Origin of the sequence: Proteiniphilum saccharofermentans, from assembly GCF_900095135.1 — a bacterium.
GTDB lineage: Bacteria > Bacteroidota > Bacteroidia > Bacteroidales > Dysgonomonadaceae > Proteiniphilum > Proteiniphilum saccharofermentans.
In genome coordinates this window covers 4152339-4383024 of record NZ_LT605205.1, presented here as the reverse complement: position 1 = coordinate 4383024, position 230686 = coordinate 4152339, and the positions used below count along the sequence as shown (strand labels likewise).

Sequence of the window (230686 nt, the reverse complement as noted above, 5' to 3'; positions counted from 1 at the left end):
GGCTCCAGCAGTTACAGGAGATAAAGAAAATTCTCTCGAAAGAGTTGGGAGAAAGAATTATACTAAAATATTAGACTAAGATGATAGTATGCTTCGCACGATATAGCTTTGCGATAATGGATTCGCCGATAGTTGTATTTCCGGTGATAGTTCGTTTCCCGTGGTAATTAGTAATTGGTAATTAAATTAAAATAGATGTATTTAGAAACCAGTAATGTAGTAAAGCAGTATGCCAATCATCTGGCGCTGGATAAAGTGAGTATTCAGGTTCCCCGTGCTACTGTTTTCGGATTGTTAGGACCGAATGGTGCGGGTAAAACTACGCTTATCCGTATCATTACCCGTATTACTGCCCCTGACAGTGGGGAAGTGATGATCGACGGTCGCCCCTCAAAAGCCGAAGATGTGTACAAAATCGGTTATCTGCCCGAAGAGCGCGGATTATACAAAAAAATGAAAGTAGGGGAGCAGGCTATGTATCTGGCGCAATTAAGGGGATTATCGAAAAAGGATGCCCATCGCGAATTGATGATATGGTTCAAGCGATTCGACATTATGGACTGGTACAATCGTAAGGTAGAGGAATTATCGAAGGGGATGCAGCAGAAAGTACAGTTTATCTCCACCGTAATCCATAATCCTGATCTGTTGATTTTCGACGAACCTTTCAGTGGTTTCGATCCCGTGAATGCGGATATCGTGAAGAGGGAAATGTTACGCCTCAAGGATGAAGGAAAGACCATCATTCTCTCTACACACAATATGGAGTCGGTAGAGGAGTTGTGCGATAATATTGCGCTCATTCATAAGTCGCAGGTAGTGTTGCAGGGAAAAGTGTTCGATATCCGCAAGGAACACCGCCCCAATATCTTCCGTTTCCGGCTGATGGGCAATGAATTCGACCTGGTACATCCTTCTTTCACCTTATTATCGAAGGAGCCTTACCATGAATTTATCGATCTGCGTATACAAAAAGAGGGTGATATCAGCAGTAACGAATTGGTGAAATTAATTCTCGACAGATACGAGGTGGTGAGTTACGATGAAGAACTGCCTACCATGAATGATGTATTCATCCGCACCGTAACAAAATAACAATAAAATATGAACAGATTAGGTTTAGTAATCCAACGAGAATATATCACCAGGGTAAGAAAAAAATCATTTATTATCCTTACGCTTCTTATGCCGGTGCTGATGGTGGCTCTGTCATTAGTCCCCCTGTGGCTTTCCACGCTCAACGACGGTAGTGTGAAGAATGTAGCCGTGATAGACAATACGGGCATCTATGCACCACTATTGAAATCAACTGACGCTTATCAGTTTCAGGTCATAGGTGAATCGGAACACCAGGATCCGGAATCGAGATTGGGAAAGGATCTGTTTGCCATTTTGCAGATTACCGCCGACCTGAACGAAAATCCCCGTTCGGTTTCGCTCACATCCCAGAAACAGGCGCCGCAGGAGTTGCAGTCGATGATCGTGAGGACACTGAATGAGAAGGTAACACAGCAAAAATTGGATGATCTTTCCTCTTCGGGTAATGTAGACAGGGAAGCCATTACGCAGGTGCGCTCCATCGTGGAAGAAGGGTCAAGGGTCTCTTTGCGGACATTACGCCTCGACAGCGGCGGAGGCGTCTCGGAATCCTCTACCGAACTGGCTACCATCATCGGAATGCTGTTCACCATCCTTATCTATATGTTTATATTGATGTATGGCAACATGGTGATGCAGGCGGTGCTGGAAGAGAAGAAAAGTCGGATTGTAGAGGTGATGGTCTCTTCCGTAAAACCGGTCAACCTGCTGGTGGGTAAAGTAGTGGGAATCGGATTGGTCGGAATAACCCAATTGATTATCTGGGGGATATTGATGGGACTCTTCTTCAGCGGACTCTCCTTTTTTATTGCCTCTCCCGGACAGATGGACACTACTATGCCGACCGAAATGGGCAACTTCGATATGGAAGGGATGCTAAATACGGTCATGACTGTCAACTGGTTAGAGATCGGCTTCTATTTCATCCTATTCTTTATCGGAGGCTACATCCTGTATGCTTCTATCTTCGCCATGTTTGCATCAGCTGTCGATAGTGAAGAGGACACAAGCCAGTTTATGACTCCTGTAACGCTCATTATCGTGTTTGCCTTCCTGGCCGGATTCTATAGCGTGAATAATCCCGACGGGCCCCTGGCTTTCTGGGCGTCACTGATTCCATTCAGTTCGCCCATTGTGATGATGGTACGTATTCCGTTTGGAATTCCATTGTGGGAAAAGTTGTTATCAATCGTGCTGCTCTACGGGACATTTATCCTTATCTCTATCCTTGCCGCCAAAATTTACAGGGTAGGTATTTTGATGTACGGTAAGAAGCCATCTATCAAAGAGATGATGAAATGGGTAAAATATAAATAAAACTTTTGATTATTTTTCACATGAAAATAAAACAAAAAGTTGTATTTTTGTCGAATAATCAGCAATTTTCTATTTGAATGGGTTGTTTTATGCGAAATCGTTCAAATATTTACTGAGGAGGATATAGTATTTTGTTTCAGTCGCGATAATGTAGTCCAGATAATAAAGCAGATTACATTTATTGCATATAATCTTAAAACACTTGCCTGATTCTATGGAATCACGCAGGTGTTTTTTGGGATAATAGGGCATCATTATTTCGGGATCCGGTGCCAAACCCTATTTTGATAGAGAATGTAACAAAGTTTCAATCGTATGAAGTTTGAAAAAATGCAAGCCGCAGGTAATGACTACATTTATGTCAACCTGTTCGAAGAACAAGTGGATGATCCTGAAGTATTATCCCGCCGGGTAAGTGATCGTCATTTTGGTGTCGGGAGTGATGGGCTTGTCCTTATCGGACCTGATGAAGAGGGTGATTTTTCGATGAAGATGTATAATGCCGATGGTAGTGAAGGTGCGATGTGCGGTAACGCGGCACGCTGCGTGGGCAAATATCTTTATGAAAGAGGATTGACTACAAAAAAAGAGATTGCCTTAAATACCAAATCGGGGATAAAATATCTTTTGTTGACGGTGAATCCTCAGAACAATAAGGTCGAAAGTGTCCGGATAAATATGGGAAAAGCGATTTTCTCCGATTCGAATTTGGTTACAATTCCTGAGATGGTGAATTATCCCCTGTCGGTGAATGGTAAAGAGTGTCCCATCACCTTTGTCTCAATGGGCAATCCGCATGTAGTCATCTTTATGGACGGTATTGATAAGCTGGATATTGAGAAAATTGGATCACTGATCGAACATCAACCTTTGTTCCCGCAACGGACCAATGTGGAATTTATTGAGGTGATTGACCAAAGCCATCTGAAGATGCGGGTATGGGAGAGAGGAAGTGGCGAGACACTTGCCTGCGGAACCGGAGCATGTGCTTCGTTGGTCGCAGGAGTGATCACAGGCAGGTGCGATACCAAAGCTTCTGTTCAACTCAAAGGAGGAGTACTTGAAATTGAATGGGATAGGGATGACAATCAGGTCTATCTTACCGGTGATGCCCATTTTGTATTCAAAGGCGAAATTTAATGTGCCAATCCCGATAAATCGGGACAAGTAGTGAATAATGTGCCAATTATAAGTGGAAAAAAGTGGAAAGATGTCCAGGTGGTTAGGTTTAACCAATCTTTTTCAATCTCATTCCATCAACAAATCGAATATATGTTTGAAATCAACGAGAACTATCTGCAACTAAATGAAAGTTACCTGTTCAGTACCATAGCTAAAAGAATAGAGAAATTCAGTGCTTCACATCCCGAAGCCGATATTATCCGGTTGGGGATCGGAGACGTGACACTGCCTCTGCCTCCATCTGTTCTCCAAGCCATGCATAATGCAGTGGATGAAATGGGTGTAAAGGAGACTTTTCGCGGCTATGGACCGGAACAGGGATATGCTTTTTTGCGGGAGAAGATCTCGGAGGTCGATTTCAGGCAGAGAGGGATTGATATCTCACCCGGTGAAATTTTTGTAGGTGACGGTTCGAAAAGCGATACGGGTAACATTGGTGATATCCTGGGAGAGGGTAATGTTGTGGCTATCACCAATCCTGTCTATCCTGTCTATCTTGACACCAATATCATGCGCCTTGGTAAATCCTCCCAAATTGTGTTGCTACCTTGTGGAGAGGAGAATGGTTTTCTGCCCGAGATACCTTCGCACCACCTGGACGTGATATACCTCTGTTATCCCAACAACCCTACAGGTACTGTGATGAACAGGGAACAACTCAAACAATGGGTGGATTATGCGTTGGAAAACAGGAGTCTTATTCTGTTTGATGCGGCCTATGAGGCTTTTATCCGGGACAATGAAATACCCCGGAGTATTTATGAAATTGAGGGAGCTGCAGCGTGTGCCATCGAGTTTCGTTCTTTCTCCAAAAATGCCGGATTTACCGGTTTGCGATGTAGCTATACGGTGGTGCCGAAAGTGCTGACAGCAAGATCCGCAGAAGGGAGCAATATATCGCTGAACGGCTTATGGAACCGCCGCCAGTCCACCAAATTCAATGGTACGCCCTATATTGTCCAAAAGGCAGCCGAAGCCGTTTATTCACCGGAGGGCCAACAGGAAGTACGCGAAATGGTTTCTTACTATATGCGTAACGCGGAGATGATCAGGGAAGGACTAACAGAAAAAGGATGGACTTTCTTTGGCGGCAAAGATTCTCCCTATATCTGGCTGAAATGTCCCGGTGGCATGGATTCATGGACATTTTTCGATCGCCTGCTCCAGGAGTGCCATATTGTAGGCACACCCGGCGTAGGATTCGGCTCCAAAGGCGAAGGCTATTTCCGGTTGACCGCCTTCAACAGCCATGAGAGGACTGCCGAGGCGGTACGAAGGATCAAACAATGGGAATATTGAAAATCTTTCCAAACTTAAAGTATTAAACAATACTTATTTCAGTATGGTGTTCATTGATACCCAAAAGAAACGCGGTTTATAAATAGATACATCACTATATAAATCGGGTATATTCTTTGCATTGACACAGTAACTTACTAATAAATTCTCATTCGGATCATATTGGGGATGAGCCATTGCATTATATGTAAATAATGTTGAATCTTCCCCCTCGGGTATAGTATAAATATGCTTTTTATTTGACCACGGTCCTTCAGGTGTATCGGCAGTAAAAGTATAAATTTCGGGCTTAAACCTGTCTTGTGTTAACAGGATGAATTTGTTATTGTGCCTGAAGACACTGAATTGTTCCGAAACAGGGATGTCAATACCCTGTAACGATTTGCTCTCTTTCACGTCGGTTACCCAGTTGTTACCGTCAAAATATTCCCAATCTTGTAACTTATCATTTACCAAGCGGGCCCGGGCTACATGTAAGCCTGCGGTGAAGTCTGCTTGGGGATTTGAACCATACACATAGTAAAGGCCATCGTGTTCGGTGATCCCAAACCCGAAGTGCGCGTCTGTCTGTTCTACAGTCAATAATTCCTGTTTGTCAATTACGGATAAATCCGAAAGACTTAACCGATAATACAGGGTTGAATGCCAGTAAAAATCCCAGGTTCCCGTCCCTGTCTGAACAATAGTGGACATAAATACATGTACGATATTGTTCTTTACAAAACCGTGCATAGGCCAAAGGATGGCCGGATATCCATTTACTTTTTCTGTTTTTAACAATGATTCCGGACTCATGGGGGTACCTCCGGTTATAGTCTGTACTGACTCTCCATCCAGTAGTTGCCATACATTCCCCATAATAAATGGGGATGATTCTGCCCTTTGGTTATCGATGACTTCACCTAAAAATGAATCACCCCATAACCAGAAACTTCTGGTATTATCTATTTGTATGGATATGGCTCCATCACCACCTGTAAGATTATTTTTTCCGGCAGGAAATAAAAATTCCACCATTTGGGTGTCAATAACTATTTCTCCATCATCAAGAGGGGAATCAGATACGTTTTCCTGCCTGTCGGATTGTTGACAGGAAAAAACAAATAGTAAACCGGATAATATAAATAATTGAAATCTCATTTTTGTAATGATTTATGTAACTCGAACAGAAATCCTGTTCCTGTTCGAGTCCTGTTAATTAATACCCTTCATTTTGGGTTAATCTCCCATTAGAAATAATTCTATCGTTATTAGGAATCGGAAATAGAAAGTTGGCTTCCCTTGGAACAACTCCCGGTTTCGCTGTGCCTACCAGCTCTTTTATTTCGTCCAATGTACACATACGCACGAGGTCATGCCAACGATGTCCTTCCATCGCAAATTCCATACGCCTTTCTTCTAAGACAGCTTTTTTAAAGTCTGCGTAATTATCGGCTGGAGTATCACCTAATCCTGCACGCTGACGAACTGCGTTTAATGCATCTTTAGCGGCCTGAGTCGGGTTTTGATTGATTTCATTCAATGCTTCCGCTTTTATCAGGTACATTTCAGCGGTACGCAGATAGGGGAGGGTGGCATTGGATTCATTTCCTTTGGGCTCGGCTATCCTGTCCCAATATTTGCAAAAATAGGGAGCGTCGAATGTTTCCGTGGAGCCGTCAGTATAAGTGAATGATTTGAACAACGTCACGTCACGTCGTTTATCCTCAGGATCAAAAGTACTATATAGATTCTCCGTTGCAGCAACCCATCCCCGGGCATTGTTAGGCCCTCCTTTTTCAGTATCCATCTGAGGCAATAAACGAACCAGAAATTGATTTCCTTTCCACCCCTGACTCAATGAGGCATTGAAATTTACTTCCCATATCCGCTCTCCTTTGAATCGGTTTTCTAATTTAAACAGATCTTCATAAGAGCCCATTGGAAAAGCAGGAATCACCGCATCGGCCTTTTCTACAGCGTTCTGGAGATAAGTGTTATTCTTCTCTTTCTGTCCCAGCGTCAAATATACTCTTGCCAATAAAGCAGAAGCTGATAATGCATATGGACGTCCATAGCCCAAACGATCTTCATACTTCAGGTTCTTTTCGGCAAAATCCAGATCCTCCAGTATTACAGGATAGATTTGGGCTACGGGTGTTCTTGGGATCTGACTCTCCGAAACACTTTCGGTTGGAACTGTATGTAAAGGGACATCTCCGAAGAAACGGGTCAATTCGAAATAGCACAATGCACGGAAGAATTTAGCCTCGGCGATCAACTGATTTTTCTTGATTTCATCCGTAAAGTGAATGGCAGGAACTTTTGCAATTACCGTATTACAGACATTGATGGTTGTATAAAAATCACGCCATAAACAGGCAACCCTGATACTATATGCATCTACTTGAAATTTATCAATAGATTGATAATCAGGGGATGACTGTTTGGATACTGCATTGTCGGACATTAACTCAGGGAGTTCCCAGAAGTCATTGTAAAATAATCCCCCAAAATGATCGCTCCACAAATTAAATGCATCCGCGTCAGAGATCAGGTAACTGTAAATTGCATCCGTAGCGGCAACGGCGTCGGATTCGGTTTTATAAAAATTCTTATCGACTTGGCTTCCTTTCGCTTCTTCATCAAGGAAATCGGAACAAGCAGAAAATATTCCTGTTGATAAAATCCAGATTGACAAGTATAAATATGTTTTTTTCATCGTGGTAGTCTTTAGAAATTCATTTTAAGTCCTAACATATATAATTTGGGTACAGGGTAAGAGCCGTAGTCAGCGCCCATACTCAGGTTGTTCTGTCCGAAGCGGCTTACTTCAGGATCATATCCCGAATATTTTGTAAATGTATGTGCGTTTTTTGCACTTATATACACTTGTAATGCATTACAGTTGAACTTTCTTGTCAGATTTACCGGAAAATCATAAGACAATGTAACATCTTTTATTCTCAGGTAGGAACCGTCTTCCACCTGATGATCAGAAAATACATTTGACATGGGCGAAGCATTTGCCCTCGGATAATCATTGGTGGGATTATCGGTTGTCCATCGTTTCAATGCGGCAACTGAATTATTCTTTTGGCCATCAAAACTTTCGAGTGAAAATAAATTGAAATTGGCAATCGAATTTCCTTGCACACCCTGTAGATAGAGGTTCAAATTGACAGCACCTTTGTTTTCTCCCAGTTTCAATGAGAAAGTGTTGTTCCATCCGTATGTGAAATCGGGATTGGCATTTCCCAATTCAAAAAGGTCATCCTCATTCAGCACGTCGCTGGTTCCTTCCCTATTCACATACTTTCTGTCACCATATGAGATGGTTCTTCCGGGGAAATGGACAATTTGGGAGAGATCTTCATCCAATTGTGCGATTCCGTCTGTTTTGTAGCCATATATGGTTCCGATGGCTTTGCCTTCCATAATTCTTGTCCAATAGTTGATCCCCATTATACTTATGCCGGAAATTCCATTTTCATTACCCGGCAAATTGGTCACCTTATTCCGGTTAAGTCCGAATGTTAAGTTCGACTCCCATCTGAACTTGCTATTATCTACCGGTATCGCATTGAATGTAAAATCAAATCCTTTATTTTCAAGATTACCTACATTTTGCATAGCCACATCATATCCGATATGTGATTCAGTAGGCACAGTTAGTAGCAAATCTTTTGTTTTTTTGATATAATAGTCAGCGGATAGGGAATATCGGCCATTATAAACACCAATATCGAAGCCAACATTCAATTGGGCCGTTGTTTCCCATTTCAGGTCCTGATTACCGAGAGTGTAAGGTGCCTGCCCTTTTATGATTTGGGATGTACCGATGTAGGCTTCCGTTCCTTGCAATAATCCCATGGAACTGTAGGGAGAGATGCCTTCATTTCCTACTAACCCGTAACTTACGCGTAATTTCAGGTTGTCGATAGTGGTTTGTTCTTTCATAAAAGCTTCTTCGGAAATACGCCATGCAAACGCAGTAGAAGGGAAAAATCCATATTTATTATTTGTACCGAACTTGGAAGAACCATCTACCCGACCGGTCAACGTCAGCAAATAACGACTGTCATACCCGTAATTTACACGAGCCAGATAAGACAACATTTGCCATGAGCTATACCCTGTATTTGCCAATTGAATTTTGGTCCCCTCCTGAATAGAATGATAACCCAATCGTCCATCTTCAATCCCCGATCTGGATACTATAAGCGGTGTACCTTCATATTGTTGGGCAGTAACACCGGCTACGGCATTTACTGAATGTTTTTCGGCAAATATGTTATTATAACTCAGTGTATTTTCCCAAACCCAGGTATAACCATCTGCTTGTCCCACAGAGGCAATACCCTCACTGGCCTCTCCCCGTTTAATATGAACAGGTGCAAAACTCAGGTCTTTTACGTTATAATAATCAATACCAATACTTGTTCTGAAGTTTAACCCTTTGACAATAAACAAATCGGCAAACATATTACCTGTCATTCGAAGTGTTTTGTTCAGTTGTTCATACGTATTGGCATCTTCGACCGGATTTCCAACAGCCGGATTCGATATATTGTTTTCATATACATATGTGCCATCCGGATTACGTACTGGTAATCCCGGGTTCATTTCCAAAGCCCATGATGTTATACTGGATGCAATAGCGCTTTCATAATTGGTCACCACACCGTTGGACTGACTGTAAGTGACATTCATTGTATTCCCGATTTTGATTCGCTCGCTCAATTCCTGGTCTAAATTAAAACGAAGGCTCCCTTTTTTATAGTCTGATCCGAGAATGATGCCGTCTTGAGAGAAAAAATTGGTCGACAGGAAATAGGCCGATTTGTCGCTTCCGCCTGAAAAAGCCAATTCATAATTCTGGATAGGGGCTAAGCGGAAAATTTCATTCTGCCAGTCCGTACTTCTTTTTCTCAGGTTGTTTAAGTCGGCAAATACCAGTTTTCGATCGATATTGGCATTGTCTGTAGCTTCATTCCCCAAAATTGCCAACTGTTCGGCATTTAGCATATCCATCTTTTTGGCGATACTCTGTATTCCGTAATATGCGTTTGCCGATGTCCGTACTTTACCTTTACTCCCTCGTTTTGTAGTTACCAAAATCACACCATTCGCTCCACGCGCTCCATAAATTGCTGTAGCAGAAGCATCTTTCAATACCTCGATCGATTCCACATCGTTTGGATTCATCAGTGCCATGGGATTCAAAGGAGGGGTGTTCATGGCTCCCGAACTCGCACCTCCATTAATTACAGGTATTCCGTCAATTACATACAACGGTTCATTTGTCCCCATTACGGAACTTGTACCACGGATACGAATGGAGGTGCCTGCACCCGGTTGGCCGGAGGTGTTGGTCACTACTACACCCGCAGCACGACCTTGAAGTCCCTGGTCAATAGATGTGATCGAAGTTTTTACTAAATCGTCCGATTTTACGGAAGCAATGGCGGCCGTCAGGTCGCTTTTTTTCATTTGTCCGTAACCGACAACAACCATTTCATTCAAATAGATGGATTCCTCGTTCATTGTTATTGAAAGGGTTTCATTATTTGTCAATGGTATTTCAACCGTTTCATAGCCGATATACGAAAAAACGAGGTAATCACCCGGCAATGCATGGATAGTAAATTTTCCGTCGATATCGGTTACTGTACCGTTAGTGGTGTTTTTTACCAGCACACTCACACCGATAAGCGGTGTGCCGTCATCTTCCGTTACAATACCTGAATAATCTTTGTGCTGTGCATATAGGTTACTCCATAGACAAAGATATAATAATAAACAACATAATTTTAAGGGTCTCATGTGCATCATTTTTAGATATATACTAAGTAAAAAATTATTTTTCTGTTCCCCAGCTCTTGTTTGGTGCTGAGTCCAACCAGATTTCCAAACATCCTCCGGCACCAAAATCTTTGTGATCGATCCAATATCGGTTGTAATCTTTCCCGTTCAGTTGAACTTTCTGAATGAAACAGTTCTTTTTTGAATTGTTGTATGTCCTGATCTTAAACTCGTCTCCTTTATAGTATGTAGGATTCAGTTGAATTGTAATTTCATCAAATACGGGACTTGTAATCTCATAGGAAGGATTTTGTGCGCTGGTTCCTTGTACGCTAAACAGTCCCAATGCCATCAAAGCGCTTACGCCTCCCATTTGCCCCTGATCTTCGTCATGGCCGCCATATCCCCGGTCGGGCGTAATTGCCCCGTAAGCCTGTGCCCCGACTTTTCTTACCCAATATTGGGAAAGCCATGGATGACCCGCCAAATTGAATACATGTGCATTTGAACATCCGGGCTGATTGGCATAGCTCACATATCCACTGCCGTATCCGAATATGAAATCATCTTTTTCTGACTGTTCAAAGGCATAATTCAATTTTTCGCATAACACATCATTTCCTCCCATCAACCGGGCCAATCCGGAAATATCGTGCGATACTCCCCAGGTAGCTTGCCATGCATTAGCCTCAACCCAGCCTCTATTATTTAATGGATCTAATGTTACCCACTCTCCCTTTTCATCTTTTGGAAAGAGTAATTTCTGTTCGGAGTTGAATAATTTTTTCCAGCCCTGAGAGCGTTTCAGATAATAGGCGGCATCTTTCTTTTTGCCCATCCTGGCAGCCATCCGAGACAGAGCCCAATCCTGAAATGCTGCTTCGATAGTAATTCCGGCATTACCGGGATAATATCCGTTTTTGATGTAAAAGTCAATTTCCTTTACCGAACCGATCATACCTCCCGGCTTATGGTTTCTCACCATTGCTTCGTATGCCTTCTCAGGTGTTGTCTTTGTCAGCATGTTCTTTTGATAGGCGCTTGTGATTAAATTGGTTGCCGGACAGCTTGTCATGATATAGGAATATCCTCCTGCATTGGGTCCACGGGGCAGTAATCCGCCGTTCTCGGCATACTGGACAAGACAGGCGGCGAAATCATCTAATACTTCCGGCCAGGCCAGTCCCCAAAGTATATTCAGGTTCCATTGCGTTAACCAGAATGCGTCGGAATTGTACATATGGAAACGAACCGTACCGTCAGGTTTTTTGGGTAATGTACGCACAATTAATCTGGCATTGACGGTGGCATTTCCTACCCGTTCTCCTTGCGTATAATCGGGATAATCGCCCGATACATCATCCAGTTTATGTCTTCCCAGCAATACATGCCACAGATCGGTATAGAATTTAATCTGTTGTTCGTGTGTTCCACCTTTTACATCGATTCGTCCGAGCCAATCATTCCATTCTTGTCGCGAATCTTCCCTGACAGCTTCGAAATCCCAGCCAAACTGATCGCTTTCCATGTTTTTGCGGGCATTCTCTATGCTTGTGTAAGAAATGGCAAATTTGACCTGAATTTCATCGCCGGCCTTTACATCATATATAGCACTGACACCGCAGGTGGGGGCATCGTAGTAACTCTCATTTGCATTCCGGGCTGTTTTTTCGTTTACCCCTTGATGTGAAGTAATATTTTTCAGGACTTCCTTATCATCCCACGCATCTAATTGCTGAAACGGTTTGTCAAATTCCATTACAAAGAATATTCTCACATTATCAGGGCCACCCCAGAACCGTCCGGTCGTATTGACCGAACCTTCAATTTGGGTATTGGTCACTTTGGTAACGCGGCAATCATTCATTGTGGTGGTTCCCAGATATCCGCCTAAATTGAGCAGTAAATTCGAAGTATTGTCTTTTGTATAACGAAGCTTGTAGTAGCTTACTCTGTCGGTTGTGGTTTGTTCCACCCAGATACCATAATCCTGTAAAAATACCCGATGATATCCGGGCTGTACAATTTCACCGTCATGTGAAAATGTAGATTTCCAGTGTTGCTCACCCAATACAGGATTGATATTACCGGTGGTCGGCATCAGGCTGATTCCCGATAACATCCAGCAGTGCACCTGGGGAAATCCGAGTATTTCAAGCGAATTGTAATTATATCCGCCCCCATACTGATTCTTATTACGGGTCATTGGAGCAGCGCTGATCATACCGAACGGACGGCTTCCTGTCACAAAAAAGAAATAACGTCCGCGGGCTGACTCCACATATGGATCCACTTTTGAAACATAATCGATGTAATCTTCAGGAGCCGGATACACTTCAATTTCAGACAACCCGATATTCAATCCGTCTCCATCGGTTGTTTCGAATTTTACCCATGTTATTTTTTTGGTCGGAAAGTCTACCGCTTTTGCCCTCCCGTCGTTAGGGATTTGATTGACGAAAATAGTGGTCCCATCGCTAAAGTGCAATGTCCCGCCCGCGATATGACTTTCTTGTATCGGCCGGTCATATAATATGATCCGGTGGATGTTTTGCGGTTTTTCCCATTCTAATTTAATCCACGGATAATCAATAGCACCCCATGAAGTTTGTCCGCTTGCCGAAACCCATTCTCCCCGGTTTTCGATACCTATCAGTCCATCCACCGCTTTTTGTGCCGAAAATTCGGCACTCTTTTCAGAAGAGGCTGTTATTTTGGCTAAGGGTGCGATATTGTCGGGCCCTGCAAACAGGCAAAAGCTGTACCCGACAAACATAAATATGATAAATATGTATTTGTACATAAGATCTGATTGTTTAGTAATTACCTGGAGTGCAAGATGCCCAACTGTAATTTGCAGGATCTTCGCCTCTGTAAGGAGTGAAGTTGGGCGATTTAGGAATTGCAACAAACTTTTCTACAACCGGAGTTTCCTCAGTATAAGGATCACCGAGCCACGATAAATCCATAAAGGTTTGTATCCATAGATTGGTATCATCCAGCCTTAAGACCTCATATTTATCAATCGTCGGTGTGGTGGATAAGAACCCGAATTTTATCAAATAAATAGAATCCGCTTTTAAGTCTGTCCCGATATATTTCCAGGCACAGTACTGGTTTAAGACATCAAATCCTGCTCCTGCCGGATCACCCCAGTCATATTCCCAGCTCAGATCACTATTTAATCGGTACACATTGTCTAACATGGCTTCTTCTGTGGTGTTCTCTCCGTTTGTTGTTTGTTCGGTCAATTTCCAGTCAAATTTTGACAACCGTCCAAAATCGGTCAATGTCACTGAAATAGCCAGATCTGAAGCATCAATCAATTTATCTTCCACCGAATACCCGCTAAATGTGTAGATCAATGTCCCCTCTTCATCACCTACTTCAATTTCCTGTTCGAATTCATACGAGTCGGAGATACTGTTTACGGGAACATTTATCTCATATCCGGGAACTTGTTCCCCATTTACCCATTTTGTGATTACCAATTTCTTTATATCGGAGCTTCCATATGTTACGGTAGCCCTGATCATATCGCCGGTATATCCTGAAAAAAGTAATTTATCGAGAATTACTTTAGCGTCACGATGAATACTTTCATTTTTCTCGCAAGAAAAGAACATAAGCAACATACATGAAATACATCCAATAATTTTACATACGTTTTTCATTGTTTTTGTTTTTTGAATTTATGTTTCTATGCGTTTTTTATAATGCTGTTTTAAATTATTGATTCAATCTTTCCTGCTGCTCATTTACATGCAGGAATATCAAATACTTCAGGATAGCTGGTTCAGTGCAAAATTATATGCCCCGATGGCAATGGCTTTGCTTGTTCCCAGCATGCTTGTCCATACACCGATCTTTTTTACCGAATGATATGTTGCGGTTTTGTTACTCTCGGGAATGGTTACGATTTCAGATTCATTATTCAGGAAGAGCGCTTTTTCGTTTTCATCTTCCAGATTATAGGCTTTCATTTGCAACCGGGGAAAAATATCCCCTTTGACAGTTTTTCTGACCCCGTTCATTTCTTTGATCATTGCGGGGAGTATATATTTATGCGCGTTCGCGATCCCTCCGCCAATGACAACTAATCCATCCACAATATTCAGCGATTCGGAAATGGTGAAGCCGGCAATTTCTCCGAGTCTTTCAAAACTTTTTATGGCGGCTTCCCTGTTGCCTGTTTTTGTTCCCTCGGCAATCTCAAATATTTCTTTAGGAGAAATATCTGATTCATCTCCCGACAATTCACGGTATTCCCGTTTCACAGCGCGGATACTTACACCCTCTTCGGCGAGAAGATGGTGATCGTATTTATTCGCCGATATCCAGACATCACCTCCGCAACCATTGTCTCCCGTTAAAAGCCTGTTATCTATTACCACACCGCCACCAAAGCCTGTACCAAGCGTCACGGCGAGCAGGTTACGGTATCGCTTGGGATTTCCGGCAGCTTCTAACTGTTTGTTGATCTCGGGTAATGCACCTGCAAGGGCTTCGCCATAGGCGAAGAGGTTACCGTCGTTATTGATAAAGACTGGCAATCCGAATTTTTCTTTCAAGTAGGGACCCAATGCGACACCTCCCCTGAAAGCCGGAAAATTGGGTAAATCTCCGATAATGCCGTTTTCGTAATCAGCTGGACCCGGAAATGCAAAACTAATAGCTATAGGATCACTCTTTAAGTGCTTTATTACTTCTTTGAATCCCGTAACAATAGAATTCAAACATTTATGCAAATCGTCTGGATATGCCGGAAAATCTACCGGATCGACGACCTCTTTATTATCTTTTATGGTCGAAAACACAAAATTGGTTCCTCCCGCGTCGAGTGTTAATACGGCTCCTTTCTCTCTATTGTACATTTTCTTTGAAAGTATTTGTAGAATATAAGATGCGCCTCGGGCAAGCTTAAGCAAGCTTAGCTTACCTCTCGGCTTTCATTATATTTGTGAGTAATAGATTTATAATCAAACAAAAAAGTAATACGGATAAGGCAGCCGATAATCCGAAGTTGTCATTTATCAACCCCTGGAGAGGTAAAATAACGGCTCCACCCGAAACACCCATGATCATAAGTGCCGAGATCTCGTTGGAACGTTGCTGATCTTTTTGCAACGCAAATGAGAAAACGATTGAAAAAACATTGGCACAAGTAAATCCTATAATGAATATAAGAATCAGTGAAAACCAAATATCTTGGACGAACATCAAAGCAATAAAAGCAACAATAGCCATAATGAGCGATAACCTTAAAAAACGAAGAGGTGGAAATTTTAAAAGGAGTAGGGTGCCGATGAAAGCGCCCGTAGTTTTTGCTGCAAAATATACACTACTACCCAGTCCTGCACGGCTTAGTTCCAACCCCATCCGCTTCATCAGTAATTCGGGAGCCGAAGTGTTTATTCCCACATCGAGGCCGACAATAAATAGAATGATTAGAAAACAGTACAAAATATATTTATCCTTCAAAAGAGTCAATACACTTTTAAAGCTACTCTGTCTGTTTTCGAATCCCTGTTCTTCTGTTTTTGAGAATAGCAACAGTAAAACTGAAAATAAAGAGGTAATGGAAAAGATAACGAAAGTCATTTTCCAATCGGAGAAATAGTTGGCAGCTACTCCTGCGATAATCGGTCCCGACAGAGAGGAGATGGCTTTAATAAACTGGCCGGCAGTCAGCACACTTGCAGTTTTCTCTTTTGTAAACATGGAAGCGACCAAAGGGTTAAGTGAAACCTGCAGAATGGTATTGCTGATACCAAGTAATGCAAAGGCTGTCAAAACGGTAGGGAAAGTGTAACTGATAAACGGTATGATCATTGCCACGGTAGTGAGGGCAAGCGAGAGTAACACCGCTTTTTTCTTGCCGATTCGTCCCATCAGTATCCCGGCCGGAATAGAAAAAACGGCAAACCACAGGAATACCATCATAGGAATGGTATTGGCAAGCGTACTTGATAAATTAAAATCGACCTTGACATAATTGGTGGCAATACCCACTATATCCACAAATCCCATGATAAAGAAACCAAAGAATACGGCTATTTTAGGGACCCACCCTGATTTTGCGTTGTCGTCATTCATCTTGTTATTATTTAAAATCTGACATTTGCTTTGATAGTTACGCATTTCTGACCTACCGATTTACCATGGGGCCTGATGGTATACTCTTCTACAGAAGCCGGAACGATAAATGTCTCGGCATAATGCACGATAAGAGGTTCAAAATTGTTATCCGGACTTTCCACGATAATCTCATCACCTTCTACCAGATTCAATACATTGACCGAATTGTTGGTCAAATGTCGCACTGATCCTGTAAAGGTGTGCCTCCTCGTTTCTATAAACTCGGTTGGATGCAAACCGGTTTTTTCTTCTACCCATCCGTCACCCCGTGCTACCTCCTTAAACTGATTTACCAATTGGGATGTAACGTAGTCGGCATCCCTGTCCCATTGAACGACCTGTTTTCCTCTTTCTATATTGATGGGTCTTGGTTTTCCATCCAACCCCAGTCTATCCCAATCCCATAGTTTGAAAGTGAACAGGTTAGGAGTAGCGCTGATCTCAAGTACTACCGAGTTTTTACCTGAACAGTGGATCGTTCCGGCGGGAATCAAAAAATGGTCATGTTTTTTTGCAGGAATGCTGTGGATGTACTTTTTATCATCGAAATTTAAATTGGAATCGCTATTCGCATTCTCCAGATCATTGATCATGGCCTTACTGTCAATTCCTGTTTTTACTCCCAGATAAACAACCGCGTCTTCTTTTGCGTCGATCATATAATAACTTTCGTCCTGCGTATAAGGCAATCCGAAATTATCTCTTACGAATTGGGTGGTAGGATGTACCTGAAGACTCAGGTTTCCTCCATCCATTGTATCAAGGAGATCAAAACGGATAGGAAAATCCTGACCGAACCTCGCTTCAACCGGCTCACCCAATAACTCTTTACTTTTCAAATATACAAGATTGACCGATGGCATTTCAAAAGTCTCACCGTTAATTTCTAATAGCAAACTGTTTTCTTCGGGAACACAATCGAAACACCAACCGAAATTAGTTACTGATTTGTCCAACCCGCAGACCTCTTTCATCCATTGTCCTCCCCATGGCGCGGGATCGAAGAATGGAACCACCCTGAATGGTTTATGTGCCGTTTTTTCAATACCTGCCAAAAATGTTTGTTTGTCGATAAGTTTTGGCTCTTTTCCGGTGGTATCCAGCCAGTAGTCTGCTTGCTGATACAATGTTTTTTTGTGCTTGTCCAATACCCGCCAATCATTGAAATAACCTCGTTTATATTGAAGAGAGAATGCCTCATTTTTATTATCGACTCCTAAGCCCGTAACCTCATTTTTTCGCATTCTTTGTTGTATTTCCCAGCGAGGCATATCGGCATAAACCAGAATATCTGCTTGTGCGATGCATGAGCTTCCATAGCCAAATAGAATAATATTTCCATTTTTTTGTGCGGATTTTATTTCCTGGTTAACAGCAGATATTTTCTTTTCATCAAAATAGTCATGGATAGATAGATTGCTCAGATAGCCGAACAGAATATCTTCTTTCGTGAAATTTTTTGTTATCTGAAGAATTTCACTTTCAGCTTTGAGAATTTGAGTGGTGTCCACAAATAATACGTGGGGAATATTTCTGAAATAAGAGATGAGTTGCTCATAATAAACCCCGGTATAGCATTCAATAGCAATTATATTGGCATTGACCTCCGGAGTGATTTGGTTCAGAATATTTTTCCAGCCTTTAATGAGGGTTCCATTTTTGATGGAAGTGGCAGGATATTTATCATACTGAGACTTGTTTTCTTGCATATGGTTGAACATGTTTTGTATTTGTTTGAACATATAGGTGCGGCAAATGTATAAAAGAAAATAAATAACACCAAATTATTTTGAATATGTATTAGCCCGTAATAACCGAGCACATTAATTGTATTTAATCTTTTTTATTACTTTTGTATCGGACAAGCTGATCCGATGGTGATATATTATACCGAAGGATTTATAGAAGGGGTGTTACTGTAAGTAATTGCCCCTTTTACCATTGCCTGAAGAGCTATTTCATTTCTTCGTGGCATTGAGCCACTTGAAATGAGGACAAGCTGAACCTCAGGATCCTTATTGCCCGATGGTATGTCATCATTTTCTTTTCGCTGGTTTTCAGCGTACTTTTCCCTGTATTCTACAGGTGAACAGTATTCCAGTCTATGAAGTATCCAATCCGTGTTGTAATCATTAATAAATTGATTAATACTGTTATAAGCTTCCTCAAAAGAAGAAAATGTTTCTGTTTGCAACACCTGTTCTTCCAGGGTGCGGTGAAACCGCTCTATTATCCCGTTGCATTGCGGTGACCGTACAAACGCTTTGGACATCTCCAATCCCAGGAATTTCATTTCATTCATAAAATCAGCAGAGTCATACTGCGAGCCATGGTCGCTTCTTAATTGCAACTTCATTCCTTTACACACATCCTTACCTACCGAACCGAAAGTCTTCCGTACAGCGGCCCTAACAGGCTCCATGGCGGCAAAACGGTTGCCTTTCCTTGCAATATGCCATGAGATAATCTCATCGTTAAAGTGATCGATCACACCAAAGAACCAATGCCAACCTGACCCATCAATCCAGAACTTCTTCCCATCAGTGGCCCACATGACATTGGGTGCATCCGTGATTATAGTACCATCATGTTCGCGCTTATTCGTCTCCCCGGGCCTTCTGTAGGGGCTCAGCAGGTTGTTTTCCCGCATGATGCGGTTCACACGTGCCTTGCCGGCTACCAGAGCGTTTATCTTCCTTTTACCCATGCGGTTTTTCACTTTCAGATAACCTTCAGCGTTGAATGTACTCTTCTTAATTTCTTCCTTAATCTCCTGTAAAACCTCTTCATCGCTATGCTTGGGTTTTCTGCCCCGTTTCCCTGTTTTGGGAGTAGGGTTTTCATACCAGGTGCTGCTGCTGTAGCCGACTACCTTGAATATCAAACGCTTCGGATATGGTTTCCCGGTTAATGGATAATGTTCCTCTATCAGCATGGAGATTATTTCCTTTTTAGTTTTGCTGCCAATTCGTTCTTTTTTTTTGTGAGTTCGAGCTCCATCTGCAGTTGCCCGATCTTACGCTCGGCAGCACCCAGCCTCGAATCGTCGGGTTTACGCTTGAACCCGTCGGTACCACTCTCGATAAATTGATCCCGCCAAAGGTTGATATCAGCCAGAGTAACTCCGTATTCACGGCTAAGCAGCTCCGGATCCTCTCCACGCAACAAGGATAAAACTATTTCAGCCTTGATTTTCGATGTAAAATTCTTCCTCTTTTCCATAGCAGTTGTAAAAATAACTTTTATTTTTTACTGCTCGGTTTTTTTGAGGGCTAATATAATTTTGAATATTTTTTTATTTTTCATTTCTTTGCCGGAAAAAAATGGGTTATAACAAACTACCTCTGCACAAACAAGCTGAGCTCTATCTCAGGAGATTAATAGAGCAGGATGAATTCAGGGACGGTAAACTGCTTCCTAACGAGGTTGAATTGTCTGAACAATTAGAAATGTCCAGAAATACTTTGCGACAAGCCATCAATACGCTTGTCAGTGAAGGGCTCCTTATTCGTAAAAGAGGTGTAGGTACAAGGGTTGCAGAGAAAAATATTTACAGTGAAGCGACTAATTGGTTAAGTTTTTCGCAGGAGATGAAAGTTTTAGGTGTAGAAATTGAAAATTTTGAACTCCATATAAGCAAGCAGATACCCAGTGAGGAAGCAAGATCCTTTTTCTCAATTCCGGAAAACATTAAAGTGTTGCGCATAGAGAGGCTGAGGGGAAAAGTCAATTTTCCGTTTGTCTATTTTGTCTCTGAATTCAATCCTGAAATCCCTTTAAACGGAACGGAAAATTTTAATAGGCCGCTTTATGAGATCCTAAGAAATGATTATAACATTATAGTAAAAACGTCAAAGGAAGAAATAAGTGCAGCGCCTGCCAATAATTTTATTGCGTCAAAATTAGAGATCGAGACCGGTGATCCCATATTAATCCGGAAAAGGGCAGTAAGTGATGCGAACGGACTGCCTATAGAGTATAATATTGGTTGGTATCGTGCAGATTCATTCACCTACAAAATAGAATCCGTCCGCAACAGTATATAATTTATTGATTATAATTTGAAGATTTTATTATTACGAAAATAACTGTAGACACCTTTTCGATCGACCTTAAATTTCTTCTTATCCTATATAATGGGTAGTAAAAGGGAGGTAAAAGATGAAATAATACTCATTTATTGCTATTGTAAGGAATAACGGCTGCTTGTACCTTTGTACCTTAATGAAGTCGGAAATCGGCTATTCATCGTTTTTCTATGGCAATCACGTTGTGGAATGTGGGTGTGTGCGATTTTATGCCGATAATATAAAGGAGGTTATTTGAGAACACTTATTCTTACGCTTGTTTTACTTGTGTGTGCGGTGGTATCCCTCTTCGTGGGGGTGGCAGATATCTCTGTTGCCGATATATTTCATTGGAATGCGGAGAAGTTAGCACTGATCTCTATCAGTCGTATTCCCCGCACGGCTGCACTGATACTCGCCGGAGTAGGAATGAGCATATCCGGTTTGATCATGCAGCAGATGACGCAGAATAAGTTTGTGGCTCCTACTACAGCCGGTACGCTCGAAGCAGCTAAAATGGGGTTGCTTATCTTTCTCATCTTTATTCCTACGGCAGGGTCGGCCATAAAAATGATATTGGCTTTCCTCTTTACGTTTGTTGCCAGCCTCATCTTTCTGGCTATTGTGCGGAAGATACGCTACCGCAACGTAGTGTTTGTACCGCTGGTGGGATTGATGTTCGGAGGGATCATTGGTTCGATATCCACCTTTTTCGCTGTAAGACTGAACATCGTGCAGGATACCAATGCCTGGATGATGGGTGATTTTTCGGGTATCCTGCAAGGGCGCTATGAACTGATCTATCTCAGCCTGCCTGCCATCATTATCACTTACCTCTACGCCAACAAGTTCACTGTCATAGGGATGGGAGAGGATTTTTCCCGGAATCTGGGATTGAATTATACAGCAATCATGAATATCGGTCTTTTCTGCGTATCACTCACTGTAAGTGCTGTGGTGATCACTGCGGGCGCCATTCCTTTTCTGGGACTGATCGTTCCCAATGTAGTGAGCCTTCTCTTTGGAGATAACCTGAAGAAAACATTGCCTCTGGTTGCCTTGTCGGGAGCTATTTTTCTCCTGTTATGCGATATTGCCGGTCGGGTGGTGATATACCCCTACGAAGTACCTATCGGGGTGACGGTAAGTATTATCGGAGCAATCATTTTTCTCATACTGATAATAAGGAAGAGATGAAGGGGATAAAAAAGAATTTTCTGATCACGATCCTGTTGTTGTTGGTAGCGGCTGCACTCTTCCTTTTCTATGATATGGGGAGTAATTGGGAGTTTTCCCTGCGTCTACGAGGTGTGAAAGTGGCGGCTATTCTGGTTGTCTCCTGCTGCGTGGCTTACTCTTCCGTTGCTTTCCAGACACTTACCAACAACCGGATACTCACGCCTTCCATCATGGGATTCGAGTCGGTCTACCTGCTGATACAGACCGTGATCGTCTTTGTCTATGGCGACCAGACATTCCGGGTACTCAGCAGTCTGGACAACTTCTTTTTGTCGGTTTTGGGTATGGTAGGGTTTGCCTTTCTGCTTTATATATTGATATACAAAAAAGGGAAGGACAATCTCTATTTATTACTGCTTGTCGGGATTATACTGGGTACCCTGTTCAATAGTCTTAGTTCGTTTATGCAGTTGCTGATTGACCCGAGCGATTATTTTATCGTACAGGGTAAGATGTTTGCTACTTTCAACAAGATCAACCGTGATCTGTTATGGCCCTCGGCGGGAGTATTAGTCGTGCTTCTGGTTGTCGGTTTTCGGACGACCAAATATCTGGATGTGTTGGCGTTGGGCAGGGATCAGGCAATTAACCTGGGACTGAATTATAACCGTACGGTACAACTCTTCCTGATAATTATTGCTATACTGGTGTCAGTTTCCACTGCTCTGGTCGGCCCTATCACTTTCCTGGGCCTGCTGGTGACCAATCTCACCTATGAGTTATTTAAGACACACCGGCATAGTGTAATTATTGCTGCCTGTTGTCTGGTTACTGCCGTCACCTTGTTGGGTGGGCAATTTGTAATGGAGCGGCTCTTTCATCTCTCCATCCCGGTGAGTGCCATTATTAATCTGATAGGAGGTTTATATTTCATGTATTTATTGTTACGAGTAAGAAAACTATGATTGAAGTAAAAAATATATCAAAACAATATGGCAGGAAGATTGTGTTGGATGGTGTCGACTTGCAGTTTCCCATAGGAAAGATTACCTCTTTAATCGGGAGTAACGGTGCAGGAAAAAGTACCCTGCTATCCATTGTAAGTCGTTTGCTGGCGCAAGACGGCGGTGTGGTGACGGTAGATGGAAAGAATGTGTCTGATTATAAGAATAAGGTATTGGCACAACGACTTTCTATTCTGAAACAATCCAACCATATACGGCTGAAGCTGACCGTGCGGGAGTTAGTATCGTTCGGCCGGTTTCCCTATTCGCAGGATAAGCTGACCGATGAAGACAATGAAAAAGTAGACAGGGCGATCCGTTTTTTGGATCTGAAAGATATTGAAAATGCCTATATCGATGAATTGAGTGGTGGACAAAAACAGAGAGCTTATATGGCGATGGTGGTGGCACAGGATACGGAGTATGTGTTACTCGACGAACCGTTGAACAACCTGGATATGAGACATTCGGTACAAACAATGAAGACTTTGCGCAGGCTGGCAGATGAATGGAATAAAACGATCATTATCGTGTTGCATGATATCAATTTTGCATCGCATTATTCCGATTATATTGTTGCCCTGAAAGATGGTAAAGTGAAATATTGTGATACTACTGACAACATTATCAATGAAAAAGTGTTGGAAGATGTGTTCGACATCGCGATCAATGTATCGGAGTTTAATCAGAAAAAAGTCTGTAATTATTTTATGTAAAATTTAAGACGTTGTAAACTAAAAACTAAAAGTGAAAAATTAAAATTTAAGATTCAAAATTCAAAAGAAATTGGTAATTAGTAATTGATAATTGGTAATTAATTACTTCTCTACTTCTTGAACTTCTTAGTTCTAATTTCTCAAACATTAAATTAATCAATCAATAAATCAAAGAGGTATGAAAACAAAAATATTCCTTTTCGCATTGGGTGTAATCATCGCCCTGTCCGGTTGTACCGGTAACCAGCAACAAAGAGAGAGAACAGGAGAGACTGTTACAGTAACTCATACTTTAGGGACGGTAGAGGTACCTGTGAATCCGGAACGGGTGATAGCTCTTGATTTTTCCGCTTTGGAGAATCTCGATTACCTGGGTATTAAACCTGTCGCAATCCCTAAATCAGGAGTACCAAGCCACTTAAGTAAGTACAAAGATGATCCTTCCATAGTAGATGTAGGAACCGTAGTAGAAGTCAATCTGGAGAAAATTAATGAACTGCAGCCTGATCTGATCATCATCGGAGGAAGGCTGGCCGATTTCTATAAAGACCTTTCTGCCATCGCTCCGGTGATGTATCCTACCGTAATGGGAACTACCGATTTCCTTGGCGCTTTTAAAGCCAATCTGGACGATCTCGGACGGGTATTTGGTAAACAGGATGAGTTAGACCGGGCGTTCGCGGAGATCGAAACAAAGGTTGGGCAAGTGAAAGCAAAAGTGGAAGCTTCGGATGACAGGGCACTTATCCTTCTGCATAACAGAGGTCGGTTCAGCGCTTATGGCAGCGGCTCACGTTTCGGTATCATCCATGATGTATTGGGTTTTCAGGAAGCAGAAAAAGGATTGGGAACACATGTCCACGGGACTCCCGTATCAAGTGAATTTGTCCAGAAAGCCAATCCTGATATTATTTTTATCGTCGATCGGAGCATGATCGTTGGAAATGCTGTTATGGATAAGGAAGAGGTGGAAAACAAGCTTGTGAAGCAGACCAATGCTGCCCAGAACGGGAGAATCTTCTACCTGAATCCGGAGGTATGGTATCTTGCCGGAGGCGGAATCGCATCTGTGAATATGATGATAGACGAGGTATCAAAGGCACTCTAAAATAAAAGACATGTGGTGGGTGTATGCTCTCCTTTCAGCTTTATTCGCTGCGCTTACAGCAATCTTTGCCAAGGTAGGCGTAGCGAATATCAATTCCAATCTCGCGACCGGGATCCGGACTATTGTTATCCTGATCATGATCTGGATTATCGTTTTCAGTCGGGGTGAAACGAAGGGGATCCATACCCTATCATGGCAGAATATTGTTTTTCTTGTTATATCGGGAGTAGCTACCGGCCTCTCGTGGATATTCTATTTCAAAGCGTTACAACTCGGTGATGTTACTCAGGTAGCCATGTTAGATAGACTTAGTATCGTTCTGACAATCTTGTTGGCTGCTATCTTTCTGGGAGAAACCATTACCTTGCGTACGGCTATTGCCGCGGTGTTGATCGTAGCCGGGACATTACTACTGGTGGTGAAGTAAAGTGCTGAGCTAACAATGGGCAGTGGATAGTTTGTTTGATCTAAAGGTCAGATGATTTGTAATCATTATCTTTGTACTAAATTGTCTTGATGCTCAATTCCAAAATTTAAGTTGATTATTGAATGAAACTGAAAATTGGCCTGATTCTTTGTTGCTGTGCTGTCTTACTTTCCGCACAGGAAAAACCGTCGCAGGAGTGGCTCGACCGTAAGTTCTCCATGTTTATTCATTTTGGATTGTATTCCGTGTACGGAGGTGTATATGAAGGTGAGCCCGTCACGCGGGGTTATAGTGAACAGATCCAATCGTTCGCAGGGATCTTCAGTGACTGGTATGGGAATACAGCCAACGAATTTGATCCTGTCAATTGGGATCCCGACAGTATTGTGTCGCTCGCAAAAGAGGCAGGAATGGGATCGATCGTCTTCACATCCAAGCATCACGACGGGTTTTGCATGTATCATTCTGCTCATACCGATTACAATATTGTGGATGCTACTCCTTACGGCAGGGATTTGATGAAAGAACTGGCCGAAGCCTGTGAACGGGGTGGGATTGCGTTTGGTGTCTATTTCTCGTTGATCGACTGGCACTTCCCTCAGGCTTATCCTATTTCAAGTCATAATGCTGACCCGCTGACACCGGAGCATTATGCGTTCAACCTGAAGCAGGTAGAGGAGATTATGACGAATTACGGGCCTCTCTCCGAAATCTGGTTTGATATGGGTTCGCTTACGCCTGAGCAAAGTAAGGGATTGTATGAACTGGTCAATCGGCTGCAGCCGCAATGTATGATCAGTGGCCGCCTGGGGAACGATTATGTGGATTTTTCGGTGATGGGAGATAATGAATATCCTGATTATCAAATCGGTGTACCCTGGCAGACGGCCGCTTCCATGTTCGATGAAACCTGGGGTTACCGTTCCTGGCAAGAAAGGGGTGAGGTACAACCGAAAGTAAGAGAAAAAATAGAAAGCCTTATCAAAGTGGTCAGCAGGGGAGGAAATTTCCTGCTCAATATCGGACCGAAAGGGGATGGCTCTGTGGTAGAGTTCGAACGTGAGGTCTTACTTGAAATTGGTAAATGGGTGAGATCCAATAATGAAGCTATCTATGGGACTCATGCCAACCCGTTCCATCAACCGTTCGCCTGGGGTGATATCACTACGAAAGAAGGGAATTTGTTTGCCTTTGTGGAAAGAATGCCGGCGTCCGGTAAGATCGAACTGTCCGGTTTCAATGGTAAAGTAAGCGGAGTGTGCCTGTTGTCATCGGGAGATCTGTTGTCTTACTCACAAAACAAAGAGCAGTTGGAGATCGATCTTTCTGCTGTTTCAGCCGGAGAAGCTGTTCCTGTATTGAAGATTACGTTTGAGGATGGCTATAGTGTTATTCCCCCATCAGTAGTCACTAACGGGATATTAACTCCCCGAAATGCTGTTTGCCTCTTTGGCCATTCCAGCCTTAACTATTATGCCGGCTACAAGAGTATAATAGGTTATGATTGGATGCTTCGTTCGCGCAAATCATCCGTCCCACCGCAAATTACTTTTACAGACAATGAGAAAGGAAGAAAAATCGAGTTGGAGATTGATGGCCGGAAACAATCGGTCACTTTGGAAGCAGATGCATCCGAAACGGCCAGACTTTCCCGGAACAGTGTGAAATGGGGTAATTTGTACAGAAAACCGGGTAGAGGCGTATTCGGTAATGTGGAGGAAGAGGGTATACCGTGGGTGGATGTAAATGCCGCCGGATCACGTTGGGTGGCAGTCGATGATTTTCTTTACGGTGAGAGCCATACCGAACGTACCCTTCCGCGTGCAAGTGTGGTCTTCCTGCAGGAATTGGAGTCGGTACGTGAACAAACTGCGGCCGTGAAGATCAAAAGCGGCAATGCTGTCTATATCCTGCTGAATGGTGAATACGTCACAGCTCATTTTTCTCCCGAGAGGATAAAGCAACAGGACGAGATCGTGCTTTTACCGCTAAAGAAAGGACAAAATCAACTAATAATTAAATATTATAACGGATTTGAGAAAGAACTTACTTATGGCATCACTCCGTTGAATGAGTGGACGGTATATACACAGAAACTTTCACCTGTCACATTGGGAAGAGGTGATGAACACCGGATTTCTATCCGCTCTGCCGATTCGTCTTCGAATGTTTCGCCGCTGCGTTTGAACAATATTAATCTGATCCTCCGTTAGATAGTTCCGCTTAACCTGTCTCTCCGGATAAGATTGACGGTTTTGTTGAGACCAGACTTTTTCGCCGTTGTGGCTATATTTTATTATTTACATCTCATTGATTATCTTTGTATATAGATTCAAGATTTAAGATTTTATATTTGGGATTTTCGATATGGGATTTGTGGCACGTTATCCACTGGTAATTAGTAATTGTTAATTGGTAATTAATTACTTTCCCTCTTCCCGAACTTCTAAATTCTTAGTTTTCAGTTCTAAATTCCCAGTTCTGACTGCTTAAAATAAGTCTTGATTCCTGGTTCTAAATAAAATAATAGAATGAAACCTCTTTTTTTACAATATCCCAAATGCGGCACTTGCCGTAAAGCCGCCAAATGGCTGGAAGAAAACAATGTGGATGTGACCTCAAGGCACATTGTAGAAGAGAATCCTACCCGCGAAGAACTTTCGCTGTGGATTGACAGAAGCGGTCTGCCTATCAGCCGTTTCTTCAATACATCGGGATTGGTTTACAAGGAGCAGAATTTGAAGGAAAAGGTAAAAACAGCCTCTCGTGATGAGTTACTCGGGATTCTGGCTTCCAATGGTATGGTAGTAAAACGTCCCATTATCGTGGCTGACGACTTTGTGCTGGTCGGCTTTAACGAAATAGAGTGGAAAGAAAAGTTAGGATGAAGATTGCTAATATAGAACTTCCGGATAATCCCGTTTTTCTCGCTCCTATGGAGGATGTGAGCGATATCGGGTTTCGGCTGCTGTGCAGGCAGTTTGGAGCCGATATGGTTTATACCGAGTTTATATCGAGTGATGCCCTTATCCGCGATATAAAGAAAACCAAGGAAAAAATCCTCTTTAGTGAAAAGGAGCGTCCTCTCGGGATACAGATTTATGGTAGTGATCCTGCAGCGATGGTGGAGGCCGCCAAAATCTGTGAGGATGCCGATCCTGATCTTATCGACATTAACTTTGGTTGTCCCGTAAAGAAGATAGCCGGTAAGGGAGCCGGTTCGGGGATGATGCGTACGCCTGATGTGATGCTTGATATCACCGCGAAGGTCGTCAAGGCGGTAAAGAAACCGGTATCGGTCAAAACCCGCTTAGGTTGGGATGACAATTCCAAAATTATTGTACAGTTAGCGGAACAGTTACAGGACTGTGGTATCGTGGCACTGACCATTCATGGGCGCACCCGCTCGCAGATGTATAAGGGCGATGCCGACTGGACATTGATCCGCGAGGTAAAGAATAACCCGCGTATGCATATTCCTATTATTGGTAATGGGGATGTGACTTCGGTAGAACAATGCCGGCAGCGGTTTGACGAGACCGGCGTGGATGCTGTGATGATTGGTCGCGGAAGCATTGGCGCACCCTGGATATTCAGGGAGTTAAAATATTATCTGCAGACCGGTAAACATCTCCCCAAAGAACCGTTCCGTTGGTACCTGGATATCCTGAAGAAACAGGTGCTTGAAAGTGTGGAACGGATCGACGAAACACGGGGAATCCTCCATATGCGCCGCCACCTGGCTGCTACGCCCCTTTTTAAAGGTATTCCCGATTTTAAAGCGACACGTATCGCTATGCTCCGTGCCAATACCCTCGCGGAGTTATTTTCTATCCTGGATGAGATCCCGGAAAAATTCGGATTAGCCAATGCTTGAATAACAGCATCTTTTGTTGTTAATCCAAAAATAGTGTATATATTTGTACCATATTGGTACGCATTTAAATTGATGGATTATGATTATCATTAGCAGCAGAGAATTCAGGGATAAGCAAAAAAATTACCTCGACAAAGTGGACGAGGGAGTGGAACTTCTTATCCGAAGGGGAAAAGACAGATCTTATCGGATTGTTCCTGTAAAGGAAGACGATACCCTGATGAGCAAGGAAGAATTTTTTGCCAAGATAGATCGTTCTCTTCAAGAAATAGAAGAAGGTAAATTTACGAGAATTTCAGGAAAAAAGGAATTGCAAGAATTTCTTGATAATTTATGATGTACGATCTTGTATTTTCACCGAAAGCGCAAAAAGGGCTTACATTTTTGAAAAAGCATGAACCTCAATCTTATAAAAAAGCAGTAGCGCTGTTGGACGAACTTCAGGAACATCCTACTACAGGAACCGGTCGTCCTAAACCTTTGGGACAGGACAGAGTCGGGCAGTGGTCCCGAAGAATTACCCAAAAACATCGCCTGGTATATAAAATTGAGGAAAAAGAAGTAATTGTTTTGGTCCTTTCCGCCTGGGGGCATTATGATGATAAGTGAGTGCTTCAATTCAATATCATGGATAAGATCCCGGAAAAGCTTCACGTTAATTTAAACAGTTTCCTCTTTTAATTGTCTTACCTGAAAATAGCATAGATATGAAACGATATTTAGTATTGGCCGTTTTATTGGCAATAGTAGCGAGTCTGTCAGCACGGCAACCGTCTATTATTGAAAATGTATTGGTAAGCAATGTGGAAGAGAAAGTCTCTTCCCTGCAGGAATTGATCGGCTTTGATGATGCGCAGGCTCAACGACTCCGTCAAATGGAACTGAATTTTTTATTGGAGGTCAATAAAGCCGAACGTTGCTTTTTGTGTAACAAGAAAAAACGTATCGAAAAACTGAAGGAAAAACGCGATACGGAATTGCAAAAAATTCTGGAACGCGACCAATATATCAAATACCAATCCCTGGAAAATGATCTGTTGAATAGAAATAACCGTTTGTGGTTGGAGAATGAAAAACAAAGGATCATGTAATACAACACAATCCTTTGTCTTTAAATAAGTAAGAAATTATATTTTTATTTGGCAGGGATTATCCCCGGAGCATCAATGATAACACCTCTTCTGAATGCCTCTTCAATGGGAGAATATAAACCGGCATCCTTAAACGGGGTAACTTCCAAACTTCGTACGGACGATGTATAGGGTGCGCCGGTTATCAATGATATCGCTTTGGCGAAAAGATAGTCGTCCACATCCCCGATTGGCTTCCAGGTTTCCGTATTACGTTCATTGCGATATGTTTCCGCAACAGGATGATTGGGTATCAACCCGTTAGTCGCGATGAAATCGTTATCGTTTTTGTCCGTGTATCGTCCTATAATAGGTTGCATACCCCAATCTTTCAGTATATTTTTTTCCGTTGCCGAGAGGCTCGACTCCCTGTATACGGGCTGCACTCTGCCTTCATAATTATTATAAGCATGTATGGTCCATGAGGCGGTGTACTTCCCACTTGTCTTTTCTCCTATATGTTCTACTTTGTTCATCATAAAAGGGGCTAAACAGAATGTAAGCATTTCTGATGCAGATGCTGAACTACTCGTGGTTATGATATACACTTTGTCTAAATCAAGATTGGCTGACAACGGATTGGGATCCCCTTCCCTGTATTCGCCCAAGTAGCTTTTTCTATCTACTTTCTGGCTATCAAACGCATTATTGACATAAGAATTATAACTCATAACAGAAAATGTCTCTTTATTCCTGACAGCCGACTCAGGAGCAATCAGTGAAGCGAGGTAAATTGCGGCATCTACTCCTCCGCCAGGATTATATCGTAAATCTAACACCAAATCGGTGATACCGGCCGCTTTGAATTCTGAAAAAACTCTATGGAGGCTCTCGTTGTAGCGACCAATGAAACCGGTATAGAATAAGTATCCTATTTTATGGTTGTCAATTTCATATACACGTGAATAAAGTACGGGATCGGTATTGATTTCTGAAGGAACAACTGTAACTTCCCTTTGATTTTCAAAATTTTGATCTAAGACCGTGAAAGTTGTCGGAGTGTTTGCACCGAACATTCCCCTATAATTATTTCCTGTAATTATTTGGTCGTTTATTCTGATGATAACTTCCCCTCTTTTCAATCCGGCGGCTTCGGCAGGGGTTCCCGGGTAAACGTAGCGGATAAAACCAATAACGGTAGTTTCGCTTTCATCTAAATACAATGCTAATGGCTGAAATCCGAAAGCATCCGTTGATTCTCCTTCAAAACCGGATAATAACGAATTGATATCATCTGTGATCCACGACCAACTATGTTGTGTATCAGTAGAGTTCAGGATACTATAAAAATACTTCTCCGGATCATGATCGGCAGCAGTCGGCTTTTTCTTTTTCACCTCATCCGCCCATAAATAATAGGTCGACATACCGTCATATACAAATTGAGATATGATAGAGGTATCCTTATCTGACGGAGCATCTGGATCTACCCTTTCACAGGAGGTATAGATAATGCCAATTATCGGAACCAATATCAGTAGGATGTATATTCGTTTCATACAGTTATTTTTTATATATTATTTACTGTTAAGTCGGTTGGTGGTGTTACCCGCTGTTCCTACTGATTGCGAAAATAGAAAAGAATTGAATGCTATTTAGAAAATTTTAGAAATTTAACGTCCCCTTACCCTGCCGGATGATCTCCGGTTCACCAGAAGTGCAATCTACCACCGTAGAAGGTTCAACTCCTCCAAAACCACCGTCGATCACGATATCGGCGATCTCTCCCCATTTTTCGTGGATCAATTCGGGGTCGGTAGTATATTCCATCTCATCATTATCGTCTTTTACGGATGTACTCAATACCGGGTTGCCAAGTTGTGCCACGATCTCCCTGACGATATTGTTGTCGGGGATACGGATGCCGACAGTCTTTTTGTTCTTGTAGATTTTGGGCAATGACGATGTTGTTGGCAGAATGAATGTGAATGGTCCGGGTAGGTTTCGTTTCATCAGCTTAAAGACGGGCGTGCTCACTTTAGCATATTCACTGATAATGCTCAAGTCATTACAGATGATCGATAAATTACTTTTTTGTGGATTGATCCCTTTCAGGTCGCATATCTTCTCCACCGCACGCACGTTAAGGGCATCACACCCCATACCGTAAAGGGTATCGGTAGGGTAGATCACGATACCTCCGTCACGAAGTACTGAGACCACTTTTTCAATTTCCCGCGGATTGGGGTTTTCATTATATAATTTCACTATCATAACCTGCAAATGTATAAAAAAATAGCTTCAACCTTATCGATCGAAGCTAATTTATTTATAATTAGTGGAATATTATCCGTAGATCACATTTCCCTCTTCGTCGCGATTTTCATCCAGCCCATTGCTATATTGTTTCATTGCACGGAGACTCATACCCATACTGGAGAATCCTCCGTCGTTATAGAGATTCTGCATGGTTACCTTACGCGTGAGGTCGGAGAACATCACGATACAGTAATCGGCGCAATCGTCGGCATCGGCATTTCCGATGGGAGCCATCCGTTCAGAGAAATCCATCAGGTCGGTCATCCCTTTTACACCGCTTCCGGCAGTAGTCATTGTCGGCGACTGCGAAATGGTATTTACACGTACCCCTTTGTCGCGGCCGAGGATATATCCAAAACTGCGGGTGATGGATTCCAACAGTGCTTTGGCATCGGCCATGTCGTTATAACCATAAAAGACACGTTGTGCAGCTACATAAGTGAGCGCGAGCATTGAGCCGCCTCTTTCAATAGCGTCTAATTTACGGGCTACTTGCAGCATCTTGTGAAAGGAGATGGCTGAGATATCAAGAGTCTTGGCAAGCATATCATAATCCAAGTCATCATATGTCCGTTTTTTACGGACATTGGGTGACATACCGATGGAATGGAGAACGAAATCAATTTTTCCACCCAATATCTCCACCGATTTGGAAAAAACCATTTCAAGATCTTCCACATTGGTGGCATCTGCCGGAAGGATCTCGGCGTTAAGCTTCTCTCCCAGTTTGGCCGTATCTCCCATACGGACTGCAACGGGAGTATTCGACAATGTAATGATGGCACCCTCTTCAACAGCCCTTTCGGCCACTTTCCAGGCGATGGACTGATCGTTCAACGCACCGAAGATAATACCTCTTTTACCTTTTAATAAATTGTAACTCATAATTTTTTCAATTTTGATTCTCCAAGTAAAAGTTCAATTATTACCAGAACTTTTATTTGAATTTTGCCGTGATTCATTTCGAAAAACTGCGCAAATTTACAAAAAATGTGCAATAACTAAACGTTTAGCGTGGAAATAAGTTCTCGATACCCACAAAAAAGGGAGTGGACCGATAGATCCACTCCCTTTCTTCTAAATTTTCAGATACCTGAATTATGCAGCTTCCATTGCATCATTCTCTACTGTAATCCCTTTCCAGACAATGGCAGCTATCGCAGCACCGAGCAACGGAGCTACAATGAACAACCAAAGTTGTCCTAATGCCGCACCTCCTTCGAAAAGGGCTGGTCCTATACTGCGGGCCGGATTCACTGAAGTTCCCGTGATGGGGATACAGACAATGTGTACCAGTACCAATGCCAGACCGATAGCCAGTCCGGCAAATTTATTCAGGCCATTCTTAGCGGTCACTCCCAGTACAACCAGTACAAATATGAAAGTGAACACCGTTTCTGCTACAAAGGCAATTGACAACTGTCCGTCTGTAAAACCATTTGCCCCGGTAAGGGTGGTAGTAGAACCTGAATCTTTTGCAAGGAACCAGAGGATGGAAGAACCTAAAATGGCACCGACCACCTGAAAGATCATATACATGCCGGCATCTTTACCGCTCATCCTGCCCGAGAGGAATACCCCCAGTGTGATAGCCGGATTGATATGACATCCCGAAATACTACCGATGGCATAAGCCATTGCCACTACTGAAAGGCCGAATGCAAATGCAACACCTAACGTACCCACAGAATCAAAAGGCTGTCCTGCCCCTGCGAACACGGCTGCACCACAGCCCATTAATACCAGTACCATCGTACCGATCATTTCTGCCAAATACTTCTTCATGATTTTTTGATATTTTAGTAAAACATATACTATTCTGCAAAGAAAGAAATTAATTTGTAATAATTTACGAACCAAATTGAAAATTGTGGAGGGAATCCACATATTTTTTAGAAACAAATTCACAGATCCACTGTGGTTTCCTGTTTTAATGTTTTTATCAATTTTTATATGAAACCAATTGAACATTTGTCCGGTCAGTTGTTATTAATAGTAAGTATTTCAGTTATGAAAATCACCTATATATATCACAGTTGCTATCTGATTGAATTTGAAGGGTTCTCGATCCTCTTCGACTATTATAAAGATACACCCCGTGAAGATGGTTCTGGCTGGGTGAAAGATTACCTGCTCAATAAGGAGGAGGAGCTTTATGTCTTATGCTCGCATTCGCATTATGATCATTTTAATCCGGAAATTCTTTCCTGGGGTGAATGGAAAAAGAATATCCACTATATTTTCTCTAAGGAGTTATTAAAAAGTGGAGTATCCAAAACTGGAGATGCACTTTATCTCGAAAAAGAAGAGGTGTATCGAGACCATCGACTGACAATAAAAGCGTTCGGATCGACTGACGCCGGAGGTTCTTTTCTGGTGGGGTACAATAACCGGCATTTTTTTCATGCCGGGGATTTGAATAACTGGCACTGGAGTGAAGAGGTCAGTACCGAAGAGGCTCTTTCCTATGAAAATTATTTTCTATGTGAGCTGGAGCTGTTGGCAGAAGAGACCAATCGTCTCTATCTGGCAATGTTTCCTGTTGATCCCCGGCTGGGAAAAGATTTTATGCGGGGTGCGGAACAATTTGTATCACGTATAAAAACCGATCTCTTCCTGCCGATGCATTTTGGAGAGAATTATGATAAAGCAAACCGGTTTGGAGAGATTGCTGCCTGGTATGATTGCCAATATCTGCCGTTATCACATCGGGGACAATCATTTGGATTTGGGATGTAAGATGTAGGATATGAGGTTTTAGAGTTCACTAATTTTCAATTTTAACTCCATTGATTTTCTGTCGTCATTCGGCATAGTACAAGCAAGCTTGCCTCTGCCCTCATTCCGAAGAAAATTCAACTGTCAATTATCAATTATCAAAAGAATATGGAAATAAAAGCAAGATTTGACCATTATAATATTAATGTGTTCGATCTACAAAAGAGTATTGAGTTTTATGACAAGGCATTGGGGCTGAAGGAAGTGCGCAGGAAGGAAGCACTGGACGGATCTTATGTATTAGTTTTTCTGGGAGATGGTGTCACCGGTTTTTCACTCGAACTCACATGGCTTCGCGATTGGGACAGGCCATATAATATGGGTGACAACGAGCAGCATCTGTGCCTCCGTGTAGAAGGAGATTATGATGAGGTAAGAGCATTTCATAAGGAAATGGGTTGTGTATGTTACGAAAATCACAAAATGGGGCTTTATTTTATCATTGATCCCGACGGATATTGGATAGAAGTATTACCTTTGAAGAAATAAATAGTGAAATATGGATTTTTTCAATTACAAACGCCGTCCTACTGTTGACGTACATGTGGGGAATATCATCATGGGCGGAAATTATCCGGTTGTCGTGCAGACGATGACCAATACCAATACGCTCGATACCGAGGGTAGTGTTGCCCAATGTGAGCGCATCATTGCTGCCGGTGCTGACCTGATCCGTCTGACGACACAGGGTGTACGTGAAGCCAATAACTTACGGGAAATACACCAAGAGTTAAGGGATAAGGGATATGCCACTCCCCTGTCGGCTGATATTCATTTTAATCCCCGTGCGGCAGAGGTGGCAGCCACTATCGCGGAGAAAGTGCGTATCAATCCGGGTAATTTTGTGGATAAACAAAAGACTTTTGCCGAGTTGATATATACCGATGAGGAGTATGCACAGGAACTGGAGAAAATACGTTCCAAAGTAGTTCCTTTTCTTCGTATCTGCAAAGAACATGGCACTGCCGTACGTATCGGTGTGAACCACGGTTCACTGTCGGACCGTATCATGAGTCGCTACGGCGATACTCCCGAAGGGATGGTAGAATCCTGTATGGAGTACTTGCGAATTGCCATAGATGAAAATTTTACCGATATTGTGATTTCGATGAAAGCTTCCAATACATTGTTGATGACCAAAGCGGTTCGTTTATTGGTAGCGACCATGGACAAGGAGAATATCCATTTTCCGCTCCATCTGGGAGTGACCGAAGCCGGAGACGGAGAGGATGGTCGAATGAAGTCGGCTGTAGGTATCGGTGCTTTGTTGAGCGACGGGTTAGGCGATACCATTCGTGTTTCATTGAGTGAAGATCCTGAAGTGGAAGTACCTGTAGCCAGAAAATTGGTGGATTATGTAAACCTGAGAAAAGGGCATGCATCCATAGAGGGCAAAATTTATCCCGGCTTTTCCCCTTACTCTACAGACCGGCGTGAAACGGATCCGGTCTGGAATATCGGAGGGGAACATTTGCCTGTGGTAATTTCCGATAGGAGTAAGATTGATGATATGTCGGTCAACCCGCATTTCATCCCCGATTATATTTATATAGGAAGCCGTATGCCGGTTAATTTCCCGAAAGGAATGAAGTCTATTGTCGATTATCCCTATTGGGAAGAGAAAATAGATAATTTTCCGCTCTTTACGGTCGATTCTTTGGATAAAATAAGAGATTGCCATGCAGAAGTAAAGTTCCTGCGACTCTCTTATCCCGAACTCTCGGACGAAGTGATGGCTTTTCTGAAAGAGACGCCCAAAATAGCGGTGATCCTTACTACTGCTCATCAGAATGGGGTAGGAGAGCAGAGGGCATTCTTTCATGCATTGTTGAACGCGGACTGCCGGGTACCGGTAATTCTTCAGCGGAATTATGCCGAAGATGAAGCCGAAGATATTCAGATCAAAGGCGGTGTGGATTTCGGTACTGTTCTCCTTGATGGGTTTGGTAACGGAATTATGATAAGTAACCAGGGGCAAATAGATATAACCAATCTCGATGCTTATGCTTTCGGTCTTCTGCAGGCAGCACGGGTGCGGACAAGCAAGACCGAATTTATCTCCTGTCCCAGTTGTGGAAGGACCTTATTCGACCTGCAGACTACGGTAGCGTTGATCAAACAGCATTTCTCCCATCTCAAGCATCTGAAAATAGGGGTGATGGGCTGTATTGTGAATGGCCCCGGTGAGATGGCTGATGCAGATTACGGATATGTAGGTGCTGAGCACGGCAAGATATCACTCTATCGCAAGAAAGAGTTGATAGAGAAAAATATCCCTCAGGCTGAGGCTGTGGAGCGTCTGATACAACTGATCAAAGATCATGGCGACTGGATTGAGCCGGAGAAAAATTGATCCGTGGAGTCTGACATAAAAATAAAAATGCCAATAATCACTTAGAAGATAAAAAACAGAGGATTATTGGTATTTATTTTGGTAATTTCCGAAAAAAGCAGTAATATTGCACCCGCTTTCAGTGAAACTAAAAGCTGAAGGAGAGGTCCCATAGCTCAGTTGGTTAGAGCACCTGACTCATAATCAGGGAGTCACTGGTTCAAGCCCAGTTGGGACCACTTTTTTTGAAAAAAGAGTTACTTTTCAGGGTAGCTCTTTTTTCATTATTATAAGGTTGTTATTCTCCTCTCTGGCTTAGAAAAACACAGTTTTTTGATTTAGTCTTTAAAACCCGAAATCTTGTATACCCAGGCATGTTGCGACGGATATTCATTGATAGCCAAAACGGGTGGTGTAATGGTTAACCGGCCGTTTTGAAATGATACATCAACCTTTCCCCCATATCCCAGTAATTCTACTTTTGCTGCCTGCTCCAATCCCGGAATAGTGATTGGAGCCTGTTGCCATTCTTTGAGGATGAGATACAGGTTATCTTCCCTTTGTGTGAAAGCGATCTGTTCGTTCTCGGATTTATTGGCGTTTCGCCACGGACGGGAAGAATAAATGGCCTCACCATTAATCTTCAGCCATTTCCCCATATCGAGCAGCCGCTCTTGCATGACTACCGGTATCATTCCTGTGGCATCGGGGCCCACATTTAACAGAAAATTGCCCCCGTTGGAAACTTTATCAATCAGGATATGGATCAGTTGCTTCGACGAGAGATAATGTGCGGAAGTCTCAAACCTGTTGTAGCCGTACGATGTCCCTATGCCACGGCTCTCTTCCCAGGGATGGTCGGCTTTGTCACCGATACCTTCATTATTATGTACCAGGTCATACTCCGTAGTGTAATAATCGCCATGTTTACTGCGTGTTTCCTTACCCCAGCGGTCGTTTGCCACTACCGAATCTTTTACCGGGGACTCGTTATATAGCCATGCCAGGAACTGTTCACTTTTGAGCGTCTTGCTATCGTAATCCCATTCTCCGTCAGAGAAAATTATTTCGGGTTTGTAAGTGTTTACCAACTCTTTCATCTGTGGGATCATATGGGTATCCACCCATTTTTCGATAGTGGATTGTGTGTACAACGGGTGTCCCCATTCGAGCAACGAGTAATATAGTCCGAAACGCAATCCCGCATCGCGTACAGCGGTCGAGAGTGTATCTATAATATCCATATGAGGTCCCATCACAACACTGTTCCAATGGGGTGTTTGACTACTTGGCCACAGGCAGAATCCATCGTGGTGTTTCGATGTCAGTACCACATATTTTGCTCCTGCTTCTTTGAAAAGGTCTGCCCATTTGGCTGGATTAAAATATTCCACCCTGAACATGGGGGCAAAATCGGCATATTTAAAATTCTCACCATAGTGCTTGTTGTGAAAATCGGTAAACAGTTTATTTCCGGCCAGTAAGCGGTTGTAATAATGTTCGGCATACTTTTCGTAGATTCCTTTTACTTCATCCACAGGAGCATACGCCGGTACGGAATATAATCCCCAATGAATGAAAATTCCAAATTTGGCATCCGCCCACCAGGAAGGTATTTCGCGTTTGTCGAGTGATTGCCAGTCGGCCTTATACTGTGCCTGTGCGGAAGAGAACGCAAAGACAAGAAGAATGATTATCAACTTTTTCATCGTATTTAAAAATATTAGTTATTTTCCAAAGTTATATTCCCCAAAGTTAATGAATTACTTTACATTATCCTTCAATTTTTCCTGTTCATTATATGGAATGCGATAAAAAGAAAGAGGATATCCCAAATATGTAGATATCCACTTCTTCATATAATAATTACTGCATGAAATTACATATCAGTAATTGGTTTGTATTTGGGAACAAGTGATTTCATGATTGTCCATCCGATCAGGTAGGCAAAAGCACAAATACAGAAGATAATGAAATAACCTGCAGGTTTACCTTCAAATCCCATAAATGTCATATTGGTTTCGCCCGCAAAATGAAATAAATTACCTGCACCTTTCTGTAAAATCATTGATCCTACCCCTCCGGCCATTCCTCCAATACCTGTTACAGTGGCGATAGCGCCCTGCGGCAACATATCACCAATAGTTGAAAAGAGGTTAGCGCTCCATGCCTGGTGTGCGGCACATCCGATAGATATCAGCAGGACAGGAATCCAGGCGGCATTTTTACCTAAATAGGCGAATTCTACGCCCAAGGGTTGTGCAAGCAGTACTACCAATGGGAAAAATGCAAAAATCAACATTGCCTTCATTCTTGCAGCATACGGATTCTGGCCGCTTTTGTTAATGAAAATTGTGGGTAGTTTTCCACCATAAATGGATAATACGGTAACAATCAGATAAAGTGTAAAGATCAACGCCATACCTAATCCTTCAGAAGTTCTGATCCCAAATTGTGTATTCAGGTAAGAAGGAGTCCAGAACAGGAAGAACCACCAAACACCGTCTGTCATAAACTTTCCGGCTACGAATGCCCATGTTTGCCTGTAGGAAAAACATTTTTTCAATGATACTTTTGCTACACCTGGTTTCTTCTCGGCTTCGCCCAATTCATGTTTATCCTGCTCAATATAATCCAACTCAAGTTGGTTGACCCTTTTACTTTCGGCCGGTTTGTCGTACAAGAAAACCCAGAATCCCATCCAGAGAAAACCTAAGGCCCCGATAATGATAAATGCCATCTCCCAGCCGAATATTTTAGCTAAAGGGGGAATAGTCAAAGGAGCAAACAATGCACCGATGGATGCCCCGGCGTTAAAAATAGAAGTGGCATAAGCACGGTCTTTTTTGGGGAAAAATTCGGCTGTCGCCTTGATGGCTGCAGGGAAGTTACCCGCCTCACCAAGTGCGAGTACACCACGTGCCACTAAAAAGCTCCACATGCTGACAGTGGCAATCACCACTGCCACATCTCCTGTTGCTGCAATCAACTCGGCCTTGCTACTCAAACCAACATAGGCTTCAGTGACAATACCGCACACAGCATGTAAACAGGCGCCAACACTCCAAACGCCGATTGCCCAAAGGAATCCTTTCTTAGTTCCCATCCACTCTACAAAACGGCCTGCAAAGAGCATGCTGATGGCATAAAAAATGGAGAAAAATGAAGTAATTGTTCCGTAGTGCGACTCGTTCCAGTGAAACTCGGGTTTGATAAATTCATCCCATGTGAGTGATAACACCTGTCTGTCCAGATAGTTGATGGTTGTTGCGAAGAATAACATTGCGACCACTGTCCACCGGAAATTGGTCATTTTTGCATTTCCTACTTCTTGTAATTTACTCATGATTTTTATAATTTGGATTATTTTTGTCCTGTGTTTATCAATATCTCTGTTTTACTGATATTTCTTGACAATTGACAAGCTCACCCTACATAATTCGGTGATTTTATGCCATTCTCCGTTCTTTAGCACCTCTTTTGGAAATAGATTGGAACCCATACCGACTGCTGTTACACCTGCACGAAACCATGCCGAGAGATTTTCTTCGGTAGGCTCTACCCCGCCTGTGACCATAATCCTGGACCAGGGCATAGGTCCTTTGATGTTTTTCACGAATGACGGCCCACCTACATTACCACCCGGAAATACTTTTACGATCTCGGCACCCAGCTCTTGGGCCAGACCAATCTCGGATACAGTGGCACAACCGGGTGAATAGGCTATCTGCCTGCGGTTACATACTTTAAATACTTCCGGATTCAGCAACGGGCCTACTACAAAGTTTGCCCCCAATTGAATATAGAGTGCCGCGGTAGGTGCATCTACTACGGATCCGATACCCAATATCATCTCCGGGCATTCTTTGTCTGCCCACTTCACCAGTTCGGCAAACACCTCATGCGCAAAATCACCCCTGTTGGTAAATTCGAACGCCCTGATACCTCCTTCATAGCATGCTTTCAACACTTTTTTTGCCACTTCGGTATCGGAATGGTAAAATACAGGTACAATACCCGTATCTACTATGGTCTGATAGACTTGTAGTCTTGTAAATTTAGCCATTTTTTTAATTTTAGATTTTGGATTTAGGATGTAAGATTTGACTACGTCGATTTCCAATTGAGATGTAGGATGTTGGATTTGAATATTGGGAATCGTGTCAGACTGATCCATTGGTAATTAGTAATTGGTAATTGGTAATTAAAATCACCTTCCCTCTGTTTCCGTTCCCCCCAATCTCCCGATCCCCCGGTCTTCAACGTACCACTCTTCCTGATCCGTCGCCTTTCATCAGTGTTTCCACTTCCTTTACGGTAACCAGGTTGAAATCGCCATAGATGGTATGCTTTAAGCAGGAAGCTGCTACGGCGAAGTCGAGCGCCTTTTGGTCGTCACCGGTATAAGTCAGTAATCCGTAAATGAGTCCTCCCATGAAAGAGTCGCCTCCACCCACTCTATCCACGATATGGGTAATATCATATCTTCTGGATTGATAGAGTTTATCTGAATAGAGGCATCCGCCCCAGGTATTGTGATTGGCATTGATAGAACCGCGCAACGTAATGATCACTTTCTTCGCACGCGGGAATTTCTGCATAAGCTGTTGGCAAACCGATTCGAATTCCGCTGCATCTACCTCTCCTGACGTATGCTCTACCTCGAACCCCTCCGGTTTGATGCCGAACACTTTCTCTGCATCTTCTTCATTCCCAAGGATAATATCGCATCCCTTTACCAGTTCAGGCATGATTTCGGATGCCTTTTTTCCGTATTTCCAGAGATTCTTCCGATAGTTGAGGTCACATGAAACGGTTACTCCCAGTTCATTGGCTGTCCGGATCGCTTCAAGGCAGGCATCGGCAGCTCCCTGTGAGAGTGCGGGAGTGATACCTGTCCAGTGGAACCATGATGCATCTTTGAGTATCTCTTTCCAGTTGAACATCCCTTTTTCCACTTCCGCGATGGAGGAATGGGCCCTGTCGTAGACTACTTTTGAGGGACGTGCCACGGCACCGGTCTCAAGGAAATAAATCCCTACCCGTTCTCCGCCGTGCAGGATATGCTGTGTTCCGACATTCATTTTCCTGAGGTCGGAGATACACCATGCTGCAATATCGTTTTCGGGCAGGCGGGTGACAAACTCCACGGGGATACCGTAGTTTGCCAGGGAAACAGCTACGTTGGCTTCGCCACCGCCAAAGGTGGCCGTAAGATGATCCGACTGGATGAATCTTTTATAATCAGGTGTGGCAAGACGCAACATGATCTCGCCGAAAGTTACCACTTTCTGCATTTTATTTTATCTGAATGGTTAAAGGTTGATCTATTTTTTCTTTCTCCAGTTTTACAAACTGGACCCAGGAATCAAAGCTGTCGAATCCGGCTTTGCTCCATCCTCCACCAGCGTAGTAGGTATAGGATGTGCCGGATTTATAATTGTTCAATCCCAGGTAATGTCCGTTTGCCACTTTGATATCAGTGAATCCGTTGGGGTGGATAGCAGCGGTATAAATGGTCCCGTTGACGTTATCGGCAGGGGTTTCGTAAGCAATAATGCCGGAGTTGTCGCCAAAGGTTATTTCCGGTTTACCTTTTTCCATTACAATTCCGGTAGCAACAGTCAGTCCATCGGCTTCTACCTCGAAAATATTGGTCACCTTGTTGAAGAGTTCATATGCATCCAGGGAGATGACGCGGGTTTCCGTTATTGTCTTGTCTCCTGCTTGGTAAGGATCGTAAGTGAGTTTAAAAGTAATACGAAGCGGTCCGTTATCGAGGATCTCTGCTGTTACGAAATTGTCGCCTAAGCATAATGTATCGTTATCAACAGGAGCAGTCATTCCAAGGCCAAGGGTCCTTCCTACCTTGTAAAAATCCAGTCCTTCCCCATGATCCTCATGGTATGAGGCCACACCTGCCAGATCGTCTTTATACCACTTGTCGATGATCAATGATCCCGTTTTCTTGGCCCAGAAGTCCATCCCATTACTGATTTCACCGGTTGCCTTTAGCGCTGGACCGTATACCCGAAATGCGGTACGGTTATTTTCCCATGTGAAGTCGTCTTTCCGTTCGGGTACCAGGCGTCCGTATACAAGAGGTGTAAATGTTTCTGGTTTGCCTACTGCAATCTGAAAAGAGGCTGTTTGTCCTGCCTGCAGGGAGACCGGGAAGATGAGAGTTTCCTTGTTTCCCGTTCCATTGGTTACAAGTTGATAGGGGAGTTGTTTCCCGTCGTCACCGTTTATGATGATCGTTTCCTCTGCAGAAAGCGATAGTTTTTGCTGTATCGTTTCCCAGGTGAGCTCTACCATCTCATTTTCTCTATCTATTGCTCCCGGGTTGCTTACCTCCACTGTCAACGCTTGTTTTGAGGGGCCACATCCGATAAAGATTGTTGCTGCCAGAATTAGCACGAAAAATTTTGTTTGCATTACCAACTATTTTGATTTGTTGATTTTTATTCGCTAAGAGATTGAATGAGATTGAGAAAGATTGAATGAGATTGAATGAGATTGATGGGAGATTGATGGGAGATTGAATGAGATTGCCCCAGTCTCCTTGCTTCCCCAGTCTCCAAACCACTTATCCACCTTCCTACTTATGGTTGTTTTCCGATATAAGCCAGAATACCCCCGTCAACGTACAGTATATGTCCGTTCACAAAATTAGATGCTTCCGAAGCAAGGAAGACGGCAGGCCCTGCCAGGTCTTCAGGTGTTCCCCACCGTGCTGCGGGTGTCTTGGCGATGATAAAGGAATCGAATGGATGGCGTGATCCATCGGGTTGTCTTTCCCTTAGGGGAGCGGTCTGCGGTGTGGCGATGTACCCCGGACCGATACCGTTGCACTGGATGTTATGTTCCCCGTACTCGGAACAGATATTTTTCGTCAACATCTTCAATCCGCCTTTTGCGGCCGCATAGGCAGAAACGGTTTCACGTCCCAGTTCGCTCATCATGGAGCAGATATTGATGATTTTTCCGTGCCCTTTTTTGATCATGTGGGGAATGACCGCCTTTGAAACGATAAACGGCCCGTTCAGGTCGATATCGATCACCTGGCGGAATTCGGCGGCGCTCATCTCGTGCATCGGTATACGTTTAATGATACCGGCATTATTCACCAGGATATCTATGACCCCAACTTCTTCCGTTACCCGGGCAATGAATTGGTTCACCGCTCCTTCATTTGTAACGTCACATACATAACCGTGGGCTTCTATCCCTTTCTCCTTATAAGCCGCAAGGCCCTTGTCCACTAAATCCTGATTGATATCGTTAAATACGATTTTTGCTCCTGCTTCTGCAAAAGCAGAGGCCATGGAAAACCCGATACCGTAAGATGCACCTGTTACCAGTGCTATTTTTCCTTCTAATGAAAAATTAACCATATTATTTCTTTCTTAATTTATAGTCCCGAGATTTTTCACATCATATCCGTGTAGTTCCGGGCTGTTATTTTTATCGTAGATCTGTTATTTTTGAAAAATCCTGATCGCCATAGTCGAGATTCTCGCCCGCCATACCCCAGATGAAAGTATAGTTGCTGGTGGCTGCACCGGAGTGGATCGACCATTCGGGAGAGAGTACCGCCTGGTCATTATGCATCCAGATATGACGTGTCTCGTCGGGTTCACCCATAAAATGGCATACCGCCTGGTCTTCGGGCACTTCAAAATAGAAGTAGGCCTCCATCCGGCGGGAGTGGATATGTGCCGGCATGGTATTCCATACGCTTCCGGGATCCAGTTCTGTCATCCCCATCTGCAACTGGCAGGTAGGTAGTACCTGGTTCACGATCATCTTATTGATATTCCTTCGGTTGGAGGTTTCCAACGCACCCATTTCAGCGACTACCGCATCGGCTTTGGTTACTTTCTTGTCGGGGTAGTTACGGTGGGCCGTAGCCGAATTGAAATAGAATTTTGCCGGTTTGGCTGCGTCGTCGCTCTCAAAATAAACCTCACGTTCACCGGAACCCAGATAGAGCGCCTCCTTATAATCGAGATCGAAAACAGTTTCTCCTACCTTTACTCTTCCCTTGCCACCTACATTAAAGATACCCAGTTCCCTGCGGCATAAAAAAATAGGTTGCTTCAGCGGGTCTATCGCTTCCAGGTGTAACGGTTCGTTTACCGGCATCGCTCCCCCTACAATCATACGGTCGTACATCGAATAAACCATATTCACTTCATCCGGAGCAAATATTTTTTCTATGAGAAAATCTCTTCGCAAACGCTGCGTGTCATAAGATTTTGCATCTTCGGGATGTGCTGCATAACGTAATTGATAATTTGTCTTCATATATGTTTGTTTTTTGATAATCTGTTGTTTGCGATGGAGAACACCCTCTACAATAGAGCCCGTGTACACGCACAAAGTTACTATTTATTCTAATTATATCAAAAAAATCATCACTTTGATGAATAAAATAAAATATCAGTTTTCTGAAAATACACTTCTATGCCTTTTTCTCCATGGGCTGGATGGATGTAAGATCTTTGATCATCACCGGCTCTTTCGAGGCGATACTTTTTCTGGCAGCGATTCCCACCAGGCAGGCCAGTGCTCCGTCTCTCACTCCTGCAGCCTGTTTTAGCGGATCGGACGTTCCGGGGATGAATATCTGATCCTGTAGCAGTTTGTCACCACCCCCATGTCCTACTCCCTGCGGTATGTGGATATACTCCCTTCTTTGGAAATTCTTGTAGACAACGATCTCATCGTAATTTCCATCCGTCGTGGGGTTTGACTCCTGTATCCATGCATCCATTCTTCCTTTGGTTCCATTAAAGGCAATTCTGTATCCTTCGTAAGGAGAATAGGTGGTCAGTGAGTAAGATACCTGTACACCGTTTTTGTATTTGATGGTGGCCGCCATCTTATCGAAGATATTGACATCGTTTCTAAAGACGCATCCGTCGCGGTGGTAACCGTCGTACTTTTCATTCTCGACATAGAGTTCCATCATTCTCTTGTGTTGGGTTATATCGAAAAAGAAGTTACATTCTTTGGTGTGGGAGCATTTCCTGCAGTTCTCCGCCCTGTATGGTCCGTTTTTTCCATAGAATTCTAAATCGCCCAGCGCATATACGCTTTCGGGATCACTTTCAATCCACCAGTTGAGCAGGTCGAAATGGTGGCTGGCCTTATGAACCCACAGTGAACCCCCTTTTTCCACCAGCCGGTGCCATCTTCTGAAGTAATCGGCGCCGTGGGAGGTGTCGAGGTACCAATGGAAATCAACCGATGTGAGTTCTCCGATCTCACCCGAACGGAGGACTTCCCACATTTTTGCGCGATGGGGTGAGTAGCGGTAGTTGAAGGTGACCCTGCACTCTTTGCCTGTCCTCTTTTCTGCGTCGATGATCTTCTGAATTTTTTTTTCGTCGATGGCCATCGGCTTTTCGCAGATGATGTTTGCCCCCATTTCCATCCCCTTCTCGATAAAATAGTCGTGTGTATTATCGTCGGTAGTTACGATAAGTACGTCGGGTTTGGTTTCACGCATCATCAGTTCAAAATCAGTAAAACCGGGGCAATCCGCTCCAACCAGCCGTTTTCCCGTTTCCAGCCTTCCCGGGTTATGGTCGCATAGCCCTACAAATTCCACATAATCTGAATAATTCCTGATGACACTACTTCCCCACATACCTGTACCCCTGCTGCCGAGTCCGACGAGTGCGACCTTCGACTTTCCACTCTGTTGCATGTTGGTCACATTTGCTGCAAAAATGTTCGATTTGGGATCCATGATAGTTGTTCCGGCGATAGCTCCGGAAACTGCCAGAAATTTTCTTCTCGACATTGAATGCTCTTTGTTATTCATTTTATTACAATTTAAAGGGTGAATAATTTATTGTTTGTTGAAACGATACATTAGATTATTGATTTCCTCGTCGCTCAAATCGCCACCTATCACCAGTTTGTGTCTGAAAGAGATAGACTCTCCCGATTCTAATCGGATTTCGATTGGATCGGCACTCTTGTCCATTCCGTCACCGCCCAGGTTGTTCATCGAAAATAATCCGTACCCGCGTGCATGTGGCCATCCCGGATAATTGGGGTTTTGCTCGTGATCTAAAATAACGAGGGTAATGATCTCTCCCTCTTTTTGGGCACGCAATGCAACCCAGGGTGTTCTTTTACCCCATACTTCGGCTTCGCCGGTTAATCCCTCACGGTTCCGGTACACACCATTGACACCCTCATTATATATAAACGGTTCTTCAGCCAGTTTCGTTGACACATCCAATCTTTTTACCGGCTTATCCTCAGGAGTCTCAAACGCCCTGTCTACCCGTAAGCCGAAAAATCCCTCCTTATTGCTCCTGAATGTAACTTCCTGCTCGGCCGTCAACTGCGATGTTCTTTCGATAAACCGGTACTCGTTGCCAACTCCGCTGAAGATATAGGTTGTCTTCTCTGAGAGCAGCTTTTCTTCCTGGTAGTCGACCCATGACGAGAGGGTTGTCAGTTTACCCTTTTGGGAATTTAATTCTATGATGGAGTCGAGCCTGATGGAGCCATATTCTTTTTTTCTTTCCGGTGCAATGGCAGATGAATTATTCCAAAAGTCGAGTCCGTTCACATTGCCGAAGTTAAACCATAATCCCACATGATGGGGGTGGTCAACCCTCTCATAAGGTCTCGGATCCAGGGGATACCCTCTTGTAATAAATTTTCCTGACGGTGTGAGAATGGGATAAAGACACGGTTTCTTAAGTGTCTCTGGATAAATAAATGAGGTGAAAAAGAGATTATTGATGAAAACATCTATTTTTTCACCGGTTCTATCCTCCTTGAATTCTACCTCCGCTTTCTCATTTTCACTCCGCGTACAAAAAGGGAATACCTTTGAATTTCCACCCATCAGATGGTTGACCAGGCTGTTGAGATATATCTCGAGATAGGTATATCCACTACTGTGTAGTTCATTGGACTTTTTTCCGGGATAATTTTTCTCGAGCCATCCGTCAGGAATACCGTCATTGTCAGAATCGGTATAGCTGTTGTAAGTCTTATATTCAGGCCATCCACCCACATCGGTATGGCTGTCGATCAGCCCGTGGGTGCTTCCTGCCGACCCTTCGAATGAGTAGGAGCGGTTTTTTACGTTATCCACATACCGTAGATCATGCACATCCCTTACCAGAGCACATCCTCCATATTCCAGCACTTTTTCATAGGCTTCTTCCGCCTTGTCCGTAGTGACCGGTAAGAATGAAAATTCTTCCCTGGCTATAATATCTTTCAACGTGACATCCGGGGCAAACTTTGTGAATGTACTACCCATTTCAATTCCCATGCTGTTGTCTGCAGTTATTTCCGGGCTCCCGTCCAGATAGTTGCCTGTGAGAAAAAAACGACCATAGGTGCCGGCCGGTTGTTTGTTTTCACCATTGTCCGCATCCGGATTTATAAGGCGTTTTTTGGAACGGTTATTGGAAGCAGGCCCATATTTATAATAGTTATTGATAACATTATAACTGCCCCCTTCGGCCGCGTAAATATTGTTCGAACCCCAGTTGTAGATCACATTATTCCTGAAATCCACCCTTTCCTGATCAGATTGGTTGGAATAACGGCTGCCGCAGAAACGCGGATTCCGGCTATCGTTGTGTGCAAAGAGATTGTGGTGAAAAGAAGCGTTGTGACCTCCCCAAATACCTCCGTAGCCATGTTTGCCTTTTCCATGTACAGAGTTTTTCAGGCTTTCGGTGATGAAACACCACTGCATAGTGAAGTTTTTATTATCGTAGAAAGAGGATAACTCGTCGATAGCCCAGCTCATGCTGCAGTGGTCTATGATGATATTCTCGTTTCTGTATCCCGAAAGGGCATCCACAGCCCGTTTCGTTTCATCACCGAGGCGGAAGCGGAGAAAACGGATGATCACATTATCAGCGCTGACGATTGTTTCATAGTCGCTGATACAGATACCGTCGCCGGGAGCAGACTGGCCGGCAATGGTGAGATAGCCGTTATTGATTCTCAGGGGGCTTTTCAGGCGAATCTGCCCGGATACTTGAAAAAGAATAGTCCGTGTACCTTTCTGTGCAACAGCCCACCGTAATGTGCCAGGCTCGTTAGAATCTTCCAGGGAGGTGACGTACAATACCTTGCCTCCTCTGCCGCCGATAGTGTATTTACCGGCACCTTCTGCACCGGGGAAGGCAGGAACCTGTGCTGATACTCCGGCTGAAATAAGCAGAAGCATCAGCACTAGTGTGATTGTGGATGATTGTAAGTTCATCGTTGAATTTTTTACCTGTCCAGCAGTATGCTTGTCATGATAAACGGGCCTACTGCTTTGGGATCGTCATCTCTTACCGGCTCTGAAATATAGTATTCGAAACTGCCGTCGCGGTACACCTTCTCTCCGCCTAATCCGGCCACAGAGCATACGCTGGTGACGGAAATGGTGCCATTGCTGTTCTCACGGATAAATTGTTTCAGGAACTGGTTGTAAGCGGTTGCACCTTTTTCGGCAAATTCCTTCGGCAAATGACCTTTTTGAGCCCCTTTCACCCATGTATAGATAAACATGATGGAACCGGAAGACTCCGGATAGTTCCCTTCTCTGTCGGGCAGGTTTGTTACCTGATACCACATACCGGTTTCGGGATCGCGATATTGATCAATCGTAGAAGATAGTTTGTTCAGTTTATCAATAATATCATTTCTTTTCGGATGATTTTCCGGCATAAAATCAAGTACATCTACCAACGCCATCATGTACCACCCGATACTCCTCGACCAGAAGTTAGGCGATTTTCCCGTTACGGGATCGGCCCAACGCTGTTCACGGCTTTCATCCCATCCGTGGTACAACAGTCCGGTCTCTTCGTCGATCAGGTCTTCCCAGGCAGTGGTTAGCTGCAGTGCTACCTCATCAAATAGGGCTGGTTCGTTAAATGTTTGTCCGTATTCGGCAAGAAAGGGACATGCCATATACAATCCGTCCAGCCATACCTGGTGTGGGTAAATCTGTTTATGCCAATAACCTCCGTTGGAAATGCGCGGATGTGTTTCCATCTGGCTTCTGAGCAATTGCAACGCTTTCAGATACTTGGCATTTCCTGTTCTTTTATACACAGGGAATAATATTTTCCCGGGGTTGATGTGATCGATATTGTATCGCTCCAGGTTATATGTCTTGATGGTACCGTCTTCATTGACCATGGTGTCTGCATAATTTTCGACATAGTTAAAATATTTTTCGTCGCTGGTCTTTTCCCATACCTGGAGGATAGACTGTAATTCCAGGCCGTGTGTATAGTTCCATTTGATGGTTTTCACAAAGTCAATCATCCAGCTTTCCGGATTCCTTTGCATTTCCGAGTCGGCCATTCTCACATAGTAGGGATCGGCCGGTGTTTCTTTCCCGCCGTTACAATTTATCATGAAAATGGGAATAAGCATTAAAAGCAGTACTGACGTTTTCTTCATACTTATTTTTATTTTTAATCGATTAAATTAATTCGTCCTTGTTTTTCGATTTAGTGAATCGACAGTTTAGATCTACAGTTTGCAATATTACTATTTATTTATAAATGAATGATGGTATAAATTGGTTTTATAGGGTGGACAGATTGTTTTATCGATTACAGATTAATAAAAAATCTGTAGCTTTGCCGGCATAAACAAGCTTATATTTATTTATAGATTGTTGGGTTATTGATATGAAGTGTTAAATAATACTGATTATCGGGCTTTTATAATGTTTTTTCGAAACGTAATTCACGTAAGATAATTATTCAATATAATATATTTAAAACAATCAAATGAAAGAACTCAACAAAACAACTGTGCAGAAACCCGTATACCGGTAAGAATCCTTCAATTTGGTGAAGGAAACTTCTTGAGGGCCTTTGTGGACTGGATGATCAACAAGGCCAATGATGAGGGGATTATGAATCATGGCATTGCTGTGGTGCAGCCTATTCCTGAGGGAGAGACCATCAAAAGACTGTTTGAAGAGCAGGATTGTATGTACCATGTGTATCTCGAAGGAATTAAAAATAAACAGGCAGTGAAAGAAGTTTCGTTGGTACGTTGTATTGATAGTATCGTGAACCCCTATTGCTATCTTTAAGACAGATGTTACGCTGTGATACGATCTGAATACCTGATAAATCAAAATACCACCCTTTAAAAAACAATCTGTCGCCCTCTGTCTTGTGGTTTATTATTTAATTTGCCATAAGTTAAAAAAGTAAATATGATATTTATGAAATGTAATATCTCTTAATCTGATGCGGAGAGTTAGATTAACAGAATAGTAGGGTCGGGTAAAAGTTTACGCTCTTCCAAGTGATGATCCGGCGAGATTGAAAATCGTACAAAACGATATTGTTGATAAGATGAATTATTGTTAGAGAGTTAATACTATTGATAAATTGATTTACTAAACGTGAATAAACATGAACAAGAAAAATGAATTTAAGATGAGGCTGAGATTTTCAGTCGGATTGCTACTGCTGTTTTTTTGTTCCCTGAGTGTTTTTGCTCAGGATAGAACAATCAGTGGTGTAGTGAGAGATACACAGGGCGAACCTATTATTGGTGCCAATGTGATGGTAAAGGGTACCGGTATCGGTTCAGCTACTGATATCAACGGAAATTACACACTCTCCGTGCCGGGCCCGGCCGATGTACTGCAGGTATCTTACATCGGTATGAAGGATATTGAAGTACCTGTTACCGGTAGTGTTGTGAATATTACAATGGAAGAAGATGTTGCCAGCCTCGAAGAAGTGGTGGTTGTAGGGTATGGTACAATGAAAAAGAGTGACCTGACGGGTTCCATCAGTTCTGTTTCCTCTGACAGGATTACTTCGATAGGAACAAGTTCTGTAATGGGCGCTTTACAAGGAGCTTCAGCCGGTGTGGATATTATTACCAATTCTACCAGACCGGGAGCTTCGTTCAACATTCAGATTCGTGGACAAAACTCATTACAGGGAGGCAACCCGTTGTATGTCGTCGACGGGGTTATAGTGGGAGATATCGACTTTCTTAATCCCTCGGATATAGAAAAGATCGATGTGCTTAAAGATGCTTCATCTACAGCGATTTATGGTTCGCGTGGCTCCAACGGTGTGGTCATTGTCCAGACAAAAGGCAGTGCTGCGCAGGTTACCAGAACTACCGTTTCCTACGACGGATATTATGGAGTAAGGAATATTGCCAGGATTCCCGACTTTATGGATGGAAGGGAATGGATAGATTTTCGTACTTCAAGGTATTATACATGGGACGGCACCAATAATAAATATATTCTTACCGCCTCAGATAGAAATGCTGTTACACAGAACTCCAAGATAGTCAACACAGCCCTTTATAATGAAGATTATACCGATTGGCTTTCTTTAGGGACCAAGAGCGGATCGCAGCAGAACCATTATTTAAATATAATGGGAATGGGAGGAAATATCACCTATAATATAGGTATGGGATTTCAAAATGAAGTCGGAAACTTCCTCCTGGAACAGATGGATAAGTACTCCCTTAACGGATCTATAAACCATGAGATAAATGATAAATTTTCTGCCGGTGCCAATTTCATCCTTTCACATCAAATAGTGAATACCGGTTCCCAGTATGGTTACAGGGATTTGTTACGCTTGCCCAATGTGTTGAAAGCCTATGATGATGAAGGGAAATTGATCGAACAACCGGGAATTGCAGCAGAGATACAGGGAGACGGTAATTTTACCTCATCGGCCAACCCGCTCATCGAGATTGAGTCAGGTTCTAATGAGACCCGTCGTTTTGATGTGCTGGCAAGTACATTTCTGGAGTTCAGGCCAATAAAGGACCTCTCGTTCAGAACCACTCTTTCACCCCGTTTCAACCGCACCCGGATTGGTTACTACAGGGAAGCCAATGCTAATCGTACAAGAAACCAGGCTGCCAATGACAACAGGGAATATTTTGACTGGACATGGGACAATGTGGTGAATTATCAAAAGAGTTTTGCCGGCTTGCATAATTTGAATCTTACACTGATCAGTTCTATGTATAAAACTCAGTATGAGAGGCTCAACGTGTATGCCGAAGATTTCCCCTACAACTCGGAATGGTATAATATCTTTAACGGTACGGTGCAGTATGGAAACAGTAACAGTTCCTACTCACAAACCTCTTTGCTGTCGTATGCCGCCAGGGCAAATTATGATTTTGCAGGTAAATACATGTTGACAGGTACAGTTCGCTATGATGGAAGTTCAAAGCTGGCGAACAAGTGGGCGGCATTCCCGTCGGTGGCTGCGGCCTGGAGGATTTCTGAGGAGTCGTTCCTGCAACAGCAAAGCTGGTTAGACAACCTGAAACTGCGTTTGAGTTATGGATTTTCAGGGAATAATAACGGGGTTTCGGCGTATGGTACGCAGGCAGCTCCTAATACAGGCAATACTGTTTATTATGATTTCAACGGGAATATTGTTTCCGGTTTTGGTACCGGAGCGCCGGTGAATACAAACCTGACCTGGGAAAAGACCAGAGAACTTAACTTTGGGATCGACTTTGCTTTTTTTAATAGCAGGGTTAACGGGACTATCGACTTGTATGATAAACTGTCAGACGGATTACTAATGAACAGAACGCTCACGATTGAGTCAGGAGTATCGAGCATGGTGGATAACATAGGTTCTGTAAATAACAGAGGTTTTGAAGTTACCTTGAATACCCTCAACGTAAAGACAAAAGATTGGGACTGGAGAACCACACTTGTTTTTGCAATGAATAAAAATGCTATCCGGAGCTTATACGGTAGAAAGGAAGATGTGGTCAATGAAGCCCGATTTATTGGTAAACCGATCAATGTGATATACGATTATTTGGTAGATGGTGTATACAGTCATGCTGAATGGAGTGCGATGAGCGCACAGCAGCGTACCGATATGGGAGCTCTCCAACCCGGTTATGCCAGGGCGATAGATACCAATGGCGATGGTAAAATGACAACCGAAGACAGGATTATTCTGGGACAGGTTGATCCGAAATGGACCGGTAGTATCAACTCAAGCCTGACTTACAAGAACTTCGATTTCGGATTTAATATATATACCCGACAGGGAGTCTTTCTTGACGATAATTTTCTGGCTGAGTTCAGTCCTGCAGGTAATAATCAACGGGGACGCCCCAAAGTGAATATGGATTATTATATTCCGGGCGATGTACCCCGTTTCGATTGGAGTATGCCATTCACCATCGATGAGAACGGCCAGGCATGGGCGCCATGGGGAACTTCCACTGAAACGCCGAATGCCAAATACCCCATAAACGGGTTTACAGGTAATTTTTATGGTGGCAACGGAAGATACCAGGATGCTTCATTCGTGAAAGTAAGAAATATTACGCTGGGTTACTCACTCCCCGCAAGTCTGCTTCACAGATCCGGTATTTCATATGCCCGTGTTTATGTGAACGTGTTGAATCCTTTTACTTTTACCGATTATATAGGTTGGGATCCGGAATATGCAACGACCTCTCTCCAAAACGGGAACGGGCCTTCCACTATCACATATCAAGTAGGTATTAATTTAAAATTCTAATCAAAATGAAACCAATAATTTATTCAATTATCTTAGTAATCTCATTCTATAGCTGTAGCGGATTCCTTGATGAAGATAATAAAGCGGGTATTTCAAATACTGATTTATACTCAACGGCAGAGGGATACCAAACGCTGAGAGTGAATGTGTACAGCAGCCTGAGAAATATTTACAGGGAAGCACCGTTGGTTTTATTGGCCGGTACCGACCTTTACCAAATGCCGAGAGGTATGACGGAGAACGGAATTTATGACTATGTGCGTTTATATGATACCAATGGCGATGTAAGCAGTTTCTATTCGAATTGTTATAATGTTTTGCAACAGGTAAATACTGCCGAACATTATCTCTCTATAGCCGATATCAGCGAAGCCGATAAAAATCTGTATCAGGCAGAATATGATTTCCTTAAGGGATTTCTGCATTTTCTATTAATTGAACAGTTTGGAGGTATCGTGGTCAATGATGAATATACACAATCCCCCCGGATGGATATGCCGAGAATGTCTTTAGAGGCTTCCTACGATTATGTGATTGGTAAGCTGGAAAGTTCCCTGGCCGGTCCTCTGCCTCAAACGAAAACAGACGGACAGATATGCAAAGATGCTGTCAATCATTATCTGGCAAAAGTTTATCTGACCCGTGGATGGGATTTAAAGAACCAGAGTGACTTTACGAAAGCAAAAGAATATGCATCAAGTGTGATCTCGAGCAGAGGAGGATTGAAATACAGCATGGAAGAACTGTGGAGCCCTTCGAATGAGAATAACGAAGAATTTATCTTTTCCATACAATACGATGCTGAATCCATAACAAGTACCACTAACGGTAACAACCAGGAGTCCGTATTTGGTCCTTATCTGGGGGGTAACGAAAGAGGTCACAAATACATGGCTGGCAGCCTATATCCCAGTTGGGCCTTAAATTCATGGTTTGGCAAGAATGATGCACGTTATGAAGCCACTTTCATGTTATCAATCTGGGAATATTACTATGACTACTATCAGGGTAAAAATATTCCCGGGGTAAATGCTATTACCGCTATTTACCCGCGTGCCTGGGACAGATCGGCAGAGATGTTCGAAGATTATATCCAGCTGACCAATGGCGTATCGAATGGCCAGTTTAACGATGTGACCATGACAGATAACAACAATAATCTGATCCCCGGTGCGAAGGAATTCTTACAGAAATGGTGCCCCGAGTATGCGAACGTGCCTCCTGTGAATGCATTGAACCCGAACGGGGGTAATTATTTGAGGATATATCCCTTTTTCGAACATTTTCCAACCCAAAAAGAGAATGAGACCTACTGGCGTTCAGGATTCAATAATGACTTTAGTCAGCCGGGGATTAAGAAGTTCGATATGGACCGGTTAGTGGTCTTTAGTCAGACTCAGAGCTACAGGGATATTGTACTTGCTTCCCTCTCCGAAACAATGTTATTATATGCTGAAGCGTGCATCGGCGAAGAAAATTATTCGGAAGCACAAACATATATCAACAGCGTGCTTGCCCGTCCGGGTAATTCCAAAGATGGTACTCCTTTAACCGTTCAGTTGCCTACTTCGCAGAAAGGTGCGTTGGAAGCGTACCTGAAAGAGTCCGGAAAAGAACTGGCCGGCCAGTATTCCGGACGTTGGCCCGAACTGCGACGTACAGGCATGCTGAAAGATATGTTCTATACCTACAACTATGACTATCTTTCCGGCAACCTGGGATCAGATCCTATCGGTGAGAAACTTTACAGACCGATTCCCCAGTCGGCTATTGATATCAATGAAGGTTTGAGTTCCGAAGATCAGAATCCAGGATATTAATAGTGTCTCTTTAGAGTAACTTTCCACAAAAAAATCTACTTGCCTATTTGTTGAATGGGCAAGTAGATTTTTTTAATTTCTGACCTTAGCATTAACACCGATATTTCAGTGATAAGTCAATCTGTCTGCCTTATAAAACCAATTTATACTCTACTTTATTACTCAATAAATTATAGTTTTGTGAATATAGAACTAAAGAGTCTTTTTGATTACTAATTATTAACTCAGATAGATATTATGCAGAAAATTAATTTCCTTGTATTGTTTGCACTTCTGTTGACATATGGCTGCAATGCACAGCAGTCACAAAACTACAAATATGCCTACCTATACGAGGATCTTCCTTTTGAAATGCCTTACGTGCATGTACCGGTATTTCCCGATAATCAGGTGAATGTAGCCGATTTCGGTGGAAATCCCAATGGTATAGCGCTGAATACCGAAGCGTTTGAGAAAGCGATGGAGGCACTTTCACAAAAAGGCGGAGGTACGCTGGTCGTCCCTAAAGGAGTCTGGTTTTCCGGTCCTATTGTCTTTCGATCCAATATAAATATGCATTTGGAAAAAGGGGCTTTGATCCTTTTCTCGCCCGATTTCGATCTTTACCCCCTGGTAGAAACCATATTCGAAGGATTGGATACACGCCGTTGCCAGTCGCCTATTTCAGGAAGGAACTTAGAGAATATCGCTATTACGGGCCAGGGTTCCATCAACGGATACGGCGAAGCATGGCGCCCGCTGAAAAAAGAAAAAGTAACCGAAAGGCAGTGGAAACAGGTGGTTACCTCCGGAGGTTTTGTGCATAACGGAAATTATTGGTTCCCAACCGAAGGGTCGTTGAAAGGGTACCTGATGAGCGATATGAATGTGCCGCGCCAGGATATGACTGAAGAACAATGGCTTGAGATAAAGGATTTTCTGCGTCCGGTGATGGTCAGTTTTATTGAATGTAAAAATGTCTACCTTCAGGGCGTGCTGTTTGAGAATTCCCCGGCATGGAATATTCACCCGTTGATGTGCGAAAATGTGATCATCGATGGTGTATATGTGAAAAATCCCAACTATTCCCAAAATGGAGACGGCATTGACCTGGAGTCATGCATCAATTCAATTATTGTGAATAGCATATTCGATGTGGGGGATGATGCTATTTGTATCAAATCGGGGAAGGACGAAGATGGTCGCCGTCGCGCCCGTCCCACTGAAAACCTGATCGTGGACAATTGTAAAGTATTCCATGGACATGGCGGTTTTATCGTCGGCAGTGAAATGTCGGGAGGAGTAAAAAATATCTCTGTGAAAAATTGCCAGTTCCTCGGTACTGATGTCGGGCTCAGGTTCAAGAGTACCCGTGGACGGGGTGGTGTTGTGGAGAATATATACATCTCAGATATATATATGTATAACATCGTAACCGAGTCGTTTTTGTTCGACCTTTATTACGGCGGTAAATCGGCATCCGAATCGTTGGCTGATGGCGATACAACACCTACCGGTGGACAGGCTTTCCCGGTCAACGAAGAAACTCCCGTATTCAGGAATATTTATGTGAAAAATCTCGTGTCGAGGAATGCCCGCAGGGCGATGTTCTTCAACGGGCTTCCCGAGATGAATATAGAGAACATCAATCTTGAAAATGCATTTATTACCGCACGTTACGGCGCTGAGTTTTCAGAATCAAAAGACATCACTTTCAAGGATGTGACAGTAATTCCGGAAGAGGGGTCTGCCTACTTATTCAACAATGTGAAGAATTTCAGAAGTGAGAATCTCGTTTTTGAACTCAATGAATCGGGTAAGGTAGCCCGGATAACCGGTAGCAAGAACGCCGGCATATATCTCTCCGGTCTGCCGGAAAACCGGATTGAAATAGCATCTGAAGTGGATAAATCGGAGATAAAATATCAGTAATTACCCTATTTGGATCGTTTACTCAATTGAATGCTTGCGATAAGCGAGTACAGATGAAAAACTTGTTTTTACTATGTCGGGCGCAGCAAACATCTACTTTTGCAAAGTAAATTTGAATAATAATTAAACAACAACTGAAAATAATGAGAAATAGTGCTTTGGTATTTATTCTGTGCTGTTTGGTGATGTCATCATACGGTCAGCAGGATATATCGAAATCCTGGGTAGCCGATTTAGGGGATGGAACCTATAACAATCCCATTCTGTTTGCCGATTATTCTGATCCCGACGTATGTCGTGTCGGAGATGATTATTATATGACCGCATCGAGTTTTAATGCTGTTCCGGGGCTACCCATACTGCATTCGAAGGATATGGTGAACTGGAAAATCATAGGCCATGCCATAGACCGGTTGAAACCGGATTCCGTTTTTTCCCTTCCTCAGCATGGGAATGGGGTGTGGGCACCGTCGATCCGTCACCATAACGGTGAGTTTTATATCTATTATGGTGATCCCGATTACGGAATTTATATGCTTAAGACGAAAAATCCTGCGGGTCCGTGGAGTGATCCGGTATTGGTAAAGGCCGGAAAAGGATTGATCGACTCATGCCCGCTGTGGGACGATGACGGGAACGCTTATCTGGTATATGCCTATGCAGGAAGCCGGGCAGGGATAAAGAGTGTACTCTCTATTGCGGAGATGAACAGCGAAGGAACCAAGGCTGTTTCTCCCGGCAGGATCATTTATGATGGACATGAAAATGATCCTACTGTGGAAGGGCCTAAATTCCATAAACGGAATGGTTATTATTATATTTTTGCTCCTGCGGGCGGTGTCGCGACCGGCTGGCAGATTGTATTGCGTTCAAAGAATGTATTTGGCCCGTATGAGCGTAAGGTGGTCATGGCACAAGGAAATACCGATGTCAACGGCCCACATCAGGGTGCCTGGGTAGATACGCCTCTGGGGGAAGATTGGTTCTACCATTTTCAGGATGCCGGTGCGGTCGGGCGTATTGTCCATTTGCAACCCATGGTCTGGAAAAATGACTGGCCGGTCATCGGGATCGATAGAGATAACAAGGGTTGGGGAGAGCCCGTTGGCACTTATCGTAAGCCGCGTGTGGGCGGAAACCATCCAATCGTAACACCTGCCGAGAGCGATCAATTCGACTCAGGCATGTTGGGATTGCAATGGCAATGGCATGCCAATCCTATGGACTGGTGGCATTTCGCAGATGCCGGTACCGGGACGTTGCAGTTGTATTCCGTTCCTGTACCCGATGATTATGTCAGTCTCTGGGATATTCCTAACCTGTTGTTGCAAAAATTCCCTTCGAACCGGTTTACAGCCACCGCCAGGGTAACGTTCCGTCCGTCGGTCTCGATCAGCGGTGAGAGATTCGGCTTTGTAGTGATGGGGATGGATTATGCTCTGTTGTCCTTCGAGAAAACGGAACAAGGATTTGTCCTTTCCCAGAATGAATGCTTAAAGGCCGATAGAGGAGGTAAGGAAACGGTGAACGAACAGGTGTCGTTGAATGATTCTACCCTGTTTTTCAGGGTTAGTGTGACGCCCGACGCACTGTGCCTGTTTAGCTACAGTACTGATGGCAGATCCTTCCATGCGCTCGGGAAACCGTTCACTGCGAAAGAAGGCAAATGGATAGGGGCAAAAATGGGATTTGTCTGTTCGCGTCCTGTAAAGAATAACGATGGCGGAAGAGCCATTATCGATTGGTTTGAGGTAGAGTAATAGAAGTATATGAAGATAATCCGGATACTGTTTTTCGTTGTTTTCAGCACTTTGCCCCTCACTGCTCAGACAGTAGTGATAAACGGGCTGCCACGTGACACGGGCTACACCCTTCAAAGTTCGTATCAAAAAGAGGTGAAACGGTTTCCCTTTATCCGGATAGCGGAGGCAAAGAGTACCCACGAAATGGTTGTCTATCCGGATATCATTTACAAGACTATCCGGGATACGAAATATGGCGACCGGGAATTGCGGTTGTCGGTGTATCGCCCTGCAGATGAGCATAATTATCCGGTAGTACTGATGATTCATGGTGGTGGATGGAACTCCGGTTCTCCCGATATGCAGGAGGCATTGGCTATACATCTGTCACAAAAAGGATTTGCAACGGTTACGGTAGAATACCGACTTTCGCCGGAGCAGCTCTATCCCGCTGCTGTGGATGATCTGAACGATGCCGTTTCATGGATAAGCCGCAATGCCGAAGAGTATGGTTTCGATGCCGGTAAAATTGCGGTATCGGGATGTTCTGCCGGAGGACAACTGGCAGCGCTGATAGGTACAAAGAACAGGGATAATCTTATCAAAGCCATCATTAATATCGATGGTATCTCTACATTTATTGAAAAAGAAACCGTCGTCAGGGCGGAAAAGGTAAAAAGCGAAGGAAATAAGGTGCCGGCAGATGCATTATGGTTAAACGGGACATACAGCGAAAAACCGGAAGCCTGGAAAGATGCTTCGGCACTCTATTGGGTAGGCAGCCATTCCGCACCGGTCTGTTTTATCAATAGTTCCATCCCCCGGTTCCACAACGGGCGTGATGAGCATATTCGCCGTCTGGACAGCCTTGGCATCTATTCCGAGAAACATACTTTCGAAGATACGCCCCACACATTCTGGCTTTTTCACCCGTGGCATCTCTCTACTGTCAACCTGATGGCCAACTTTTTGTGGAAGCTCTTTGACGAACCGGCTGTCATCTACAGGTCCGATTATGATATCGTTGTAGCCCGGGATGGGACAGGTGACTTCAGGACGGTACAGGAGGCGGTCAATGCCGTTCCTGATTTCCGGAAACGGCCTACCCGCATTTTTATCCGCAATGGCATCTATCGCGAAAAGATCATTATTCCCGATACGAAGCAGGATCTTACCCTTGTTGGAGAGAACAGGTACAGAACCATTCTGTCGTATAATAACTATGCATCGAAGAAGAGTCCTTTCGGCGATGAAATAGGCACGTCGGGTTCGGCAAGCGTGTATGTTTGTCCCGATCTCTTCAGGGCGGAAAATATAACATTCGAAAATGCCGCGGGACCCGTCGGACAGGCAGTAGCGATTATCGTCCGAAGTGACCGGGCACGTTTTCACAATTGCCGATTTCTCGGTTTTCAGGATACGCTTTATACACATAAAGCGTTCAGCCGTCAGTACTATTCCAATTGTTACATAGAGGGGACGGTTGACTTTATTTTCGGTGCTTCTACAGCCTGGTTCGAAGAGTGTGAAATTGTATGTAAGGGGAACGGATATGTGACAGCTGCCTCCACACCGCAAAATGCTCCTTTTGGATATGTTTTCCATAAATGCAGGGTAACCGGAGAGCAGGCAAATTCATTCTATCTCGGTCGTCCGTGGCGGCCTTATGCCCATGTGGCTTTTATAGAATGTGAACTTGGCAATGTCATTAAACCCGAAGGGTGGAATAACTGGAATAACGAGGAGAATGAATCCACAGCCCGTTTTGTGGAATATGGCAATCGCGGGGAAGGTGCTCCTACGGGGGCACGGGTAAAGTGGTCACATCAACTCACAGATACAAAAACTCAAAATTATTCCAAGGAAAAAGTGTTAGGTTCCGATTTTTGGGAGTAAGGTGTCTATACTTTAACGAGTTTTTAACCCATCCTAACATGGGTTTGCTATTATTTTCGCTACATTTGAAGAATATAAGATGCGCCTCGGAAAACTTAAGCAAGTTTAGTTTTTCTCTCGGCTTTCACTATTTTGGAGAATATAAGATGCGTCTCGGAAAATTGAATCAGTTGTTGTTAATCCTTGTGATTCTGGCAATAGAATGAAAACAAAGTTGAAAATAGTATTCCTCTTTTTATCAATATTCCTTCTCGGTACAGGAACCGTCATGTCCCAACCCCCTGCCTACTTCGTGCATTACGGCTCTGAGGACGGACTTCCCCAACATACCGTCACTGATATCCTGCAGGATTGTAAAGGTTTTATGTGGTTCAGTACCTGGGATGGATTGAGTAAATTTGACGGTTACACATTTACCACATACCATTTACCATCGGGTCAATTCGAATCGCGAAGCAGCAGGGTCGACAGATTGTATGAAGATAAATACAACAATATATGGGTTCTCTCTTATGATAACCGGGCATACCGGTTTAATGTAGATACGGAATCTTTTATGGGGACAAACTCCATAGAAGCCTATAAAGATAAAAACTATTACGTATCCCAGATTATTCCTACCGAAAGCGGAAAGGTCTGGCTTTTATCGGAAAAAGAAGGATGTATTTCAATCATGGATTCCCTGTTCAATGCAGAGGTATATAGTATCCGGGATCGTAATCTCAGCGGAGATTTTGTGCATACCATCTATGAAGATATGCACCAGAACTCGTGGATCCTCACCGATAAAGGATTGACCTGTCTACCTGCAGATGGTGCCGGCTCCCTCTTTTATTTCCATTCATTGTCCGATGGCAGCTTGAAAGAGGAGACTCCCTTTTTCAGTGTAATGGAATTCGGCGATGAACTCTGGTTCGGTTCAAGAGAAGGAGTTGTATGGGTATATGACCAAAAACGGGGTACATTTGAGGAACTTCCCACCGAACTGACATCCGATATTATTTCCATACAGGAGCTCTCTTCCGAGAAGATCCTTATCCTCTCCAACCACAGCGGCTTTGTTATATACACTACTCACGACGGCAGAATGGATGTGTACAATAGCAGAACTTTTCCGGCAATGCAATTCGATGAAATAATGACAGCCTATGTCGATAGTTCAAAAAATATCTGGTTGGAGACCGATAGGCTGGGTGTTTCAAAATTCAATCCCTATACCGGAAAATATTTTCATTACACACCTTATGTGGAAAGCGCTGTTTCCTCTGTTTTCCTGCCTAATTTTTTTATCTTCGAAGACAGGGAAAACCGTTTATGGGTTCATCCCAGAGGAGGGGGATTCTCCCTGTATGACAAAACGGAAGAGAAGCTTATCCCCTTCTATAATGAACCCTCTTCTCCCCGATCTCTGTTTTCCAATATGTTGCATTCTGCCTATTCCGACAGGCAGGGCAATTTGTGGATGTGCACCCGCTCACCCGGCTTGGAGAAAGTGATCTTCTATGATGATTCCAGCTTCAAAGCCTTATCAATCAGTGATAACGATAATTCGACAATCAGTAACGAAGTCCGTCCCATCTTTGAAGACTCTTACGGGAATATCTGGGCAGCCACGAAAGATGGTAAGATACATGTCTATGATGCCGGATTGAATGAGAAAGGTATTCTCACGCAACAGGGAGAAATTGGGAGAGGTACGCCCCTGAACGGAATAGCTTATTGTATTACTGAAGACTCGGAGCAAAATATATGGATTGGCACAAAAGGGGAGGGTGTCTATAAGCTTATCCGCAGAAATGGAGGGAACAGTTTTGAAGTACACCATTTCTGTAATGATCCTTCCGACAGATACTCATTGAACAGCAATGATGTATATTCCATCTTCGAAGATAAAAACAAAAATATATGGATAGGCACTTACGGGGGAGGGCTTAATCTGATCCTCTCTTCCGGTGAAGGGCGGGTTATCAACCATCTCAACGATCTTACCCGGTTTCCCTTCAACCATGCTGACCGGGTAAGGATCATATCGGAAGACAAACATGGAAATATCTGCGTGGGTACTACATTCGGGTTTATCATGTTCGATGCCGATTTTAAAAGGCCTCAGGATATAGATTTTAAAATATATACGAGAAATAACAGCGATTCGAACAGTATCGGAGCCAATGATATCATGGATATCTGTACTACACAATCGGGCGAGACTTTTATCGGGACTTTCGGCGGTGGGATTACCCGGATTGATAGTACGGACCACAAAGGATTTCCGGTCGCTTTTGAAATCTATAGCACCATCGACGGATTGCCTTCAGACATCATCTTGTCCATTCAGGAAGATAACAATGGCAATTTATGGATCGGCAGTGAAGGCGGGCTCACTAAATTTAACAGGGATAAGCAAACATTTGAAAATTTCAGCGAGATCAAGCGCTTAATGAAGCGATCCAATTTCTCCGAAAATTCAAGGTGGCGCTTACAGGATGGAAGAATGATCTTCGGTTCTCTTAATGGAATGGTGGTGTTTGATCCCCGGGAAGTGAAAAACAATACTTTCAATCCCTATCTTGCGTTAGTACAATTCAAGCTGTTCAACCGGAATGTTCCGGTTTCCCCTGACGGGCTTCTCAAACAAAATATCGACGAGTCGGATAATCTTGTCCTTAAACATAACCAGAATTTTATCAGTATTGATTTCGCTGCATTGGACTATACTGATCCTGAAAATATACTCTATATGTACAAAATGGAAGGATTCGACAAAGAGTGGATCTTTTCCGGCAATCAACGGACTGCCAATTACACTAACCTCTCGCGGGGAAAATACCTGTTCCGTGTGAAGTCGACCAACAGTGACGGGGTATGGGCCGACAACGAGAGGATGCTCTCCATTGAGGTATTACCCCCGTTTTGGGCCACCGGATGGGCTTATCTTATTTACACTTTGGTGATAATCCTGCTTTTATATGTCACGTTCAAAATACTCTACACATTTTATAAAATGCGGAACAAGATCGTGCTGGAGAAGCAGGAGTCGGAGATCAAAACACGCTTCTTTACCAATATTTCGCACGAGATACGCACTCCGTTGACAATGATCGTCTCCCCTATCGAAAACCTGTTACAAAGTAAAACCACACCGCAACCGGTAAAAGATCAACTTTCGCTTGTGTCGAAAAACACCAATAGGTTGCTGAAAATGGTGAACCAGATCCTCGACTTCCAAAAGATGGAACAATCGCCGCTAAAGGTGAGCAAAGTGGAAATAGCCTCTTTTGTGGAAAATATATATGGCAATTATATCAAAAATGCAGAGATAAAAGGAATCGATTATAGTTTCGAAAACAGAGCCGGTATTCAAACGGTATGGATTGATACGGAGGCAGTGGAAAAGATTATTGTCAACCTGCTTTCCAATGCTTTTAAATATACTCCTTCCGGAAGAACCATCCGGGTATCTGTATACAATGAAAACAGTGAGGTCGCCATACGGATAAAAGATACGGGGATCGGTATTTCGAAAGATAAACAGGAGCGGCTGTTCAGAAGATTTGAGTCCTTTAATGAAGATCCAAGTAAACCCAGTACCGGGATAGGGTTGTCTATCGTGAAAGAGATGGCCGATAAACACCGGGCCAGGATAGTAGTGGAGAGTGATGAGCAGAAGGGGAGCACTTTTACCATTTTGTTTAAAACAGGCACTTCCCATTTTGGAGCCGATGTGATCATTGACGAGACTTCCGGTTCCATGTTGTCAGACGAAACCAAAGGTTTGCAGGTAGTTGCTGATGAATTCACGCAAGTCCACGAAGAGATCAGTGATACCCCCTGCGTACTGCTCGTGGAAGATGATGAGGATCTCCGGCAATTTATCCGGTCCATCCTCGAAGATGAATACGAAGTACATGAAGCCTCGAATGGAAAAGAGGGTTTTGAAAAAGCATTGGAGCTTATCCCTGATTTTATTGTAAGTGATATTATGATGCCTGAAATTAATGGTATCGAGTTCCTGGGGAATATACGGAAAAATGTCCTGACAAGCCATGTGCTCTTCCTGCTCCTAACAGCAAAAACTACATTGGACAGTAAACTGGATGGATTTGAACATGGTGCAGATGAGTACATTACCAAGCCTTTCAGCGTCTCTTATTTCAAAGTGAGGGTGAAAAACCTGTTGCAACGGAGATACGAGTTACAGAAATATTACAGGAACAGGGCCAATGTAACATCCCAAATTCCGTTAAGGAAAGAAAACGTCGCCAATACGCCTGTCAATGAGAAAGATATTGACTTTATCCGATCTGTCAACTCTTTTATTGAGAAACATTTGGGTGACAATGATTTTGTAATAGAAGATATGGCTGTGGAAATGGGTATGAGCCGTACGGTATTCTTTAAGAAACTAAAAGGGCTTACAGGGTTGGCACCTATCGAATATGTACGGGACTTTTTGATGCAACATGCGGCAGAACTTCTCCAAAACGGGGACTATACCATAAAGGAGGTTGCCTACAAAGTTGGTATGAATGACGCCAAATATTTCACCAAATGCTTTAAAAAGAAATTTAATATGACACCCAGCGAATACAAAAAGTCATATATGCTAAATGACATTTTTAAAAAAGATATGTAGACTTTTGCTTAGGTCGAACTAACGTAAAGAGGATGCTCCTCATAAAGAAGAGCAAAGTGCGAACATTTGCGTCAGCACTTTGCTCTTTAACTCATGTATTTGGGATAAGTTGCTGATTAAATGTATATTATCTTATATCCCTTTGCTAATTATAACCTTCATTTTGTTTGAACTCGCCGGGATTTGTGATTGCATCCATTTGTATTTGTGGTATCGGCCTATATACATGGAAATTTGCAATGTTGTCGGCAGCCAGTTTGTTGCGTGCTTTTACGTATTCGACTAGTTTGCCGGTGCGTTTCAGGTCGAACCATCGTTGTTGTTCACCGCAGAGTTCGATGGCGCGTTCCTCCAGGATATCGTCAATGGTCAAAGTGCCTTTACGGCTGTTGTCCTTGCCTTCAATGGCTCGAACGGCACGAAGCTGATTAATTGTACTCAGGGCGTTTCCTCCTGTAGCCAGTTCGCACTCGGCTTTGATGAGATACATTTCCGCCAAACGGATGACCACGGCATCGCGATAGGAAATATCATGTGTGAGGTAATCCACGTCAGCGTCTTTTGTATCAAACCAATCCAGAAATTTTTTAATGCCCGGATATGATGTTTTTCCCCCGATTTTTGTATTGTTATAACGGTCATCGTTATAGACACTTGAGGTAGGGACTGCCGCGGATGTAGGAATTGCCGATGCGGGGTCTCCCGACGAATAGACCGGGATTTCCCCGCCGTATGCGAACTGCAGGCGGTACCTGTTCTTTGCCCATTCCTGTAATGCCCGCCCTTCAGGCGAATCTCCATTCAAAGGGCTGTAGTAAATAGCCGTATCGGTCATTTGCTTGTAATACTTGGACTTACCTTCAAGACCGGGAACGATGGTATAAGCTGAGAGCAGGGTGGCGTCGGTACGTTGGTCGGTAGCACGGTATTTTTCGAGGGTCTGCCACAGGTAGAGCGAAGGAAGGTAGCGTGTGAAACCACGGCCATAGCGTGAATACCAGGAGATATCCACCCCGCTTATTACATTATTACTTCCATCCTGTTTCGTCACACGTTTGAAGATATCGCTGGAGATATCGGGACATCCATTATTCCAGAGAGAGACGAACATCAGCAACATGGCACTACCGCCACGTGAATAACCTGTGCGGGTAAGTTGTTCGGCATAATCCATCGCGTTGCCGTCGGAATCGGTGCGGTAACGTTTGGGAATGCAGTTCACAGAGGTTTTAAGGTCCGAGGAGTAGGTAATGCCGAAGATGGCTTCCTTGTTCAAGGACACGTCTTCGTTTTCCATATACCATGTTTCTGCGTAGTCATCGTAAAAAGAGAAGTTGCCACTATTGATGACATCTTCCGCATCTTGTTTGGCCAATGCGTAAGAGGCATTGTCTTTCAGCCATGATGCCTTGTAAAGCAATACGCGCGCGCGGAATGCTTTGGCTGCCCAATAATCGGCCTTTCCTTCTTTTTTCTTGTAATCAGCCGTTTCAAATGCCGCAATGGAGAGTCCCAAATCCGCCAGTATCTTGTCGTAAATTACGGTTTCGTCTTCTCGCGTGGGGGCAGTGGTTGTTTCTTCGATGGCTGCGTCATTGTAAGGCGCGTCTCCCCATATATTCACGATGTGGAAATTATAAAACGCTTTGAGGAAATACGCTTCTCCCATCAACTGTTGCTTGTATCTGTCGTCGATCGCCGGACATAAGGGGATATACTTCAGTGCGTTGTTGCAGGCGTCCACGCCGGTGTAAAACAGTTCCCAATACTGGTCGAGGCAAGGATTGTTTGCTTTTGACGAAGCCAGCGACGGTTCAAAGGTTTCAGGGGTAAGCAGGTAGTTTACCAATGAGGTTTGTTTGTTGTCCTGACCGGGATAAAAGAGGTCGGTACCTCCCTCCGTAAATCCCACACCTGCTTCTTTACCGTAAAATCCGCGAGCGAAAGTGTAACATGAGTTCAACAAACCCTCGATCCCTGATTTGGTGGAATAGGTCAGGTCCGCTGTCTGCCCGGTCTTATTATCCTCTTCCAGAAAATCGGAACAGGAAAGCATCGTGAGCGCACTGGTAAGTGCAACGATTATCATAAAGATAGCAAATTTATTTTTCATAATTATTTTCATTTTATTAGATGATCAGAATTGGATATTTAATCCGATAACAGCCTGTTTGGCCAACGGGAAAGAGGTGGATCCTCCACGTTCGGAATCGTAACCGTCACCCACTTTGCTCCACGTCAGATAGTTCTTCAATTGCCCATAGATCCGCACATTGTCGATATGCAGATTGCTGATCCATGTTTTGGGCAAGTTGTATGTCAGTGTGATATCTTTTATCTTGAAGAAATCAGCCTTTTCGTAGAGCAGCGCGGAGGCATAAGTTGTATTGACACTCTTGTAAGGGTCTGTGGTTGCGCCAGGATTCGGAAAGCGGTGGCTTTTGCCATCAGGAATCCAGTAATCCAAATCGCCCCAGTTTTGCCATTGCGGTTCGAAGTACATCTGTCCGTTCAGTCCGTAACTCATATATCCGCCGAGGCGTGCATACAGTTGCACCGAAAGCGAGAGATTCTTATAGGTAACTGTATTGTTCATGCCAAAGATATGTTTAGGAGAACGGTTGTACACGATCTTGTCATTGTCGTCAATTTTACCGTTGTCGTCGAGATCGGCCACTTTGATAGTCCCGGGCGTGCCGTAACCATTCATGTATTCCATTGATTCGCCCGGATGGCGTGCTTCCCAAGCGGTTTGGTATTCTTCCCATTCGCCTACGTTCCATGTACCCTCGGCTTTGTAATTATAAAAAATATTGACAGGTTCTCCTACAATTTGCCCGCCTGTGCCCACAATATTGCGGTTAAGTCCATCAGTCAGGTAAACTACTTCGTCGGTACTGGTTGAATAAGAGAAATTAGCGTTCCATGTAAAATTTTTTGTCAGCACAGGGGTGGTATTTATGGCGATCTCCAGCCCGCTACCCTTGGTGGATCCCACGTTTGACATTACCGATGGGAATACGGAAGATGCCGGTGCGGTCTTCAGATAAATCAAATCGTCGGTATGCGTAATATAGTAGTCTACGCTTCCCGAAATGCGGTTTTTCAGGAATCCGAAATCGAGACCGAAGTTGGAAGCTTTGGTCGTTTCCCATTTCAAATTCGGGTTTCCCATTTTAGAAGGCAGATAGCCTGCTTTGCTGTCGGAGCCGCCGTAATAATAATAGAGGGCTTGACTGCTCAGATTTGGCAAGGTTCCGTAAGCATCCACTGCCGGGTTACCACTGATACCCCATGTTGCCCGTATTTTCAGGTTTGACATCCAATCCTTTGTCCCTTCCATAAAATGTTCCTCATTGATGCGCCAGTTTGCCCCGACGGAGGGGAAATTTCCCCATTTGTTGTTACCCGCAGAGAGTGTTGAATTACCGTCGCGGCGCATGGTCGCCATCAAGGTGTATTTGTCCGCGTAAGTATAAACGGCACGCCCGAAGAACGATAACTGTGACGTTTTGGTATAGCTACTGGAGGGTGTTACCATCCCGACTTTCGAAATGTCGTAGAAGGAACTGGCGTAGTAGTGTTCAATCCCTGCCTGTCCCGACGCGCTCATGCCTTCGCTTATGCTTTGTTGCGCACTTGTGCCAACCATGGCCGTAATCTCGTGCATGTCGATTTTTGTGTTATATGTCAACGTGTTATCCCATACATAGCTGGTATTCATGCTGTATTCCAAAGACATGGTTGTTTTGGGTGACTGGTAGTTTGCCACACTCATGTAGTCGTTGTAATTGCCTACACGGCCGTTGCGTCTGCTGAGATTGATCATGGTTCTGAACAGTAATCCTTTGACTGGACTGACTTCACCATAAACGTTGCCGAAGAACCTTGTACTTTGGTTGTTCTTACTCCAAACACCCTCTACATCATCTGCTAACGGCGAAACGTGCGCTTTATAGAGTGCGTTGGGTGTATAGACCAGTGACCCGTCTTCATTGTAAGCGCGTGAAACCGAGGTCATCTTCAATGCCTGTCCGAATACGCTTGAATTGCGTGAATCCTGACTGCGCAGGGCATACATGATATTGGCTCCTACCTTCACATATTTGTTGATGGCATGGTCAAGGGTGATTTTACCGTTGTAACGGGTCATCTCATCTCCTTTCAGTAATCCTTGCTCGTTCATCATGCCCAACGAAAGGCTGAAATTGGTTTTTTCTGATCCCCCCGAAACGGAGATATCGTAATTTTGTGTCAGTCCACCTTGAAGGATGTGGTCGAGCCAGTCTACATAGTTCCCCGATGCATAAATGTCGCCGGTAGTGAATTGCTGGCCATCTGGCAAATTATCCGGAATCTGGTTCATGGCGTCGAGATCGGTCGGCTGTAGATTCGACGTGCCCCAATTTCCCGATGCCAGGTCTTTTGCGTAGTTTTCCTTATCTACCCATGCTTGTACCTCTTTTACGCCAAACAAGGGTTTTGCGTAACTCGTGGCGATATTTGAAGAAAGGTAAGAATTGAAATTAACACGCGTTTTACCTTTTTCTCCCCGCTTGGTCGTAATGATGATAACCCCGTTGGCCCCTTTTGTCCCATAAATTGCTGTTGAAGCGGCATCTTTGAGTACATCAATGGATACAATGTCCGAGGCGTTGATATCGATGGTGGAACCGTATTCAACGCCGTCAACTAAAACCAAAGGACTGTTACTTGCCGAAATGGAGCGGGTTCCTCGTACCGTCATTGAAAGTGCTGAACCCGCCTGCCCGTCGTTTTGGGTAATGTCTAGCCCGGGCACTTGTGCTTGTAGCGCCTGCATCGCATTGCTTGACGCAACTTTTTCAATGTCGGCGGCTTTCACTGAAGATACGGCTCCTGTCAAGTCGCGGCGTTTCATAACCCCATACCCCACAACCACGACCTCGTCCAGCGTCTGGAGGTCTTCTTCTAAAACCACATTAATCTCCCTGAGGTTTCCGACCTCAATGCTTTGGGATATATATCCCACATAGGAAAATTGCAAAAACGCATCCGGGGACACATTTATAATATAGGAGCCATTGACATCCGTAATCGTTCCTTCGGAGGACCCTTGCACCAGAACGGTTACCCCGATCAGCGCTTCCCCGGAGGTGTCCGATACAGTGCCTCTTACTGTGACATTCTGGGCAGATGCACATACGGATATTGTCCATATCAATAAAGACAACCATCTTTTCATTAGATTTAGAAAATTCTTTTTCATCTCATTTTTCAATTTGTTTAGATTAAATACTAATTCATTTCAAATTTGGATATTTCCTGATTTGCTTTGATTCCTTAGGTTTAATGTGTTGTTCTTGTGTAATGTAAGTTTAGTTATTTTAATACAATCGTTAGTTTTATATATCCTTAAAACCAAATAATAATTACCTCACTTCCTTGTCCCTTGTCGTTCGAGTGCCATGGAACTTAATCCGACAGCAATTTTAATCAAATCTTACCAAATGGTGGGTGACGAATTGGTTTTTAAAGGGTGTTAAATTGTTTTTAATTATAAAAACCTTCCTTTTTACCCCATAAAAAAGCTATATTTGTGAGTAGTTAATGAGCGCTCTCGTACATGAATAAAATGCCGGAAATACAATCCTTTCTTCTCTCATTGTTTTTTACGGCGGGTTGATTGATGCCGGGTCTCCGGCCTACTTTAAGCATTTTGATTTTATCCGGTCTGTCGACTCTTTTATTGAGAAACATTTGGATGACAATGATTTTGTAATAGATACATATAGATCGAATTATTGACATTTTTCAAAGAAATAATAAATAGAATAGTATGCAAGTAATATCATTTTTGGGAAATCGCTTATTCCCGGCAGTGTTTTTCTTTCTGTTCGCAGTACAAGGCTACGGACAAAGTATAATTGTGGAGAACAGATCGGTAGAAGAGATACGCCACTATACCGTGGAGATACCGGTGGAAGAACTTTCATTGCCTTACGGCCAATATATGATGGTGGCTGAAGGTGGTGAAGAACTTCCCCTGGAGGTCGTAACCGATATCAATGGTAATCACAAAGCAATCTTTCCGGTGGCCTGCCTCGAAGGTAACAGTAAAAAGGTTTTTCAGGTGAAGAAGGGGGCCGCCGATAAGTATCCCAAACGTGCCTATGCTGAATTGGCCCATAAGATCGGAGGAAAATTCGTCGGGCCGAAGTACGAAGGGGGCTATTCATGGGTAAAGCCTAACCGTCTTACGGTCGACGGTACTTTCCGAGACCACGCCTACTATATTAAATATGAAGGCCCTGGTTGGGAAAGTGATATAGTCGGGTTCCGGTTTTACCTTGATCAACGAAATGCGGTAGATGTCTTCGGGAAGAAGACATCCGGGATCGTGCTGCCTTTTGTTGGGGTGGACGGATATGACAGTTATCATGAGATGGCTGAATGGGGAATGGACAATATGAAAGTGGGAAATACCCTTGGTTTGGGTTCCATTGCAGTATGGGACGGAACCAAAGCTGTGAGGATAGAAAAACGGGACAGTGTGACTTGCTATATCCCTGCCGATGGGAAAATCCGTGCGCAGGTGATGACTACCTATTACGGTTGGGATGCAAACGGTGTCAAATGTAATCTGGAGTCTCTTATATCGATCGATGCCGGGAACCGTGCTTCTCACATGGAATTGAAAGTAGATCGTCCGATTGATAATATTGCCACAGGCATTATTAAGAGTAAAGATGCTGAACTCATTATGCCCGCTAAAGAAAATAATAGTAAGACAGGATGGTCCTATATCGCTACTTTCGGCAAACAAAGTCTGAATAACGATATGATGGGGCTTGCTGTTTTTTATAGGAATGACCAGTTGAAAGAGATCACCGAAGATGCGCTGAATCATCTGGTGGTGCTCTCTCCCCAAAACGGATGTGTGGAATATTATTTTATGCCTACCTGGGAACTTGACTGGCAACCCGTAAAAAATGAAAAAGAATTTCGGAAATGTCTGGATGAGATGGTAAGAAAATTAAATCATTCTGTATCGGTAATTATCAAATAAAAATATATAACTTTGGGGACTTGTATGGATTGTGTACGACAACAGTGAGTCCTAGCGCGGAAAATATCCATTTTTAAAATAGTTTTAGTATGAAACGAGCATGATAACTGTTCTCACACAAGAACATTTTCGATAAGCGAGTTCCATACGATACATTAGAAAATAAATAATTTTAATCGTATGAAAAGTTTTATTCATGAAGATTTTTTGCTTCAGACGGATGCAGCGAAAGAGTTGTATCATGAACATGCAAAAATGCAACCTATTATTGACTACCATTGTCACCTGAACCCTGAGTATATCGCCAAGGATCATGCTTTCGATAATCTGGGTCAGATATGGCTCGAAGGAGACCACTATAAGTGGCGTGCCATGCGTACCAATGGAGTGGAAGAGAGGTACTGCACCGGAAAAGATACCTCCGATTGGGAAAAATTTGAGAAATGGGCCGAAACGGTACCCTACACCATGCGGAACCCATTGTATCATTGGACTCACCTGGAATTAAAGACTGCTTTTGGTGTGGACAAGCTTCTGAAACCTGAAACGGCGAAAGAGATATTCGACAAATGTACAGAGCAGTTGCGTACTCCTGAATTTTCTGCCCGGGGATTGATGAAAAAATTTAAAGTGGAGGTGGTCTGTACCACCGATGATCCTGCCGATAGTTTAGAGCATCATCTGGCGCTTAAAGAGGAGCAATTTGAGATCAAAGTCCTGCCGACCTGGCGTCCCGATAAAGCGATGGCGGTGGAGAATCCGCAAGAGTACCGTGCATACCTGGAAAAACTTTCTGATGTGTCGGGAGTGGCCATCAACCGGTTCAGCGACCTGATCGAAGCACTTCGTAAGCGACACGACTTCTTTGCCGGTGTGGGTTGTAAACTTTCCGACCACGGTATCGAGGAGTTCTATGCCGAACCCTATACACAGGCCGAAATTGAACAGATCTTCAATAAAGTGTATGGTGGAAAAGAACTGGTAAGAGAGGAGATACTGAAATTCAAATCGGCCATGCTTTATGAAGGTGCCATAATGGATTGGGAAAAAGGATGGACACAACAATTCCATTATGGAGCTATCCGTAACAACAATACCCGCTTGTTCAAACAACTCGGTCCTGATACCGGTTTCGATTCTATCGGTGATTTTAATGTAGCAAAAGCGATGAGCCGTTTCTTCGATCAACTGGACAAAGACAACCGGTTGGCCAAGACCATCATTTATAACCTGAACCCCAGGGATAACGATCTCATCGCTACTATGATCGGCAACTTCCAGGATGGATCAGTGGCAGGAAAGATACAGTTTGGTTCAGGATGGTGGTTTCTTGATCAGAAGACAGGGATGGAGGCGCAGATGAACTCTCTCTCTAATCTGGGACTGCTGAGTCGCTTTGTAGGAATGTTGACCGATTCACGCAGTTTCCTCTCTTATCCGCGTCACGAATATTTCCGGCGGATATTATGTAATCTCATTGGGAATGACGTCGAGCAGGGGCTGTTGCCTGCTTCCGAAATGAAATTCCTTGGGGAGATGGTAGAGAATATATCTTATAACAATGCAAGAGAGTTTTTTAGATTTTAGAAATTACTATCCATTTATTTACAAGTAAACAACAAGAAAAATAATAATCATATGCAATTAGGAAAATACAGTATAGGAGTAGGAGATAGGTTCACTCATCAGGGAAAAGCGCAGCTGCGTGCTATCATGAAGGCGAATGAAAAAGGAGGATTGGATATCAGTCCGGTATGGAATAAATCTAACAGGGAACATATTTATGTTGGTACACAACCGGCAGATACCCGCAGGGAGGCTGACGAGGCTGTCAATGCCCTGGATTTCAAAGGGCTCTATTTTGTGGATGCCGATCATATCAATCTCAGCACGGTTGCTAAATATGTAGAGGTATCTGACTTCTTCACGTTGGATGTAGCTGCATTTATCGGTAATGAGAGCAGTCCGGAAGAAGTAGCCGCTTTTGTAGCTTCCTGTCAGAAATATATGGGCAGGTTGCAAATTCCCGGTATGGAGGAGCCTTTGAATGTAACTGAAGAGTTATTGCGTGATATCGCAGCCAAGTTCCTTGCCGCCACACAACATGCATCGGAAATCTATGCCTATCTGAGAAAAGAAAAGGGTGAAGGTAACTTCATCACGGAAGTTTCTATGGACGAAGTAGAGTCTCCTCAGACTCCGGTCGAGTTGCTTTTTATTTTGAAAATGCTTGCCGACAAGGGTGTACCTGCCCAGACAATTGCTCCTAAGTTTACAGGCCGCTTTAATAAGGGCGTCGATTACGTAGGCGATCTGGTACAGTTTGCCAAAGAGTTTGAAGAAGATGTGCTTGTGATCGATTTTGCAGTGAAAGAATTTGGACTGCCTGAAGAGTTGAAGCTGAGCGTTCACTCGGGGAGTGATAAATTCTCCATTTACCCGATCATGGCAGACATTATCGCAAGACACGACAAGGGGCTCCATCTGAAAACCGCCGGTACCACCTGGCTCGAGGAGGTGATCGGCCTGGCCGTAGCTGGCGGAGAAGGGCTTGAGCTGGCAAAAAAGATTTATGAGAATTCATATAACAGGCAGGAGGAACTGTGCGCTCCCTATGCCGATGTGATCAATATAGATGGCTCACAACTCCCTTCCGTGGAGGAGGTCAATAGCTGGACGGGGGAGAAGTTTGCCAATACGCTCCGGCATATCCCGGGACATCCCGACTACAATCCCAATTTCCGTCAACTCATTCATGTGGCGTATAAAGTAGCTGCGGAAATGGGAAGCGAATATACCGACCTGCTCGTCAAATATGCCGACGTAATCGGTAGATGTGTGGAAGAGAATATCTACGACAGGCATCTCAGGAGACTGTTTAATATATAGAGTAAGCTAGTTTTAATGAAGAAGATTTTACGGGAAATAAGGTTGAAAAATAAAACAGGTAGCCTATTTTTGCCGGATCATTAAATCAATAAATTATGTACGAATTATTTGATATTAAAGGAAAAGTGATTGTTATCACGGGTGGAACCGGAGTATTGGGTTCTTCAATGGTAGAGTATCTGGCCGCACACGGTGCAAAAGTGGCAGTACTGGCGCGAAACAAGGAAAAAGGCGACGAACTGATACAAAAAGTAAAAGCTGCCGGAGGAGATGCCATGTTCCTTCAAACTGATGTGACTGATGAGGTAGTGCTGAAGAGAAATGCTGAAGAAATCGCTGCCAAATACGGCAAGATAGATGTGCTGATCAATGGTGCCGGTGGAAATATGCCGGGTGCGACTATCGGTCCCGATAATACTATCTTCGATTTGAAAGCTGACGATTTCCGGAAGGTGGTCGATCTGAATCTGATGGGAACGGTTATCCCCATACTGGTTTTTGCTGAATATATGGTCAGAGAGAAGAAGGGTAATATCGTAAATATCTCTTCTGCATCGGCTTTGCGTCCGCTAACGCGTGTCGCAGGATATGGCGCAGCCAAAGCGGCAGTTACTAACTTCACCAAATATATGGCAGGAGAGCTGGCTATTAAATTCGGTGAAGATTTTCGAGTGAATGCGTTATGTCCCGGTTTTTTCATTACAGAGCAGAACAGGGCATTACTCACTAATCCCGATGGATCCTATTCCGCACGGGGAAATACCATTATTGCACACACCCCTTTCCGCCGATTCGGGAATCCTGAAGACTTGTTGGGAACGCTCCATTATCTGGTAAGCGATGCTTCGAAATTTGTGACGGGAACGGTAGCCATCGTTGACGGAGGCTTCGATTCGTTCAGTATTTGATTGGATTTCAGATTCAAAATTCAAAATTTAAAATATGGGATGTGGTTAACTGTCAATCGTCAATTCTCAATCGCCACATCATCAAATTAATAAATTATCACATCAATCAAAATGTCTTTAGTATTAAGAAAAGAATTCAAATATTCATTGGTGGTACCTACCAGTATGGGGGTACGCATTACGCCGGTAGATGCACAGCCGGTGCAGAGTACCAATATGTTTCGGATGCAGGCAACCAGCGCAGAGACCAATGTGGCAAGTATCTCCTCTTATCTCGGTCTCCCTGTAAAGGTACTCACAACTTTTGTGAAAGATAGCCCGATCGCTGCTTTTATCAAGGCTGACCTGAAGGCACGCAATATGGAGTATGAGGGGCCTGAGGTGCCTCAGGGCGATCCCTGGGGATATCGGCATCAATTCAATATTGCCGACAGCGGTTTTGGATTGCGTGGTCCGCGGGTACAGAACGACCGGGCAGGTGAAGTGGGAAAAACGCTGAATGTAAAAGATTTTGATCTGGAACGGATCTTCGGTAAGGAAGGCGTACAAGTGGTACACCTTTCCGGCCTTATTGCGGCACTTTCTCCTGACACAAGCAACTTCTGTCTCGAAATAGCGCGTTATGCCAAAAAGCATGATACCCTAATTTCTTTCGACCTGAATCACCGCGCGACTTTTTGGAAGGGTCGGGAAAAGGAGTTGAAAGAAGCATTTACGGAGATTGTTTCTCTTTCCGATATAGTTATAGGTAATGAAGAAGATTTTCAGCTTTGCCTCGGTATTGAAGGTCCGAAAGCAGGAGGTGAAAATATTGGTGGAACGCTGGATGCTTTCAAAGGGATGATCCTGAATGCGCATAAAGCGTTTCCTCATGTTTCGGTTTTTGCCAATACGCTGCGTGAGGTGATTAGCGCCAATGAGCATCTCTGGGGTGCTATTGTGTATGAAAATGGGAACTGGTACGAAGCTCCATTACGGAGGATCAACGTGATGGATCGGATTGGTGGTGGTGACGGTTTTGTGGGGGGATTGCTCTATAGCATCCTGAAAGGGATGGAACCCGAAAAATGGGTGCAGTTTGCCTGGGCGAGTGGTGCACTGGCTACTACCTTCCTGACAGATTATGCCCAGCCGGCCGATGAGGAAGTGATATGGAGCATCTGGAAAGGTAACGCGAGAGTGGTCCGTTGAAGACCGGGGAGACGAGGAAAGTAGGAAGACTGAGGAGATCGGGAGACTGGGGAGAACGGGAACAGAGGGAAGGTGATTTTAATTACCAATTACTAATTACCAATGGATCAGTCTGAAACGATTCCTAATATCCAAATCCAACATCCCAAATCTGAATTGAAACAACGTTCGACGTAGTCAATTAACAATCGCCGTAAGACAAATCTTGAATCTTGAATTTTGAATATGGAATATAATAATATAGAAATGAATAAAAAAGCAGATATCGGATTGATCGGATTGGCCGTGATGGGTGAAAATCTGGTCTTAAATATGGAAAGTAAGGGCTATACGGTAGCCGTGTTCAACCGTACGGTTGACAAAGTAGATGCGTTTGTCAACGGACGGGGAAAAGGGAAAAATTTTATCGGTGCACACTCCCTGCAGGAGTTGGTAGAATCCTTAGAGCGGCCACGCAAAGTGATGATGCTGGTAAAAGCGGGTAAGCCTGTGGACGATTTTATCGAACAACTCATCCCGCTGCTTGAACCGGGTGATATTATTATCGACGGCGGGAACAGCCATTTCCCCGACACCATCCGCAGAACGAAATATGTAGAGAGTAAAGGATTGCTCTATATCGGTACTGGCGTTTCCGGTGGTGAAGAGGGAGCCCTCAAAGGGCCTTCCATGATGCCGGGCGGATCGCCGGAAGCGTGGCCTCATGTGAAAGAGATCTTTCAGGCGGTTGCTGCTAAAGTCGATGGGGGTGTTCCCTGCTGCGACTGGGTGGGAGAGAACGGTGCCGGCCACTTCGTGAAGATGGTCCACAACGGCATCGAGTACGGCGATATGCAGATTATCAACGAAGCATATCACCTGATGAAAGAACTGCTCGGCATGGATGCTTTTGAGCAGCATGAAGTATTCAAAAGGTGGAACAGCGGCGTGCTGGATTCCTACCTGATCGAGATCACCACAGATATCATGGCGTATAAGGATGAGGATGGAAGTCCATTGGTAGAAAAAATCCTTGATACCGCAGGCCAGAAAGGTACCGGTAAATGGACTGCTGTGACAGCGCTCGATCTGGGTATTCCGCTTACACTGATCGGCGAGTCGGTCTTTTCGCGTTGTCTCTCGGCTCAAAAAGATCTGAGGGTAAAAGCTTCGGAAGTCATCTCCGGAAAAAAATCCGGTTTCAAAGGAGATAAACAGCAATTCGTCAATGACCTGGAGAAAGCGCTTTATGGCGCCAAAATTATCTCCTATGCACAGGGTTACGACCTGATGATGGAAGCAGCCAAAGAATATGACTGGAACCTTAATTACGGGGGGATCGCCCTGATGTGGCGCGGTGGATGTATTATCCGCTCCCGTTTCCTGGGTGATATCAAGAAAGCGTTTGATAACAACCCCTTATTGGAAAATCTCTTGCTTGACGACTTCTTCAAAGGAGCAGTGTTATCAGCAGAAGAGAGCTGGCGCAGAGTTTGTGCAACAGCTTTACAGAATGGAATTCCTGTACCGGCACTTACTTCAGCTTTGTGCTATTTCGATGGTTTCAGAAGCGCACGACTCCCGGCTAACCTGTTGCAGGCGCAGCGTGACTATTTCGGTGCCCATCAGTATGAAAGGGTGGACAAAGCACGTGGCGAGTTCTTCCATACCGATTGGACCGGACGTGGCGGAAACACTGCCTCTACGACGTATGATGTTTGATATTTGGTGTAAAAAGGTGGAAAGACCGGGGACTAGGGAGAGTGAAAAGTCTGGAAGTTCCCACATCCGATATCCCCAATTTTTCATTATTAATTATTCACTTTTCACTTAAAAAGGATGATTTATTACGAAAATGGTTCTCCCACGACCGCTCTCTCTCATGAGGATATGAGGAGGGGATTGTATGAAGCATTGGATAAATTGGGCGAACGGCAAAAAGTTCTTGCCGTTCCGCCTGATTATACCCGCCTGCCCAGCCGTGCCGGTGAACTTACCGAAATCACATGGGAATATTACGGTGACAAACTGACTGATATTCTCCCGGCATTGGGGACACATACCCCCATGACTGAAGGGCAGATCGACCATATGTTTGGAAAGACGCCTAAAACACTTTTTCGCGACCATGACTGGAGGAATGATGTAATTACGTTGGGTGAGGTGCCGGCTGAGTACATTCGTGATATCTCGGAAGGTAAAGTGGATTTCGCCTGGCCGGCACAAGTAAATAAATTATTGGTAGAAGGCGGTTTCGACCTTATCCTCTCCATCGGACAGGTAGTTCCTCATGAAGTAGTGGGGATGGCCAACTACAACAAGAATATCCTGGTTGGTACCGGTGGAAGCGAAGGGATCAATAAGAGTCATTATATAGGAGCCGTTTACGGTATGGAACGGATGATGGGAAAATCTGATACTCCGGTCAGGCGTGTATTTAACTATGCTACCGAAAACTATTTAAAAGAGCTGCCTATCGTTTATGTCCTGACTGTGGTAGGGGTAAATTCCGAAGGAGTGCAGCAGACCTACGGTCTGTTTGTGGGGGACGACTTAGAGGTATTCGACCGTGCAGCCCGGCTCTCTTTGCAGGTCAACTTCGTGATGGTGGAAAAACCATTGAAGAAGGTGATTGTATGGCTCGATCCTACCGAATTTAAAAGCACATGGTTAGGGAATAAATCGATCTACCGCACACGGATGGCTATTGCCGACCGAGGTGAACTGATCGTACTGGCTCCGGCATTGAAAGAATTCGGAGAAGACAAAGCTATTGATTTGCTGATCCGTAAATATGGCTATTTCGGAACGGATTATACTTTGAAAGCGGTATCCGAAAACCAGGAACTCAGGAATAATCTGGGTGCAGCAGCACATCTTATTCACGGATCTTCTGAAGGGCGTTTTTCTGTCACCTACTGTCCCGGTAAAGAGGCCTGGAATCTTACGCGGGAAGAGATAGAGAGCGTCGGGTTCCATTGGGGCGATATCGATGAGATTATGCAGAAGTATGATCCCTTGCGCCTCAAAGAGGGCTTTAACAGGCTTGACGATGGAGAGGAGGTCTACTATATCTCGAGTCCTGCTCTTGGTTTATGGGCACATAAAGACCGGTTTGCTTAATTTTTCCTGAGAGTAGGTATCAGTCGGCACGAATAAATACTATATTTTTAAATTTCAATATAAACTCCATATATATCATGACAACGAGAAGAGAATTTATCAAAAACACAGCTCTGGCGTCAGCAGGGTTGGCCATGGGCGGTATATCTACCAAAATGAATGCTGCCAGTTACAGTAGGGTTGCAGGTGCCAATAAAAAGGTGAATCTGGCCCATATCGGTATTGGAAACAGGGGATGGGAAATCATCAACGATTTCGACAAGACGGGATTAGCCAACGTAGTTGCCCTTTGTGATGTTGATTTGGGAGCTGAACATACAAAGAAGGCACTCGACAAGTTTCCCAATGCAAAACGGTTCAAAGATTTCAGGGAAATGTTTGACAAAATGGGTAACGAGATTGAGGCAGTGGCTATTGCTACTCCCGACTTTGCTCACTTCCCGGCGGTAATGATGTCGATGGCCGAAGGCAAACATGTTTACGTGGAAAAACCCTTGACACGTACTTTTCATGAATCGGAACTGCTCCTGAAAGCGGCAAAGAAGTATCCGAATGTAGTCACTCAGATGGGTAACCAGGGCCATTCGGAGGCCAACTATTTCCAGTTTAAAGCCTGGAAAGAGGCAGGTATTATCAAAGATGTGACGGCTGTCACGGCGCATATGAACAACCCGCGTCGCTGGCACGGATGGGATCCCAATATCAAAAAATTCCCCGCTGCCGAACCTATCCCCGAAACGCTGGATTGGGACATATGGTTGATGGCACAGCGATACCATGACTACAACAAAGATTTCCATTACGGGCAGTGGCGCTGCTGGTACGATTTTGGAATGGGTGCCTTGGGCGACTGGGGTGCACATATTATCGACACGGTGCACGAATTCCTCGATCTGGGTCTACCGGAAGAAGTCACTCCATTGAAACTGAAAGATCATAACGATTATTTCTTCCCGATGTCGAGCACCATAGAATTCAAATTTCCGGCACGGGGCAACATGCCGCCGCTGGTTATCACCTGGTATGATGGTCTGGACAATATTCCGTCAGTTCCCCAAGGATACGGTGTTTCGGAACTTGACCCTAATATTCCATCTGTGGGAGGTGGACAGATACAGCCGGCCAAACTGAATCCCGGGAAAGAGATTTATAGCAAGGAACTTACCTTCAAGGGAGGATCGCATGGTAGTACACTGAGCATTATCCCTGAAGAGAAGGCAAAAGCGATGGAGAAAGACCTTCCCGAAGTGCCGAAGAGTCCATCCGACCATTTTGCAAACTTCCTGTTGGCTTGCCAGGGCAAGGAGAAAACACGTTCTCCGTTTGAAATATCCGCTCCTCTGAGTCAGGTGTTCTGCCTGGGTGTAGCTGCACAGCGGCTAAACCGCAAGATTGTGTTCGACCGCAATACCAAACGGGTTACCAACGATACCTTTGCGAATGCATATCTCACCGGGGAGCCTCCGAGAAAAGGATGGGAAGATTTTTATAAGATATAACTTCTATATTAAAAACAAGAAAAAATGATGAAAAAAATAGTAATAACAGCTATGGCAGCGATAGTAACCATTTCTGCATGGGCACAGGAACCGAAATGGGAAAATCTGTTCAATGGTCGTAACTTGCGGGGATGGGAAAAACTGAACGGTACTGCGGAATACAAAATAGAGGACAACGCCATCGTCGGTATTTCAAAAATGAATACCCCCAATACATTCCTTGCCACAAAAAAAATGTATAGTGATTTTATCCTGGAATTTGAATTCAAGGTCGACGATGGTCTGAATTCCGGTGTCCAATTCCGGAGTAATAGTCTGAAAGATTATATGAATGGCCGTGTGCATGGTTATCAGTTCGAAATTGATCCATCTTCAAGGGCATGGACCGGAGGTATCTACGACGAAGCTCGTCGGGGATGGCTCTATCCGATGAACTACAATCCCGAGGGGCAGAAAGCATTTAAAAATGGAGAGTGGAACAAAGCCCGTATCGAAGCAATCGGAAGCACTATCCGTACATGGGTGAACGGTGTTCCGTGCGCCGACCTGCTGGATAACACCACCATGTCGGGTTTCATCGCTTTGCAGGTACATTCTATCGGCAAAGCCGAACTGGAAGGAAAGACAGTTGCCTGGCGTAATATCAGGATACTTACGCAAGATCTGGGACAATTCAAAACCCCGGAGGATAATAAAGTGAAACAGATCAATGCAATTGCCAATACCATTTCCGGACGTGAAGCGGCAGAGGGCTGGAAATTGTTGTGGGACGGCAAGACTACTAACGGATGGCGTGGAGCTAAACTGGATAATTTCCCCGAAAAAGGATGGTCTTTTGAAAATGGTATTCTGAAAGTACATAAGAGTGGCGGAGGCGAATCCACCAACGGTGGCGATATTGTCACTACCCGCCCCTACAAGAACTTTATCCTGAAGGTAGATTTCAGGATTACCGAAGGTGCTAACAGCGGCATCAAATATTTTGTGGATACCAACCTGAATAAAGGGGAAGGATCGGCTATCGGTTGTGAATTCCAGATACTGGACGACAGGCGGCACCCCGACGCGAAGCTGGGCGTTGAGGGGAACCGGACATTGGGTTCGCTCTACGACCTGATACCGGCACCCAAAGACAAACCTTTCCGTGGCGGATTCTTCAATACCGCCATGGTAGTTGTCAAGGGGAATCATGTGGAGCATTGGCTGAATGGTGTTAAGATCATTGAATACCAACGTAACAACCAGATGTGGGAAGCACTGGTAAACTACAGTAAATATAAGGACTGGCCTAATTTTGGCAATGCAGAGGAGGGATTGATTCTCCTGCAGGACCATGGTGATGAAGTCTGGTTCCAGAATATCAAGATTAAAGAACTGGAATAAAAGAACGGTTTATACCTTTTTTATTATCCCAAATGCGTAAGATGCTGGAAAAGGAGTACATGCTCTTCTTCGGAAGAAAAGGTTCTCCTTTTTTCAATTCTCGTAAGTTACATGTATGTAGCTAAAGTTTCCGATTGACAATATTTTATGACCTATAATAGTTCAGAAGAACACCAATTCTACTGCTGTGATATTTTGCAAAGGGGAGGAAGATATATTGATCTAGGAAAGAGATATCATATATTGATATAAATCGACATCGGCAGGAATACCCAATTTCTTTCTTAACCGGCTCTTCCGGGTTTGCACCGAACGGTGTGTAATGAAGGCGTATTGGGCAATCTCTTTCGAGGAGAAATTTAAATAAACCATCGCGCAGAGCCACAGCTCAGACTCAATTAATTGAGGATGTGCCTTGAGCAAGTTATTGATGAATTCGGGATATATCATTCTAAACCGTGCAAGAAAGGAGGGATCATTTTCTCTGGCCAATTCTATCACCTCATCAAAGGCATCGTTCAGTTTGTCTTGCAATACGGATACTTCTCGCTCTGTTGCTTCCAGTATTGCTTTTTTCCTTTTTCTCCATTGTTGCCAGAATAGATAGATACCCAACAACGTGGCGATTATGGAATAAACGATGATGGAGAGTGTCTTGTTGAATCTCATCTGCGCATATTTACGTTCCTCTTCTAAAAGGAGTTGCATGGCTTTCTCCGTGGCTCCTTCTCTTGAGGTGGAGAGCTCATCTGAGATTTCTTGGTACATGTTTTGATAAAAGCGCGCGGAGTCTTCCATTCCATTTTTGGAATAGATAGTCGTTATTTTTTGATATAATCCTGGTAATTCATTTCTGAGATTTGTCCTTTTTGCACATTCCAATCCTTTTTTGACGCAATTGAGGGCAGCGTCGGGTTCTCCCTTCATTAAATGGAGGTCACTCCAATGTGCGCAGAGCCATGAGGAGTAAGGATAATCATATTTGGTAATGAGTGAGTTTGCCTGATTGTACCATACGGTTGCAGAGTCGAACACCTCTTTATCCCTATAATAATTACCAATAAGGGTGTAAAGGTTGATTTTGTTTCTGAATGTAAGGTTTTCGTCCGTTTTGTCGAGTAGCTCCTTATTCTTTCTATAAAAATAAAAGGCTGAGTCAGGCTTATTTCTCACTGCTGTATATGCTATGCCGAGATTTTCATAAGCCAAGCTCACATAGCGGTCACGTTCTTTTTTTTCTTTAATCCGTATTGCGTATTCGTAAGCCTTTTGGAATTCACGAAATGAAGCTTCCTTTAATCCCAAATAGAAAAATACTTGTCCCTTGATCCTGCAGATCTCTGATTTTATGATATCATTTTTCGATGTGTATTTTTCTTTTTGAGAGAGTTGTAGGTATTCCAGCGATTTTTCATAATCTCCCATATAAATAAGGACCTGTCCGATATAAAAAGAAGACATTGCCTTTCCTCTTGAGTAATTGATTTCCCTGCTTAATGTTAAAGCTTTGGTTGCAGATTCAATTACCCCTATTGGATTCACGTTAGAGACTTCAGCTGATGCAACCGTTAATAAGCTATCTACTTTTTTGACTTTTTCCGGTACAATATCCTGACCATATATGCTGGATCCAATTATCAATAATACAAATGCAAAGAAGATTAATTTCATAATTGTTTTTTTAGTTTCTTCAAACTCCTTTTTGTTTTTAATAAATGTGTAATATCTATTATCTATTATATATGATAGTGATAGGGGTTTTTTACGATTCAGCGATTATCAAGAAACAGGAATCTGTTATTTTTTATGGAATTTCCTTTATAAAATAAAAGATTTTCACCCTTCCGGAAAAAAACTATTGCGAAATTAAATATTTTTTTTAACAATTCTGGCAATATGATATTTAAGACATGAATAAATTTGTATACTGTGGATTTTTTCCACAGTATATTTTTTGCAGGTTGTCTTTTAATATTCATATATACAGATAATTAAATTATATGTTGTATCTATGTAGTATCTTCTTTTTATTTTTCGATATGTCTTTTTTTTGATATTAGTGGCTAAAATATGACTTTTGTGGTGCTTTAAAAATCGATATTGATTTATTAGAATTGTGTAAAAGATAAGATGTTGTTTTATAATATCTTGGGGTCTTTTTTGTCAGCAAATTATTATGAAAGAAGATAGTCTTATTAGAAATAAGAGATAGCGCTTATTTTTTTCTTAGTTAATGCTTACCTAATAATTGATAATGACCACTGCGATGCCACCATTGTCATATGATGATAAAGATTGGCATCAAATATAAATTTTGAAGCCAAACCATAACTCGTTTAAGCACAGTCATAAGGTCGTTAGCAATTAAGATATCATTAGGAGTATCGATGTTAAAGCATTTTTAAAGAGGTTAGTTAAATAAGTAAATAGGTAATAGAAAGATATACACGGCTTTGTTATTTAAAACTATTTGGAAACAAAAGAGATGGATAAATCAAAACAATTAATTATCGCTATTGTGATGTTGTTCAGTTTTAACGGCATATCGGCACAAAAAGCCGCCATTAAGACAAATATAATGGCAGATGCCACCACCACGATGAGTTTGGCGGCGGAGATAGGGACAGCTCCCAAAAATACGCTGGAGCTTTATATGCACTGGAACCCATGGGAGTTGAGTGACGGCAAATTGATCAAACATTTGTATTTGCAACCCGAGTACCGATTTTGGTTCTGTGAGAAATTCTCCGGTTCATTCTTAGGGGTTCATCTGCATGGAGGGCTCTTTAATCTGGCGGGAATTAAGCTTCCTTTCGGAATGTATCCCGGCCTCAAGACACACCGATATGAGGGTGAGTTTATTGGAGGTGGTGTTTCTTATGGTTATCAATGGGTGCTGTCAAAACATTGGAACCTTGAGGCAACTCTTGGAGCAGGATATGCTTACATTAATTACGACAGGTATCAGTGCGGCGACTGTGGAAAGCGTCTCGACAAGGACAAGGATAAACACTATTTCGGTCCTACTAAAGCGGCACTAAGTATTGTTTATGTATTCTAAAATAAAGATCAAATGAGAAATATATTCATAATCACGCTCTTTTTCTTGAGTTTCGTCACATTACGGGGACAGTCGTCTTCCGACAATCCGGTACGGGTGGAAAACCTCTCCGTACAGTTGTCTGACGATCGTATCTTGTCTGTCGACATGGATATCATCTTGCCGGAAAATTTCAAGGTTTCATCTAACAGGATGGTTACATTCACTCCTATTATAAAAGGAAATGATAATCAGAATGTATTGCCGTCGGTTCATGTGTATGGCAGGAAACGTCAGATTATATCTGAACGGAATAATCTTTTACCTGATGATTCAGAACAGTTATTCCGAAGAGCAAGCGGTGAAGAACAGGTTATCGCATATACTGCATCTCTTCCTTCCGAGGATTGGATGGATAAGGCGGAATTGGTGTTAGAACAAGACTTTTGCGGATGCGGGAATCAATCGGAAGAGATCGATTTCCTTGCACTTACCCATATCGACGTGCCTCAGCCGGTGGTGCTGCCCAACATTCTTTACCGCGCCCCCGAACCGGAACCGGTGAAGCGTCGCATACTCAAAGGTCAGGCGTATATCGATTTTCCCATCAACCAAATCGTGATTTATCCCGATTATATGCGTAACCCAATTGAGTTGGCTAAGATCGACAGTACCTTGAAGGGCTTCGCCCCCAGCGATATTCAAAGTATCAAGTTGCATGGTTTTGCTTCGCCCGAAGGGGTTTACAGACATAATGTGTACTTGGCCGACGGACGTACCAAGGCGTTGAAGGAGTATATCATCAAGAAATTCAACCTTCCCGAAAAGATTATTCAAACCAATTTCACTCCCGAAAATTGGGAAGGATTTATCCGTTTGGCTGAAAATTCTCAGCTACAACAGAAGGCACGTATCCTTGAGATTGCCAAGAGCGACATGGCGCCCGATGCGAAAGAGGCTGAACTGAAACAGATGACGGAGGCTTTCCGGCATATGACGCGTAACTGGTTTCCGGTATTACGTCATACCAACTACGAGATTGAATATATCGTTCGCGATTACGCGGCCCAAGAAGCCCGTGATATGGTGAAAAAAGATCCTTCTCAATTGAGTTTGAGGGAGATGTTCGATGCCGCTTTGTTGAGCGGGAAAGGGTCGGATGAGTACTACCGGTTGATAGATACGGCTGTGAAGACTTACCCCGACAATCCCGACGCAAACCTCAACGCCGCGGCGGCGGCATTGGAACGGGGCGATTTGGAGTCTGCCGAAAAATATATGGAAAAAGCGGATCTCTCTACACCCGAAGGAAAAAATAACATGGAATATATCAAAATATTGAAAGAAAAGCAATGATGAAAAATATCTGTAAAATAGCAAGCGTCTCCCTGCTTTTACTTTTGGCATCTTGCATTAAGTCGGATTACGACACGGAAAACTGTCCGGGATTATACACCATCACTCCTATCGTACCGGTGGAATTGCAACAGAAAAAGAATGAGTTTCTGCCCAATACGAATACCTCTGTGATGTATCCCGGTGGAGAATGGCGCAAGACCGAAGTAGGGCCGGATAATATCCTGGAACTGACCAAAGGACAATACAGAGCCTTTTCCCTGAAAGGAGAGAACGAGCAGGTAGGATTACACTTCGGAACGGTGGTATCTGTTAGTTCCACCGATGGAGCTGCCGGCGATCCGGGTGACTTTGTAGGAGGCTATATCGATTTTAATGTCGATGGTGGATTAGAGGATTGGGGTATCATCAATTACGATGTTCCTACTTATATCCAAACTCGCATACTTACGCTAAAGGTGAAGATTGAAGGGCAAAATGCCGATTTGGTGGAATCTGTGACAGCCACTGTAGACGGTATCACCCTCTCCCGTGAACTGCTCAACGCCTTTACCGAAGGGGGAGAGAAGGACCGTTACCCCGCATTGACTACCGGTTATATGTCTTATGACTTGGCGGAAAAAGATGCCGATGGTTATTATACCGACTCGCACCGCCTGTTGGGATTGGATGGCAACGCGGATCAGAATCTGGTGTTGACCATTCACTATAAGGATGGTTTCACGAGGAATTTCAACTATGAGATCACTTCCGACCTTGATGGGTTCCTCACCGAAGCGGTGACAGCCCCTTGGATTATCCGTATTGTACTTCGTGCCGGAGCCGACTTCACGGCTGATATAGAGGATTGGCAAGCGGGGCCCGAAGAATGGATAGATGTGAAACCGGTCTAGGAATTGTGGCAATTCAATGGTCAGATAGAAAATAAAAACATATAAAACATATGAAGACATCTTTTTTTAAACTTATCTTTTTGAGTGCGATCGCAGCCCTTTTTGCTGTGGCTTGCACGAATGATGTGATACAACCAAACGCTGAGGATGGCGTGGAAGCGCGTATCTCCGCCGAGGCGGGGGGACTGTTGAAGTCCGGAGCCGACAATTTGAAGAGCAGTACCCGGGCAACAAATGATGTGTGGGATGAGGGTGATGTGATTGGCGTGACGATGGTCAACCCGCAGTCGCTTGAAGTGATCGCTCCTTACCGTAACTTTGGATATACAACTTCTGGCGACGATAAGTTCTCCCCCAACAATGCTTCGCAGATCATCTATTTTCCCACCAGCGACGAAGAGGTGGCTTTCAAAGCCTATTACCCTTATAAAAAGGATCTCCCGTCGAGTTTGGTAATCCCGGTATCTACCAAAGACCAAAGCGACCTACCGGCAATCGACTTGATGACGGCGGAACACCTTTCGGGCACCTCCACCAAAGACCCTAACGTGAAATTGCATTTCTATCACCGCCTGGCAAAGGTGGTGGTGAACCTCACTACCGACAACGAGAGCATCTCCATCCTCGATGGGGTGAACGTGACGATGAAGGGCTTGAAGACTGAAGCGAGCTATGATCTTTTGGGTGAAAGCCTTATCGTGGATAATAACCTTCCGGGTGTGGATGTCTCTTTCCCGGTCGCCAACGCGAAGGCCGAAGGGATCATCCTTCCCCGTCCCGCGGGTGAGGGTGTGGAATTTGTGATCACCACGACTGACGGGGGAAAATATACCGCGGCATTAAGCAGTGATTTCGAATTCAAAGAGGGATATGTGCATACTTTCCACCTTCGCTTGAAATCGCCTGCTGAGATAAGCGCCACCATTGAGCCTTGGATTGAAGGGCCCACCCGCCATTTCGATGTGATCCGCGTGGTTACGGGACTGGGCATTACCGAAGGATTCGAGACGGGACACTCTCTCGATCTGTTCCTGAAAGAAGGGACAGATGGTGAGTTCGGACTCCTTGAGAACTTCACATACGAAGGAAATAACAAATGGACCCCCGGATCTCCCATCTATTGGGAAAGCATTACCGGCAGTCCCACGCTGTTTAAAGGTGCCACCATCCTTGAAAAAGCACTCAACGACTCGCAGATGGATGATATCCTTATCTCCAAGGAAGTGGAGGTGAGTCCTTATACGGGTGTGAACCTCGAATTGGAGCATGTGGGCTCTAAAGTAACCGTGGTGTTGCAATCTTCCGACGGCACTTTCACCAAGGCCGACTTGGACGCTGCTTCGGTGATTCTGCCCAATTACCTGAATTCGGGCTCTTATAACGATAAAGGGGAATTCGTGCCGGGTACCACCCGCGGGGATATCATCCCCGAAGAGGGAGTGGCCATCTTCCCGCCGCAAACCATTGCCAACGGAGATAATATCCTTACCGTCTCCATCAACGGTCGTCTTTATGAGGTGAAAGCCGAAGGAACCGATGATTTTGAATACAAAAAAGGATATGCTTACATGCTGGTACTCGATGCAAGTAAGGCCAAAGTGGAAATGAGCACGGTCATCAAACCCTGGGTCGAAGAAACCATAGCGTTTGAAGAGGTGCGCATAGGGGTCGCGAGCCTTGATAATAACAGTGGCGATCTGGTCGACGGTGATCAACTTTATCTCTTCTCCGGCGATGATGCCGACCGTATCACCCTTCCCGGTAATTTTGTTTACAACGAAGCCGCTGATACCTGGACATATAACGGTCCTTCGGCACCGCTTTACTGGGAAGACATCCCGGCTGACGGTAATCTCTATGCCTCCATCACCCGGCCGGCAGTAGATGCCGTCGAGGGTAATAACCAATCGCCCGACTATATCGTCGCCACTCCTATCGTCAACAAAGGCGGAACCGACAATACCGCGTTGAACTTCCAGTTGGCGCATCAGGTGGCGAAAGTGAATGTGATGCTCCGTTCAAACACGTATGGCGAAGAGAAGTTGCTGAGCGCCAATATCACCTTACCCGATTACGCCATTGGCGGTATGTTGGATAAAGGTGTATATGTGCCGGGCTCTAACAAGGGAACCATCGCACTGGCTAAACCCGCCAAAACGGGCGACGCTACCGAGGTTACCTACAATAGCGCTTCTTACCTGCAACCACAGACCGTTGCCATAGGAGAAGACCTGGTGACCATTGGAATTGACGGACGCACCTATACGGTGAAACCCGAAGATGTGAAGTTGCAAGGGGGAGCCACCGCGGCCGACATCCTTTATGAGGCGGGCAAGGTGACCAACCTCATCATCACCATCGAGAAGACAGGATTGAGTGTAAGCGTGGATGTGACCGGATGGACTGAATTGCCTGCCCTTGAGTTCGAAGGCCTCTTCTTCTCCGTATCCAACAAAACTTCCGCAGGTTTTGAAAATGAGGATCAAATTAAATTTTATAAACTGAATGCTCACGGTGATGCCGTGGATGCTATCAGTAATATATATGAATATGCAGGCGGTCCTGATAACGGGACGCTCAGCCCGGTAGGAACTCCCTGGTACAGGGATGATTTCAAAACCGGCGACTTGATAGCCGCCGTATATCCCGCAACTGCTTCCGCGCTTGCAGCCGGAGAGAATACGTTCAACTGGACGGTAAAGAGTTCTGGAACCACGAATGCTCATGCCGACGATATTATGGTAGCGGCTCCCGTAGCAGACAGGAATTTAGGTGAAATACAAGCCGAGGGCGATGTGGCTTTTGAGTTCAAACACGTGTTGAGTAAAGTCTCTATCAACCTGATCGCAGGGGAAGGATTCACTTCCGATGAGATAATGCTTGCCGAGGTTGAGATGAACAACTTCCAATTGTCGGGTATTGTGGATGTAATCAACGGCACAGCCACTCCTGACGGTGCTGCTACTGCCGCATTCACCCCGTCGAAGTTAGACAAGGTCTATTCCGTGACAGGCAAGACCGTCGTGTCGAGCTACGAAGCCTTCGTGATGCCACAAAACATTACTGGCAATAGTGTGATGGTTACGGTGAAACTGAATGATGCCGAGTTCCAGGTGAAGTTGCCCGCTGATAAGCTCTTTGCCGCCGGCGCACACAATATGCTGAACCTGACTTTAAACAAGACAGGAGTGGAACTCACAGCGTCCATCGTGGATTGGAATAAAGAACCCGATATCGATGTTGAATTACATTAAACTCTCGAAACACAGCACGTATGATGCCGGATATACCCTGGATCATACCGTTGTGGGAGAGTCCAATTTAGCAAAACCGAGCAAACAATAAATATTGATCAGATATGAGACATAAATCATTTTTAAATATATGTAAATCACTGTTGGGAGGAGCCTTGTTGACCCTGTTGGCCACTGGTTGCAATAGCGAAGACTTCACTCCTTCTACCAACGATGTGAAAGATGCCGTGGTGCTCACGGGGGGCACCACAATCTCTGTAGATGCCCAATCTACCACCCGTGCCGCCAATGACACATGGGCAGCCGACGACCTGATTGGCGTCACGATGTTAAGCACGTCAACCCCCGCGACACCTATCTATACCAATAACCAGTATAAAGCTGTCGCCGCCGGATCGGGTGATGTGGCTTTCAATCCCGAGTCGGAGGGACAGAAGATGTATTATCCCATCAATGGCAGTGAGGTGACCTTCAAAGCCTATTATCCCTATACAGGACTCACTGATTATCCCAATTATCCGGTGAATGTATCGGGACAAGGCGATATTGCCGCTTTGGATTTGATGACAGCCGTCCATGAGAACAAGGATGGCTCCACAGCCAATAGCAAGGATAATAAAGAAGCCCATTTGGTGTTCCATCACCGCCTGACCCTTGTGACGGTCAATCTGCTCACAGAAGCCGGAAGCCCTATTGATTTAGGTGGCAGTCAGTTGGCAATTAAAGGGATGAAGACCACAGGTAGTTATAACCTGTTGACCGATGTGTTGACACCCGATGCCGCAAGTGTGAATGCCATCAACATCCCATTGTCGAACAACACAGGACAAGCCATCCTCTTGCCCCGGGAAGCCGGCGAGGGTGTTACATTTGAAGTAACTACCGACAATGGTGGAGTTTATACCGCAAAAATGGATGCCGGCCTCGAATTGAAAGGCGGAACCAAATACACCTTCAACCTCACCCTCAAGACCACGCCGGCGTTGATCACCGCCAGCATTGAAGACTGGACGGACGGGCCTGTTAGGAATTACGATGTCGTTCATGTTGTGACCGCCCAAGGTGAGAGCGAAGGATTCAAGGAAGACGACGTGCTGAGGCTGTATGCCAAAGATAACGGAGATGCTGACTATAGTTATACTAAGGGTGGTTCATTTATCTTCAAAGGATCCAAATGGACCATCGAGAATCCCGTTTATTGGGAAAACTTCACCGGACCGGTCGATTTCAGAGCCACTTCGGTGTATGCCGAGAAGCTGAATACCACCCAGATGGACGATTACCTGGTGGGTGAAACCACGGGTGTGGATTTATATAAAGGAGTACATCTCGAGATGAAGCATGCCGGAACAAAAGTCACGGTGAAACTCTCATCTTCTGACGGCATTTACACGGCTGCGGACCTGCAAGGAGCTACCGTGACTTTGCCCGATTATCTCAATACCGGGTCTTTGAATGAAACTACTGGAGCATATACCGTTGGGACCGGCAAGGGAGACATTACCCCCGAAGCGCCGGGAGCTACCGAGCGGGTAGCCATTTTCCCCGCACAGACTATCGCCGCGAACGACGTGTTGGTAAAAGTGGAAATCAACGGTCACGTGTATGAAGTGAAAGACGCCTCAGCGTTTACGTATGAAGCGGGACAGCACCATGAAATACGGTTGAATATTCAAAAGTCGGGGGTGTTGCTCACCACCAAATTGGTTGATTGGGTAGATGGCGACGATCATGAAGCGGAAGTACGGATTGGTACCCCTACTTTAGGAACCAATGAAAATATCCCTGATGGCAGTCAATTGAGACTTTTTACCGAAGAGACCGTAGGAGCTGAACGGGTTGAAGTACCTGGTTATTTCACCTACAATGCGACGAGCGATAGTTGGAGTTATTCAGTTGCCTCCAATCCTTTGTTCTGGGAGGTTCTGCCCAGTACGGGAAATATATACGCTTCAATTGAAAACGCCGCGATAAATGGTACAGAGGGTTATAACCAATCGAAAGACTATATCGTCGCCACGCCGATAGAGAATAAAGGTGGAAAAGGCAATACGGCCGTCCATTTTGAAATGAGTCATGCCGTATCACAGGTGAACGTAACTTTGCGCACTTCCGACACCTATACCGCGGACCAGCTTAAAACAGCTGAAATTACTTTGCCCGGTTATACGATCGGAGGAAGTTTGAACAAGGGTGTGTATGTGCAGGGCGCCAATACCGGTGATATTCGTCTCGATAACCCCAACAACAATGAAATTTCCACACGTTCCTATTTGCAGGCACAGACCATCCCGGCGGGAGAAATCGTGGCCCGTGTGAAGATAGGCACTCGGGTTTATGATGTGACATATAATCACGATGTGGAATACAATGCCGGTGAGATCACCCATCTGTTCATCACCATAAAGGGATCGGAAGTACTGGTAAGTGTGAAGGTGACCGACTGGATCGACCAGACACCTGTGGAGCTTACCTACTCATTCAATGAGAGCCCCACAAGTGTGGAAGGATTTGAAGTTGGAGACAAGATTACTTTCCACCGTTTGGATAATAATGGAGATGTAATCGAATCGAAAGTATATGTAGTGCAGGAAGTTGAAGGAAAGAAAAAGTTGGTGGCGGAAGACGGAACCCCATGGTACAGGGACGACTTTGCAACCGGCGACAAGATCGTGGCGGTTTATCCCGATGGAACGCGTACCGGGATTGCATCCGGAGAAAAGACCTTCGATGTGGATTTGAACGGCAAGACCGATCCTTCCGACCGCACCAATGATATTCTGGTCGCGTCCGATGGAGAGATCGAAGACAAGGATGCCAATGTGGATCTCACTTTCGATCACATATTGAGTAAGGTGACCGTGAATATTATCCCTGGCGAAGGATTTGCTCCCAATGAGATAAGCGGTGGAAGTCCGGTGGTAGAGCTTGTGGAATTCATGCAGAAGGGGACAGTGGATATATCCAACGGTACTGTTTCAAATCTATCCGATAACCAGACATTTGAACCTACTCAATTGACTACACCTAATAGCGGTGCCGAATTGAGTTACCAGGCGTTGATCTTGCCTCAAACGAAGGGCTCTACCGGGAATAAAGTCATGTTAGTGAAAATCACGCTTGGAGGTGTTGTCTATGAAGCCCAATACGAAGGAGTCTTCACTTTTGAACCAGGTAAAAACCATGTGTTGGATATCACCCTTGCCAAGACGGCATTGAAACTCTCTGCGACAATCGCGGAATGGGAGCTCGGTACCAAAGGTGATATCACAATTGATTAAGTAATTTCTAAAGATGTTAGAGATGAAAAGGAAATATTATACATATATGGCGGCACTTTGTTCGCTGCTCATTTTTGCGAGTTGCGACAAAGAAGCCATCGATATCCCCGGCACGGAGACGGAGAAGGTGCCAATCACCCTCTCCGCGTCTTCCCTTCCGGTATCGGTAGATGTGCAGACAAGGGCGGAGACGATCGATGGAAGAACCATTGGGGTGGTCGCCGCAAATACGGATGAAACAACCCCTCTTACATCCGTCGATTGGTTCGATTACTATCTCGATCATGTAAAGGCAAGCGGTACAAATACAACATTGAACGGAGAGAAAGAGGTCGCTTTTTCTCCTGCCCAATATTGGCCGTTCAATCCCGCCGAATACCTGGCTTTCGTGGCTTACAGTCCGTACCATGGGACTAACGGTGATAGCAGGGTAGAACGAGTGAGCGGGACCAACACATTAAAGGTCACAGCCAATGGAAATTCTTTTCCCGATTTTCTTTATACCGAGCCGGTTGGCCCGTATAACAAAGAAACAGCAAAGGCGGCAACAGATAAAGCCATCGGCTTAGGGGAATTTCAACACGCCATGGCAAAGCTCGATATACAGGTGAAATTGGTGGATAAAGATGGGGTAGAAATTCCGGCAGCGAATTTCCCTAATCCGAACCGATTGAGGATTGCGGAGCTGAGAGTATCGACGGAGGTGAAAAACGGGGAGTTCGATTTACTTCAGACAACATCTCCCAAAGCATGGACGAACCTGGATGCGACAGGTCCTAAAGAGATAGTGCGTACTCACATCAGTTCGTTAATAACACTGACGGCGACACTTCCCACTTATACAAACTGTTTCTTGCTGCCGGGTACGGAGGAAAAGAGTTATGTGTCGATCAAGATTCAGGAACTACACCCAACTACCAACACTGTTGTCAATGAAGTCTTGAGAGAGGCTAAAATCACAGAGTTTGAGGTCTCCAGTGGGGTAGGCGCCAAACTCGAAATGGGTAAAACCACGTTGCTGACCATTAAGGTGAAATATGTGCCTATTCCGGATCCCGATACAGATGTCATTCTTGAAGGACAGTTGGTGGAATGGGATTATAAAGGTGAAAGTACCGTTACGATTGAATGATATAAAGGATAAAGAATATGTTGAAACAATTCTATAAATATATGACGGCACTCCTCATTGGTGGAACCATCGTTGGTTGTACTTCCGACCTTCCGGTGGAAAACCCGCCTGTGGAAGGAGATGTGCCGGTACAACTGAATGGAATGCTGAGGTCGTTGGGTGATGCTGATGACCCAGGTGATGGGGAGTTGATCACTACAGGGTATCCATTGGAAGCCTATTCCGGGGTGAAGTTTTACCTGTCCGCAAGGACAGTCGACGCGCCGGTATCAAACTACTTGCTAAACCAGGAAATCTTTATTGGTGCGAAAAATACAACAGACCAAGGCCGGAATAAGCTGGATGGTACTGTCTATTATCCTCTCGGTAAGAAAGCGATTAATTTGTTTTCTTATACAGGATCGACGATAAGTGAAAATGGAAATATCACCCTGACTTCCGGTACAGGTATCAATAATGACTATCTGTTGGGCGTAGGGACCGAAGCCGATGGGACTACACTGAAATCCGGCAAGTCGGATGATCCGGTCGAGTACATCACCTACAAGCACCTGATGACCCGGGTGGATGTGAGGATAGAGGTGGCAGGTGATGTGGAAGAAACGAAACCGCAGAGCGTGACAATGAATTTCTACCGTTCCGGAAATACGGCACCTATTGCTAATAAAGGCACTTACAACATATTTACCGGTGGAAATAGTGAGGGTTATGCAACAAATAGTCCAAATGGGGACTATAGTTTTTCAAATATCACGACAACCCCTACCACTCACTATCTGGTGCCAAACGGCATGAACTTGACCACATATCCAGGGCAGATATTTTCCTATCTGAAAATTGATGACTATGTGGCCACAACAGAAGACTTGGTGGCATTGAAATTCTCAAAAGCTAAATTAGGGAGTACGGGAGTCGAAACCGATTTTATTCTTAAACCGGGTCTTGCTTATGACTTGGTGTTTAAAATCAATCGGTTGAAGATTACTTCGATAGAAGTGACCGTGAAACCTTGGGATGTTAAACCGGGTGATACCGAATGGGGTTACGAACCGAAAATTATCTCACTCTCCACTGATGACTATGATAGTGGTGATATCTCCAAGATGTTACTGAAGTACGAACATACGGATGGAAAGGTATATCAATATATCGGTAAGGCAGAGTTGGATGGATCTGGTTACAATGTAGATTTTGTTTCATTACCCCCAAACCTCTCAACGTTAGGGGGCAAACTCACGGCCGATTTATATACTAAAGACGGACTATTGGCAAAAGATGTCACGATCACTCCTTCCGGTGATACAGAGCTTGCGGTGGACAATCTGGGCAGATATGGAATGAAGAAAAGGGGTGATATATTGGAAATTTCCACTCCCTTGCAATTTGCACTGATGCTCAACGATGCCGCTAAACCTGACGGTGCGAAATATGAAGTGATGAGAGACCTTGATATGAATGGTGTTTCAGTGGAGATCGTTCCTCAGGCATTTCCCGAAAATTCAGTGTTGGACGGTAAAGGATTCGATATTTTAAACCTGTACATCACTGGTAACGGCCTTTTCACCGAAAATAAGGGAATCTTGAAACATTTCCGTATCGCGTCGGGAGAGATAACAGGAAACGGCTCCGGAGCTATCGGGGCGATCTGTCAATCCAACTCCGGTACGATAGAGGCGGTAGCCAACCAGGCCAACGTGCAGGCTGCCTCAGGACAAATGGTTGCCGGTGGTATTGCGGGGACAAATGAGGCTGGCGGTACAATCATCGCTTCGGTGAATAGCGGAAACGTATTCGGTGATTCTTCTGGAGCCGTAGGAGGTATTGTCGGTGAAAATAAGAATTCCAGTGGAGGCGCTGTTACCGCCTGTCTCAATACGGGAATGCTCGATAAGAGTGCCAATGTCTTGGGTGGAATCATCGGCACTTCGGTAGCCGGTACTTCCCAGCCTGTTGTCGTCACCGGATTTTGGTTGACCGGTACAGCCAGAAAAGACCAGGCTGTCAGTGCGGAATTGGCCGTAGGCAATAACCCTGAATATGCAGTAGATGGAGAAAGTGCCGATTTGGCTTCTTCGGTAATTCGTAGTAACAATACGATTGATAAATTAAATAGCGCATTGGGTTCTTCTGCTTGGAAGTACGAACTGGATGAGAATAGGTTCTCTTGGCCAATAGCAGTACCGAATCCTTAATTTAATAACGAAAGAGATATGAAGACTATGAAATATATCACGTATGTGTGTGTGGCCCTTTTGTCGGTGATCCTGTATGGCTGTTCGGATGAGGTGGTAAACAATTCCGAACCTGCTGCCGAGGGGACCTTGCTAAACCTATACGTGGGAGATATCGTAACGCCCGGAACCCGTCTTGCCGAATTAGGGGGAGCCGGAAGTATCAGCGAGGGAACGCATCCCACAAATGGTGACGACAAAAAGAATATCGGATTGTATATCTATTATGAAGATGATTATAAAGCTGATATTCTTACGAAACCCTATGTGCGTAACTTGGAGTGTGAAGTGAAGGACGGTAAAATCGTGCCGGTAGATGGGAGTGATATTTATATTTACGACCGGATGACTATTGTGGCTTTTTATCCTTATAATAGTGCGGCTGACGATTATACATTCACTTCGAAAGATGATGAGAAAAGATATCCCATCACCGAGAACGATTATTCTTACCAGTATTATATCCCATACCGGGCACAAACTAATGTGAATCCTACCAATGCTTATCTTGTAAGATTGCATTTGGTGCCTCAGCAAACAGTGAAAATACAGGTGGTATTGGTGTCTGACGATCCGGACCTATTTCCTGATGCTACGACAAAGACAGATGGAGTAGTGAAGATAGTGCCGTCTATAGATCCACAGGATGCCGGCAGCGGTGAGGATAAGAGGGAGAATTGGGTGGATATCATTGAGCAACCCTACGGCTCTGCGCCGAGTCCCACCTCCAGTGGAATGCATGTGCAACGATTTACCTCCTATATATGGAAAAATAATGAGCAAAAGGGAACCGATAATCCCCATCATGGCGACAATCCTAACCACTACGACAATACCTTCAAAAAAGGGGATGTATTGCTTCAAAGTGATAAGTTGACTTTGTTTTTCCCTGAGGACTTGGAGATACGGGAGGGTAACGTATATCGTTACGGATACAATTTAACAACCGGTGAGATGTTTATTCCCACTTCCGATAACCTGATATATGATGCATCCACTTTGGCCGGTGGGAGTGGGGGATACCAAGTGTGTGATATAGATTTGACAGATAAAGGCGACTGGACCCCGGTAAATTTTTCCGGTACCTACGATGGTGGAGGCCATGCGGTAAAAAATATGAAAATAACCCAAGTGCCGGTTGACGGGAATGTTGGCTTGTTTGGAAGTGTTACCGGCAGCAGCGTCATCAAGAACCTGCATTTGGAGAGTCCGGAGATTGAGGTAGAGAATACTGATCCCAATCAGACTCTTAACATAGGGGGACTGGTAGGGCAGCTGAACAGGGCTTTGACTCCAGAAGAGGAGGCAGCCCGAATACAAGCTATTGAAAATAATTTAAGAGAAAGTCTTCCCCCCGGGCTCCCCGAGTCGGTGATCCAAGCTCTATTGTCCGAACTCTTGAAAGAAGACACCGGACAAGGAACCAGTAGCGTGCAGGGCTGTAAGGTTTCACAACCCACGATTAAAGTCACGGGAGAGAACGTGATTGTGGGTGGCCTCGCAGGAATTGTTGGTGATGACCAGAGTTATAAGGGAGAGATAAAAGATTCTTATGTGTCTGAGGGCAGTATTGAGGTGAATAAAGATGTGGACCCCAACACTTACGAGAAGGTATGGGTTGGAGCCTTTGCCGGCCTGGTCAATGGAGGTTCCATATCGCGTAGTTACACAACCTCTTCGGCTGAAGGGTATATGCAACCAACTCCACCCGACACTGATCCCGTGGAGGTGGCACAAGGATTCACCAATGTAGTAGATCCTGTACCGGCAGGAACAGGTGTTACCGATAGCTTTACGAAAACCTTGAAAGGTAATACGGTGGATGGGGTAAAAGAATTCGGCCCTTCCGAATGGCCTTCCTGGGGTACCAGTGACGAGTGGCCGAAAGCAAATAGCACTTTGGATAACTATTGGGGAAATATGGGAAGTACTCCTTCCAACTATCCTACTTTAGTGTGGGAGTCTCGTTTACAATAATAAGAATTTGATTATGAAGATAAAATCATTGATATATTCGCTGTTGATCTTTGGAGGGGTGGTCTCTTTGGGTTCGTGCCAAAACGATGTCAACGATCCTCTTCCTGTGGGGGAAGGACAACAATTAACATTGCTTCCTTCCGTGGCAGATAGGAACAAAGTGGAAGTTCGCGCCGCAGGAAATATACCGTTTTTCGAGAACGGGAACGATATCACTGTCCAGGTCAAGACAAGCAGGACGGGAAGCGATTTTGTTTCGTACCCCTATACTTATAACAACGGTACTTTTGCCGAAAAGGCTCAAGGTCAGGGTTTCTTTTTTCCTGCAGACCAGACTTTTATTTCTGAGTTGAAAGCCTTTTGGCCGTCGTTTGAGAACAGGGGCGCGGTTATTACCGATCAACGCGACTTGGATCAGTTCAAACTTGCCAACCGCCTTACTGCCCATGTCACCGAGGCCAATATCATGCCTACGGCAGATCCCGTTCCATTGGTTTTCCAACATGAACAAAGTAAGATCACTTTCCGACTTGCAGGGCAAAATGCCAGTGGATTAATCATCAAATCACTCCTTTTTGAGCTTGAAAATGTTGATCTTGATGATGGACAAGGAGAGCGGCAAGTCGGTTTTTGGGCGTACTGTGAAGGGACGGGAACCCTCAATGCCGAAGTGATTGTGCCGGCCGGAGTTGTCTTTGGCCCAGGCATAAATGACGGAAAGAGAATGGAAATTGGATTGGTGAAAGTGGGTGCTGAAGGAACTACCGATAATGACTACGAAGGGATTATGTATATCCCTAATAGCACGCATATTGAGTTACAAAAAAATCACGATTACTTGGTCACCCTTACTCCCGAAGGTTATGATTTGATGGCAACTATCTCTATAGCCGGATTCCCTCAACCCGATGGGGATCACGTGGGTGTGCCCTTCCAGCTTCCGGTATTGAATGAAGAAACAGAGCGCTATGAGATAAGTACTATCGCACAATTGGTAACCGTATCATGGTTGCTGACCGGAGACCTGAATGGGGAGTTGCAATCGGATTGGAGTACTCGTACATTCGACATCGTGAATGATATAGAAGTATCCGACAGGATAAAGGCAGAGGGAGATCGTTATCTGAATATTTCTACGTTGAACAATTACAAGAATCAATTTTCCAATGCTGATAAGGTCACTTATTCTGATGGGACGAATGTGTTTAACTGATAACGGGATAATCTTATAAACAGGAATAAAAATGAAACATAAAACTTTATATATATACGCAGTTGTCCTTATATTGGGCTTCAATGTGGCGGGATGCGACAAGAATGACAATATTGAAGTCAACAGCGATATGGTGGAGATCGATGGTGTCGCATTGCAATTGGGGGGTGTAGACCTTTCATCAGGAACCGCAGCTACTACCAGGGCAACAGTAGCTGGCATTGATTATGCCGTGAATACGAATGAAGACCCTACTAGTAGTTTTTTTTTCCTTGGCAGTAATAATATTCGGGAAGACTGGAAGTTGGACTTTTCCCTGTATAATGGAAACGCATCCGGAAGTGTTGATGGAACACCATATGACGCTGCTTCCTTTACCGCAGGTGTGTATGATGACACGAACAATACTTGGAAACCATCTCCAGACAAGCAGCTCCTTTTCCCCAACTATTTCAAGCCGCATGTGGAGGCGTGGTTGTATCCAAGCACAAAAGATGCCGCAGTTGCAACTGATCAATCTACAGAAGAGCAACTGATAGCTCAGGATATATTGCACAGGGCGAAATCGGTGCTTCCGGGAAATGCCACAGAATCGTTTGGCAAGAAACTATCTGTCCAATTGAGCCATCAACGGGCGATGCTTAATTTCAAATTCCAAGACATTGTACGCGAGGATATCAATGAGGTAACGGTTAAGGTAAAGGTAGGAGGAACGGATTATACGCCATATAGTGTAAGAGCCGCGGGCGTACTGGAATATATGCTGATACTTCCCGAAGCTACACCTGCTGCAACAGAGATCATTGTGGAGTATGTGACCGTTGGTAATGATCTTCTACTGCCGATCGAATATAAGCATAAGGTGAACTTGGGTATAACCGGAGCACTCGGAAGCAATAATTGCTATTGCTTCACCTTATCTCCAAAAGAGATGACAATATCTCCCGTGTCTGTCATTAATTGGGTCACCGGTGAGCCGGTTTTGGGAGAGTATGTGGCGGTCACGGCTTATCCAACGTTTAAAGGTCCGAAAAATGAGACTTATTATTTCTATTACGATAATCAGTTGACGGAAGACGGCTCTTTGAATGGCACGCCCAAATTGCAGGAAATCAACTTCAATAATGATGGTGAATGTACTATCAAACCCGACGGACGCATTATTACCCATATTTTTAAAGGGTCAGATCCCACTATGGAGGATTGGAATCTATACAAGTTGGACAATCCCATAATATTGGGCAATACAGAAAAAATCTATATCGATTTGGAGACAATAATTAATACCCTTTATCCTTAGAGATCTAATCAAAGAATATAAGTGGTTTATTCCGCTCGTTTAGAAGGCAGGTCAAGCAAGAGAGGCTGCTTCAAGTATTTTGGGACAGCTTCTCTTCCTTATTATCCCGGTTTTAGAATAAATGAGCAGAGGAGCCTGCCAAAACCAATTCATCAATAGAACAATACCAATGGTAGGAATATATGATATAAATGTGTTTTTTGCCTTCTTCTAGCAGGGAAATCAGGCCCGGAATTCAATCAAGTGAATTTTTGGATATTCACCTTTGATGTCATTGTCTAAATATTCGGAAAGTTGCAGGACATCGTCGAAGTAGCCTGTTCTCTCATTCCTGTGATCCGGACGGCAAGGTTTTGAAGGAAGTTCCGCCGGATGCAACTTCGAATAACGGGCAGACTTGGATGCCAGGAATTTCCTCACATTTTCAATATACTCCAATGGAATCTCCGCATGGAACTTCTTCCGCAAGCCATTTTGATCGGTATTGCCGCTTTCCATGGTAGTGTATCTCAAGGCGCTTTCCCCGGGACGTTTATTCTTTTCTTCCTCAATAGGGAGTTTCAGGGTATGCATCAGATTGATAATGTCGCTTGTCAGCAACTGGGACTTGAATTCGAGTACTTCCAGATCCCGTATTTTGGTTTTCTCATCTATATTTTGTTGTTTCAGATGTTCTAATGAAACGTCTACTTCAATATTGAAATTCCTGAACTTCAGTTCTAGTTCATGCAGGATATCATAAAAATCAGGAGTATTGTCGAAACGGTCGAAACGCAGGTCTTCCGGTAGGAGTTTTAACTTTAACAGGTGCTCTTCTGACGGATAATACCTGTCAAATCCTTCTTCCTGAAGCTTCCAGTGTGTTGCACATATACATACCTTATTCCGGTACATGTGGCGTATCAGGTCGGACAGGATTTTAGACTGAAATGTACGCTTGATCTGTTGCTGTTTTGATTCCCTGCGAATGGCCTGCCAGGTAAGCACTGTTCCCAGGGCGGCAAAGGCCGCTAGCAAAAGGTTGGTGATCTCGTCTGCATCCGTTTGCCCCAAACGAGTAGGATTTGTGTTGACTGACGTTTTCTCGGATGCCTGCGCAATTTTGTCCAGTGTTAAGTTCGGTTCGATTTCAACGCCATAACAACTTACCGACAAGACCACTATCAAGGCTGTCAGTAAAATAAATCGTTTTGATACTGCCATTATGATTATTTGTTTTTCACTTCAATTGCATGAATTGTTGTTCAGGACTACCTTGCCCGTCAACTTTCTGACTGTCGTGTTATTACGCACCACAACCGTTTCCTTAAGAAGGCCGTTCCTCAATCGTCACACAAATATATGCAATTTAATCTCTCAACCAGCTCCTTTTATTGAAAATTTATTCAAGGTTATTCAATAATTAATCACGATGGAATATCCCCCATTACACGAATTCTTCTTTCAAAGTTTCGACCCACTTGGCGAGGCGTTCTTCAGTCATATCGTACTCGTTATCCTCATCGATGGGAAGTCCTACCCACAAACCGTCGATTACGGCGGTAGACTCGTCGTAGGTATACCCTTCATCCGGAACCCGGCCAACAATTTCGGCTTTATCGCTTAATTCGTCGTAGACCACTTTCATCGATTCTGCAAAACTGGTCGAGTAAGAAGCGCTGTCGCCTAGTGCGAAGATGGCTACCTTTTTTCCGGTGAAATCCATTCCGGCAAAACTAGGGAGAAATCCGTCCCAGTCGTCCTGCAGATCTCCTATCCCCGTAGTGGAAGTCCCTACCACAAAATAAGGATAATCTTTTATTTCATCGATGGAAACATACTCCACATTATATAAGTCGGCATTTCCGTCGAACAGGTCCTGCACCTGCCTTGCCACAGATTCTGCGTTCCCACCCGATGAACCGTATAGAATCGCTATTTTATTCATAATTTTTGTGATATTCAATTTTGATCTATTGAATAACAACTTAAAAAGGAAATTGTTTGTCGGCGTGAGATGCAAATATTTTTTCTCGTTCGTAAATTCAATTAGTAAATGCAACTAAATATCATTTATTAATGGTCAAAAAGATTCCCAAGGGAACGCGTTCCCTTGGGAAAGTTGGCCAAAATGTTTATAATAGTTGTATTATGAAAAAATTTAAACAATTGACCGTAGAGCGAAGATACCAAATATCAGCTCTACTTCAAAGGGGAAGTACACAAAAACAGATTGCAGGGATTGTAGGAGTATCGGAATCAACCATAAGTCGGGAGTTGTCCCGCAATAAAGCCAAGCGTGGGAAGTATTCTGCGGCTCGCGCTCAAATGCTTGCCGATGAACGCAAGGAACGCTTCAAGCGCAAGCGTAGCTTCAGTTCATCCATGCAGCGGTTCATTGACAAAAAACTACGGGAAGAACAGTGGTCTCCCGAACAGATTAACGGCTATTGCAAAGTCAACGGCATTGAGATGGTAAGCGTGGAAAGGATTTATCAGCACATTCGCAAAGACAAGGCGCAAGGAGGAGATTTATACACTTTCTTACGCCACAAGCTCAAGCACAGAAGACGCCCGGTATCGGATACCCGGGTACACATTAAAGACAGGGTGGGGATTGAACACCGACCGGCAATCGTAGACCAGAAAAAACGATTTGGAGATTTGGAAATCGATACCGTAATCGGCAAAGACGGCAAGGGTGCCATCTTAACCATCGTGGAGCGAACCAAGGCGTTTGTGCTAATGGAAAAATTGGAAAAGGGGAAGAATGCCGAGGCAGTAAAGGAGACTGTCATCCGTCTGTTAATGCCTTATAAAGGAAAGATTCACACCATAACATCCGATAACGGCAAGGAGTTTGCAGAACACAAAGCCATTGCAAGCGCTTTGGATATTGATTTTTACTTTGCCAATCCATACAGTTCCTGGGAAAGAGGATTGAACGAATACACCAATAAACTCGTACGCCAATACATCCCGAAAGGAACTGACTTTAATGATGTTAATAGTGAAAAAGTGAAGGAGATACAATACAAATTAAACCGAAGACCAAGAAAAAAATTGAACTATAAAACACCGGCTCAATTATTTTTTGCATCTTTGGAAAATAAAATTGCATTTGCGAGTTGAATCTACGGTTCCTCTTTCTTTTGTAGATAACGGGAAAAATATTATTTTTGCATTTCTATTCGGCTCTGTAGTTCAATGGATAGAATAGCGGTTTCCTAAACCGTAGATCCGGGTTCGATTCCCGGCGGAGCTACTTTTACTTTGCCCTGTTTGGTATCGTCGTGTATTTCGCGTTGTCCGATTTTCAGGGATCCATCGTACTTGCTGCCCATTTCTACTTCCAAAAAATCGGAAACGATATCGCCTTGAACCGATCCGGTAGTTTTTAAAATAAGTTCTTTGCTTTTGATAGAACCTTTGATGTGTCCAAAGATAATGACATTGTCGCTTTCCAAAGAACCTTCCACATTTGCTTTTTCCCCCAGGATGATGCCTTGTTTTGACGATATGTTTCCTTCCACTTTGCCGTCGATCCGGACAATGCCGTCTCCGTGAATATCCCCTTTGAAACTCATATCGTTACCTACTACAGTGGTGATAGGCAGGGAATCCAACTTTGAAACCCCGATATCCTTTTTTCTTTCTTCTTTAGCCATAAATTTCTTCCTCATCATCAATACTTATGTATTTTTTAGGGTTGATTCTCTTCCTGTTATAAATAATTTCATAATGTAAATGTGAGCCCGTACTCCTCCCGGAACTGCCCATCAATCCGATAAATTGTCCGCTCTGCACATAATCACCTTTCTTCACATGGATCTGCCAGAGGTGTGCGTACAGCGTTTGGAGATTTTTATCGTGTTCAATGATCACGCATCTCCCGTATCCGCCTTTATATCCGGCAAAAGTAACTATCCCGCAACCCGTGGTTTTAATGCTGTCTCCCACCTGGCCTTTAAAATCTATGCCGCCATGAAACTCCGTATTTCTTCCTGTGAACGGGTTACGGCGATACCCATATTCTGAAGTTATTTTTCCGTCAAATGGTTTGCCTATCGGTACCGAGTTTAATGTTTCCTCCAACCCCAATACCTGCTTTTGATAAAAATCGGCAAATTCATTGATATTTGTGATGTCAAATTCAGTGCTTATTCCCCCCATATTGTCCATTTTCAACTTTTCCAACCCCCTGTCCTGAAGGAATGAGTTGATGCGATACATCCCCGAATCAATGGACGCAAAAGCGGTGAGAGCCTTGTGAAGATCGATCCGGTTCCGGATATAATTGGCTCTGTCCAGCCTTTCCTTATAAACCCGACTGGTGTTCTGATAGATCAGAAAACCGGAAACCAGGATAAAGGAGATGATAAGCAATGAGAGAAATGCCGCGTATTTCCGCCAGTGGACAATGATGTGGGTGGGTACCTGACGGACTTTGCTTGTCTTCTCCCTGGAATTAACAATTAGAACTGAGGTCTTATGTTTCATTGCTAAACTTTACCAGTTTTAAGTAAATTACGGCAAAACAATCCGGTAAAAATATTTATCTATATTTAAACGTATTGATTATGATCGGATTGTGTTCAACCTTAATACCGTGATTATTTTATTGCACGGTATTAAGGTTATTAAAAAAATTACCTGACAGTCAAACAAAAGTAGCAATAAATATTTGAATAAGATTTTATTTACGATTTTTTAATCGATGTTTTCTATCGATTTTTAAGTTAAACCGTACGATTGTTTCGTAAATTTTTTCGCTCCAACAGGACGCAGAAGAATTACCATACCTTAGCCTGTTCAGGACTAAAAGCTAAATAGATTTAAAACCAGATATTTATAGTATATGGAGAGGTGGTATATAAAAAAATCGATAAGTGATACTTTTGATTAGAAATTTACTTTAATAATGTTATTAAAATAAAAAATAACTCAATTTTTATGTGTGGATTTGAGATGTGTACAACTAAAGCCGAGGTCTTGCGAAACTTGAAAAAATAATAAAATAAAATCGATAAAACGATTAATAATGGAGTATTAAAACTTAATCACCGGCTGAATTGTTTAAATCTGAATGATAGAGTCTCTCAATTACAGTAAGATATCGGTGAGACCTTCAAAAAGACGAATAAAGCTATTTCGTTAAGCAATACGAGCAGAAGACAAACTTGTTTTGACTATGTCGAGTGTAGAAAACAACTAAGTTTACTTGAATATGCCGTTGCGAGAACTATTTTGTTAAGTAAGCGCAAAGTGAATTTATTTACTTTGCCGAACGTAGAATTAACAATCGAGGAGCGAAGGTGACTCAAAATGTCTAATGTAATTGAACAATCAATATAAACTTTATGGGAAATAAGATACAAGATAAGAATGTGTTGCCGGAAGAACAGGCGAACGCGTTGCTGGCTACCTTGCGAAGCCGGTTTGAGAAGAATATGAATCGGCACGAAGGCCTTGACTTTAGCAAGATACAAAGCCGGTTTGAAGAGTATCCGGAAAAGTTGTGGTCACTCAACGAGATGGAGGAGACCGGAGGAGAACCCGATGTGATAGGATATGACAAACAGCTTGACAAGTACATCTTTTGTGATTGTTCGCCTGAAAGTCCTAAAGGCCGAAGGAGTGTATGCTATGATCCCGAGGCGCTGGCATCAAGAAAAGAGCATAAACCCCGGCACAGTGCCATCGGGATGGCTTCCGAGATGGGAATAGCGTTGCTGACAGAGGAGCAGTACCATGCCTTGCAGCGGTTAGGTGAGTTCGATACCAAAACCTCAAGCTGGATCGTGGCGCCTCAGGATGTCAGGAAGTTGGGCGGTGGATTATTTGGGGACCGACGGTATGGACGGGTCTTTATCTATCATAATGGTGCCGAGTCTTATTATGCAGCCAGAGGATTTCGCGGTATTTTAGAGGTGTAAAGTTAAAAAATGATTATCTTTGCTCCTTATTATTCAATGACATTAAACATTTTTTACGCTCGGTAAAACAACTGACGACAAACCGAAGCCAAAAACAAATTTGTTTGAATTTTGGTGAGGTGCGAAGGGAAAAAGAAAATGTTTATTTAAACCGCTCACAATCATGAAGTATAGCAAATTATTCATTTTTTTTAGTGTTATTTCAATTGCATTTCTGGTTTCCTGTAACGGGAAAAGGACGGGCGAAGCTGAATGGGTACAGCTCTTTAACGGTAAAGATATGACCGGATGGACTCTGAAAATTACCGGATATGAAATGGGAGATAATTTTGGAAATACATTCCGGGTAGAAGATGGGATAATTAAAGTGCGCTACGAGGCGTATGATTCATTTGATAACCGCTTCGGACATCTGTTCTACAAAGATCAATTCTCACACTACAGACTCCGTGTGGAATACCGTATTGTAGGTGACCAATGCCCCGGTGCGCCCGGCTGGGCATATAAGAACAGCGGGATTATGATTCATGGACAGACACCTGAATCGATGGACAAAGATCAGGATTTTCCCACTTCCATCGAGGTGCAGTTACTTGGCAGCGATTCCCTGGTGGAGCGTACCAACATGAATGTGTGTACTCCCGGAACCAATATCGTGATGGATGGAAAGTTGACCCTGGATCATTGCATCAACTCATCTACCGATTATTTTTATGGTGAAGAGTGGTTTACCGCAGAAGTAGAGGTGAGGGGCAATGAAGTGATAAGGCATATCATCAATGGCGATACCGTGCTTCAATACTCGCAACCACAATTGGATGAACGGGATGCAACCTATGCCAAATTGGTTGAGCTGAATGGTGGTAACAAAATGCTGAGCGGTGGCACTATCTCCCTGCAGAGCGAAGGACATCCTATCGATTTTCGTAAAGTAGAGATTATGTTGCTGGAGGAATAAATATATACAGCCCTTCCATGGCCTCAACGGTGATGGATTACTGTAAAAATAAAAACCCGCCTCATATCTGCGAAGCGGGTTTTTTATGGATAATGCTCAACGAATTCGTTGTGAAAACTAACCGTTAAGCAAATTTCTAACTTATTAGTCTAATTGCGGTCCTGAAGGGATCAATGCTATGGCAGCATCGTTGTCGCAATATTGCTTGAAGTTTTCGATATACATGGCGGCCAGTTTCTTGGCTTTGGCTTCCCACTCACTCTTGTCGGCGTAAGTATTACGCGGGTCGAGGATGTCAGAAACACCTTCCAGTTTTGCAGGAGCCGTCAGGTTCATGATCGGGATGTGTACCTTTTCTGCATTTTCGATTGAACCGTCGATGATAGCATCGATGATGGCACGAGTATCTTTCAGAGAAATACGTTTTCCTGTTCCGTTCCAACCGGTATTTACCAGATATGCTTTGGCGTTGTGCTGATTCATCTTTTCAACCAACGTTTTTGCATACATAGTGGGATGCAGCGTGAGGAACGCTTCTCCGAAAGCAGGAGAGAATGAAGGCTGCGGCTCGGTGATACCACGCTCGGTACCTGCCAGTTTGGAAGTAAATCCGCAGAGGAAGTGGTACTGTGCCTGGTTGTCGTCGAGGAGAGATACCGGAGGCAATACGCCGAATGCGTCAGCCGACAGGTAGATGATTTTGTTAGCGTGACCGGCACGTGACGGAAGAACGATCTTGCTGATGTGGTAGATAGGATACGAAACGCGGGTGTTCTCAGTAGTAGAACCGTCAGCGAAATCGATATTACCTTCATCATCTACAGTTACGTTTTCCAGAAGTGCATCGCGGCGGATAGCACGCCAGATGTCCGGTTCGTTTTGTTCGCTCAGGTTGATCACTTTTGCATAACAACCACCTTCGTAGTTGAATACTCCATGTTCATCCCATCCATGCTCGTCGTCTCCAATCAGGTAACGTTTCGGGTCGGCAGATAAAGTAGTTTTTCCTGTTCCGGAGAGACCGAAGAAAATAGCTACGTCACCATCTTCGCCTACGTTGGCAGAGCAGTGCATCGAAGCAATTCCTTTCAACGGCAGATAGTAGTTCATCAGGGCGAACATACCTTTTTTCATTTCACCGCCGTACCAGGTACCACCGATCACCTGCATTCTCTGGGTGAGATCGAATAATGTGAAGTTTTCAGAGTTCAAACCTTGCTCCTGCCATTTGTCATTGGTTACTTTTGAACCGTTGAGGCATACGAAATCGGGCTCACCGTAGTTGGCCAGTTCGTAGTGTGACGGACGAATGAACATATTGGTTACGAAGTGGGCCTGCCAGGCAACTTCCATTACGAAGCGTACTTTCATACGGGTATCGGCGTTGGTGCCGCAGAAGGTGTCCACTACATACAGTTTTTTTGCTTTGGAAAGCTGGTTGGCTACCAACCCTTTGCAATAGTTGAATGCTTCCGGGGTGCAAGGACGGTTGATAGTGCCATCCCACCACAGGGTATCTCTTGTGATATCATCTTCTACGATGAATTTATCTTTGGGAGAACGGCCGGTGAATTTACCGGTATAAACGGCAGTAGCGCCGCTCTTCGTTAATTTAGCTCTCTCGAAACCTTCGTTCGCCGGATTCATTTCATCCTGGTAAAGCGTCTCGTAGGAAGGATTATGAACGACTTCAAAATCGCCCGTAATGCCATACTTGCTCAAATCTAAATTTGCCATTTTGATAAAATTAGGGTTTAATATTATGAATGAATAAAACTTGCATGCAGACCAACCTAAAAACTGGCATACAAAAATATACAAATTCTTTCAAACAGGAAAATAATTAAAGAAATTTTTCTTTAATTGGCTGTTTTTTTATCAGCACATCTTTTTTAAAACAAAAAATTCATATCAAAAGTTTAGCTAAGCAGAGAAAATCATTACCTTTGTTTTCCGGAAATCATTACTTCATCCAGTCGGTTGCGGAACTATTCCGTTAAGCCAAGTGAGCAGAGGTTAAGTTTGCTTATGCTATGTCATGGCGGGAATTGGAAGATATTTGTTTTACATCGTGACAAGCTGGAAGAGATAAAACTAATTTATAACAATGGAAGTATACAACTTTTCGGACAGTAATTCTCTACTTAACTCTTTTATCCGTGAAATAAGGGATATTACCATTCAGAACGACCGGCTCCGGTTCCGCCGAAACATAGAACGTATCGGTGAGATTATGGCTTACGAAATCAGTAAAGGATTCCAGTATAAGAAAATTGAGGTAAATACACCGCTTGATGTGGTGGAAGTGAGCATTCCGGATGAGGATGTTGTTATTGCTACTATCCTTAGGGCGGGACTCCCGTTCCATCATGGCATATTGAATTATTTCGACGGGGCGGAAAATGCTTTTGTATCTGCTTACAGAAAATACAAGGAGACAGGCCATCAGTCGTTCGACATCCATATCGAATACATCGCATCGCCCTCGATAGAGGGGAAAACCTTGATCCTGGCCGACCCTATGCTGGCAACAGGAAGTAGTATGGATTTGACCTACAGGGCACTGCTTACCAAAGGAACTCCGGCACAAATCCATATTGCTACGATCATTGCCAGCAGACAGGCAATTGATTATTGCAAGGCCAATTTTCCTGAAGATAAAACAACGATTTGGGCTGCGGCTATCGATCCCGATTTGAATGAGTCTTCCTATATCGTACCGGGTATTGGAGATGCAGGAGATCTCGCTTACGGGCAGAAGATTTAATCATAGAATTTTTTTTCAAAGGCTTTGAATTCACCTTTTTTGAGGATCAGCCGTCTCCATACGGCAGACAGGAATCCCGTGCCATATCCTGTGATTTGAACCCAGGCCGCAATAACACTGTAAAGTGCCACTTCGAACGAGCTGTTTTTTATAAACGAATCGATAAAAACCAACAGGGAGTAAACCAATGGGATAAGCAAAAACGGGGTATACAAAAGTGATAAAAGAAGGCTGAATGTTATCCCTACCACAAAAAGGGAAGGTAACAGATGTACTGCCTTGAGTGAACCCGGGTGAATAAGATGCAGGTTGATACGTGCAATACCTGAATTATATACCTGTTTAAAGAATTGCCTGAAAGTGCTCCTGCGTTTATGATACACGAAAGCGCCGGGAATAAGTGCGGTTTGGAACCCGTTTTTCAGCAGGCGTAAGCTAAGATCGATATCTTCCCCGAATCGCATGGCTCCATAACCGCCTATGGCCTCAAATGCTTTTTGGGATACCCCCAGGTTAAAACTTCTGGGATTGAATTTTTCCATCGACTTTTTCCCGCCGCGGATACCACCTGTCGTAAAAAATGAGGTCATGGAATAATTGATCGCCTTTTGTGTGATGGTAAAAGAGGGCAGTGCCGCATCCGGACCCCCGTAAGCGTCCACCCAATGGTCTTCAAGAAAATGTGAAACGGTTTCGATATAATTCGGCGGAATGATACAATCTGAATCGAAGAAGATAAGGTAATCATACTTTGCACCCGCCGCTCCTGCATTTCTGGTGAGGCCGGGACCTGAATTGGGTTTTTCGAAATAGATGATATCCAGTTTGTCACGGTATTTCTTCACCACGGTATCGCTCTTCCGGGTAGACCCATCCTCAACAACCACTACTTCAAATTGCTTGTCTGTCTGTTTGCAAAGGCTTTCGAGAAGTTCATCCACCTCATCAGGACGATTATAAAGAGGTATGATAATTGAAAAAAACATAAAATTTACCCATTTAATCAGCACAAAGCTAGTTATTTTATTTCATACGACTAAAATTATTTATTTTCAATGGTGTCGTATGGAACTCGCATTTAGTCATGAACTCGGGTGAGAACAGTTATCATGCTCGTTTCATACGATTATTTTATTTTTTATATTTCGGTGTATGGAACCTTTGATATTTAAAATAATCATTCCCTTTGGGTGTCTAATGATTATTTTAAACATGTTGGTTTCATATGATCAAAGCGTTTATTTCTTGTATCAATCATCTTTTTTCATCTTCCCGGCATAAAAGATATGCTGCTTATCCTGGTGATGGATCGGGCTATTTCAGCCTAGAAACAAAAAACTGTTAAATAAATGTGAAAATCATTGAATATTTAAAAAAAAAGAATATCTTTGTCCTTTCCAATAAATATTGTTTTTTTGATATGTTGCGGGAGAAGGAACAAGATATCAATAACGATGGTTAATGAGAGATTGTTATCGTATGGTAAGATTTTGTAAAATAGTTACTTACATACTTGTTTTATATTGCGTCCTATCATGTAAAAATGGAGAGGAGGTTTTAATCAAGGGGGAGATTTCGAATTTAGAAAATCCCTATATCTTGGTTACCTGGCTTTCTGCAGATACACTGGCCATCGATACAATCAATGTAGACACAAAAGGAAAATTCAATTACAGAAACCAAATCGATACGCTTACCACTTTTTCACTCTATCTGAACAATTATGAGAGTGTTGCAGTTGTTTTTGCAGACAAAGGACAATCTTTGAAGGTGAAGGGTGATGCTTTGTTGCCGGATCTTATTGAAGTGACCGGTAATGAGATCAATAACGATCTGACGCTGTTCAAGACGCAAAACCGTGAATTGCTTGCGCAACGGGGGCAGTTGTTGCTTAACCTGAGCAGGGAATCCCACGTTGATACTATCCTCAATAAGCCGATGTCCCGCCATGATGAGATTGCCAGATTGCAATTGCTCAATCATGAATTGATATCACAGGCGGAAGAATTTATCGAGAAAAATCCCGGCAAATTTTCCAGTCTTATCCTCATCAATAATTTTTTTATAAATAGCGATAATCCTCAGGCACTGGAACGGGTATTGGGATATCTGCAGGGAGATGTGACCAATACTCAGTATGCTGCCCGGCTCAGATCCTATTCTGAAAGGATCAACCGCTCGGGCGAAGGTGTGCAGATGCCCTATTTTATACTCAAAGACAAAGAAGGGAATAGTATCTATTCTCACCAATTCAAAGGAAAATATCTGCTGCTTTCTTTTGTTTCTACCGCAGGGATTGAATCGCGTGAGACAATCGATTTGCTGAAAGAGGCATACCGGGAAGTCAATAGGGACAGTGTGGAGTTCCTTACTGTATATATCGATTCCGATATTTATCCCGTGGAATATGTGGAAAATGATTCTATTCCCTGGAGTGTGGTTCCCGAGAAAAGGAGTTGGGGATCGGATATTGTAGACGCGTACAATGTGCAATATATACCATTTAATATTCTGATCGCTCCCGACGGCAATATCAAAGTACGCAATATTCCCGCTCAGGGAGTAGTGAATGCAATCAGAAATTCTACCGAAGATTAAGTGTAAGAAAAGGCTTGGTGACATGCTGGTCAAGTTGTTTGGAGCGGCTGTACAGGGTATCGATGCAACGCTCATTACCATTGAAGTTAACTGTTCGAGAGGGATTAGGTTTATGCTGGTAGGCCTGCCGGATGCCTCTGTGAAAGAAAGCCATGAACGTATCGTATCAGCCGTCGAAGTAAACGGGCTGAAATTTCCACGTCAACAGATCGTTATCAATATGTCTCCTGCGGATATCCGGAAGGAAGGGTCGGCGTATGACCTGCCGCTTGCCGTCGGCATCCTTGCTGCTTCCGGATCGGTTTCCCGTGCCAGATTGGGTGACTATCTGATAATGGGTGAATTGTCGCTCGACGGAACCATTCTTCCTTTGAGGGGAGCGTTACCCATTGCGCTGATGGCAAGGGAGAAAGGTTTCAAAGGGTTTGTCCTGCCGGTGGCGAATGCAAAGGAAGCCGCAGTGGTGGAGGGATTGGATGTTTATGGAGTGAATAATATCCGTGAGGTCGCCGCTTTCTTTAATGGAGAACAGGAGTTATGCCCAACAAAGATCGATCTGCAACGTGAGTTTCTGGAGGGACGCTCTTCTTTCGAACTCGATTTTTCAGATGTGAAGGGGCAGGAAAACGTGAAGCGGGCGTTAGAAGTAGCTGCTGCCGGAGGGCATAACGTGATTCTTATTGGTACTCCGGGTTCGGGAAAGTCGATGATGGCAAAACGAATGTCCTCTATCCTGCCTCCTTTTTCGTTGGAAGAGGCACTGGAGACTACAAAGATACATAGTGTGGCCGGTAAAACTGATCTGGGCAGGTCGCTTATGACCGCCCGTCCCTTTCGCTCTCCTCATCATACCATCAGTGATGTGGCGATGGTGGGTGGAGGGGCATATCCCCAGCCCGGCGAGATAAGTCTGGCGCATAATGGAATTTTATTCCTGGATGAACTGCCTGAATTCAGCAGGAATGTGCTGGAAGTGATGCGACAACCGTTAGAAGATCGTAAGATCACCATCTCCCGTGCCAAATTCACGGTGGACTATCCTGCCGGGTTTATGCTGGTCGCAGCAATGAATCCCTGTCCCTGTGGCTATCATAATCATCCGGATAAGAAGTGTATATGTCCTCCCGGAGCAGTACAGAAATATCTCAATAAGATTTCGGGGCCGCTTCTGGACAGGATCGATATTCAGATAGAAATTGTGCCGGTTCCCTTCGAAAAAATATCCGACCCTGTCCCCGCAGAACAGAGTGCTGATATACGTAAGAGAGTCGTGAGAGCAAGGGAGATACAGTTGCACCGGTTCAAAAACAGAAAAGGAATCTTTTGTAATGCACAGATGAACGGTAGGATGTTACGTGAATATGCTTCTCCCGACCAGAGAGGAATGCAACTGTTAAGGGCAGCAATGGAAAGGCTCAACCTCTCAGCCCGTGCCTACGACCGCATATTGAAGGTGTCCCGTACCATTGCTGATCTCGAGGGGAATGAACAGGTACAGCCATCTCATCTGGCGGAGGCAATTAACTACCGGAATTTAGACAGGGCGAATTGGGCATTGTAAGGTGTCCCACCTTTTCACCTTTTCTCAAAATGATGGTCATCATAGAATCTTGTAAAGGTATGCCCCCATCGGAACCCGAGTTTCCTGAACTCTTCCACTACCGGATGGCCGGGATAGAGGGTACCGTTTACGGTGGTATCCCGTACTGCTCCTTCCGGTTTGTTGGGGCGTTCTTCTCCCTTCCATCGTAAAGGGTTGAAGCGGGGATTGATGTCAATAGCCATTCCTGCCGCATGCTTTGAGTAGGTGATGTCGCGGTAACAGAAACTGTAGCTGTTGTTGTCATCCATCGACAAACTGTCGTTCCAGTTGTATTTCACAATAGGGATTGCCTTTTCGATGACGAACTCCTTGTCGAGCATAAACCTGAAGATCTTCTTGATCTCTTCTTCTATTATTTTGTTGGAAAGTATTTGTCCGCGGTGGATACGCCCGTCGGTAGAGAGATATGTTACATCGAAAAGAGTTAATTGGTCAATAATGCTCCGGGGGGCTTTGGTACCGGAAATAGCCTCTTCAAAGGTGTAGGCAGCATCAATTATTGTGTCATTTCCAACAGGTATTGTCTCAGATGTTTCCACATCATCGTGAAGCCAATAGTGCGAGGTTGTATCGGTAATTTCGGAGGGTAGTCCGGATTTTGTCACCGGGTTTTCGTCACTTGTCGACGCTCGTTTGTCACTTTTATGTTCTGTACATGAATAAAAAACAAAAAATAACCAAAAAAGGGTAAGAGTGGTTTTCATTTTAACTCAGTTCCAGTCCAAACTCGTCGGAAAGTTTTTGCAGTGAAGGATTTTGTTGTACCATCTCATCGAATATCTCACGTGAAGTGAGTGGCTTCTTGATGGCATTTGTCTCCGCGATCCTGATGGTCATGGTGATGTCGTCATTTCTCAATTTTTCCCTCAGGAAAGAGAGAAGGGCAATGCTATGGTCAGTGAGATATTGCTTGTTGAGTTCCGTGTTTACTTCCACTTCGAACAGGGTATCGTTTAGCATCCTGGGATGATAGAGCGTCATTGTATTCTTGAGAAGCTTCTCTTCGTTCAGGCTGTCAGCATAATCTTTCCAGGCATTCACCAGTTCACTTTCGGTGAAAAGGTTTTTACCATTCTGCTGCTGTGCCTCAGATCCTGAGGAAGAGTTTTCCTCTTCTTTTTTGCTGGTGATAGAGGAGAGCGATACACCCATTCCTGAGAGTGAGACTGTTTTCTTTTTCAATGATACGGCAGCTTCGGCAGGCTTACGTATGTTGCTTGCCGCCGGTTTCTGCCCATCATTGTCTGTTCCGGAGATATTTTTTTTCCCGGAATCATTCTCTTTTTCCGAATATGGATTCCCTTGAGTGGTAGTCTCTCTTTCTGTAACCTTTTCTTTTTCTGTAATTTTTTCCGTTTCGGGCGCCTTCTCCTGCCCGGTATCTGTTTGTGCCGGCTTCTCTTTCGATACTATTGGTTCAATAGTTCTTTTTTTTTCTGTTTTCATTCCGGAAGCATCATCCCGATTGGATAGTTGACATAGCCGTATCAGCGATAATTCTAACAAAAGCCGTTTATTTTTGCTAAGCCGGTAGTTCAGGTCACATTCATTTGATATTTCAATAGCTTGGTACAAGAACTGATTGCTGCACTTTTGGGCCATTGTGACATATCGCTCACGGATGGATGCTCCCACCTGGAATAACTGTGCAGTTGCTGCGTCTTTGCATACCAATAAGTCCCGGAAATGGTTGGAGATGCCACTGATGATATATTGTCCTTCAAATCCCCTGTTTAGGATGTCGTTCAATATCAGCAAACATTCCACCACATTCCCGTCGAGAATAGCGTCGGATAATCTGAAATAGTATTCATAATCGAGTACATTCAGATTTTCGATCACAGCTTGATAGGTGATATTCCCACCGGTATAACTTACTGTCTGATCAAAGATGGAAAGTGCGTCACGCATTCCGCCATCTGCTTTCTGGGCGATAATATTCAGTGCTTCGGGTTCAGTTATTACTCCTTCCTGGTCCGCCACATATTGCAGGTGCGCAACCGTATCGGCAATAGTGATACGGTTGAAATCATACACCTGGCAACGGGACAGGATGGTAGGGATAATCTTCTGCTTCTCCGTGGTGGCGAGAATGAAGATAGCGTGCGCCGGCGGTTCTTCCAATGTTTTCAGGAAAGAGTTGAAGGCCGCTTGCGAGAGCATATGCACCTCATCGATGATATATACTTTATATCTTCCTATCTGGGGAGGGACACGTACCTGGTCGATCAGGTTCCGGATATCGTCCACACCATTATTGGAGGCCGCATCCAATTCGTGGATATTATAAGAACGCTGTTCATTGAATGCCACACACGATTCACATTGGTTACACGCCTCATGGTCGGCGGCAGGGTTAAGACAATTAATTGTTTTCGCGAAAATGCGGGCACAAGTAGTCTTCCCGACACCCCGGGGGCCGCTAAACAGGTAGGCATGTGCCAGTTTATTACCGGCAATTGCATTCTTCAAAGTGGTGGTAAGGGCCTCCTGCCCCACAACCGATTTGAATGTAGAGGGTCTGTATTTTCTTGCGGAAACAACAAATGTATCCATAGCTTTATGAACAATAGTAAAGTACAAATGTAGTGAAAATATTCTTAACTTATCTGCCGGTTATTTTCTATCTTTCCCTATTCGGTAAAATGGTATTTTTATCTATATATGCGGTTTTAAGAATAAATTCTTGTAATTTTGGAGTGTAGAACATATGAATAATGAAACATAATCTTTCAATCATAGCTTTGGCCGGGTCGATGTTGATAACCGGTTTCTCCTGTCTGTCGAGTAAAAAAGCGCAGACAGAATCCGTTGAAGAAAAACAGATACCGGTACAAACTGTCGTGCCGGATACGTTTGTCTTGCCACAGATCCCTGAAATCATGAAAGAGCCTGAAGAGAGAGCCGGATATTTAGTAATGCATTACTGGGACAGGTTTGATTTTGCTGACCGAAACCTGATCCGGCGGCCGGAAATTACCGAGCAGGCTTTTGTAGATTATATCAATATCCTGGGGTATGTACCAAAAGAAAATGCTGATGCTTCACTTCGGTATGCATTACAGAAGGCGGAGGCCGACACAATGATGTATGTGCATTTCACTGAGTTGTTCGAGAAATATCTCTACGATCCCAACTCTCCTTTTCGTAATGAGGAGTACTATCTACCCGTATTGCAGGAGGTGGTAAACTCTCCGTTATTAACCGAAGAGAGACGTTCGCGATATGGGTTTCAACAGGAAATGGCTCGGAAAAACCGTGTTGGGGAGAGCGCCAATGATTTTACTTATACGGTCTCATCGGGAGAATCTTTCCGTTTGTATGACCTGAAGAGCGAATATACATTGCTGATGTTTACCAATCCGGGTTGTTCTACCTGTGCGGCAGTGACAGAGCGCCTCAAAGAGTCTAAAGAGTTGAGAGATGCATTGTCTATGAACAGCCCGTCGCGTACTATGATTACCATTCTTGCGCTTTCGCCGGATAATGATTATGCAGAATGGAGTGCACATCTTCCTGAAATGCCTCTGCAATGGATCTATGCATATGATAAAAGCGGGGAAATTATGACGAAAAGATTGTATGATATAAGAGCATTTCCCTCCCTTTACCTGTTGAGTAAGGATAAAAAAGTAATTCTTAAGGACACTTCCATAGAGGCGATTGAGTCTTTCTTTGCTGTTCATTGATGGTGCTGTGTGCAGTTGATACTTATCTTCTTAAATATATATCCTCTCCTGTTTTTATAAGTGTTTGTTTGCAAGTTGGTTATCGTTTTGCAAGAGTTAAAATTAACATTTGAAAGCATTTTTTTTAGCGAAATAGTTTCCTGATAAGAAAAAGTAGCGTACTTTTGCCATCCTAAAAATGAGACTTTTAGCGAAAAGTCATTAAAGTTAATGGATTTAGTTTACTGCGTGAAGCAGTGGCTTTATCTGAGTACTAACCAAACTAAATTTTTATGAAGTACTTAAGCTTTTGCCTTGTATCGGTGATTTCATTCGTGTTGTCATCGGGTTCGGTAAAAACTGATTTACCTTCTTCCGGTTATCATCCCGGCGAGACGATTCCTGATATCGCTTTAACGGATTTGGAAGGTAATTGGCGCAACCTGCACGATTATAAAGGCAAAAAAGTAGTGGTCAGTTTTTGGGCCACTTACCATGCCCAATCCAGAGCGAACAATGTTCAACTCTACAATTATCTTCAAAATAGGGATAGTGATGTTGAATTTGTTTCAGTGGTTTTCGATGAAAATAGAAATGTAGTGGAAAAAACACTGATGTTGGACAGGCTGGAGAATATGTCTCAATTCTATGAGATAAGTGGAACCGGTTCTGAAATCTATAAAAAATTCAGACTGAACGAAAGGTTCCGCAACTACTTAATAGATGAGAACGGAGTAATCATCGCGATGAATATCACTCCCGAAGATTTGAAAACAATCCTTTAAGTTTGATAATGAATTAAAAACGGGTATCGAAATATATTCGGTACCCGTTTTTTCTTTCCCGGTCATCTTCTTTATCCGCCTTCCCCGTTTCCGGTTTTTATTTCGGATAACCTTGCCGGTCTAACTCCGCCTGTTTATTTAGCTTTTCCCTGGTTAGCCACAGCATCCATCAGTTTTTTGATCTCTTCGGGATCACCTAAGAAATAATCTTTCTGCAGATTCATGTCGTCATCGAATTCGAAAACATAGGGAACTGCGGTTGGCAGGTTCAGGCTTACAATATCTTCGTCGGAGATATTTTTCAGGTGTTTGATGATACCGCGGAGGCTGTTGCCGTGAGCAGCTACGATTACCTGGTCGAATTTTTCCATTTCCGGTACAATAGTATTGTTCCAGTAAGGAAGAATGCGCTCTACAGTATCTTTCAACGCTTCGGTGAGCGGAAGGTCCTTTTCGTCAACTCCTTTGTAGCGCGGATCCTGGAATGGTGAGCGTTCGTCTTCCTTATCCAGTGGTGTAGGAGGCACGTCGTAACTACGACGCCAGATAAGTACCTGTTCGTCGCCATACTTTTCTGCCGTCTCAGCCTTGTTCAACCCTTGGAGCATGCCGTAATGCTTTTCATTCAACCGCCAGGTTTTCTCTACCGGGATCCAGTCCAGATCCATCTCATCCAGTACCACATTCAAAGTCTTTACTGCCCTTTTCAGATAGGAAGTATAGGCTTTTTCGAATTGAAAACCCTCTTCTTTCAACAGTTTACCTGCTTTATGCGCTTCTGCAATACCCTTTTCGGAGAGATCCACATCGGTCCATCCGGTAAAGCGATTCTCTTTGTTCCATACGCTCTCGCCGTGGCGAATTAAGACTACTTTCTTCATACTAATTTATATTAATTACTAATTACCAATTACCAATTACCAATTACCAATGAATAGGAGTTAGTCCTATTGCTGGATCTTAAATTTTGAAATCCGGAATCATTCAAATCTTGAAACCTTGAATCTTTTTCGCAAAACTACATAAAATTGGCCTAATTGCAGGCAATCAGGATGTAAATTTATCAAAAAGGTTGCCCCTGTAAGTTTTGTTTATCTTCCTCTTGCATTCTGTTCAGCAGCCGGAGCTGAATAATCAGCAGATAGATCGAGAGGATGGCGGCCAGCGTGTCGGCTACCGGCATAGCGATCCAGATACCGTTCAATCCCCATAAACGGGGAAAGATGATAATAAACGGCACCAGGAATATTAACTGGCGGCTCAGGCTCTGTGTGATCGATTTAGCAGCGTAGCCCAGGCTCTGGAAAAAGCTGGATGCCACAATCTGTATACCCACAAGAGGGAAAGCGGCCACAGTGATCCTGATTCCTTTCTCGGTGATCGACAGCAGCTCCGGGTCGGTTGTGAAAGCCGAGGCGAAAAGGTGTGGAAAGAACTGCCCCACAATAAATGTCAAGGTGGTGATTATCGTAGCCACTTTCAGGGAATAGTAGAGGGTTTCCTTTACCCTTACAAAATTACGGGCACCGTAGTTGTAACCGATGATAGGTTGTGTGCCCTGGTTCAATCCCATGATAATCATCACGAAAATCATGATGACAGTATTGATGATACCATATGCACCGACAGCCATGTCGCCTCCATAACGTAAGAGGGAGGTGTTCAGCAACACCGCCACACCGGAAGCGGCAACCTGCATGCTGAACGGGGATATCCCTATGGAGAGAATGGAGGCAACAATCTTTTTGTTGAACCCTATATTCTTCCAGCGGAGACGGATCAGGTTGTTTCCTCTGGTAAAATGATCCATGACGAACAACATACCGATGAACATAGAGATTACCGTAGCCCAGGCTACCCCCTTTATCCCGAGATTGAACACATAGAGGAAGACAGGCGTCAGAATAATATTCAATATAGCACCGATTAGCATGGTAATCATTGCTTTTTTAGGATAACCCGAGGAACGCATCATCGCGTTGAAGTTGTAACAGAGGCTCACAAATACATTTCCCAACAGGACAATCTGCAGATAGTCGCGTGCATAGGGGATAGTGAGGTCGCTCGCTCCGAATGCCCTTAGGATAGGATCGAGGTAAATCATGATAAGGGTGATAAAGACAAGGTTGAGTATGACCGTGATCAGTAATGAATTGCCGAGTATTTTCTCCGCGGTCAGCTTGTCCTGCTTTCCCAGGCTGATGGAAATACGGGCTGCACCGCCTGCCCCTACCAACATTCCGAGGGAGGCGGTGAGGTTCATCACGGGGAATGTGATGGCGAGGCCTGAAATAGCCAGTGCACCCACTCCCTGCCCGATAAAGATACGTCCGATCACGTTATACATTGCCGTGACCATCGTCCCCACAATACCTGGAAGGGCATAGTCCCATACTAATTTACTGATTTTCTTAGTTTGAAAATCCTGTTCTCTTTTTGACTGCAAAATTTTTCTTTCGATATAATAACCCTGACGGTTTTTCTTCCGTCTTATTTCTTTGTCATAATATCCAGCACCAACTTATCGGTCTCCTGCATACCACTGTTACCAATGCGTGCCAGATTCTCTATAGTGCGGTCGATATCTTCATCGACGATCCCCTCCTGTGAGGTTACCACCTCATTCTCCATAGCTATCACTGCCGACAAGGCAGCGGTCGATACCCCGCTGGCGATTTTCAGGGCACAACCGGGTTTGGCTCCGTCGCAGATCATGCCTGTGATATTTGCGATCATATTTTTGGCCGCATACACGATCTGTTCATAATTCCCGCCCATCAGGTAAGTAATGCCGCAACTCGATCCGGTGGAAGCCACCACACAACCGCACAGGGCGGAGAGTCTGCCTAATTGTTGCTTTATATAGATGATTAGCAGGCTGCTTAGCGTCAACGCGCGGATCAATTGTTCGTCGCTGCACGACTCATTCTCGGCGTAGATAAGGACAGGCATGGTAGCAGCTATCCCTTGATTACCACTGCCGGAATTGCTCATTACCGGTATCAATCCCCCATCCATTCTCATATCACAGGCGCCTGCCGTGGAGATAACCATGCGGGTGTGCAGGTTATCACCGAAAATGTGAAGGCCATTCCTGTTTTTCAGACTCCCGGCGACGTTGTGCCCGTAGTTGTGGAGCATGGCTTCGACTGATGCCTTCCTGTTCATTTGTGCAGCTTCCAGTATGAAAGAGAGTTCCTCTAGGGGCGACTCTACAGCATATTCGTAGACGGTGCGGAAATTAAGTGGCAGGTTGTTTTCAGTTTGATCTTCTTTGCTTGTGGAAGCTGACCTGTCGAGCAACACTTCACCATTTTTTTCTATATAGGAAAAATAGTTGTGGTTACCCGATATGACGGTAACAGCCGATTCACCACCCCCGCTGCAACGGATCCTGATATAGAGTTTATCGGTGATACCCGTTTGCTGGCGGATTTCGATCCTACCTTCTTTTATGAAGCACTTGCCCTGCTCTACTTCCTCTGATGTTACATGTTTTAGTAGCTCAAGCCCTTCTTCCGGTTTGCCAATCAGTGCTCCCAACGCAATAGCGATAGGAAGACCGGTCATTCCTGTCCCCGGGATTCCTACTCCCAATGCATTTTTCAGCACATTGGCGCTTAGGAAAGCCTCAACCTTTTCAACCTTTATTCCGAGGGTGCTGCTCGCTTTAGCTGTGCAAAGAGCCACAGCGACTGGTTCGGTGCAGCCGATGGAAGGAATTATTTCCTGTTGCATAAGCAGGTGTATACGGGTTCTTTTGTCGGTTGATAGCATAAGAAAGTACACAGAATGAACGATGAGGGTGCAAAATTAATCAAAATTCCCCATATTCCCAATGAGTGAGGATGGAAAGGTGCCTGAGTGGCTAGGTGATTAGGAAGTGGTTAGGTGGATGAGTGGACAGAATTCCAAATTAATTTCGGGAGAGCAACTGATGTCCGATCCTGCAGAACAGGCACTTCCGTGTGTCACAATAGACCCTTCGCAGTTGTATAAGGGCTTGCGTCTCAAATGAGTTTCGAGGAATCACTCCCGCGTCAGAGAATTCGGATATGATCACGTTTCTCTCCGGCCCTAATGACTCTAAAAGATGAATAGCTCTGTCGCAATAGCTCTCTGTGGACATTTTTTTACCGTAAGCGAATAATATAGGTACCACAGTGTTAATCAACAGAATCTGCCTCGATGTATTGCCCAATTGTCTATCTGACTCGGGAGACTGTTTTCCGAAAGAATAATGGGTATGCCAATATAGGGAAGGGGATGCCCGGAACAGTGACATCCAGTCATCGGTCTCCTTTTGCTCAAGGACCAAAGAGAACAGCCTGCCTGACGACTGCAGTAAAGCCGCCAGTTGTGCGATACGTATTTCAGGGAATGAATGTGGGCGGACTCTCATTCTTTTGAACAGGTAACCCTCCAGGGGTGTCAATGAATATTTACTTCTCAGGAAACGGTATTCATTCTGCAACTGCAGGAAATAGCCACTCTTACCTTCCCGGTATCCGGACTCCTCCAATAACCCGGCCTGTCCGAACAACAACGCCTCCACCTGAAACAGGCTGTCGCCGTGCCGCCGGATACATTTGAATGGTAACGAAAGTGCGAGTCGTTCAAATGTATCGCTATTCAGTCCGAATCCGAAATTACGCGTAAGCAATACATAGAACACCTCATCCCACGATTGATGAAAACGATCCAGATGAGTAAAGATATCGTTGGTTTTTCTTTCCAACCGCTCAATTGCCAACCGGCCAAGGAATGAGCGGATCAACACCTCCGGAAGTGAAGAAAGATGATCCTTGCATGGAACAGCGCTATGGCTATAAATAAGATAGTCAGCATTTTTTCGTATCTCATCGGGGACAGACAGCTTGCACTGTGGTATTTGTTGCCCTTTCTCATTTTTTATTATCCTGTTCAGACGCTCCGACAGGTGCAGGATCACAGAATTGTAGGTCTTGTCGGTATGATGCCCATGCCGCTCCCATTCATCGGAAGAGCGATGGATCTCTATATCTCCGGCCCAGAGCTCATCACCGATTTTCACCTTGGCATTAAAGAAATCGGGCCCTGCATGCAGATTGTGTATTCCAGGATCAATCACCTCTACCCTTCGCCCATCCATCGTTTCGAGCGAATCGGGGGGATAAAGCCTGAACTTCCATATATAATGTAACAGTTCTTCTTTACAAGGCATAGCAGTCAGGTTTAAAATTCGAAGTTACAACCAATTATCTAAAATTCCAAACTTTTTTATAGCTGGACTGAGGAGAACCCCGGTCCTACTGTCCCATCTCCAATGACAATGTGGTAAAAAATGAAAAAAATGTATGAGACTGCATAAAACATTGTACATTTGTGTCTAATTTAATGAACTAATGGTGCGTAAAATCTTCACATTCCTCTCCTGGTCTTTTTTCATGACGCTGATTGCCGTCTTGTATCATTCCTGTGCGAATATGGCCGCACCTACCGGAGGGGCTTATGACGTGGACCCGCCGGTGGTGAAAAAAGCCACCCCTGCCTTTAACTCATTGAATGCTACCCCGACGAGGATAGTGATTGAGTTCGATGAAAATATTAAAATCGAGAAACCCAGTGAGAAAGTAATTATTACTCCTCCACAGAAGAATATGCCGGTAATCCGTTCGGCAGGGAGAAATGCTATTGTTGAAATCAAAGACACACTGTTGCCCAATACTACTTACACCATCGATTTTACCGATGCAATTGTGGATAATAACGAAGGTAACCCGTTAGAGAATTTTGTCTATTCTTTTTCTACCGGCGACCGGCTTGATACCTTATCGATTGGAGGAAAAGTATTATCAGCTCCGGATCTGGAACCGGTCACAGGTATATATGTAGGTGTTCATTCCAATCATCATGATACGGCTTTTACCCATATACCGTTTGAACGGATTTCCAGGACAGATTCGCGTGGAAACTTCGTTGTAAGGGGGATGGCTCCGGGAAAGTACAGGGTATTTGCACTGAATGACCTGAACAGGGATTATAAATATGATAATCCACAGGAAAGTATTGCCTTTTTGGATTCTATTGTAATACCCTCCACCATATCGGCGGTACGGCAGGATACTATCTTTCAGGACAGTCTCACCATAGATACGATACTTATCGTACAATATACCCGTTTTGTGCCGGATGACCTGCTGTTGCGCTCTTTCCTGTCCGATTTCCAACGCCAGTTCCTGCAAAAGCATGAACGCCCCGAAGCACATAAACTCAACCTTTTTTTCGCCTCGCCGACCGATATGCCGACTTTCTTTTTACTGAAACCGGAGGTAAGGAATAATGATTGGTTTATCGCCGAACGGAGTGCTAAAAATGACACCCTTATGCTTTGGATTACCGACTCCTTGGTCTATAAACAGGATTCATTGAGTATGCAGATCAATTATATACGTACCGACTCAGCCAACAATAATTATATTGCAACAGATACCCTCAATTTCAATATGAGGCGGACGGGCCGGGAGAGAGCCAATACAGAGAAAAAAGAAGGGGAGGAAGAACAGATCACATTTTTGAACATTAATACTAATGTTCAGTCTTCATTCGAGTTGTACAACCCTATCCGGATAGAGTTTGAACAACCTGTTATGGCATTCGACTCTACTTACGTGCAATTATTGACAGAGGTGGATTCCTTATTCGAGGCTATACCTTTTCATCTGGAGTCCGACTCGCTGAATCCGCGCAAGTTCACCCTGCGTCCCCGCTGGAAGCCCGGTGGTAAATACAAAATGCTGATAGACTCTGCCGCCATCACCAGTCATTATGGACTCTGGAACAACAAGTATGAACAATCTTTCACTGTGAAGCCACTGGATCAGTATGGAAACATGGAGATATCCATCACCGGGCTTCCTGAAGATAAGACGGCTTTTGTGGAACTGCTCGATAAGTCGGATAAACCTTTTCGCAGGAGTTATGTCAAAGCGGGTAGGGCAAGATTTCAGGATTTGCCTCCCGGTGAGGTCTATGCGCGCATTGTAATAGATGAAAATGACGATGGTGTATGGACTACCGGAAATTATGAAGAGGGGCGACAACCGGAAGAGGTGTTTTATTATCCCGGTAAATTTGTAATAAGGGCTTTTTCAGATCATTCGGAAGACTGGAATGTGCATGCAACGCCCGTATTCAATCAGAAACCATTGGAGATAACCAAGAATAAGCCGGAAGAGAAAAAGCGGCGGGATCCGAATCGGGAGAGAGAGCAACAGCAGCGGCAAAATCAGCAGAATTCTCCCTTTTCCGGAGGAGGCACAGGTGCGGGAGCTCCTTCCAATATGAGATAGCAACCGGGAGGTATGCATTAGTTATTGCAACTATACACTCCGTAAATTTAAAGTTATGATCAATCAAAAAGCTAGATCTATCCCCGTTTTACTGTTTTTATTGCTAAATGTAATAGGGGTAGATGCACAGTGTAAACTGACCAATACTGCTTTTGCGAGCGGCGAGGATATAAAGTATGATCTCTATTTGAATTTAGGCTTTTTCAATGCACGTGCAGGAAGAGGGTCACTCTCAGTGACCGAAGCAAATTATCGTGGTGAGAATGCTTATAAGATGGTGATGTTATTCAATACCTCCGGCCTGGCAGGGAGCCTATACACTGTAAACGATACACTCACCTCTTTTATTGATAAGGATATACGTCCTTTGTTATTTACCAAGGAAGCGTTTGAGGGAAAAGACTATTCCGTGGAGAGGCAATCTTATACCTATGACGGAGATAAGGTGAAAATACGTGCATTTCGCGTCATGAACGGAAAAGAACAGTTCGATGAAGTGGTCACCACCGAATATTGTACCTATGATTACCTCTCAGTATTGCCCTACATCCGGAATCTCGATTATGCAGACATGAGGCCGGGCGACAGGCACCATATACGTTTCATTGCAGGAAGAAAACCTGTGAATATGTATGTCAATTACCAGGGTATCTCATCGGTAAAAGCGAATAATGGAAAAAATTACGAAGTGATTAATCTCACAATGACTATTCTCGATGATGCCTTTTCTAATCAGAAAGAAGCTTTAAAAGCCTCGCTCACCAATGATGAAAATCGTATCCCGGTGATTATAGACACCACCCTTAGGATTGGTTCAATCAAGGCAGTCTTGCGGGATGTATCGGGAACCAGGCACCCTAAGTTCAACTTAGAAGTGCAACACCCGGGTGTTGTTTTTTGAAATGATTTCTTCAAAACAATCATGAAAAACACCGCGGGGGTTTGCCTAACGGCCGGGGGCGCGAAGCCCCCGAGGAGAGTCAAGCGGCAACATAAAAGAAAAAGGAGACCGAAGTCTCCCTAAAATTAACTATTATGTTGCTTATGAGAAAAAAATACAAACAGTTAACTTCAGAACAAAGGTACGCGATTTATTTAGGTATAAAAAATGGTGACAGCCAGCGAACCATCGCAGAGTCCATAGGGGTCAGTCCTTCAACGGTGTCCAGGGAACTGGGTCGTAACAAGAAGAAACATGGAGGTTACTCCTGGCGCTTGGCTCACGAGATGGCACAAGAGAGAAAGGAGCGTTTGCCCGGGAACAGGGACACCCCGGAGTGGATTAAACAGAAGGTGTTCCGGCTTGTCCGTGATGAATGGTCTCCCAAGCAGATCAGCGGATATTTGGAGAAATACAAGCAAATCCGGGTTTCCCACGAGACCATTTACAAGTGGATCCGGGAGGACAAAATAGCCGGGGGTGACCTTTACACGCATTGCCGCCACAAGCTCAAGCACCGCAAGAGGCCGGTGGGGTCAGTCAAGGGCATCCCCAACCGGAGAAGCATCCGGGAAAGGCCCGTGGAGGCCGACGGGAGCCGGTTCGGTGACTTTGAAATGGACACGATAATAGGAGCCAATCAATCGGAGGTGATCTTGACGGTAACGGAAAGGAAAACGAACCTTGTAATGACCAGGGGACTGCCCCGGGGCAAGGACTCCAAGGAGGTGGCAAAAGTGCTTGCTAACATGCTGCTACCCTACAAGGATATAATAAAGACCATCACCACGGATAACGGCACGGAGTTCGCCGCCCATGAAATGATAACTAAAAGACTGGGAGTCCCCGTATATTTTACAGACCCCTATTCATCGTGGCAAAAAGGAGCGATTGAAAATGCTAATAAACTCATCCGGCAATACATCCCCAAGGGGGCATCATTCAAGGACTATCCCCCGGGGAGATTAAAGCAAATACAGCATAAATTGAACAATCGACCAAGAGAAAAATTAAGCTTCAGCACACCAAAAGTTGAGTTTTACAAACAATTAATGTAAATTGCACTTGCTGCTTGACTCTGCTCACCCATAAAATAAGAAAAAAAATCTGTAATTTATCCAAAAAGAACCTATCTTTGTAAAATACTAAAGATTATCAATATTTTCGTTCAGTAAGAGCAGAAACAAAGCTTGCTTTGGTTATGCCGAGTGTAGAAAATATCTAATGAAATTGAAAAAAAGATATGTCAGATCTGATATATTCCGCAAAAATACCCGAACCGGCTCTCAGGAGGCTTCCCTGGTACTTGTCATATGTGAAACTCCTTAAGAGCCAGGGGGAAACCATTGTCTCCTCTACGCAGATTGCAAAAAAGATAGATGTTTCCGCCTCACAGATTGCCAAAGATCTTTCCTATGTCGATATAAGCGGAAAGACAAGGGTAGGTTATGATATAGACGACCTGATCAATGTGCTGGAGTCGTTCCTTGGATTTACAAATACGCATACGGCAGTAGTTTTTGGAGTGGGAAGCCTGGGTGCCGCCCTGTTGTCGGACTCGGGCCTCGAACAATTCGGGTTGAAAATTATTGCAGGGTATGACGTTAATCCTGCTATTGTTAATCACGCAATACACCATATTCCGGTGTTTCATTCCAATGAATTTATAGAGCGGAACAAAGAGATGAAGGCGGAGATAGGGGTTCTTACCGTGCCGCCCGGAGCTGCCCAGGAGGTGTCAGAATATATGATTCGTGGTGGAGTGAAAGCTATCTGGAATTTTACGCCTTTCCGGATACGTGTACCGGAGGGAACAGTACTTCAAAACACCTCGCTTTACGCCCACCTCGCCGTAATGTTTAACCGGTTGAACGGATAATTCTTAGAGAATGAAAATTTTTGCTGTCGGATTAAACTATGCTTCCCACAATAAAGAGATGGAACGTACGTTTCAGAGTACGGAGCCGGTCATCTTTATGAAGCCGGATACCGCTCTGCTGAAAGATGGCAAACCGTTTTTTCTTCCCGATTTTTCGGATGAGATACATTATGAAACGGAATTGGTGGTAAAGATAAACCGTTTGGGGAAAAATATAGGCGAGCGTTTTGCTTGCCGTTATTACGATCAAATTACCGTAGGTATAGATTTCACCGCAAGGGATTTACAGAGAAAACAGAAAGAGCTGGGTTTGCCGTGGGAGATTGCAAAAGGTTTCGATAATTCGGCTGCTATCGGAAAATTTATCTCTAAAAATGAGGTGTCCGATATCCGGAGCATTGATCTCCGGCTTGAGATCAATGATCAAACCGTCCAACAGGGTAATACGGAGGATATGATCTATTCGGTGGATAAAATTATAGCCTATATCAGCCGATTCTTTACGCTGAAGATAGGGGATCTTATTTTCACCGGTACACCGGCAGGCATCGGCCCGGTAGCGATCGACGACCATCTGCAGGGGTATCTTGACGACCGGAAGTTATTGGATTTCCGGATTAAATGACATCACTCAACCGCCATATCGATACAATATGAATAAAATAATTCTTACTATATTGTGCTGCATGTTTTGGCCGACGGCATACTTTTCTGCCGCAGCCCAAGAATATAACCCGATCCCGGTCGCTTTGCCTTCCTTACAGATCGCACCCGATGCCAGAGGTGGAGGAATGGGAGATATAGGAGCGGCTACTATGCCCGATGTCTATTCCCAGCACTGGAACGCGGCCAAATATCCGTTTATTTCGGGTGAAGCAGGCATCGCGTTTTCATATACACCTTGGCTCAGCAAACTGGTGAGTGATATTCACTTGCTCTATACATCGGGTTACTGGAAGTTCGGTAACGATAATCTCAATGCCATCAGTGCCTCCTTACGTTATTTCTCGTTGGGGGAAATGGAGGTCGGCGGTCTCAATGATGAATTTTGGCAGACTGTAGCGCCGCATGAGTTGGCTTTCGATGTAGGTTATTCCAGAAAGCTTACTGAAACTTTCTCCGGGGCGGTTACCCTACGCTATATCCATGCAGATTATTCCACGGGCGATGATGAAACTACGCCTGGAAACGCATTTTCTGCGGATATTGCCGGTTATAATGAATCCTATTTCTATATGGGACGTTCAGAAGCGCTTTTCGGATTGGGATTTAATATCTCCAATATCGGCACAAAAATCTCATACGATGGAGGAAACAGTTCCATGTTCCTTCCCGCAAATTTACGGCTCGGTGCCTCTTTAGGGTATCCCCTGGATCCCAAAAATACGCTCTCCCTCAGTTTTGATGTCAATAAGCTTCTGGTACCTACTCCCCGGTTGGCTTCGGAGAATGAGAGCGATGATGAAGCACAACGGCGTATCGAAGAATATCAGAATATATCTTCTATTGGTGGTATTTTCAAATCATTGGGTGATGCTCCCGGCGGTTTCAAGGAAGAGATGCAGGAGGTCATGTGGTCGCTTGGAGCAGAATACCGCTATGACAACCGGTTTTCAGTCAGGACCGGCTACTATCACGAGAGCGAGTATAAGGGTAATCGCCGTTATTTTACTTTTGGTGCCGGTTTCAGGAGTGATTTTTTTCAGATAGATGCCGCTTATTTGGTGTCGACAGCCCAATCTAATCCGCTGGATCAGACGTTACGGGTCTCTCTTGGCTTCGATATGGAAGGAATTAGGAATTTAATGCGATAAAGCTATGCAAATACGCGTCGGATTTGGTTATGATATGCATCGCCTTCAGGAAGGGAGGGAACTCTGGATCGGAGGGGTTAAGCTGGACTATGAAAAAGGTCTGCTGGGACATTCTGATGCAGATGTGCTTATCCATGCCATCTGTGATGCCCTGTTGGGAGCTGCTAACCTGCGTGATATCGGGTATCATTTTCCCGACACATCTCCGGAGTATCACAATGTTGACAGTAAACTTCTCCTGGGAGAGACAATGAATTTATTGGGAGAGAAAGGGTATGCCCTTGGAAATATTGATGCGACTGTCTGTGCGGAGCAGCCAAAGCTCAATCCCCATATTCCTGCGATGCGGCGAAAGTTAGCAGAAGTGATGGGGGTAAGTGATGGGCTTATCTCTATCAAGGCGACTACATCCGAGAAAATGGGTTTCGTGGGACGTGAAGAGGGTATCACTGCTTATGCGGTAGCGTTAATATGCAAATCGTAATGGAGGGAATATGCCGGGCTTTAATGGGCTTGCGAGATTTGTAGGCTTTTGCGAAAAGAAGTTTTATACCTGTTTCCGTTGGTTATTGCGTAAAAAACAAGCAAAGGGCTACGGAGTACATTCACCATTCGCCTATAATCTGATTACCAATGTAATTTATTCTCCCTATAGCTTTTATGCCTTTTCTGATATCTACGGGATCGTATCGCAGCACAACATCAATCCTGAAGAATCCATTACCACTTATAATCATCTTTCTTTCCGGCTGATACATTATCTTCAGGCTAAGAATATATTGGAGATCAATTCGGGCATTGGTATCAATACCTTGTTCCTTGTGGCGCCTTCGAAGCATATTTCTTGTATTTGTGTGGAGGAAGGTCATGAGAAGCATTTTGTCGCCGCAGACTTTCAAAAACAGAGAGGAGTGAAGATCGGGTTTGTCTCTTCACTATCTGAATGTCAGGGTGAGCGTTTTGATGCGATTTTTATTAACTTTGAAAGAGGATATATTCCCGATATGGAAACATTGGCGGAATTAAGCCATTCCGGTACGTTTTGGGTGTTGCACCCTATAAAAAAAGGGAGAGGTAAACAATTTTGGCATAAAATCGTTCATGATTTGAGAACACGGATAACATTCGATGTAAAAGATACTGGAATTGTTTTCCTGACGCCTGATTTTCATAAGGAAAATTATTTGGTGTGATTTAGATAAAAAGGTAGAAAGGTGCCTAAGTAGTTAAGTGCCTGGGTGGGAGCGAATAATAATAGAAAATAGAAATATGAAAAAAAGTATAGTATATACCAAAACCGGCGACAAGGGAACTACTTCATTGGTAAGAGGGATGCGGGTGAGTAAAACACATATCCGCCTCGATGCTTACGGTACGGTAGATGAGCTGAACAGCTATGTAGGGTGGTTGAATTGTGCAGTGAAAGAAGAGGAGCACCGCGACTTTCTCCGCTACATCCAGCATAAACTTTTTACCGTGGGATCCTATCTGGCAACAGAGACTGAGAGCAAAGACCCAAAACCAGCCAGTATCATTTCAGAAAGGGATATAGTCCGTATTGAAGAGCAGATCGATATTATCGACGAGAACTTGCCACGACTGGACCGGTTTGTATTGCCGGGAGGTAATGAGGCGGCTGCCCGGGCTCATATATGCCGTACCGTGACCCGTCGTGCGGAGAGGAATGTGTACCGTGTAGCAGAAAAATTTCCCGTTGCAGAAGAGGTGCTGATTTTTCTGAATCGGCTTTCAGACTACTTTTTTGTGTTTGCAAGGTATGAAAGTAACAAAACCTCGGAAGAAATATTTTGGGAACAAGGGGATATATAAAAACTTTTTATACATTTGCGAAAAAATTGTATAAATAACAAATTAAATATATTATCAATGTATTGGACACTTGAACTGGCATCGAAATTAGAAGATGCTCCTTGGCCCGCTACAAAAGATGAGTTAATTGATTATGCCCAGCGATCGGGCGCTCCGCTGGAGGTGATTGAAAATCTGCAGGAAATTGAGGAGGATGGCGAAATATTCGAATCGATTGAGGATATTTGGCCTGATTATCCAAGTAAGGAAGATTTTTTCTTCAACGAGGATGAGTATTAGACTTTATTGTAGTGAAAACAGGTTTAAAAAGCATCCCGGCATGATCTGCCGGGATACTTTTTTTAGATAAATGTGTAAACAGTTGAAAATCTACACTATAATTTTATTCCAAATGTATGTTATATAACATGTGAAAATCTTTTTGCGCTTCTTTTTTTTGTCATACTTTTGTGTCAGCACAGTACAGCACAGTACGCTTGGCCTATGGAATTACAGTTCAATAATAAAAACACAAAAGTGCAGCAATTGACGGATTATATACAAAAATCCATTGCTGCGCGTGAGTTGAAGGTAGGGGATAAATTACCATCTATCAATCAGTTGAGCCAACGGTTTCACCTTTCCCGTGATACGGTTTTCAAAGCTTTCGTCGATTTGAAAAGCAGAGGGATTATCGATTCCGTACATGGCAAAAATTATTATGTTGCATCGCACACTAAGAATATTTTGTTATTATTGGATGAATACACGCCTTTCAAGGAGGTATTGTATAATACATTACGGGAGAGGCTACCCTCTTACTACGAGATCGACCTCTGGTTCCATCAGTACAATGAACATCTTTTCAATCAGATAATAAACAACTCAGTGGGTATACATAACAGCTATCTGGTAATGAATTATCACAATGAAAGATTTTCAAAGATATTGACGAGAATTGATAAAAAAAAGTTACTGCTTTTGGATTTTGGGAAATTCGACAAAGACGGGTACTCCTACGTTTGCCAGGATTTTGATGAAGCCTTTTACAATGCTTTGGAAACAATCAAAGCCCGGTTAAAAAGATACCGGAAATTATTCTTTGTCTTTAATAAGCATCATAAGCATCCTCAAAGTAGCAAGGAGTATTTTAGCAAGTTCTGCATTGACAACAATCTGCCATTTGAGATTATCGATGAGATCACAGATAAAACCTCTATCTTGAAAAAGGCGTTTTACCTGGTTATTAAACAGGAAGACCTGGTTACGATCATAAGGAAAGGGAGACTGGAACAACTTAAAGCCGGAAGCGATTACGGATTACTGGCATACAATGAGAATCCGTTCTATGAAGTGATAGAGAACGGGATAGCGAGCATAGGGGTCAATTGGGAACAAATGGGAAATTTGGCTGCCAATTTTATCATTAATGAAGATCCTGTGCAGGAATTTTTACCGACAGAGATCATATTACGGGATTCTCTTTAATTTTTAATCCGTGATCAGCACAGTTCAGCACGAAATCACTAAAAACTAAAAGAATATGAGAAAATATCCTAAAATCGGAATTCGTCCTACCATCGACGGGCGTCAGGGAGGCGTCAGGGAAAGCCTCGAAGAAAAGACTATGAATCTGGCAAAAGCAGTTGCAGAACTAATCAGCAGTAACCTGAAGAATGGTGATGGAAGCCCGGTAGAGTGTGTGATTGCCGACGGTACCATCGGGCGGGTAGGTGAGAGTGCCGCTTGTGCAGCAAAATTTGAGCGTGAAGGTGTAGGTTCTACTATTACTGTGACTTCAAGTTGGTGTTATGGTTCAGAAACCATGGATATGAATCCCTACTACCCTAAAGCTGTCTGGGGTTTCAACGGGACGGAACGCCCCGGTGCCGTATACCTGGCAGCAGTACTGGCATCCCATTCACAAAAAGGATTACCGGCATTCGGTATCTACGGACACGAGGTGCAGGACTTGCAGGACAATACCATCCCTGAAGATGTAGCTGGAAAACTCCTTCGTTTTGCCCGTGCAGCACAGGCCGTAGCTACGATGAGAGGGCAGTCATACCTTTCCATCGGCAGTGTTTCGATGGGTATTGCCGGTTCGATGGTCAATCCGGATTTCTTCCAGAAATACCTGGGCGTCCGCAACGAGTCGATCGACTCCACGGAAATCTTACGACGGATACAGGAGGGGATCTATGACCACGAAGAGTTCGAAAAAGCGATGGCATGGACCGAGAGATATTGCAAAGTGAACGAAGGTGCCGATTTCAACAGACCGGAAAAACAAAAGAGCCGGGAAGAAAAAGACAAAGATTGGGAGTTTGTGGTAAAAATGACCATTATCATCCGTGACCTGATGCAGGGTAACCCGAAACTCGAAGCAATTGGCTTCAAAGAAGAGTCGATCGGACACAATGCTATCTTCGGGGGATTTCAGGGACAACGCCAATGGACTGATTTCCTGCCCAACGGCGATTTCAGTGAAACGATACTGACTACTTCGTTCGACTGGAATGGTATCCGCGAAGCTTATACATTTGCCACTGAAAACGATTCGCTGAATGCGGTTGTTATGTTATTTGGGCATTTGCTGACCAATACAGCGCAGATTTTTTCAGATGTACGTACTTACTGGAGTCCCGACGCCGTAAAACGAGTTACCGGAAAAGAGCTTACGGGACTAGCAGCCAACGGCGTTATACACCTGATCAATTCAGGAGCTACCACGCTCGACGGCACAGGAAGAATGGATCTTGACGGCAGGCCGGCCCTGAAAGAACCCTGGAACATTACCGAAGAAGAGACAAAAGCCTGTCTTGCTGCTACCAACTGGTCACCGGCCAATCGTGATTATTTCCGTGGAGGGGGATATTCATCCACCTTCCTTACCAGAGGCGGTATGCCCGTCACCATGTCCCGGCTGAATATGGTAGATGGTTTAGGGCCTGTCCTGCAGATAGCTGAAGGATGGACGGTAGATCTCGATCCCGAAGTACATGACATTATCAACCGGCGCACAGATAAAACATGGCCTACGACATGGTTTGCTCCGCGTCTTACAGGGAAAGGGCCTTTCAAGGATGTTTATTCGGTGATGAACAACTGGGGAGCTAATCATGGAGCCATCAGCTATGGACACATCGGGCAGGATCTGATCACACTTGCATCGATCCTTCGAATTCCTGTATGTATGCACAACGTGGATGAAGATGAAATCTTCCGTCCATCGGCATGGAATGCTTTTGGTATGGACAAAGAAGGTGCCGACTTCCGCGCCTGCAAGAATTTTGGCCCTATTTATAAATAATCCCACAACAACTCAGTAATTATACTGCCCCAACTCCTTTCTCCCTATTGAATTGACTCAATGGGGAGGGGAGACCGGGTGGCCAGATAATGATCAGGAGTGGTTCAATGCATAATAAGATGAATAAAACAAAATTACCATTACTTAAGCACAACGGTGTCAATTATCTGTTACCGTTTATCATCATTACGGCCTGCTTCGCATTATGGGGGTTTGCCAACGACATTACCAATCCTATGGTAAAGGCGTTCTCCAAAATTTTCAGGATGAATGTTACACAAGGGGCATTGGTACAATTGGCTTTTTATGGTGGTTATTTCGCCATGGCATTTCCCGCTGCCATATTCATAAAGAGATTTTCCTATAAATCGGGGATTCTGTTAGGATTGGCATTGTATGCCGTGGGAGCTTTTCTGTTCTTCCCTGCAATGAAGTTGGGAAATTATTATCCCTTCCTGGCAGCTTATTTCGTGCTTACATGCGGATTATCATTCCTTGAAACCAGTGCCAATCCTTATATCCTGACAATGGGTCCCGAAGAGAATGCCACCCGAAGGCTTAATATGGCACAGGCATTCAATCCCATAGGTTCGCTTATGGGAATGTATGTGGCCATGAATTTTATTCAGGCACGGCTTAATCCTATGAGTACCGCAGAGCGTGCCCTGCTTTCGGATGCGGAATTTGAAATAATGAAACAATCCGACCTTTCCATTCTCATTGCACCCTATCTCACGATAGGAATCATTGTAATTGTGATGTTCCTGATCATTCTTATAGCGAGAATGCCAAAAAATGGAGATGCGGATAAAAGCCTTCACTTTGGTGCCACGCTGAAGAGGATTTTTTCTATTCATAACTATCGCCAGGGAGTTATCGCCCAGTTCTTTTATGTAGGTGCACAAATTATGTGCTGGACATTTATTATCCAGTATGGTACACGTGTTTTCATGAACCAGGGAATGGAAGAACAGGCAGCTGAAGTCCTATCTCAGAAATATAATATTGTTGCAATGATCATATTTTGTATCAGCCGGTTAGTTGCCACTTACCTGATGAAATTTTTCGATCCCGGAAAAATGTTACGCGCATTTGCCATTGCCGCGGGAATATTTACGCTGGGAGTGATCTTTCTTCAGAACATTTGGGGACTTTATTGTCTGGTAGCAGTGTCGGCCTGTATGTCGCTCATGTTTCCCACTATCTATGGTATTGCCCTGAAAGGAATGGGAGACGATGCAAAATTCGGTGCGGCAGGGCTGATCATGGCTATATTGGGAGGATCCATATTGCCTCCGGCACAGGCAGCGATTATCGATATGGGAACCATAGGAGCGGCATTCCCTGCAGTAAATGCTTCATTTATTCTGCCGCTCATATGCTTTGTGGTGGTAGCTTGGTACGGCACGCAGGCATATAAAAGGAGTAAAATAACCATACACGCATGATATAGCGATATAACCATGGTTACAATGTGAAATATAAAAAAATAGAGAGACATCTTGTAGTAAAATAAATGTTATGAATTATTAATCCTTAAAAGAAAAAGAATGAAAAAAGAGAAGTTATTTAAATGGAAAGGATTACTGTTCGCATGTATGTGGATAGTATCCATTGGTCTGTTTGCACAAAACATTACCGTGACCGGAACGGTAACAGATGCGAACAATGAACCGGTTATCGGAGCGACGGTTAGGGTGAAAGGAAGTTCTTCCGGAACGGTTACCGATTTAGACGGTAATTACAGTATTTCTTTATCTACCCCCCCGGAAGATATCGTGTTTATTTTCACGTATGTAGGGTATATAACTCAAGAAATCCGGTATGAAGGACAAGACCGCCTGGATGTCCAACTTGAAGAAGATACTCAGGCGCTGGATGAGGTTGTGGTTGTAGGATATGGAACACAAAGGAGAGTAAATTTGACAGGGGCTGTAGAGTCGGTCAGCGGTTCGGTTTTGGAAAACCGTCCTATCACGAATATCGGACAAGGACTGCAAGGTGTGGTGCCAAACCTTAATATCACCATGAATAACGGAGGAGCACCCGGAGCATCATCGAATTTTAATATCCGCGGCACTACGTCTTTAAACGGTGGCAGTCCTTTGGTTTTGGTAGATAACGTGCAGATGGATCCCAATCTGGTAAATCCTGACGATATTGAATCTATTTCGGTTTTGAAAGACGCGGCTTCCGCAGCTATTTATGGAGCACGCGCAGCATATGGAGTTATATTGATCACCACGAAAAAAGGCAAGATCGGTCAAAAACCAACCATTCAGTTTTCAACAACAGCCTATTGGCAACAACCCGCATTGTCTTTTCACAACGTAAATTCAATGGAATTTTTAACGATGAAAGATCTGGCTTACCAGAACTCGGGTGGTAGCGGTCATTATTATCATGAAGCAATATACGACTATGCCGAAAGGTATTTTAACGGTACTTATGATTCACCCGTATTCTTTGATGCGAGTATAGACCCTTATAAGTATCAGTATGTCGGAAATACCGACTGGTGGAATGAACTATATAAAACCTCCTTCTCTTCCATATATAATGCAAGCATAAATGGAGGGAACGATAAAACAACATATTACGCATCATTGGGAATGAATGATCAAGGAGGTATTTTGAAAGCAGCCGATGATAAATACCGTAAATACAATGCAAACATCAATGTCTCCACAAACATTACGGACTGGTTGAATGTTTCCGCTAAAATCATGCATACCTATACGGACGAAGAGCATCCTACAGGCGGCACTACAGCCATGAATCCAACGGCTTATTCCGGGCTTTCCGCATATAGTGGGATGATGAAAAACGACTTAAGTCCATTGATGCCTGTGAAACATCCTGACGGGAATTATGCCGGTCAGGGCAGTTATACTAACCCGGTAGCCATACAAGCTCAAGGCGGTAACGCTATCTATAAACAAAACGATCTCTGGATGACGGGAGCCGTTATGCTTACCCCGCTCAAAGGGTTGATAATTAATGCTGACTATACGTGGAATTATTATGGAAAGGCAACATCACAGCATGTAAGAAATTTTTATGATTATACAGCCGTTCCCGGAACAGAGAACTACTATCCCTGGACTAACCCGAGCAGTATAACGCTGACGAATGATGATGATTACTACTATGCCCTCAACACTTTCGCGGAATATTCTTTTTCATTGGCAGGAGAAAATACGCATAACTTCAAGGTTATGGCAGGGTATAATCAAGAAATGAAAACGACAAAGTATCATTTCACAGGCCGTAAAAACCTGATTGACAACAACAATCCCTCTATTAACCTAGCTACCGGCGAAATTGCCACCAGTGGCTCAGAAAGCCAATGGGCTATAAACGGCATCTTCTCCCGTGTTAATTACGATTATAAAGGGCGTTATTTATTAGAAATGAATGGACGCTACGACGGTTCTTCTAAATTTGCAAAAGGACAGCGCTATCAATTTTTCCCGTCGGTATCCGGAGCATGGCGAATTTCCGAAGAAACATTCTGGGAACCGCTTAAAAATGGTTGGGATAATATGAAAATTCGCCTGTCATATGGTTCTTTAGGAAACCAAGTTGTCGGGGACCTGGGGAATTTCCCCTATTTGGCATCCTATGGTGTGAATACCCAATATGGCTATCTTTTAAACGGTAGTCTTCCAGTTGCCGTATCCGCGCCGGGGCTTATAAGCCCCTCATTTACATGGGAAACGGTAGATCAAATAGATGTAGGATTCGATGCTTCATTTTTACGAAATCGCCTGACTGCAACGTTCGACTGGTATCGACGGAATACGAAGGATATGCTTACTGCAGGACAAGCTCTCCCGGCAGTGCTGGGAACAAGTGTCCCCAATGAGAACGCTGCTGATATGAAGACTTTAGGCTGGGAACTCTCTCTTGGGTGGAGAGATCGGCTGTCGAGCGGATTCAATTACTATATAAAGGGGGTTTTATCAGACTACCAATCCACGATTACCAAATTTGCAAATCCAACAGGATTACTCAGTCAATATTATGTAGGCAGAAAAGTAGGGGAAATTTGGGGTTATGTATCCAACGGACTATACCAAACCGATGCCGAAGCAGACGCAGGCCACGACCAATCCTATCTGTATAGCGGAAGATGGGGTGCAGGTGACGTGAAATATGAAGACCTGAACGGTGACGGCAAAATAAACATCGGAAGTAATACATTGAGCGACCCGGGCGATCGCAAAATTATCGGGAATAATACCCCACGTTACGCTTATGGTATTACCGCCGGATTTGATTACAAAGGAATGGATTTTGAAATGTTCTGGCAAGGTATCGGCAAACGCGATTATATGCCGGGAGGGAGTTCATTCTGGGGTTTTACCTCTGAATGGGACACGCCATTAAAAACCGCTCTGGATTATTGGACAGAAGATAATAAAGATGCCTATTTTGCCCGTCCCAACTGGAATAATGGAGGGAACCGGCAAACCTCTACCCGTTATCTGCAGGATGCGAGCTACATACGCTTAAAAAATGTCACTCTAGGATATTCTCTTCCACAATCTGTCGTATCACAATATAAAATCCAGCGTGTAAGATTTTTTATACAAGGTGAAAACTTATTGACATTCACTTCCTTAATAAAATCATTTGACCCTGAAACGATAGACAATATGGTTTATCCTATTAGTAAAAAAGTTTCTATCGGCTTAAATTTGACTTTTTAAAGTTTAATATCTAAAAGAATAAAACAATGAAATTAAAATATTTAATATACGTTGCAATCTTCTCGGGTTCACTCGTTGCTTGCGATGTTACGGATCTGTCCCCTATAGATTCATTCACGGATGAATCTTACTGGACCTCGGTGAACGATTTGAAACTGTATGCTAACGGTTTATACGGAAACCTTAGCGCTCCCACTGCTACAGGAGATAATATAAGTGATAACTTTGTTACAAACAGCTATAGTAGTTATCTTTTTAATGAATTGACGATTCCTGCAGAAGCATCCTCAGACAATGGCTGGTATTGGAATACCATTCGTAATTGCAACTATTTCATGCAGCGTTATGACAAAGTACCCGGCCCAGAAGAAGAGATCAACAAATATGTGGCCGAAGTTCGTTTCTTTCGCGGGCTGCTATATTTCGACAAGATTAAATCTTTTGGCGATGTTCCCTGGTATGAAACGGATCTGCAGACATCCGACACGGAGGAATTGTATAAAGCAAGAGACAACCGGGATTATGTATTGGGTAAAATCATGGCAGATATCGGATATGCAATTAATTGGTTGCCCACTAAGGCAAACGCGGAAAGCGGGCGGCTGCACAAAGATGCAGCTAAAACACAATTAGCCAGAATTTGCCTGTACTATGGTACGTATAAAAAATACCACAACGAAACATCGTCGGTTGACTCTCTTTCTTCTACCTCGTTATTGCAAAAAGCGGCTTCTTTGGCCAAAGAAATAATGGATTCAGGCAATTACTCGATTGTAAAAGGAACAGACGCGGGAAGCGATCAATTATCTTTTGACGGATACCCATTATATTATTCAAACCAATTTACCCAAGAAGATTTAAGCACCAATGCCGAAGGTATTCTTTGTCGTTTTTACGAAACGGGTGTATTGACACACGAAACGGGCCGTCAGGTGAGTGAAAATGGAATGGGCTTATCAAAAGATTTTGTGGAATCATTTTTAATGAAGGATGGAACTCCGATCTTTAATGCAGGGTCTGGCTATAAAGGCGATGATAACCAGGAAAATGAATTTGCAGATAGAGACCCGCGCATTTATCAGATAATCGACAATAAGCACAGACCATATACTGTAATAAGTGGCACACGGTACGTAAACGCAGTTGCCAACGTCACTGCCAGCCAGGGCGTCACAGGATACCCTTGCGTAAAATACCGATCAGCAAATTCGAAACAGGCAGAAGCAAGAAACACGTCTTATGATTGGTTCGTATACCGTTATGCAGAAGTTTTACTGATTTATGCCGAAGCTCAAGCGGAATTGGGTCTGTGTACACAAGAGGTACTGGATAAAACCATCAATCTGCTTCGCGATCGCGTGGAAATGGCTCACCTCACCGTAAGCCCTGTTGCAGATGTCAGGCCCATTGATTATGGATATACATTATCAAATTTGTTATATGAAATCCGAAGAGAACGTCGTATCGAATTAATAGCAGAAGGGTTCCGTTTGGATGACCTGAAACGTTGGAACGCAATGAAATTGTTGGAAAATCCGAAAACCATGTTCGGCTTAAGGATTACTGATGACGTTATTGCGGCCTACGCTGCCGCTAATATAACGTTTGGCGGTGCTTCGGGGCGCCCAATTATTACGTATGACGGAGAAACTTATCTGTATCAGTATGCAGCAGCAAAAACATTAAATGATGCGGGCCGTGTATGGTCAGACAGCGATCGCAGGTGGTTATCTCCTGTTCCAACCAATGAAATTACATTAAATCCGAATTTAATTCAAAATCCAGGATGGAACTAATTCTGATTATTATCAAGAGAAGTGTGGCTTCACACTTCTCTTGATAATTTATTTTAAAACTACTCGTAATAATAAAAAAAGAATCCTTACAATCACCTTTCTGGTTTGTTGCACTATCGGTCTGTTACTGATAGCCTGTCAACCCGGGAAAAGTACAGAGCCGCCAGCTCCATCAACGGCTCCCACTGGATTCAAGGGAGGTGGGATGTATCTATCAAGATAAGAGCAACAAAATAAAAACAACAAACCCATTTACGCCCACTATGTTCCGGAAAATGGCACCGAAATACCTTCCGTAATCGAGTGGGAAGGCAATACGCCAAAAAAAGGGAGCGAAGTCACTCTTCTCCATACAAAGAAGCAAGTAAAATGGACGGTAGAGGGGAATAAAACCCGTGTCGTTTTGCCGAAGTTAAAAAATCAGGCTAACTTGCCATTAATATTTTCATTTGAAACAAGTAAATAATGCAAAAAATAATTCTATTCCTGGCCGGCATTCTTCTTTTATCTTGCCAAACAGGATCACAAAGTTCCATCACTCCCCAAAGTACAATCAAAATAGAAGAGGGAGACAGTAAAGAGGTCATTATCGAAAAGGCGGCCCATGTGGTTCCTACAAAGAACCAGTTAGATGCTTTGAGAAACGAGTTTATTGCTTTTATCCACTTCGGTCCCAACACGTTTACCCGTAAAGAATGGGGCGACGGCATGGAAGATCCGGCGGTTTTTGATCTGAAAACGCTCGACACCGACCAGTGGTGCCAGACCATGAAAGCAGCCGGTATGAAAATGGTCATTCTCACCGTCAAGCATCATGACGGATTCGTACTGTGGCAAAGCCGCTATACCGACCATGGCATTATGTCATCGGGATTCCTCGACGGGAAAGGCGATATACTCAAAGACCTTTCGGAATCATGCAAAAAATATGGATTGAAACTCGGGGTTTATCTCTCCCCGGCAGATCTGTATCAGATTGAACATCCCGATGGACTATACGGTAACCTGAGCGAATACACCAGACGCACCATCCCACGTGAGGTACCGGACCGCCCGTTCGAAAACAAAACCACATTCGAATTCGAGGTGGATGACTACAATGAGTATTTCCTGAACCAGCTTTTCGAAATATTGACCGAATACGGTGAAATCCATGAAGTATGGTTCGACGGCGCTCACCCTAAAACCAAAGGTGGTCAGACATATAACTATCTGGCATGGAAGGAACTGATCCGCACATTGGCTCCCAAGGCGGTTATTTTTGGAAGGGAAGATATCCGCTGGTGCGGTAACGAATCAGGCGCAACACGATCCACCGAATGGAACGTGATCACCTATCCCGAAGATCCCCATACTACTACTCATTTCGTCGATATGACCGATGCCGACCTCGGTTCACGGGAAAAGCTCTATGAAGCCAAATATCTTCATTATCAACAGGCGGAGACCAATACTTCCATTCGCGAAGGTTGGTTTTACCGCGACGATACGCATCAAAAAGTGCGTAGCGCCGACGATGTATTCGACATTTACGAACGTTCCGTCGGGGGAAATTCCACATTCCTACTGAATATTCCGCCCAACCGTGAAGGGACATTCTCTCCCCGGGATGTAGAGGTGCTCGAAGAAGTGGGAAAACGCATCCGGGAAACTTACGAAGTAAACCTCTTACAAGATGCTAAAGGGCCGAAACAGGCACTGGACGGCGATCCGGACACCTACCTGTTATTGTCTAAAAACAAACGCGAGATCGTCGTTACACTTCCCGCACCCGCCACGATCAACCGGCTGATGTTACAGGAAGCCATCGCCACCCACAGTGAACGTGTGGAACAACATGCGGTGGACGCATGGATAGACAATCAGTGGAAAGAGATTGCCACGGCGACCAACATCGGTTATAAGCGTATTCTCCGTTTTCCCGAAGTCACGACCAATAAACTCCGTCTGCGAGTATTGGCGTCTCGGCTGGATCCGGCTATCAGTCATATATCGGCACACTATTACCGTACCCGCCCGCCCCAACTGGCATTTACACGCGACAAAGAGGGAATGGTCTCTATTGCTCCGCTGCAGACCGAGTTTAACTGGAATCCCCATGGCGAGAATGCCGCCGGCAATCTGAATACCGGATATGAGATTTTTTATACACTCGATGGATCGGAACCGACCCAAAATTCCCAACGATATGAGAATCCTGTAAAAGTAGAGAACAATATACTGAAAGCAGTCTCGTTCAACAATGACGTACAAGGGCCGGTATACAGTGAAGCATTCGGAATTGTGAAAAAAGACTGGGTATTGCTCGGCGTCAATAGTCAACGAAGTGACCGCACTGCCGCCCTGCACGCTTTCGATGCAAATCGCCGTACTTACTGGCAATCACAGGAAGGTGCAATGCCCCACTTCATCGCTATTGATCTTGGTAAGGAATATGAACTGAAGGCGATGGTATACACACCACAAACTTTTCATGGTGATGGGATGATGACCAAAGGAAATGTTCAGGTCAGTGCTGACGGGAAAAACTGGAAAACGGTGGAAACCTTTGAGTTCGGCAACCTGATCAATGACCCCACCCCGCGTACCTATCAATTCGCCAACCCGGTAACTACCCGTTATATACGGGTACAAGCCACAGGTATCGCAGGAGACGGGAAATCTGTAGCAATTGCTGAACTGGATTTTTTATAAGTAAATGAAGAAACAAGTCACTTTCATAGTTGTTCTCTGTTTTTGTGTCGTTACTCAGTTATCCATGGCACAACAACGCTATAAAGACTCTTCCGCGCCGGTCGAAGAGAGGGTAAAGGATCTGCTAAGCCTTATGACGACAGAGGAGAAGATCGGTCAGCTGTGTTTTCCCACAGGATGGGAGATGTACACCAAAACAGGTGAATATTCCGTTACGCCTTCCGACCTGTTCAGGGAACGGATGCAAGCCATGCCTCTGGGGGGCTTCTGGGCCACACTCCGTGCCGACCCGTGGACCCGGAAAACGTTACAGACAGGACTTAATCCCAGGTTGGCGGCCAATGCGCTGAACGAATTACAAAAATATACCGTAGAACATACCCGGCTGGGCATTCCCCTTTTCTTCGCCGAAGAGTGCATGCATGGGCACATGGCTATCGGCACAACCGTTTTTCCTACCGGACTCGGGCAAGGTAGCACATGGAACCCCGGGCTGATACGGCAAATGGCGGAAGCAATCGCTCTTGAAACACGGCTGCAGGGCGCCCATATAGGATATGGTCCGATCCTCGATCTGGCAAGGGAACCCAGATGGTCGAGAGTGGAAGAAACTTTCGGCGAAGATCCGGTACTGACGGCAAAACTGGGTATTTCCTTTGTTCAGGGGCTGCAGGGAAATGATATTCGTGACGGCCGACATATCTATTCCACACCCAAACACTTCGCCGCTTATGGTGTTCCTTTGGGCGGACACAACGGACAACAGGCGCATATCGGAATGCGGGAATTATTCTCCGACCATTTGTTACCCTTCAAAAAGGTGACTGCCGCGGGAGTGAAGACCCTTATGACTTCCTATAATGCTATTGACGGTATCCCCGCTACTGCACACCGGTTTCTGCTAAAAGATGTCTTGCGCGATCAATGGAGTTTTGATGGATTTGTTTTCTCCGACCTCGGCAGTATTGAAGGTATCGCAGGTACACACCGCGTTGCACCCGATATCAAACATGCAGCCGCCATGGCATTACAAGCAGGGGTGGACGCCGATCTCGGGGGAAATGCCTATGGTAGAAACCTTGCAAGAGCATTGGAAGAAGGACTTGTTACGATGCAGGATATAGACGATGCCGTAGCCAATATTCTCCGGCTGAAATTTGAAATGGGACTGTTCGAGGATCCGTATGTCGACCCTGCTCAGGCATCCCGTCTCGTAAGGAGTGAAACGCATAAGCAGATCGCGCGGGAGGTAGCCCGCCAGGGCACCGTGTTACTCAAAAACAGCGATGGTCTATTACCCCTCCCGAAAGAGATCGGTTCCATCGCGGTGATCGGCCCGAACGCCGATAATATCTATAACCAGCTGGGTGATTATACTGCCCCGCAGGAGCGAAGCAATATTGTGACCGTGCTCGACGGGGTCAGGCAAGCCGTCAGTCCCCGGACTGTCGTCCGCTACGCGAAAGGATGCGCCATCCGGGATACTACCCAAAGCGATATAGAAGAAGCGGTACAGATAGCCCGCCGGTCGGACGTGATCCTGTTGGTTGTGGGAGGGTCCAGCGCAAGGGATTTCAAGACGGAATACATTGAAACCGGAGCGGCAACGGTTGGCAACAACCGGGATGAAATTCTTCCGGATATGGAGTCGGGTGAAGGATACGACCGCAGTTCACTCAACCTGCTGGGTGACCAGGAAAAGCTGCTTGATGCTCTCGCCGATACCGGAAAACCATTGATCGTAGTCTATATACAGGGACGGCCGCTCAATATGAACAATGCTTCGGTAAAAGCCGATGCGCTGCTGACAGCATGGTATCCGGGACAGGAAGGAGGCCATGCTATTGCTGATATCCTTTTTGGAGATTATAATCCCGCAGGCAGGTTACCGGTTTCCGTCCCACGTTCAGTAGGCCAATTACCGGTATATTACTCATTAGGCAGGCAGGCTGATTATGTCGATGGGGGCAGTTCACCACTGTATGCCTTCGGATATGGACTAAGCTATACCGATTTCCGTTACGATAATCTTTCCGTAAAAGTAGAACAGGATCATGTGCGGGTATCCTGCACCGTGACCAATACAGGCGGTATTGATGGAGATGAGGTAGTACAACTCTATGTACGTGACAACGTAAGTTCAGTGGTCACTCCTCCCATTCAACTGAAAGATTTTCAACGGATCCATATTCGGAAAGATGAATCGAAAAACGTGGAATTTACATTGACACACGATGACCTCGCATTATATAACATATACATGCAAAGGATCACTGAGCCGGGTGAGTTTACGGTGATGATAGGGGCTGCTTCCAGTGATATCCGGCTAAGGGACAGCTTCCTGATTGAAGAGTGGATATCGCCGGCACGAAATTCTGTCCGGTAATTACCCACATGGCACTTTACTATAATAAACAACTTATAACGTTTAATTGCTATGAACACAAAAAAAATGATTCTGGCTGTTGTCTTTTTCACTATGGTTAGCAGTAATTTGCTGTTTTCACAACGGCAGACATGGAGTGAAACCAAAGAACAGAAAGCCCAAAGGATGGAATGGTGGACCAACGACCGGTTCGGCATGTTTATCCATTGGGGCATATATGCCCTGCCGGCACGGCATGAATGGGTGAAGCAAAGAGAGCGGATCCCGGACGAAGCGTATCAGAAATATTTCGACCATTTTAATCCCGACCTCTACAATCCCCGGGAATGGGCAGCCAAAGCCAAAAAGGCCGGTATGAAATATGTCGTGTTAACCTCTAAGCATCACGACGGGTTTTGCCTCTGGGACACCAAATATACTGATTTCAAGGTGACCAATACCCCCTATGGCAAAGACCTGATAAAACCTTTCGTGGATGCTTTCCGTGCAGAAGGTATAAAGATAGGGTTTTATTACTCGCTGATCGACTGGCATCATCCCCATTTTACTTATGACAGGATCCATCCCAACGGGCCGACGGATGCCGAAGAACGGAAAAAAGCGAATGAAAACCGGAATATGGACATATATCGCCAATATATGAAAGACCAGCTGACGGAATTATTGACACAATTCGGCCGGATAGACGAACTGTTCCTCGATTTTTCTTATCCCGGGGAGAACGGCAAAGGACATGAGGACTGGAAATCGGAAGAACTGTTGGCGCTTGTACGTAAACTTCAGCCCAATATCCTCGTCAACAACCGGATGGACCTGGACCATACCGATTGGGGTTGGGATTTTATCACTCCTGAACAGTTTATGCCGCAGGAATGGCCTACCGTCCGGGGTGAACGCGTGCCGTGGGAAACCTGCCAGACCTTCTCCGGTTCATGGGGATACCATCGCGACGAATATACATGGAAAAGTACACATCAGTTGGTTGTGATGCTGATAGAAACCGTGAGTAAGGGAGGCAACCTGCTACTCAATGTGGGGCCGACGGCACGGGGAGTATTTGATGAACGCGCCAATGAACGCCTGGACGGTATAGGCGAATGGATGCGATTCCACGACCGGTCGATTTACGGATGCACGCAGGCTCCGGACGAATATAAAGCACCTCAGAACTGTCTTATGACCTATAATCCGGAAACCCACCGGCTTTATATCCATGTACTCGAATGGCCTTTCAAATCACTTCACTTACCGGGATTTAAAGATAAGATCGAATACGCACAACTGTTACATGATGCGTCGGAAATTAAATTCCATTCGCGTACACAGTCCGGTAGCCATACAGTCGAAACCTCAAAAGAGAACGACATCATCCTGACCCTTCCGGTAGAACGCCCAAGCACGGATGTCCCGGTAATCGAATTGATTTTGAAATAATCCGGCAAAAAACCATTCATAAAACGAGTATGAACATCATTGCACTCAAAAAGACTCCATTTTTACTCCTGATAGTACTGTCGGTGTTATTGATTCAATGCGCTACACGCGATACAATATCGCAGAAACTGGTCATGCGCTATAATGCCCCCGCAGCCGTGTGGGAAGAAACTCTTCCGTTGGGTAACGGACGTATCGGCATGATGCCCGACGGCGGTATCGACACCGAACGCATAGTATTGAATGATATCACCATGTGGTCGGGAAGTGAAGATTCCGCGGCATTCAACCCGGAAGCAATCAATTATTTGCCGGAAATACGGGAGTTACTGCTCTCGGGCAGGAATCTGGAAGCACAGGAACTAATGTACCGTCACTTCCGCTGCGGAGGACAGGGATCTGCCTTCGGCAACGGGAAAGATGCGCCTTATGGTTCTTTTCAAATGCTTGGCGATCTGCATATCAACTACAGATATCCGCAGACGGACAGCGTAAGCTTTTACGAGCGAACGCTCTCGCTCAACGATGCGGTGGCCACCACTCAATTCATCAGGAACGGTATCACCTATACCCGTGAATATTTTGCTTCACACGCCCATGATGTGCTGGTTATCAGGTTGACAGCCGATCAGAAAAAATCGGTATCCTTCGAGGTGAACCTGAGCAGGCCGGAAAGGGCGACAGGCTTTATAAAAGAGGACAGGCTTTATATGGAAGGACAATTGAACGACGGGTACAATGGAGAGAATGGTGTACGCTATCTCACTCAATTGGAAATTGTGAACAACGGAGGCAATCTGGTATCATCCGGGAACGCATTATCCCTGTCCGATGCGGATGAAGCAGTGATTCTCATCTCCACCGCAACAGATATGCTCGATAAGAACCACATCTCTACCGTAGAACAGTTGTCGGTACAAGCCAAAAGCAAATATTACGACCAGTTAAAATATGCCCATATTGACTCTTATAAAGAGAAATTCGACCGTGTGGCGCTGAACCTCGGCAAACAGGATAATATAACACCGACAGATGAACGCCTTATCCGGTTCCAGGCGGACGATGATCCGGCTTTTGCCGCCCTTTATTTTCAATATGGGCGTTACCTGATGATTTGCGGAGCCCGCGAGTCCAACCTGCCACTCAACCTGCAGGGATTATGGGCGAATCAGGTACAAACACCCTGGAACGGTGATTATCATCTGAATATTAACTTGCAGATGAACTACTGGCCGGTAGAAGTATGCAACCTGTCGGAACTAAACAAGCCATTAATAGATTTGACTACATCACTCGTTCCTTCAGGAGAAAAGACAGCGCAAACCTTTTATGGTGCTGAAGGATGGGTTGCCCATATGATGACTAATCCCTGGCAATTCACGGCACCCGGCGAACATGCTTCATGGGGCGCCACCAACACGGGAGGCGCCTGGCTTTGTCAACACCTTTGGGAGCATTACGCCTTCACGCAGGACAGAGCGTACCTGGAATCCATCTATCCCGTACTGACCGGTGCAGCCGATTTTTTTCTGAGTAGCATGATCCGGGAACCCAAGCATGGATGGCTGGTAACCGCTCCCTCCTCTTCGCCCGAAAACGCATTTTATCTTCCCGGGAAAAAAGAGGCCGTGTATGTCTGTATGGGACCGACAATGGATGTACAGATCATAAAGGAACTTTTCACCAATATTCTTTTCGCGGCAGAAATACTCGGTATAAACGATGAAACTACGGCAAAGATAAGGGAAACAATTCCTCAACTACCCCCTATGCAGATCAGCCCCGACGGACATTTGCAGGAATGGCTCGAGGATTATGAGGAAGTAGATCCGCAACACCGGCATGTCTCCCACCTCTATGGGTTACATCCCTCCAACCAGATATCGCCTGTCACTACGCCTGACCTGGCCGAAGCAGCCCGAAAGACACTCAACCGCCGCGGTGATGCCGGAACAGGATGGTCACGGGCATGGAAGGTGAATTTCTGGGCGCGCCTGCACGATGGAAACCGGGCGTACAAACTTTTAAAAAGCCTTCTGGAACCGACATCCGGCAACGAGGTAAAAATGAGTAGTGGAGGCGGCACCTATCCAAACCTCTTCTGCGCTCACCCACCATTCCAGATAGACGGTAACTTTGGGGGTACGGCAGGAATTGCTGAAATGCTGATCCAAAGCCAGGACGGATATATCCATCTTTTACCGGCCCTACCGGCAAGATGGACAAACGGGAGCTTCAAAGGGCTTTGCGTGAGAGGGGGTGCGGAAGTAGGCGCAACATGGAAGGATGGGAAGATCACCAAACTGACTCTGGAAGCAAAAACAAATAATACCTTCCGGTTGAAAGTCCCCGACCATGCTATAGCAATAAAGAAGAACGGCAAAGAACTTTCTGTGGAAAACGGATTTGTACCGATCGGAATGAAAATCGGGGAAAAACTGGATCTGGATGTAATATATCCCGCTTAAAGTACCTCTTCCATCCCTATCCGGGAGGATAGGGGCGGAATTTTTAAGGATCATATCTGATCATAAGGCAACTGTGCCAATATATCGGATATTTTATCCACCGCTTCCTTCATCGGTTTCTCGACCATCCCCCTTATAAAAGGGTTCAGGTCAGCCTTTACCGTCATTCGCAAGCGGGTATCTTTTTCTGCTTTGGAAACCAGTTGTATCCACAGGAAAAGATCAAAAGGCAGCCTGTCCGACTTGAACTTCACCAGTTTGTTGGGTTCACGCTCCAACACATGGAAAGTCACCTTCCCTACCGGATCCACCCGGAAGGAGACACTGTCTTGGTCAAACAAGAAATCTTTGAGTTTATCTTCGGGGATTTTATCTTTTACCAACTCGAGTTTCCGGAAATCGGAAAGCACACGGAACACATCGGCATCATTGTGCGGAATGGTTCTTACCTCACTGGTAAATTCGGTCATTTCTTACTTTTTTTTACGGGTTGTCCCCAGTTTTCAGGATCTTTGCGCCAGTCCTGTAATGTCTGCAACTCCGACTCGTCGATATAATCGGTTGCCAGTGCCTCATCCAGTATCGCATCGTAATTGCAAAGCGTGGTCAGTTCCACCCGTGCATCATGCATCCGTTTCTCGGCATATGGAAATCCGTAGGTAAACACCGCCAGCATGCCAAGTACATCCGAACCGTTATTACGGATGGCTTCCACTGCTTTCAGGCTGCTACCTCCGGTAGAAACCAGGTCTTCGATCACGATCACCTTCTGTTTCGGACGCAGGTCACCCTCGATCATATTTTCAAGTCCGTGGTCTTTCGGTGCAGAGCGGACATACACAAAAGGTAATCCGAGCAGGTCGGCTACCAATGCACCGGGGGCAATAGCGCCCGTGGCAACTCCTGCAACAGCGTCGGCCTGCGGATATTTCTCAAGGACAAGGCGGGCAAATTCCACTTTCACAAAATTACGTATAGCCGGATAAGACATCAGTTTCCGGTTGTCACAATATATGGGTGATTTCCAACCTGAAGCCCATGTAAACGGGTTAGATGGCTGTAGTTTAATGGCTTTAATTCTAAGAAGCTTTTCGGCTGTTAATTTCTGTAGCGTGTTCATACGATTAATTTATTTTTTGTCACCTTTTTTGCAGATTAATCACAAAAGTACGCTTTTTCAAAATTATTCAGGTGCAATTTCTGAAAAAAATAGGGTTAAAAAACCTCCCCGAGAGTAGCAATACTGATTTTCACATCCTTACACGCCTGCAAAGCCGCTCCACAGGCTTCCAGTGTAGATCCCGTAGTAATCACGTCATCTACCAGCAACAGGTGTTTCCGTTCGAACAGGAGCGGATCGGCCACTTTGAAAATATCTTTTACATTTTCCCAACGCTGTGTTTTTGTCCGTTTTGTCTGGGTGGGATTGTATACTATACGAATCAGGTTATTTGTAGAAACGGGTAGGCCGGTGGCTTCGGAAAGGCCTTTGGCGATTATCCCGGCCTGATTGTATCCCCTTCTCTTTTCCCTTTTGGGATGGAGCGGCACTGGTACTATCAAGTCGACTGAGTTGAGAAATTCACTCCCTATCAGGTCTTTACCGAACATCCTTCCCAATAGCAGGCCGATCTCTTGCTTATGGCGGTATTTCAGATGATGGATCAAGGGTGGGAGGGTTCCTTCCTTGGTATAGACACAATAAGAGGCAATCCGCTCGAAAGGTATCCGTCCGGCCATCAGCTTTTCTGCATCGTTATCCGGTTCCGTGAAGTTATGGGTTTTCGGTAACTTATAGAGGCATTGCAGGCAGGCTCCTTTTTCCCCCGGCAGTAATTCGTTGCCACAAACAACACACACGTTCGGGTAAAAAAGGTGTATCAGTTCATGTAATAACTTATTCTGTTTCATCGAAGGTATCCCCAATCTTCATTTGCTTCATACAGGCCATCACCTCCTCCATGGAAAACCCCCTGCCCAACGCATACCGGATCAATTTTCCCCGTTTTTCGTAGTCCGATTTTCCTGTCACACTATTCCATTTTTTCTCCAGTATTGGCTGTAATGACAGGCTGAAAGAAATATCGGAAAGTTCTGTGAATCCCTCTTCGATTAACTCCTGAGGCAGTTGTTTATGTTTTAAAAAAAGTGTGATTTTTCTCTTACCCCATTTATTAAAATGGAGTTTATCATGGATATAACTACGGATAAACCGTTTTTCATCAAGAAACTTCTCTTTTTTTAGCCGATTGATGATTTTATCTATTACTGGTTCTGGTAGTTCCATCCTCTTTAGTTTCCGGGCGATATCAAAGGGAGCGCACTCCTTTTGGGAGCAGGTCCGCGCCATCCTTGCATAAGCCGTCTCCTCGGTGATGATTCTTCCTTTTTTATCCATGATCATCCGGTTTTATGGCACGTACCATCCTATCATTCCCCGAAATATCTTTTCTCAATTCTATATGGGTAAAACCTTTGCTTCTAAGCATATCGCATACTTCCGTACCTTTATCCCTGTTGATCTCGAAATACAATTCACCTCCGTTATATAGTGAAGTAAGTGCTACATCTACAATCCGCTCATAAAAAATCAAAGCATGGTCGTCAGGAACAAAAAGTGCTCCGTGCGGTTCAAAACCGAGAACATTTGCCTCCATAGTCGTCTTTTCCGATTCGGTCACATAGGGGGGATTACTTACTATCACGTCAAAGATGGGGCTATTATCAACCGGCTGAAAGATATCCCGCAACGAAAACCGCACGTTTACACAGTTCAGGAATGCATTTTCTGATGCGACCTTCAATGCCCTTTCCGATATATCCCACGCATACACGTTGGCGCCATGTATTTTCTTCGCCAGCGTCACCGCGATACAACCGCTGCCGGTTCCGATATCCAGTACTGAGAAACCCGGCTGCCGGTTTCCTGCAAGGATCCATTCCACGAGTTCCTCGGTTTCAGGGCGGGGGATAAGCACATCCGGCGTAACCATGAAAGGCATCCCGTAAAATTCTGTCTTTCCCAATATGTACTGTATCGGCTCCCCGCTTTTCAGCCTAAAGGCAATATCTTCCGCTTTCCTGAGCCCCGAACCGGATAAATGATTAATTTTGTTATCGCATACCTCTTCGAGGATAAGTCGCGTGAGAACGGATATCTCCTGTCTTGTGTAGAGACCCTCCAACTCCTGTAGGATATGTTGAACTGAGTGTTGCATAACGATGTGTAAAGATAACAAAAAAATGGAATTAAATCCGCTGTTTATGGAGAGATGCCTTCAACTTGCCCGCAATGGTGAAGGCTTCACAAAGCCGAACCCTTTGGTAGGTGCTGTAGTGGTGCATAACGGCAAAATTATCGGGGAGGGATTTCATCGGCAATATGGAGAGGCACATGCGGAGGTAAATGCTATTGCTTCCGTAGAAGACAGTACGTTACTCCGGGAATCAACTCTCTATGTCTCTCTCGAACCCTGTGCACATCATGGTAAAACCCCTCCCTGTGCAGAGTTGATCATTAACAGGGAAATTCCACGTGTGGTAGTGGCTACCGGTGACCCCAACCCGAAAGTTTCCGGAAAAGGCATTGCAATGATGCGGGAGAGTGGCATTGAAGTAACGCTGGGAATGCTGGAGAAAGAGGCTCGTGAACTGAACCGGATTTTCTTTGTCAATCAACTCTATAACAGGCCTTACATAATCTTAAAATGGGCACAAAGCAGCGATGGTTTCATGGATTATATTCGTAAGCCGGGTGACGGTAAGAGTCCGGTTATTATATCCAATACTATGACACACACTATTGTGCATAAATTCCGTACACAGGTACAAGGAATCATGGTAGGAACAAATACTGCTCTCCTGGACAATCCGCAGTTGACAGCAAGAAAATGGTTTGGTGATGACCCTGTAAGAGTGGTTATCGACAGGGAAAATAAAATTCCTGCTGATGCGTCACTTTTTGACGGAACGGTGCCTACTATCGTTTTCACGGCATCCCTCCCTTCCGCTACAGCAAAAAAGGAATATGTAAAGTATATCGAAATAGACTTCACGGGAAATATCTGTAAGCAGATATCAGACCGGTTATACGATGAAAAAATATACTCTCTGTTGATAGAGGGGGGAGCTCAATTGTTAGCCTCTTTCATTGAAAAAGAGATGTGGGACGAGGCCTATGTAGAGATAGCCGAAAAGGAGCTCCAATCGGGTGTGGAAGCACCGGCCATACAGGGAGATGCAGCCTCCTTCAGAAAGTATCCGGGTTCGGTTCAATTTCATTTAAAGAGTAAAATAACTCGAAATTTTCATTAAATATTCATTTTAATATGGTTAAAGAGAAAAATCTTTCTACTTTTGCATATCCTAAATAACTGTGGTGTACAATATTTTTGAAACAAATGATATCTAAATATTTCCTCGGGGCATCGGTACTTATCGCGAACTTATTGTTGTTTACCTCCTGTCTTAATTCATCCGACAACAATATGGAGTATCCTACTGATCCGCAAATATATGCTATCTCCATTGCCTCTAAGACCGATACCACTAACCTGTTACCCGGAGTGGTTTTTACAATTGACCAGGTAAATGGGAAATTATACAACAGGGAACCGCTTCCCTACGGTTTTCACGTGGATAGCGCCATGCTAAAGCTTACCGGTTCAACCAGTTTAGCTTTTTCAATGATAGAGTTAACCCTCGATCCTGACAGTACATATGCATGGAACGCATCGGATTCAATTGCCATCCCCAGATTACGCAAAATCAAGACTACGGCTCCTGATGGTGTCACATCAAAAAATTATGATTTTCAACTGAACATATATCAGGAAGATCCATATATCCTCATTTGGGAAAAAATTGCAGGAAACTACCTTGGTTCATCGGTAGAAAGTCAAACAACAATCATCTACAACAACCGGTTTTACACCTATTACCGATCGGGAGAGGAGATTAAGGCCGATTCAACAGCCATTTCCGATACCCCAAAATGGGGAAAAGTCGACCTTTCCGGTATCCCCCACACTCTTCGCCTTTCATCATTTATTACATCCGGAAATCTTATCTATGCGCTTGATGCAGCTACAGGTGCGGTTTATCAATCTCCTGACGGTTCCGACTGGAGTGCGGTGCAAACAGAATATGAAGTGAAAGCGCTTTATGGCGAACTGCCATTTGCTGATCCAGGTAATATTTTGCTGGCGGTAACTCACGATGAAAAGGTCAAGTTTGCCCGGACGAATAACGGTTTTTCGAATATTGTCCTGATGAATGATTTGCCCGACAATATGCCGATAACAGATTTTTCAGCAATGAAGGTTGAGAGCCGTACCTCCTATGCCAGCAAATTCATCTTTCTGTCAGGGGGAAACACCTCTGACAATGCTTTCAGTAACAATATCTGGATCCTGCAGGAAGACGGGGATGTTATTAAATATATTTCGTCAAAAAGACCGGAAGAGGTTAATTTAAAGGGGAGTAGTCTGTTTTTCTATGACGACAAGCCTTATCTGATAGCAAGATCATCGGACGGGAAAAATATATTGATGTATTCTGACAATTATGGTGTAGATTGGATCAAGGCAGAAGAGAATCAATCTTTACCGGCAGATTTTACAGCAAGAACGAATACCTCAGTAATTACCGATGCTGATAATAATATATGGATATTCGGCGGAATATCTTCATCCAACACCCAATTGGTGGATATATGGAAAGGCAGACTCAATAAGTTTGCCCTGAATTGATAGAAAAAATCACAATTTATGTGCTAAATTTGCGTTAGAGTTGAGACAATAATACGCAAACAGAATGAAAATTGAAAGATCTGTCGGTGTCTCACTTTTTGTGATGAGTCTCTTTATAATGATACCCACCGCGGATATCCGTGCCCAGGAATATAAGTACGAAATTGGTGGCGCTGCGGGCACCTCATTTTATATGGGTGATGCTAACAAAACCCAATTCTATCTTCACCCCGGATTAAGTGGAGGTTTTTTGTTTCGATACAACCCTAATTTTCTCTGGAGCATCAAAACCGGTATATTTATAGCCAACGTTTCAGGGAAAAGTGATGATTCGGGCAATGCTTTTCCGTATGCACAGCAGGCCTCGTTTCAACGTACGCTGGCCGAGTTGGGTACACAGGTAGAGTTTAATTTTTTTCCGTATAGCGATAAGTATGCTTATCTCGGAACAAGGCCCTACACTCCTTACCTGTTTACAGGAGCGGGTGTCACCTATGCGGAGGGAAATAAAAAATTTATAGGTGCAAATATCCCTGTTGGAATGGGATTTAAGTATAAATTAAAAAACAGAATGAATATCGGCATTGAGTTTTCGATGCGAAAACTGTTTGGTGACGATTTCGATGTTACTGAGAAAACCACCGGATGGAATCTGGACAATCCTTTCAGCATTGAAGGCAGTTTCCTTAAAAACAAGGACTGGTACTCATTCACAATGATTTTTTTGACTTGGGAATTCAGTATGCGTGAAGATCCTTGTCATGGGAATTAACAATTCAGACATAAAGAAGATGTCGTTGATTGACAAGATAGACAAAAACCGCCTGCCTGCCCATATCGCCATTATTATGGATGGCAACGGTCGATGGGCAAAAGCCAGAGGACTGGAGCGGGGAGAAGGACATAGAGAAGGGGTGAATGCAATAAAAAGAGTGGTGGAGGCCGCATCGAAAGCGTCGATACAGTACCTTACACTCTATGCATTCTCCACAGAAAACTGGAGTCGTCCCACCGAAGAGGTAAAGGGATTGATGGATTTGATGGTATATGCCATTTCAAGGGAAACTGCCGACCTTAAGAGGAACGGAGTCAGGATCCGCACGATCGGAGATATGAACCGCCTTCCCGGGTATGCCCGTACTGCATTGGAAGAATGTATCCGGGAAACAGCGGAAGGGACAGGAGTTACTTTAGTGCTTGCGCTTAGTTACTCATCGAAATGGGAATTAACCACAGCAGCCGGGAGGATCGCCGCAGATGTAGTAAAAGGAGTTTTACCGGAAGGAGATATTGATGAAGAGACCTTTGCAGGTTATCTTACTACCCGGGGTATTCCCGATCCCGACCTGCTGATACGGACCGGGGGCGAACAGCGGATAAGCAATTTCCTGTTATGGCAATGTGCTTATGCAGAATTTTATTTTACCGATACTTTCTGGCCCGATTTTGGTGAGGATGCCTTGTACGAAGCAATCATCGGATACCAGGGACGGGAAAGGAGATTCGGAAAGACCAGTGAGCAAATAGAGAGTGCACAATAACAGTTCTCCACTGAACGAGAGTCAGAGAAAAGAAAAATATCACAATGTTGAAGAGAATATCTTATTTACTTCTGTTATTTATCATGTTGTCGCAGTTTGTGTCAATGGCACAAACCAATGACACCATCCCTTCGTCTACCCCGGACGTACCTCCCGTGAACTATACGGCTGCCCCCAAGAAATACTATATAGCCGATATCGATGTGACGGGTGTGGAAGGAACCATGTATGAGGAGCAGAAGTTTACCCTCGTAGGATTTTCCGGGTTGTCCAAAGGGCAGCAGATCCAAATCCCAGGTGATGAACTATCCAATGTCGTCAAAAAATTCTGGCGGCATGGGCTCTTTTCAGATATAAAAATATTGCAGACCAAGGTGGAGGGAGACAGTGTCTGGTTGGAATTGCGTTTGACCGACCGGCCAAGGGTAAGCGATATCCGCTATATCGGCATGAAGAAGAATGAACAGGATGATATTGAGAAAAAACTAGGAGTTGTCAAGGGAAATCAAATTACCCCTCCCCAGATATCGCGTGCGGAAGTGATCATTAAAAACTTCTTCTCTGAGAAAGGGTTTGGTGATGCGGAAGTGAGAATTATGCAGCGCCCTGATCCCACCCAAAAAAATCAGGTAGTACTGGAAATTGAGGTCGACAAGAAGGAGAAACTGAAGGTCAACAGTATCAATATTACGGGGAATGAAGCACTTTCAGACCGCAAATTGAAATGGGCAATGAAGAAAACCAACGAGAAGGGAAAACTGATTAACCTCTTCCGTACCAAAAAATTTGTGGAAGACCTTTATAAGGAAGATAAGAATAACCTCATCGGGAAATATCACGAAGAGGGATACCGCGATGCGGAAATTATTCGCGACTCGGTTTACAAACACGACGAAAAAACGGTAAATATAGATATCGAACTCGAAGAAGGGCCACTCTATCATATCCGTTCCATCAACTGGGTGGGAAATACCCATTATCCTTCTTCCCAATTGGAGCAACTTCTCAATATGTCCCCCGGCGACATATATAACCAGAAGAAATTACAGGAGAGGTTGAATAGCGATGAAGATGCGGCTGTCAACCTGTACCAGAATAACGGTTACTTATTCTCCCGTATAGATCCGATAGAGATCAATATAGAGAACGATTCCGTAGATCTTGAACTTCGTGTGATAGAAGGTCCCAAAGCAATTATCAAACGGGTAATTATACAGGGTAACGACCGTCTTTATGAGGATATCATCCGCCGTGAGCTGAGGACAAAACCGGGTGCAGTATTCAGTAAGGAAGACCTCTTGCGTTCAGTACGTGAAATAGCACAAACAGGACACTTCGATCCTGAAGCGCTCTCGGCCGACATCTCAGGGGGAATTAACCCCAACATCGAAGATGGGACGGTCGACATTACCTATCCGTTGACATCTAAAGGAAACGACCAGATCGAATTTTCGGCCGGATGGGGTGTGACCGGATTGGTGGGCAAGCTCAGTTTACGCCTGAACAACTTCTCGCTGCAAAACCTGTTGAATCCTTCTATGCACAGAGGAATCATTCCTCAGGGGGAGGGACAGACTCTGGTGTTGAGTGCACAGACCAACGGTCAATATTATCAATCTTATCAGTTTCAATTTATTGAACCCTGGTTTGGAGGGAAGAGGCCCAACCACCTTTCATTCAATGTTTATTATTCGAGAATGACCGGGTTGAACGAACGGTATTACAGCCAGAACATGTACTCCAATCCCTACATGTACGGATATCCCTACGGTGGTTATGGAGGTTATGGCGGTTACGGATATGGTGGCTATGGTGGCGGTTATTACCAGGATGCAATGGAGTACAGCTATGACCCGAACCAGGTATTCAATATGGTGGGTGCTTCCCTGGGATATGGAAAACGGCTTGAATGGCCGGACGATTATTTCCAGTTTATGGCGGAATTAGGGTACCAGCTTTACGCACTGAAAAACTGGAGATACAACTATTTCCCGTTCCAGACAGGAAACAGTAATAGTATAACACTGGGATTAACGCTTTCGCGTACCTCTACCGACAGCCCTATCTATACACGTGTTGGTTCCCAATTCACTTTAAATGTCAGTGCTACGCCTCCTTTCTCATTGTGGGATGGCAATGACTACACCAAGATGTCTGACTCCGATCCGGTAAAATACAGATGGAACGAGTATCATAAATGGAAATTGAAAGTGCGTACTTTCACTCCACTGACCCCCCTGACAGTTAAAAGAACACCGGTAATGGCCACCAGGGTCGAGTTCGGAATATTGGGGCACTATAACAAAAACAAGCAGACTCCATTTGAAACATTCGATGTGGGAGGTGATGGAATGACGGGTTATACCACTACCTTCGCTACCGAGAATATAGCATTGCGTGGATATGAAAATAACTCAATTGCCCAGCAGGCACGTGCTTATACACGTCTCGGCCTGGAATTACGCTATCCGTTTATCCTGGAACCCAATTCCACTATCTACGGGATAGCATTCCTCGAAGCGGGAAATGCATGGTGGCAAGTGAAAGATATCAATCCTTTCGACCTAAAACGTTCTGCCGGCGTAGGAGCACGTATTTTCCTTCCGATGATCGGCTTGATGGGGATTGACTGGGCATATGGATTTGATACGGTATACGGTCGGGGTTCAAGAGAGAGAGGAGGGAGCCAGTTCCACTTTATTATCGGGCAGGAATTTTAACCGGCTACCTGAAGGATTGGGATAAAATAGCTGAAAGGCTTGTTGAAACCCGGTATGACATGGCGGCGTTTAACATAATTTATTAAGATACCTGTAAACGTTTCATCTATAAGACCGTCTTTAGAAAAGAACATAGAGATTGGATTTGAGATCTGAGATTTGGAATGTGGAATAAAAAACAGAATCATATGAAGAAAATATTTTTTTTAATAGGAATATTTATGGCGTTAGCAGTGGGGAACACTTATGCCCAGAAGTATGCACTGATCGATATGGAGTATATTCTGAAGAGAATTCCTTCTTATGAAAGTGCAAACAAGCAGCTTGAGTCTTTCTCAACGCAGTGGCAGAGTGAGATAGATAAAGAGGTGGAGACTGTCGATGCCATGTATAAGAAATACCAAGCTGATTTAGCAACCCTGCGCGGAAATGAAAAAACGAAACGGGAAAACGAAATTGTGGCAAAAGAAAATGCTATTCAGGAACTCAGAAATAAATATTTCGGGCCACAGGGTGAGTTATTCAAAAAACAGGAAGAGCTTATCAAGCCTATACAGGATGATATCTATGAGGCTGTGAAAGCAGTTTCTACAGAATCGGGATATACTATCGTAGTGGACAGGGCTTCAGCTACATCGATCATTTTTGCTTCCCCCAGTATCGATATCAGTGATCAGGTACTCTCAAGGTTAGGTTATTAAAATAAATAGATTATCTTTGTAACCGATTTTTTATCGAATTACCAACTAAAAAATAGAAATAGTAATCATGTTAAAGAAATTATTGATTTTGTTTATTGCTTTGGCTCCTTTGGCGGCCATGGCACAAGAAGTGAAAATCGCCACCGTGAATGTACAGGAGATTTTTGCTGCTATGCCCGAACTCTCCGGTATTGAGACCCAACTTTCCGGCAAACAGGAAGAGATTAGAAAAAACCTCCAGGCGTTAGAAGATGAATTCTCAAAGAAACAGGAAGAGTTTGAGAAAAATCCGGCTGCATCAGATGCAGGAAAGCAAGACCAGCAAAAGCAAATAACCCAGTTGTATGAGAGATATCAGACTTATATGCAGAATGGCCAACAGGAATTGCAGCAACTACAGCAGAAACTGCTCGAACCCGTAAATAAAAAGATATTTGATGCTATCAAGGCAGTAGGAGATGAGAACAAATATTCGTTCGTTTACGACATCTCTGCCATGCAATCTCCCATCGTTTATTTTACCCCTTCGGCTGTGGATGTTACGGCACAGGTAAAAACGAAATTGGGTATCTGATAAGGTTAGATAAGGTAAATAGCCTAAAAAAGGGTTCTTCAGTACGAGGAACCCTTTTTTGGTTACTTACATCCCCTTGATCACCAGTAGTGGTGTATCGGAATGGAATATCATTCTCCTCGCGATTCCGGGGTTGAATATCCTTGCAAAGATATTGCGGCGTGAACTCGATAGGGATATCATATCAACATTATTTGTCTCCGCGAATTTATCGAGTGTTACCTCCAGTCCCTCATTCTGGTCGATCAGTTTATATTCGATCTGCAAATGTGGATAAAGGTCGGAAAAACGCTTTTGTACTCCCGATAACTTGATTTCGTTCCACACATCCTCCTTCTTGGCAATATGTGCCAGATAGACTTTTACCGGATAGGGTTTCAAAAATTTCATCATGATATCGAACGCCTTGAACTCACGTTCCTGGAAGTTGGTAAGAAAGACAATGGTTTTCATTTCTGAAATACTTCTTATCTTAGCTCCTTCAGGAATTGCAAAAACAGGTGTCCTGCAGCCCTCCATCACTTCTGCAGTCACGCTGCCGATAAGATCCAGTTCCTTGGCATTTTTTCCTCTGGTACCCATTACTATGGCAGTCGGACGTATCTTTTTGGAATAAGTGATGATCTCCTCTTCAGGTAGTCCTTCCACCAGGGCAGTACTGTAGGATATCTGGGGTATGGCACCGGAAGCAATCCTGTTTTCAATCTTCTCTACCAGATTCTGCATCTCTCTCTCTGTCCTGTTTCTAACATCCTGAAACAGATCTTTGTCGGTTGTCTGTAGGGTGAAAGTATCTCCAAAAGGAACTGATGCAGGATAAAAGGGAGTAAAGAATGCGTGAAGTAATTTTACTTTACAATCCATATCACGTGCCAGCCGAAACCCGAATTCACATGCAACCAGCGAATAATCGGAAAAATCCACTGGAATGAGAATCTCCTTCTTTGTTTTTTTCTGATTCTCACTTTCCATACCCGATGAGAAATCGACATCTTCAATAATTTGTAGTGCTCTGGGGAGGTCGCTCTCATTGATCCGTACCCGCACATTGCCAGGGATTACCGGATCGATCAATTTTATACCGTGAATGACCGCCGGAATTCCTTCTGACTCAAGGATTGATTTTAATATATGCGCTTTATCATACGTATGGATGGCAACGGTAACCAGCTTTTCGTCGTATGAACTGCTGTCTTTTTTATCCTTTCCCATACTGTCATCGTTTTAGGTATTCAAGGATGTCAATTCCCACAAATACCTGTGTTAATAATCTAAAGATAAAAAAACCCAATATTGCACCGGTAAGTGATCAATAATGGGTTTACATTTTATTCTACCTCTTCTGTTTCTACCGAGTCGGGTTCGGGATAATCCTTAAGGCCGAGAATGCTCAGTGCCTTGTCAAAGATGGTAGTATCATCAAGCACCACAATGCCGCCATTGGGCCCTGGTTCAATATGTATTCCCACACTTCTGCCTTCCTTGTAGTTGTATCCACCAAAATAATTCCTCACGGTTTCGGGTTTCATATCCAATTCCTCGGCTATCCGGTGGATACTACCGTCAGGCAGTTTGTCTTTCAGTTCTCTTAACTCGTTAAAAGTGATTGTTCTTGCCATGGCTTTTTATTTTTTATATTAATAATACATTTGGTAATCTATTTCTGCCATAAACATACACAAAAAAACAGAGAAAGCAAATTTTTTGTATTAAAATCTTTGCGAAAATATCCTGTCCTTATTCTTATAACATCTTCAATGGGGTAAAGTTGCTAAAAAAGGACTAAAAATAGTAATAATGGCCAGATATAAGATGACGAAAGCGGCTAGTGTTGTACCCTCTTTCTTACCGTAAGCACTCACCCTCCGGGATAGTGGCGGGTGGATAATGGCTTTTCTCAACGCTGCATAGATCGCATATAAGAGTAAGGCGACAAACGTCCCTACAATCATTCCGGCCAGGATATCCGAAATAAAATGTACACCCAGGTAGATACGGGTATAACTGTTAATTGTAGCCCATAGCAGTGTGCTGAATGTCACTAAAGGGTTCCGGAACACTAACGAAAGAAACACGGCCAATCCAAAACTGTTGGTAGCATGTCCTGAAATAAAGCCATATCTGCCGCCCCTGTAGCCGTTCATAATGTCTACCATATCCCTGAAGTCGGGATGATGGGTAGGCCGAAAGCGTTCAAAGAAGGGTTTGAAAAAGGAGGATGAGATCTGGTCTGTGGCAACAAATACAAGGATGAGGAAGAGGGAGACTAAAATCGCTTCGTTACGGCGTGCACGGTAAAAAAAGATGAAGGGGATGAAAAGGAATACCGGAATCCAGATGAACCGGCCACTGATTGTCCACATCACATTATCCAGAAACAGCGAATCGCTGCCATTCATGGCAAAAAAGAGATCGCGTTCCGCGGGAAGTAGCCCTTCTATAAAATCTTTCATATTTTTAAATTTCAAATTCAAGATTCAAAGTTCCATATCAATCTATTTTCCATTTTCGACTTTCAATTCTCATCCCACCTAACCACCCAGGCTCCTTTCCACTATATTACGTCCACATCCTGTTGGCGAATCCAACCTATGCTGCCGTCGGAAATCTGAATTTCAAACCAATTGCCATCCCTATTTCTGATTTTTACTTTCGTGCCTTCATGCAATTCAAAAAGTTGATTACTATTGGTGTCGGGCGAAGCATTGACTGCAGCAGCCCCTACCATTACGATGGCGGAGTCCTTGCGTGTACGCTCACTTTTTTGGCTAAATGCAAAAATATTTGCCCCAATCATCAATAGAAGAATTACGATACCTGTATAAAAAGCAGTCTTCCTTGCCCAGAGCAGGCGTATGAAAAGATAAACAGCCACACAAGCCAGGAACAGGATAAAGAGTATAATACCTGTGATAGCCCACTGGTTGGAACTGAACACATTCCTTATACCTCTGAACCAGTTGGTAAGAAAGAGATTGGCTGCTGTGTCGATACGGTCTACGGTACGATTCTGTGCAAACCGGAGATTATGCCGGATATCACCATCACCCGGATCAAGGAGCAATGCCCTTTCGTAACAGAGGATTGCTTTTCCCAGTTGGTTATCCCGAAAGTAGGCATTACCCAGATTGTAATAGAGTTGTGCTGATACTTTGTCGTCAGCCATTCCCTGCGCAATAAGTTCTTCATAAAGCGCTATACTCTCTTTATAGTTCTGGCTGCGATATGCCTGGGCGGCAGCCTCCGGCATATCTTGAGATGCCGGTGCAGATAGTTCTACTGCTGTATTGGCCGGATTCGGGACCGTATCGCCGACTATCTCTTGTCCCGACACCATCTCCACGCCACAATATAGGGTCAATATAAAAATTAACGTTTTCGTTATCAAATTTCTTTGTTTTGCCGAGCGTGGAAAACGCCTAATGAAATTGAATATATTCCGTACCATATCATTTCGATTTGCAAATTAACTGATTAACTGATTAACTGATTAACTGATTAACTAATTTGCTGATTAGCTGATTATAACCGGGCGTCAGCTCATCAACAAATCATTACATCATCACATTATTTTCCCGCTTTCCGTAGTTTGTTTTCCATCTCTTCAATCGCTTTCATCGTATCGTTGTAGATACGGTCCATCTCGGCGTTACTTTCGGCAGGGGCATACCGTGCAAATTCGCAGGTGTCGAGGATTTCAATAAACTTACCCGCCACCTGTTCACTGATGCCTTTTCGTGACAGTTCTTCTTCTATATTGTTTTTTGACAGGCGTGCCACCGGAATGGAAAGTTTATCGCTGAAGTACCCCCATATTGCACGTAACACCTCATCATAAAAATGCTCTTTATCCTGTTCTTTCAGATACCTATTGGCTGTTTTTAACCTCTTGATAGCCATTTTATTCGCTTTCCGGGTGCGCATCAACGCCACATTGGCATTTTCCCGTGCCTGCTTCCGGTTTATTATATAAAGCACAATCAGTACCAGTAGAGGGATCAGGTACCATAACCAGTAATTTAATGAGCCGACGAAGAAGGTTGTGGCGGAAAGATAGGATGGTTCACCGGTCTTCAAGAAGCGTATATCCTGTTCCACCTTTACCTCCTGGCGATTCACAAAAGTGCTGGTCGTACTACTACCCGGATCTCCTTTTGCTATCTGCAAATTCTGTTCCGGTGCTGTGAGTGTTTCGTACCTGTTTTTGCCCGGGTCAAAATAGGTAAATTCTACTGCAGGTAGGGTATAGGATCCTTCGTAACGGGGGATAGCCATATATTCTATCTTCCTGATTCCGGTTAATCCGTTAGTAGTTACATTCAGGGAGTTTGTAACTGTAGGATCATATACTTCAAAATTATTGGGGAATTCTATTTCAGGATTCCGGATCAGTTTCATATTTCCTGTCCCGGATATTTCCAATGTAATGGTGATCGCCTCATTGGCTTTTACTGCTGTAGAATTGATCCCGGATTTCAATGTGAAAGTACCTACCGCATTGGCGTAGCTGGGAGGCCTGTTGGCCGGGAGGGGTTTTACGTTGATTGACAAAGGATTGGTGATCAACTCTTTTTTTACATCCACCATCACCTCCTGGGTGCCGAAGAAGGTGGAAACCCTCCTCCCTGACGGAACAGAAAAGACCATCTCCAGGCTTCCGCGCGGGATAGAGATCTGTCCTGACCGCTGAGGGAACAGCAATGTTTTACGAAGATCGGCCGTATAATAGTTTCTTCCGTTATACCGCTCCAGTTGTAGTTGCTGATTCGCCGGTAGATCGATCTCTTCTACCATAAAACCTTCGAATTCGGGAAACTGTATTTTCCCGTAATTGATCGGATTCAATATAGTATAGAGCCGGAATGTAACAGTGAATCCCTCCTGTTCATAAGGGTCGTTCTTGGAGACAATAGCCCTGATAAATGCATCATCGGCTGAGACAGTCGCAGTCCCTGTGCCGGAAGAGCGATCCTCACCCCTTCCCCCGCCGGCGGCAGGCTCTTGCGATGATGATTCATCGGGAGGAAGCACTTTTATTTGCAGTGAATTGGATTCATAATTACTCCCATCTACCCTGATAGAGGCAGAGGGGATAGTGAATGTTCCCGTTTTTTTTGCCATCAGGATATAGGTATAAGTAACCGAACTCTCAGAGGTGGTTTTGCCGTTCACCGTCCGTTGGCTGAAGCTGGTGGATATACTGGGACCGAACAATACATCAAAATCGGGAATCTCCGGAAGGCGAATATCCTTCCCTTCCTTGTTCAGGATATAGCTCAACCTGAACTGCTCCCCTTCAACCACAGTCGCCGGAGCAGAAGCCTTGAATGTTACCTGGGCGGACACCTTTCCGGCACCGGTAAGCAACACAGCGAAAAGAAGAAAAAATATATAGATACGCTTCATAGGGCTTATTTCATTTTTCATTCTTCACTTTTAATTTATCAATATATCGACTCATTGGCACATTAACTACGCTTCACTCCGTTGAACGTTGTTTGGCATATTAGCATATTCATCAATTATTTTTTTACCAATTCTTATTGTTCCTCCTGTTATTCTCAGCCTGCTCCTCTCTTTCCTTAGCCTTTATCTGTTGGACCTTTTCCTGGGTCTCTCTTTCATCCTGTTCTATCGCCTGAAGCAGTTGTCGGGCATTATCGCGTGACATCTGTTCCGGTTGGTCGGGTTGTTCCGCACGTTTCTCCTGATTCTGGTCATTCTGTTGCGGTTGTTGTTCCTGTTGTTGCTGTTCTTGTTGTTGTTCCTGCTGATCCTCCTGCTGATCCTGTTCTCCGCCGCCCTGCTCCTCTTCATCCCGGATCATCTTCTGTACCACTGCCAGGTTATAGCGGGCCTCATCATCCTGGGGATTTAATCGCAATGCCATTTTATAGGCCTCCATTGAACCTTGCAACTCTTTCTTTTGCAGCATCGCATTCCCTATGTTATGCCATGCAGCAGAGGCTTCCTCCGGTTTTTCCTGTTCTAAAGAGGTGTAATGGTTATACTTCTCAATAGCCTGATCCCACTCTTTCTGCCGGTAAAGGGCATTCCCAAGGTTAAAATTCGCTTCTTTGGATGCAGCATTTTCTTCCACCGCATTTTCGTAGAATTTGACCGCGTCGGAGAATTTTTCCTGCCGGTACTCCTTATTCCCTTTGCGGATGTTCTTCCGGACATCTTTTTGTGCGGAGACAGCTATTGGCAGCATCACCCCCGCCACAAGAAACAATATATATCTTATAATAAACCTGCTCATTCTATTATTCTTTGTAGATTAAAAATTACTAATTGCTAATTACCAATTACTAATTATCAAATCATCACATCCACCTTTCACTTAAAAACCCTCACATTCCTGAACAGCGGATTTTTCTTGTCATAAAAAAGTATCTCCAATACCAGAATCACAAGTATTATCCAGGCGAGCATTGAAAATTTCTCATCATACTCCGAATAGGTGAGGCTGGTAGTCTTGCCTGTCTGCAACTCATCGAGTTGTGTTTCCAACGCCCGGACAGCACTGTTTGAATTATCGGCGCGGACATAAAATCCTCCTCCGCTCTGTGCTATCTCCATCGCCATCTGTTCATTCAGACGGGAAACCACTACATTGCCTTCTGAATCGGTCATAAAATTGCTTCCATATTCAGTGGCAGGTATCGGCGAACCGTCCGGGGAACCGATCCCGACCAGATTAATCATCACTCCTGCTTTTGCCGCTTCTGCGGCAATATCGACGGCACTTCCCCCATGATCTTCACCATCGGTAATGATCACCATCGCCTTACTCATCTCCTGGTCACCGGAGAAGCAGCTCATACCGAGGCTGATTGCCTGCCCAATCGCAGTGCCCTGTATCGGGACAAGGTTCGGATCGATGGTATTGAGGAAAATTTTTGCCGACTGGGTATCCGATGTCAGCGGCATTTGTACATACGCCTCTCCTGCGAATACGATCAGTGCTACCTTATCATTCCTGCGCAGGTCGATCAGTCTCGACAGGATCTGTTTAGCCCGTGCGAGTCGATTCGGTGACACATCTTCAGCCAACATCGAATTGGATACGTCAATGGCGATTACCAATTCAATCCCTTCTTTCTCAACTGTTTCCACCTTTGTGCCGAATTGAGGCCGGGCAATCATAAATATGCCGGCGCATAATGCTGCAAAGATCAACCAGAATTTCAGGTAGGAACGTTTCAGGGATAGTTCGGGCATCATCATCTTAAGCGTGGAGAGATTACCCAATTTTTGGACATCCTTACGCTTCCTGATGTTCAGATAGATGTATACCGCCAGCAACAGGGGCATGGCGAAGAACAACCATAAATATTCCGGATTTCCGAATCTAAACATTTCCTATTTTTATATTGTATCTCACTATTATCAATCAATTGTTTCGCTTCGCGGAATCCATTCCCGTTCGGCAAACCCTCTTTTCACTATTCACTTTTCCTTTTTCACTCCCTTAAGGCACGCTCCTCAACCACGTCCTTCGTAATAACAATTCCAACAGTATCAATCCCAGGGCCGCCAGTGCAAAGGGGAGGAACAATTCCTTACGGCGCGTCACATTCTGCACACTGATCAGGTACTTCTCCATCTCGTCGATCTCATCATATACCTGGCGGAGCCCTTCGGTATCCTGCGCACGGAAATATTGCCCCCCGGTCATCGCGGCAATTTCAGTCAGTGTCTTCTCGTCGATGTCCACCTGCATATTTTGCATCCTGACCCCGTATGGCGTGTTCATAGGTGTCAGGGCCATCCCTTTGGTTCCCACTCCCACCGTGTAGACGCGGATACCGTAAGAACGCGCCAGGTCGGCAGCGGTAAGTGGAGCGATCTGTCCTCTATTATTTGTCCCATCGGTCAGCAGGATTACCACACGTGATTCGGATTGGCTATCTTTCAGTCTGTTGACAGAAGTAGCCAGTCCCAGTCCAATAGCTGTACCGTCTTCTATCATTTCGTACTCTACCTCGTTGAGCAGGTTCAATAATATCTTATGGTCAGTTGTGAGCGGACATTGCGTAAAGCTTTCACCGGCAAAAATCACTAAACCTATATTATCGTTAGGACGGTCTGCAATAAATTCAGAAGCTACTTTTTTTGCAGCCTGCAGACGATCAGGCTGTAGGTCTTGTGCAAGCATGGATCCTGACACATCCAATGCCAGTACAATATCGATGCCTTGTGTTTCTGTCTCTTCCCAGCTGTTAACTGATTGTGGCCGGGCAATTATAACGATAATCAACGCCACAGAGATCATCCTCAATACAAACGGAAGGTGCCGCATATAAACCCTAAAGTCGGATTTCATTCCCCCGAAAGCGCTGGTAGAGGCCAACTTAAAGGAAGCCTGTGTCTTTGACAGGCGCAGCACGTACCACACACTCAGTGGGATAATCAGCAACAACAGATATAGATATTCAGGATGCAGAAATTCCATTCTCACTTACTTTTTTTAATACTGTTATCCGGACTGTTTCCTCTCTCTTTATCATTCTCAGGCTCCTCTTCTTTCTCAACAGGATCGGGTTCCCGGGTCTGATTCACAAAGAAATAGGCGTTCACCAGACTCAGGTCATTTTCATCAGGATAGGGTTTATACTTTGCAAATTTTACCAGATCGGCAGTCGACAGGATCTGCTTGAGGTTATCATACGTCGATTCTATATCCGTGGTTTTGCGAATCTCATTCAGGATCTCTCCGGAAGTCATCTCCATTGCGTTGATTCCTTCCCTTTCATAGATATAAGTACGAAGGACATCCGTCAGCTTGCTGTAAAAATCTTTCTCCCTGCCTTGTTGCCATATTTTTTCAGTTTTGAGTTTGTCCAGTTCAGAGAGCGCACGCACATGTGCCGGCAACACTTGCGGCGGTTTAAAGAAATACCCTTTTTTCTTTTTCTTCAGTACAAGATAGATGATAAAACCAATTAGCCCAAGTACCAGTATTGCTCCCATCGCAATCCAGAGTATCCACAGATAATCTGTCCATACGAACGGAGCTTTTCGTACCGGTTTTATATCATTAAGTTGTAATTGTTTGAAATCGATGGAGTCCGTTTCTCCCGTGTTAATCTTTTCCAGATAAGCCAATGTGGAATCGGAGAGTTCCGGAGAAGTAACCTTTAATCCGAATGAGTTGGAGTAAATGGTATCCGTTCCATCGAAAAAGGGAATATGGGGTATATGGTACAAGGTAGAATCAAATGAAGTGACCACGTACTTGAAGTTGAGTGTCATCACGTTGTTCTCGATGATGGTGTCGGGAGGCAACATAGTAATTACTTCAATACCGGGCACTATCTCCTTTTCATACACCGGAAAATGGATGACCTTATCTTTTGGGGTAATTACTTTAAGGTTGATTAACGCCTGTTCGCCGATCATAATTTCAGTAGGCTGCACTGTTGCCTGTACCGAAGCCTTTTGTGCAACAAGGGAAGTGATGGATATAAGGCATAGGGCAACCGCGGCTGCCCTATGGATCGGGATGATATGTAGTTTTTTCCGTATCAAAGTTACTTTCTTTGTTTAAATAATTGCAGTAACAATTTCACATAATCGCTTTCAGTAGAGACCGACACACTGTCTACACCACTCTGCCGGAAGGCATTGTTCATCGACACCTGCAGGTCGCTCCACCAGGAACGGTAGCGGTCCCTTACCTTTTTTGAGGATGTGTTGATCCATCGCTCTTCTCCCGTTTCGGGATCCCTGACTTTCATCAGGCCGACCGGTTGTAATTCGGTACTCAGTTTGTCGTACACCTGGATAGCCGCCACATCATGCTTCCTGGCTGCAATCCGAAGTGCTTGTTTATAATCGCCTGCATCAATGAAGTCCGATATCAGGAAAGCGGTACACCGCTTCTTGATAGCGTTGGTCATGTAGCGCAGGGTCACGTTAAGGTCTGTACCGTTCCCTTCAGGTTTAAAGCCCAGGATTTCACGAATAATATAAAGGATATGTTTTCTTCCTTTTTTGGGAGGGATAAATTTCTCTACCTTGTCGGTAAAGAAAATCACTCCAATCTTATCATTGTTCTGGATGGCAGAGAATGCCAGCGTTGCCGCGATTTCCGCTACTATATCACGTTTCAACAGTGATTGTGAGCCAAAGCCAAGACTTTCCGACACATCGATCAGCAGCATCACGGTCAACTCCCGTTCCTCTTCAAATATTTTGATATAGGGTCGGTTGTACCGGGCCGTCACATTCCAGTCGATATCACGCATATCGTCCCCGTACTGGTACTCCCGAACCTCAGAGAAAGCCATACCACGCCCCTTGAACGCGGAATGGTACTCTCCCGCGAAGATATTCCGCGAAAGGCCCCGCGCCTTTATCTCTATATGTCGTACTTTTTTAAGTAGGTCGGTCGTCTCCATTTAGTCTCCTGCCTTTATTCTTTACGGCACCTCTACCCTGTTCAGAATTTCGCTGACAATCTCTTCGGAAGTCATGTTGTTGGCTTCCGCTTCATAGGTAAGGCCGATACGATGACGAAGTACATCATGGCACACCGCACGGATATCTTCGGGGATCACATAGCCGCGGCGTTTGATGAAGGCGAAGGCACGGGCGGCCAACGCCAGGTTGATGGAGGCACGGGGTGATGCCCCAAACCCGATCATCTCTTTCAGGTTTGCCATGCCGAACTGGTCGGGGAAACGGGAGGCAAACACAATATCTACAATATACTTACTGATCTTTTCATCGATATACACCTCCCTCACCACTTTCCGTGCCTCTAAGATGGCTTCAGTAGAGATGACTGCTTTATCGATGGCAACCGGCTCGAAAATATTTTGCCGGATGATCTGCTTCTCCTCCTCTTTCGAAGGATAAGAAATGATCACCTTCAGCATAAAACGGTCTACCTGCGCTTCAGGTAGAGGATAGGTCCCTTCCTGTTCGATAGGGTTCTGGGTAGCCATTACCAGAAAAGGATTTGGTAATTTATAGGTCTGCTCGCCAATGGTAACATGGCGTTCCTGCATCGCTTCGAGCAATGCACTCTGCACTTTGGCGGGAGCACGGTTTATTTCATCTGCCAACACGAAATTGGCGAAGATGGGACCGTGTTTTACTTGGAACTCTTCATTGCGTTGGCTGTAGATCATGGTTCCGATCACGTCGGCAGGCAACAGGTCGGGAGTAAACTGGATCCGGCTGTAATTTGCATCGATCAGTTGAGCCAGCGTTTTGATAGCCAGTGTTTTTGCTAATCCGGGCACCCCCTCCAGAAGGATATGCCCGTCTGATAATAATCCGATCAGCAGCGACTCCACTAAGTGCTTCTGTCCCACGATCACCTGATTCATCCCGGTAACGAGTGTCTGGACGAAGCCGCTCTTTTGCTCTATTCTCTCATTTAGCTCCTTAATATCGACAACTTGGCTCATATTTTTTTATTATTGATAGGTAGATTTTTTTTTTCGACTTACAAAATTAGAAATGTTAAAGAGGTTTCTTACAGTTTAGGGGTTAAAAATGTTTAAGCCTGTAGGATAACTCCATTTCGAAGCGATTGACGAAAGCTTCTTTCATCCGGTCGGAAACCTCTTCAAAGTCGACTTCATGCCCCAGCTCTTTCTGTATGGAGGTCACACCCCGATCCCTGAAACCGCAGGGATTGATATAATTAAAATAGGAGAGGTCGGTATTGATGTTAAGCGCCAGGCCGTGCATCGTCACGAAATGGCTTGCCCGCACACCAATGGCACAGATCTTCCTCGATTTGGCCCGATCGGCAGCATCAATCCATACCCCCATTGCCTTATCATCCTTTTCTCCTTTGATACCGTAGGTGTCCAGCATATCGATTACCACATCCTCCAGTGTGGATATATATTTTTTTATTCCCATTCCGAATGCCTCCAGGTCGATGATCGGGTAAACGACCAACTGTCCCGGACCATGGTAGGTGATATCCCCGCCCCGGTCAATAGTATGCAGGTCGATATTTTTACTCTTACAGACGTGGTTGGCGATAAGCAGGTTCTGTTTATCGCCATGTTTCCCCAGGGTGTACACATGTTCATGCTCGCAAAAAAGGAGGTACTGTTCTTTCTCTTCCTTCTTTTCCGATTTCGCCCGGACTACCGATTCGAACAGCTTTTCCTGATAATCCCACGTTTCCTTGTAACGGCCCGATCCGAGATTTTCAAATATCACTTTATTCATTATTCAAAAATCAAGATTTTGAGGTTATCAAATCGTTTAACCACGTTAGTCTCATTGTCTCATTGAATCATCGGCACATCAAACATGTTTCTCCGCATGGTAGGAAGAACGCACCAATGGTCCACTTTCCACGAACTTAAATCCTTTCTCCAGGCCTATAACCTTGTATTTCCGGAACTGCTCCGGCGTTACAAATTCTTTCACCGTCAGATGTTTTCTGGTAGGTTGCAGATACTGTCCGATAGTGAGCACCTGGCATCCTACGTTGATCAGGTCGTCCATCGTCTCCAGTATTTCTTCTTCGGTCTCTCCCAGACCCACCATGATCCCTGACTTGGGCTTGGCCTTACCGCTTTTAGCAATGGTTTCTATCGTTTTGAGGCTGACATCATATTTGGCACGGCTACGCACCTTCGGTGTGAGTCGCCTTACCGTCTCCATATTATGCGAAATGATTTCGGGACACGTATCGATCACTTTATAAATCAATTCCTCAATCCCGTTGAAATCAGGGATGAGTGTTTCGAGTGTCACGTCCGGATTTCTTTCTTTGACACGTCTGATTGTGGTCGCCCAAAATTCCGCCCCGAGGTCGGGAAGGTCGTCCCTATCCACGCTTGTGATCACGCAATGCTTCAGGTTCATCTTCTCAATACTCTCTGCCAGACGATCAGGTTCATTCCAATCCACAATTCCCTGTGGGCTTCCCGTTTTCACAGAACAGAATCTGCATGCACGGGTACAGACATCGCCGAGGATCATAAAAGAAGCGGTTCCTCTGCCCCAGCATTCCGACAAGTTAGGGCATTTTCCGCTTACGCAAATTGTATGCAATCCCTTCCTTGCAATGATCTCTCTTACATCCAGGTATTGCTTCCCCTGAGGAAGCGATATTTTGAGCCAATCAGGCTTTCTAGTCATTAATTCAGGCTTGCTATCCATATTTTTATTAATTTCATTCGTCGTACCAGGCAGACTAAAATCATATTTTTCTGCGATACAATGAAAAAGTGATTTTTTTTAATGTTATACAGAAAACAAAAATACTATTTTATTCGGGTATTTGCTAAATTATTTTTAGGACCAAGCATTCCAGAACATTGTCGCCGTTCAAAAAATGCGTTGAAACTTTTGTTTCTTAAGAGAACCAAGACTGTTTAAACTAAAAACTGAAAACTAAAAGATTAATTTTTTATCTTTGTCCCCTAAACTCAGCTAGAGCGGATTATATTGGATTTTCGATTATTACATACAGATCCCGGATCAAGTGCCCGGGCGGGTATTATATCCACTGACCATGGAGAGGTGGAGACCCCGGTATTTATGCCGGTAGGTACTGTAGGGAGTGTAAAAGCTGTTCATGTCAGTGAACTGAAAGAGGATATTGGAGCACAGATTATCCTGGGCAATACCTATCATCTTTATCTGCGTCCGGGGCTTGATATCCTGCAACAGGCGGGGGGACTACACCGGTTCAACAGCTGGAACAAGCCCATGCTTACTGACAGTGGTGGATTTCAAGTGTTCTCGTTGACCGAGAACCGGAAACTCTCGGAAGAAGGAGCAGAGTTCCAATCACATATCGATGGCTCAAGACATTTCTTCACACCAGAAAAGGCAGTCGACATCCAACGGATCATCGGAGCCGATATCATGATGGCGTTCGATGAATGCACTCCGGGGGATGCCGATTACGATTACGCGAAAAAGTCACTCGATCTCACAGAACGGTGGCTCGACCGCTGTCTGGCTCGTTTCCGGGAGACGGAATGTCCCTACGGACACCGGCAGGCCCTTTTTCCCATCGTACAGGGTTGTGTATATCCCGACCTGAGGCGCCGTGCCGCTGAAAATGTGGCAGCTAAAGGTGCGGATGGGAATGCTATCGGAGGATTAGCGGTCGGTGAACCCACCGAAAAGATGTACGAGATGGTAGAACTGGTCAATGAGATCTTACCCAAGGACAAGCCGCGCTACCTGATGGGGGTGGGAAAGCCCGAGAACATTCTGGAAGCCATTGAGCGGGGTGTAGATATGTTTGACTGCATCATGCCGACACGTAACGGACGCAATGGTCAGATCTTCACTAAACAGGGAGTGATGAACATGCGTAACGAACGGTGGAAGAATGATTTCTCTCCTATCGAAGAAGATGGCGCATCGTTTGTAGATACCCTGTACAGCAAAGCCTATCTGCGACATCTCATCAATGTCAACGAGATATTGGGATTGCAAATTGCATCTATCCACAACTTGGCTTTCTATATATGGCTGGTACAGGAGGCAAGGAAACATATCATCGCCGGTGATTTTTCGGAATGGAAGCCGATGATACTCCAAAATGTAACCAGAAGATTATGAGTAATATAGAATTTCTTAAGTTAAAACGACTCGACAGATATATCATTAAAAAGTTTCTGGGTACTTATATCTTTATGATTGTCCTGATCATCTCTATTGCAGTGGTGTTTGACATCAACGAGAAGATCGATAAGTTCATGACCAACAACGCATCGCTGCAAGCCATTGTCTTCGATTATTATCTCAATTTCATCCCTTACTATACTAACCTGTTCAGCCCACTGTTCGTCTTCCTCGCCGTAATCTTTTTTACTTCCAAGATGGCGAATAATTCCGAGATCATTGCTATCCTTTCAAACGGTATAGGTTTTAAGCGGTTGATGAAACCCTATATGGTGTCTGCTTTAGTGATTGCTGTTTTTTCTTTTGTCTTCGGGAGTTATATTATCCCTCCTGCCAATGCCACACGTATTGAATTTGAACAAACCTATGTGAATCCGCGGGGCAAGGTGACGGGCGATCACGATATCCAGTTCAGGATAGGACCGCAAACCATCGTTTATTTTGGTAATTTTGACATGACCACCAACACGGGATATAATTTCTCTATGGATCATTTCGACAGCCTTCAATTAACATCAAGGCTCACAGCACAATCTATCCGTTACGACTCTGCCTATCACTGGACTATCAGCAATTACCAGATCAGGCGTTTCGAAGGATTGAAAGAGATAATTACCAAAGGTACGTCTATAGACACCACTTTACAGATTGTACCCAACGATTTTATTATTGCCAAGACAGACCAGCAAATGATGACTTCGCCTCAACTACGCAGTTACATCCAGAGTCAAAAGGAACGGGGATTTGGAAATATACAGGCATTCCAGATAGAGTATCACTCACGGATAGCCTCTGTATTCTCGGCATTTATCCTCACCATTATCGGCGCAGCGATCTCGGCGAGGAAAGTAAAAGGGGGAATGGGACTTAATATTGGTATCGGGCTGGCGCTGAGCATGGCTTATATCCTTTTCATGACTGTGAGTTCCACTTTTGCCGTGAAAGGGGGAATGAGCCCGTTTATTGCTGCCTGGATTCCAAATATTATTTTTACCGGTATCGCGTTGTATCTGTATAAGAGAGCGCCGAATTGATTTGTTGATCCCGACAAGTCGGGACCGGTAGTAATGATTTAACAATGTGATGATTAAAATTTTCCACTTTTAGTTGTTAGTTTACTGAAATTATGATACGTAACATACTGATTTTTATTTTAATCGCAGTGGCATGGCAGTCCAATGCACAGGCAAACTATCCGATCATTGTCATTGAGACCAATTATGGGACAATGAAAGCAATGCTATATGATGATACGCCCGTACATAGCAATCATTATCTGAAACTGATAAAGGAAGGTTATTTCGATGGTACCCTCTTTCACAGGGTAGTAAAGGATTTTGTAATACAGGGAGGGGCACAGGATTCCCGTGATGCCCCGTCAGGTGCCCGGATTGGAGGTGGACGTACCGATATGGAGTTGATGCCTGAATTTCGCGAAAACAGGTTTCATAAAAAAGGGGCGCTCGCTGCTCCAAGAAGAGGTGACAACGAAAATCCGCAGAAAAAATCGGATGCTTCGCAGATCTATATCGTACAAGGAAGGGTCTATACACAGGGACGGCTCGACTCAATGGAGATGGCTGTGAATGTACCTATCAGGAACGAAATTATCCGTACCCATTATCTGCCGCATAAAGAGAAACTCGATGAATTGAAAGCGGCAAACGATGCCAGTGGTTTCAATGCCCTTTTAGATTCACTGTTAAACGTGGTGGATTCCCTCTATGCGATAGCTCCCGGAAAATTCTTCCTCCCCCAGGAGTTGAAAGAGGCATATACCACCCTTGGCGGCATAGATCGTCTGGATGGTTCCTACACTGTCTTTGGAGAGGTGACCGAAGGACTTGAAGTGATCGATAAGATCGCAGCCCTGCCGGTCGATGAAAACAGTCGTCCCAAAACTGATGCCAAGATTATAAGGATTTATATAGAGTAAGCCTGCGCAGGATTACTCAACGTATCTCTTACCGGTATGGGAATATCTCCTCATAGTCCCTCAACAAGCTGCAATCACTCAATATTCTTCCTTACCCCGGTCAGAAATGCTTTCATTTTATCGGAATCTTTCTCCCCTATAATATCGAGCAATTCGCGCAGTTTCATCCTGATATTTTCCAGTTGCTTCGATGTATGCGGATTAAAAAGGATTTCCGTTAGGAGGTAATCGTCTTCCGAGAGTAAGCCCTGTGCAATATTCATATGCTTTTTAAAGGTCGTCCCCGGCGCATCCTGATGTTTCATTACGGAAGCAAACACCAATGTCGAAGCAAAGGGGATAGAGAGAGAGTAGGCAATGGTTTCGTCATGTTCCTGGAACGAATATTCAAACACGTTGAGCTTCAGTCGATGGTACAGATCCCTGAAAAAGACCTTTCCCATGTGTGACGACTCCGAAATAATGATGGCGCTTTCTCTACTCAGGTCGTTAAGGCTCGCAAAAGTAGGGCCGAACATGGGATGGGTGGAAACATACGGGCGGGTACGTTCCCTGTAGAACTCCTCTAATCCTGTTTTCACCGAAGCGATATCGCTCAGGATACAAGTCTCCGGCAGATATGGCAATACGTTATGGAATGCCGGAATGGTATACTTCAGCGTAGCGGCATTGATCACCAGTTCCGGTGCAAAATCTTTTACTTCGGTAGCGTCGGTCATCCGTTGCGTATTATAGATGAATCTCAATTTTAGAGGATCGGGATCCAGTACCGCCACTTCGTGGTCAAAACTAAGCACATCGGCAAAAAACGATCCCATCTTGCCGGCTCCGAGAATTAATATCTTCATACTATTGAAATTACCAATTACTAATTACTAATTACCAATTAATTACATTAGTCGCATTGGTATATTAGTCTTATTAATCTTTATTTTTTTTCGCTCTCTCCATAATTACCATCTGTTGACGGACTGATTCTGAGTGGATGGCTTCCAAAACTTTTTTGACAAAGTCGCCCGACATTTCCATCCGTTCGCCCTGCGCTGCCCGATCAGTCAGTATCTGGTCATACCGTTGTGTCTGCAAGATCGGCATATGGTGTTCCAGTTTGTATTGTCCGATCTCCCTTGATACCCGCATCCGTTTGGCCAGCAGTTGTAATAGTTCATTGTCCAGTTCGTCGATCTGCTCACGCAAGTCGGAAAGATCTTCGGTGGTCTGTACCGTATCCCGGATTACAAGGTTGTCGAGAATTTCTTTCAAGGCGTCAGGTGTAACCTGTTGTGCCTTGTCGCTCCATGCCTCATCGGGAGAGCAGTGCGACTCTATGATCAATCCCGAGAAATTAAGATCCATCGCCTGTTGGCTGATTTTAGCGATGAGATTACGGGCACCACCGATATGGCTTGGATCACATATAATGGGCAGTGTAGGGTATCGCCGCTTCAGTTCTATAGGAATATGCCATTGAGGCAGGTTCCTATAGATGGTTTTATCAGGAGTGCTGAATCCTCGGTGGATTACTCCCAGTCTTTTTATCCCTGCGTTGTACAATCGTTCCAAAGCACCGATCCACAATTCCAGGTCGGGATTGACTGGATTTTTTATCAATATGGGGATATCCACCCCTTTGAGCGTATCAGCAATTTCCTGTACTGCAAAAGGATTTGCTGCTGTCCTGGCGCCAATCCATAACATGTCGATCCCATATTTTAAGGATTCATAGACATGTTTTTCGGTGGCTACTTCGGTCGACATATACATGCCGGTTTCCTTCTTGGCCTGCATCATCCATCCAAGAGCCGGACTGCCTATTCCTTCAAATCCACCCGGTTTGGTTCTTGGTTTCCACACGCCTGCCCTGTATATTTTTACTCCATTATCTGCCAACTGGCGGGCAGTGGCCGTCACCTGTTCTTCTGTTTCCGCACTACAAGGGCCAGCGATCACAAGAGGCCTCTTGTCGTCAATGCCTGGTAACAAGATTGATTCAAATTCCATATTATTTTAATTGTTGTTTTATTGTTTATTTATTCAGATAGGCACTTAGGCACCTTTCTACCCTCTTATACGCTTCCTCCAGTTTTTCCACTGGCGATCCAAGCGAGATCCGGATAAACCGGTCCCCGTTCTTTCCAAAGATGGCACCCGGTGTAATGAAAACCCTTGCATTGTACAGTATATTGTCGACAAATGTTTTGCTGTCGGGAGCATCATCAGGAAGCTTTCCCCATACGAAAAGCCCCACTTGGCGTTTGTCGTAACTGCATTGTAACTGATCCATAATCTTCTCCGCCCATACGCGGCGTTCCGCGTATAACTTGTTCATTCCGGTGTGCCATTCGTCCGTATTTGACAATGCGGCAATAGCCGCCAATTGCATCGGTTTGAACTGTCCACTGTCGATATTACTTTTTGCCCTGAGGACCCATTTTACAAATTGCGGATTGGATGCCAACATCCCCATACGCCACCCCGACATATTATGAGATTTACTCAATGAGTTCAGTTCAATACAGATATCTTTAGCGCCAGGAACTGACAAAATACTCATCGGCTTATCATTCAGTATAAAACTATAAGGGTTATCGTGGCAAATAATAATACTATGCTTTTTCCCGAACTCTACCAGTTTTTCGAATAATTCTACCGAAGCATTGGCTCCTGTAGGCATATTGGGATAATTGACCCACATCAGTTTCACATTCGACAAATCCATTTTCTCCAATGCCTCGAAATCGGGTTCCCAATTATTGTCTTCCAACAGATCGTAGGGTATTACATTTGCCCTCAGCAGGCCCGACACGGAACTGTAAGTGGGGTAGCCCGGGTCGGGGATCAAAACACCATCTCCAAAATTGAGGAAGGCCATTGAGATATGTAGTACTCCCTCTTTTGAACCAATCAGCGGTAATACTTCGTCTTCCGCTAATTCCACATGATATATCCTGCCATACCACTGTGCGAAAGCTCTTCTCAACTCGGGAATACCTGTATAGGGCTGGTAAGCATGTGTATCTGGACGCTGGGCTGTTTCACAGAGTGTGCGGATAGTCTCTTCCGACGGCATGCGGTCGGGTGCGCCTACTCCAAGACTGATCACATCTTTCCCTTCGGCATTCATGCGGGCCACTTCCGCCAGTTTTACCGAAAAATAGTATTCGGATATCGACTTGATATGTTCGGCTGGTTGTACCATTTTTTTAATTATGAATTGTAAGTTATAAACTATGAATTACCAATTACCATTATTACATTGGGGCACCTTCCCTCTTTTCCTCCTTTCCACTTAAGTACTCTTCACTCTTCACGGAACTTATGCTTCTCTTCCCTGTATTCTCCCAACACCTTCAGTCTGCTTATCAGAGGCATAATAGCATCTATAGATTGCCGGTAACGATTGTAATCGGTGAAGGTTAGATCAATATAGAATTGATATTCCCATTCCCTTCCAATAATAGGAAGTGACTGGATACGGGTCAGGTTGATATTATAGAATGACAATACAGAAAGTACCTGGGAGAGGCTTCCTTCGTTATGTGGAAGTACAAAAACCAGTGACGATTTATTGATATGGTTTTCTTTCTGTACTTCACGCAGCATTTCACCTTGTGCCAGGATAAGGAAGCGGGTAAAATTCCTTTTATTTGTCTCGATACCATGGGCAAGCACTTCCAGGCCATACTTTTCAGCAGCCAACGTGCTGCAGATAGCCGCAGTCGACACCAGTTGCTTATCCCGGATATCACGTGCAGCCAAAGCCGTATCTTCGTGCTCTACAATTTTTACATTTGGTAAAGTATCGAGAAACGCTTCACATTGCATTAAAGCAATAGGATGCGACATCACCTCTTTAATCCCTTCTATCGGCTTGCCGGGAAGTACCACCAATGAATGCGAGATACGCAATTTATGCTCTCCTGCGATCTGCACGTCACTCATTTTCAGTAGGTCGTGGTTTTGTAGCAGGCTTCCGGCAATAGTATTCTCAATCGCCATCAGGCCTATCAAATCAGGGTCTTTTTTTGTTTCAGTGAAGATATCACGAAAAGTGCTGCACGGAACAATTTCCAGTTCTTCATCTTTGAAATATTCGCGGGCTGCAATTTCGTGGAATGAACCTTCTCCCCCTTGAATGGCTATTCGTTTCATCTGATCTAATTATTTATATGAAAAAAGTCCTATCGTGTAATCGACAGGACTTTATTATTCTGATATGACTTTTAAATTCTTCTCATTCTGCATATAAAATCCTGCCTTTACCTACTAAAGTAAAAGTAAAACCAGAAATCAAATGCAAAAACAGAACCAATCATTGTATTTTTTCTATAAAGTGGATATGACAAAAATATCATATCGATAATGAGTGCAAAAGTACTATTTTTTTCTTCTCGACAAACAAAATGAAGAAAAAATGTAGCGAATAATTAAAAAATGTAGGATAAAACCACTATAAAACAGTTGCAAATCTATCAGTTTTCATTATTTTTGCACATTAAAAAGGACCGAGAAGACTAATATTTACAACCATAAACAAATTGATCAATGTTCAAAAATCATCCTAAAGGGTTGCTCGCCGCCTCACTGGCGAACATGGGAGAACGTTTTGGTTTTTATACCATGATGGCTATCCTCTCACTTTTCTTAATGACGAAGTTTGGTCTTAACGAGACGAATGCCGGAATTATTTACTCAGTCTTTTATGCTTCCATCTATCTGTTAGCACTGGTAGGTGGTCTTATTGCCGATAAGACCCGGAACTATAAAGGGATCATTCTGCTCGGTCTACTCCTGATGACACTGGGATATGTGATTATCTCTATTCCTACGGCTACACCCGTTCCATCGGACAAATTCGGGATTCTGTTGGCTTTAAGTTGTTTTGGACTTCTTATTATCGCGTTTGGTAACGGGATGTTCAAAGGTAATCTCCAGGCGTTGGTGGGGCAGATGTACGATAATCCGCAGTACAGCAAAATGCGTGACTCCGGTTTCCAGTTGTTCTACATGTTTATCAATGTGGGTGCTATCTTCGCACCCTTCCTTGCAGTTGGTGTAAGGAACTGGTGGGTAGAGAAGAACGGATATCTGTATAATGCCGACCTTCCTACGCTTGCTCACCAATATCTGGGAAATACCATTACTTCTGAAGGTACGGCCCGGTTACAAAGTCTGGCATCGGAAGCCGGATTTGCCGGTACCGACCTTGCGACTTTCAGTAGTGGATATCTGAACGTGTTTACTACCGGGTTCCATTACGCTTTTGCGGTGGCTATCGTGGCGATGCTTGTTTCATTGGTGATATACCTCTTCAATAAGAACAGATTCCCCGATCCCGCCAATAAACAGATCGACAGTGCCAATGCCGCTGTGGAAGAGATGGATATCAAAGAGGTGAAACAGCGCCTTTATGCCCTTTTCGCCGTATTTGCCGTTGTTATTTTCTTTTGGTTCTCGTTTCACCAGAACGGGTTGACTCTCACTTATTTTGCCAAGGATTACACCGACCTGAGCCAGATAAAGCTCAACTTGGGATTTGTCACTTTGCAGGGGGCCGAAATATTCCAGTCTATCAATCCTTTCTTTGTGGTCTTCCTTACTCCCATTATAGTAGGATTTTTCGGATGGCTCAGGGCTAAAGGGAAAGAGCCATCTACCCCCCGTAAGATAGCGATCGGTATGGGAATTGCCGCACTGGCTTATGTGGTTATGGCGATAGGGTCGGTAGGACTTCCCCTTAAATCGGAAGTGGATGCTATGGGTGGATTGGCCGACTCGGCACGTGTGACTCCCTGGCTGTTGATCGGTACTTATTTTATCCTTACTGTAGCTGAGCTCTTTATCAGTCCATTGGGTATCTCTTTCGTGTCGAAAGTCGCTCCCCCGAAATTGCAGGGAATCATGCAGGGAGCCTGGTTAGGTGCAACGGCAATCGGTAACAGTCTGTTGTTTATCGGAGCTATCTTCTATGCCAACATTTCGATGACAGCCACATGGTTGGTATTTGTGTCAGCATGTGTGATCTCGATGTTCACCATGTTGGGCATGCTCAAATGGTTAGAAAGGATAGCAAAATAATCATTATACGATTCCGGTCGGATAGGGGGGAAAGTAGTATTGCTTTCCTCCTTTTTTATTTTGAGGAATGATAGAAGGCCATCCGAAATACCGTCCACCCTTCCCTGTTGAAGTGTGTCAGCGTGCCCCCATGCAGACGCATAATATATCGTGATACGCTCAGTCCTATTCCGGTACCGGTATGTTTGGTTGTGAAAAAGGGTACAAAAATATTTGGCAGCATATCTTCTGCGATGGGTTGCCCGTTATTACATACATCCAGGTATATTTTCTCATTCTCTTCCATCAATTCTATCCTGATCTGTCCTTTTTCTCCCGGGATGGCTTCCGAAGCGTTTTTTAAAAGGTTGAGCAACACCTGCATGATCTGGGACTCATCCACCTGTCTCACGGTGGATTCATCGGGTAGATGTAGTGTTACTGATATTCCTTTCTCTTGAAGTACGGCAGCTTCCAGTACTATTGCCCGCTCGATAACGGACTGCAATGAAACGGGGTTTAACTGAGGCTTGGGGATTCCCGTGAAACGGCGATAGGAATTGACAAAACTTATCAAACCCTTAGCCGTCGAATTGATTGTTTGTAGTGCCTCTACGGTATTCTGCATCAAAGAGTCCTCTTCATAGGGTTCGTCCTTGCGAAAAGCAAATAGCAACGTGTCGGTCAGAGAAGTGACAGGTGCAATGGAGTTCATGATCTCATGTGTCATCACACGGATCAGGCGTATCCATGAATCCATCTCCTTATAGTCGAGTTCACTGCCGATATTGTTCAGGGTGATGATTTTCAGCCGTCTTCCTTGTAGTATGATCTCAGAAGCTCTGAGGCTCAGCTGCATCTCTTCCCGCTCGTTGGCGATTTTAATGGTTTTGGTGTCCGACGAATCCAGATTGCGGAACAGGTCGGGAAACGACTTATCGATATTCGCCAGTTGATTAATATGTGTGAAAACCGGAAGTCCCAATAGCTGATTGACAGTGCGGTTTATCTGTATTACTACATTCTCTTCGTTCAGGATGATGATGCCGGTGGAGACTCTCTCCATGATAACACTTAAGAATTTTTCATTCTCAATCACCTCTTTACGCGCTCTGGACAGGATTTCCTTGATACGATTCATCATCTGGTTCAACTCCTTTTCCCTCCGCGAGAGTTTAGTTTCGGCAAAATTGAAAGAGTAATCGCCATTATCCAAAGCGTTGAGCAGAAAAATAATATTCTTGTTGAACTGATTATAACTCCGGCGCATATTATGAAGCAGGAAAATGCCCAGAAGAATGGACAATACCATATAAACATATTCGGCTTGTATGGCAAGATAGGTGCTCATCACCACTGCTCCGATCAGCAGGATCATGTAGATGTATAGCTTGTATTCGATCGATTTAAACATGGTGCCAACGATTAAAGCCCGTATTTCTTGATCTTGCTGTAGAGTGTAGGACGGGAAACACCGAGTTCTTTGGCAATAGCGGAAATATTGCTTCCATAATTGGACATAGCCCGTTCAATAAGCACCCGTTCCATTTCTTCCAGAGTGACATTTTCAAGATCCTTGCCCTTTTCACTACCTCCCTGGGGACGGAGGAACAGGTCTGAAGAATCTATTACCCGGTTATCCGATAAAATAAGTGCTTTTTCCATAGTGTGTTCTAATTCACGCACATTGCCGGGCCAGTTATATTCCTGCATTTTTGCAATGGCATCTTTGCTTAACTTCACCCCTGTTTTATTATACTTTGCAGCAAAACGGTGTAGAAAAAATGATGCCAGCCCCGGAATATCCTCTTTCCTGTCACGTAACGGCGGCACCTCAATCTGGATGGTGTTGATCCGATAAAGCAGGTCTTCCCTGAAAAGTCCGTTCTCCACATCGAGGAATAAATTATGATTGGTAGCACAGATTAACCGAATGTTTACTGCTACAGGTTTATTGCTACCCACACGTATAATCTGCCTCGACTGCAACGCATTCAGCAGTTTTGCCTGAAGCGGGTAACCAAGGTTTCCGATCTCATCGAGGAAGAGTGTCCCTTTATCTGCCGCCTCTATTTTTCCGGCCCTGTCATTATGTGCATCAGTGAAAGAGCCTTTTACATGGCCGAAAAGCTCACTCTCGAACAACGTTTCTGTAACGGCCCCCATATCTACTGTCACAAGCGACTCATTGGCACGTGGAGAGAGTTGATGGATTCTGCGTGCAATCACCTCTTTCCCTGTCCCGTTTTCACCGGTAATTAAGACATTGGCATCCGTTTTTGCCACTTTCTCTACCAGTCGCAACAACTCCCGCATTGCTTGCGACTCACCCCAATAAATATCGCTCTCCCTGTTCAGTTGGGAATTAAGTACATCCTGCTTCTCTTTCAGTTTGACCACCTCTTTTCGAGATAGCCGCAGTTCCAACGCCGATTGCAATGTAGCCAACAGTTTGGCATTATCCCATGGTTTTACCACAAAGTCCGTGGCACCTTCTTTTAAGGCCGTTACTGCCAGATCGATATCAGCATAAGCAGTGAAGAGTACTATCGGCAGGTCGGGATTTACCCTCTTTACTTCCGAAAGCCAGAATAGCCCTTCATTGCCGGTATTGATCCCTGCCGAATAATTCATGTCGAGCAACACCACATCAGGATTTTTCTCTTTCAACATTGCCAATAATGTGGTGGGTGAAGAGAGTAGTGTAACTTCTTCGAAATGTGCATTCAACAAAATTTTAAGTGCGCTGAGCACATTTTTGTTGTCGTCAACGACAAGAATTTTTCCTTGTTTCATTTTGTTTGAAATTAGAAGTCAGAACTAAGAAGTCGGAAATCAAGAAGGGAAGAGATGGAGAAGTCCATAAGTTCAATTCCCAATTATCAATGACTAATTGCCAATGAATCAATATAACAGAAATTACACATTCTATTTCCGAGATCCCAATTCCAATATCCCGAATTTTTCACTTTTCTCTATTTTGAATCTTGAATGTGGAAGAGGGTGCCAACGTGCATAAAGGTGATGTGATTGTCCGTCTGAGCAACCCGATGCTGAGCCTGAATATACTCGACAGCGAGGCTCAACTGGCCGAGAAGCAGAATTTCCTGCGTAACACACAGGTAGCTATGGAGCAGGACCGACTGACACTGAAAAAGGAAAAACTACAACTCGACTTGGACGTTACCCGCAAACAGCGCAAATATGAACAATACAAAAAACTATACGAAGAGGAGTTGGCTTCCAAAGAAGACTATCTACAGGCAAAAGAGGACTATGAATTTGCCGTAGACGGGCGACAGTTGGTCGTGGAACGGCAGAAGCAGGACTCTCTCTACCGCACCGTACAAATCGACCAGATGGAGGAGAGTTTGCACAATATGCGCCAGAACCTGATGTTGATTCGCCAACGGAGCGAGAACCTGAATATCAAGGCACCGGTAGACGGCCAGTTAGGCCTGCTGGATGTGGAGATCGGACAAAATATCCCTACAGGAGGGCGTATCGGACAGATCAGCGTATTGTCCGACTTCAAAGTAGAAGCCATGATCGATGAACATTATATCGACCGGGTGAGAGCCGGATTGGATGCCACGTTTGAACGGCAGGATAAAAACTTCGCACTACGTGTCCGGAAAGTATTCCCTGAAGTGCGCGACAAGCAGTTCAGAACCGAATTCATGTTCGAGGGTGAGCGTCCCGACAATATCCGTGCCGGACAAACCTATTATATCAGCCTGCAATTGGGACAGCCGGTGGAAGCAGTCCTGATACCCCGCGGGCCGTTCTATCAGACCACCGGCGGACAATGGATCTTCGTCGTCACACCCGACGGAAAGAAAGCCGTGAAACGCAGGATCACCATCGGACGGCAAAATCCCAACTATTACGAGGTAACAAGCGGACTCGAGCCGGGTGAAAAAGTGATCACTTCCAGCTACGAAACATTCGGTACCGCCGAAGAATTGATTTTGAAATAGATTAATGTGCCAATATGAATAATAAGACTAATGAAGCTAATTATCAATAATTTCAAGCAATTTGTAAAATCATCAAAAGCGGTATTCTTTTTCAATATTGCAGGTTTTACCGTGGCATTCACCGCCTTTTTTGTGATTGCGATTCAGGTGTATTATGATTTCAGTTTCAATAAAAACTTTGAACATTCCAATGAAATACACCAGTTCATCCGCTATCATCATGCCAATGGCAGTAGCTTCTGGACCATCAACCAAGTGTTGCCCGAAGAAATAAAGGATAAGATCCCCGAGGTGAAAGCCTATTGTCTGCTGCAGCAAACGAATCGAATGGAAGTGACCGCCGAAGTGGACGGAGAAAGAAGTGTGCATACCACGTGGTATGCACAGGCTACACAAGGATTTTTCGATGTTTTTACACCCGAAATAATCTCCGGTAGCATCGAAAAAATATTTGATGTACAAGGTAAGGCATTGATATCAGAGGAAACTGCCAAACAAATTTTTGGAGATAGGAATCCGTTGGGACAAACACTCCAATCCGGACAGTCGACATTTACCATTGCGGCTGTCTATAAGGATTTCCCTGAGAATTGTACGCTCCGCAACGGCATATTTAGTTATATGTTCCCGAATAATCCTTCCAACTGGAACTACCAAGGTTATTTTCTTATTGAGCCGGGAAGTATCGACAGCGTGATGGAGAAGCTTAACAGTGCAGACATTTGGGGCGAAGAGATGTTTCGTAAATTCAGTGAAAATCCTGAGGAGAAAATCGAATACCAGCTTCCGGCGCTGAAAAATATTTACCTGTACGGATACAATAAACGAATCAATACCACCCTGTCACTGTTGGCTATCGGAATCATCCTTTTGTTGATTGCATTTATCAACTACACTAATTTTGCCATTTCTATGGCACCAGCCAGAATAAGAAACGTCAATATCCATAAGATTTTCGGAATAGATCCTATGCGGCTTCGTTTGGCCATCGCGGCAGAGGCAGTACTGTTTACCCTCTTTTCCCTCGCCCTTTCCCTGGTCTGCCTGCACTATTTCAAAGGATCAGGATTGGCATCCAATTTTGTGGCCGACCTCTCCATTGAAAACAACCGGCAGCTTATCACCGTCATTTCAGCTTCAATTCTCTGCCTCTCATTAATTATCGGTATTTATCCGGCCATTTATACCACCTCTTTTAATGAAGCATTCGCCATGAAAGGGTCTTTCTTCCTTTCACCTAAAGGCGTGATACTTAGGAATTCACTGATCTTATTCCAGTTTACAGCCTCCATCGCGTTGATCTGCATCTCGGGGATGATAAAGATGCAGAACGATTACATGCAAAACTACTCGTGGGGATTTCAGAAGGAGAACATTGCTTATCTCCACGAGGGTAACCCCAGTATCGACCTCGAACTGTTGGGAGACGAACTGAAACAAAACGGCTCCGTCATCGATTACACGTTATCATGGAATTTGCCCGGCAGGATCGGTATGAGTTGGAGCCGGAATTTTGAAGGAAAATACATAGACTACTTTCATATTTGGCCTGTAACACCCAATTTCTTCGATTTCTTCGGGGTGAAAATGGTCGCGGGAGATAATTTCCCAGAAGAGAGGGATCGGGAAAAGATCATCTTCAATCAGGAATTCATGAGAGTAAATGATTTTACCGAAGATATTATTGGGAAGGAGTTCGAGGGATTCAGCCCCTCCAATATTCTCGGTGTAGTGGAAAATATCAACTTCGAATCGCTGCATGAACCGATAAAACCGATGGCGTTTGTTGTTTTCCCTGAAAAAAGCAACTACCAGTACCTTTACCTAAAACTTTCCGGTAATGATCTTCCTGCCAATATCACGCGGATAGAGCAAACATGGAAAAAATTCAGCTACAGGCCATTCAACCTGAGGTTTCTGGATACTACAATGGATAACTTATATAAAAATGAGATCAATACAGGCAACTTAATCAGTGCTTTCGGGCTTATTTCAGTACTTATTGCTATGATGGGCGTATATGGTCTGGTATTGTTCAATACACGCTACAAGACAAAAGAAATTGCTATCCGGAAAATCAATGGAGCAGACGAAGGTGAGATATTACAATTACTCAACCGGAATATGCTTCGGCTGTTGTTGGTCTCTTTTGTGGTGGCAGTTCCAGTATCACTTCTGGTTATCAACAACTGGATGGATCGATTTGCCTACAAAGCACAGATTCCCTGGTGGCTCTTTGTTGGTTCAGGTCTTCTTGTGCTGCTTATTTCGGTTGTAACCGTAAGCTGGCAAAGCTACAGGGCCGCAATCGCCAACCCTGTGGATTCACTGAAAACGGAATAAACCAATGTACCAATGAGACTAATGTGCCTAATCCCGATAAATCGGGACAAGTAGCGACTAATAATTTAATCATTTGCGATTTAATTGGCATATTGCCACATTAATAGATTAGCACATTAGCTTAGGTTCCGGGTTCTAACAGTCTTGGCTCTTAAAAAAACAGTGATATGAATATCTTTAAAAACTTTTTCGGCCTGCTGAAGACTTTCAAGTCATCCTCCCTGATCAATATTGTCGGGCTGTCCGTGGCGTTGATCGTATTCTTTATTGTAGCCATACAGGTACATTATGACTTTACCTATGACAGGTCATATAAAAACACGGATAAGCTGCTTCAATTCAACCAATACAATGTAAACACAGGAGCGGCGGCTACAAACGTAAACTTTCAGATCCCGGCACGGATCGCGCAGGCTGCTCCCGAGATTGAAAATTATTGTATGGCAGCATTTTGGGGAGAGCAGAAATTCGATATTGACAAGGGTGTTACGTCGCCGGAAACCTATTCAATATACCTCTCCCGCACAACGCCCGGATTCTTTGACATATTCACCCCTGAGATTCTATCCGGCGACACAACCGCCCTTTTCTCACAACCCGGCAAGGCGATGATTTCCGAAAAAACGGCCCTACGCGTGTTCGGAGATGAAAATCCGGTCGGAAAAACCATGCGTTTCCGGTATAATAAGAATGAACTGATGATCGCTGCCGTCTATAAAGATTTCCCCGACAACAGCAGCCTGCCGAACGGGTTGTTTACCCACCTGCCTGAAAATGATGAGACGGAATGGAGTTTCAACTCTTATTTCCTGGTAAGCAAGGGGGATCATACAGCCATTCAGGAAAAGCTGAACAATAAAGAGATCCTCGGTGAAGGATGGGCCAAACACAATGAAGAGAACCCAGACAAGAGAATCGAATTACGACTGACTCCTCCCGGCGATCTGTATCTGAACAATGCCGGAAAAGGAGGCAGCAAACGCATCAACACAACCTATACGTTGCTGGCGATAGGAATAATTACGGTTTTTATCGCATTTGTAAACTTTGTGAACCTGTCTGTAGCGATGGCACCCGCCCGCGTACGCAGCATCAATATCCGTAAGATTCTGGGGGTTGACAAAACGAAGTTGAAATTAACGGTGGCAACGGAAAGCGTGTTCTTTACCCTGATTTCAATCATTATCGCCCTGATCGCGATATTCTACCTCAGAACCACCACATTCGCAAAAGAGATATTCGCTGCCGATCTGTCATTTGGGCACCATCTTCCCTTGCTGATAGCCGTATCCCTGATTTTACTCATCGCATCCTTTCTTATAGGACTTTATACGATGCGTTACTGCACCTCGGTTGACGAATCGGAAGCACTGAAAGGGTCTTTTTCGTTGAATAAGCGAAGTGTAAAACTGCGCAACACACTGATTGTTTTCCAGTTCGCCACGGCCATCAGCCTGATCGGTGTAACCATGTTCATAAAGCAACAAAACGACTATATGCTGCGCTACGACTGGGGAATATCCAAAGAGAACGTGGTGTATGTCCCCCTTTCCGGGCTTGGCCGTGAAGCGCAGACTTTCGGGCAGGAGCTGCTACGTGATTCACGTATAAAGGACTATACTATTACGCGCGACATACCCGGAAGAATAGGCATGTCGTGGGGAAGGGAGTTTGAAGGGAAACAGATCAATCTCAGGGTATGGTCGGTCGATAACAGGTTTTTCGATTTCTTCGATATCAAGATCCTTGAAGGACGCAAACCGGAACAGATGGATTCGGTGGTATCGCAGATCGTAGTCAACGAAACGTTCCTGAAGAAATATGAATTTACAGGCGATATAGTAGGGAAAGATTTCGACGCGTTCGGGCCGGGGCGCATACAGGCAATTGCCCAAGATATCAATTTCGAGACGCTGCACGAAAGCATCTCTCCAATGGCTTTCGGTGTGCTTAGCAGATGGCAGAATTTCAATACTTTTATGATTAAACTTTCGGGCAATGACGTGAAAGGGAGCTTGGATTATATTGAAAGTACCTGGAAAAAGTTCAGTCAAGACCCGTTCGAGGTGCATTTTCTGGATGGGGAGATGGATAAGCTATACAAGACCGAAACAAATATGGCCTCCTTGATTGCTATTTTCGGATTAGTCATCGTAGCAATAGCCGTTATGGGGGTTTATGGCCTGATACTGTTTGACGCGAAATCCAAATCAAAGGAAATAGCCATCCGGAAAATCAACGGATCAACCGAGAAAGAGATCCTGTTCATGCTGAATCGTACGGTTTTACTACAACTGTGCATCGCATTTCTCATAGCGACACCGGTGGCATACTACGCAATCATGAAATGGTTGGAGAACTTCTCCTATAAAGTACCTTTACATTGGTGGATTTTCCCGTTATCCGGAATTATTGTCTTGTTTATCGTGGTACTGACCGTAAGCGGTCAGAGTTGGCGTGCCGCTATCGCTAATCCGGTGAATTCTCTGAAAACGGAGTAAATTGAAGTGATGATTTACTGATGTGATGATATGATAATGAACTTAATGTGCCAATATACCAATCCCGATAAATCGGGACAACTTGTCCCGATCTTCGTGAAGTAGTGAATAATGAGACTAATATAAGGAAAAGTGAAAATTTTACTTTCATGTCTTGATTCTTGGCTCTTGATTCTTAAGAAACAATATGAACAACCTAAAACTAGCATATCGTAACCTGTTCCGAAAGAAGCAAAACAACCTGATAAAGATTCTCTCGTTGGGATTTGGTTTGGCAGTCGGACTGGTACTTCTCTCAAAGGTAAGTTTTGAGCGCAATTATGACGATTTTTATCCCGATGCAGACCGTATTTATCAGATTTGGTCAATCTTATCAGGAAGAACGAATGAGACAGGACTGGATCAATGGGGGCAAGTCAGTGGCGCAATAGCTCTCGGCATGAAAGCAGAGCTCCCGGAAGTTGAAATGGCAACGCGGTTTACACCTTTGACCGATGAAGATGCTGTTTTCTCCACATCTGATAAAAAACGGTACAAAGGAACCTTTATCATGGCTGACAGCTGTTTCTTTGATGTGCTTCCCCGTCCGGTGGTCACAGGTAATGCAAAGGAGATACTGTCCCGACCGATGTACGCTATGGTTTCTAAGTCCATAGCAGAAAAGATGGGAGGTGATGTAATGGGAAAACAGATACAATTAGAAACCTATCCCGGTAGAGAATTGATCATAGGAGGGATATACAGGGATGTCCCTGAAAACTCCCATCAACGTTATGATGTGATTGTGTCACTCAATTCGCTACCCTCTTTTTTCAGTTTAGACGGACGGGAAAATTGGCTGGGAAATGACCGCTATCGGGCGTATGTGAAACTGCATCCGGGGACTGATCCCACAAAACTGGCTCTTGCCGTCCGGAGTATGCAAAAGAAACATCAGGACATAGAGTCGGTAGAGGCTAAAAACGGTTGGACTCTCACCTATGCTTTTCAGCCATTAAAATCAATTCATAGCGGCTCTCCCGAGGTCAAGAGGATGACACTACTGCTTACAATTATAGCTTTCGCACTGATTCTTACCGCTATCCTGAATTATGTACTGATTGTGATCACCGCATTGGTAGGCCGTTCAAGGGAGATAGCAGTATATAAATGTTATGGGGCTGAAAACCGGAATGTGGGTAGTTTAATAATGACCGAGACATTACTTCATTTTGTCTTATCCCTGCTGCTTGCCGGTTTACTTGTATTCAGTTTCAGGGGAACGATAGAGAATATGCTTTCTGCATCATTGGTTTCATTGTTTAGTCTCCGTTCTTCCCTCTATCTGGCGGTAATTGCCATTCTCATCTTTCTATTTACCGCATTTGCTCCCGCTTATATTTTATCCCGTATTCCTGTGGCAAGCATTTTTCGGGGTACAGGACAGATCCGGGCAAGATGGAAACTGATATTACTTTCGGTGCAATTCGCTGCGGCAGCATTCCTTTTTTCGTTGTTAGTCATTGTCAGCAAACAATATAATCTGATGACCAATGATAACCCGGGTTACTCTTATAAGAACGTCTTACATGCAGATGCTACCGGTGTACCGCAAAGTACTGTCCAGACGGCCATAGACCGGTTACGTCAATTGCCACAGGTGGCATCCGTGGCGACAGCGAGCACTCTCCCGTTCGAGGGTATATCTGGTAATAATGTGGTTATACCCGGCGAGGAGCGTGAACTGTTCAATATTGCCGATATGTACTGGGCAGACGAGCATTACGTTCCATTGATGGAAATACTCATTATCGAAGGGAAATCATTCGACGTTGACAGTAGCCCCAATGAAGTGATTGTCAGCCGGTCATTCAAAGAAAAAATGAAAGCAATAGCCGGATGGAACGATGTGGTTGGGAAGGATATAATTATTACTTGGCATGGGTTGAGCCGAATCGTGGGGGTATATCCGGACATCCGGCTGGGTTCAATTTCCGATCAGGATATGCGCCCGTCGGTACTGTTTTTCAGAGGTACTCCAAATAGCAAGTTGATCGTCAAGCTCAAAAGAATGACAGGTGAGAACATCGAACAGGTATATGATATCCTGCAGGAAACCATGTCCGAAAAAGAAGTCACACTTTCGCCTTACAGCGACAGTATGATAAAGATGTATTCGGGTGAACGGCGATTCCGTGATGCTATTTTTATCGGGGGATTAATTACCGTACTCATTACGCTTATAGGGTTAATTGGTTACATCAATAGTGAAATGTTGCGGCGTAGGGCCGAAATTGCGATCAGAAAAATCAATGGGGCAAACCTGAGCGAGATATTAAGATTATTCATGAAAAATATCCTTGTTATTGCTCTGTTGGCCTGCGCGGTAGGAGAAGTTGCAGCTGCCTTGGTGGCATCTAAATGGATGGAGAATTTTACTGAGAAAATCGGATTGTCTCCGTTTTTATTTATCGGATGCGGAGTCATTGTGGTATTGTTTATCGAATTGATTGTGGGTATGAATTGTCTGAAAGCAGCCAACCAGAATCCTGTCGATTCGCTGAAGAAAGAGTGAATTAATGTGTCAATGTGCCAATGAGAATAATGAGCCCTAAAATAAAAATATGAACATTCTAAGATCTTACAAGCGTACCCGATTTTTCTTATGGGTGAATATTACCGGATTAGCCATCGGATTGGCGGTTTCTATTATGCTAATCCTATTCGTGGTAAATGAATTGAGTTACGACAAGCATTTTGCGAACAGCGAACGGATTGTGCGATTGATTACCGTCTGGGAAGGAAAAGACCAGACTACTAACTATGCCATCAATATGCGCAAAGCTTACACGGAACTACCGGCAAAAATTCCTGGGGTGGAAACAGCTGTACAACTCTATCGGAGAGGAACATTAGAGGTAACTCGTGAAAAGGAGCGTTTTCAGAATGTCCGTACTTTATGCGTTGACCCTGAATTTTTCAACGTATTTCAGATGACGTTTGTGGAAGGAAATGCCCAGACGGCATTGGACAATACCAATTCAATTGTGCTGACACGCCGGCAAGCCGATATAATTTTTGGAGATAGTCACAGTGCGATCAATCAAATACTCAAAATCAGCGACCAGGATTATACTGTTTCGGCAGTAGTTGAGAATCTCCCGGCCAATACCCACTTCTCATTCGATGCATTACTTCCCATGCAATCCATCAGTCATTGGATGGAAGGTATGCAGGGATTGGAATTTCTGACCTACTACCTGATCAGTCCGGATGCATCGCCCGGCGATGTCAGGATCGCTATCGAGAAAGAATATTCCTCTATCACTGCTGCTTTCGGCGAAGCATTCAATGCGAAAATTTATGGCAAAACAGATAAACTGACTGATGTTTATTTACATTCCGATGGATTCAGCGGCAATATTGGAAGGATGGGTGACATACGCCTCGTCTGGCTCCTGTCGGGACTATCACTGTTTATATTGCTGCTCGCCGTCAGCAACTTCATCAATCTATTTATCGCGCAGGGTGAAACCCGTATGCGTGAGATTGGTATCCGTAAGACTAACGGTGCGGCTATCGCTGATATTGTCCGTCAGTTCTTTTCCGAGGTATCAGGTATCGTATTGATCGCCTTTATCATCGGTGTGATCCTTACGATCATACTTGCTCCCTATTTTTCGGAATTGATCCACAGGGAGATTGATATGGCCCAGCTATGGAATCCCTCTTTTATCCTGTCGGCCATTGGCCTTTTCATCATGACCGTTGTTTCTTCGGCATTTTATCCTGCGCTATATCTCAGTCGCTTCAGTCCGCTCGATATCCTGGGTAAAAGAATCCGGTTTTCAAAACGCAGGTTGATGGTGGGCGTAGTGATTTTTCAATCCATCATTACCATTGTGCTTGTGTCTTTTATCATGATCGTCAACAGCCAGACCAATTATCTCAAAAATATTCCCCTCGGATATAATCCTGAAAATGTAGTGACTGTTCCCCTGAACAGAACAATCTACAATAGTTTTGATGCGATAAGACAGGAATTGCTTTCCGTGCCTGAAATAAAACAGGTAAGTGCTGCGCAACATACTTTCGGAGGGGGATACAGCGGACAGCGGATCAGCCTGCTCGACAACAAAGAGGAGAGACATGGCATCGGAGAATACCGGATCATGCCGGGAATATGTGAGTTGATGGAACTGCAATTGCTTGAAGGTGATTTTTTCAAGGAAAACGCTCCCGACAGCGTCAATCAGATCGTGCTGAACGAAGCTGCCGTCAAGATGCTGGGGCTATCATACCCGGTTGCCGGGAAATCTGTGATGTATACAGGAGGGATTACCGAAATAGTTGGGGTTGCAAAAGATTTTTGTTATGCATTTCCAGCCGATAAAATTGAGCCAATGGCTTTGAGTAAAACAAGCGGAGGCAATTTGATATATATCCGTTTCAGGGAGGGAACAGACCGTAAAGAGGCAATCGAAAAAACATTGGCTGTATTTCATCAGTTCGATCCCGATTTTATTCTGAACTCAACATGGAGTGAAGATATCTATACCGGAAAGTTTGAGACCTTCACCACCACTTCTAAGGTAATCACATTGGCATCATTGCTTTCGATATTTATTGCTATGTTGGGACTGGTAGCCATACACTTATATACGACGGTTCGTAGGACAAAAGAAATAGGAATCCGCAGGATCAACGGGGCCAACTCCTCATCGATATTCAATTTATTGACAGGTGATATTGTCAAATGGATTGTGATTGCCGGAATCGTAGCCGTCCCCATTATCTATTATATGGCAACCAACATGCTAAATGAATACAGCAATCATACTTCATTGAACTGGACAATGTTCGTGATTCCCATATTGATCCAATGCATCATTGCCATTCTGGCTACATCCGGAGTGACGCTGTGGGCTTTGCACCAGAATCCAGTGAATGCGTTGAAGAAAGAGTGAACTAATAAGACTAATGTGCCAATCCCGATAAATCGGGACAAGTAGTGTAGTGCTTAATGTGGTTAATGATGAAAATATATAATGTGAAGAATTTGGGATATTGGGTTGGAGAGTTGGGTTTCTCTACTCTACTTTCTTACTTTCCCACTCTCCCACCTTCCCACTTCTTCACTTCAGACTTGACTTTGTTCTCGTTCTTAAGAAAATTCCAACAAATAATTTCTAAAATAAAAAAGCAGCAATTATGATTAAGATTAACGATTTAAGAAAAGTATTCCGTACGGAAGAGGTAGAAACCATCGCGTTGAACAATATCTCAATGGAAGTAAAAGAGGGTGAATTTGTGGCCATCATGGGACCGTCGGGTTGTGGTAAATCCACCCTGCTGAATATCCTCGGGCTACTGGATAATCCCACATCGGGCGAATATTGGCTCGACAATAAGGAGGTAGGGCATCTTAAAGAAAAAGAACGCACGCAGACCCGTAAGGGCAAAATTGGTTTTGTGTTCCAAAGTTTTAACCTGATCGAAGAGATGACCGTATATGAAAATGTGGAGTTACCGCTTACCTATCTCAAAGTAAAAGCATCGGAACGCAAGAAACGGGTGGAGGAAGTGCTTCGTCGCATGAATATCAGCCACCGTGCGGGACATTTTCCCAACCAGCTTTCGGGTGGTCAGCAGCAACGTGTAGCCATTGCCCGCGCCGTCATCGCTAATCCCAAGCTGATTCTTGCCGATGAGCCAACCGGTAACCTCGACTCGAAAAACGGGAAGGATGTGATGGATCTGCTCACCGAACTCAACAGGGAAGGAACCACCATCGTGATGGTAACCCACTCACAACACGATGCCTCGTTCGCACACCGCATCGTCAATCTGTTCGACGGACAAATCGTCACTGAGGTGCAGATGTAATATAAACCTATGGCAACCGGCAGTCGACAAGTTATCTCCTTGCACAAGGGATAATACTCCTTCATTGTCAACTGTCAACTGTCAATTGTCAATTAAAGGATATGCCCAACTTAAAAACCTATCTGAAATTCCTGTCGCGAAACAAACTCTACACGTTTGTTTCGATCGTAGGCTTTTCCATCTCGTTGATGTTCGTCATCATTCTGGGATTGTACGTCAAGCAGGAATTATCGACTGATGATTTTCAAGAAAACAAAGACCGTATCTTCCTGATGACACACGACAAGCAGGCTCCCTTCGGAAATACGATAGCACAGTACGTGAGGGACAATGCACCGGAGGTGGAATCTTTTGCGCGGATACACTCCCGTTCCCTGGCGATAGGACAGAAAGGGAATGATAAGGTTGAGGCACAGGCACTGTTTGCCGATTCCACCTTCTTCCGCATTTTTTCTTTCCCGCTTATCGAAGGAGATCCGGAGCGGGTGTTGGAAGCTCGTAAGAGCGTGGTGATAACCCGGACTTTCGCCGCCAAAATATTCGGCTCGGAAAATCCGGTTGGCAAAAGCCTGTTCATCAGCGACGAAGAGCATACCATTACCGGCATTATGGAGGATATGCCGGTAAACTCCATCCTGCTCAAAGCCGATTTTGTCGCAAACTATAACTCCATCACGATCTTTTGGGATGATCAGATTCTCGAAACGCCCAACAATTTCGGATTTAACATGTTCTTCCTGACAAGGCCTGGAACGGATCTTCCTTCAAAAGCCCCGATGTTGCTCAAGTTATTCAAAGAGGAGTTCTGGTATTTCAGAGATGGCTATTCCGACGACCTGGAATTTATGCCGCTCAAAGAGGCCTATTTCAAAGCAGAAAGGTCGGGGTTCAATGATCTGCATTTGAATAGTAGGAGCACTATCACCATCTATATGGCTATCGCCATTCTAGTATTGGTGATTGCCCTCCTGAATTATATCAACCTCACGGTAGCACAAGCAGGATTCCGTGGAAAGGAGTCTGCCATCAAAAAGCTATTGGGAAGCAGCAAAGCCAATCTGGTATCCCAATTGCTTGCCGAATCACTGCTGATAACCACTATCACCTTTCTGGCGGGCCTACTGCTGGCGTTCCTTGCAGAGCCATTCTTCAACAACGTACTGAACACCACACTCGATCTGGCGCATCAGTTTACCCCGTCCATGATAGCGGCATCTATCCTGTTTCTACTTATTGTTTCGTTCTTGGCAGGTATCATCCCGGCCCTGATCATCTCCAACTTCAACCCACTCGAAGTGGTGAAAGGAACCTTCTCCAGAAAAGTAAAATCGTCCTACTCAAAAGGACTAATCATATTTCAATATACAGTCGCTACAGCATTGCTTATCTGTGCAATCTTTATCCAGCAGCAATCCGTTTTTCTGATCAACTACGACATGGGTTACAACCGTGAGGGCATTCTGGAAATATCCAATACGGGATTGGGTGTAAAGCAGATAGATGGCTTTAAATCAAAACTTTTGGGAATTCCGGGGGTGGAGTTGGTGTCATTCTCAAGCGGTACACCTCTCAACGGCGGAGAGAATTACTCATACACCGATAACGAACAGCACTATAGCTTCCAAGAATTTCGTATCGACTCTGCCTTTCTGCAGATATATGGAATCACAATTGAGCCGACCGGAATTACACCCTCGAAAAACATCTTCTACTGGTTGAACAGAAGCGGCTACAAGGCCGTAGAAGTGGATTCTGTCACACAAACATTCCGCCCTTGGGGTAATGAGAATCAAGTGGAGATCGCTGGCATCTTTAGCGATTTCAAGATACGAAACCTCTATAGGGATTATAGCCAACTCCGGATACGGTGGCGACTATGGAATGAAGAACCACAGCATATCATCGTAAAGATGACACCGGGAACCGATTATTACGCTACCGCAAAACGTGTCGAAAAAGAATATATCCAGTATACCGAGGGCGAACTGTTCAATGCCCGGTTTGTAGATGAGGGAATTCAGCAGAATTATGAAAGCGTACTGAAAATGTCATCTATCATGAGTGCCTTTACCTTACTGACCATTATCATTATGGTAATGGGGGTATTCGCCATGTCGCTTTACCTGATCCGACAGAAGGAGAAGGAAATCGCCTTGCGTAAGATCAATGGCGCTACCGAAGAGGAGGTGATGCTCTTGCTTAACCGGGATTCTCTGAAGAGAGTGGCTATCGCTTTTGTGATCGCCTGCCCCGTCGCTTATTATGTGATGACGAAGTGGTTCGAAGATTTCTCCTATAAGATTGAACTTTCATGGTGGGTATTTGTCGTTGCCGGACTGGCAGTGCTTTTACTCACACTGGTTTCGGTAAGCTATATGACGTGGAAAGCTGCTCGTGCCAACCCCGTGGAATCATTGAAGGGAGAGTAGTTCAATGTGCCAATGGATCAATATGCCAATGAGACTAATTAGAAGAGAAGTCTGAAGTTGAGAAGTGAAGAAGTCAAGATTTGACAACGCCGATTTGCAATTCATTGTCAATTATCCATTGTCAGTTCACAAGTGTCCACTAAAAATTGGACACGGTTAAAAGTTGAATAAATTTAGTTCACTCGAACCATAGAGATCTTTGACATCATTGATATTCTTTTTGTCGAACAAGTCCCGCAAATGGGTCTTGTCGGTAAGCGAGATTCCAAGAATTTGAAGGACTTCGTAGATGCTGCGTTCCAATTTCATGCCGTGTTGAACTATTGCTACAAGGCAATAAGTAATTATTGCACAATAGATTTGGACACGCACGGCATTCTCTGATGTACCCCAGAACTTCTTGATTCGGAGATGTTGCTTCACCCATTTGAAGAATAGTTCCACACTCCACCGATTGCGGTAAAGTTCCGAAATCAGAGAGGCCGTGGCTGTCAGATTATTGGTAAGAAAAATGTATTTGCTACCATCCTCAGGATCGATGCAAATCACCTTTCGCAGTTCCTCCGGATAAACCTTGGTGCTTTTATACACGGTGAAAGTGCCGACTATGTCGGAAACGATGCCTCGCGCAAGTCGCCTTTTCCAAGTTCTCGGCTTCATCTGGACGTTGTTTTTGGCTCTCAGAACGAAGAATCCTTTAGTGCGGTGAATAGTGTACAGGTTGCCGTAATCGTTGTAGCCGCGATCGAAAATATAATGGGCCCCTGGCTCGTATGGTATCTCAAGCATAGCCTTGGAATCGTGTACGTTTGCCGGAGTAATATGCACGAAAGCAGGAACTTGAGCCTCTATATCGTAAAGCGTGTGCATCTTGATGCCGCCTTTATGCTTACGGAATTTAGCCCATTCGAACACCGACAGACACAGGTCAATCGTAGTCGAATCGAACGCATAGACATGCCCTTCAAGCTCGAAGATTTTGTCAATCCGCCGCTTCCTTGCCTCGTTGATCATGAACTTGGCATAGTCCTCGAATATACGATAGTCGCGCTGCTCATTAGCCTTGCTAAGATTGCTTCGGGTCACCGACTTTCCCATTCCAAGATGGTAAAGTTTGCCGCTATGCGCCTCGGTCGCTACAATTAGATCGCGGAGGCTTTCGCGGTTGGTCAGTTGCCCGAACATCATCGTAAGTAGCTGATTCCAACAGGTAAAGCTCTTGACGTATCTATCACCTTCATACTTGCGTACAAGGTAATTGAAGTGATTCCTATCCATGAACTGGACTAATTGGGAGAAAACGAATGGGTCTTTATGCATAACGGTCTGATTCTGACCGCAAAGATAAATTCAAATCCGTTGACTCGAAAATCGGATACAATAAATTGAATATCAACAATTTCAAAGAACTATTATGATTTTTTAGTGGACACTAATGATACAATTATTTAAAATTTTGATACAGACTCTGTTATTAACAAAAAAATCCCGACAATTTATGCCGGGATATTTTTTTAATAATATAAATAGTTTATTTATACTAACTTATCGATTTTCTCAGTAAAAAGGGTTTTGGGGCCTGCACCTACCAGTTTGTCCACCACTTTTCCGTTTTTAATGAAAAGCACGGTAGGGATATTGCGGATTCCGTATTTGCCGGTAGTTTCGTCGTTCTCATCCACATTCAGTTTGCCCACAACCACTTTATCCTTGTATTCTTCACCGATCTCTTCGATGATGGGTCCGATCATTTTGCAGGGGCCGCACCATTCAGCCCAGAAATCTATGACCACCAGTTTGTCTGTATCCAATACTGAGTCAAGGGTTGCATCTGTAATTTGAAGCGCCATAATTTGTCTTTTTTGTTATTATTTATTAGTTGATTTTAAAGTCGATAGATAAGTTATTCTTTAAGTAATCGATGAATCTTTTATTTACTTGAATTTTGGCTGGTCGTGAAAACAGCTGAATTCTCATGTGTGGTTCTTCACCAATAATTTGGAAATATAACAATGAATTTCCGGAATTGTTTTTTACAAGTGCCGATAATTCAGCCACGGAGGTGTCATCTATTTCTGAAAGAGGAATTTGCAGAGTGATCTTCGACACCAGCTTGTCTTTCACTTCGGATAACAGGGAAATGGAGGATATTTTTACTTCCATCTCTCCCTCCCGGTAACGTTTGGGTTGTACTTTCCCCTCAATATAGATAGAGAGTCCGATACGTGCGTATCTGCCGAAGTTTACACTGTCTTCACTGAAAAGTGCGATCTCATACTTACCGGCATAATCTTCCAGTTTGAAGATAGTGTAAGGCGAGCCTCTTTTGGTTTGTCCCTCGCGTACTGCTGTGACGATACCACCAAAGGTGATATCTTTCCCATTGAGCGAATCGAGATCCTGTAATTGCTGTGTGTCGGCATTACATACATACTTGAGAATAAACTCATATTCATCTAACGGGTGTGCCGATAAATAGATACCAATCAGTTCCCGTTCTTTGTTCAGCCTTTCCAGATCCGACCAACGGGCAGCCTGGGGTATTTCGGGACGGGCTATCTGGAAAGAGGTATCGTCGCCGAAGAGCGAATTCATTGCTTCAATCTTGTCTTGTTGGTATTTATTGCCGTAACGGATGAGGGTCTCCAGAAAATCCTCACCCTTATTGTTCTGCGCTACAAATTGTTCCCTTTGGATGCCCGGGAAAGAGTCAAAGGCCCCGGCCATTGCTAACGCTTCGATATTCTTTTTATTACAGGAAGAGAGGTTCACTCGTTCCACAAAATCGAAAATGTCTTTATAGCGGCCGTTCTGCTTACGTTCTGCAATGATATCGTTTACCGCATTTTGTCCCACACTCTTAATGGCTGCTAATCCGAAACGGACATCACCTGCATCGTTGACAGAGAATTTCAGCATCGACTCATTCACGTCGGGTGGTAATACTTTGATGCCCATCGCCATACACTCATCCATGAACTTGGTGATTTCTGTAATGTTGTTCAGGTTATTGGAGAGTACCGCCGCCATGTATTCCGACGGGTAATTGGCTTTGAGCCATGCTGTCTGGTAAGCTACCCACGAATAACAGGTTGCGTGCGATTTATTGAAAGCGTAGGATGCGAATTTTTCCCAGTCATTCCATATCTTGTTGAGCACTTTGGCATCATACCCATTTTTAGTACCTCCTGCGATGAATTTTTCCTTCAGCGCCGTCATCTTGTCGATCAGCTTCTTTCCCATCGCCTTACGCAACTCATCCGATTGTCCACGAGTGAAATTGGCGAGCAAACGGGACAGGAGCATCACCTGTTCCTGATAGACAGTAATTCCGTAGGTCTCATCCAGGTATTTCTCCATGATAGGGATGTCGTACGCAATCTCCTCCCTGCCGTGCTTACGGGCCACAAAAGAAGGGATATAGTCCATTGGACCCGGACGGTAGAGGGCATTCATCGCTATCAGGTCTTCAAACTTACTGGGTTGCAATTCTTTGAGATACTTTTGCATACCTGCCGACTCAAACTGGAAGGTACCGGTGGTCTGTCCGTTGCAATAAAGCTTGTAAGTAGTCTCATCGTTCATATCGATGGCATCGATATCCACTTTTATACCTCGGTTCTGTTCGATGATGGAAACCGCATCTTTAATAATGGAGAGGGTTTTCAATCCAAGGAAGTCCATCTTGATCAATCCTGTCTCCTCGATCACAGACCCTTCATATTGTGTTACCAACAGTTTCTCTTTGGTCTCTTTATCTTCTGCCGTACTGATGGGGACCACATCAGAGATGTCAGTCTGGCCGATGATTACACCGCAGGCATGCACGCCCGTGCTTCGTACGTTCCCCTCGAGCATTCCGGCATACTTCAGAGTGCTTTTTACCAGCGGATCGTTACTTTGGGCGGCCTCTTGCAGCTCAGGCACATTCTCGATTGCTGCTTTCAGGTTGATTTTTTTGACGTTAGGTATCCTATCGGGCACGAGTTTGGCAAGCCGGTTCGATTCGGACAAAGGTAACTTGTGTACACGTGCCACATCCCGGATAGACGATTTGGTCGCCATCGTACCGTAGGTAATGATATGAGCTACCTTCTCACTGCCATATTTTTCCGTCACCCAGCGCAGCACTTTCCCTCGGCCTTCATCATCGAAATCGATATCGATATCAGGCATCGAAATTCGGTCGGGGTTCAGGAAACGTTCGAACAGGAGATTATATTTCAGCGGGTCGATATCGGTGATCCTTAAACAGTAGGCTACCGCTGATCCCGCGGCCGATCCACGTCCCGGGCCGACAGCCACATCCATTTCCCGGGCCGCACTGATAAAATCCTGCACGATCAGGAAGTAGCCGGGAAAACCCATAGTCTTTATGGTCTCCAATTCGAATTCGAGTCGCTCCTCTACTTCCGGAGAGAGCGTATCTCCATATCTTTTTTGAGCACCTTTTTTAGTAAGATATGCAAGATAGTCGGCTTCCAACTTGATACGAATCACTTTATCATAGCCTCCCAGGCGATGGAAATTGGCTTCGCCGAATTCTTCGATCAATTCCCTTTCTGAATATTTTTGTTTATAAATCTCTTCGGTACCGAATGTAGGGTCAATAGGGTAGAAAGGCATCAGTGCAGCGTGGTCTATGGAGTAGGACTCTATTTTGGCCGCTACCTCTAGCGTGTTGGTCAACGCTTCCGGGATATCAGCAAAGATACGGTTCATCTCGGCTGTAGTTTTTAACCACTCCTGCTTGGTATATCGCATCCGGTTGGGGTCATCAAAATCCTTTCCGGTACTCAGACAGATCAGCCGGTCGTGTGCATCGGCATCTTCTTCATTCACGAAATGGACGTCGTTGGTCGCGATTATCTTCACATCATATTTCCTGGCGATACGGATCAGTTCCTGATTCACCCTCTCCTGTTTGGGGTAGGTGGTCTGGTCGGCATCAACCCTGTCGGTCTTATGTCGTTGGAGTTCTATATAGTAATCTTCACCGAAAATGCCTTTGAACCACTGTACCGCCTCTTCAGCTTCCTGTATCTGTCCGCTGTCGATTTTCCGGGAGATTTCACCGCCAAGGCAGGCTGAGGAGACGACCAGTCCTTCGTGGTATTGTTCCAACAGTTCCTTATCGATACGTGGACGGTAATAAAACCCTTCGGTCCAGCTCTTGGAGACCATCTTGATAAGGTTTTTATACCCTTGCAGGTTCTTGGCGAGCACGACCAGATGCCACCCGCTTCCGTCGATCTTCTCCGACTGCAGGTGGCGGTTACGGCGTGCCACGTAGCATTCGCACCCCACTATCGGTTTAAAAAGCTTGTTTTCCGTCTCGGTGAGTTTTTGACGGAGTTGCCCGATCTTCTCTCCACTTTCCCCTTTCTTCTCCAGATCGCTTATCTCGCTCTTTATTTTTTTTATTTCTGCGTTTACCGGAGCATTTTTCCTGGCAGCATAATTGAGGAATTCCTTGATGCCGTACATGGCACCGTGGTCGGTCAGCGCCAGCGCTTTCATACCGTCTCCCACGGCTTTATCAATCAGGCGCTGTATGCTTGCCTGCCCGTCGAGCAGCGAGTACTGCGAGTGAACGTGTAGATGTACAAACGGATACATATATTTAGTCGATTTATTTTTATATCTGAGTAGGGCAAATATAGCGAAAGCCGAAAGGTAAGCCAAACTTGTTTTAGCTTACCTGAGGCACATCCTATATTCTACAAATATACGGAAAATCGGCCAAGGTTAGTGGAGTTATTGTCAGAAGTTATCAACGGGTGATGACATCTATTTTTGTAAATTACCAAATATCAGAACTAAGAGCGAAGAACTAAGAATTTTCTTCCATACTCGAAATATTTACGGTAAAGGTGGGAGTTTAAGTATAGCGTTAGATCCCGAAAAGTTTCATTCCGGGATTTTAGAGTTTGTTCATTACGAATTCTTCAAAATTCTCTCGACTGATTACCTCTGTCTTGTTATTTGGATATGCTTCCAGAAAGGAGTTGGCAAAATTTACTTTTTGTGTTCTCCACTTCAATTCGAAAGCGTTTAGCACTCCGTCTTCTTCTTCGATATAATCAATTTCCGCTTTATCATGCGTACGCCAAAAGTATGTATTGGCATATCGTCCCTGATAGTGATTGTTTTTTATCCGTTCAGCAATCAGGAAGTTTTCCCACAAAGCCCCTTTGTCTTGCCTAAAATCAATACCCGCGAAGTTGTTTATAAGTACATTGCGTATGCCGTTGTCATAAAAGTAATATTTCTTACCTTTTTTGATTTCATTGCGCAGGTTTCTACTTAACGCAGGTAATTTAAATATTATAAATGCTTTTTCCAGTAAATCAAGGTATTTCTCAATTGTTGCAGTATCTATATTACCGATTATTCTGGACAGTTCGTTGTAGCTGACTTCGCTCCCAACTTGAAAAGCCAAAGCCTGTAGGAGTTTTTCTATATGTGTAGGTTTACGGATATTATCCAGTTTAAGAATATCTTTGTAGAGGTAACTGTTAGCTATCTCAATAAGTATACTCTTTTCATCCCCCGGATTGTTTACTACTTCAGGATACGAACCAAAAATCAGTCGTGTGTCTAAGAGTCTTTTTGCTTCCAGAATTGATTGTCCTCTTGATATCTCCTTATAACTAAGAGGATAGAGATAAAATGTTCTCTTTCTTCCCGTGAGAGGTTCTGCCATTTTATTTTGCAAATCAAAAGAGGAGGATCCGGTAGCAATAATCTGTATCTCAGGGTCGGTGTCGTAAATCAATTTTAATTTCTTGCCAATATCTGAAATCTGTTGGGCTTCGTCCATGACAACCAGTCTGTTCTTTTTCCCAATAAGTTGTAGGAGTTGTGTGCTGGTAGTTGCCGTTTCAAAAGCCTGCAAAATATCAGCTTCATCTACATTCAACCAGACATGGGAAACATCGATTTTAGATAAAATCTCTTTGAGTAGTGTTGTTTTCCCCACCTGACGTGCTCCTAAAAGTAATATAATCTTACCTTTAAAGCATGCATCTAAAATATTTTGTTCTAAATCCCGGTGAGTCATAATCCATAATTTTTTAGACTCAAAAGTAATAAAAAATATTGCTAATCGAAAATTTACGCCTAATTTTTCGATTATAATCTGTAATTTACGCCTAATTTTTCGATTATAATCCTATATTTCGGGGTTGGTCATTTTTATAACTTGTAAAAATGCAATCATTTTTCATGTTCGTTTCATATGGCTATTCGATATAGAATTCCGCATACGTTTTGTATTTCTCATTGGTTCTCTTAAAATCAGGTTTTATGTACTCCATGACAATTGTATGTCTACCTTTTGAAAAGAAATTCCAATGGTTGAAGTGTCCTTGTTCAACATTTGTCGACGCACCTGGATTTAGTGTGTATTCTATGTCGGTAAATATCAATATATACTCTTTGTTGTTATGAGTTACAGATTTCGGCAAAGACAATTTTCGCCATAGACACTAGTCGTGATCAAAGAATTCAATATGATATCGTGCTCCCGTCGAGATTGTATCATTTGTATTGTTTGTTATGTTTACCTTTATTTTCTCGGGAAGTGCGGAAAGCTCATAAACCCTTGTATCCGTAGATAATATTACCCTACTGTTGATGTCGTCCGGGATTTTAATTGGTTCAGGCATTCTAAGAAGAAATATGGTAGCCCATAAGCGGTGCCTCGTGCTTCTGAGCCATAAAGAATTACTTCTGCATCGGGAGCAATCCGTTGTAGAACCTTTTTTATAGCCTGTACTATTTCGGGGCGTCTCATTTTATCCGTAATTAATTGGTTGTAATGATAATATTTTTTTTAAACTGTACAAAGAATCCCTATACTACGATTTATAATTTTACTTTCCCTCCCAAAGTATTAATTAAACGTTATGGAAATAAAATATGTTTTCTCCTAACTATATCATTCACTCTTGACCACTTCTGCAGGATTTTGTATGGATGCCCGCCAGCTTTGCCACGATACGGAAGCGACCGACAATAACAGTACAGCAATGCCTGCCAGGGCGAATATCCACCAGTCCAGTGTGGTTTTATGGGCGAAGTTGGCCAACCATCGCTGCATCACCCACCAGGCAAGTGGAGAGGCAATGATAAAAGCGATGATGATCCTGTAAATGAAACTCATGTTCAGCATCCGGATAATCTGTCCGGGTTCTGCTCCATTCACTTTTCTGATGGCGATTTCTTTCCGTCGCCGTTTGACGATAAACGCCATAAAGATGATCAATCCCAGGTTGGCAATAATAAGGCACAATAGTGAGAACAAGTTAACAAGCCGCCCGGCATTGAACTCATTTCGATAGACTTTCCCATATACATCCTGTAGGAAACTGTAATTGGCAGGGTAGTCGGGATTTACCTTGTTCCATACTTCGTTGAATATCTTTAGTCCTTCTTCCTCTTTACCCGGCGCAAATTTCAGCATAAAACAGTGCCGGAACATTTGCCGTTGCATGATCAATAGCGGGATGGACTCTTCGTAGATATTGATATAGGTAAAATCATCGGTTACGCCGCAGATAGAGCCTTTGTGGATATAATCGAGAGTGCCTTGCGAGAATTGGATGGTTTTCCCGATTGCCTCTTCCGGTGAGTTGAATCCCAGCATACCGAGCGCTTTACGGTTGAGCATATATTGTTCCGTTAAATCGGTTGGGATTTCTTTGCCCATGACGTGATCCATCAACATGTCGAATTCTTCCTTATAAGTCATTTTATAGGGATAGAGCACCTTTCCTGCAATGGGTCTTATCCCGAAAAAAGAGAAAAAATCTTCGCCGACCAACAGAAGGGGCAGAGATACAGGTTCACTTTTACCTTCTACTGTAACTCTGACACCATCGCGAATAGCGGTGCCGGGCAACTGAAAAGCAGTAGTGGCCTGCTCTATCTCAGGTTGTTTCAGGAGTTCTGTTTTCAATAGTTCGTAGCGTTCTTTTACATCTTCGGGTTGTTCCTCAATCACCAGAATATTCTCAGTCTTACCGCCGACTTGCGTTGTTTTTATCAGGTTGATCTGTTTCGATATGCCGAATGAAATGATCACGATAAATATCACAATCGCGTATTGTACCACAAGCATATACCGGATATTGGTAAAGGAAAAACGTGTCGGACTAAGGCTACTTTTGGTACTGATAAACATCGTGGAGGAGATGCTTGCCAGCGCGGGAATAAGTGATACAAACAAGGTTAGTCCCAAGAAACAGAGAGTCAATCCTAATGTCCCATATGACAAAAACTTGAATGTAGGGAAATGCAGTATAGGCGCAAGATAGTAGGCTGCCATTCCTCCAAGTAGGATAGAGAGCAACCCGATCAGAAAGGCCGGTATCACTTCGTTATAAAAGATGGTAGAAGCATCAGCGCCATTCAACCTCAATAGTTGATAATATCGATTGTTATAAGAGAATAACAGACTGTGATTCAGCCATAAGTTGAAAAGCACCACTACCAGCAATAAGATATTGGCGCCTGCAATCAGATAGATATAATAGATATTTCCATTGAATTCCATTTCCCGTTGTGCCCGGCTATGGAGGTGGATATCGGTCAGTGGCATAAAATGAACTGTCGCCTTTTCCGGAAGATCTTCGAATGCGTCATAGTGGACTTCAATCTGTTCTTTCACTTGTAAAAGGTCGTTGTTGTCATTCAGTAAAAGGTAAACATATGTCCATTCGGGTACATCATTTCTGCGGTGAAAGAGTAGATCGGTATGAAAATGGGAGTTCTCGGGAAAATCGTTGAAAACACCACTCACAAAAAAAGTCTTTGAATCTACTCTTCGTCCTTCCAGAGAGAGTTCTTTTCCGATAGGATTTTCGTCACCTAATAGTTCTTCTGCCAATGATTGGCTGACAAGGATACTCTCCGGTGATTTCAGGACATGTGAAGGCTCACCCATCATCAAGGAATAGCTGAAGACTTCAAAAAAATTGGGTGAAACCGCATAAAAGTCATTGATAACCCGTTTCTCGCCCTTATAAATCAATATACCTGTATTGGCTTTGGAGATGGATACAAATTGATCAATTTCTGCAATCTTCTCCAGTTCCGATTGCACGTCTTGTAAATAGAGTCGTCCATCTATGGGTTTGTCTCCATATTGTATAGACAGCCGCACGATCCGGTCGGCGTTTTCATTGAAACGGTCATAACTCAACTCTTTGCGGATATATTGATATGATAGGAGCAGACAAGAAAAAATTACTGACAACCCCAGCAGGTTGACGATGCGCAAAGACTTACTTTTCGTAAGACGACGAAAAATGGCTGCTATATTCATGTTTTTTTATTTTAGACGCAAGAATCAAGACTTTATCAATTGACAACTGACAACATTAGTGTCCACTAAAAAATCATAATAGTTCTTTGAAATTGTTGATATTCAATTTATTGTATCCGATTTTCGAGTCAACGGATTTGAATTTATCTTTGCGGTCAGAATCAGACCGTTATGCATAAAGACCCATTCGTTTTCTCCCAATTAGTCCAGTTCATGGATAGGAATCACTTCAATTACCTTGTACGCAAGTATGAAGGTGATAGATACGTCAAGAGCTTTACCTGTTGGAATCAGCTACTTACGATGATGTTCGGGCAACTGACCAACCGCGAAAGCCTCCGCGATCTAATTGTAGCGACCGAGGCGCATAGCGGCAAACTTTACCATCTTGGAATGGGAAAGTCGGTGACCCGAAGCAATCTTAGCAAGGCTAATGAGCAGCGCGACTATCGTATATTCGAGGACTATGCCAAGTTCATGATCAACGAGGCAAGGAAGCGGCGGATTGACAAAATCTTCGAGCTTGAAGGGCATGTCTATGCGTTCGATTCGACTACGATTGACCTGTGTCTGTCGGTGTTCGAATGGGCTAAATTCCGTAAGCATAAAGGCGGCATCAAGATGCACACGCTTTACGATATAGAGGCTCAAGTTCCTGCTTTCGTGCATATTACTCCGGCAAACGTACACGATTCCAAGGCTATGCTTGAGATACCATACGAGCCAGGGGCCCATTATATTTTCGATCGCGGCTACAACGATTACGGCAACCTGTACACTATTCACCGCACTAAAGGATTCTTCGTTCTGAGAGCCAAAAACAACGTCCAGATGAAGCCGAGAACTTGGAAAAGGCGACTTGCGCGAGGCATCGTTTCCGACATAGTCGGCACTTTCACCGTGTATAAAAGCACCAAGGTTTATCCGGAGGAACTGCGAAAGGTGATTTGCATCGATCCTGAGGATGGTAGCAAATACATTTTTCTTACCAATAATCTGACAGCCACGGCCTCTCTGATTTCGGAACTTTACCGCAATCGGTGGAGTGTGGAACTATTCTTCAAATGGGTGAAGCAACATCTCCGAATCAAGAAGTTCTGGGGTACATCAGAGAATGCCGTGCGTGTCCAAATCTATTGTGCAATAATTACTTATTGCCTTGTAGCAATAGTTCAACACGGCATGAAATTGGAACGCAGCATCTACGAAGTCCTTCAAATTCTTGGAATCTCGCTTACCGACAAGACCCATTTGCGGGACTTGTTCGACAAAAAGAATATCAATGATGTCAAAGATCTCTATGGTTCGAGTGAACTAAATTTATTCAACTTTTAACCGTGTCCAATTTTTAGTGGACACTTGTGTAATTGTATAAAGAACAAATAATTTTTTATTATGTTTGTGAAGAAAACAATCAGTGATTTGAGGAAAACTGTTCGGTATAAAGATTGAACCAATGAAGAGATTATTCCGTCTTATTTTACTTTTTCCCATTTTTCTCTGGTGTCACCCATCTCTTTGGGGACAATCTTCATTTCTCTTTAAACAACTGGAGGTTCGTGACGGACTTTCCCATAATCAAATTAATCATATTTTCAAAGACAGTAAAGGTTTTATGTGGTTCTCCACCGCATCGGGTTTAAACAGGTATGATGGATATAAATTTAAAGTGTTTTTTCACAATCCGAGTGACAATTATTCATTACCGGATAATTGGGTCAGCAATGTACAGGAAGATATAAACGGACGGCTTTGGATCCATACAGCTGATGGATACGTAGTGTTCAATCCCGACAAAGAAAAATTCGAAAGGAGTCAGATTCTGTTAAATGAAATGGGCATAACAAAGCCGGTCGATCTTATCTTTATCGATAAAGATAAAAATATGTGGTGTTATGCAAATTCATTCGGATTTTACAAGTACCAGCCGGATACAGGCAAATCGGTATTCTTCCCTCAAAACGGGCAAACGGGACAATTAAGCAGCGGGATTATTACCGATATAAAAGAAGCGGAAGAGAGTTATCTGTTTGTTTTTCAATCCGGCCTTATTCAATATATGGACAAAAGCAGTTTACGGATCACTTATACAGACAACTACATTCAACAACAACAGAAAGGCAATGCCCATAATTATCAGGCCTTTGTCGACGCAGACAACGACGTATGGATCTATTCCGATATACCGCTTGGAACCTGGTTATACCATTCCCGGCAAAAAGAATGGAAGCATCTGGGATCAAAACAAAGTGACTTTCCATTTTTATTGTCAAGTGACATGATCCAGGATATTATCCAGGATCCCAACGGGCTGATCTGGATGGCAACCGACCATGGGGGAATAGATATTATCGATAAAAAAACCAACACGTTGACAAATTTGCGGAACCTGCCTTACGACAAACGAAGCATTGCGCACAACAGCATTAATTGTATTTATCCCGACAATACAGGTATCATCTGGATCGGCACCTATAAAAACGGAATATCTTACTACAGCGAAAGTATTTACAAATTCGGCATTGAACATCTCAATTATTTCAAAAAGGTAGATAACTTCAAACCCGATGTAAATTCCATTATTAAAGATGAAAAAGGAAGTATCTGGGTCGGCACAAACGGAAGCGGATTGGTCCGTTTAGATACAAAGACCGGATCATATCATATTTACAGCCATGATCCGTCCGACAATTCCTCTCTGACCAATAATGTGATCGTCAGCCTGTGTGCTGCCAAAAACGGAAAGTTATGGATCGGCACCTACCTGTCGGGGATGGATTGCTTCGACGGAAAAGAGTTTATTCACTATCGCCATGATCCAAACGACCCGAACAGTCTTGCCAACGATAATGTCTGGTCAATTGTTGAGGACAGATCCGGAATGATCTGGATCGGGACATTGGGAAGTGGACTGCAAAAACTCAATCCGGATAACAGGCAATTCACCACATTCAATAACAGTACACAACAACAACTATCTTCGGAATATATATCCTCACTTTTTTTGGGTACAAACGATAAATTAATTCTCGGAACAGCCATCGGAATTACAATCTTCGATATACAAACCGGACATTCAGAGATCTTAATGGGCAACCGCAAAGGGGATCAGTCCTTTACCAATCTGAACGTGAATCAGGTGTATGAAGACAGCCGCGGACTTATTTGGGTGGGAACCCGGGAAGGGTTGAATATCTGGGATCCCAAACAGGATAAAATCACCCAATTGTACAAAAGCGACGGACTTACCGATAATGTGATCTCAGGAATTATTGAAGATAACCAGCATAATATGTGGATCACTACTTCTAACGGCGTATCCAATATTATTATCCATACCGATTCAAAAACCGATGAATATCATCTTTCTTTTGTGAATTACAGTGAAGTGGATGGCCTGCAAAGCCACGAATTTAATTTACGGTCAGTATTCAAATCTTCCGATGGAGAAATTCTGCTTGGAGGGACCAACGGATTCAATATATTTAATCCGAAAAATATCCGCTATAATACTTCACAACCCAAAGTCCTTTTTACCGGATTGAAACTTTTCAATGAGGATGTTTTGGTCGGAGTAGAATATAACGGGAATAAGATCCTGTCATCGGAGCTGAATCGGGTAGAAGAAGTCACCTTCAAATACGGGCAAAATGTTTTTTCGGTCGAATTTTCCGCCATGAATTATGTGCTCCCTGAAAAAACAACCTATGCCTATATGTTGGAAGGATTTAATACGGATTGGTTATTAACCGACCATGGCGTCCACAGTGTTACTTACACCAATCTCGCCCCGGGAAAATACACTCTTAGGGTAAAGGCCGCAAACAGTGACGGCTTTTGGAGTGAAGAATCCACGGCGCTGCAAATCCGTATAAAACCTCCATTCTGGTTGTCTGCCGGCGCCTATATCTTCTATGCTTTTCTTCTGATCTCTATCCTGTTACTGGCCCGGTATATGATCATAAGAAACGAACAACAGAAGTTTAAAATGAAGCAAATAGAACTGGAAGCACAACGGAAACATGAAATGGATGAAATGAAACTTCGTTTCTTTACCAATGTCAGTCACGAATTGCGCACACCTCTGACATTGATCATATCTCCGTTGGAAAATATGATGAAGTCCGTTGCCGATGACCATCAAAAACACCAGCTTTCTTTGATACACAAAAATGCCATACGACTGTTGAATATGGTGAACCAGTTACTGGATTTCAGAAAAAGCGATGTGAATGAACATTCCCTGAATTTATCCTATGGAGACATTATCTCGTTTTTGAAAAACTCCTTCACCTATTTCACCGAATATGCGGAAAAGAAGAATATCCGGTTGACCTTTTTCTCATCGGTAGATGAGTTGAGAATGGTATTCGATGAAGACAAAATGAGAAAGATAATGATGAATCTTCTCTCTAACGCGATAAAATTTACCGAAAAAAACGGAACTGTGGATGTGTTGGTAAAACTTTTACCTAAAAACGGAGAGACCGATCCTGAACAAATAGAGATAAGAATAATAGACACTGGTATTGGGATAAAAGACGACGAGAAAAAGCGGATCTTTGAACGTTTTTATCAGGGAAAAACAAAAAACGAAGATTTTCCCGGAAGCGGTATCGGATTACATATCGTAAAAGAATTTATTTCTATTTGTAAAGGAACCATTCACGTATACGACAACGCGCCCAAAGGAAGTATGTTTGTTCTTCAATTTCCGGTTGACAGGCTGAAATATATTGTTTCACAACCCGAAGTAACTAAAGAGAAACAGATAGAAAACCCGGGAGATGTGGTAAGTACCGGGGAAAATGACGAAGCCCCGGAAAGGAATGAAATACGGATCCTTTTAGTGGACGATAACGATGATTTCCGCTATTTTATGAAAGATACGTTGAAAACAGAATTTTCGCTACTCGACGCATCCAACGGGAAAGAAGCATGGGAAAAAATTCTTGAATTTTCTCCTGACATCATTATCAGCGATGTGATGATGCCCGAAATGGATGGATACGAACTATGCGAAAAAGTAAAAAATGACGTACGCACATCGCATATTCCCCTCATTCTACTCACGGCACATACAGCCCAGGAACAGGAACTTCGGGGACTTGAAACCGGTGCCGACGATTATATTACAAAACCGTTTAATTTTGATATTTTATTGCTGAGGATTAATAAAATACTGGAGTTAAGATCCTATCGTCAAAACAGATTCAAAAATCAAATAAAAATCGAACCTGCTGAAATAACCATCACTCCGTTGGATGAAAAATTAATTAAGAATGCCATAAAATTGGTAGAGGATAATATTGACGACAGTGAGTTTTCGGTGGAAAGGTTAAGTAAAGATCTGGGGATAAGTAGAGTACATCTTTATAAGAAGATGATATCCGTCACCGGAAAAAGCCCCATTGAGTTTATCCGTATCATCCGTCTTAAACGGGCGGCTCAATTATTAAGGGAAAGCCAGTTAAATATCTCCGAAATAGCATACCAGGTGGGATTCAACAATCCTAAAAGCTTCAGCAAATACTTCAAAGAAGAGTTTGATATTTTACCCTCTCAATACCAAAATAACCCATCCTTATACTCCGATAATAAACCCGAAACACCCCTGTAAACATTTAACATCCTTTACAGAAACAAAACCACCCCCTCTGTTATCAAAAACAATATCAAGCGCTAACACAGAGAAGGCGTCCACATGTATATCATGATTAATTTTACAAAAAATAATTATAATACATGGAGCGCATTTTTTTTATATTATTCAGTACCCTCTTTTTTTTCTCCTGCACAACAGCCGGTTTGGAGAAGACTCAAAATGGAGTGATCGTCCATATTAAACAAGAGAACAGTTCGGGAGTGAAAACAATCCGGTTGAATGTAGTCAACGAGAAAATTATTCATGTTTCGGCAACACCGGAAAAAAAATTCTCTGACGATAAAAGCCTGATTATAAAACCCGGATTAAAAATGTCGGATAATTTCAAGGTAGAAGAGAAAAAGGAGATGTTTATCCTTTCCACCGATTCTCTGGATGTGACTGTTCACAAAACTACCGGGGAGATAATATTCCTCAATAAGAAAGGTGAGTATATTCTTCGGGAAAACATAGGTGGAGGAAAAACATTTACACCAATAGAAGTAGAGGGAACAAAGGGCTATACAGTACATCAGTTGTTCGAATCGCCTGACGATGAAGCCTTCTACGGCCTGGGACAGCATCAGTCCGACGACTTTAATTATAAAGGAAAGAACGAATCGCTTTTCCAGTACAATACCAAAGTATCGGTACCTTTTGTCATTTCCAATAAGAATTATGGAATAGTATGGGATAATTATTCCCTGAGTAAATTCGGCGATGTACGCGATTATGCAGATTTGGATCAGTTCAGGCTCTACGGAACCGATGGGTCGGAAGGAGGACTCACTGCCGTCTACTCAAAGAAGAGGGATCCGAGTCAAACAATTGTACGTAAAGAAAACAAGCTTGATTATCAGTTTATACCGCTACTGAAAAATTTTCCCGAAGGTTTTGACCTGAATCATTCCAATGTTGTCTGGAGTGGCGAAATAGAAGCTCCCGAAAGCGGATTATACCGTTTCTTTCTCCATTATGCCGGTTACACCAGGGTATATGTAAACAATGAACCGGTGGTGGAAGAGCGTTGGCGCACCGCATGGAATCCGAACAGCTATAAATTCGAATATAACTTCCGGGAAGGTGAGAGAGTGCCTATACGGATAGAATGGGAACCCGATGGCGGGGTATCCTATATTGCCTTAAAAGTGTTGAGTCCGGTTCCCGATGAAGAGCAGAATAAACTCTCGCTTTGGAGCGAGATGGGAAACGGCATCGATTACTATTTTGTGGCGGGGAACAGTATGGATGACGTCATCAGCGGCTACAGGACCCTGACCGGAAAATCGCAGATCATGCCAAAATGGGCGATGGGGTTCTGGCAAAGCCGGGAACGTTACAAAACCCAGGATGAACTGCTGGAAACCCTTGCTGAATTCAGAAAACGAGAAATCCCCATTGATAATATCGTACAGGATTGGAGCTATTGGCCGGAAGCGGAATGGGGAAGCCACAAGTTCGATAAGGAACGATTCCCTGATCCAAAAGGGATGGTCGACAAAATACATGAAATGAACGCACGGATCATGATCTCGGTATGGCCCAAATTTTATATGAATACCGACCATTATAAAGAATTCGACAAAAACGGGTGGATGTATCAACAGGCAGTAAAAGACAGTATCCGTGATTGGATCGGACAAGGCTATATCGGCTCATTCTATGACGCATATGCCGAAGGTGCACGCAAACTATTCTGGAAACAGCTCGAAGAAAACTTATATTCATTGGGTATCGATGCCTGGTGGATGGATGCTTCCGAACCAAATATCCAGGATAATACCGACATGGATTACCGGAAGAAGCTGTGCGGCCCCACTGCACTTGGTTCTTCCACAAAATACTTCAACGCCTATTCGCTGGTAAACGCCGAAGCCATTTATGACGGACAACGGAGTGTAAACCCGGATGACCGTGTATTTTTATTGACACGCTCCGGTTTTACCGGTATCCAGCGCTATTCAACCGCGGTCTGGAGCGGGGATATCGGTACCCGCTGGGAAGACATGAAAGCGCAGATCTCGGCCGGGCTCAATTTTGCTTTATCCGGCATACCATACTGGACAATGGACATCGGTGGATTTTGTGTGGAAAAAAGATATGAGCAGGCACAGCATTACTACAATGCTACAGGGATTGAAAATGAGGATTTGAAAGAATGGCGTGAATTAAATGCCCGCTGGTCGCAATTCGGAGCTTTTGTCCCGTTATTCAGGTCTCATGGGCAATTCCCTTACAGAGAGGTGTTTAATATTGCTCCAGAAGACCATCCCGCCTATCAATCCATGGTCTATTACAATAAACTCCGATATCGTTTGATGCCCTATATCTATTCATTGGCTGGAATGACTTATTTCAACGATTACACCATCATGCGCGCACTGGTGATGGATCACGGCAAAGATCCGGAAGTAAATGATATCGGCGACCAGTATATGTTCGGGGATATGTTGATGGTTTGCCCTGTGTATGAATATAAGGCAACCGGCCGGGAGGTTTATTTCCCTGCTACCACCGGTTGGTACGATTTCTATACCGGAAAATTCATTGATGGGGGACAAAAACAACGGGTGGATGCACCGTATAGCCGTATACCGCTGTTCGTGAAAGAAGGGGCTATTATCCCGTTCGGCCCTGAAATCCGGTATTCCGATGAGAAAAAGCCTGAACATATCACATTGTATGTATTCGCAGGTAAGAATGGAACTTTTTCGCTTTATGAGGACGAAGGCGTGAATTACAACTATGAAAAAGGAGCATATGCGATCATCAGATTTAATTACGATGATGCAACCAAAACGCTCGTAATAGGTGACAGGGAAGGATCGTTTGAAGGAATGCTGCAGGAACGCAGGTTCAATGTAGTCTATGTCGATAAAAACAGACCGCAGGCCGTAGACCCCGATGCAAAAGGCATTGAAGTCGTTTATACGGGTGCGGCACAAAAGATACCTTTAGAAAAATGAAAAACGCTATTGCCATACTATTATTGCTCGGCGTTGTTTTTACCGGATTCAATGCCTGCCGGAATGTCGACCGGAACCCTCGCAAAACAGAAAGTTTCAACGATGGTTGGCGTTTTTATCTTGGGGATCTTTCCGATGCAAGCGATCCTGTATTCGACGATAACGGTTGGAGGGAACTGGAGTTGCCCCACGATTGGGCGATTGAAGGTGATTTCAGTGAGGATCACCCTTCCGGAAGCGGGGGTGGAGCCCTGCCCGGCGGAATCGGTTGGTACCGGAAATCGTTTTTCCTCGATCAATCCTATGAAGGAAAAAAGATATTTGTTGATTTCGACGGAGTCTATATGAATTCCGATGTATGGATCAACGGCATCCATCTCGGGCATCGGCCGTTTGGCTATATATCGTTCCGGTATGACCTGACTCCCCATTTGAAATTTGATACGGAAAATGTCATAGCGGTACGGGTGGACAACAGTGAGCAACCCAATTCCCGTTGGTATTCGGGATGCGGTATTTATAGGAATGTATGGCTGACAAGTGTCGATCCGGTGTATGTTGATCTGTGGGGAGTATATGTAACGACGCCGGAGATTACAGAGGATAATGCCGTTGTGAATGTAAAAACAACCGTTAAAAACGAAATGCCACAAGAAGTGAATCTAAAAACTGAGACATCTATTGTAGACGGTTCGGGCAAACAGGTCGCTTCGGCTTCGGTCTCCGGCACACTGGCTGCCGGCTCTTCCAAAGAGATCGAACAGGATCTCTCCGTGCGGGAGCCGGTATTGTGGGCACTTGAAAATCCCTGTTTGTACGAGGTAGTCACCCGTATTTTCGTGGACGACAAACAGACCGATGAATATGTAACCCCGCTCGGGATCCGCTATTTCACGTTCGACGCGGAAAAAGGATTCTTCCTTAACGGTGAATCGACGAAGATAAAAGGAGTCTGCCTGCATCACGATTTAGGATGCCTCGGTGCGGCCGTCAACACAAGGGCCATTGAACGGCAGCTCGAGATACTCAAAGAGATGGGTGTGAATGGTATTCGTACTGCGCATAATCCTCCCGCACCGGAACTGCTCCGGCTATGCGACAGGATGGGATTCATTGTCATGGATGAAACCTTCGACATGTGGCGTAAACGAAAGACCACATACGATTACTCACGCTATTTTAACGAGTGGCACGAAAGAGACCTCACAGACCATATTCTCCGTGACCGTAATCATCCCTCGGTATTTATGTGGAGCATCGGGAATGAAGTCCTTGAACAATGGACCCACGCCGAAGCCGATACACTCGATATCCAGCAGGCTAATCTCCTGTTGAACCTTAAACGCGATGAAACGGCACTGGCGGGGACAGATGGGGAGACGATGAGTGTGAATGCTCTCCTGACAAAAAAACTGGCGGATATCGTAAAAAGTTTGGATCCGACCCGACCCGTGACAACCGGAAACAATGAAACCAATCCGGCCAATCACCTCTTCAGATCGGGAGCGCTCGACCTGATCGGATTCAATTATCATGGATATGACTATAAGAACGTGCCGGAGAACTTCCCGGGAAAACCGTTTATTGCAGCGGAAACCACTTCAGGACTGATGACCCGCGGTTATTACCGGATGCCAAGCGACTCCATGTATATCTGGCCGGTACGTTGGGATATCCCGTTTACCGATCCTTCCTATGCCTGCTCTTCCTACGATAATTGCCACGTCCCTTGGGGATGTACGCACGAGCAGGCATGGAACGACGTGAAAAACAGTGACTTCATTAGTGGAATGTATATCTGGACAGGTTTTGACTATCTCGGCGAACCGACCCCTTTCTGGTTTCCTGCACGGAGTTCTTATTTTGGCATTGTGGATCTGGCGGGGTTCCCGAAAGATGTCTATTACATGTATCAATCGGAATGGACCGATAAAGAGGTATTGCATGTTTTTCCGCACTGGAACTGGCAACCGGGAGAAACTGTGGACGTCTGGGCCTATTACAGCAAGGCAGATGAAGTGGAGTTATTTTTGAACGGCGTCTCTCAGGGCATCAAAAGAAAAGAGGGCGGCAAGCACCATGTCTTTTGGCGACTGGCTTATGAAACCGGCACAATAAAAGTGATTTCCAGGAAAAATGGAAAAGAGGTATTATCGAAAGAAATAAAAACGGCCGGAGAACCGTCGCAGATCCGTTTAACGCCTGACAGGCGTGTGATCAGGGGCAACGGACAAGATCTTAGTTTTATTACAGTGGAAGTTTTGGACAAAGAGGGCACTATCTGCCCTAATGCAGAGAACCTGATCCGTTTCAACCTGTCGGGTAACGGAAAGGTCGTCGGTGTGGACAATGGGAACCCGACAAGTATGGAACGGTTCAAAGCATCGGAACGGAAAGCATTTTATGGGAAATGCATGGTTGTTGTGAAAAGTGAAAAGAGAGAAGGAGTTATTCATCTGGCGGCAGAGTCGGATGGATTGATAAAAGATGCCATTGAAATAAAGGTGACGAAGTAATGTCGGAGACCGGCTATTCGTAATCTAATACGTATTATTTTTTATTGAGTTGTCAAGCCAAAGGGAATGACGACTAATACGCTTACTATTAAACTAATTAATTATTAAAGTATGATAAACATGAATTGCAAACGAAGTATAAATAATCATTATTTATACTGTTTATTAATCGGTGTGTCACTGATCTTGTTAAAACCGGTGACGCTGCATGCGGAACCTTTGCAAAATAATACCATTACAGGTACGGTGGTCTCGGCAACCGACGGGGAGCCGTTGATCGGGGTAAGCATTTTTGTGAAGGGGACAAATAACGGTACGGTAACCGATATCGATGGGAACTATTCGATCAACGTAAATACAGGGCAAACACTTGTCTTTTCTTACATCGGATTTATTTCCCAGGAAGTGACCGTACGTGAAAATGTAATCAATGTAAGCCTGGCAGAAGATACTGAAGTCCTCGAGGAATTAATTGTAATCGGTTATGGCGTACAGGCAAAGAAATTATCTACCGGGGCAACCATTCAGGTAAAAGGCGACGAACTGAATAAAATGAACACTATCAGTCCCTTGCAGGCCCTGCAAGGAAAAACTCCCGGGGTAAATATCACCTCTACCTCCGGACAACCCGGTTCGAATATGAAGGTGGTAATCCGCGGTTTGGGTACAGTCGGAAACCACAGCCCTCTCTACCTGATCGACGGAATTGGTGGAGATATATCAACCCTGAATCCTGCCGACATCGAGAGCATCGACGTTTTGAAAGATGCAGCATCTGCCGCTATTTATGGTGCACAGGCTGCCAATGGTGTAATCCTCATCACCACAAAAAGCGGAAGGGAAGGGAAAGCGCAAGTCAACTTCGATGCCTATTATGGAGTGCAAAATGTAGCCCGTAAAGCAGATATGTTGAATGCGACCCAGTATATGACTATCATGGACGAACAGGCATTGAACAGTGGTAATGCGGCTTATGATTGGAATAGTTTCCAATCTATTTATGATCCAGGCAGCAATCTCTATGATATCGACTGGGTGGATACGATGTTTAAAAAGAATGCAAAAACTGAAAGTTATTCATTAGGCATTACCGGAGGATCGGCCACTTCCACATACGCCATCTCATTGGGTTACTTGAATCAGGAAGGGATCGTTGGTGGTGCCGATGTCTCCAACTATGAACGCTATAATTTCCGGGTCAACTCCGAACATAAACTGTTTAACGGCTTCGTGAAAGTCGGCGAACAGGTGAGTTTCATATACAGGATAAATAATGGTATCAACGTAGGTAACCAGTATAACAATACGTTAAGAGGCGCTTTTGGTGTATCACCGCTGACCCCGGTTTATAGTGACAATAATATGTATGATTCACCATACAATGACACAAGCAACAGCGACTGGTATAACGGAGACGGTAACCCGTATGGTCTTATGATGACCAATACGAACAACGAAGACAAGGCAGGCACATTCAACGGTAACCTGTATGCCGAAATTGAGCCGATAAAGCGGTTGAAATTGCGTACTGTATTTGGTGCTGTCTACAATGCAAGTGAATACCGCAGCTTTACCCCTCTCTATCATTTCAGTATTTATAGCTATAACGATACCCGTACCAGTGTTTCACAGAATATGAACCGTGGACTCGGCATGACCTGGACAAACACGGCGACTTACGATTGGACAATGAATAACCATGCTTTCAATACATTGCTGGGTATGGAAGCCTATCGTTATGAAGGCACTTACCTGGGAGCGGGAAATGGCATATTGAAAGAAGGTTTCGACACATGGAAATATGCCTATATCGATAATGGAACGGCTTCTTCCAGTACGGATGGGTTAAGTGCGTCAGGCAACCCTCATGATGAATCGCGCAGTGTTTCTTATTTCGGTCGTTTGGGTTGGAACTGGAAAGAGACCTATATGGTGAATGCTACGTTACGTGCCGACGGTTCTTCCCGGTTTGCCAGAGGTAACCGTTTCGGATACTTCCCTTCTATCTCTGCCGGTTGGACACTTACCAATGAACCGTTTATGGAGAACGCTCCATCGTGGCTCAATTTCCTCAAGCTACGGGTCAGTTGGGGACAAGTGGGTAACCAAAACATAGCCAACTACCAGTATCTGGCTCCGATGAAAAACAGCAATACCCACTATCTGTTCGGGACAGGCGGATATAACGATGAGAATGCTGCGAAAGAACTGGCCACCAATTGGGGTGCATATCCCAATCGCTTAGCCAATGAAAATGTAACGTGGGAAACCTCCGAACAAGCTAATATCGGGTTGGATGCCTACTTGCTCAACACCCGCCTTGGAGTAAATCTCGATCTCTATACGAAAAATACCAAAGACTGGCTGGTTC

164 protein-coding genes, 2 tRNA genes and 1 pseudogene (2 of these 167 only partly in view) are annotated in these 230686 nt (G+C 44.1%); 98 read left to right on the top strand and 69 right to left on the bottom strand.

Going from position 1 to position 230686, the window contains the following annotated elements; translation table 11 throughout:
* From dnaG to PSM36_RS17040, 5 genes are all read left to right on the top strand, one after another.
* Positions 1-74: the end of a DNA primase gene (gene dnaG / locus PSM36_RS17065; protein WP_076931923.1), read on the top strand. It extends 1954 nt beyond the left edge of the window; only the last 74 of its 2028 coding nucleotides appear in the window; its start codon lies beyond the left edge, outside the window; it ends in the stop codon at positions 72-74.
* 121 nt (positions 75-195) lie between these two features.
* Complete coding sequence (locus PSM36_RS17060) at positions 196-1095, top strand: ABC transporter ATP-binding protein (RefSeq protein ID WP_076931922.1); 900 nt, start codon at positions 196-198, stop codon at positions 1093-1095.
* A gap of 9 nt (positions 1096-1104) precedes the next feature.
* The gene (locus PSM36_RS17055; protein WP_076931921.1) at positions 1105-2415 is read left to right on the top strand and encodes an ABC transporter permease; all 1311 of its coding nucleotides are present in this window, start codon (positions 1105-1107) and stop codon (positions 2413-2415) included.
* A 315-nt stretch (positions 2416-2730) separates the two neighbouring features.
* Positions 2731-3555 carry a diaminopimelate epimerase gene (gene dapF / locus PSM36_RS17045; RefSeq protein ID WP_076931919.1) on the top strand — a complete coding sequence of 275 codons (825 nt, stop codon included), beginning with the start codon at positions 2731-2733 and terminating at the stop codon, positions 3553-3555.
* 132 nt (positions 3556-3687) lie between these two features.
* Positions 3688-4896, top strand: coding sequence for an LL-diaminopimelate aminotransferase (locus PSM36_RS17040; protein WP_076931918.1), 1209 nt, complete (start codon positions 3688-3690; stop codon positions 4894-4896).
* A gap of 33 nt (positions 4897-4929) precedes the next feature.
* On the opposite strand, the gene PSM36_RS17035 is transcribed toward PSM36_RS17040, so the two are convergent.
* From PSM36_RS17035 to PSM36_RS16990, 10 genes are all read right to left on the bottom strand, one after another.
* Positions 4930-6036, bottom strand: coding sequence for a DUF4185 domain-containing protein (locus PSM36_RS17035; protein WP_083711115.1), 1107 nt, complete (start codon positions 6034-6036; stop codon positions 4930-4932).
* A gap of 58 nt (positions 6037-6094) precedes the next feature.
* Positions 6095-7597 (bottom strand): RagB/SusD family nutrient uptake outer membrane protein, encoded by a 1503-nt coding sequence (locus PSM36_RS17030; RefSeq protein WP_019538229.1) that lies wholly within the window; start codon positions 7595-7597, stop codon positions 6095-6097.
* Between the two features lie 11 nt (positions 7598-7608).
* A complete protein-coding gene (locus PSM36_RS17025) occupies positions 7609-10701 on the bottom strand; it encodes a SusC/RagA family TonB-linked outer membrane protein (protein ID WP_154671056.1) in 3093 nt (1030 codons plus the stop codon).
* A 34-nt stretch (positions 10702-10735) separates the two neighbouring features.
* Positions 10736-13483, bottom strand: a complete 2748-nt coding sequence (locus PSM36_RS17020) for a GH92 family glycosyl hydrolase (RefSeq protein WP_076931915.1) — start codon at positions 13481-13483, stop codon at positions 10736-10738.
* A 13-nt stretch (positions 13484-13496) separates the two neighbouring features.
* Positions 13497-14354 carry a hypothetical protein gene (locus tag PSM36_RS17015; protein WP_154671055.1) on the bottom strand — a complete coding sequence of 286 codons (858 nt, stop codon included), beginning with the start codon at positions 14352-14354 and terminating at the stop codon, positions 13497-13499.
* Between the two features lie 108 nt (positions 14355-14462).
* Complete coding sequence (locus PSM36_RS17010) at positions 14463-15554, bottom strand: ROK family protein (protein WP_076931914.1); 1092 nt, start codon at positions 15552-15554, stop codon at positions 14463-14465.
* A gap of 61 nt (positions 15555-15615) precedes the next feature.
* Entirely contained in the window at positions 15616-16776 is a 1161-nt protein-coding gene (locus PSM36_RS17005; protein ID WP_076931913.1) for an MFS transporter, read from the bottom strand.
* 11 nt (positions 16777-16787) lie between these two features.
* Entirely contained in the window at positions 16788-18527 is a 1740-nt protein-coding gene (locus PSM36_RS17000) for a class I mannose-6-phosphate isomerase (RefSeq protein ID WP_394333040.1), read from the bottom strand.
* 176 nt (positions 18528-18703) lie between these two features.
* The gene (locus tag PSM36_RS16995; RefSeq protein ID WP_076928998.1) at positions 18704-19753 is read right to left on the bottom strand and encodes an integrase core domain-containing protein; all 1050 of its coding nucleotides are present in this window, start codon (positions 19751-19753) and stop codon (positions 18704-18706) included.
* A gap of 5 nt (positions 19754-19758) precedes the next feature.
* Positions 19759-20040: a hypothetical protein gene (locus PSM36_RS16990; protein WP_076929390.1), complete on the bottom strand. Its 282-nt coding sequence runs from the start codon at positions 20038-20040 to the stop codon at positions 19759-19761.
* Positions 20041-20141: 101 nt separating this feature from the next.
* On the opposite strand from PSM36_RS16990, the gene PSM36_RS16985 reads away from it, so the two are divergent.
* The 12 genes from PSM36_RS16985 to PSM36_RS16930 all read left to right on the top strand — a co-directional run bounded on the left by PSM36_RS16985 (position 20142) and on the right by PSM36_RS16930 (position 30287).
* On the top strand, positions 20142-20864 hold the full coding sequence (locus tag PSM36_RS16985) for a GntR family transcriptional regulator (RefSeq protein ID WP_076931911.1): 723 nt from the start codon (positions 20142-20144) through the stop codon (positions 20862-20864).
* A gap of 276 nt (positions 20865-21140) precedes the next feature.
* Positions 21141-22082 (top strand): ABC transporter permease, encoded by a 942-nt coding sequence (locus tag PSM36_RS16980; protein ID WP_076931910.1) that lies wholly within the window; start codon positions 21141-21143, stop codon positions 22080-22082.
* On the top strand, positions 22079-23029 hold the full coding sequence (locus PSM36_RS16975) for an iron chelate uptake ABC transporter family permease subunit (RefSeq protein WP_083711113.1): 951 nt from the start codon (positions 22079-22081) through the stop codon (positions 23027-23029). The genes PSM36_RS16980 and PSM36_RS16975 overlap by 4 nt, the downstream gene beginning before the upstream one ends.
* On the top strand, positions 23026-23784 hold the full coding sequence (locus PSM36_RS16970; protein ID WP_019538240.1) for an iron ABC transporter ATP-binding protein: 759 nt from the start codon (positions 23026-23028) through the stop codon (positions 23782-23784). Before PSM36_RS16975 ends, PSM36_RS16970 begins: the two co-directional genes overlap by 4 nt.
* 178 nt (positions 23785-23962) lie before the next feature.
* The gene (locus PSM36_RS16965) at positions 23963-24892 is read left to right on the top strand and encodes a siderophore ABC transporter substrate-binding protein (protein ID WP_076931909.1); all 930 of its coding nucleotides are present in this window, start codon (positions 23963-23965) and stop codon (positions 24890-24892) included.
* A gap of 10 nt (positions 24893-24902) precedes the next feature.
* A complete protein-coding gene (locus PSM36_RS16960) occupies positions 24903-25319 on the top strand; it encodes an EamA family transporter (protein ID WP_076931908.1) in 417 nt (138 codons plus the stop codon).
* Between the two features lie 122 nt (positions 25320-25441).
* Positions 25442-27532, top strand: coding sequence for an alpha-L-fucosidase (locus PSM36_RS16955; RefSeq protein WP_076931907.1), 2091 nt, complete (start codon positions 25442-25444; stop codon positions 27530-27532).
* A gap of 318 nt (positions 27533-27850) precedes the next feature.
* Positions 27851-28207, top strand: a complete 357-nt coding sequence (locus tag PSM36_RS16950; protein WP_019538245.1) for an arsenate reductase family protein — start codon at positions 27851-27853, stop codon at positions 28205-28207.
* The gene (dusB, locus tag PSM36_RS16945) at positions 28204-29196 is read left to right on the top strand and encodes a tRNA dihydrouridine synthase DusB (protein WP_076931906.1); all 993 of its coding nucleotides are present in this window, start codon (positions 28204-28206) and stop codon (positions 29194-29196) included. Before PSM36_RS16950 ends, dusB begins: the two co-directional genes overlap by 4 nt.
* 79 nt (positions 29197-29275) lie before the next feature.
* Positions 29276-29533 (top strand): type II toxin-antitoxin system Phd/YefM family antitoxin, encoded by a 258-nt coding sequence (locus PSM36_RS16940; RefSeq protein WP_076931905.1) that lies wholly within the window; start codon positions 29276-29278, stop codon positions 29531-29533.
* Positions 29530-29805: a Txe/YoeB family addiction module toxin gene (locus PSM36_RS16935; RefSeq protein WP_076931904.1), complete on the top strand. Its 276-nt coding sequence runs from the start codon at positions 29530-29532 to the stop codon at positions 29803-29805. The genes PSM36_RS16940 and PSM36_RS16935 overlap by 4 nt, the downstream gene beginning before the upstream one ends.
* 98 nt (positions 29806-29903) lie before the next feature.
* A complete protein-coding gene (locus PSM36_RS16930; protein WP_076931903.1) occupies positions 29904-30287 on the top strand; it encodes a hypothetical protein in 384 nt (127 codons plus the stop codon).
* 44 nt (positions 30288-30331) lie between these two features.
* Here the strand turns inward: PSM36_RS16930 and PSM36_RS16925 are convergent, their stop codons facing one another.
* The 4 genes from PSM36_RS16925 to PSM36_RS16910 all read right to left on the bottom strand — a co-directional run bounded on the left by PSM36_RS16925 (position 30332) and on the right by PSM36_RS16910 (position 34370).
* Positions 30332-31825, bottom strand: a complete 1494-nt coding sequence (locus PSM36_RS16925; RefSeq protein WP_076931902.1) for a S41 family peptidase — start codon at positions 31823-31825, stop codon at positions 30332-30334.
* 106 nt (positions 31826-31931) lie between these two features.
* On the bottom strand, positions 31932-32540 hold the full coding sequence (locus tag PSM36_RS16920) for an L-threonylcarbamoyladenylate synthase (protein WP_076931901.1): 609 nt from the start codon (positions 32538-32540) through the stop codon (positions 31932-31934).
* 72 nt (positions 32541-32612) lie between these two features.
* Positions 32613-33470 carry an enoyl-ACP reductase FabI gene (locus PSM36_RS16915; protein ID WP_076931900.1) on the bottom strand — a complete coding sequence of 286 codons (858 nt, stop codon included), beginning with the start codon at positions 33468-33470 and terminating at the stop codon, positions 32613-32615.
* A 213-nt stretch (positions 33471-33683) separates the two neighbouring features.
* Positions 33684-34370, bottom strand: coding sequence for an MIP family channel protein (locus PSM36_RS16910; protein WP_076931899.1), 687 nt, complete (start codon positions 34368-34370; stop codon positions 33684-33686).
* A gap of 225 nt (positions 34371-34595) precedes the next feature.
* Between PSM36_RS16910 and PSM36_RS16905 the strand changes: the two genes are divergently transcribed.
* The 4 genes from PSM36_RS16905 to PSM36_RS16890 all read left to right on the top strand — a co-directional run bounded on the left by PSM36_RS16905 (position 34596) and on the right by PSM36_RS16890 (position 37934).
* Positions 34596-35324, top strand: coding sequence for an MBL fold metallo-hydrolase (locus tag PSM36_RS16905; RefSeq protein WP_076932345.1), 729 nt, complete (start codon positions 34596-34598; stop codon positions 35322-35324).
* Positions 35325-35471: 147 nt separating this feature from the next.
* Positions 35472-35852, top strand: coding sequence for a VOC family protein (locus tag PSM36_RS16900; RefSeq protein ID WP_076931898.1), 381 nt, complete (start codon positions 35472-35474; stop codon positions 35850-35852).
* Positions 35853-35862: 10 nt separating this feature from the next.
* Entirely contained in the window at positions 35863-37716 is a 1854-nt protein-coding gene (locus tag PSM36_RS16895; RefSeq protein ID WP_076931897.1) for a 4-hydroxy-3-methylbut-2-en-1-yl diphosphate synthase, read from the top strand.
* A gap of 144 nt (positions 37717-37860) precedes the next feature.
* A tRNA-Ile gene (locus tag PSM36_RS16890) sits at positions 37861-37934 on the top strand.
* A 99-nt stretch (positions 37935-38033) separates the two neighbouring features.
* Here the strand turns inward: PSM36_RS16890 and PSM36_RS16885 are convergent.
* From PSM36_RS16885 to PSM36_RS16835, 10 genes are all read right to left on the bottom strand, one after another.
* Positions 38034-39404, bottom strand: a complete 1371-nt coding sequence (locus tag PSM36_RS16885; RefSeq protein ID WP_076931896.1) for an alpha-L-fucosidase — start codon at positions 39402-39404, stop codon at positions 38034-38036.
* 170 nt (positions 39405-39574) lie between these two features.
* Entirely contained in the window at positions 39575-41041 is a 1467-nt protein-coding gene (locus tag PSM36_RS16880) for an MFS transporter (protein WP_076931895.1), read from the bottom strand.
* 51 nt (positions 41042-41092) lie between these two features.
* A complete protein-coding gene (locus PSM36_RS16875; RefSeq protein WP_076931894.1) occupies positions 41093-41761 on the bottom strand; it encodes a bifunctional 4-hydroxy-2-oxoglutarate aldolase/2-dehydro-3-deoxy-phosphogluconate aldolase in 669 nt (222 codons plus the stop codon).
* A gap of 193 nt (positions 41762-41954) precedes the next feature.
* Positions 41955-42992 carry a sugar kinase gene (locus PSM36_RS16870; protein WP_076931893.1) on the bottom strand — a complete coding sequence of 346 codons (1038 nt, stop codon included), beginning with the start codon at positions 42990-42992 and terminating at the stop codon, positions 41955-41957.
* 1 nt (position 42993) lies between these two features.
* Positions 42994-44133: a DUF4861 family protein gene (locus PSM36_RS16865; protein ID WP_076931892.1), complete on the bottom strand. Its 1140-nt coding sequence runs from the start codon at positions 44131-44133 to the stop codon at positions 42994-42996.
* Between the two features lie 167 nt (positions 44134-44300).
* Positions 44301-45092 carry a gluconate 5-dehydrogenase gene (locus PSM36_RS16860; RefSeq protein WP_076931891.1) on the bottom strand — a complete coding sequence of 264 codons (792 nt, stop codon included), beginning with the start codon at positions 45090-45092 and terminating at the stop codon, positions 44301-44303.
* A 70-nt stretch (positions 45093-45162) separates the two neighbouring features.
* Positions 45163-46005, bottom strand: coding sequence for a 5-dehydro-4-deoxy-D-glucuronate isomerase (gene kduI / locus PSM36_RS16855; RefSeq protein ID WP_076931890.1), 843 nt, complete (start codon positions 46003-46005; stop codon positions 45163-45165).
* 157 nt (positions 46006-46162) lie between these two features.
* A complete protein-coding gene (locus tag PSM36_RS16850; RefSeq protein WP_076931889.1) occupies positions 46163-47530 on the bottom strand; it encodes a Gfo/Idh/MocA family oxidoreductase in 1368 nt (455 codons plus the stop codon).
* A 27-nt stretch (positions 47531-47557) separates the two neighbouring features.
* Positions 47558-49957 carry a DUF6807 family protein gene (locus PSM36_RS17610; RefSeq protein ID WP_161947589.1) on the bottom strand — a complete coding sequence of 800 codons (2400 nt, stop codon included), beginning with the start codon at positions 49955-49957 and terminating at the stop codon, positions 47558-47560.
* Positions 49958-49968: 11 nt separating this feature from the next.
* Positions 49969-51153, bottom strand: coding sequence for a glycoside hydrolase family 88/105 protein (locus PSM36_RS16835; protein ID WP_076931888.1), 1185 nt, complete (start codon positions 51151-51153; stop codon positions 49969-49971).
* A gap of 412 nt (positions 51154-51565) precedes the next feature.
* On the opposite strand from PSM36_RS16835, the gene PSM36_RS16830 reads away from it, so the two are divergent.
* The 7 genes from PSM36_RS16830 (at position 51566) to PSM36_RS16790 (ending at position 67264) form a co-directional block, all read left to right on the top strand.
* A complete protein-coding gene (locus tag PSM36_RS16830; protein ID WP_076931887.1) occupies positions 51566-51799 on the top strand; it encodes a hypothetical protein in 234 nt (77 codons plus the stop codon).
* Positions 51800-52127: 328 nt separating this feature from the next.
* Entirely contained in the window at positions 52128-55262 is a 3135-nt protein-coding gene (locus tag PSM36_RS16825; protein ID WP_083711110.1) for a SusC/RagA family TonB-linked outer membrane protein, read from the top strand.
* Between the two features lie 5 nt (positions 55263-55267).
* Positions 55268-57082: a RagB/SusD family nutrient uptake outer membrane protein gene (locus PSM36_RS16820; protein WP_076931886.1), complete on the top strand. Its 1815-nt coding sequence runs from the start codon at positions 55268-55270 to the stop codon at positions 57080-57082.
* A 237-nt stretch (positions 57083-57319) separates the two neighbouring features.
* Positions 57320-58993, top strand: a complete 1674-nt coding sequence (locus tag PSM36_RS16815; RefSeq protein ID WP_076931885.1) for a glycoside hydrolase family 28 protein — start codon at positions 57320-57322, stop codon at positions 58991-58993.
* Between the two features lie 143 nt (positions 58994-59136).
* On the top strand, positions 59137-60753 hold the full coding sequence (locus PSM36_RS16810) for a glycoside hydrolase family 43 protein (RefSeq protein WP_076931884.1): 1617 nt from the start codon (positions 59137-59139) through the stop codon (positions 60751-60753).
* A gap of 9 nt (positions 60754-60762) precedes the next feature.
* Complete coding sequence (locus PSM36_RS17790; protein WP_154671054.1) at positions 60763-62631, top strand: pectinesterase family protein; 1869 nt, start codon at positions 60763-60765, stop codon at positions 62629-62631.
* A 202-nt stretch (positions 62632-62833) separates the two neighbouring features.
* Positions 62834-67264 (top strand): hybrid sensor histidine kinase/response regulator transcription factor, encoded by a 4431-nt coding sequence (locus PSM36_RS16790; RefSeq protein ID WP_076931882.1) that lies wholly within the window; start codon positions 62834-62836, stop codon positions 67262-67264.
* A gap of 145 nt (positions 67265-67409) precedes the next feature.
* On the opposite strand, the gene PSM36_RS16785 is transcribed toward PSM36_RS16790, so the two are convergent.
* Together PSM36_RS16785 and PSM36_RS16780 are read right to left on the bottom strand one after the other, a co-directional pair.
* Positions 67410-69377 (bottom strand): RagB/SusD family nutrient uptake outer membrane protein, encoded by a 1968-nt coding sequence (locus tag PSM36_RS16785; RefSeq protein WP_076932342.1) that lies wholly within the window; start codon positions 69375-69377, stop codon positions 67410-67412.
* Between the two features lie 24 nt (positions 69378-69401).
* Positions 69402-72488 (bottom strand): SusC/RagA family TonB-linked outer membrane protein, encoded by a 3087-nt coding sequence (locus tag PSM36_RS16780; RefSeq protein ID WP_076931881.1) that lies wholly within the window; start codon positions 72486-72488, stop codon positions 69402-69404.
* Positions 72489-73082: 594 nt separating this feature from the next.
* Here PSM36_RS16780 and PSM36_RS16775 point away from each other — a divergent pair.
* The 9 genes from PSM36_RS16775 to PSM36_RS16735 all read left to right on the top strand — a co-directional run bounded on the left by PSM36_RS16775 (position 73083) and on the right by PSM36_RS16735 (position 85284).
* Positions 73083-74312: a DUF4861 family protein gene (locus tag PSM36_RS16775; RefSeq protein ID WP_076931880.1), complete on the top strand. Its 1230-nt coding sequence runs from the start codon at positions 73083-73085 to the stop codon at positions 74310-74312.
* Positions 74313-74492: 180 nt separating this feature from the next.
* Positions 74493-75899 (top strand): glucuronate isomerase, encoded by a 1407-nt coding sequence (uxaC, locus tag PSM36_RS16770; protein WP_076931879.1) that lies wholly within the window; start codon positions 74493-74495, stop codon positions 75897-75899.
* A gap of 51 nt (positions 75900-75950) precedes the next feature.
* On the top strand, positions 75951-77201 hold the full coding sequence (locus PSM36_RS16765) for a tagaturonate epimerase family protein (RefSeq protein WP_076931878.1): 1251 nt from the start codon (positions 75951-75953) through the stop codon (positions 77199-77201).
* A gap of 95 nt (positions 77202-77296) precedes the next feature.
* Positions 77297-78109: an SDR family oxidoreductase gene (locus tag PSM36_RS16760; protein ID WP_076931877.1), complete on the top strand. Its 813-nt coding sequence runs from the start codon at positions 77297-77299 to the stop codon at positions 78107-78109.
* A gap of 111 nt (positions 78110-78220) precedes the next feature.
* Positions 78221-79300, top strand: coding sequence for a PfkB family carbohydrate kinase (locus tag PSM36_RS16755; RefSeq protein WP_076931876.1), 1080 nt, complete (start codon positions 78221-78223; stop codon positions 79298-79300).
* A 246-nt stretch (positions 79301-79546) separates the two neighbouring features.
* Entirely contained in the window at positions 79547-81001 is a 1455-nt protein-coding gene (gene gnd, locus PSM36_RS16750; RefSeq protein WP_076932341.1) for a decarboxylating NADP(+)-dependent phosphogluconate dehydrogenase, read from the top strand.
* Positions 81002-81118: 117 nt separating this feature from the next.
* Positions 81119-82402 carry a lactate racemase domain-containing protein gene (locus PSM36_RS16745; RefSeq protein ID WP_076931875.1) on the top strand — a complete coding sequence of 428 codons (1284 nt, stop codon included), beginning with the start codon at positions 81119-81121 and terminating at the stop codon, positions 82400-82402.
* Between the two features lie 77 nt (positions 82403-82479).
* Positions 82480-83901, top strand: coding sequence for a Gfo/Idh/MocA family oxidoreductase (locus PSM36_RS16740; RefSeq protein WP_076931874.1), 1422 nt, complete (start codon positions 82480-82482; stop codon positions 83899-83901).
* A gap of 27 nt (positions 83902-83928) precedes the next feature.
* Positions 83929-85284, top strand: coding sequence for a 3-keto-disaccharide hydrolase (locus tag PSM36_RS16735; RefSeq protein ID WP_076931873.1), 1356 nt, complete (start codon positions 83929-83931; stop codon positions 85282-85284).
* 222 nt (positions 85285-85506) lie between these two features.
* Here the strand turns inward: PSM36_RS16735 and PSM36_RS16730 are convergent, their stop codons facing one another.
* Complete coding sequence (locus PSM36_RS16730) at positions 85507-86955, bottom strand: tetratricopeptide repeat protein (protein ID WP_076931872.1); 1449 nt, start codon at positions 86953-86955, stop codon at positions 85507-85509.
* Positions 86956-87769: 814 nt separating this feature from the next.
* Here PSM36_RS16730 and PSM36_RS16720 point away from each other — a divergent pair.
* The 10 genes from PSM36_RS16720 (at position 87770) to PSM36_RS16675 (ending at position 104961) form a co-directional block, all read left to right on the top strand.
* Positions 87770-88345: a DUF3575 domain-containing protein gene (locus tag PSM36_RS16720; protein ID WP_044059997.1), complete on the top strand. Its 576-nt coding sequence runs from the start codon at positions 87770-87772 to the stop codon at positions 88343-88345.
* Positions 88346-88357: 12 nt separating this feature from the next.
* A complete protein-coding gene (locus tag PSM36_RS16715; protein ID WP_076931871.1) occupies positions 88358-89680 on the top strand; it encodes a DUF3868 domain-containing protein in 1323 nt (440 codons plus the stop codon).
* Positions 89677-90573, top strand: coding sequence for a hypothetical protein (locus PSM36_RS16710; protein ID WP_076931870.1), 897 nt, complete (start codon positions 89677-89679; stop codon positions 90571-90573). The genes PSM36_RS16715 and PSM36_RS16710 overlap by 4 nt, the downstream gene beginning before the upstream one ends.
* A gap of 50 nt (positions 90574-90623) precedes the next feature.
* Entirely contained in the window at positions 90624-93827 is a 3204-nt protein-coding gene (locus PSM36_RS16705) for a fimbrillin family protein (protein ID WP_076931869.1), read from the top strand.
* Positions 93828-93931: 104 nt separating this feature from the next.
* Positions 93932-97108, top strand: a complete 3177-nt coding sequence (locus tag PSM36_RS16700; protein WP_076931868.1) for a fimbrillin family protein — start codon at positions 93932-93934, stop codon at positions 97106-97108.
* A 22-nt stretch (positions 97109-97130) separates the two neighbouring features.
* A complete protein-coding gene (locus PSM36_RS16695; protein WP_019538288.1) occupies positions 97131-98240 on the top strand; it encodes a fimbrillin family protein in 1110 nt (369 codons plus the stop codon).
* A gap of 17 nt (positions 98241-98257) precedes the next feature.
* Positions 98258-100432 carry a fimbrillin family protein gene (locus PSM36_RS16690; RefSeq protein WP_019538289.1) on the top strand — a complete coding sequence of 725 codons (2175 nt, stop codon included), beginning with the start codon at positions 98258-98260 and terminating at the stop codon, positions 100430-100432.
* Positions 100433-100450: 18 nt separating this feature from the next.
* Positions 100451-102448: a fimbrillin family protein gene (locus tag PSM36_RS16685; protein ID WP_076931867.1), complete on the top strand. Its 1998-nt coding sequence runs from the start codon at positions 100451-100453 to the stop codon at positions 102446-102448.
* A 13-nt stretch (positions 102449-102461) separates the two neighbouring features.
* The gene (locus PSM36_RS16680; protein ID WP_019538291.1) at positions 102462-103661 is read left to right on the top strand and encodes a fimbrillin family protein; all 1200 of its coding nucleotides are present in this window, start codon (positions 102462-102464) and stop codon (positions 103659-103661) included.
* 31 nt (positions 103662-103692) lie between these two features.
* Positions 103693-104961, top strand: a complete 1269-nt coding sequence (locus PSM36_RS16675; protein WP_019538292.1) for a hypothetical protein — start codon at positions 103693-103695, stop codon at positions 104959-104961.
* 222 nt (positions 104962-105183) lie between these two features.
* Here PSM36_RS16675 and PSM36_RS16670 read toward each other — a convergent pair whose 3' ends face one another.
* A complete protein-coding gene (locus tag PSM36_RS16670) occupies positions 105184-106164 on the bottom strand; it encodes a hypothetical protein (protein ID WP_076931866.1) in 981 nt (326 codons plus the stop codon).
* Between the two features lie 223 nt (positions 106165-106387).
* A complete protein-coding gene (locus PSM36_RS16665; protein ID WP_019538294.1) occupies positions 106388-106888 on the bottom strand; it encodes a flavodoxin in 501 nt (166 codons plus the stop codon).
* A 203-nt stretch (positions 106889-107091) separates the two neighbouring features.
* On the opposite strand from PSM36_RS16665, the gene PSM36_RS16660 reads away from it, so the two are divergent.
* A complete protein-coding gene (locus tag PSM36_RS16660; RefSeq protein WP_076932160.1) occupies positions 107092-108072 on the top strand; it encodes an IS30 family transposase in 981 nt (326 codons plus the stop codon).
* Positions 108073-108133: 61 nt separating this feature from the next.
* Positions 108134-108205 (top strand) — tRNA-Arg (locus tag PSM36_RS16655).
* Here PSM36_RS16655 and PSM36_RS17925 read toward each other — a convergent pair.
* On the bottom strand, positions 108168-108527 hold the full coding sequence (locus PSM36_RS17925; RefSeq protein WP_394333060.1) for a bactofilin family protein: 360 nt from the start codon (positions 108525-108527) through the stop codon (positions 108168-108170). The genes PSM36_RS16655 and PSM36_RS17925 overlap by 38 nt on opposite strands.
* A 73-nt stretch (positions 108528-108600) precedes the next feature.
* Positions 108601-109440, bottom strand: a complete 840-nt coding sequence (locus PSM36_RS16645; RefSeq protein WP_076931865.1) for a M23 family metallopeptidase — start codon at positions 109438-109440, stop codon at positions 108601-108603.
* 860 nt (positions 109441-110300) lie between these two features.
* Here PSM36_RS16645 and PSM36_RS16640 point away from each other — a divergent pair.
* Positions 110301-110876 (top strand): DUF4256 domain-containing protein, encoded by a 576-nt coding sequence (locus PSM36_RS16640; RefSeq protein WP_076931864.1) that lies wholly within the window; start codon positions 110301-110303, stop codon positions 110874-110876.
* 163 nt (positions 110877-111039) lie between these two features.
* Positions 111040-111834 (top strand): 3-keto-disaccharide hydrolase, encoded by a 795-nt coding sequence (locus tag PSM36_RS16635; protein ID WP_019538299.1) that lies wholly within the window; start codon positions 111040-111042, stop codon positions 111832-111834.
* Between the two features lie 144 nt (positions 111835-111978).
* On the opposite strand, the gene pckA is transcribed toward PSM36_RS16635, so the two are convergent.
* On the bottom strand, positions 111979-113571 hold the full coding sequence (gene pckA, locus PSM36_RS16630) for a phosphoenolpyruvate carboxykinase (ATP) (protein WP_076932340.1): 1593 nt from the start codon (positions 113569-113571) through the stop codon (positions 111979-111981).
* Between the two features lie 370 nt (positions 113572-113941).
* On the opposite strand from pckA, the gene upp reads away from it, so the two are divergent.
* On the top strand, positions 113942-114601 hold the full coding sequence (gene upp, locus PSM36_RS16625) for a uracil phosphoribosyltransferase (protein WP_076931863.1): 660 nt from the start codon (positions 113942-113944) through the stop codon (positions 114599-114601).
* Here upp and PSM36_RS16620 read toward each other — a convergent pair.
* Entirely contained in the window at positions 114598-115587 is a 990-nt protein-coding gene (locus PSM36_RS16620; protein WP_076932339.1) for a glycosyltransferase, read from the bottom strand. The genes upp and PSM36_RS16620 overlap by 4 nt on opposite strands.
* A 613-nt stretch (positions 115588-116200) precedes the next feature.
* Here PSM36_RS16620 and PSM36_RS16615 point away from each other — a divergent pair.
* On the top strand, positions 116201-117199 hold the full coding sequence (locus PSM36_RS16615) for a TlpA family protein disulfide reductase (RefSeq protein WP_161947588.1): 999 nt from the start codon (positions 116201-116203) through the stop codon (positions 117197-117199).
* A gap of 22 nt (positions 117200-117221) precedes the next feature.
* Positions 117222-118760 (top strand): YifB family Mg chelatase-like AAA ATPase, encoded by a 1539-nt coding sequence (locus PSM36_RS16610; protein ID WP_076931861.1) that lies wholly within the window; start codon positions 117222-117224, stop codon positions 118758-118760.
* A gap of 14 nt (positions 118761-118774) precedes the next feature.
* On the opposite strand, the gene PSM36_RS16605 is transcribed toward PSM36_RS16610, so the two are convergent.
* Positions 118775-119407, bottom strand: coding sequence for a M15 family metallopeptidase (locus PSM36_RS16605; RefSeq protein WP_232001478.1), 633 nt, complete (start codon positions 119405-119407; stop codon positions 118775-118777).
* 100 nt (positions 119408-119507) lie between these two features.
* Positions 119508-121358 carry a DNA polymerase III subunit gamma/tau gene (locus tag PSM36_RS16600; protein WP_076931859.1) on the bottom strand — a complete coding sequence of 617 codons (1851 nt, stop codon included), beginning with the start codon at positions 121356-121358 and terminating at the stop codon, positions 119508-119510.
* Positions 121359-121519: 161 nt separating this feature from the next.
* On the opposite strand from PSM36_RS16600, the gene PSM36_RS16595 reads away from it, so the two are divergent.
* A complete protein-coding gene (locus PSM36_RS16595) occupies positions 121520-122491 on the top strand; it encodes a DUF5106 domain-containing protein (protein WP_076931858.1) in 972 nt (323 codons plus the stop codon).
* 272 nt (positions 122492-122763) lie between these two features.
* Positions 122764-123255, top strand: coding sequence for a TlpA family protein disulfide reductase (locus PSM36_RS16590; protein WP_076931857.1), 492 nt, complete (start codon positions 122764-122766; stop codon positions 123253-123255).
* A gap of 134 nt (positions 123256-123389) precedes the next feature.
* Here PSM36_RS16590 and gpmA read toward each other — a convergent pair whose 3' ends face one another.
* From gpmA to PSM36_RS16570, 4 genes are all read right to left on the bottom strand, one after another.
* Positions 123390-124136 (bottom strand): 2,3-diphosphoglycerate-dependent phosphoglycerate mutase, encoded by a 747-nt coding sequence (gene gpmA, locus PSM36_RS16585; protein ID WP_076931856.1) that lies wholly within the window; start codon positions 124134-124136, stop codon positions 123390-123392.
* Positions 124137-124318: 182 nt separating this feature from the next.
* Entirely contained in the window at positions 124319-125701 is a 1383-nt protein-coding gene (locus tag PSM36_RS16580) for an MATE family efflux transporter (RefSeq protein WP_076931855.1), read from the bottom strand.
* Between the two features lie 44 nt (positions 125702-125745).
* Positions 125746-127032, bottom strand: a complete 1287-nt coding sequence (locus PSM36_RS16575) for an L-cysteine desulfidase family protein (RefSeq protein ID WP_076931854.1) — start codon at positions 127030-127032, stop codon at positions 125746-125748.
* Between the two features lie 139 nt (positions 127033-127171).
* Positions 127172-128458 (bottom strand): DUF2851 family protein, encoded by a 1287-nt coding sequence (locus PSM36_RS16570; protein WP_076931853.1) that lies wholly within the window; start codon positions 128456-128458, stop codon positions 127172-127174.
* Between the two features lie 181 nt (positions 128459-128639).
* On the opposite strand from PSM36_RS16570, the gene PSM36_RS16565 reads away from it, so the two are divergent.
* The 19 genes from PSM36_RS16565 (at position 128640) to PSM36_RS16470 (ending at position 155834) form a co-directional block, all read left to right on the top strand.
* A complete protein-coding gene (locus tag PSM36_RS16565; protein WP_076931852.1) occupies positions 128640-130586 on the top strand; it encodes an Ig-like domain-containing protein in 1947 nt (648 codons plus the stop codon).
* Positions 130587-130641: 55 nt separating this feature from the next.
* On the top strand, positions 130642-131487 hold the full coding sequence (locus tag PSM36_RS16560) for a DUF3108 domain-containing protein (protein WP_083711108.1): 846 nt from the start codon (positions 130642-130644) through the stop codon (positions 131485-131487).
* Between the two features lie 143 nt (positions 131488-131630).
* On the top strand, positions 131631-132584 hold the full coding sequence (locus PSM36_RS16555; RefSeq protein WP_076931996.1) for an IS30 family transposase: 954 nt from the start codon (positions 131631-131633) through the stop codon (positions 132582-132584).
* 185 nt (positions 132585-132769) lie between these two features.
* Positions 132770-133405 carry a redox-sensing transcriptional repressor Rex gene (locus PSM36_RS16550; RefSeq protein WP_076931851.1) on the top strand — a complete coding sequence of 212 codons (636 nt, stop codon included), beginning with the start codon at positions 132770-132772 and terminating at the stop codon, positions 133403-133405.
* Between the two features lie 10 nt (positions 133406-133415).
* On the top strand, positions 133416-134030 hold the full coding sequence (locus PSM36_RS16545) for a fumarylacetoacetate hydrolase family protein (RefSeq protein ID WP_076931850.1): 615 nt from the start codon (positions 133416-133418) through the stop codon (positions 134028-134030).
* A gap of 28 nt (positions 134031-134058) precedes the next feature.
* A complete protein-coding gene (gene porV / locus PSM36_RS16540; RefSeq protein WP_076931849.1) occupies positions 134059-135219 on the top strand; it encodes a type IX secretion system outer membrane channel protein PorV in 1161 nt (386 codons plus the stop codon).
* 4 nt (positions 135220-135223) lie between these two features.
* Entirely contained in the window at positions 135224-135703 is a 480-nt protein-coding gene (gene ispF / locus PSM36_RS16535; RefSeq protein WP_076931848.1) for a 2-C-methyl-D-erythritol 2,4-cyclodiphosphate synthase, read from the top strand.
* 10 nt (positions 135704-135713) lie between these two features.
* Complete coding sequence (locus PSM36_RS16530; protein ID WP_092026396.1) at positions 135714-136412, top strand: O-methyltransferase; 699 nt, start codon at positions 135714-135716, stop codon at positions 136410-136412.
* Positions 136413-136488: 76 nt separating this feature from the next.
* Positions 136489-137049: a cob(I)yrinic acid a,c-diamide adenosyltransferase gene (locus PSM36_RS16525; protein ID WP_076931846.1), complete on the top strand. Its 561-nt coding sequence runs from the start codon at positions 136489-136491 to the stop codon at positions 137047-137049.
* Positions 137050-137106: 57 nt separating this feature from the next.
* Entirely contained in the window at positions 137107-137328 is a 222-nt protein-coding gene (locus PSM36_RS16520; RefSeq protein ID WP_019538324.1) for a DUF2795 domain-containing protein, read from the top strand.
* A 204-nt stretch (positions 137329-137532) separates the two neighbouring features.
* Complete coding sequence (locus PSM36_RS16515) at positions 137533-138516, top strand: GntR family transcriptional regulator (RefSeq protein ID WP_076931845.1); 984 nt, start codon at positions 137533-137535, stop codon at positions 138514-138516.
* Between the two features lie 55 nt (positions 138517-138571).
* Positions 138572-140341, top strand: coding sequence for an L-fucose isomerase (gene fucI, locus PSM36_RS16510; protein WP_076931844.1), 1770 nt, complete (start codon positions 138572-138574; stop codon positions 140339-140341).
* 119 nt (positions 140342-140460) lie between these two features.
* Complete coding sequence (gene fucP, locus PSM36_RS16505) at positions 140461-141789, top strand: L-fucose:H+ symporter permease (protein WP_076931843.1); 1329 nt, start codon at positions 140461-140463, stop codon at positions 141787-141789.
* 102 nt (positions 141790-141891) lie between these two features.
* Positions 141892-145056 carry a SusC/RagA family TonB-linked outer membrane protein gene (locus PSM36_RS16500; protein WP_394333039.1) on the top strand — a complete coding sequence of 1055 codons (3165 nt, stop codon included), beginning with the start codon at positions 141892-141894 and terminating at the stop codon, positions 145054-145056.
* A gap of 26 nt (positions 145057-145082) precedes the next feature.
* Complete coding sequence (locus PSM36_RS16495) at positions 145083-146852, top strand: RagB/SusD family nutrient uptake outer membrane protein (protein WP_076931842.1); 1770 nt, start codon at positions 145083-145085, stop codon at positions 146850-146852.
* A gap of 465 nt (positions 146853-147317) precedes the next feature.
* Positions 147318-149546, top strand: a complete 2229-nt coding sequence (locus tag PSM36_RS16485; RefSeq protein WP_076931841.1) for an alpha-L-fucosidase — start codon at positions 147318-147320, stop codon at positions 149544-149546.
* 4 nt (positions 149547-149550) lie between these two features.
* On the top strand, positions 149551-151932 hold the full coding sequence (locus tag PSM36_RS16480) for a glycoside hydrolase family 3 N-terminal domain-containing protein (protein ID WP_076931840.1): 2382 nt from the start codon (positions 149551-149553) through the stop codon (positions 151930-151932).
* A gap of 51 nt (positions 151933-151983) precedes the next feature.
* A complete protein-coding gene (locus PSM36_RS16475; protein WP_076931839.1) occupies positions 151984-153366 on the top strand; it encodes an alpha-L-fucosidase in 1383 nt (460 codons plus the stop codon).
* A gap of 29 nt (positions 153367-153395) precedes the next feature.
* Entirely contained in the window at positions 153396-155834 is a 2439-nt protein-coding gene (locus PSM36_RS16470; protein ID WP_076931838.1) for a glycoside hydrolase family 95 protein, read from the top strand.
* 50 nt (positions 155835-155884) lie between these two features.
* Here PSM36_RS16470 and PSM36_RS16465 read toward each other — a convergent pair whose 3' ends face one another.
* The 5 genes from PSM36_RS16465 to prmC form a co-directional block, all read right to left on the bottom strand.
* Entirely contained in the window at positions 155885-156304 is a 420-nt protein-coding gene (locus PSM36_RS16465; RefSeq protein WP_076931837.1) for an SRPBCC family protein, read from the bottom strand.
* A complete protein-coding gene (gene pyrE, locus PSM36_RS16460; RefSeq protein WP_076931836.1) occupies positions 156301-156954 on the bottom strand; it encodes an orotate phosphoribosyltransferase in 654 nt (217 codons plus the stop codon). Before pyrE ends, PSM36_RS16465 begins: the two co-directional genes overlap by 4 nt.
* A gap of 95 nt (positions 156955-157049) precedes the next feature.
* The gene (locus tag PSM36_RS16455) at positions 157050-157745 is read right to left on the bottom strand and encodes a ComF family protein (protein WP_076931835.1); all 696 of its coding nucleotides are present in this window, start codon (positions 157743-157745) and stop codon (positions 157050-157052) included.
* Positions 157732-158232: a regulatory protein RecX gene (locus PSM36_RS16450; protein ID WP_076932336.1), complete on the bottom strand. Its 501-nt coding sequence runs from the start codon at positions 158230-158232 to the stop codon at positions 157732-157734. Before PSM36_RS16450 ends, PSM36_RS16455 begins: the two co-directional genes overlap by 14 nt.
* Positions 158225-159052 carry a peptide chain release factor N(5)-glutamine methyltransferase gene (gene prmC, locus PSM36_RS16445; protein ID WP_076931834.1) on the bottom strand — a complete coding sequence of 276 codons (828 nt, stop codon included), beginning with the start codon at positions 159050-159052 and terminating at the stop codon, positions 158225-158227. Before prmC ends, PSM36_RS16450 begins: the two co-directional genes overlap by 8 nt.
* A gap of 25 nt (positions 159053-159077) precedes the next feature.
* Between prmC and ribD the strand changes: the two genes are divergently transcribed.
* The 7 genes from ribD (at position 159078) to PSM36_RS16405 (ending at position 167120) form a co-directional block, all read left to right on the top strand.
* Positions 159078-160148 (top strand): bifunctional diaminohydroxyphosphoribosylaminopyrimidine deaminase/5-amino-6-(5-phosphoribosylamino)uracil reductase RibD, encoded by a 1071-nt coding sequence (ribD, locus tag PSM36_RS16440; RefSeq protein WP_076931833.1) that lies wholly within the window; start codon positions 159078-159080, stop codon positions 160146-160148.
* Between the two features lie 86 nt (positions 160149-160234).
* A complete protein-coding gene (locus PSM36_RS16435) occupies positions 160235-161584 on the top strand; it encodes a DUF6242 domain-containing protein (protein ID WP_076931832.1) in 1350 nt (449 codons plus the stop codon).
* A 64-nt stretch (positions 161585-161648) separates the two neighbouring features.
* Positions 161649-162356 (top strand): type IX secretion system protein PorG, encoded by a 708-nt coding sequence (gene porG / locus PSM36_RS16430; RefSeq protein WP_173823148.1) that lies wholly within the window; start codon positions 161649-161651, stop codon positions 162354-162356.
* A gap of 19 nt (positions 162357-162375) precedes the next feature.
* Positions 162376-163125 (top strand): isoprenyl transferase, encoded by a 750-nt coding sequence (locus PSM36_RS16425; RefSeq protein WP_076932334.1) that lies wholly within the window; start codon positions 162376-162378, stop codon positions 163123-163125.
* Between the two features lie 44 nt (positions 163126-163169).
* Positions 163170-165845, top strand: coding sequence for a BamA/OMP85 family outer membrane protein (locus PSM36_RS16420; RefSeq protein WP_076931831.1), 2676 nt, complete (start codon positions 163170-163172; stop codon positions 165843-165845).
* 188 nt (positions 165846-166033) lie between these two features.
* Positions 166034-166546 carry an OmpH family outer membrane protein gene (locus tag PSM36_RS16410; protein WP_076931829.1) on the top strand — a complete coding sequence of 171 codons (513 nt, stop codon included), beginning with the start codon at positions 166034-166036 and terminating at the stop codon, positions 166544-166546.
* 67 nt (positions 166547-166613) lie between these two features.
* A complete protein-coding gene (locus PSM36_RS16405; protein ID WP_076931828.1) occupies positions 166614-167120 on the top strand; it encodes an OmpH family outer membrane protein in 507 nt (168 codons plus the stop codon).
* Between the two features lie 66 nt (positions 167121-167186).
* Here the strand turns inward: PSM36_RS16405 and PSM36_RS16400 are convergent, their stop codons facing one another.
* The 13 genes from PSM36_RS16400 to lipA all read right to left on the bottom strand — a co-directional run bounded on the left by PSM36_RS16400 (position 167187) and on the right by lipA (position 180266).
* Positions 167187-168332 carry a universal stress protein gene (locus PSM36_RS16400; protein WP_076931827.1) on the bottom strand — a complete coding sequence of 382 codons (1146 nt, stop codon included), beginning with the start codon at positions 168330-168332 and terminating at the stop codon, positions 167187-167189.
* Positions 168333-168448: 116 nt separating this feature from the next.
* Positions 168449-168739 (bottom strand): DNA-binding protein, encoded by a 291-nt coding sequence (locus PSM36_RS16395; RefSeq protein ID WP_076931826.1) that lies wholly within the window; start codon positions 168737-168739, stop codon positions 168449-168451.
* 135 nt (positions 168740-168874) lie between these two features.
* Entirely contained in the window at positions 168875-169573 is a 699-nt protein-coding gene (locus tag PSM36_RS16390) for a phosphatase PAP2 family protein (RefSeq protein ID WP_076931825.1), read from the bottom strand.
* Positions 169574-169674: 101 nt separating this feature from the next.
* Positions 169675-170481, bottom strand: coding sequence for a tetratricopeptide repeat protein (locus PSM36_RS16385; protein WP_161947587.1), 807 nt, complete (start codon positions 170479-170481; stop codon positions 169675-169677).
* Positions 170482-170687: 206 nt separating this feature from the next.
* Positions 170688-172526 carry a BatD family protein gene (locus PSM36_RS16380; protein WP_076931824.1) on the bottom strand — a complete coding sequence of 613 codons (1839 nt, stop codon included), beginning with the start codon at positions 172524-172526 and terminating at the stop codon, positions 170688-170690.
* A 124-nt stretch (positions 172527-172650) separates the two neighbouring features.
* Positions 172651-173382 (bottom strand): tetratricopeptide repeat protein, encoded by a 732-nt coding sequence (locus PSM36_RS16375; RefSeq protein ID WP_076931823.1) that lies wholly within the window; start codon positions 173380-173382, stop codon positions 172651-172653.
* 77 nt (positions 173383-173459) lie between these two features.
* On the bottom strand, positions 173460-174482 hold the full coding sequence (locus tag PSM36_RS16370; RefSeq protein ID WP_076931822.1) for a vWA domain-containing protein: 1023 nt from the start codon (positions 174480-174482) through the stop codon (positions 173460-173462).
* Positions 174483-174594: 112 nt separating this feature from the next.
* Positions 174595-175578 carry a vWA domain-containing protein gene (locus tag PSM36_RS16365; protein ID WP_076931821.1) on the bottom strand — a complete coding sequence of 328 codons (984 nt, stop codon included), beginning with the start codon at positions 175576-175578 and terminating at the stop codon, positions 174595-174597.
* A gap of 2 nt (positions 175579-175580) precedes the next feature.
* A complete protein-coding gene (locus PSM36_RS16360; RefSeq protein ID WP_091908265.1) occupies positions 175581-176654 on the bottom strand; it encodes a hypothetical protein in 1074 nt (357 codons plus the stop codon).
* Positions 176655-176656: 2 nt separating this feature from the next.
* Complete coding sequence (locus tag PSM36_RS16355; protein ID WP_076931820.1) at positions 176657-177526, bottom strand: DUF58 domain-containing protein; 870 nt, start codon at positions 177524-177526, stop codon at positions 176657-176659.
* A gap of 21 nt (positions 177527-177547) precedes the next feature.
* A complete protein-coding gene (locus tag PSM36_RS16350) occupies positions 177548-178543 on the bottom strand; it encodes an AAA family ATPase (RefSeq protein ID WP_076931819.1) in 996 nt (331 codons plus the stop codon).
* Between the two features lie 82 nt (positions 178544-178625).
* Positions 178626-179324 carry a lipoyl(octanoyl) transferase LipB gene (gene lipB / locus PSM36_RS16345; RefSeq protein WP_076931818.1) on the bottom strand — a complete coding sequence of 233 codons (699 nt, stop codon included), beginning with the start codon at positions 179322-179324 and terminating at the stop codon, positions 178626-178628.
* Between the two features lie 78 nt (positions 179325-179402).
* Positions 179403-180266: a lipoyl synthase gene (gene lipA / locus PSM36_RS16340; RefSeq protein ID WP_076931817.1), complete on the bottom strand. Its 864-nt coding sequence runs from the start codon at positions 180264-180266 to the stop codon at positions 179403-179405.
* A 288-nt stretch (positions 180267-180554) separates the two neighbouring features.
* Between lipA and tgt the strand changes: the two genes are divergently transcribed.
* From tgt to PSM36_RS16325, 3 genes are all read left to right on the top strand, one after another.
* A complete protein-coding gene (tgt, locus tag PSM36_RS16335) occupies positions 180555-181685 on the top strand; it encodes a tRNA guanosine(34) transglycosylase Tgt (protein WP_076931816.1) in 1131 nt (376 codons plus the stop codon).
* Positions 181682-182782, top strand: coding sequence for an LptF/LptG family permease (locus tag PSM36_RS16330; RefSeq protein ID WP_083711194.1), 1101 nt, complete (start codon positions 181682-181684; stop codon positions 182780-182782). The genes tgt and PSM36_RS16330 overlap by 4 nt, the downstream gene beginning before the upstream one ends.
* 92 nt (positions 182783-182874) lie before the next feature.
* The gene (locus PSM36_RS16325) at positions 182875-183684 is read left to right on the top strand and encodes a peptidylprolyl isomerase (RefSeq protein ID WP_076931815.1); all 810 of its coding nucleotides are present in this window, start codon (positions 182875-182877) and stop codon (positions 183682-183684) included.
* A gap of 74 nt (positions 183685-183758) precedes the next feature.
* Here PSM36_RS16325 and PSM36_RS16320 read toward each other — a convergent pair whose 3' ends face one another.
* The 4 genes from PSM36_RS16320 to PSM36_RS16305 all read right to left on the bottom strand — a co-directional run bounded on the left by PSM36_RS16320 (position 183759) and on the right by PSM36_RS16305 (position 187836).
* Positions 183759-184532, bottom strand: a complete 774-nt coding sequence (locus tag PSM36_RS16320) for a prephenate dehydrogenase/arogenate dehydrogenase family protein (protein ID WP_076931814.1) — start codon at positions 184530-184532, stop codon at positions 183759-183761.
* A 73-nt stretch (positions 184533-184605) separates the two neighbouring features.
* Positions 184606-185685: a bifunctional 3-deoxy-7-phosphoheptulonate synthase/chorismate mutase type II gene (locus PSM36_RS16315; RefSeq protein ID WP_076931813.1), complete on the bottom strand. Its 1080-nt coding sequence runs from the start codon at positions 185683-185685 to the stop codon at positions 184606-184608.
* Between the two features lie 25 nt (positions 185686-185710).
* Positions 185711-186883: a pyridoxal phosphate-dependent aminotransferase gene (locus tag PSM36_RS16310; RefSeq protein WP_076931812.1), complete on the bottom strand. Its 1173-nt coding sequence runs from the start codon at positions 186881-186883 to the stop codon at positions 185711-185713.
* Positions 186884-186984: 101 nt separating this feature from the next.
* Positions 186985-187836, bottom strand: a complete 852-nt coding sequence (locus PSM36_RS16305) for a prephenate dehydratase (RefSeq protein WP_076931811.1) — start codon at positions 187834-187836, stop codon at positions 186985-186987.
* Positions 187837-188229: 393 nt separating this feature from the next.
* Here PSM36_RS16305 and PSM36_RS16300 point away from each other — a divergent pair, with 393 nt between their 5' ends.
* The gene (locus PSM36_RS16300; RefSeq protein WP_076931810.1) at positions 188230-189762 is read left to right on the top strand and encodes a peptide MFS transporter; all 1533 of its coding nucleotides are present in this window, start codon (positions 188230-188232) and stop codon (positions 189760-189762) included.
* Between the two features lie 55 nt (positions 189763-189817).
* Here PSM36_RS16300 and PSM36_RS16295 read toward each other — a convergent pair whose 3' ends face one another.
* The gene (locus tag PSM36_RS16295; protein WP_076931809.1) at positions 189818-191155 is read right to left on the bottom strand and encodes a sensor histidine kinase; all 1338 of its coding nucleotides are present in this window, start codon (positions 191153-191155) and stop codon (positions 189818-189820) included.
* Between the two features lie 11 nt (positions 191156-191166).
* Entirely contained in the window at positions 191167-192537 is a 1371-nt protein-coding gene (locus tag PSM36_RS16290) for a sigma-54-dependent transcriptional regulator (protein ID WP_076931808.1), read from the bottom strand.
* Between the two features lie 191 nt (positions 192538-192728).
* Here PSM36_RS16290 and PSM36_RS16285 point away from each other — a divergent pair, with 191 nt between their 5' ends.
* From PSM36_RS16285 to PSM36_RS16255, 7 genes are all read left to right on the top strand, one after another.
* The gene (locus PSM36_RS16285) at positions 192729-193721 is read left to right on the top strand and encodes an efflux RND transporter periplasmic adaptor subunit (protein ID WP_232001476.1); all 993 of its coding nucleotides are present in this window, start codon (positions 192729-192731) and stop codon (positions 193719-193721) included.
* A gap of 30 nt (positions 193722-193751) precedes the next feature.
* Positions 193752-196064 (top strand): ABC transporter permease, encoded by a 2313-nt coding sequence (locus PSM36_RS16280; RefSeq protein WP_076931807.1) that lies wholly within the window; start codon positions 193752-193754, stop codon positions 196062-196064.
* A 167-nt stretch (positions 196065-196231) separates the two neighbouring features.
* Complete coding sequence (locus tag PSM36_RS16275) at positions 196232-198565, top strand: ABC transporter permease (protein ID WP_076931806.1); 2334 nt, start codon at positions 196232-196234, stop codon at positions 198563-198565.
* A gap of 187 nt (positions 198566-198752) precedes the next feature.
* Positions 198753-201119, top strand: a complete 2367-nt coding sequence (locus PSM36_RS16270) for an ABC transporter permease (RefSeq protein ID WP_076931805.1) — start codon at positions 198753-198755, stop codon at positions 201117-201119.
* Positions 201120-201168: 49 nt separating this feature from the next.
* Positions 201169-203511 (top strand): ABC transporter permease, encoded by a 2343-nt coding sequence (locus PSM36_RS16265; RefSeq protein ID WP_076931804.1) that lies wholly within the window; start codon positions 201169-201171, stop codon positions 203509-203511.
* Positions 203512-203755: 244 nt separating this feature from the next.
* Positions 203756-204430: an ABC transporter ATP-binding protein gene (locus tag PSM36_RS16260; protein ID WP_076931803.1), complete on the top strand. Its 675-nt coding sequence runs from the start codon at positions 203756-203758 to the stop codon at positions 204428-204430.
* 101 nt (positions 204431-204531) lie between these two features.
* Entirely contained in the window at positions 204532-206859 is a 2328-nt protein-coding gene (locus PSM36_RS16255; RefSeq protein ID WP_076931802.1) for an ABC transporter permease, read from the top strand.
* Positions 206860-207015: 156 nt separating this feature from the next.
* Here PSM36_RS16255 and PSM36_RS16250 read toward each other — a convergent pair whose 3' ends face one another.
* The 6 genes and pseudogenes from PSM36_RS16250 to PSM36_RS16225 form a co-directional block, all read right to left on the bottom strand.
* Positions 207016-208179, bottom strand: a complete 1164-nt coding sequence (locus tag PSM36_RS16250; RefSeq protein ID WP_076928794.1) for an IS4 family transposase — start codon at positions 208177-208179, stop codon at positions 207016-207018.
* 215 nt (positions 208180-208394) lie between these two features.
* Positions 208395-208709, bottom strand: coding sequence for a thioredoxin (gene trxA, locus PSM36_RS16245; RefSeq protein ID WP_019538335.1), 315 nt, complete (start codon positions 208707-208709; stop codon positions 208395-208397).
* A gap of 25 nt (positions 208710-208734) precedes the next feature.
* Entirely contained in the window at positions 208735-212478 is a 3744-nt protein-coding gene (gene dnaE / locus PSM36_RS16240; protein ID WP_076931801.1) for a DNA polymerase III subunit alpha, read from the bottom strand.
* A gap of 304 nt (positions 212479-212782) precedes the next feature.
* Positions 212783-213922 carry an ATP-binding protein gene (locus tag PSM36_RS16235; protein ID WP_076931800.1) on the bottom strand — a complete coding sequence of 380 codons (1140 nt, stop codon included), beginning with the start codon at positions 213920-213922 and terminating at the stop codon, positions 212783-212785.
* A gap of 633 nt (positions 213923-214555) precedes the next feature.
* Positions 214556-214657 (bottom strand): annotated as a pseudogene (locus tag PSM36_RS17785) (nucleotidyltransferase domain-containing protein); the annotation flags it as partial.
* 144 nt (positions 214658-214801) lie between these two features.
* Entirely contained in the window at positions 214802-217189 is a 2388-nt protein-coding gene (locus PSM36_RS16225; protein WP_076931798.1) for an ABC transporter permease, read from the bottom strand.
* 171 nt (positions 217190-217360) lie between these two features.
* Here PSM36_RS16225 and PSM36_RS16220 point away from each other — a divergent pair, with 171 nt between their 5' ends.
* The 5 genes from PSM36_RS16220 to PSM36_RS16200 form a co-directional block, all read left to right on the top strand.
* Positions 217361-218524: an IS4 family transposase gene (locus PSM36_RS16220; RefSeq protein ID WP_076928794.1), complete on the top strand. Its 1164-nt coding sequence runs from the start codon at positions 217361-217363 to the stop codon at positions 218522-218524.
* 121 nt (positions 218525-218645) lie between these two features.
* Positions 218646-222809: a hybrid sensor histidine kinase/response regulator transcription factor gene (locus tag PSM36_RS16215; RefSeq protein WP_083711105.1), complete on the top strand. Its 4164-nt coding sequence runs from the start codon at positions 218646-218648 to the stop codon at positions 222807-222809.
* Between the two features lie 125 nt (positions 222810-222934).
* Positions 222935-225799: a TIM-barrel domain-containing protein gene (locus PSM36_RS16210; RefSeq protein WP_076931796.1), complete on the top strand. Its 2865-nt coding sequence runs from the start codon at positions 222935-222937 to the stop codon at positions 225797-225799.
* Positions 225796-228315, top strand: a complete 2520-nt coding sequence (locus tag PSM36_RS16205; RefSeq protein ID WP_076931795.1) for a glycoside hydrolase family 2 — start codon at positions 225796-225798, stop codon at positions 228313-228315. Before PSM36_RS16210 ends, PSM36_RS16205 begins: the two co-directional genes overlap by 4 nt.
* A gap of 120 nt (positions 228316-228435) precedes the next feature.
* A protein-coding gene (locus PSM36_RS16200; RefSeq protein WP_076931794.1) for a SusC/RagA family TonB-linked outer membrane protein crosses the window boundary here: on the top strand, positions 228436-230686 show its 5' portion. The gene runs 923 nt beyond the window's last position; the window shows 2251 of its 3174 coding nt (coding positions 1-2251); it begins with the start codon at positions 228436-228438; its stop codon lies off the right edge, out of view.

What these genes read in the sequence shown, in the direction of transcription:
- PSM36_RS17060 (WP_076931922.1), top strand. Translation starts at nt 196, where the DNA reads ATGTATTTAGAAACCAGTAATGTAGTAAAGCAGTATGCCAATCATCTG.
- PSM36_RS17055 (WP_076931921.1), top strand. Translation starts at nt 1,105, where the DNA reads ATGAACAGATTAGGTTTAGTAATCCAACGAGAATATATCACCAGGGTA.
- dapF (WP_076931919.1), top strand. Translation starts at nt 2,731, where the DNA reads ATGAAGTTTGAAAAAATGCAAGCCGCAGGTAATGACTACATTTATGTC.
- PSM36_RS17040 (WP_076931918.1), top strand. Translation starts at nt 3,688, where the DNA reads ATGTTTGAAATCAACGAGAACTATCTGCAACTAAATGAAAGTTACCTG.
- PSM36_RS17035 (WP_083711115.1), bottom strand. Translation starts at nt 6,036, where the DNA reads ATGAGATTTCAATTATTTATATTATCCGGTTTACTATTTGTTTTTTCC.
- PSM36_RS17030 (WP_019538229.1), bottom strand. Translation starts at nt 7,597, where the DNA reads ATGAAAAAAACATATTTATACTTGTCAATCTGGATTTTATCAACAGGA.
- PSM36_RS17025 (WP_154671056.1), bottom strand. Translation starts at nt 10,701, where the DNA reads ATGAGACCCTTAAAATTATGTTGTTTATTATTATATCTTTGTCTATGG.
- PSM36_RS17020 (WP_076931915.1), bottom strand. Translation starts at nt 13,483, where the DNA reads ATGTACAAATACATATTTATCATATTTATGTTTGTCGGGTACAGCTTT.
- PSM36_RS17015 (WP_154671055.1), bottom strand. Translation starts at nt 14,354, where the DNA reads ATGAAAAACGTATGTAAAATTATTGGATGTATTTCATGTATGTTGCTT.
- PSM36_RS17010 (WP_076931914.1), bottom strand. Translation starts at nt 15,554, where the DNA reads ATGTACAATAGAGAGAAAGGAGCCGTATTAACACTCGACGCGGGAGGA.
- PSM36_RS17005 (WP_076931913.1), bottom strand. Translation starts at nt 16,776, where the DNA reads ATGAATGACGACAACGCAAAATCAGGGTGGGTCCCTAAAATAGCCGTA.
- PSM36_RS17000 (WP_394333040.1), bottom strand. Translation starts at nt 18,527, where the DNA reads ATGCAAGAAAACAAGTCTCAGTATGATAAATATCCTGCCACTTCCATC.
- PSM36_RS16995 (WP_076928998.1), bottom strand. Translation starts at nt 19,753, where the DNA reads ATGCTGATAGAGGAACATTATCCATTAACCGGGAAACCATATCCGAAG.
- PSM36_RS16990 (WP_076929390.1), bottom strand. Translation starts at nt 20,040, where the DNA reads ATGGAAAAGAGGAAGAATTTTACATCGAAAATCAAGGCTGAAATAGTT.
- PSM36_RS16985 (WP_076931911.1), top strand. Translation starts at nt 20,142, where the DNA reads ATGGGTTATAACAAACTACCTCTGCACAAACAAGCTGAGCTCTATCTC.
- PSM36_RS16975 (WP_083711113.1), top strand. Translation starts at nt 22,079, where the DNA reads ATGAAGGGGATAAAAAAGAATTTTCTGATCACGATCCTGTTGTTGTTG.
- PSM36_RS16970 (WP_019538240.1), top strand. Translation starts at nt 23,026, where the DNA reads ATGATTGAAGTAAAAAATATATCAAAACAATATGGCAGGAAGATTGTG.
- PSM36_RS16965 (WP_076931909.1), top strand. Translation starts at nt 23,963, where the DNA reads ATGAAAACAAAAATATTCCTTTTCGCATTGGGTGTAATCATCGCCCTG.
- PSM36_RS16960 (WP_076931908.1), top strand. Translation starts at nt 24,903, where the DNA reads ATGTGGTGGGTGTATGCTCTCCTTTCAGCTTTATTCGCTGCGCTTACA.
- PSM36_RS16955 (WP_076931907.1), top strand. Translation starts at nt 25,442, where the DNA reads ATGAAACTGAAAATTGGCCTGATTCTTTGTTGCTGTGCTGTCTTACTT.
- PSM36_RS16950 (WP_019538245.1), top strand. Translation starts at nt 27,851, where the DNA reads ATGAAACCTCTTTTTTTACAATATCCCAAATGCGGCACTTGCCGTAAA.
- dusB (WP_076931906.1), top strand. Translation starts at nt 28,204, where the DNA reads ATGAAGATTGCTAATATAGAACTTCCGGATAATCCCGTTTTTCTCGCT.
- PSM36_RS16940 (WP_076931905.1), top strand. Translation starts at nt 29,276, where the DNA reads ATGATTATCATTAGCAGCAGAGAATTCAGGGATAAGCAAAAAAATTAC.
- PSM36_RS16935 (WP_076931904.1), top strand. Translation starts at nt 29,530, where the DNA reads ATGATGTACGATCTTGTATTTTCACCGAAAGCGCAAAAAGGGCTTACA.
- PSM36_RS16930 (WP_076931903.1), top strand. Translation starts at nt 29,904, where the DNA reads ATGAAACGATATTTAGTATTGGCCGTTTTATTGGCAATAGTAGCGAGT.
- PSM36_RS16925 (WP_076931902.1), bottom strand. Translation starts at nt 31,825, where the DNA reads ATGAAACGAATATACATCCTACTGATATTGGTTCCGATAATTGGCATT.
- PSM36_RS16920 (WP_076931901.1), bottom strand. Translation starts at nt 32,540, where the DNA reads ATGATAGTGAAATTATATAATGAAAACCCCAATCCGCGGGAAATTGAA.
- PSM36_RS16915 (WP_076931900.1), bottom strand. Translation starts at nt 33,470, where the DNA reads ATGAGTTACAATTTATTAAAAGGTAAAAGAGGTATTATCTTCGGTGCG.
- PSM36_RS16910 (WP_076931899.1), bottom strand. Translation starts at nt 34,370, where the DNA reads ATGAAGAAGTATTTGGCAGAAATGATCGGTACGATGGTACTGGTATTA.
- PSM36_RS16905 (WP_076932345.1), top strand. Translation starts at nt 34,596, where the DNA reads ATGAAAATCACCTATATATATCACAGTTGCTATCTGATTGAATTTGAA.
- PSM36_RS16900 (WP_076931898.1), top strand. Translation starts at nt 35,472, where the DNA reads ATGGAAATAAAAGCAAGATTTGACCATTATAATATTAATGTGTTCGAT.
- PSM36_RS16895 (WP_076931897.1), top strand. Translation starts at nt 35,863, where the DNA reads ATGGATTTTTTCAATTACAAACGCCGTCCTACTGTTGACGTACATGTG.
- PSM36_RS16885 (WP_076931896.1), bottom strand. Translation starts at nt 39,404, where the DNA reads ATGAAAAAGTTGATAATCATTCTTCTTGTCTTTGCGTTCTCTTCCGCA.
- PSM36_RS16880 (WP_076931895.1), bottom strand. Translation starts at nt 41,041, where the DNA reads ATGAGTAAATTACAAGAAGTAGGAAATGCAAAAATGACCAATTTCCGG.
- PSM36_RS16875 (WP_076931894.1), bottom strand. Translation starts at nt 41,761, where the DNA reads ATGGCTAAATTTACAAGACTACAAGTCTATCAGACCATAGTAGATACG.
- PSM36_RS16870 (WP_076931893.1), bottom strand. Translation starts at nt 42,992, where the DNA reads ATGCAGAAAGTGGTAACTTTCGGCGAGATCATGTTGCGTCTTGCCACA.
- PSM36_RS16865 (WP_076931892.1), bottom strand. Translation starts at nt 44,133, where the DNA reads ATGCAAACAAAATTTTTCGTGCTAATTCTGGCAGCAACAATCTTTATC.
- PSM36_RS16860 (WP_076931891.1), bottom strand. Translation starts at nt 45,092, where the DNA reads ATGGTTAATTTTTCATTAGAAGGAAAAATAGCACTGGTAACAGGTGCA.
- kduI (WP_076931890.1), bottom strand. Translation starts at nt 46,005, where the DNA reads ATGAAGACAAATTATCAATTACGTTATGCAGCACATCCCGAAGATGCA.
- PSM36_RS16850 (WP_076931889.1), bottom strand. Translation starts at nt 47,530, where the DNA reads ATGAATAACAAAGAGCATTCAATGTCGAGAAGAAAATTTCTGGCAGTT.
- PSM36_RS17610 (WP_161947589.1), bottom strand. Translation starts at nt 49,957, where the DNA reads ATGAACTTACAATCATCCACAATCACACTAGTGCTGATGCTTCTGCTT.
- PSM36_RS16835 (WP_076931888.1), bottom strand. Translation starts at nt 51,153, where the DNA reads ATGAAGAAAACGTCAGTACTGCTTTTAATGCTTATTCCCATTTTCATG.
- PSM36_RS16825 (WP_083711110.1), top strand. Translation starts at nt 52,128, where the DNA reads ATGAACAAGAAAAATGAATTTAAGATGAGGCTGAGATTTTCAGTCGGA.
- PSM36_RS16820 (WP_076931886.1), top strand. Translation starts at nt 55,268, where the DNA reads ATGAAACCAATAATTTATTCAATTATCTTAGTAATCTCATTCTATAGC.
- PSM36_RS16815 (WP_076931885.1), top strand. Translation starts at nt 57,320, where the DNA reads ATGCAGAAAATTAATTTCCTTGTATTGTTTGCACTTCTGTTGACATAT.
- PSM36_RS16810 (WP_076931884.1), top strand. Translation starts at nt 59,137, where the DNA reads ATGAGAAATAGTGCTTTGGTATTTATTCTGTGCTGTTTGGTGATGTCA.
- PSM36_RS17790 (WP_154671054.1), top strand. Translation starts at nt 60,763, where the DNA reads ATGAAGATAATCCGGATACTGTTTTTCGTTGTTTTCAGCACTTTGCCC.
- PSM36_RS16790 (WP_076931882.1), top strand. Translation starts at nt 62,834, where the DNA reads ATGAAAACAAAGTTGAAAATAGTATTCCTCTTTTTATCAATATTCCTT.
- PSM36_RS16785 (WP_076932342.1), bottom strand. Translation starts at nt 69,377, where the DNA reads ATGAAAAATAAATTTGCTATCTTTATGATAATCGTTGCACTTACCAGT.
- PSM36_RS16780 (WP_076931881.1), bottom strand. Translation starts at nt 72,488, where the DNA reads ATGAAAAGATGGTTGTCTTTATTGATATGGACAATATCCGTATGTGCA.
- PSM36_RS16775 (WP_076931880.1), top strand. Translation starts at nt 73,083, where the DNA reads ATGCAAGTAATATCATTTTTGGGAAATCGCTTATTCCCGGCAGTGTTT.
- uxaC (WP_076931879.1), top strand. Translation starts at nt 74,493, where the DNA reads ATGAAAAGTTTTATTCATGAAGATTTTTTGCTTCAGACGGATGCAGCG.
- PSM36_RS16765 (WP_076931878.1), top strand. Translation starts at nt 75,951, where the DNA reads ATGCAATTAGGAAAATACAGTATAGGAGTAGGAGATAGGTTCACTCAT.
- PSM36_RS16760 (WP_076931877.1), top strand. Translation starts at nt 77,297, where the DNA reads ATGTACGAATTATTTGATATTAAAGGAAAAGTGATTGTTATCACGGGT.
- PSM36_RS16755 (WP_076931876.1), top strand. Translation starts at nt 78,221, where the DNA reads ATGTCTTTAGTATTAAGAAAAGAATTCAAATATTCATTGGTGGTACCT.
- gnd (WP_076932341.1), top strand. Translation starts at nt 79,547, where the DNA reads ATGAATAAAAAAGCAGATATCGGATTGATCGGATTGGCCGTGATGGGT.
- PSM36_RS16745 (WP_076931875.1), top strand. Translation starts at nt 81,119, where the DNA reads ATGATTTATTACGAAAATGGTTCTCCCACGACCGCTCTCTCTCATGAG.
- PSM36_RS16740 (WP_076931874.1), top strand. Translation starts at nt 82,480, where the DNA reads ATGACAACGAGAAGAGAATTTATCAAAAACACAGCTCTGGCGTCAGCA.
- PSM36_RS16735 (WP_076931873.1), top strand. Translation starts at nt 83,929, where the DNA reads ATGAAAAAAATAGTAATAACAGCTATGGCAGCGATAGTAACCATTTCT.
- PSM36_RS16730 (WP_076931872.1), bottom strand. Translation starts at nt 86,955, where the DNA reads ATGAAATTAATCTTCTTTGCATTTGTATTATTGATAATTGGATCCAGC.
- PSM36_RS16720 (WP_044059997.1), top strand. Translation starts at nt 87,770, where the DNA reads ATGGATAAATCAAAACAATTAATTATCGCTATTGTGATGTTGTTCAGT.
- PSM36_RS16715 (WP_076931871.1), top strand. Translation starts at nt 88,358, where the DNA reads ATGAGAAATATATTCATAATCACGCTCTTTTTCTTGAGTTTCGTCACA.
- PSM36_RS16710 (WP_076931870.1), top strand. Translation starts at nt 89,677, where the DNA reads ATGATGAAAAATATCTGTAAAATAGCAAGCGTCTCCCTGCTTTTACTT.
- PSM36_RS16705 (WP_076931869.1), top strand. Translation starts at nt 90,624, where the DNA reads ATGAAGACATCTTTTTTTAAACTTATCTTTTTGAGTGCGATCGCAGCC.
- PSM36_RS16700 (WP_076931868.1), top strand. Translation starts at nt 93,932, where the DNA reads ATGAGACATAAATCATTTTTAAATATATGTAAATCACTGTTGGGAGGA.
- PSM36_RS16695 (WP_019538288.1), top strand. Translation starts at nt 97,131, where the DNA reads ATGAAAAGGAAATATTATACATATATGGCGGCACTTTGTTCGCTGCTC.
- PSM36_RS16690 (WP_019538289.1), top strand. Translation starts at nt 98,258, where the DNA reads ATGTTGAAACAATTCTATAAATATATGACGGCACTCCTCATTGGTGGA.
- PSM36_RS16685 (WP_076931867.1), top strand. Translation starts at nt 100,451, where the DNA reads ATGAAGACTATGAAATATATCACGTATGTGTGTGTGGCCCTTTTGTCG.
- PSM36_RS16680 (WP_019538291.1), top strand. Translation starts at nt 102,462, where the DNA reads ATGAAGATAAAATCATTGATATATTCGCTGTTGATCTTTGGAGGGGTG.
- PSM36_RS16675 (WP_019538292.1), top strand. Translation starts at nt 103,693, where the DNA reads ATGAAACATAAAACTTTATATATATACGCAGTTGTCCTTATATTGGGC.
- PSM36_RS16670 (WP_076931866.1), bottom strand. Translation starts at nt 106,164, where the DNA reads ATGGCAGTATCAAAACGATTTATTTTACTGACAGCCTTGATAGTGGTC.
- PSM36_RS16665 (WP_019538294.1), bottom strand. Translation starts at nt 106,888, where the DNA reads ATGAATAAAATAGCGATTCTATACGGTTCATCGGGTGGGAACGCAGAA.
- PSM36_RS16660 (WP_076932160.1), top strand. Translation starts at nt 107,092, where the DNA reads ATGAAAAAATTTAAACAATTGACCGTAGAGCGAAGATACCAAATATCA.
- PSM36_RS17925 (WP_394333060.1), bottom strand. Translation starts at nt 108,527, where the DNA reads ATGAGTTTCAAAGGGGATATTCACGGAGACGGCATTGTCCGGATCGAC.
- PSM36_RS16645 (WP_076931865.1), bottom strand. Translation starts at nt 109,440, where the DNA reads ATGAAACATAAGACCTCAGTTCTAATTGTTAATTCCAGGGAGAAGACA.
- PSM36_RS16640 (WP_076931864.1), top strand. Translation starts at nt 110,301, where the DNA reads ATGGGAAATAAGATACAAGATAAGAATGTGTTGCCGGAAGAACAGGCG.
- PSM36_RS16635 (WP_019538299.1), top strand. Translation starts at nt 111,040, where the DNA reads ATGAAGTATAGCAAATTATTCATTTTTTTTAGTGTTATTTCAATTGCA.
- pckA (WP_076932340.1), bottom strand. Translation starts at nt 113,571, where the DNA reads ATGGCAAATTTAGATTTGAGCAAGTATGGCATTACGGGCGATTTTGAA.
- upp (WP_076931863.1), top strand. Translation starts at nt 113,942, where the DNA reads ATGGAAGTATACAACTTTTCGGACAGTAATTCTCTACTTAACTCTTTT.
- PSM36_RS16620 (WP_076932339.1), bottom strand. Translation starts at nt 115,587, where the DNA reads ATGTTTTTTTCAATTATCATACCTCTTTATAATCGTCCTGATGAGGTG.
- PSM36_RS16610 (WP_076931861.1), top strand. Translation starts at nt 117,222, where the DNA reads ATGCTGGTCAAGTTGTTTGGAGCGGCTGTACAGGGTATCGATGCAACG.
- PSM36_RS16600 (WP_076931859.1), bottom strand. Translation starts at nt 121,358, where the DNA reads ATGGATACATTTGTTGTTTCCGCAAGAAAATACAGACCCTCTACATTC.
- PSM36_RS16595 (WP_076931858.1), top strand. Translation starts at nt 121,520, where the DNA reads ATGAAACATAATCTTTCAATCATAGCTTTGGCCGGGTCGATGTTGATA.
- PSM36_RS16590 (WP_076931857.1), top strand. Translation starts at nt 122,764, where the DNA reads ATGAAGTACTTAAGCTTTTGCCTTGTATCGGTGATTTCATTCGTGTTG.
- gpmA (WP_076931856.1), bottom strand. Translation starts at nt 124,136, where the DNA reads ATGAAGAAAGTAGTCTTAATTCGCCACGGCGAGAGCGTATGGAACAAA.
- PSM36_RS16575 (WP_076931854.1), bottom strand. Translation starts at nt 127,032, where the DNA reads ATGCTATCAACCGACAAAAGAACCCGTATACACCTGCTTATGCAACAG.
- PSM36_RS16570 (WP_076931853.1), bottom strand. Translation starts at nt 128,458, where the DNA reads ATGCCTTGTAAAGAAGAACTGTTACATTATATATGGAAGTTCAGGCTT.
- PSM36_RS16565 (WP_076931852.1), top strand. Translation starts at nt 128,640, where the DNA reads ATGGTGCGTAAAATCTTCACATTCCTCTCCTGGTCTTTTTTCATGACG.
- PSM36_RS16560 (WP_083711108.1), top strand. Translation starts at nt 130,642, where the DNA reads ATGATCAATCAAAAAGCTAGATCTATCCCCGTTTTACTGTTTTTATTG.
- PSM36_RS16555 (WP_076931996.1), top strand. Translation starts at nt 131,631, where the DNA reads ATGAGAAAAAAATACAAACAGTTAACTTCAGAACAAAGGTACGCGATT.
- PSM36_RS16550 (WP_076931851.1), top strand. Translation starts at nt 132,770, where the DNA reads ATGTCAGATCTGATATATTCCGCAAAAATACCCGAACCGGCTCTCAGG.
- PSM36_RS16545 (WP_076931850.1), top strand. Translation starts at nt 133,416, where the DNA reads ATGAAAATTTTTGCTGTCGGATTAAACTATGCTTCCCACAATAAAGAG.
- porV (WP_076931849.1), top strand. Translation starts at nt 134,059, where the DNA reads ATGAATAAAATAATTCTTACTATATTGTGCTGCATGTTTTGGCCGACG.
- ispF (WP_076931848.1), top strand. Translation starts at nt 135,224, where the DNA reads ATGCAAATACGCGTCGGATTTGGTTATGATATGCATCGCCTTCAGGAA.
- PSM36_RS16530 (WP_092026396.1), top strand. Translation starts at nt 135,714, where the DNA reads ATGCCGGGCTTTAATGGGCTTGCGAGATTTGTAGGCTTTTGCGAAAAG.
- PSM36_RS16525 (WP_076931846.1), top strand. Translation starts at nt 136,489, where the DNA reads ATGAAAAAAAGTATAGTATATACCAAAACCGGCGACAAGGGAACTACT.
- PSM36_RS16520 (WP_019538324.1), top strand. Translation starts at nt 137,107, where the DNA reads ATGTATTGGACACTTGAACTGGCATCGAAATTAGAAGATGCTCCTTGG.
- PSM36_RS16515 (WP_076931845.1), top strand. Translation starts at nt 137,533, where the DNA reads ATGGAATTACAGTTCAATAATAAAAACACAAAAGTGCAGCAATTGACG.
- fucI (WP_076931844.1), top strand. Translation starts at nt 138,572, where the DNA reads ATGAGAAAATATCCTAAAATCGGAATTCGTCCTACCATCGACGGGCGT.
- fucP (WP_076931843.1), top strand. Translation starts at nt 140,461, where the DNA reads ATGAATAAAACAAAATTACCATTACTTAAGCACAACGGTGTCAATTAT.
- PSM36_RS16500 (WP_394333039.1), top strand. Translation starts at nt 141,892, where the DNA reads ATGAAAAAAGAGAAGTTATTTAAATGGAAAGGATTACTGTTCGCATGT.
- PSM36_RS16495 (WP_076931842.1), top strand. Translation starts at nt 145,083, where the DNA reads ATGAAATTAAAATATTTAATATACGTTGCAATCTTCTCGGGTTCACTC.
- PSM36_RS16485 (WP_076931841.1), top strand. Translation starts at nt 147,318, where the DNA reads ATGCAAAAAATAATTCTATTCCTGGCCGGCATTCTTCTTTTATCTTGC.
- PSM36_RS16480 (WP_076931840.1), top strand. Translation starts at nt 149,551, where the DNA reads ATGAAGAAACAAGTCACTTTCATAGTTGTTCTCTGTTTTTGTGTCGTT.
- PSM36_RS16475 (WP_076931839.1), top strand. Translation starts at nt 151,984, where the DNA reads ATGAACACAAAAAAAATGATTCTGGCTGTTGTCTTTTTCACTATGGTT.
- PSM36_RS16470 (WP_076931838.1), top strand. Translation starts at nt 153,396, where the DNA reads ATGAACATCATTGCACTCAAAAAGACTCCATTTTTACTCCTGATAGTA.
- PSM36_RS16465 (WP_076931837.1), bottom strand. Translation starts at nt 156,304, where the DNA reads ATGACCGAATTTACCAGTGAGGTAAGAACCATTCCGCACAATGATGCC.
- pyrE (WP_076931836.1), bottom strand. Translation starts at nt 156,954, where the DNA reads ATGAACACGCTACAGAAATTAACAGCCGAAAAGCTTCTTAGAATTAAA.
- PSM36_RS16455 (WP_076931835.1), bottom strand. Translation starts at nt 157,745, where the DNA reads ATGAAACAGAATAAGTTATTACATGAACTGATACACCTTTTTTACCCG.
- PSM36_RS16450 (WP_076932336.1), bottom strand. Translation starts at nt 158,232, where the DNA reads ATGGATAAAAAAGGAAGAATCATCACCGAGGAGACGGCTTATGCAAGG.
- prmC (WP_076931834.1), bottom strand. Translation starts at nt 159,052, where the DNA reads ATGCAACACTCAGTTCAACATATCCTACAGGAGTTGGAGGGTCTCTAC.
- ribD (WP_076931833.1), top strand. Translation starts at nt 159,078, where the DNA reads ATGGAATTAAATCCGCTGTTTATGGAGAGATGCCTTCAACTTGCCCGC.
- PSM36_RS16435 (WP_076931832.1), top strand. Translation starts at nt 160,235, where the DNA reads ATGATATCTAAATATTTCCTCGGGGCATCGGTACTTATCGCGAACTTA.
- porG (WP_173823148.1), top strand. Translation starts at nt 161,649, where the DNA reads ATGAAAATTGAAAGATCTGTCGGTGTCTCACTTTTTGTGATGAGTCTC.
- PSM36_RS16425 (WP_076932334.1), top strand. Translation starts at nt 162,376, where the DNA reads ATGTCGTTGATTGACAAGATAGACAAAAACCGCCTGCCTGCCCATATC.
- PSM36_RS16420 (WP_076931831.1), top strand. Translation starts at nt 163,170, where the DNA reads ATGTTGAAGAGAATATCTTATTTACTTCTGTTATTTATCATGTTGTCG.
- PSM36_RS16410 (WP_076931829.1), top strand. Translation starts at nt 166,034, where the DNA reads ATGAAGAAAATATTTTTTTTAATAGGAATATTTATGGCGTTAGCAGTG.
- PSM36_RS16405 (WP_076931828.1), top strand. Translation starts at nt 166,614, where the DNA reads ATGTTAAAGAAATTATTGATTTTGTTTATTGCTTTGGCTCCTTTGGCG.
- PSM36_RS16400 (WP_076931827.1), bottom strand. Translation starts at nt 168,332, where the DNA reads ATGGGAAAGGATAAAAAAGACAGCAGTTCATACGACGAAAAGCTGGTT.
- PSM36_RS16395 (WP_076931826.1), bottom strand. Translation starts at nt 168,739, where the DNA reads ATGGCAAGAACAATCACTTTTAACGAGTTAAGAGAACTGAAAGACAAA.
- PSM36_RS16390 (WP_076931825.1), bottom strand. Translation starts at nt 169,573, where the DNA reads ATGAAAGATTTTATAGAAGGGCTACTTCCCGCGGAACGCGATCTCTTT.
- PSM36_RS16380 (WP_076931824.1), bottom strand. Translation starts at nt 172,526, where the DNA reads ATGAAGCGTATCTATATATTTTTTCTTCTTTTCGCTGTGTTGCTTACC.
- PSM36_RS16375 (WP_076931823.1), bottom strand. Translation starts at nt 173,382, where the DNA reads ATGAGCAGGTTTATTATAAGATATATATTGTTTCTTGTGGCGGGGGTG.
- PSM36_RS16370 (WP_076931822.1), bottom strand. Translation starts at nt 174,482, where the DNA reads ATGTTTAGATTCGGAAATCCGGAATATTTATGGTTGTTCTTCGCCATG.
- PSM36_RS16365 (WP_076931821.1), bottom strand. Translation starts at nt 175,578, where the DNA reads ATGGAATTTCTGCATCCTGAATATCTATATCTGTTGTTGCTGATTATC.
- PSM36_RS16355 (WP_076931820.1), bottom strand. Translation starts at nt 177,526, where the DNA reads ATGGAGACGACCGACCTACTTAAAAAAGTACGACATATAGAGATAAAG.
- PSM36_RS16350 (WP_076931819.1), bottom strand. Translation starts at nt 178,543, where the DNA reads ATGAGCCAAGTTGTCGATATTAAGGAGCTAAATGAGAGAATAGAGCAA.
- lipB (WP_076931818.1), bottom strand. Translation starts at nt 179,324, where the DNA reads ATGAATAAAGTGATATTTGAAAATCTCGGATCGGGCCGTTACAAGGAA.
- lipA (WP_076931817.1), bottom strand. Translation starts at nt 180,266, where the DNA reads ATGGATAGCAAGCCTGAATTAATGACTAGAAAGCCTGATTGGCTCAAA.
- PSM36_RS16330 (WP_083711194.1), top strand. Translation starts at nt 181,682, where the DNA reads ATGAGTAATATAGAATTTCTTAAGTTAAAACGACTCGACAGATATATC.
- PSM36_RS16325 (WP_076931815.1), top strand. Translation starts at nt 182,875, where the DNA reads ATGATACGTAACATACTGATTTTTATTTTAATCGCAGTGGCATGGCAG.
- PSM36_RS16320 (WP_076931814.1), bottom strand. Translation starts at nt 184,532, where the DNA reads ATGAAGATATTAATTCTCGGAGCCGGCAAGATGGGATCGTTTTTTGCC.
- PSM36_RS16315 (WP_076931813.1), bottom strand. Translation starts at nt 185,685, where the DNA reads ATGGAATTTGAATCAATCTTGTTACCAGGCATTGACGACAAGAGGCCT.
- PSM36_RS16310 (WP_076931812.1), bottom strand. Translation starts at nt 186,883, where the DNA reads ATGGTACAACCAGCCGAACATATCAAGTCGATATCCGAATACTATTTT.
- PSM36_RS16305 (WP_076931811.1), bottom strand. Translation starts at nt 187,836, where the DNA reads ATGAAACGAATAGCCATTCAAGGGGGAGAAGGTTCATTCCACGAAATT.
- PSM36_RS16300 (WP_076931810.1), top strand. Translation starts at nt 188,230, where the DNA reads ATGTTCAAAAATCATCCTAAAGGGTTGCTCGCCGCCTCACTGGCGAAC.
- PSM36_RS16295 (WP_076931809.1), bottom strand. Translation starts at nt 191,155, where the DNA reads ATGTTTAAATCGATCGAATACAAGCTATACATCTACATGATCCTGCTG.
- PSM36_RS16290 (WP_076931808.1), bottom strand. Translation starts at nt 192,537, where the DNA reads ATGAAACAAGGAAAAATTCTTGTCGTTGACGACAACAAAAATGTGCTC.
- PSM36_RS16280 (WP_076931807.1), top strand. Translation starts at nt 193,752, where the DNA reads ATGAAGCTAATTATCAATAATTTCAAGCAATTTGTAAAATCATCAAAA.
- PSM36_RS16275 (WP_076931806.1), top strand. Translation starts at nt 196,232, where the DNA reads ATGAATATCTTTAAAAACTTTTTCGGCCTGCTGAAGACTTTCAAGTCA.
- PSM36_RS16270 (WP_076931805.1), top strand. Translation starts at nt 198,753, where the DNA reads ATGAACAACCTAAAACTAGCATATCGTAACCTGTTCCGAAAGAAGCAA.
- PSM36_RS16265 (WP_076931804.1), top strand. Translation starts at nt 201,169, where the DNA reads ATGAACATTCTAAGATCTTACAAGCGTACCCGATTTTTCTTATGGGTG.
- PSM36_RS16260 (WP_076931803.1), top strand. Translation starts at nt 203,756, where the DNA reads ATGATTAAGATTAACGATTTAAGAAAAGTATTCCGTACGGAAGAGGTA.
- PSM36_RS16255 (WP_076931802.1), top strand. Translation starts at nt 204,532, where the DNA reads ATGCCCAACTTAAAAACCTATCTGAAATTCCTGTCGCGAAACAAACTC.
- PSM36_RS16250 (WP_076928794.1), bottom strand. Translation starts at nt 208,179, where the DNA reads ATGCATAAAGACCCATTCGTTTTCTCCCAATTAGTCCAGTTCATGGAT.
- trxA (WP_019538335.1), bottom strand. Translation starts at nt 208,709, where the DNA reads ATGGCGCTTCAAATTACAGATGCAACCCTTGACTCAGTATTGGATACA.
- dnaE (WP_076931801.1), bottom strand. Translation starts at nt 212,478, where the DNA reads ATGTATCCGTTTGTACATCTACACGTTCACTCGCAGTACTCGCTGCTC.
- PSM36_RS16235 (WP_076931800.1), bottom strand. Translation starts at nt 213,922, where the DNA reads ATGACTCACCGGGATTTAGAACAAAATATTTTAGATGCATGCTTTAAA.
- PSM36_RS16225 (WP_076931798.1), bottom strand. Translation starts at nt 217,189, where the DNA reads ATGAATATAGCAGCCATTTTTCGTCGTCTTACGAAAAGTAAGTCTTTG.
- PSM36_RS16220 (WP_076928794.1), top strand. Translation starts at nt 217,361, where the DNA reads ATGCATAAAGACCCATTCGTTTTCTCCCAATTAGTCCAGTTCATGGAT.
- PSM36_RS16215 (WP_083711105.1), top strand. Translation starts at nt 218,646, where the DNA reads ATGAAGAGATTATTCCGTCTTATTTTACTTTTTCCCATTTTTCTCTGG.
- PSM36_RS16210 (WP_076931796.1), top strand. Translation starts at nt 222,935, where the DNA reads ATGGAGCGCATTTTTTTTATATTATTCAGTACCCTCTTTTTTTTCTCC.
- PSM36_RS16205 (WP_076931795.1), top strand. Translation starts at nt 225,796, where the DNA reads ATGAAAAACGCTATTGCCATACTATTATTGCTCGGCGTTGTTTTTACC.